Consider the following 222,410-nt stretch of genomic DNA (forward strand, 5'->3'; position numbering starts at 1 on the left):
TGGGGGAGACCTCCAGTGAACCAGACGCACAGCGTTATCGAGCCCGGGCGGCGGAAACAAGCCCCGCCCGTCACGTCCTCGTGAGCGCCGTCACCGGGGCGGAAACGAAAAGACCCGCGCCGGTTTCCCGACGCGGGTCTCGATGGATGGGTCGGCCGGGAAACCCGGCCGGCCGATCACTTGTCTTCGGTACGCGCGCGCAGGGCGGCGCCGAGGATGTCGCCGAGCGAGGCACCCGAGTCGGACGAACCGAACTGGGCGATCGCTTCCTTCTCTTCGGCCACTTCGAGCGCCTTGATCGAGACGCCGACCTTGCGGGTCTTGCGGTCGAAGGTGATGACGCGGGCATCGAGACGCTCGCCGACGGCGAAACGGTCCGGACGCTGGTCACCACGCTCGCGGGCGAGCTCGGAGCGCTTGATGAAGGTGGTGAACTCGGTGTCGACGATCTTAACGTCGATGCCCGAATCCTTCACCTCGGTCACTTCGCAGGTGACGATCGCGCCGCGGCGCAGATCACCGGCCTTCTCGAAGGGGTCGCCGGCGAGCTGCTTGACGCCGAGCGAGATGCGCTCCTTCTCGACGTCGACGTCGAGAACCACGGCCTTGATCTTGTCGCCGCGACGGAACTCCTCGATGACCTGCTCGCCCGGACGGTTCCAGTCGAGATCGGAGAGGTGGACCATGCCGTCGACATCGCCGTCGAGACCGACGAACAGACCGAACTCGGTCTTGTTCTTGACCTCGCCTTCGACGACGGTGCCCTGCGGGTACTTGTCGACGAAGACTTCCCACGGGTTGGCGAGCGTCTGCTTCAGGCCGAGCGAGATGCGGCGCTTGACCGGATCGACCTCGAGCACCATCACTTCGACTTCCTGCGAGGTCGAAACGATCTTGCCCGGATGGACGTTCTTCTTGGTCCAGGACATCTCGGAGACGTGGATCAGGCCTTCGATGCCCGGCTCGAGTTCGACGAACGCACCGTAGTCGGTGATGTTCGTGACGCGACCCGCGAACTTGGCGTTGATCGGGTACTTGGCGACGATGCCCTCCCACGGATCCGCCTCGAGCTGCTTCATGCCGAGCGAGATACGATGGGTTTCCGGGTTGACGCGGATGATCTGGACCTTGACGGTCTGACCGATCGACAGCACCTCGGAGGGATGGTTGATGCGGCGCCACGCGATGTCGGTGACGTGCAGCAGGCCGTCGATGCCGCCGAGGTCGACGAACGCACCGTAGTCGGTGATGTTCTTGACCACGCCGTCGACGATCTGGCCTTCCTGCAGGCTCTGCACCAGCTCCGAACGCTGTTCCGCGCGGGTCTCTTCGAGAACCGTACGACGCGACACGACGATGTTGCCGCGACGCTTGTCCATCTTCAGGATCTGGAACGGCTGCGTCACGTGCATCAGCGGGGCGACGTCGCGCACCGGGCGGATGTCGACCTGCGAGCGCGGCAGGAACGCCACGGCGCCGTCCAGGTCGACGGTGAAGCCACCCTTGACCTGGTTGAAGATGATGCCGGTGACCTTCTCGTTCTTGCCGAAGGCTTCTTCGAGACGGGTCCAGCTCTCTTCGCGACGCGCCTTCTCGCGGGAGATGACGGCTTCGCCGAGCGCGTTCTCGACGCGGTCGAGATAGACTTCGACTTCGTCGCCGACCTTGAGACCGCCGTCGCGGCCCTGGGCGCCGAATTCCTTGAGCGCGACGCGACCTTCGACCTTCAGGCCGACGTCGATGACCGCGAGGTCCTTCTCGATCGCGACGATCTTGCCCTTGACGACCGAGCCTTCGTACAGATTGGACTGCTCGAAGGATTCTTCGAGAAGGGCAGCGAATTCGTCGCGGGTGGGGTTCATCTGAGACATTGAAACTCCTGATGCCGAAATATCGGCGAGCGCCGGCTTGGGTTCGCGTTGGTTTCCGATCCCGATCGCGTCCGGATCCCCTCTGGGGAAACGCCCGGGGGATCACCCACGGGTGCCGGCGCCGGCGAACGTGCTCGAGATCGTCGTTCGAACGATGCCCGCCCTCCCCTCGCCCCGGAAACCCGATGCGACCGGCGTTTCGGACGCCGATGGAAGGCGGACGCGCCCCGTTGCCGGGACACCCGCTCGAACCGGCGTTCCATAGCCGACGCGCCCCGATCCGGCAAGGCCGAAACGGCGGAAATGCGAGAAAATCAGCCGACGGCGGCCCGTTTGGCCGTCACCATCGCCATGGCGGCTTCGAACGCACCGTCGCGGTCGAGCGTCGAGGTGTCGAGCACCAGCGCATCGGCGGCCGGCCTGAGCGGCGCGACGGCGCGGTTGCTGTCCCGTTCGTCGCGCTCGCGCGTCTCCTCGAGGATGGTCTCGTAGTGGACGTCGCGGCCCTTCGCCAACAGCTCGTCGGTGCGGCGGCGGGCACGCACTTCCGGCGAGGCGGTGACGAAGATCTTCACGTCGGCGTCCGGGCAGATCACCGTGCCGATGTCGCGCCCGTCGAGCACCGCGCCGGGGGCCTTCGCGGCGAAGGCGCGCTGGAAGTCGACCAGAGCCGCACGCACCGACGGATGCACCGCCACCCGCGACGCCAGTTCCCCCGCCTCGCGGCCGCGCAGATCGCCGCGCGCGAGGTCCGCCGGATCGAGGGCTTCCGCGAACTGGCCGGCGACCAGCGGATCGTCGAGATCGTAGCCGCGATCGAACATCAGCCGGCCGATGGCGCGATAGAGCAGCCCGGTGTCGAGATGCGGCAGGCCGAGGGCTTCCGCCAACCGCAGCGCCAGCGTGCCCTTGCCCGCGGCGGCCGGGCCGTCGATCGCCACGACGAAGGGACGGGAGGCGTCGGTCATCGTGCGGCTCGTCAGAAATCGAGGTCGGCGTAGGTCGACGCCGGCGGGATGGCGAGGATGCGATCGGAGAGCAGCGTGCGGAACGACGGCCGCGACTTCACCAGCCCGTACCAGGACTTGGTGGTGTCGTCCTCCGACCACGGCACCTCGCCGAGATAGTCGACGCAGGAGAGCGCCGCGGCGGCGGCGAGATCGGCATAGGACAGCCGCGCCCCGGCGAGCCAGTCGCGCGTCGCCGTCAGCCAGCCGAGATACTTGAGGTGATGGCGGATGTTGGCGCGCGCCGCCCGCATCACCGCCGAATCCGGCGCCCCGCCGCCCTGCGCCCGCGGGATCTCCAGCTTGAAGATCTTCTCGTGGACGAGATAGCCGACGACTTCGGCGTCGAACTTGCCGAGGAACCAGTCGACCAGCCGCCGCACCTCGGCGCGGGTCTCGGCGTGCTGCGGCATCAGTCGGCGATCGCCCATGGCATAGCCACGAGTCTCGTCGAGATATTCCATCACGACCGAAGCGCCGCAGATCGGCGGGCCGTCGTTCTCGACCAGCACCGGCAGCGAGCCGGCCGGATTGAGCAACAGGAAGTCGCGCCGCCGCTCCCAGGGCTTTTCCACCACCAGATCGGGCGTCACGCCGTATTCGGCACAGGCCAGCCGCACGAAACGGCTCGAGGTCGAGAACGGGTGATGAAAGAGCGTGAGCATCTCGGTCCGGAAAAGCAGCGCCGCGACGTTTCGCCGGCGCAGACCTTCCTATAGGCCGCGTCGGCGCCCCCGACAAGCCGAGGACGCCCCCGACGAGACTCGGTCTCACCACCCGTCGCCGCGCCCGCCGAACCGGCGGGCGCCCGGCGCGGCACCTCAGGCGGTGCGGTCGCGGTTGAACTGGCCCTGCTCGCGGAAGCGCCAGAGATAGCTCTCGATCACCGCCTCGATCGCCGTCGGCGTGATGCCGAGGCCGGCGAAGGTGCGCCCCTCGGCGACCGCCGCGTCGGAGACGACGTTGTCGACCTTGAGCAGCTCGAGCTGATCGACGGTGACGACCGGGTTCGGCAGGATCTGCAGCACGCTCGCCGCGATCTTGGCGATCGAGAAGGGCACCGGCACCAGGAGGCGCTTGCGGCGCGAGGCGGCCAGCACCAGCTCGGCGCATTCGCGGAAGGTCTTCACCTCGGGGCCACCGAGCTCGTAGGTGGCACCCGCCCTGGCGCCGCCCTCGACCGCCACGGCGATCGCCTCGGCGACGTCGCGCACGTAGGTCGGCTGGAAGCGGGTGGCACCACCGCCGAACAGCGGCATGACCGGCGACAGCGTGGCGAGGAAGCCGAGCTTGTTGAAGAAGTCGTCGTCGGGCCCGAACAGCACCGAGGGACGCAGCACCACCGAATCGGGCAACACGTGCAGCACCGCCTTCTCGCCCAGCGCCTTGGTGCGGGCATATTCCGACGCGCTCGCCTCGTCGGCGCCGATCGCCGAGACGTGGACGATCGAGGAGAGGCCGGCCGACTTGGCGACCTCGGCGATCATGTGGGCGCCGTCGGCCTGGACGTCGGCGAAGGTCTGCTTGCCCGAGGGGGCGAGGATGCCGACCAGATTGACGACCGCGTCGGCGCCTTCGATCGCGCGTTCGACCGACCAGCGGTGATCGCGGCGGATGTTGGCCTGGACGCCGACGATCTGGCCGGGACCGCCGCAGGGCTGGAGTTGGCCGGCGAGATCGGGGCGACGGCAGGCAGCACGGATGCGCCAGCCCCGGGCGGCGAGCGCGCGAACCACCTGGCGGCCGACGAAGCCGGAGCCGCCGAAGACGGTGACCAGCTTGGATTCGTTGGAGGCGACGTCGGAAGCGGTCATGCGCGTGAACCCCTGGCTGTGGCGGGTCTCGTTCGACTTGATGTGGAACGGTTCTTAACGCTCGCCGCGGCTCCTGTGAAGCGCTTCGACACTCGCCCTTGGTGGAAAGGTCGAAAGACGGCGACGGACCCGATTGACAAGCCTCCGTCGACCCCTTAACAAGCCCCCCGTTGCCCAGGTGGCGGAATTGGTAGACGCGCACGGTTCAGGTCCGTGTTCCGCAAGGAGTGGAGGTTCGAGTCCTCTCCTGGGCACCATTTCACGGAGACGCGTTCTCCTCCGTGATCCTCCAGAGACATTCGACCCGCCGTCTTCGCGAGCCTCGACGCATGTCCGCGTCGTGCGGGCCGCCGTCCCGTCAGGCGCCGCCCGTCTTGATCTCGACCTTGAAGCCCGTGATCTCCTGAAACGCCTCGATGCTCCAGGATCCCAGCCGGCGGAACACGTCGGCGATGTTGTGGGTGTGCAGCACCGCCAGATCCGGATGGGCGTGGATGTGCGCGTAGCGCGCCGCCGGCAGCGCCTCGCCGCCGAATCGCTGCAACAGGATCGCCGCCGCCTGCTGCTCGGGCGCCGTCGCGCCACCGGTCGAGGGCACGAATCGGCTGGGCGTCGTCGGCCAGGCGTCGATCATCTTCAGACACCCGGTGATCGCCGAGCGCGACAGCTTCACCCCCGGCGCCAGGCAGTAGAAGTCGCCGAGAAGCGACGGCAGCGCCGGCGGATGGTAGTAGCGGATGCCGTATTCGGCGCCCGAGAAGGAATGCAGGTCCTGCATGTAGAGGACCCGTTTGCCGTCACCCGGCCCCCAGACGAAGGCGAAGACCTCCTGCGGGCAGTCGAGGAAGAAGACGTCGGTGCCGATCAACAGGCGGAAGCCGTCGTCGTCGAGCAGCGCGAAGTCGGACAGCATCCGGATCACGCAGAACCGATCGATCTCGGTCAGATTGCCGAGCGCGTTGGCGAATTCCGCGTTCTCCTCGAAGCGCCCGCCCTCGATCCGGTCGAGCGCCACCACCTCGAAGGGGAACGAGAAGTGGCGGCAGAGCGCCTCCGCCGCCGCCACGAAGGGCGAGATCGTGTGGATGCGCACGGTGATGTCGAGATAGGGCGCGACGTGGCGGTCGATGGTCAGGAGCGACAGCGCGAGTTCGGAATAGAGCTTCGGGTTCGACTGGTCGGCGGCAAAAAAGGCGGCATAGCGAATCGTCAGCATCGAATCGACCCTCGGCGAATGTCGCCCGAGACTAAGCGCAGCGACGCGTTTCGCCGAGAAGGAAGAATGCGAACCGCTCAGGGCGCCGCATCGGTGCCGGCGACGAGCCCCCGGAGCCGCCGCGCCAGATCGACGACCTCGGCACGGAAGAACGCCGCCAGGATCGCCCCGTAGACCACCGCGCCGACGAGCGTCGCCGCGGCGAGGCACATCCACGGTCCGACGGCGTCGACCGGCAGCCGGGCGAGCCCAGCCGTCACCACCGCCCACATCGGCAGCGCCGCCGCCACCGCCGGCAGGATCGCGCGGCGGCTGGTCGCCAGCGGCAGACCGATCGCCGAGCGCATCGCCAGAAGGCTCCAGATCGCCACGCCGAGCGAGCGCACCACCTGACCGACCGCCACCGCCGCCAGCCCGAAGGGCGCCGTCGCCGCCGTCAACACCGCCGCCGCCGCGGTCTGGACCAGACCCTGACGCACCAGCGCGCCGGTGTGGCCGGTCACCGTCATCATCGGCGCGAAATAGACGTCGACGGCCCCGGAGAGCGCCATGAAGCCGAGGATCTCGAGGATCGGGATCGACGCGACCCACTTGTCGCCGAACACCAGCGGCATCATGACCCCCGCCACGGCGGAGGCGCCGAGCAGCATCGGCACCAACACCAGCGCCGAGACCTCGGCCAATCGGCCGTAGGCGTCGAACAGCCGGACCCTGTCGCCCTTCAGGCGGCCGAAGGCGACCAGCGCCACCGACGCCAACGGCTGGATGGTGCAGTAGAGCAGCACCTCGAAGACCTTCCAGGCGGTGCGCAGGTGACCGAGCGCCGCCGTGCCGAGGAAGATCGCCACCATCAGGTCCATCAGCTTGGTGTTGGCCATCTGCATCACCCCGGCGACGGCGATCTGCGCACCGGACCGCAGCGACCGCCCGAGCGCCGCCGAGCGGCCGAAACCCGGACGCGACGGCCGCCACGGGTCGGCGAGCCACAGGACCATGTTCTGCACGACGACGGTCGCGATCTTCTGGACCGCGAGCGCGTGGACACCCCATCCCGCCGCCGCCGCTGCGACACCGGCGATGCCGCCGAGCAACGTGCCGGCGAGCGTGCGTCGCGCCAGGGCGCGATGGCCGAAGGCGCGTTGCAACCGCGCCTCCGGCACCGCCGAGAGGTTCTGCAGCAGCACGACCGGCGTCAGCCACGTCAGGACCGACGCCAGCGCCGGCGATCCGAAGGCGGCCCCCGCGGGAACGGCCAGCAGCGCGATCAGCACCGCCAGACCGAGACCGGTCGCCGCCAGGAACCAGAAGACGTCGGCCACCTGCGCCTCGTCGAGCGTCTCCTCGCGAATCAGCACCTCGACCAGTCCGAGCCGGCCGACCAGCGCGCCGGCGTCGATCGCCACCAGCGCCAGCGCCATGATGCCGAAGGCGGTCGGGTCGAGCAGGCGGGCGAGATAGACGAAGAAGGCGAGGTTGATCAGCTGCTGTCCGACGTTGGCGAACAGGTTCCACAGGCTCGAGGCGAGGGTGCGCCGGCCGACGCTCATGCGCCTCTCTCCGCCCCCTGCGGCGGTCCGTCGTAACGACCGAACCGCACCGCCAGCCGCCAGGCGGCGCCGCGCGCCAGATAGCGCATCAGGAAGGGACGCGACGCCAGCAGCCGCAGGGCGCCGACGACGTCGTGACCGTGCAGCCGCGCCTTGAGGTCGCGCGCCGCATCGGCGTGTTCGAGATAGCGCCGCCGCCGATCGATCGCCGCCCGCTCCTTCGGCCCAAGCCGATCGCCGTATTTCGCCAGCAGGACATCGCCGTTGCGGATCAGCTCGAGGCCGCGCATCCGCGTGCGCGAATGCTCCGAGCGGCTGCCGTCGGCCTCGCTGATCGGCAGGACGTAGACGTAGCCCGGCTCGGAGGTGATCCGCGCCCGTGCGCCGTGCAGGAAGAGTTCGGCATAGAAGACGAAATCCTCGCCGTAGCGCAGGTCGGCCGGCCAGGCGAGGTGGTGTGCGGCCAGGAACTCGGCCCGGATGATCGGCTTCAGCAGGCCGAAGACGAAGCCGCGGGCGGGCAGGTCGTTGTCGAGCAGGTCGAGCAGCGTCCAGTCGCGCACCGTTCCGTCGTGCGGCAGGCCGGAGCGGACGATCCGCCCGTCGGCCGGATCCTTCATCCAGAGATTGTCGGCGACGAGGTCGAGACCTTCGCGTTCGCCGAGTGCGACCAGCCGCTCCAGCCGGTCGGGCAGATAGAGGTCGTCGGTATCGAGCAGGGCGATCCAGCGTCCGCGCGCCTCGGCGAGCGCCCGATTGCGCGCCACGGCCGGTCCGCCGTTTTCCGTCTGCCGCACCAGACGGACACGCGGGTCGCGCGCCGCGACGGCGGCGACCACCTCGGCGGTGCGATCGGAACTGGCGTCGTCGACGACGATCGCCTCCCAATCCACGAGCGTCTGCGCGGCGAGCGAGGCCAGCGCGTTCTCGACGAAGGTCGCCGCCTCGTAGGCCGGCATCACCACGCTGACGCGGGGGCCGGAGGTCGAGCCGTCGGTGCTGGTCATCGTCGGATCCGTGGAATGCGAGCGCCGTCGTCCGAGCGCGGTGGCTCGGCGGATGGGTCCATCAATCGGCGAAAATGCTTGCGATCGCGTTACGTCAGCCGCCCCGGGCGTCGCCGCCCGAAGGACGGAGCGCATCCGCCTTCGATGTTCGAGAGTGGTGCCCCAGGTCGGACTCGAACCAACACGCCGTCGCCGGCAACAGATTTTGAGTCTGCCGCGTCTACCATTTCGCCACTGGGGCCGCACGGCGGCGCATATTAGTCGGGAAGGGTCGGGCGTCAACGGCGCCGACGACGTCATCACCGCCGATCACGTCGCCTCGAGCGACGCCGCGGAGGTGGACGCCCTCGCCCGCCTCCGCTAAACCCGGCCGATCGCAGCCGCCGACGAGACCCCCCGATGCTGAAACGCCTCTACGACTGGACCCTGTCGCTCGCCGCCCGCAAGACGGCGGAGGTCTGGCTGGCGGTCATCGCCTTCATCGAGAGTTCGGTCTTCCTGGTGCCGGCCGACGTGCTGTTCCTGCCGATGGGCCTCGCCCGGCCGGATCGCGTCTATCGCTACGCCTTCATCGCCACCGCGGCCTCGGTCGCCGGCGGCATCGCAGGCTGGATGCTCGGTCACTACGCCTTCGACGCGCTCGCCATGCCGATCCTCGAGTTCTACCACAAGGTCGAAGCCTTCGAGCGGCTGAAGCGCGACTGGGGCGACTCGGTCCTCCTGTTGCTGATCACCTCGGGCCTCGCCCACCTGCCGCCGATCAAGGTGGTGACGATCCTCTCCGGCGTGATGAAGGTCGACCTCTGGCTCTTCGTCGTCTCGGCCATCGCCGCCCGCGGCGCCCGGTTCTATGCGCTCGCCTGGGCGCTGAAGCGCTGGGGCGAGCCGATCCGCCACTTCATCGAGAACCGCCTCGGCCTGATCGCCGGCCTCGCCGCCGCCTTGATCATCGTTCTCTATCTCGCCGTAAAGCTGCTCGGGTGAACCGAGCGGGGAGACCGACGATGACCATTCCCGCCCCGTTCCTGCGCCGCGACACGATCGCGCTCCTCCTCGCGATCGCCGCCGTCGGCATCGTCGCCACCGCCTGGGGCTTCGAGCTGATCGGCGGCTTCGTGCCCTGCCGACTCTGCCTCGAGCAGCGCGTGCCCTATTACGCCGGCGCGCCGCTGGCGCTCCTCGCCTTCGGCCTCGACCGCTTCCGCCTGCCGGCACTGCTGCCGCGTCTGGCGCTCGTGGCGCTCGCCGGGCTCTTCGCCTGGGGTCTGTGGGTCGGCGCCTTCCAGGCCGGTGCGGAATGGAGCTGGTGGCCGGGTCCGGCCGACTGTTCCGGCGCCCGCCTCGGCGCCCTGCCGTCGAAGGCCGGCGATCTGCTCGGCTCGCTCGGCGCCGCCAACGTCGTCGACTGCACCAAGCCGCAGATCCGCATCCTCGGCCTGTCCTTCGCCGGCTGGAACGTGCTGACCTCGCTCGGCCTGATCGCCGTCACGCTCTTCGCCGCCCTGCGCGCCGAAGGCCCGCGCGCCCGCGCCTGATCGGCCGGCCTCACCGGAGGTCGAAGCGCACCGAGATCGACGAGCGGTAGACACCGCCCGGCGGCGGCGGCAGACGCACCGCCGCCATCATCCCGTGCACCGCCGCGTCGAGATCGCCGTGGCCCGACGATCGCACGATCGAATGCGACACGATCGTGCCGCCACCCCCCACCGTGAAGGCGACACCGACCGCGCCGGCGATGCCGCGCTCGCGCGCCGAGGCCGGATAGTGCTTGTGGCGGGCGATCTCGGCCGCGACCAGCGAGGCATAGGACGCCGCCGCTGCCCGCCGCGCCTCGGCCTCCGAAGCCCGCGCCGCGGCCTGCGCCGAGGCGTCGATCGACGAAACCCGCGTCGGCTCCTCGACCTCGCGCGGTTTGCGCTTTTCCTTCTTGCGCTCGACCGGCTTCTTCGGCCGTTCGCGCGGTGCCTCCGGCCGCGGCTCGGGGATCGCCACCTCGGCGACCGGGGTCGGCACGGCGATCGGCGGCGTCTCCTCGACGACCTCCGGCGGCGGCGGTTCCGGCTCGGGCGGCGGCGCCTCGGCGCGCGAGGCGTCGCTCGGCAGCACCTCCGGCGTCGGCTCGGGCGAGGGTTCGGGCTCGGAGACCACCGCGATCTCGATCGGTCCTGAGCCGGGCGTCACCGCCTCGCCGAAATGCGCGGCGAAGACCGCCGCATGCACGCCGACGACGGCGGCGATCACCGCCGGACGCAGCCAGACCGGTCGGATCGCGAAGGGGGTCACCGGATCGTCTCGTCGACCGTGGTCGCGGCGGCGAGCGTCGCCGCCGGCGAACGGGGATCGGTTGCCGCCGTCGGGGTCGACCGGCTCTGCGACACCAGCGCGATGCGCGAGAAGCCGCCGGCGGCCAAGAGATCGATCACCCCGACCACCTCGCCGTAGGCCGCCTCGCGATCGCCGCGAACGTGGATGGAGCGGGTGTCGTCACCCTGCGTCCGCGCCCGCACCGCCTCGACCAGCGCGTCGCGGCCGACGATGTCCTGGCCGACGGCGACGCCGCCGTCGCGCGTCACCGACACGACGATCGGTTCCGCCGGCGGCAGCGGCCGGGCGGCGGCGGCGCGCGGCAGATCGACCTTGAGGCCGGCCGCCAGCATCGGCGCGGTGATCATGAAGACGACGAGCAGCACCAGCATCACGTCGACCAACGGCGTGACGTTGATGTCGGCGAGCGGGCGATGACGGCGGGCGAGGCCGGATTGGCGAGCGACGGGGGTCACGGCGTGGCTCCTCCTTCGACGAGATCGACGGCATGGGCTTCGACACGGTCGCCGAGATCGGCGGCGATGGCGGAGAAGGCGGCGCCGAGCCGGCTGTAGCCGACCGACGCGGGGATCGCCGCGGCGAGCCCCCAGGCGGTGGCGGCGAGCGCCTCGGCGATGCCGGGGGCGACCACCGCGAGGCTGGTGTCGCGAGCCGCGGCGATGCCGGCGAAGCTCGCCATGATGCCCCAGACGGTCCCGAACAAGCCGACGAAGGGCGCCACCGAAGCGATCACCGCCAGATCGGGCATTCGCCCCTCGGCGCGGGCGAGGAGCGCGCGGCCGACCGCCACCATCGCTTCGCCGAGCCGATGACGGCGCTCGCCGATCGTCTCGCCGGGGAGCACGCGCGCCGCGGCCGACGCCCCGGCGGCGAAGACCGGCGCGAAGAGACCGTCGGCGACGGGCCGGGTCAGGGCGCGCCGCAGACGGACGACGGCGACGGTCGCCTCGACGATCAGCACCCAGCACCACACCGAGGCGAGGCCGAGGACGATCATCACCGATCGGCCGACGAGACCGGCACTCTCGTAGAGCGCCAGCGGGGAGAGCGAGATGGTTTCCAACGGAGAACTCCGAATGCCCGGTCGATCCGGCCGATCGACCCTTCCGACGACGCCGGACGGGGCGCGAGGGTCACCCGCGCCCCCGGTGATCAGAACGCGACCTTGGCGGTGGCGAAGATCGACCGCCCCGGACCCGCCAGCGGGCCGATCGCACCGGTCTTCTTGTTCTCGCCGAAGTCGATGCCGGAGAGCGGGCTCGAGTATTTCTGGTCGAGCAGATTGTCGACGCCGACCTCGAGACGGACGTTCCGCCACTGATAGCCGGTCCGCCAGTTGACCAGGGCATAGCCCGCGGTGCGCAGCTCGTTGCGGGTCGAGGACACGTCGGTCTTGGAGGAGACCATCTGCACCTCGGCATGCTGGCTCCAGGCGCCGAGACGATGATCGAGACCGATCGCGCCCTCGAGCGGCATCACCCGGTAGAGCCCGTCGTTGGTGTCGAGGTTGCGCCCGTGGGTGTAGGCGGCGCGGCCCGACACGTCGAAGCGACCCCAGGTCGCCGAGGTCCACACCTCCGCCCGTACCGCGGCGTCGAAACCGTAGAGCTGGGCGTCGTGATTGGCGAACTGCAGCAGCGGGAAGGTGCCGTAGCTGATGCCGGTGCCGGTCTTGCGGTCGGCGTCGATGTAGTTCTCGACATGGGAGAACCACGGCGTGACCTTGACCTCCCACGCCTTCTTCGCCGGATCGTGCAGCACCAGCGTCGTCGACAGCGTGTGGGCGACCTCGGGCTTCAGATCGATGTTGCCGACATAGCCGTTGGCATCGCCGAACCACGAGATCATCCGGCTCGCCATCGCACCGGTCGACCACGAATAGCGCTCGTAGAAGTTCGGCGAGCGGGTCTTGCGGGCATAGCCGAACTCGAACTCGGCCGTCTCCAGCGGCTTCCAGCGGGCGAGCGCCGTCAGATCGAAGTTGACGTCGGTCTTGCCGTGCGAACGGGCATTGAAGGCGGAGCTGTCGCTCAGATAGTTCACCCGCGTCGCCATGCCCATCATGTTCGGTCCGACGTCGACGGCGCTGTAGCCGCCGACGTTGCCGGTATCCATCCAGACGGTGTCGTTGCGGATGCCGAGGAGGCCCGACCATTCCTTGGAGAACACGTGTTCGAGTTCGGCCCAGGTACCGAGCCGGTCGCGCCGTGCGCCGTTGATGTTGACGAAGGTCGAGCAGCACATCGTCGTCGTCATGCCGGCCACCGGCGGCCACCAGTCGTCGAGCGTGGTGTGCTGGAACTCGTTGCCGATCCGGAGCGTGTCGGCCTTGCCGATCGGGATCTCGGCCTTGACCGACCAGCCGCTGTCGGTGCCGTTGGTGTACATCGGCATGCCCTTGCTCGACGCGGCGTCGATGCCGTTCGACATCTTGTCGGCGAGGAAGTTCATGTAGTGGCGCGTCTCCTGCCACGAGGCGCGGGCGTCGAGCCTGCCCCAGTCGTAGGTGTTCTCGAAGCGGACGTTGATGAACTCGCTGCGGTTGTAGAGCATGTCCATGCGGACGTTCGGGAAGCCCTGGTAGGGGATGTCCTGCAGGCCGGCGGCGAAGGTCAGCAGGCCGCTGTCGAGCCGCCGGGCGAGCGTCACCGCGTGGTTCTGCGTCGCATAGAGCGAATCGCGCACGATCTTGCCGTCGCCCGCCTTGTAGTTCTGCCCGCGCGAGCCGGCGCCGTCGTATTCGAGGCTCCAGTCGGCATTGGCGACCGAGGCGTTGAGCGCCCCGCCGATCACGTTGCCGTTCGAGCGATAGAAGGTCGACACCGAACCGTGGGCGACGACGCCGTTACCGAGCTGGAGGCCCGGCAGACCGTCGATGCCGACCGAGCCGGCGAAGCGCAGCGCCCGCGGCTCGACGATGATCGAGCCGGCGATGTTGTCGCCGCCCTTGGAGACCGGCGTCACGCCCGCCAGCACCTCGACCTTGCCGATGCGCGACGGGTCGACATAGGACAGCGGCGGATTCATGTGGTTGCCGCAGGCCGAGGTGATGGCCATGCCCATGGTCAGCACGTTGATGCGGTCGTCGCCGAGGCCGCGCATCACCGGCAGCGAGGAGACGCCGCCGCCGGCCGCCACCTGGACGCCGGGGATCGCCGTCAACATGGCCGCGGTGTCGTCGGAGACGGCGGCCGCGGCGAGCGGCTCGCCGGTCAGCGTGAAGGCGCCGATCGGGGTCGAGAGCCCGGCGGGCGCCGCCGCCGGCTTGGCGCGCTCGGCGGTGACGACGACTTCGGGAAGGGGCTCCGCGGCCTGCTTCTTCTGCGGCGCGGCCTGGGCGGGAAGGGTGAGAACGACGGCGGCGAGGAGCGCGGTGCTCCCCATGAGACCGATACGGGACATGACGATTTTCCTGATGCCGGGCGGACGCGTGGCGTCGCGCGCCAAGACGGCCGGACGCGCGAAAACGCGCCGGCGGCTACGAGCAGGTCAGGAAAGAGCGGGCGGTGCGCGGCCGCGGATCTGGTCGAGGTGCCGTTCGGCGACGACGGCCTCGACGACGATGCGCCAGGCGACGATCGCGGTCGCGGGCGGCAGGTCGACGGGGATCTGCACGAAGACCGGCGGCGCATGGCCGCCCGCCGCCACCAGCTGGCAGAGGCCGCAGGCCTCGCCGTGACGGGCGAGCCCGTGATCGGTGTTGCCGGAGAGATCGGTGCCGTCTTCGTCGTGGAGACAGATCGAGGCTTCCGCCGCGGGATCGAAGGTCATCCGCATCATGGCCGCGCTCGCACCCACCGGCGCGAGGATCTGAACGATCAACGCCAGTGTGACGAGCAGACGCGACGCGAAGCGGACGGAACGCGACAAAACGGATACCCCTTGCCCCGATCGTCTCTTAACATTTCATCGACGCCGCACAACTTGATTTCCATCAACAATTGGGCGAACAGCGCCGCGCTCGCGCGGAAAGGGCGGGGCGACCGATCGCCGCGACCATTCCCGTCCGCCGCTCACGGATCGAGTTCGGTATCCCAGTAGAGATAGTCCATCCAGCTCTCGTGCAGATGGTTCGGCGGAAAATGCCGGCCGGCCTCGTGCAGGTCGTGGACCGTCGGCCGCCACGGCATCTGATGGGCGTGGAGCCCCGCCTCGCGCATCGAGCGGTCGCCCTTGCGCAGGTTGCAGGGGGCGCAGGCGGTCAGGATGTTCTCCCAGGTCGTCTGCCCGCCGCGCGCCCGCGGCACCACGTGGTCGAAGGTCAGGTCCTGGCCCGAACCGCAATATTGGCAGGTGAAGCGATCGCGCAGGAAGACGTTGAACCGGGTGAAGGCCGGCGTCCGTTCGGAGCGGACATAGGACTTGAGCGACACCACAGAGGGCAGCGCCATGCTCAGGCTGGGACTGCGGACGGCGACGTCGTAGCAGGCGAGAATGTCGACGCGGTCCATGAACACCGCCTTGATCGCCTCCTGCCAGGACCAGAGCGACAGCGGGTAATAGCTGAGCGGACGGTGGTCGGCGTTCAGCACGAGAACGGGATGGGATCGGGGCGTCACGTGGATCGTCAAGGCGCACCTCGCTCTCCGCTGGGAGCGGTGCTGACCTCGCCGACGATCGAATCGGCCGAGAAGCCGGCACCACGAACGACGCGGACAGTGTACGGGACGCATGTCGCTCGTGTGAAGACGCGGGCGCGTGATGACGCGGCCCTGTTGCCGATGCGCACCGCGTGGCGACGACGACACGCCGTCCCGCCGCGGGCCTTCAGCGCGCCATGCCCTCGCGCCCCTGCCGCCGCGCCGCGTAATAGGCCCAGAACAGCCGCGCCGCGACGCCGCGCCACGGCGCCCAGGCCGACGCGATCGCCCGCGTCGCCTTCTCGCTCGGCCGCTCGCCGAGATCGAAGGCGTCGCCGATCGCCGCCTGCAGCGCCAGATCGCCGCCCGGCCAGATGTCGGGATGGCCGGCGGAGAAGAGCAGCCACACCTCCGCCGTCCAACGGCCAATACCCTTGATCGCCACCAGCCGCGCCACGGCGTCCTCTTCGGCGAGGTTCGCGCAACCCTCGAGATCGAGCCCCGCTTCGCAGGCCTCGACCACCGCCCGGAGCGTCCGGACCTTGGCGGCCGAGAGCCCCGCCGCCCGCAGCGTCTCGTCGTCGACCCGTGCGACGTGCTCGGGCAGCGGCTCGGCGCCGATCACGCCTTCGACCCGTGACCAGATCGAGGCGGCGGCCTGGGCCGAGACCTGCTGCGCCGTGATCACCCGGGCGAGACCGCCGAAGCCGGGCGGCCGCCGCCGGAGCGGCACCGGGCCGCTCGCCGCGATCACCGGCACGAGCCGCGGATCGATCGTCGCGAGGGCCACGAGCCCCGCCGCCACGTCGTCGTCACCCTCGATCCGCCGCATCGCCCGCTCCCTCGTCGCCCGCCCCTCCGAGGCGACAGCGGCCGCGTGGCGGGTTAGGATCGCGAACTGTCGTCTCGCACCCCCGCTCATGTCCAGACCCGTCTTCCGCTTCGCCCCCTCGCCGAACGGCCGGCTGCACCTCGGCCACGCCCGTTCCGCCCTCCTCGATCATGCGCTCGCCCGCACGCTCGGCGGCGTCTTCCTGCTGCGGCTCGAAGACATCGACACGACGCGCTGCCGTCCGGAGTTCGAGGCCGGCATCCTCGAGGATCTCGCCTGGTTGGGCATCGACTGGGACGGCGAGCCGCTACGGCAATCCGAGAACTTCGCCGGCTATCGATCGGCGCTGAACCGGCTCGAGACGCAGGGTCTGCTGCGCCCGAGCCATGCGACGCGGGCCGAGATCCGCGCCGCGGTCGCCGCCGCCGTAGCCCGCGGCGAGGTCTGGCCGCGCGATCCCGACGGCGCCCCCTTCCCGCCCCCCGGCGATGCCGATCCGCGCCCGGGCGAACCGGTGGCGCTGCGCCTCGACGGCGCCCGCGCCGCCGCCCGGATCGGGCCGCTCGACTGGCGCGAGGTCGGCGAGGGTCCGAACGGGGAGACCGGCCGCATCCCGGTCGATCTCGCCGCCTGGGGCGATCCGGTGCTGGCGCGCAAGGAGATCCCGACCAGCTATCACCTGTCGGTGGTGGTCGACGACGCGGCCCAGGGCGTCACCCACGTGGTGCGCGGCCGCGATCTCTTCTGGTCGACCAGCGTCCACCGCGCCCTGCAGACGCTGCTCGGCCTGCCGGCGCCGATCTGGTGCCATCACGATCTGGTGCTCGATGCCGAGGGCCGCAAACTGTCGAAGTCGGCCGCCGACACCGCACTCGCCGATCTGCGTGCCGGCGGCGCCACGCCCGACGACATCCGCCGCCGGATCGGCTGGGAGAAGACCGCCGCCGAGATCGATCGGCTTAACCGGGTGTTGAGCGGCGGGGCGTAGGCTCATCCGATCGTCCGGAGAGCCAGATGACCGAGACCCGCTCCACCGATCCCACCCTTGCCGGCCTGCCGCTCGCCGGTCTGCGCGTGCTCGCGGTCGAGGATCACGCCATCGGCCGCACGCTTCTGGCGGCGATGATGCAGCCGCTCGGCGTCGCCGCGACCATCGTCGCCGACGGCCGCGAGGCGATCGCCGCGGCCAAGGCCGAGACCTTCGACGTCGTGCTGATCGATCTCGGCCTTCCCGACATCGCCGGCGATCGGCTCGCCCACGACCTTTCCCGCACGCGCGGCACGCGGCGCGCCCGCATCGTCGCCGTCACCGGCCGCGCCCGCCCGGCGGAGCTGCCGCCGGCGATCGACGACTGGCTGGAGAAGCCCTATTCGGTGCGCGAGCTGCACGGCCGGCTCCTCGCCGGCCGCCCGCCGCTCGAACGCACGGGGTAATACTCGGCGTAGGGAGTTCCAACCCTTTGCTCCTGTTCGGCTTCACCCTGAGGTGCCCGGCAGAGCCGGGCCTCGAAGGGCGAAGTCGCCGACGGGCCGTGCCACTCGGCCCTTCGCACTTCGAGGCTCGCTTGCGCTCGCACCTCAGTGTGAAGAGCCTCTGCGACAGACCAAAGGGTCAGAACTGCATCAGGTCGGCTTGATCGCTCAATAGGCCGGCTTGCCGTCGACCAGCAGCGCCTTGCGCCCGCCGGCCTCGCCGACCGACCACGACTTGACGCGGCCCTCGAAGACCTTGCGCCACGAACCCTTCTCCGAGCGATAGGCCTTCAGGAGACAGCCGGCGTCGTTGCAATAGGGCTCCGGATTGCCGCCGCAGGAGGCGTCGGCGTAGTCGAGCACCACGTCGTTGCGCCCGTCGCCGTCGAAATCGACGAAGCGGGTGAACTTCATGCCGTATCCGGTCGACGTCTTGCAGTTCTCGTGTTCGGTCTGGATGAGCTCGCCGGTCAGCTGATGCGGCATGTCTTCGCCACGAGCCGGCAGGGTGGCGAGAACGGCGAAGAGGGAAAGCAGTGCGAGACGTTTCACGGCGGCGAAGACTCCTGACGAACGCGGCGGACGCGCGCGAGGTCGTTTGGGTTGGCGCTTAATCTTAATACGAGTGGAGGGATGCAACGTCACCGCGGATTACGGTAGTGTGCTCCATCGTTTTCGTGTGCCCTGCCATGCGCCCCACGAGTATCGGGTCCTGGCGTGACAAAAGGATCTCTGCGATGCGTCTTCTCGCTCTGACCCTCCTCGCTCTCGTCGCCCTGTTCGGCCATTCCCGCCACGCGGAAGCCGCGGTCGAAGCCCGCATCAACATCTCGTCGCAGCGGATGATCGTCATGGTCGACGGCGTCAAGGCCGGCGAATATGCCGTCTCGACCGGCCGCAAGGGCTATCGCACCCCGGTCGGCGAGTACCAGCCGCAGCGGATGCACAAGAAGTACTACTCGCACAAGTACCACAACTCGCCGATGCCGAACTCGATCTTCTTCAACGGCGGCATCGCGGTTCACGGCACCTACGAGGTCGCCCGCCTCGGCAAGCCGGCGTCGCACGGCTGCGTCCGCATGCATCCGCAGGCTGCCGCCCAGCTGTTCGATCTGGTCAAGCAGCACGGCATGGGCAACAGCCGCATCGTCGTGACCTACTGACGGCCGCTCACGGTTTCTCGCGCGCCGCCTCGGCCGCCTCGTCGCGGGCCTGTTCACGGAAGAAGCGGCGGATCACCTTGCCGGTGGTCGTCAGCGGCACCTCGTCGACGAAGGCGATCTCGCGCGGATACTCGTGCGCCGAGAGCCGGTTTCGCACGTGGTCGCGGATGTCCTTCGCCAGCGCCTCGCTCGGCTCCCATCCCTGGACCAGCGTGACGTAGGCCTTGACGATCTCGGTGCGCACCGGATCGGGCTTGCCGACGACGGCGACCAGCGCCACCGCGGGATGACCGACGATGCAGTCCTCGATCTCCGACGGGCCGATGCGATAGCCGGCAGACGTGATCAGGTCGTCGTTGCGCCCGACGAAATAGACGTAGCCGTCCTCGTCGACCATGCCCTGGTCGCCGGTGGTCATCCAGTCGCCGACGAACTTCTCGCGCGTCGCCTCCGGCTTCTGCCAGTAGCCGAGGAACATCACCGGATCGGGCCGCATCACCGCGATCTGACCGGTCTCGCCGATTCCGACCTCGCGGCCCTCGCCGTCGATGACGCCGACGACGTGGCCCGGCATCGCCCGACCGATCGCCCCGGCGCGCACCACACCGATCGCGGCGCAGGAGCCGAGCACCAGATTGCATTCGGTCTGGCCGTAGAACTCGTTGATGACGAGACCGAGCTCGGCGCGTGCCCATTCGAAGGTCTCACGCCCCAGCGCCTCGCCGCCCGAGCCGACGGTGCGCAGGCCCGGCCGCTTGCCGCCCGGCGGGCCGCCGGCATTGCGCAAGAGCTTCAGCGCCGTCGGCGGGATGAAGGCGTTGCGAATCGCCTGCGTCTCGATCAACGCCCAGGTCGCCTGCGGATCGAAGGTCTCGCGCCGCGCCGCGACCACCGGCACGCCGAGGGCGAGCGCCGGCAGGAGCACGTTGAGGAGCCCGCCCGCCCAGGCCCAGTCGGCCGGGGTCCACAGTCGATCGCCCGCCTGCGGCAGGAACTCGTGGGTATATTGGACGCTCGGGATGTGGCCGAGCAGCACCCGATGGCCGTGCAGCGCCCCCTTCGGCGCCCCCGTCGTGCCCGAGGTGTAGATCATCAGCCCCGGCTCGTCGGCGCGCGTCGCCACGGGCTCGAAGGCATCCGACGCCCGCTCCAGCAGTGCCGCGAGATCGAGCCCGCCGTCCTCGACCCCGTCGACGCAGAAGACATGGGCGAGCGCCGGCAGACGATCGCGGATCTCGGCGATCTTGCGCGCGCCGGTGCGGCTGGTGACGACCGCCCGCGCCCCCGAATCGGTCAGCCGATGCAGCAGCGCCTCCGCCCCGAAGACGTCGGCGAGCGGCAGCGCGATCGCCGCCATGGAATAGATCGCCACATGGGCGATCGCCGTCTCCGGCGACTGCGGCAGGAGGATCGCCACCCGGTCACCGCGCGCCACCCCGTGGGCGACGAGCACGTTGGAGAGCCGATTGGCGGCCTTCGCCAGCCGGCCGTAGCGCCATTCGTCGACCGAGCCGTCGGGCGAGACCGAGACGATCGCCGTGCGCTCGGGCTCGACCGCCGCCCACTTGTGGCAGACGTCGACGCCGATGTTGTAGGCGGCGGGCACGATCCAGCGGAACGCGCGCATGATGTCGGCATGGGTCGACGCGGTGGGCAGCATCGCCGTCTGTCTCCTCGAGGCGGGTCGGGAGGCGCGATCCTATCGGATCGCCGACGGCTCACAAGCCGGACGGAGGATGGAGACGCGGCGACGGGCCGACCCGAAGGCCGACGCGGCGCGAGGCGCCGTTGCCGATCGATGCAGGAATGAAGAGTGGATGGTGGGCGCGACAGGGATCGAACCTGTGACCCCTTCGGTGTGAACGAAGTGCTCTCCCGCTGAGCTACGCGCCCACTCTTGCGAGACGCCGCGATATAAGGGGGGCGGCCCTCGCAAGTCAAGCGCGGCGGACGGCTTTTCCCGCCCCGCCGCCCGACCCGCCGGGCGCCCCCTTGCTCGGGGTCGCGCCGGCCCGCCGTCAGCGCGGCTCGACGACGACCAGCGTCCAGAAGATCTTGTACTTCGAGTTCGGCGCGTAGGCGGTGGCGAGGCCGACCCGCGTCGCCCGACCGGCGAGCATCGTCGCGTTGTGCTGCTTCGATTCCCGCCAGCCCGAGAAGGCCTCGGCGAAGGTGCGGTAGCCGGCCGAGAAGTTGGCGAGGAAGCTGGCATAGGGAATGCCCGCCGCCTGCAGCTCGCGATCGAGACCGGCCTCTTCGGTCGAATGCACCCGATCGGCGGACGCCATGCGGTCGGCCTGCGCCTGAGCGATGCGGGCGAGGGTGGGATCCCACTGCAGCACCCCGAGACCGTTGTTGCCGCGATACTGGTTGATCATCGACAGCGACGAGGCCGGATCGACCGGGCCGCCGCCCATGTCGAGCCGACGATAGAACGGCGGCTCGCTGCGGACGGGCGCGGCTTCGCGCGAACAGGCCGCGAGTGCGGCGGCGACGAGCGGCAGGACGACGAGAAGGCGCGATTGGACGTTCATGGAGCGGGGTATCCCTGGGCAGATCACGGCTGAGGCTCGGACGGCGGCGGCGCCTTCGCCGCCGGCGCGATGCCGAAACGGTCGAGGAGATCGCCGATGTCGCCGAGCTGGCGAATGTTGATGTCGCGCTGGGCGTAGGGGATCTCGATCCCCTTCTCGCGCAGCGACCGCACGATGTCGAAGCGCAGGTCGCTCTCCACCGAACCGACGTCGGTCACCGCGCCGATCGTGCAGATCAGGCGGAACTCCAGCGCGTCGGCGCCGAAATTGGTGAAGAGCACCAGCGGCGCCGGGAACTTCAGCACCTTGTCGTGGTGTTCGGCGCAGGAGAGCAGGATCGCCTTCATCTCCTCCGGATCGGTGTCGTAGGCGACGCCGACGTCGACGAGGCAGCGGCCGGTGAGATCCCGGTGCATCCAGTTCTTGACGTTGCCGGTGATCAGCGACGAGTTCGGCACGATCAGCGAGGCACGATCGAAGGTCTCGATCTCGGTCGAACGCACGTTGATCTTGCGCACGAAGCCCTTCTGGGTGCCGATCTCGACCAGGTCGCCCGACTTGATCGGCCGCTCGACGAGCAGGATCAGGCCGGAGACGAAGTTGTTGACGATCGACTGCAGACCGAAACCGACGCCGACGGACAGCGCGCCGGCGACGATCGCGAGGTTCTGCAGATCGAGGCCGATCACCGAGAAGGCGAGCGCCACCGAGATGACGATGCCGAGATAGCCGAAGGACGTGCGGATCGAGTTCTTCAGGCCGACGTCGAGCCGGGTGCGCGGCAGGAAGCGCTGGTCGAGCCAGCCCTGCACGCCGCGCGTCACCCCGATGCCGATGACCAGGAAGACGACCGCCGTCAGGATCGACGACAGCGAGATCGTCAGCCCACCGATCTTGAAGCCGAAGAAGGCGATCTTGGCGTCGGTGACGACGTCCTGCCCGTCGATGCCGATCGGCGCCAGGATGAAGAGCGCGGCGAGCGCCAGCAGGAGCAGCCGGACGAGACCGGACAGCACCACGCCGATCTGCTCGACCGTCTCGCGCGCCAGCCCCATCGACCGCGTCATGACGATGCCGAAGCGGCTGCGCGCGTCGAAGGTGCGCTGGATCGCTTCGTCGGCGAGCACCAGGAGGATGTAGAGCGCGCCGAGCAGGAAACCGACGCGGACCGTCTGCTGCGTCACGAAGGCGGCGAGCGCGACGTAGCCGCCGATCGCCGCGACCGCCGCGCCGATCGCCAGGATCCAGCCGAGCGGCACCAGCCAGCGCCACAGGCCGGAGCGCTTCTCCTCCGGCTTTTCCGCCGCTTCCTCGTCGCCGTCCTCACCGGCCATGGTGCGGGCCGCGACGCGCAGCGCCAGCATGACGAAGACCGCATCGGCGATGGCGAAGAGGCCGGAGACCAGGATCAGCGCCGCCACCGAGGCGGTCAGCGCGTCGAACAGGCGGATCATCCAGACGCCGACGCCGTGGACGATCGCCAGCACCACGAAGAGACCGAGCAGCCGCGCCGCGGTGTGATCGCCCACCGCCGCCATCCGCCACTGCGGCTTGCCGGGGGCGAGAATGGCCAGCGCGATGCCGTAGACCATCGCCGCCGAGCCGACGCCCGCGGCGATCGCCGAGATGAAGAGGCCGACGCGCGGCGGATTGAGCTCGAACACGTCGAGTGCCACCTGGATGCCCCAGATGGCGAGCACCGGACCGGCCACGTTGAAGACGACGATGCCCGCCGCCTTCAACGCCTTGAGGAAGCGCGAGGGTTCGACCGCGTCCGGATCACGATCGGCGAACTGGGCGACGCGCCGACGCGCCAGGAACAGGATGCCGAGGAAGGCGAGGATCGCCGAGCCGACCGCCGTCGCCGTCTCGAAGCCGCGCTTGGCGAGGAGCGCGAACCAGTCGCCGAGCAGATAGCCGAAGCCCGAGACGATGCCGGGAACCGCATGACCGGCCTCGAGCCACAGCGACGGATCGGCGACCGAACGCGAGCGCTGCACCATGTCCTGGGCGAAGCGGGCGCGACGCTTGTCGCTGATCGCCTTGACGATCTCTTCGGCCCTGAGGCGGATCAGCTGCGCCTGCTTGACCCGGCCCTGCGCCTCGGCGAGCAGCTTCTGCTGCTCGTCCCGCTCGGCCTTGACGGCCTCCGCCTCGATCGGCGCAGTGTCGTCTTCCTTGGCGTCCGGCGCCGGGCCGAGCTGCTTCAGCCGCGCCTCGAAGGCCGCGACGCGCGGGCTCTCGGTCTGGTCGATGACGTCGGCCTCGGCGCGGATCGTGTCGATGCGGCCGCGCATCTCGGCGAGGCGCCAGTCGGTCAGACCGTCGCGCTGGAGGGCCGCGCCGATCTGTTCGATCTCGTTCTTCCAGCCGTCGAGCTTGAGCTGTACCTCGTCCGGCTTGGCCTTGACCGCCGGAGCCGGCGCCGGAGCGGGCTGGGCCGCGGCCGGCTTGGCGGCGGGGGCCTGAGCGGCGGCGGCGGGCTTGGCGGCCGGGGTTTCGGCGGCGCCCGAAGGGGCGACCGGGCCGAGCACGAGGCCGGAGAGGAGAAGGATCGCGAATCGGAGCGCGCGGGCGCGGGGCGTCATCACCGGGAGCCGTCCGTGGTCTGATCGTGGGAAGGGCCGTCGAAACGGCGCGAGTCGCCGCTTCCATGAGCCGAGATTAAGGCAAAAGGGAAGCGAAGGCAGCCCGCAGTGCATTCCCGCATCGAGACGATTGTGTCCGCCGCGTCTCGCACATAATCTCCGCGCCATGTCGGAACCGCCCACCGAAGACACTGCCGTCATCGCCCTTCCCGGCCAGCCGCCCCGCGGCTGGCGCGCCGTCGGTTGGGTCGTCTGGGAAGCGATCTATTGGGGCCTGCTGCGCAACGAGAGCTTCGCGCATGCCTCCAACATCGCCTTCTCGGTGATCTTCTCGCTCTTCCCCTTCCTGATCCTCGTCACCGGCGTCGCCGGCTGGGCGGCCGGTCAGTGGGGCGTCGCCGACCTGACCGCGGCGGCCGAACAGGGCACCGGCGGCCTCTTCGCCGTTCTGCCGGAACAGGTGGCGGCGATCCTCAAGCCCGAGATCTCGGCGGTTCTCACCACCTCGCAGGGCCGCGTCCTCACCGTAGGCGCCCTGTTGCTGGTGATCATCGTGACGGGTCTGGTCGAGAGCCTGCGCATGGGGCTCAACTACGCCTATCGCGCCTACGACAGCCGCCACTTCCTGATCCGCCGGCTGGAAGGCACGTTCTTCATGCTGATCGCGGCGATCGTCATCCTCGGGCTCGGCTTCCTGGTCGTCGTCCTGCCGGTGGTCTGGGGTCTGCTCGCCCCGCACGTGCACGGCATCGAGCCGTGGTGGAACTGGTTCAACCGCCTGCCGTTGCTGCTGTTCTTCCTGGCGGTGTTCCTGTTCCTGTTCTCCGCCCACATGTGGCTGCCGGCCCGCACCCAGCACGTCGGCGGCGTCCTGCCCGGCGTGCTGGTGACGCTGACGCTGTGGTTCACCGCCGGCTGGGTCTTCTCCTGGTACCTCTCCCACTTCTCGGGCTACGCCAAGACCTACGCCGGCCTCGGCGGTGCGGTGGCGACGATGCTGTTCTTCTACATCGTCGGCCTGATCTTCCTGCTCGGCGCCGAGATCAACCACGCCGTGGCGCTGGTGAGGACACGGACACCGCCGGTGCATTGATCGGTCGTATCCAGACAGATACGGTCCTCGCATGATCGCGACATTCGGGATGCCGGGGAATCGGCCCGCATCGAGGACGGATCGATGAACGACAAGCTCGCCCCCTTCGACGTCTCCGACCACCTCGACGACGACGAGGTGATGGCCGAGTATCTCGCGGCCTGCCTCGAGGATCCGAACCCCGACGTGTTTCTGTCCGCCCTGGCCGATGTCGCCAAGGCCAAGGGCATGGCACAGGTGGCGAAGGCATCCGGTCTCGGCCGGGAGAGCCTCTACAAGGCGCTCGCACCCGGCGCGCATCCCCGCCACGAGACCATTCGCAAGGTGGTCACCGCACTCGGGCTGAGGATCACGATCGCGCCCACCGCCGCGGAGTGACCGCTCCACGCCGACGCATCGTTCCACGAGGGCGAAACGCGAAACCCCGCCGGATCGCTCCGACGGGGTTCTGCGTCTCATCGATGCCGGCGGCGCGACGCCCGCTCAGCTCGCCACGGCGCCGAACATCTCCTGCGACGCCTCGACGACGTCTTCGAAGGTGGTCAGGCCGGTCCTGGGCGAACACACCAGCACCGCCATGTTGCCGGGCTTGTGCTCGTTCTTCCACATCTTGGTGTGGGCGAGCGGGATGTCCTTCCACTCGAAGACCTCCGACATGCACGGCTCGACGCGCCGGTCGAGCACGAACTTGTTGGCGGCGGCGGCCTGCTTGAGATGGGCGAAGTGCGAACCCTGGATGCGCTTCTGGTGCATCCAGACGTAGCGGGCGTCGAAGGTGATGTTGAAGCCGGACGTGCCGGCGCAGAACACCACCATGCCGCCGCGCTTCACCACGAAGGTCGAGGTCGGGAAGGTGCTCTCGCCGGGGTGCTCGAACACCATGTCGACGTTGTTGCCCTTGCCGGTGATGTCCCAGATCGCCTTGCCGAACTTGCGGACCTCGCCGAACCAGGTGTCGTACTCGGGCGAGCCCACCTTCGGCAGCTGGCCCCAGCACTTGAAGTCCTTGCGGTTGATGACGCCGCGCGCGCCGAGGCTCATGACGTAGTCGCGCTTGTCCTCGTCGGAGATGACGCCGATCGCATTGGCGCCCGCCGCCGCGGTCAGCTGCACGCCGAACACGCCGAGGCCGCCCGAGGCGCCCCAGATCAGCACGTTCTGGCTCGGCTTCAGCTGATGCGGATTGTGGCCGAACAGCATGCGATAGGCGGTCGCCAGCGTCAGCATGTAGGAGGCCGACTCCTCCCAGGTCAGGTGCTGCGGCCGCGGCAGCAGCTGGCGCGCCTGGACGCGGCAGAACTGGGCGAAGGACCCGTCCGGCGTCTCGTAGCCCCAGATGCGCTGCGAGGGCGACAGCATCGGGTCGCCGCCGTTGCATTCCTCGTCGTCGCCGTCGTCCTGATTGCAGTGGATGACGACCTCGTCGCCGACCTTCCAGTGCTTCACCTTGGAGCCGACCGCCCAGACGATGCCGGCCGCGTCGGAACCGGCGATGTGGTAGGGCTGCTTGTGGACGTCGAAGACCGAGATCGGCTTGCCGAGACCCGCCCACACGCCGTTGTAGTTGACGCCGGCGGCCATCACGAGCACCAGCACGTCGTGGCTGTCGAGCTCCCAGGTCGGCACGACCTCGAGCTGCATCGCCTCTTCCGGCGGGCCGTGACGGTCCTTGCGGATCGCCCAGGCGTACATGTTCTTCGGGACGTGGCCGAGCGGCGGGATTTCGCCGATCTCGTAGAGGTCCTTCAGCGGACGGTCTTCAGCATTCCCAGCCATGGTCTTCCTTCCCGCGTTCGACCGGACGCATGCGTCGGCCGTTTCCTTCTTGGGCCCGCGACCGCGCCCCAGGGGAAGGGCCCATGCCGCACTGCAACGATGGCCGCACTATCGGCCCGGTCCACGGCGGATTTCCATAATACTAAAGGATTGAAATTCGACCGATCCGCGCCGTTCCGGCCAGATCTTGCCGCAATGCAAAATTCCGCCTGATCGCCGACACCGGCCGCAGCGACGAATCGCAGTGGGCGTCGCGCGGGTTTTGCCCGAGTTTCCGCCTCGCCCGCGGTGTCGCGCGCGCCGGCACGCCCGGTCTCGCCTGCGCGCCGCCCCGCGCGCGAGACCGAATGTCGCAGTCCGACGTTCGTGTGGGATGACGGCGCTTGTGCGGTGCGATATCCAAGGGACCATAATCGATTTATGACCCGGGAAGAACGTCCATGCCTCTCGCCTCGCCCGACAAGCCCTGGCTGTTCCGCACCTACGCCGGTCACTCGACCGCCGAGGCCTCGAACCGCCTCTATCGCACCAATCTCGCCAAGGGCCAGACGGGCCTGTCGGTGGCCTTCGACCTGCCGACCCAGACCGGTTACGACCCCGACCACGCGCTGTCGCGCGGCGAGGTCGGCAAGGTCGGCGTTCCGGTCTCCCATCTCGGCGACATGCGGGCGCTCTTCGACGGCATCCCGCTCGAGAAGATGAACACTTCGATGACGATCAACGCGACGGCGCCCTGGCTCTTGTCGCTCTACGTCGCCGCCGCCGACGCGCAGGGCGCCGATCGCGCCAAGCTGGCCGGCACGACGCAGAACGATCTCATCAAGGAGTATCTCTCGCGCGGCACCTACGTCTTCCCGCCGTCGCCCTCGATGCGGCTCACCACCGACGTCATCGCCTGGACCTACACGGAGATGCCGAAGTGGAACCCGATGAACGTCTGCTCCTACCATCTGCAGGAAGCGGGCGCGACGCCGGTCCAGGAGCTCGCCTTCGCACTCGCCACCGCGATCGCCGTCATCGACAACGTCAAGAAGACCGGCGTGATCCCGGAGGCCGAATTCGGCGAGGCGGTCGGCCGCATCTCCTTCTTCGTCAACGCCGGCATGCGGTTCGTGACGGAAATCTGCAAGATGCGCGCCTTCGGCCGCCTCTGGGACGAGATCACCCGTGACCGCTGGGGCGTGAAAGAAGAGAAGAACCGCCGCTTCCGCTACGGCGTCCAGGTCAACTCGCTGGGGCTGACCGAGCAGCAGCCGGAAAACAACGTCTACCGCATCCTGATCGAGGCGCTCGCCGTGACGCTGTCGCGCGACGCCCGCGCCCGCGCCGTGCAGCTGCCGGCGTGGAACGAGGCCCTCGGCCTGCCGCGCCCGTGGGATCAGCAGTGGTCGCTGCGGATGCAGCAGATCCTCGCCTACGAGACCGACCTGCTCGAATTCGCCGACATCTTCAATGGCTCGGCCGAGATCGAGGCCAAGGTCGCCGAACTCGTCGCCGAGGCGAAGACCGAACTCGCCGCGATCGAGGCGATGGGCGGTGCCGTGGCGGCGGTCGAGTCGAGCTACATGAAGCAGAAGCTCGTCGAATCGAACACCCGCCGGCTCGAGGCGATCGAGGCGGGTGCCTCCACCGTCGTCGGCGTCAACCGCTTCAAGGAGACCGAGCCCTCGCCGCTGACGACCGGCGAAGGCTCGATCCTGACCGTCCCGGCCCATGTCGAGGCGGAAGCGATCGAACGCATCAAGGCCTGGCGCGCCGGCCGCGACGAGAAGGCGGTCGCTTCCGCGCTCGCCGCCCTGCGTTCCGCCGCAGCCGAGGGCCGCAACGTGATGGAGCCGTCGATCGCCGCCGCCAAGGCCGGCGTGACGACCGGCGAATGGGGCGCGACGCTGCGCGACGTCTTCGGCGAGTACCGGGCGCCGACCGGTGTCGGCCGCGCCGCCCGCGACGGCGGCGCCGACGTCGCCTCGGTGCGTGGTGCCGTCGACGCGGTCTCCGAGAAGCTCGGCCGCCGCCTCAAGTTCCTGGTCGGCAAGCCCGGCCTCGACGGTCACTCCAACGGCGCCGAGCAGATCGCCGTGCGCGCCCGCGACTGCGGCATGGAAGTGGTCTACGAGGGCATCCGCCTGACCCCGGCGCAGATCGTCAACGCCGCCCTCGAGGAGGGCGTCCACGCCGTCGGCCTGTCGATCCTGTCGGGGTCGCACCTCGCACTCGTCGAGGACGTGATGACGCGCATGAGGGCGTCGGGCCTCGACGAGGTCCCGGTCGTCGTCGGCGGCATCATTCCGACCGAGGACGCCGAGGCGCTGAAGGGCATGGGGGTGGCGGCGGTCTATACGCCGAAGGACTTCCAGATCACCGACATCATGGCGGACATCGTCCGCATCGTCGGCGAACGCGCCGCCTGAGAGCGGCGCGCCCCGCCGCCCGCCATGTCAGCCGGTCACGGCGAGGCGGGCGCGTTCGACCCGGCCGTTGATGCCCTCGAGCTCGGCGATGCGCGTCGCGTTGGCGGTGTGCACGTCCTCGAGCAGCTGGTCATAGAGCGCGACGATCCGCGTCTCGATGTTGGGACCGCCGGCATCGGCGGTCGCCAGCAGCTGCTTGATGCCGGTCAGCGACACCTCGAACTCGCGCAGCGCGACGATCACCTCGAGGCGCGCCCGATCCTCGCTGGAATAGATTCGCCGAGCCCCCTCGCGGTGCGGTTGCAGGAGGCCGGCCTGTTCATAGAAGCGCAGCGTCCGCAGCGATACGCCGAGATGTGACGACAACTCGCCTATGGTGAAGGTCGCCCCGATGGCCGTCGTCGAGTAGTTCATCAGCAAACGCAATGAGTTCGCCAAACTTTCGATCGTCTCGGCAGCCTTCGTCATGTCCACCTCGAATTGAGCGTCGGCCGGCATGCACGGCCGACGGCGTCGAGCGGAATTCCCAACACGGTCGATTCGAACCGACCCTCCGACGACGTTGACGAGATTGTTCCTTCAAAACGTTTTGGGAGCAAGAAGCGAACGGCTCTTGTTACCGCCAAGATACGCGCTTGCATGTCAGACATGACTCCTGGGCGGGACCTCCCCCGGTTTCAGAGACGCCCCATTCGCCCCTTCCGAAAATCGTCGACGGCGCGAAAAAGCTCGTCCTGCGTATTCATGACGAAGGGCCCCATGGCGGCGATCGGTTCGTCGATCGGCTCGCCCGCGAGAATCAGGATGCGACTGTCGGTCGCTCCCCCGATTACCGCGATCGTGTCGCCACCACCGTCCAGAACCGCCACCGTTTCCGCCCCGATTCGTACGTCGCCGATCGCGACTTCGCCGTCGAGCACCGCGACGAGAATGTTCCAGCCGGTCGGCATCGGCAGGGCGAGGCGCCCGCCGGCCGCGACCCTGCCGTCGAGCACGGCGAGCGGCGTGTGGGTCTCGGCCGGACCGGTGACGTCGCCGATCGCGCCGGCGACCACCCGCAGCGAGCCGCCTTCGAACGTCACCGTCGGGATCGTCTCGGCGAGGATCGGCTGGTAGCGCGGCGGCGTGCTCTTGGCGCGCGCCGGCAGGTTCACCCAGAGTTGGGCCATCGACACCTTGCCGCCGTGGCGGCCGACCGCCTCGCCGAGCATCTCCTCGTGGACGAGGCCCGAGCCCGCGGTCATCCACTGCACGTCGCCGACGCCGATCGTGTCGGCATGGCCGGCCGAATCGCGATGATCGACCGCACCGGCATAGACCAGCGTCACCGTCTCGAAGCCACGATGGGGGTGAGGCCCGACGCCGCGCGGAGCGGGCGACGGCGCGAACTCGCGTTCCGCCGCGAAGTCGAACATCAGGAACGGGCTCACCACGCGGGTGAAGGCGGCCTGCCCGAAGATCGGGCGGACGAGAAAACCGTCGCCCACCCAGTGGCGGGAGGGGGCGGACAGAAGGGTCTCGACGCGGCGTTCGGTCATGCGGTCATCCTCGGCGGACGGCGAAGGCCGTCCCGTCGCCTCGACATGTGGCGAGGGAGAGCCCCGAGGTCCAGCGCCGAAACGTCGAACGATCCGTCCGACGACCGCGACGTGCCGATCGACGTCGCCTCACGGCACGAAGAGCGGTGCCATCGGCGGGCCGACCACCCGGCCGAAACGCGGCCGTCCGTGCTCGATCACCAGATCGAGCCGCCGGCCGGGAAGCTCCGGATCGCTCGACGTCTTGCCGAGCAGGATGAAACCGCCGAGGAGGCCCGCCGTCTCGGCGCCGAGAGCCTTGCCCTGCAGCGCCAGCATCTCGAGACCACGCGCGGCGAAGCCGATCGCCCCGTCGAGGAGCCCGTCGCGGCCGAGCGTCAGCGCCCCCTTGCCGGCGACCGCCATGCCGCCGACCGACCAGTCGACCCGGATCGGCTCGATCCGCCCGCCGCGTTCGGCGAAGCCGCGCGGCACGTCTCCGGCACGCGGCGGCAGGAAGTCGCGCAGCGTGGTCGCGACCGCGAGATCGGAGCGCGGCGGGCCGACGTGGCGGCCTTCGAGGTCGAGCGAGGCGGAGGCGGCCGAGACCGCGACGTCGAGATCATGCACCGTCTCGCCCGAGACCCGTCCGTGCAGTTCGAGATGTTCGGCGACGAGCCGCGAGACGACGTTCGCCGCGTCGGTCGTCCGCGCGTCGATGCCTTCCGCCGCGATCGAGACCCGTTCCGGCCCGCTCGCCGCGAGTCGGGCCGAGGCCCGGAGCGTCCGCCAGGTCGCGTCGACCCTGACGCCGCGCCCGTCGGCGAAGACCAGCGGCCCGTCGAACTCGGCGATGATCAGACGCGGGTTCCACACCTGAGCCACCACCCGCAGGGCCGAGACGGAACCGCCGATGCCGCGGCCCGCGATCTCGAGGCCGGGATCGGAACAGCCGACCTCCATGCGGAAGGGGAAGCCGCCGATCGTCCGGTTCGGACAGACCACGGAGACGCCGCGGGTCGCGAGTTCGGCGAGCCGACGATCCATCTCCTCGGCGAGCCGCCCGCGGCCCCAGAACCAGAAGCCGCTCCAGGCGACCGCGAGGATCACCACGACGCCCAGCGCGATCTGCGGCGCCCGGCGGCGCTTCGGCGGATGGTCGGTTCCGGTGGTCTCGGTCATGGGTCCACTCTCGATCGGATCGGCGGTCCTCCGAGATAGGCCGCATCGCCGCGGACGTCCACCCGTCGGGAAGCCCCGCCGTCACGCCCGACGCTGCGGCCCGGTCGCGGGATCACGCCGCGCGCGGCAGATCCCGATCGGCGATCGTCGGCGGCACCGGCCCGCGCGGGGCGGCGGCGAGATCCATCCGCGCACGCCGGAGCGCGCCCTCGTCGTCGCCGACGAAATGCACCCAGGCGGGTCGTCCCGGCTCCGGCCGCAACCCGACGCGCGCACCGACGATGCGCCCGGCGGCATCGACCCGCGGGATCAGGAACAGCGCGTCGCCGGCGATGTCGTCGACGTCGTCGCAACGGGAGAAGACATGCGCCCGGCCCGAGGCGCCGCGCCAGACGAGGAAACGGTTCGCGAGCCAACCGGCAGGCCCCGCGATGCCGTCGAAGGCCGGCACCCGGCCGAAGGTCGGCCCGGACGAGGCGCGGTCACCCGCCGCCCGATCGACCACCACGAATTCGCGCCGCCGCATCGCGGCACTGCCGACCATCCCGCGTCCGTCCATCGGACCCTCCATCCTTGCCTGGAACAAAGATGGAACACTCCGATGGATCACGCAAGTGGATTCTGGAACAAAAAAGGAACGATGCCTCAGACCTTCGGCGCACGGGCGGACCACGCCTCGCCGCCCGGCGGGATCGGCGGCGGGTTCGGCCCGGCGAAGGCCTCGGCGATCAGCCGGTCGGTCGCCGTTTCGATGGCTTCCTGCAGATCGGCGAAGAAGACCTCGCCGTCGCCGCCCGCCGGAACCGGCGGCAGGAATTCGACGACGATCGTGCCGGGATGGCGGGTGAAGACGTGGCGGGCCCAGAACAGGCCGGCGTTCAGCGCCACCGGGACGACCGGCACGCCGAGCGCCTCGTAGAGGTTGACGATGCCGTGCTTGTAGGCCCGTTCGGCGCCCGCCGGCCGGCGCGTGCCCTCGGGATAGATGATCAGCTGGCGTCCGCGCGCCACTTCCTCGCGGGCCCGCCGCGTCATCTCCACCAGCGCGGTGCGCCCGGAGGCGCGATCGACCGGGATCTGCTCGGCCTTCTTGGCGTACCAGCCGAAGAGCGGGATCGACAGCAGTTCCTTCTTCATCACGTAGACCGGGTCGGCGAAGAGGTCGAGCATCGACACCGTCTCGTAGGTCGAGTGATGCTTGGAGGCGATGATCGCCCCGCCCGGCGGGATGTTCTCCAGTCCGCGCAGCTCGGTGCGGACGCCGCCGATGATCTCCAGCGCCTGACGGTTGGTCTTCGCCCAGCGCTTGATGCCGGCGAGCATGGCCGAGCGCGGGAAGAAGACGGTCGGCAGCAGCACCAGCATCCACACCAGCGTGTGGACGTAGAAGAAGACGTTGAAGACCAGGGACCTGAGGAAGATCGTGACCGGCATGGACGCGCGCACCCGTCTCAGAGGAATCAATGCGCCGCCGTGCCGTCGAGCCGCACCACCTGCGTGGCGCTCGCCCGCGGCGCCGAGTGCGCGAACCGTGCCACGATATACTTGACGTACTCGCCGAAGAGAAGCTTCGCGGCCGCCGGATGGCGATACCAGGTGTCGAGGTTGAGTTCGGGCCGCGCCACCACGAAGGGCACCTTGCGTACGTGGGGCAGCGCCCGGTCGAGTTCGATCATCGAGCGCGGCATGTGATAGGCGCTGGTGACGACGATCAGGCTGGTGAAGCCGTGTTCCTCGACCCAACGCGCCGCCTCTTCGGCGTTGCCGGCGGTCGACTGGGCCATCCGCCCGAGATCGACGCAACAGTCGAAGACCTGCCCGCCGACGTCGGCCGCCCGCTTGATGTCGACGGCCCGCGTCTGGGGATGGACGCCGGAGATCAGCAGGCGCCGCCCCTTGCCGGCGACCAGCAGCTCGATCGCCTCGGTGACGCGGTCGCGCCCCCCGGTCAGCGCAATGATGGCGTCGGCGCGCGGATCGGCCGGCTCCTCCTGCGAGGTGACGGCGAAGGCGAAGACGAGGAAGCCGACGCCGAAGACGACGATGCCGGTCGCCACGACGAGACCGACCGCGCGGGCAACCCACGCGATCACCACGCCCGGCGACACTGTCTCGTACCAGTTCATCGGCTTCGCAGACCCGAGTTTTCCGGCGGCGATCGTCCTCGTCGATCCGGAGCGAATCCATTCGCCGCCGACCATATCAGAATCCGGACCGTTCACCTCGATCCCGAGCATGGCCGATCCTCACTCCAGGCGGGACAGGTGCCCGAGGACGGTGGCGCGCGACGCCACCCCCGTCAGCACCGTGACCAGCACCACCATCGAGGCGATACCGAGAAGGCCGCCCCAGCCGATCGAGAAGCCGCCGAACAGGGCCTGGGCCTGATCGCCGACCGGATCGCCGCGCCCGCCGCCGAAGGCGAAGCCCGCGACGAGGAACAGCGCCAGCGCCGCCGATCCGCCGATGACGCCGCCTTCCAATCCCAGTGCCACGAAATGACGGCGAAATTCGCGCGCGATGAACGTGTCCTCGGCGCCGACGAAATGCAGCACCTCGAGTACCTCGCGATTGGCCGCCATCGCCGCCCGCGTCGCGAAGACGATCGACAGCATCATCGCCACCAGCACCAGTGCCACCACCGCCACGCCGGCGAGCACCACCGCCCCGGCCATGGTGCGCAGCCGCGCCGCCCAGACGGCGTGATCGTCGAGCACCGCGCCCTCGACGTTCTCGGCGAGTTTCTTCGACAGACCCGAGAGATCCGCCGTCGCCGGATCGACCAGTTCGAGCACCACCAGCCGCGGGATAGGCAGCGTCTTGGCGTCGAGCCCCGGTCCGAGCCAGGGCTCGAGCAGCGCCGTGCTCTCCTTCTCGTCGACGAGACGGGCCGAGCGCACCCCCGGCGTCTCGCGCGCCAGCGACAGGGCGCGGGCGAGACGCATCTCCATGCCGACATCGCCGATCGGCTTCACCTGGATCGTCGCCTCGCGGCTGACGTCGACCTGCCAGTCGCGTGCCGCCGTCCTCACCTGGACCAGCGTCACCACCGCGAGGCAGGCGAGGAAACACATGATCGCCACCACGGACACCAGCGCACGGCCCGCGACCGAACGCGGCGGCACCAGCGCGTTGCCGCCCTCCGCCTGCCGCATCGGTTCGCGCCCAGGCGCTTCGAGGCGGCCCTCGTCGCGTGCGCCCCTTCTGGTCGGCATCGCCATGGCCTACTCCCAGATCTCGATCGTGCCGTCGGCCAGCACGATGCGGCGGGCGTCGAACTGGTCCATCAGGGCCAGGTCGTGCGAGGCGATCAGCACCGAGGTGCCGAGCCGGTTGAGTTCCACGAAGAGCCTCAGAAGGCGGCGGGCGAGCGGCGGATCGACGTTGCCGGTCGGCTCGTCGGCGAGCAGGATCTCGGGGCGGGTGATGAGAGCACGGGCGATCGCCGCGCGCTGCTTCTCGCCACCCGACAACACCGGCGGCATCGCGTGCATCCGCTCGCCGAGCCCGACCCACTCGAGCAGGTCGACCACATCGGCGCGATAGCTCGCCTCGTCCTTGCCGGCGACACGCAGGGGAAGCGCGACGTTCTCGTAGGTCGTCAGGTGGTCGAGCAGGCGGAAATCCTGGAAGACCACGCCGATCCGGCGCCTGAGCCCCGGCAACTCGTCGCGGCCGACCCGCGCGGTGTCGCGGCCGAAGACGCGGATGAGACCGCGTGTCGGCCTCAGCGACATGAACAGAAGGCGGATGAGCGAGGTCTTGCCGGCGCCCGACGGGCCGGTCAGGAACTGGAACGAACGGGGGGCGATCGCGAAGTTGAGATCGCGCAGTACCTCCGGTCCGGTTCCGTATCTGAGGCCGACGTTCTCGAATTCGATCAATCCATGCTCCATCGCCCGCGGGCAGGCACGCGGGTCCACCCTCATCCTCGTCCCGCCGCGTTGAGAATTCGTTAACCAAGAATGTATGGGTACCCCCCTCGTGCGCCCCACGCGCCCCCCTTGGTTTACGCCCCGTTCAGACCGGCCCCGCGAAGATGCTGGCGAAAACGGCGACCGAAGACCCATGCGCACGATCTGTCAGGCCTGCGAAACCGCCTATACGATCCCCGACGACCGCATCGGTCCGAAGGGGCGCAAGGTCCGCTGCACCCGCTGCGGCGAGGAATGGCGCGTCTTCCCGGCCGCCGCAGCCGAGAGTGCGCCCGAGATCGTCTCCGACATCGATGCCGAATTCGCCCGTGCCGCCGAGGAAGACGGCGGCGCGCCGATGGGCCAGTCGGCGGTCGACGATCTCTTCGGCCCGCTTTCCGGCGACAAGACGGCCACCACCGAGACCGAGGCCGAAGATGCCTTCGCCGGCTTCGACATGGACACGACCGACGACGTCGACGCCTCGGCCGACACGACCGACGCGGCCGAACCCGTCGCCACGATGGAGGCCACGGCCGAGCCCGAGGTCGCCGCCGCGCCCGCCGCCGCTCCGGTCGCTCCGCGTCCCGCCAAGCCGCGGCGCGGGCCGGTCTATCGCCGGCGCCTGTTCCATCTGCCGCGTTCGCTCGAGAGGTTCGCGCCCTTCTTCGGCCCGGCGGTCTTCGCCTCGGCCTGTCTGGCGGTCGCCGGCCTCGTCGTCTTCCGCGCGCCGGTCGTCGCCAAGATCCCCTCGCTCGCCGGCTTCTACCGGATGGTCGGGCTCGAGGTGAACCTGCGCGGCATGGTCTTCGGACAGATCGAGACGCTGCGCGAGACCGAGGACGGCAAGCCGGTCCTCGTCGTCGAAGGCTCGATCGCCAACACCACCGCCGCCTCCCGCGAGGTCCCCGCCCTTCGTTTTGCCCTGCGTGACGGCGACGCGCAGGAACTATATGTCTGGTCCGTCGACCCGCGGGCCACCACCATCGCCGCCGGGGAGACGGTCAAGTTCCGCACCCGTCTCGTCGCGCCGCCCGATCGCGCCGCCGAGTTGCAGGTGCGTTTCGCCGAACGCCGCAACCGACAGGCAGGACTTCCATGACGAAGCCCCGTATCGACGTCCTCTTCCCCGCCGACGAGATCGCCGCGCGGGTCGCAGCCCTTGCCGCCGAAATCCGTGAAGCCGGCCTCGGCGAGAACCTTCTCGTCGTCGCGGTCCTCAAGGGCGGATTCGTCTTCGCCGCCGACCTCATCCGCGCGCTGCACGGCGCCGGCGTCTCGCCGGAAGTCGACTTCATGTCGCTGTCGAGCTATCGCTCCGGCACCACCTCGGCCGGCACCGTCACGGTGCTGCGCGATCTCGAGACCGACGTGAAGGGGCGCAACGTCGTCCTCGTCGACGACATCCTCGAGAGCGGCCGCACGCTCGCCTTCGCCAAGCAGCTGATGCTCGACCGCGGCGCCGAACGGGTCGGCCTCGCCGTCCTCCTCGACAAGCCCGGCCACCGCGCCGCTTCGATCGAGGGCGACTTCGTCGGCTTCGTCTGTCCCGACCTCTTCGTCGTCGGCTACGGCATGGACATGGGCCACGCGTTCCGCGAGTTGCCCTACATCGGCCACGTCGTCGCCGCGGAATGACATGAAAATCGCGTGATCGGCCCGATTCGCCGGAGAAAACCTCTCCCGGCGTCAGCCGATCGGAGACACACTCGTCGTTGAGACGATTCGCGGGAATGGGAGAACCGCAATGGCTCGTATTCTTCTTGCCGAGGACGACGATTCCGTCCGTTCCTTCGTCGACCGCGCCCTGCAGATGGACGGCCACACCGTGCTGGCGGTCGAGGACGGCGCCATCGCGCTCGAGACGCTCGAGACCGACGACGCCTTCGACCTCCTGGTCTCCGACATCAAGATGCCGATCATGGACGGCATCGCGCTGGCGCTGAACGTCGCCCGCGACCACCCCCATCTGCCGATCCTGCTGATGACCGGCTACGCCGACCAGCGCGAGCGCGCCCACGGTCTCGACCAGATCGTCCGCGACGTCGTCTCCAAGCCCTTCACGCTGGCCGACATCCGCCGCATCGTCGCCGCGACGCTGGCCGGTGTGCCCGAGCCGACGCGACTCGCGGGCTGAACCGGCCGACCCGCCTCGCGGGCTGACCACCAGAGCGAAGATCGACGTCGCGAACGCCGCCTCCGGGCGGCGTTTTGGTGCGTGGGATCACTCGACCTCGAGCAGTCGGTCGAGATAGTCGCGCTCGGCGCCCGGCCGGTCGGGATCGGCGAGGCGGCGGCGGATGTCCTCGAGGATGCGGCGCGCCCGTTCGACGTCGATCTCCTCCGGAATGCCGACGCGACGTCCGTCCGCCTTCTTCGACGGCCGCTGCCGGCCGAAGGGATCTTCTTCGCCGTTGCCCTCGCGCCCGTCGCCCGGCTCGTCGCCGCGCGCCATCTCGCGCGCGCCGCGCCTGAGCCCGTCGATCGCCCGGCTCTGCGACCCGACCGCGCCGCGCCCGTCGCCGCGATCGATCGCCCGGCCGGCGTCGTCCATCGCCCGATCGGCCTCGTCGAGACCGTTCTCCTCGCCGTCGGCGCCCTCGCCGGTCTCGGAGCCGGCCGACCCGTCGCGCCCCTCGCCGCCCTGGAGCGAACGGCGCAGCCGGCGCAGATCGTCGCGCAGCGCCTGCTGTTCCTCCGTCAGCCGCTCGCGCTCGCCGGCATCCGCCCCCTCGCGGTCGGCGCGGTGGGTGCGGTCCATCAGGTCGCGCTGACGGCGGATCATGTCGCCGAGCTGCCGCTCAGCGTCGCTGCCGGCCATGCCCTGGCTCTGCCCCGGCTTGGCGCCGCGCAGCGCCTGCAACGTGTCGCCGAGCTCGTCGAGGAGCCGCTGTGCCGCCTCGCGTGAACCGGTGCGGCCGAGCTTCTCGATCCGGTCGAGCATGTCGGAGAGCGACTTGCGGTCGATCCGGCGCTCCTGCCCAGTCGCCCCGTCGCGCGCCTCCGGATTGCGGCGCGCCGCCTCCTGCAGCGCCTGGAGATAGCGATCCATCGCCTGGCGCAGCTCGCGGGTCAGCCGTTCGATCTCGGCGTCGGAGGCCCCGTTGCGCAACGCCTCGGCGAGCGCCTCGCGCGCCGTCTGCAGGGCCTTCGCCTCCTCGGCGGTGTCGCCGGCGTCGATCGTCACCGCCGCCGTCCACAGTTCCTCGACCAGCCCCCGCATCGCCGCCTCGTCGCGCGCCTTGGCCGCGTGATGGGCGAGATGACGCAGGCCGAGATGGACGGAGGCGCGGGTCTTGAACCGGTCAGGCGCCAGCGTCAGCGCCTCGAGCGCCGCGGCGACGCCCTTGATCGCGCCGGCATCGAGCGACAGCCGGCGGCGATAGTCGATCAGCGCCCGGGCGAGCGGATCGCGGAAGTCGCGTTCGGGCAGACGCACGCTCGCCTTCTCGCCGACGCCCTCTTGGCCCGCCCCGTCGACCGCCACCGGCTCGATCTCGAGTTCGGCGCCGGCGAAGGGATGCATCGTCAGGTCGCGCACCGTCCGCGCCCGGCCGACGTGGCGCGCGCCGGGCGGCAGCGTCAGGGCGAACTCCGGCGGATCGAAGAGCGGCCGCCCGACGACCGGTTTCAGCACCCGCGCCCGCGCCGAGACGACACCCCAGTCGTCGGCGATCTCGTAAGCGAGGCCGAGGCCGGTGCGCCCCGCCCGCGTCGGCTCCTCGGTGAAGGCGATGGTCGGTGCCGTGTCGGGCGCGACCGAAAAGGCGAAACGCCCGACCTCGCGGCCGTCGCGCCTGAGAATCACATCGACGTCGCCGACGAGCCGCCGCCGTGTCTCGGCGACCCCGGTGCGCGCCGGTACCGCATCGACCGGCGCCACCGCCTCGGCCGGCGTCGCCGCCGCCTCGACCGGGATCGGCGCGCGCCCGGCCTCGCCGGTGGTCGCGCGCAGCACCAGCACGCTGCCGGCGGGAAGCGTCCGCGCCGCGCCGTCGCCGCTTGCGGCATCGTTCTTCGCGCCGACCGGCGGCTGACCGTCGATCAGCAGCGAGACCGGCGGCAGGCCGGTGTAGGCGGGCGGCTCGACCCAGACGTCGAGCCGGTCGGCCGGGCCGCTCGGCCATGTCGCGAGAAAGGCGCCCGCGAGCCGCGCCCCGTGCTCGCCCGCAGCGGCGAACCAGCCGACGAACAGCGCCATGGCGACGATCGGCCCCGCCGCGAAACGATCGCGCCGGCCGAGATCGGGCTGCGGGGCGCCCACGAAGAGCCGGCCGATCCGCGCCGCGGCCCGGTCGCGATGGGCTGCCCACAGCGCCCGCGTCGTCGCATCGGCGGTCGCGTCGGCGAGACGGTCGTCGACGATCTCGAGTTCGCGACCCGCGAGCCCCGAGGCGCGCTCGATCCGCGCCACGACCGCGGCCCGCGCCAACCGCGCCGGCAGCATACGGACGAGCCGCAGCCCCGCCCGGACGAAGGCGGCGGCGGTGATCAGGCCGAAGATCCAGAAGAGTGCCGCCCCTGTGAGGCCCGGCAGCGCGTCGCGCAGGCCCATCCAGGCGAGCGCCACGACGAGGAGGGCGAGCGCGACCGGCAGTGCCGCCTCGATCGCCATCGCCTCGGCGATCACCACCGCCCGAGCCCGCAGGCGAGCGCGCCCGAGGCGTCGATCGAGCGCTGCGGGGCCGAGGGTCTCGCCCGTCGGCGGGGCGTCGTGGTCGTTGGTGTCCATCGTCCTGTCCGGCGTCAGCGACGCAGGTATCGCGTCGACGCTCGCGACCTCCGCCGCGGTCGCCCGAACGTCCCACGCCGCCGCCTCGGCGGCAATGGCCCGCGCGGGATCGTGATCGCGCCCCGCGGACGGGACGATCGATCAGAGCAGGAAGTCGAGAAGGAAGGACTTCTTCTCGGTCTTGGCGGGTTCCGCCGGCTTCGCCGACGGCCCGATCGGCCCGATCGGGAACGCGGTGCGCGACGCCTCCGGCCCGGTGGCGCGCGGCAGTTCCGGTTCGGCCTTGCGGCCGCAGCCCGAAAGAGCGAGCGCCAGCGCGACGGCGAGCACCGGGATGCGGAGACGTTCGAGAGTGATCGAAACGGTCATGGCTGCCTACCCTTCGGGCGTGAGGACCTCAGGCGGAGGCCGGCTTTTCCTTGGCGAGACGGGCGACCCAGCGCTTGGCCTGGGCGCGCACGTTCTTCGGCGCCGTGCCTCCGTAGGAGACGCGGCTGGCGACCGACTTGGCGACCGACAGGACCGAGAAGACCTCGTCGGTGATGCCGGCATGGACCGCCTGCATCTCGGCCAGCGTCACCCTGTCGAGCGTGGTGTCGCGGTCGGCGGCGATCGCCACGATGCGGCCCGTCACGTGATGGGCTTCGCGGAACGGGATGCCGAGACGGCGCACCAGCCAGTCGGCGAGATCGGTGGCGGTAGAGAAGCCCGAGCCTGCCGCCTTGCGCATGGTGGCGACCTCGGGTTCGAGATCGCGCATCATGCCGGTGGTGGCGGCGAGCGCCAGCGAGAGCGACTCGAGACCGTCGAAGATCTGCTCTTTGTCTTCCTGCATGTCCTTCTGATAGGTCAGCGGAAGACCCTTCATCACCATCATGAGCGCGTTGAACGAGCCCGCGATGCGGCCGGTCTTGGCGCGAACCAGCTCGGCCGCGTCCGGATTGCGCTTCTGCGGCATGATCGACGAGCCGGTGGTGAACTTGTCGGAGAGCTTCACGAAGCGGAACTGCGCCGAGGTCCAGATGACGATCTCTTCGGCGAGCCGCGACAGATGCATCGCCGCGATCGACGCCGCCGCCAGCGCCTCGAGGGCGTAGTCGCGGTCGGCGACCGAATCCATCGAGTTGGCGGTCGGCCGGTCGAAGCCCAGCGCCGACGCCACCATCGCCCGGTCGGTCGGGAACGACGTGCCGGCGAGCGCCGCGGCGCCGAGCGGGCACTCGTTGAGGCGGGCGCGGGCGTCCTTCAGGCGGGCACGGTCGCGCGCCCACATCTCGACATGGGCGAGCAGGTGGTGGCCGAAGGTCACCGGCTGCGCCGACTGGAGATGGGTGAAGCCCGGCATGACGACGGCGGCGTGTTCCAACGCCTTGGCGGCGGTCACGCTCATCAGCTCATGAAATTGTGAGTCGAGGTGATCGAGGGTGTCGCGTACCCAGAGCTTGACGTCGAGCGCGACCTGATCGTTGCGCGAGCGCGCCGTGTGGAGACGGCCGGCGGCGGGACCGATCTTCTGGGCGAGCTTCGCCTCGATGTTCATGTGGATGTCCTCGAGGCTGCGCTCGAAGACGAAGGTCCCCGCCTCGATCTCCGCGGCGATCTCGTCGAGGCCGGCATGGATCGCGTCGCGATCGGCGGCCGAGATGATGCCGCGCTCGGCGAGCATGATGGAGTGAGCCTTGGAACCGGCGATGTCCTGACGCCACAGTTTCTGGTCGAAACCGATGGAAGCATTGATTTCTTCCATGATGGCGTCGGGACCGGTGGCGAAGCGGCCGCCCCACATGCGATTGGACATGACGAACCTTTCTCGACGGTCGAAGACCCGGAGACCGAGATGAACGAACGAGACGAAGACGCCGCCGCCACACCGACCCCGCGCCCCCGAACGGGCTCGCGGCGCGGTCTCATCGTGGCGGCCTGCGCGATCGTCGGCCTCTCGGCCTTCGGTCTAGTTCGCGTATACGGGATCGGCGGGGCGGGTGGCAACGACGAGACGGCGGGAAAATGCAGCGCCGCGCCCGCCGCGGCGGCACGTCTCGCCCCTGCCCTGCGTGACGACGTCGCAGGCCTCGTGCCGGCGAGCGCATCGCGCGACCTCTCGACGCTCGCCTTCCGCGATGCCGACGGCAGCCCGACCACCCTCGCCGCCTGGCGGGGACGCGTCGTCCTGGTCAATCTCTGGGCCACCTGGTGCCCGCCCTGCCGCGCCGAGATGCCCGCCCTCGACCGTCTCCAGGCCAAGGCCGGATCGAAGGATTTCGAGGTGGTGACGATCAATCTCGACAGCCGCGATCCGGAACGCCCCAAGGCCTTCCTCGCCGAGATCGGCGCCACCACGCTCGCCCATCGCACCGACGCGACGCTCGGCGTCTTCAAGGCCCTGAAGCAGATCGGTCTCGCCTCCGGCCTGCCGACCACCATCCTGGTCGACCGGCAGGGTTGCGAACTGGGCACCATGGCCGGCCCCGCCCACTGGGACGCCCCGGCGGCGCTGGCCCTCGTCGAGGCGGCGACGAAGCCGTGAAACGAAGACGCCGCGATCGGAGGATCGCGGCGCGTCATGCGTCGAAACGAGGCGGACCGTCTCAGACGTAGTAGTCGAGCATCGTGCCCGAGGTCCCGGTCGAGGTCGACCAGCTGTCGGTGAAGAGCATCACCGACGATGCGCCGACGCCCGAATTGGACGCCAACGAATACATGTTGTCGTCGAGCATCGAGGCGAGCGAGGTCTTGCCGGCGTTCTCCTGCGCCTGCTTGGCGGCGTTCACCTGCACGGCGGCGAGCGACCCGAAGCCCTTGATACGCGAACCCGTCGCCGCCGAGGAGGCGTGCGAGGTTCCGACGCTGAGGGTAGACAGACCAGCCATGGCGGACTCCGGAGAAAAATCCCGAATTTCGGCGGGGGCACGCAGAACTCTCGAACCCCGCGTCGAGAACACTAGGCATCGGGAGTAAAGGAAGTGTTGCCGTCCACCCCCGCGCGCGCTCAACGGATGCCGAACCGGCGATAGGTGTCGAATACCGTCGTCTCGGTCTCGGCCTTGGCGATCTTGGCGGCGATCGCCCGGTGTTCCTGCGTCTCGCCGCCCCAGCCCCAGGCGTCGGCCGGCACCTCGTCGACGACGACCCAGCTCTCCGGCCGTGCAGGTCCCAGGATCCGCGCCATCGCCGCCGAGGCGGCGGCGACGAAGGCGGCCTTCTCGTCCTTGTCGTTGGTGCCCTGGGAGACGCGAATCACCACCCGGAACGACGCCGCGTCGAGGTCGGCGAGCGAGTGCGTGCCGACGAACCACTGCGCCGGCGGGATCGTCTCCACCACCGTCGCCGTCACCGCCTCCGCCTTGCCGAGCAACCGGCCGGAGAGCGACACGAGGGTGCGGGCGATCTCGCCGATCGCGGCGGCGTCGACGCGAGGCGACGAGACGAGGGCATGGATGGTCGGCATGGCGCGCGCTCCTTGGCGGTCCGGCGGGCTTGCCGGTTCGTGAAGGATGGCGTCGCGGCTTGCATTACTGAAACGAATTGATACCATTTCAATCATTCGAAAAAGTAATCTGCAGGGTGCCATGGCCGATCTCGACATCGAACTCCTGCGCACCTTCGTCGCGCTCGCCGAACACCGCAGCTTCACGCTCGCCGGCGACCTGCTGGGGGCGACGCAGTCGACGGTGTCGGTCCGCCTGCGGAAACTCGAGGACCGCCTCGGCCGACGCCTGTTCGAACGCACGCCGCGCGCCGTCGCCCCGACGTCCTTCGCCGAAGGCTTCCTGCCCGACGCCCGACGCATCCTCGCCCTGCACGACGACGCGCTCGCCCGCGCCGCCCGGACGGTGCCGCTCCGGCGCGTCGGCCTCGGCGTCAGCGAGCACGCGACGGCCGGCCGCCTTCCCGACATCCTGCGGTCGCTCCACGGCGCCCTGCCGGGGCTGACATTGTCGATGACGCTGGGTCTCTCGGAGGAACTGCGCGACGACTTCGAGGCCGGCCGCCTCGACGCGGCGGTGACCCGTCGCTTCCGCCGCGACGCGGCCTCGCTGGGCGAGACCGGCGGCGAAGGGCACGTGCTCTTCACCGATGATCTGGTCTGGGCGATGTCGCCGACCTGCACCTGGGGGCCGGGGCGTCCGGTGCCCCTCGCCCTCCTCGCCCGGCCCTGCCGGGTGCACGATCAGGCGCTCGAGGCGCTGACGCGGGCGGGCCTGCCCTTCGTCGTCACCTTCTCCAGCCGCGGTCTCGCGGCGGTCAGGGCGGCGATCGCCGCCGGCATCGGCATCGGCTGCATCGGCCGTTCGGCGGTGCCCGAGGGCGTCGTGGTGGCGGGATCCGACCTCGGTCTGCCCGACCTGCCGTCGAGCGAGATCGTCCTGCACGCCACCCGCGACCGCGAGCTGGCGCCGGTGTTCGAACGGATCGCCGCCGCCTTTCGCGGCGTCGCCGCAGCACCTCCGGTCGCCGAGCCGGCGTGAGGCTCAGACCCCGAGACCGCCGCGGGCGATCACGAAGTCGGCGATCGCCTCGAGCCCGTCGGTGGTCTTCATGTTGGCGAAGACGAAGGGCCGCTTGCCGCGCATCCGCTCGGCATCGCGCGCCATCACCTCGAGGCTCGCCCCGACCATCGGCGCGAGATCGGTCTTGTTGATGACGAGGAGATCGGAGCGGGTGATGCCCGGCCCGCCCTTCGACGGGATCTTCTCGCCCGCCGCCACGTCGATGACGTAGATCGTCAGATCGGCGAGCTCCGGCGAGAAGGTGGCGGCGAGATTGTCGCCGCCCGACTCGATCAGGATCAGATCGAGATCGGGAAAGCGCGCCCGCATCTCGGCGACCGCGGCGAGATTGATCGAGGCATCCTCGCGGATCGCCGTGTGCGGACAGCCGCCGGTCTCCACCCCCATGATCCGATCGGCCTCGAGCGCGCCCGAGCGCACCAGATAGTCGGCGTCCCAGCGGGTGTAGATGTCGTTGGTGATCGCCGCCAGATCGAAGCGCTGCCGGAGCTTCTTGCACAGCGCGTCCATCAACGCCGTCTTGCCGGAGCCGACGGGCCCGCCGACGCCGACGCGAAGGGGGCCGTTCATGCTGGATGCCATCGTTCAGATCCTCGTCGCGACGAGATGAAGGAAGCCGACGCCGAGGGCGGCCGACAGGGGTCCGTAGAAGAAGCGGTCGCGCGTCGCGAAGGGCTCCACCTTGTGAACGCGCGCCCACCACGGGGTATAGGTGACGAGCCCGCGCGCCAGAAACACCAGTCCGACCGGCACCGCCACGAGCGTGACGAGGCCATCGAGCCACCCGCCGAGCCGCACCGCGAGCAGCCCCGCCAGGACGGTCAGTGCCGCCAGAGCCGCCGCCACCGCGAGCGTCAGCGGGCGCGGCGGCATCCCCGCCCACTTCGGATCGCCGACGACCAGTCGCGCCAGAGCCGCCTCGTCGCGCTCCGGCCAGGTCCCGCCGAGCCCCCAGAGCACATGCAACGCGGTGATCGCGGCGAGCGCGACGACGAGAAGCCCTGAGACGATCATGAGCGGAAGAGCCTCGTGTACTGGGTTTCGTGACGCATCGAGGCGATGTCGGCGAGAACCGCCGCACCGCCCACGTCGTCGAGTGTCGCCGTCAGCGCCGCGTCCGCCATACGTCGAACGACGGGGGCGAGCGCGCGCAGCACGCGCAGCCCCTCGCTCTGGCCGAGCGGCACGGCACGCACGCCGGCGGAGATCACGTTGGCGGCGAAGGCCTGGAGAAAGGCCGGCGCCACCTCGGCCGGGTCGAGCCCATGGGCGGCGGCGGCCACGCCGACCGCGACCGCATGGGTCCACGGCACCGCCGGCCAGACCGGCCGGGCGAAGCGCGTCGCCAGCGCCGCCGTCAGCGCCTCGAAGCGCGGATCGGACCAGGTGTCGGCGATCGCCCGGACGAAGGCGGCGCCTTGCGCCCCCGCCTCCAGCCGCCGCTCCTTGGAAGGTTGCAGCGCGTGGGCGAGTTCGAGCACCTCGGCGAGACGGTCGAGATCGCCCGCCGCCGCGGCGCGATGGGCGGCGACCAGCACGATCGCGTCGGACCGTCCCGCGCCGTGGACCAGCACGTCGCCGAGCCAGGCCTCGAGATCGGCGGCGGAGGTGACGTCGCCCGCCTCGATCGCCCATTCCAGCCCGTGGCTGTAGGTGAAGCCGCCGACCGGAAAGGCCGGCGACAGCCAGACCTGCAGCGTCAGGAGATCACCGACCGGATCGGCCCGCCCACCCGTCTCAGCGGCCGTGCTCATGGTCGTGATCGTGCCCATGCGCGTGGTCGTGGTCGTGGTCGTGGTCGTGGTCGTGGTCGTGGTCGTGGGAATGACCATGGCCGTGATGATCGTGTCCATGACCGTGGTCGTGATCATGATCGTGGGAATGGCCGTGCGCATGGTCGTGATCGTGGCCGCAGTCCGGTCCGCAGTCGGGACCGTGGACATGAGGCGCGCGGCGGGCGCGGCGCTCGGCGCGGCGGGCGAGCGCCGCCGCCAGTTCCGGATCGCTCACCGCCGGCGCATGCGGGTGGGCATGGTCGTGCCCATGGTCGTGATCGTGCCCATGATCGTGGTCGTGCCCATGATCGTGGTCGTGGTCGTGCGAATGCCCGTGGGCGATCGAATGGCCGGTCACCGTACCGTGGCCGTAGGCGCCGCCTTCGGGATCGAAGGGCGCCTCGACGAAGCCGATCGTCGCGCCGCCGAGCTTCTTGACCATCTCGACCAGCACGTAGTCGTCGCGGATCCGCAGCGCGCCCGGCAGGATCTGCGTCGGCGTGTGGCGGTTGCCGAGGTGCCAGGCGATGCGGGTGAAGGCATGGGCGTCGGCGACGCGGAACTCGACCAGCTTCTCGGGGGCAGCGACCACCGCGACGAGGCGCCCGTCCTCGAGCTCGAAGGCATCGCCGTCGGCCAGAACCGGCGTCTCGGCGAGGTCGACGAGGAACTCGATCCCCTTCTCGCCGATCGCCACGCCGCGGCGGCGGCGGCGCTCCTCGACGTCGAGCACGACGCGGTCGCGGGCGAGCGCGGAAGGCCAGGTACCGGCGGGAAGAACCTTGGTGGCGCGGATCATTGCAATCGAGACCTCGAGCGGATGGCGGGCCCGGTCGGACCGGACGGCGACATTCGCCCCGATCCGCCCGGCTGGCAAGCCCGATGCCGCAGGCGTGATCGGCGCGGATCGTCGCGATTTGTCGCGAATACTCAGGATTTCTCAACTTTTTCCCGGCCTCATGGAGCATCCGGGAAACGACGGAGGACCGGCTGTGGCCCTTTCGCTTCGCACCAAGACCATCGCATTCGTCGCCTGCCTCGTCTGCGGCAATCTCGCCACCGTCGGCCTGCTCGCCGCCCTGTCCCAGAAGACGTCGGGGCTGACCGCTGCCGTCGCCGACCGGAACCGGCTGATCGAGACCCGGATCACCCCGCTCGGCGGGTTGATCAAGGACCTCGAGCGCGACGTCGTCCAGGTCCAGCAGTTCCTCCAGGACTATTCCGCCACCCGCGGCGAGGACGGGCTCGACAAGGGCCTCGAAGAAGCGGAGAAGGCCGCCGGCGACTTCCGCGCCCACGTCGCCGCCGCCCGCGCCATCGCCGAAGGTCTCGACCGCAAGGACGTCATTGCCGAACTCGACGACGTCACCAAGGCCTTCGCCCCCTATTTCGCCACCGGCCGCAAGATGGCCGAGGCCTATGCCGCCGAGGGTACCGGTGCCGGCAACGCCATGATGCCGGCCTTCGACGCCGCCGCCGATGCGCTCTCCGAGCAGGTCGCCGCGCTCCAGACCGTGCGTGCGGACATGCTGAGCAAGGCCGCCGAGGAGACCCACATCAGCCTCGACGCGCTGGTCTCGGCCGAATTCTTCGCCGGTCTCTCCGCCACCGTCGCCATGGGCTTCATGTCGCTCCTCACCGCCTTCGCCGGCTGGGCGCTGCTGCGCGGCGTCGTCGGCCCGATCGGCGCCCTCGCCGGCGTCATGCGCGACCTCGCCGGCGATCGCCACGGCGTCACCGTCCCCCATGTCGAACGCGACGACGAGATCGGCGAGATGGCACGGGCGACCGACGTCTTCCGCGAGGCGATCGAGGCACGCGAACGCATGCGGGCCGAGAAGGCGACGGAGGACGAGCGCATGCGCGCCGAACGCCGCCGCGAGCGCCGCGAACTCGCCGACGACTTCGCCCGTCGCGTCGCCTCGGTGGTCGAGCGCCTCGGCCATGCCGCCGAACGCATCGGCACCGACGCCCGCCGCGTCGACGACGTCTCCCGCGATGCCAGCCGCCGCTCGGGCGAGACCAACGAGGCGATGGAACGCACCGATCGCAACGTCGCCCTGGTCGCCGCCGCCGCCGGCGAGCTCGCCGGCGCCATCGGCCAGGTCGAAGAACGCATGCTGCGCGTCGACGCGGTCTCCCGCGACGCCGTCGCCCGCGCCGAGACCACCAATGCCGTCGTCGCCGATCTGTCGCAGGCCACCCGCCGCATCGGCGAGATCGTCGGCCTGATCGAGGCGGTCGCCGGCCAGACCAACCTTCTCGCCCTCAACGCCACGATCGAGGCGGCACGCGCCGGCGAGGCCGGCCGCGGCTTCGCCGTCGTCGCCTCGGAGGTCAAGGCGCTCGCCGCCCAGACCTCGCGGGCGACGGAAGAGATCGCCCGTCAGATCGACGCCGTCCGCACCGCCACCGATTCGGCGGTCGGCGCCATCGGCGGCATCACCGCGACGGTCGGCGAGATCGGCACCATCGTCGGTGCGGTCTCCGGCGCGATGACCGAGCAGACCGCGGCGACGCGCGAGATCAACCGCTCGATCGAGATCACCACCCGCGACACCTCGGCGGTCGCCGACAACGTCCGTTCCGTCGACACGGCCACGCGCCTCGCCAACGAGGCGGCGGTGTCGATGGTCTCGGCCTCCGACGAACTGGCGGAAGCCGCCGAGCGCCTGCGCAGCGAGACCGACGCCTTCGTCGAACGCATGCGCGCCTGAGGCCGGTCATCGACCTCGGGATCGACCTCAGAACAGGAAATACCGCTGCGCCATCGGCAGGACGTCGGCCGGTTCGCAGGTGAGAAGCTCGCCGTCGGCGCGGACCTCGTAGGTCTCGGGATCGACCTCGATCACCGGCATGGCGTCGTTCAGCACCATGTCCTTCTTGCCGATCGAGCGGCAGTCCTCGACCGGCAGGACGATGCGTTCGAGCGACAGCTTCTCGGCGATGCCGCCGGTCCAGGCGGCCCGCGACACGAAGGTGATCGAGGACGCCGCCACCGCCTTGCCGAAGGCGCCGAACATCGGCCGGTAGTGGACCGGCTGCGGCGTCGGGATCGAGGCGTTGGGATCGCCCATCGGCGCCGCCACGATGGAGCCGAGCTTCAGCACCAGATCCGGCTTCACGCCGAAGAAGGCCGGCGACCACAGTACCAGATCGGCGAACTTGCCGACCTCGATCGAGCCGACGTGCTTCGACATCCCGTGCGCCACCGCCGGGTTGATGGTCACCTTCGCCAGATAGCGGCGGACGCGCAGATTGTCGTTCTCGCCCGCTTCGCCGGGAAGACGGCCGCGCTGGACCTTCATCTTGTGCGCCGTCTGGAAGGTGCGGATGATCACCTCGCCGACCCGGCCCATGGCCTGACTGTCGGAGGAGATGATCGAGAAGGCGCCGAGGTCGTGCAGGATGTCCTCCGCCGCGATCGTCTCGCGCCGGATGCGGCTCTCGGCGAAGGCCACGTCCTCGGGGATCGACCCGTCGAGGTGGTGGCAGACCATCAGCATGTCGAGATGTTCGTCGAGTGTGTTGCGCGTGTAGGGCCGCGTCGGGTTGGTCGACGACGGGATGACGTTGGGCAGGCCGCAGACGCGGATGATGTCCGGCGCATGGCCGCCGCCGGCACCCTCGGAGTGATAGGCGTGGATGGTGCGCCCCTCGAAGGCGGCGATCGTGTCCTCGACGAAGCCCGATTCGTTCAGCGTGTCGGTGTGGATCGCGACCTGGACGTCGTATTTGTCGGCGACCGTCAGACAGTTGCGGATCGCCGCCGGCGTCGTGCCCCAGTCCTCGTGCAGCTTCAGACCGCAGGCGCCCGCCACCACCTGTTCCGCCAGCGCCTCGGGCAGCGAGGCGTTGCCCTTGCCGGTGAAGGCGAGGTTCATCGGGAAGGCTTCCGCCGCCTGGAACATCCGGGCGAGATGCCAGGGGCCGGGGGTGCAGGTGGTCGCCGCCGTACCGGTCGCCGGCCCCGTGCCGCCGCCGAGCATGGTGGTGACGCCCGACATCAGCGCTTCGTCGATCTGCTGTGGCGCGATGAAGTGGATGTGGGTGTCGATGCCGCCCGCCGTCAGGATCTTGCCCTCGCCGGCGATCGCCTCCGTGCCCGGACCGACGACGATCGTCACGCCCGGCTGGACATCCGGGTTGCCGGCCTTGCCGATGCCGACGATGCGGCCGTCGCGCAGGCCGACGTCGGCCTTCACCACGCCGAGCCTGGCGTCGATGATCAGCGCGTTGGTGATCACCGTGTCGACGGCGCCGTCGGCGCGCGAGACCTGGGACTGGCCCATGCCGTCGCGGATCACCTTGCCGCCGCCGAACTTCACCTCCTCGCCGTAGGTGGTGAAGTCCTTCTCCACCTCGACGATCAGATCGGTGTCGGCGAGGCGCACCCTGTCGCCGACGGTGGGGCCGAACATGTCGGCATAGGCGCCGCGGTTCATCTTGAAGGACATGGGGCCATCACCTGTTTTCGACGGGAACCGAAGGGGTCGCGACGAGGCCCGTCGCGGTGAGAAGGAAGACCGAGGCGATCGCCTCCTGGATCGTCTTGGTGCCGCGGCGGCCCGCCGCCCGCGCCGCCTCGGCGCCGCAGAAGGCATAGAGCGCGAAGACCGGCCATTCGAGGATCACCGCGAAGAGGCCGAGATCGGCGAGGCGGATCTCCCAGCCCTCGCGCGAGCCGGCGAAGACCGAGAGCACCGCGAAGAAGAAGATCATCGTCGTCGGGTGCCGCATCTGCATCAGGAAGGCCGAGCCGAAGGCGTCGAAGGCCGAGCCGCGCCCGTGGTCGCAAGGCGCCACCACGTGGACACCGCGCCCGACCACGGCGATGCGGAGCGCCCGGGCGAGCAGCACGACGAGGCAGGCGAGGCCGAACCACTTCGCCCCGTAGAGCAGCAGCGGCACCGTCTCCATCACCGTGAACAGCGCCGAGATCGCCAGGAAGCACCAGATGAAGTCGGCCGCGAGCACGCCGACGATCGCCGCCTGCGCGCCGAAGAGCCCCTTGGCCATGCCCTCGGCCACCACCCGCTGGACCGCCGAACCCGGCGCCAGATCGAGGAAGATGTTGGTGAGGACGAAGGCGACGAGGAACCAGATCGACATCGGGCGGTCCGTTCGCTTTGTCAGAGGGCGCCGGCGACGTCGCCGCGGAAGCCGTGGACGACCCGGGCGCCGCCGAAGGGGACCAGCCGCACCGTCCGCGTCTGCCCCGGCTCGAAACGCACCGCCGTGCCGGCCGGAATGTCGAGCCGCTGGCCGCGCGCCGCAGCGCGATCGAAGGCGAGGCCCGGATTGGTCTCGGCGAAGTGATAGTGGCTGCCGACCTGCACGGGGCGGTCACCGGTGTTGGCGACCTCGAGTTCGGTGACGGGAAGACCGGCGTTGAGCTCGATCTCCCCCGCGGCGGGAATGACTTCACCGGGAATCATGGGTCTCTCCTCACTCGGCGGCGATCGGCGGACAGGGTTCGGCGCGCAGCACGCGCTTCGTCGACGGCGGATTGTTCGCGAGCTTGCCCGCCGGGCGGATCGGGCGGCGCACCAGCTCGCCGCCGCAGTTGGGGCATCGGCCCTTCAGCACCTCGTCGGCGCAGGTCGCACACCAGGTGCATTCGAAGGAACAGATGTAGGCGGTGGCGTCCGGCGGCAGGTCGCGGTCGCAGCATTCGCAGTTGGGTCTGAGTTCGAGCATGTCCCGGTCTCCTGTCTTGCGAGGGGGAAGGTGCGAGCCTGACGCCCTCGCCGCCCCTCGGCTGCGACTTTCCTCACACCTCAACGGATGGGGTGATGGACCGTGACGAGCTTGGTGCCGTCCGGAAAGGTCGCCTCGACCTGGATGTCGTGGATCATCTCCGGCACGCCGGCCATCACCTGATCGCGGCCGATCACGTGGGCGCCGGCCTCCATCAGCTCGGCGACCGAACGGCCGTCGCGCGCGCCTTCGACGACGAAGTCGGAGATCAGCGCGATCGCTTCCGGGTGATTGAGCTTCACGCCCCGTTCCAGCCGGCGTCGCGCCACCATCGCCGCCATCGAAATCAGCAGCTTGTCCTTTTCGCGGGGCGTCAGGTTCATCGCCGGAGGGTCCTTCGTGGGCGCCCGCCGCGTCGGGCGCGGATCGGGACTGATCGTCTTTCGGGCAGTGTCTATCGAGCGCGGTCGGTCAGCAAGACCAGACGCGCGGCATTTCTGCCTGCCGAATGTGCAGAACCAGGCGGACGAGTTCCGATCGCAACACCGTCGCCGAAGCATGCGCCAGCCGCGCCACCACCAGCCCGTCGAGGGCGCTCGCCCCGGCGTCGCAGGTGCCGGCCTCCAGCACCGCACGGATGTCGTCGAGCCGCGCCTCCGCCGCCGGGTCGGCGACGACGACGGTGGCGAAGGCCCGCGCCCCGCCGCCGGTCGCACGCCCCGCGAGGATCGCCCGCGTCGCGCCCTCGAGGCGGAACGTGTCGGCGAAGACCAGTCGTCCCTCGCGCCGGATGCGCCAGCGATCGATCAGGCGGCAGGTCTCGACCGCCTCGCCCATGGCGGCACGGCCGAGCACGATCTGCTCGACGAGCAGCGCCGTCGCCCCGGCCTCCAACGTCACGTCGAGCCGACGCGACAGGGCGGAGGCGTCGAACAGGATCGTCTCCTGCGGCAGCCAGTCGAGATGACCTTCGGCCTCGACCGCGATCGTGGTGTCGATCTCGCCGGAGAGTTCACCGTCGGTCTGCGACGAGCGATAGACGCGCTCGGCCGCCTGCGACGTCACCACCGCCCGCGCAGCCCGCCCGATCGTCACACCCCAGGCGATCCGGTCGCCACCGGCGATGCCGCCGCCGGTGTTGATGGCGACCGCGGTCGGCGCCTCGCCGGCCTGCGGCTTGGGTATACGGATCTTCGCCTGCCCCTCCTGGAACAGCCGGTCGAGCCGTGTGACGCCGTCGACCACCTTGAAGGACACGCTCGCGCGTCCACGGGCGCGCTGCAGCACGATCGGGTCTTCGACGGTCTGGGCGGGGGCGGTCGGGGCGGGTTCGATCATCGGGGCTCCTCGTCCTCCCGGTTACACCGACACGCGGCCGGACGAAACCCGTGGGCTGCGCCGACCCGGCCGGACAGTCGCCCCGATGTCGTCGCATTTTGGCGCGACCTGTGGACGCGGTATCCTCTCGACGATGCCAGATGTCGCTCGCGCCTTGGCCCTGCGGGGCCGAATGCGTTATCGAGAGTGACGAATTCCGGATTTGCGGCCGACGTCGCCGCCAGAAGCAGAGAGCCGTGATGAGCCCCACCACGACGACCGGCGCAACCGCCGCGGTCCCGACGCGAAGGAGCGCGCCGCGCCGCATCGCCGCCGTCGTCCTCGCCGTGCTGACGATGGGCTTCGCGATGCCCGCCGTCGCCGCGCCGAGCGCCGGCGCCTGGCTGGTCTTCGACGCCGCGAGCGGCGAGGTCGTGGCTCGCCACAACGCCGATCAGGCGTGGCATCCCGCCTCCGTCACCAAGCTGATGACGACCTGGGTGACACTCCAGGCGATCCGCGCCGGCCGCATCACTCCGGCCTCGCTCGTCACCATGACGCCGGCCGCCACCCGTCAACCGCCGAGCAAGATGGGCTTCAATGCCGGTCAGGTGGTGACCGTCGACAACGCCCTGAAGATCATCATGGTGAAGTCGGCCAACGACGTCTCCTGGGCACTCGCCGAAGCCGTCGGCGGCTCCAAGGACGCCTTCGTCGCCGAGATGAACCGGCAGGCCCGCCTGCTCGGCATGAACGCGACCCATTTCAACAATCCGCACGGTCTGCCCGACGCCGGTCAGGTGACGACCGCCCGCGATCTCGGCCTGCTCGCCCGCGCCCTGCTGCACGAGTTCCCCGAGGCCGAGGAACTGTGGCACCTGCCGGGCATCCAGCTCGGCAACGAGGTCATCCGCAACCACAATCACCTGATCGACCACTTCCCCGGCGCCGACGGCATGAAGACCGGCTTCATCTGCTCGTCGGGCTTCAACGTGGTCGCCTCGGCGACGCGCGGCAATCGCCGGCTCGTCGCCGTGGTGCTCGGTTCGCGCTCGGCCCGCCAGCGCGCCGAACTCGCCGCCGAACTCTTCACCCGCGGCTTCGAAGGCTCGGGCGGCGGCCTCTTCGGCGGCTTCTCCACCCACGAGACGATCGATCGCATGGCGCGCGGCGCCGAGGCCGGCAACCCGGTGCGCGACGTCAAGAAGGAGATCTGCGGGCCGAAGCGCGCCGATCCGCCGGACCCGGAAGAACTCGGCCGCATCGAGACGAGCAACAGCCGCCAGGACCCCGGTGCGGTGATCCGCCCCGGCTCCGAGCAGCACCAGCCGCGCACCTCCTACCTCACCGAACGTTTCGAGCCCGGCCCGCCGGTGCGCGTCTGGGTCGGCACCATTGAGGACGCCCCCGCCGGCACCTCGATGCTGGCGCTCGCCCCCGATCCGGCCAATGCCCGCGCACTGCTCTTCGCGACGCCCGGCGCCGGTGCCCCGACCGCCACCGCCGCCATGCCCCCCGCCGCGGCGATGGGCGCGATCCGGCCGAAGTCGACCGGCGGTCTCGAGGCGGCGCTGCCGCCCGCCGACGGCAAGCCGTTGCCGCTCGGCACGCCCGGCGCGACCGGCAGACCCGCCGCCGCCAAGCCGGCCCCCAAGCCCGCCGCCGTCGCGGCGCGGCCGAAGGCGGCGGAACCGGAGAAACCGTCGAAGCCCGCCGCGGCCAAGCCGATGCCGAAGCCCACGCTCGCCAAGGCGAGCAACGCCGCCAAGCCCAAGGCCGGCCCCGGCGCCCCGCCGCAGAATCTCGAGCCGCCGAAAAAGAAGCCGGCGAACTGATCAGCCCGCTTCGCCCCCGAGGACCCGACCGATGACCGAGCCCGCCAAGCGCAGACCGCCCGAACCGATCCCGCTGACGGTCATCACCGGCTTCCTCGGCGCCGGCAAGACGACGCTGCTGAACCGTCTGCTCGCCGATCCGGCGATGGCCGAGACGGCGGTGATCGTCAACGAGTTCGGCGAGGTCGGCATCGACCACGTGCTGGTCGAGCGCGCCGACGACGGCGTCGTCGAGCTCTCCTCCGGCTGCCTCTGCTGCACCATCCGCGGCGATCTCGTCGCCACCCTCGAGGACCTGCTGAAGCGCCTCGACAACGGCCGCCTCTCGGCGCTGCGCCGCGTCGTCATCGAGACGACCGGCCTCGCCGACCCGGCGCCGATCCTCCACACCGTGATGCGTCACCCCTATCTGGTGCGCCGTTATCGGCTCGACGGCGTCGTCACCCTGGTCGACGCGGTCAACGGCATGGCGACGCTCGACGCCCAGGAAGAGGCGGTGAAACAGGCCGCCGTCGCCGATCGGCTGGTCATCACCAAGTCCGACCTCTGCGACACGCCCGAGCGCCGCGCCGGCCTCGTCGCGCTGAAGACGCGTCTCAGGATCCTCGCCCCCGCCGCGCCGCAGCTCGACGCCGCCAAGGGCGAGGCCGCACCCACCGCCCTGCTCGAGACCGGCCTCTGGCGCCCCGACACCAAGACCGCCGACGTCGCCCGCTGGCTCGCCGAGGAGGCCTTCCGCGACCGCGAGGCCGAACGCCGCCGCGCCGAGGCCAAGGCCCATCGCCACCACGATCACGACCATGGGCACGATCACGGGCACGATCACGGCGACGACGACCACGTCTGCGGCCCCGACTGCGATCATGATCATGGGCACGATCACGACCATGATCACGGCCACCATCACGACGCCAACCGCCACGACGATCACATCCGCGCCTTCTGTCTGGCGACCGATCGTGCCCTGTCGGCGGCGAGCCTCGACATGTTCCTCGAGCTGCTGCGCGCCGCGCACGGGCCGAAGCTCCTGCGCGTCAAGGGCGTGGTGCGGCTGATCGAGGACCCCGAGCGGCCGCTCGTCATTCACGCCGTGCAGCACGTCGTCCACCCGATCGCCCAGCTCGAGCGCTGGCCCGACGACGACCGCCGCACCCGGCTGGTCTTCATCACCCGCGATCTCGAAGAGGCCTTCGTCAAGCGCATGTTCGACGCCTTCGCCGGCGAACTGGCGCCCGACACGCCGGATCGGCAGGCGATGACCGACAATCCGCTGTCGATCTCGGGCTTCAGCGGCTCGTTCGGTCGTCCGTCGTGACCGTCACCGGGCGGGTGCCGTCCCCGCGCTCGATCACGAAGACCAGCACCTTGCCGTCCTGTTCGCGCGCGACCAGCCGGTGGCCGTCCTCGGCACACATGTGGGGAATGTCGAGATCGGCGAGCGGGTCGGAGGCCCGGACCGTCAGCAGCGTGCCGACGTCGAGCGGCGCCAGCGCCCGTCGGGTCTTGATCACCGGCAGCGGACAGTTCAGCCCGACGAGATCGAGCACCCGTTCCGTCGCATCGCTCATGGTCGCCTCCTCGCGTCGCGCCCCAGCCCCTCTAGACGAGCCGCGTGCCCAGCGCAATGCGGCCGGATCGCTCGCCGGAGGTCGCCCGTGAAGCGCATCGGCGAATGGATCGGCGCCTGGAAGGCCGACCGCGAACGCACCGCCATCGAGCGTCGCCTCGAGGCCGCCGCCGCCGAGGGCCGGGCGCTCCGCGACGAGGTCGAGGAATGGGCCGCCGCCGGGCGCGAGCGCCCCGCCCTCGTCGGCACCGGGGAGACCCTCTCCTTCCGCGAACTCTACGAGCGCGCCAACCGCTGGAGCCGCTTCGCCATCGTCCAGGGCGTCGGCAGTGCCGAGCCGGTGGCGCTGTTCTTCTCGGCTCGACCGGAACGCACCGCCGCCTGGCTCGGCCTCTCGGGCGTCGCCGCGGTGCCGACGCTGGTCGACCCGTCGCTCGACGCCGAGGACGTCGCCCGGGCGATCGACGCGCTGAAGCCGCGCCGTCTGGTGGTCGAAGGCGCGCTCCTGCCGCTCTTCGAGGCCGCCGCCCGCCACATGGGCCATCCGTGCGAAGTCTGGGTCCACGGGCCCCACGACATGGCCTATCCGCGTCTCGACGAGATGCTCGACAACCTCTCCGCCGTCCGCCTAGCCGGCCGCGACCGCCGCCGCATCGATCGCGACATGCCCTGCCTCGCCCTCGTCGCCCGCGATGCCGACGACGGCCGCATCCGCGTCTTCCACGTCGACCACGGCCGCCTCGCCGCCCTGCTCGTCGAACTGCCGACACTCTTCGGCCTCGGCCGCGACGACACGCTCGCCGCCCGTGAGACCACCGCCTCGCTCGAGAGCCTGATCGCCCCGCTCGCGGCGCTCTCCGCCGGCGCCGCCTGCCGTCTCGTCGGCCTCGACGACGGGCTCGACGGCGTCGCCGCGACGGTCCTCCACCGCGACGTCGCGCCCTTCGGCCCGGTCGATCTGCCGGTGATCGTCGCCGGCACGCCGGCACCCGACGAGCCCGCCCATCCCTCGCTCCGCCGCTGGCGCCTGCTCCGCGACGGCGAAACCATCGCGCTCCACCTCGACGGCATGGTCATCGCGCTGCCCGGTGGGGTCGGCGCAATGCGATCGTAACCTTCCTCGGCTAGAGGTTTCCCGTCGTCCGACGGATACATCCCGCCCGATCCGCCGCCCTTCGCCCGCCTCCGACCGCCAAGGACCCCGCGCCCCATGTTCCCGACCCCGAAGCCGCTGCTCGTCCCCAACACCTACGACTACGAGTCCTCGGCGATGGTGAAGCCGACCGGCTTCCGCGAGTACGATGCGCGCTGGATCTTCGGCAAGGAGATCAACCTGATGGGCGTCCAGGCCCTCGGCATGGGTCTCGGCACACTGCTCGGCCGCCTCGGGGTCAAGCGCGAGATCGTCGTCGGCCACGACTACCGGTCCTATTCCGCCTCGATCAAGCTGGCCTTGACCACCGGCCTGATGGCGGCGGGCTGCACCGTCCACGACATCGGCCTGTGCATCACGCCGATGGCCTATTTCGCCCAGTTCGCCCTCGACGTGCCGGCGGTCGCCATGGTCACCGCCTCGCACAACGAGAACGGCTGGACCGGCGTGAAGATGGGCATGCACCGCCCGCTCACCTTCGGCCCGGAGGAGATGACGGCGCTGAAGGCGATCGTTCTGGCCGCCGAGTTCGACCTGACCGGCGGCGGCGCCTATCGCTTCGTCGAGGCCTTCCCCGACCGCTACGTCGCCGACCTGACGAACCGTCCGAAGCTGAAGCACCCGATCAAGGTGGTCGCGGCCTGCGGCAACGGCACCGCCGGCGCCTTCGCCGAGAAGATCCTCACCGGCCTCGGGGCCGAGGTCATCCCGCTCGACTGCGACCTCGACCACTCCTTCCCGCGCTACAACCCGAACCCGGAAGACATGAAGATGCTTCATGCCATCCGCGACGAGGTGTTGAAGACCGGCGCCGACGTCGGCCTCGGCTTCGACGGCGACGGTGACCGCTGCGGCGTGATCGACGACGCCGGCGACGAGATCTTCGCCGACAAGGTCGGCGTCATGCTCGCCCGCGACCTCGCGAAGGTCCACGCGAAGCCGACCTTCGTCGTCGACGTCAAGTCGACCGGCCTCTACCACACCGATCCGGAACTCGCCGCGCTCGGCGTGACGACCGACTACTGGAAGACCGGCCACAGCTACATCAAGCGTCGCGTCAACGAACTCGGCGCGCTCGCCGGCTTCGAGAAGTCGGGCCACTATTTCTTCAACGCCCCGATCGGGCGGGGCTACGACGACGGCTTCGTCTCGGCGATCGCCATCCTCGACATGCTCGACCGCAATCCGGGGAAGAAGATGTCGGCCCTGCGCGAGGCGCTGCCCAAGACCTGGTCCTCGCCGACCATGTCGCCCCATTGCGACGACGAGATCAAATACGCCGTCTGCGACAAGGTGATTGCCCGCCTGACGGCGATGAAGGAGAAGGGCGAGACACTCGCCGGCCACCCGATCGTCGAGGTCAACACCGTCAACGGCATTCGCGTGACGACCGACGACGGCACCTGGGGCCTGATCCGCGTGTCGTCGAACAAGCCGGAGCTGGTCGTCGTCATCGAGAGCCCGGTCTCCGAGGCGCGCTACCGCGACATGTTCCACGCCATGGATGCCGTGCTGCGCGAGAACCCGGAAGTCGGCGCGTATAATCAGACCATCTGATCGGCCGAGCCGATCGGCAGACGACCTGATCCACCGAGCCGATCTCTGCCCACTCTTCGACGCCCGTTCGCCGGAAAACGGCGCGCGGGCGTTGCTTCGTCGGGCGCGGAGCGGTAAAGCCGGCGAAGCGCTCGGCGCTCCAACCTGACGGACGATTCCATGACCAAGCCCGCGAACGACGCGAACCGCCCCCGCATCATCGGTTTCTGCTGGTTCCGCCGCGAGTCCTACCAGGACGCCCGTTCGCTGATGGCCGACCCCGACGTCCTGTTCGACACGTTCGACGAGTGGCTGGTCGCCGCGCGGCAGATCGAGCGCGACGTGACGGAGAAGGGCGACAAGGTCGTGCGCATCCGCTTCGACGCCGCCTCCTTCATGCTGTGGTGCGCCTCGCACGGCCGCATGCCCGACGAGCAGGCCCGCGCCGCCTGGGCCGCCGCCGAGGCGCGCAAGAAGTTCGGCACGCGGGGCTGACGGGCGCGCAGCGCCCGCCTCAGTCCTTCTTCGGCGAACGGCCGAAGTCCGGCGCAGCCGTGTCCTGACCGATGTCGAGGATCTCACGGCGGATCTTGCGGGTGCGGGTGAAGTGCTCGAACAGCGTCTCGCCGTCGCCGAAGCGCACGGCCCGCTGCAGCACGAACAGATCCTCGATGAAGCGCCCGAGCATCTCCAGCACCGCCTCGCGGTTGTGCAGGAAGACGTCGCGCCACATCGTCGGGTCCGAGGCCGCGATGCGGGTGAAGTCGCGGAAGCCGCCGGCCGAGAACTTGATCACTTCCGATTCCGTCACCGTCTCCAGATCGGCGGCGGTGCCGACGATGTTGTAGGCGATGAGGTGGGGGATGTGGGAGGTGATGGCGAGCACCATGTCGTGGTGCTCCGGCGTCATCGTCTCGACCTTGGAGCCGAGCGCCTTCCAGAAGGCGACCAGCGTCTCGACCGCGTCGGCGTCGGCGCCTTCCGGCGGCGTGACGATGCACCACTTGTTCTCGAAGAGCTCGGCGAAGCCCGCGTCGGGGCCGGAATGCTCGGTGCCGGCGACCGGATGGGCCGGCACGAAGCGGGCATGGGCCGGCAGATGCGGCGCCATCTGGCGCACCACGTCGGCCTTGACCGAGCCGACGTCGGAGACGATCGCGCCCGGCGCCAGATGATCGGCGATCGCCGCCGCCACCGCACCCGAGGCACCGACCGGCACCGAGACGATGACGCAGTCGGCGCCCTCGACCGCCTTGGCCGGATCGGCCTCGTAGGCGTCGCCGAGGCCCAGTTCGCGGGCGCGCGCCAGCGTCTCGGCCCGCCGGGTCGAGATCACGATCTCGCCCACCAGCCCCTTCGCCCGCGCGCCCCGCGCGATCGAGGAGCCGATGAGACCGATGCCGATCAGGGCGAGACGGCGAAAGATCGGCTTGTCCTGTTCGGCACCGGTCATCGTCTCACCCCTTCAGGAAGTCGGTCAGCGCGGCGATCGTCGCCTCGTTGGCCTCTTGCGACCCGATCGTCATGCGCAGCGAGTTCGGCAGGCCGTAGGCCTCCATCCGCCGCACGATGATGCCGCGCGACTGCAGGAAGGCATCGGCGTCGGGCGCCCGCTTTCCGTCGCGGTCGGGGAAGGCGATCAGGATGAAGTTGCCGACCGACGGCGCGACCGAAAGGCCGAGACCTTCCAGCGCCTTGGTCACCTTCGGCAGCCAGATCTCGTTGTGGTCGCCGGCCGCCGCCGCATGCGCCTTGTCCTCGATCGCCGCCACGCCGGCGGCGAGCGCCGCGGCGTTGACGTTGAACGGTCCGCGGATGCGGTTGACCGCGTCGACGACGTGTTCGGGGCCGTACATCCAGCCGAGACGCAGGCCGGCGAGGCCGTGGATCTTGGAGAAGGTGCGGCACATCACGACGTTGTCGGACGACGAGACGAGCTCGACGCCCGCCTCGTAGTCGTTGCGTCGGACATATTCGGCATAGGCCGCGTCGAGCACCAGCAGCACCGACTTCGGCAGACCGGCCTGGAGGCGCTTCACCTCGTCGAAGGGAATGTAGGTGCCGGTCGGGTTCGACGGATTGGCGAGGAAGACGATCCGCGTCTTCTCCGTCACCGCCGCCAGCAGCGCGTCGACGTCGACCGTCAGGTTCTTCTCCGGCGCCACGACCGGGCGCCCGCCCGCCGCCTTGATGGCGATCGGATAGACGAGGAAGCCGTACTGCGAATAGAGGCCCTCGTCGCCCTCGCCGACATAGGCAGAGGTCAGGAGGTGCAGCAGATCGTCGGAGCCGTTGCCGCAGACGATGCGGTCGGGATCGAGGCCGTAGACCTTGCCGATCGCTTCACGCAGCGCACTCGCCGAACCGTCGGGATAGAGCTCGAGGCTGCCGGCCTGGGCCTTGTAGGCCTCGATCGCCTTCGGGCTCGCGCCGAGCGGCGTCTCGTTGGAGGAGAGCTTGTGCAGCTTCGTGCCGCCCGTCGCCGTGGACTTGCCGGGGACGTAGGCGGCGATGTCGAGAACGCCGGCGCGCGGAACGGGGCGCTCGGAGCGGGTCTTGTCGTTGGTCATGGGATGTCTCGTCGAAAAGGAAAAACGGTCGGGTTCGAACGGTCGCCGAGCGCGTGCCTCAGGGCGTTGCCGCACTCGGCCCGCGGTGTCGAATGGGGCGCGGATAGCCGCCGACGAGGCGGGGATCGCGCACTTCGACCGAGGCGCGGGCAAAGGCCGCGACGATCGCCTCGACCGGCGTCTCGGCCGGCGCCGCCACCAGGAACTCGGCGCGCGGGCCCTCGTCGTGACGGGCGAGCATCTCGAAGCCTTCGGTCGTCAGCGCGTCGGTCGGATCGCGGTCGCCGACGCCGGTGAAGGCATGGGTCAGCACTTCCGGCCCGACGACTTCCGAGATCGGATTGGACACGACCAGCGCCGGCAGATCGGCGACACGGCCGTCGAAGACGATGAAGGGCAGGCGCGCGATGATACGCGGGCCGTCGCCGCCGAGCTTCGTCCACCACGCCCCCACCCAGCTCGGCTGGGCGAGCTGGACGATGCCGAGGTCCGAGATCGACCGGGCGACCGCGGCGATCACCTCGTCGGGGCCGCTCTCGAGATGGGCAGGCACGGTGAAGCCGAAATAGAAGCGGGCGAGATCGCGCATGGCGACCGGATCGCGACCGCCGTCCATGTAGACCTCGTAATGGGCCTGCAGGAAGGTGAAGGTCGAGACGATCTCGCGCCAGATGTGCTCGACCGTGACGATCGGCAGGATGCCGCGATGGCGATCGACGAGGCGATGCATCATGTCGGCCTCGCGGGCCGGGCGGAAGGCGGCGCCGGTGACGGCGGTGCCCTTCACCTTGATCAACTCGTCGATGATGGCCGACCGCGCCACGAGAAGGCGGTGCACCTCCTCGTCGATGGAGTCGATTTCCTTGCGCAGCCCGGCGAGCCGGCTCGCCGCGTCCATCGTCTCGGTCATGGCCGAAGCCGCCCCTCGCGATCGTTCCAGGTCGGGGGTCTTCATAGGCGCGCGCCGCGGTGAAATCAAAGAAAACATTGACAGGATCGCCCTGCCCGCCCATCCCTTTCGTCCGTTTCGACGAAAGACGACCTGAGATGAGCGCGACCACCGACGCGACCGAGACCGCGGAAGAGGCTACCGCGACCGCCCGCCGCCGCATGGCCGACGAACCGGCGAGCCGCGTCGCCCGTTTCGGCGCCGAGCACCCGCTGGTGCTCGACGGCGGCATCACGCTCGCCCCCTGGCAGATCGCCTACGAGACCTACGGCACGCTGAACGCCGCGAAGTCGAACGCCGTTCTCGTCTGCCACGCCCTGACCGGCGATCAATATGCCGCCTCCACCCACCCGCTGACCGGCAAGCCGGGCTGGTGGGATCTGGTGGTCGGCCCCGGCAAGCCGATCGACACCGATCGTTTCTTCGTGATCTCGTCCAACGTGCTCGGCGGCTGCATGGGCACCACGGGACCGGCCTCGACCAACGAGGCGACCGGCCGCGCCTGGGGCCTCGACCTGCCGGTGATCACCATCGCCGACATGGTGCGCGCCCAGGCGGCGCTGATCGATCATCTCGGCATCCCCGACCTGTTCCTGGTCGCCGGCGGCTCGATGGGCGGCATGCAGGTGCTGCAGTGGGCGTCCGCCTATCCGGATCGCGTCTTCGCCGCCGCGCCGATCGCCACCGCCGCCTCGCACTCGGCCCAGAACATCGCCTTCTACGAGGTCGGCCGTCAGGCCGTCGTCGCCGATCCCGACTGGCGCGAGGGGCGCTATCTCGACGAGGGCACCTTCCCACGCAAGGGCCTGTCGGTGGCGCGCATGGCCGCCCACATCACCTACATGTCGGAAGTGTCGCTGCACCAGAAGTTCGGCCGCCGCCTACAGGACCGCGACCGGCTCGGCTTCGGCTTCGACGGCGACTTCCAGATCGAAAGCTATCTGCGCCATCAGGGCTCGAGCTTCGTCGATCGCTTCGACGCCAACTCCTACCTCTACGTCTCGCGTGCCATGGACTATTTCGACCTGGCCGGCGACCACGGCGGGGTGCTGGCCAATGCCTTCAAGGGCACGAAGACCCGCTTCTGCGTCATGAGTTTCACCACCGACTGGGCGTTTCCCACCCGCGACAGCCGCACCATCGTCCATGCGCTCGCCGCCGCCGGCGCCAAGGTCTCCTACGCCGAGATCGAGAGCGACCGCGGCCACGATGCCTTCCTGCTCGACGAGCCGGAGATGCACGCGATCCTCTCGGGTTTCATCGACAGCGCCGCCCGCGCGCGCGGACTGTGAGGGGTCACGACATGGCCGACGTCGCCTCGCCCAAGGTTCCCACCGTCCCCGCCAGCCGCGTCGACCTCGCCGTGGTCGGCGGACTGGTGCCGCCCGGCGCCCGCGTCCTCGACGTCGGCTGCGGCGACGGCAACCTGCTCGAATGGCTGGAGGCCACCAAGCGGATCGACGGCCGTGGCATCGAACTGTCGCAGAAGGGCGTCAACGCCTGCGTCGCCCGCGGCCTGTCGGTGATCCAGGGCGACGCCGACACCGACCTCGCGACCTATCCCGACGGCGGTTTCGACCTGGTGATCCTCTCCCAGACGCTGCAGGCGACCAACCGGCCGCGCCACGTGCTGGAAGAGCTGCTGCGCATCGGCCGGAGGGCGATCGTGTCGATCCCCAACTTCGGCCACTGGCGCATCCGGAGCCAGTTCCTCGCCTTCGGCCGCATGCCGGTGACCGAGGATCTGCCCTATTCGTGGTACGACACGCCCAACATCCACTTCTGCACCATCCGCGACTTCGTCGAGCTGACGCGCGAGGTCGATGCCGAGATCGTCGAGGCCTATGCGCTCGACGCCGGCGGCCGCAAGCTGTTCTCGCAGGCGCCGTGGTGGTTCTGGAACCTGTTCGGCGAACAGGGCGTCTTCGTGCTGGAGAAGCGGCGTCGGGCCTGATCAGGCATCCGTGCGCGAGTGCCGCGCCAGCGCCGGGCGGAACACCGGAGCGAGGCGCATCTTGTTGCCGATGCGCTGCGGAATGCCCTGATAGAGCTGCTTGGTCGCCTCGACGATCAGCACGCCGGCGAAGGCCGGCCACAGCCTGTGGCCGAAGCTCTCGGCCGGCCGCGACAGCTTCAGCAGCGTCGGCCGCGCCGACGGCAGCGCATAGAGCGCGCCGCGCCAGTCGATCGGCGAGAACAGCGTATCGCGCAGCGCCGTGTCGAGCTGACCCTGGCTGAAGGGCAGGCCGTAGCCGAAAGGCGTCGTCTCGACCCGCGCCCACAGGCCGATGCGATTGGGCACCACCGCGATCATCCGCCCGCCCGGCGCCAACACCCGCCAGACCTCGCGCAACACCTCGGCCGGATCGTCGGCCATCTCGAGCGCATGGACGAGCAGCACCCGGTCGACGGCGGAATCGGGCAAGGGCAGCGCCGTCTCGTCGACCAACGCGGTGGCGGAAGGGCCTTCCGCCGGCCAGTTCACCACGCCCTGGCGCGCCGGCATGAAGCCGAGCACCCGCTCGGCGCTTCCGAGGAAGGGGCGCATGAAGGGCGTCGCATAGCCGATGCCGAGCATCCGGTCGCCGTTGACCTTCGGCCACATGTCGAGGAGCCGGCCACGGATCGAACGGCGCACCAGATCGCCGAGGGGCGAACCGTAGAAGTTCCGGAGATCGACGACGTCGAGGTACATGCGGGCATCCGTGCGCTCCGGTCGGCGGTCGCCTTCCGGGCGGAGGGATGTTAGTCGTAGGTCGACCGCCCTGTCGAGACGGGAGCGGGAGCCGAGGAGCCGCCCTTGATCGAGATCCGCATGTTTCCGGCCCGCGACGACAACTATGCCGTCCTGGTCCACGATCCCGCGACCGGTGCCACCGCGTCGATCGACGCGCCGGAGGAGGACGCCATCCTCGACGCGCTCGACGAGACCGGCTGGCGGCTGACCGACATCTTCGTCACCCATCACCACTACGACCACGTCGAGGCGATCCCGGTGCTGAAGGAAGCCTTCGGTGCCCGCGTCACGGCGTCGGCCTACGACCACGCCCGCGGCCGCGTGCCGCTGGTCGACGCGACCGTGACCGACGGCGAGACGATCCGCCTCGGTGACGTCCCCGTCGCGGTGATCGCCGTGCCCGGCCACACGCTCGGCCACGTCGCCTATGTCGCCGAGGATGCGCTCTTCTGCGGCGACACGCTGTTCTCGCTCGGCTGCGGCCGTCTCTTCGAGGGGACGCCGGCCGAGATGTGGGAGAGCCTCTCCCGCTTGGCCGCCCTTCCCGAAGCGACCCGGGTCTATTGCGGCCACGAATACACCGAGGCGAACGGCCGCTTCGCCGCTTCGATCGAGCCGGACAACGAGCGCCTCGCCGCCCGCCTGATCGAGGTGCGCGACCTGCGCATGGAGGGCCTGCCGACGCTGCCCACCACCATCGGCCTCGAGAAGGCGACCAACCCGATGCTCCGGGCCAACGTCGCATCCGTGAAGAAGGCGCTCGGCATGGCCGATCGCACCGACGTCGAGGTCTTCGCCGAGATCCGCGGCCGCAAGGACCGCTTCTGAAGGAGGGTTCCATGGGAGACCCGAGCCTGCTCACCGCCGCCGAGGTGATCCGCGTCCTCGAACTCGCGCCCCACCCCGAGGGCGGCCACTTTCGCGAGACCTTTCGCGACGTCGCCGGCCCCGACGGGCGGGCGCGCTCGACGCAGATCTACTTCCTGCTCGCCGGCGACGAGATCTCGCGCTGGCACCGGGTCGACGCGGTCGAGACCTGGCACTGGCACGCCGGTGCGCCCCTCGCCCTGACGGTCTCGGAGAACGGCCACGACGCCTGGTGCGCCCATCTCGGCATGGACCTCTCGACCGGCGAACGGCCCCAGGTGATCGTCCCGGCCCATGCCTGGCAGACCGCCGTCAGCCTCGGCGCCTGGACGCTGGTCGGCTGCACCGTGGCGCCGGGCTTCGAGTTCTCCGGCTTCGAACTCGCCCCCGACGACTGGCGGCCGTCGCCGCGGCCCTCACGCCTCGGACGGTGAGGCGGCGGGCGCGCGTTTCAGCATGTCCTTCGAGGCGACCACCGCCCCGGCGGTGATGGCCAGCGCGGCGACCGCGATCGCCGGCTCGAAACGGCCGAGCCCGACCGCGATCATGATCAGGGTGGACAAGAGCGGCGCCATGTAGCTCGCCGCGCCCAGCACCTGGATGTCGCCGCGCTTGACGCCGTGGTCCCAGACGAAGAAGGCGAGGCCGACGGGGAAGACCGCCAGTGCCACCACCGCCCCCCATTCGACCGCACCGGCCGGCCAGACCGTCGCCTCGAAGGCGACGTGACAGACGGCAGACGCCGCCGCCGTGGCGAGACAGAAGCCGGCGACTGCCGCCGTCGGCACCGCACCGACCGAGCGCGACAGCACCGAATAGCCGGCCCAGAAGATCGCCGCCCCCGCCGCGCAGAGATAGCCCGCGACATGGGCCGGATCGATCGACAGCGCCCGCCCCTTGGTGACCACCGCCGCCGCGCCGACGAGGCCGAGCAGCGCGCCGATCACGTGATGCGGCTTCAGCTTCTCGCCCGGCAGCAGGCCGGAGAAGACGACGATGAGCAGCGGCCAGAGATAGCACACGAGGCTCGCCTCGACCGGCGGGGCGAGGCGCAGTGCGGCGAAATAGAGCGCGTGGAAGCCGAAGAGCCCGCCGGCGCCGAGCGCCCAGACCTTCGCCGGCTGACGCAGCACGCCGAGCCGGCCGGTGGTGGCCAACCAGATCGTCGCCGCGGTGCCCGAGAGGCCGAAGGTCAGCGCGTTGAGCAGGAACGGCGGCACATGGCCCGACAGCGTGCCGAGGGTCGCGAGCGCCGACCACATCAGGATCGCCGTCAGGCCGACGAGCGTGGCACGAGTGCGGACGGTCATCCCGGGATCTCCCGAAAACAGGGCCTGAAACGCGGGACGCGCCCGGAGGGGTCCGGACGCGTCGTCGTCTGCCGAGCGGGTCGCGCTCAGCGGGTCGGAATGGGCTTCTCGCCGCGATAGTCGTAGAAGCCGCGCTGGGTCTTGCGACCGAGCCAACCGGCCTCGACATACTTCACCAAGAGCGGGCACGGACGGTACTTGCTGTCCGCCAGACCCTCGTAGAGCACCTGCATGATCGACAGGCAGGTGTCGAGGCCGATGAAGTCGGCGAGCTGCAGCGGGCCCATCGGATGATTGGCGCCGAGCCGCATGGCGGTGTCGATGGCGTCGACCGAACCCACGCCCTCGTAGAGCGTGTAGATCGCCTCGTTGATCATCGGCAGCAGGATGCGGTTGACGATGAAGGCCGGGAAGTCCTCGGCCACCGTCGAGATCTTGCCCAGCCGCAGGACGAAGGCCTTGCAGAGATCGAAGGTGTGGTCGTCGGTGGCGATGCCGCGGACCAGCTCGACGAGCTGCATCACCGGCACCGGGTTCATGAAGTGGACGCCGACGAACTTCTCCGGCCGATCGGTCGTGGCGGCGAGCCGCGTGATCGAGATCGACGAGGTGTTGGTGGCGAGCAGCGCCTCGGGCTTCAGGACCGGGCAGAGCTGCTGGAAGATCTTGCGCTTGACCTGCTCGTTCTCCGTCGCCGCCTCGATGACGAGGTCGCAGTCGGAGAGCGCGTCGAGGTTTTCGGCGGCCTGGATGCGGGCGAGCGCGGCGACGCGATCGGCCTCCGGAAGCGTGCCCTTGTTGACCTGACGGGTCATGTTGCCGTTGATCGTCGCCAATCCGAGCTGGATCCGCTCCGTCGACATGTCGTTGAGGGAAACGTCATATCCGGCGATCGAGCAGACATGCGCGATCCCGTTTCCCATCTGACCGGCGCCGATCACGCCGACCCGCTTGATTTCGAACCCCATGACGGCCTCGGTCTTCTCATGACGCGGGGCGACAGGCACCGCGTTCGTTCCGCGAGGAACACGAGCGCACTCTAGGCTCGTGCCGTCTCTTCCGCAATGCAACAGGGCATCCGCGACAGAGACCCGTGGCCGACCGCGGTCGCTCGTCCACGAAAAGATGCGCTCGCCCGTCGGAACGGGCGAGCGCATATTCGATTGCTCCGAAGCGGACGGCAAGTCGGATCTCGTCGTCCTATGGTCGGACGCGAGGTACGCACCTCAGTGCGTCACTTGCCGCGCTTGGCCAACTCGGCCGCGAGTTCCGGCAGGGCCTGGAATATGTCGGCGACGAGGCCGTAGTCGGCGACCTGGAAGATCGGCGCCTCCTCGTCCTTGTTGATCGCCACGATCACCTTCGAGTCCTTCATGCCGGCGAGGTGCTGGATCGCGCCGGAGATGCCGCAGGCGACGTAGAGCTCGGGGGCGACGACCTTGCCGGTCTGGCCGACCTGCCAGTCGTTCGGCGCGTAGCCGGCATCGACCGCGGCGCGGCTGGCACCGATCGCGGCGCCGAGCCTGTCGGCGACCGGCTCGATGTAGATGCCGAAGTTCTCGCGGTTGGCGATGGCGCGGCCGCCCGAGACGATGATCTTGGCGCTCGTCAGCTCCGGACGGTCGGACTTCGACAGTTCTTCGCCGACGAAGGACGACAGCGCCGGGTCGGCCGGAACCGAGACCGCCTCGATCGCCGCGGCGCCGCCCTTGGCCGTCGCCTGGAACGACGCCGTGCGCACCGTGATCACCTTCTTGGCGTCGGACGACTTCACCACCTGGATGGCGTTGCCGGCATAGATCGGACGCTCGAACGTGTCGGCGGCGACCACCTTGGTGATCTCGGAGATCTGCGACACGTCGAGGAGGGCTGCGACGCGCGGCAGCACGTTCTTCGCCGTCGTCGTCGCGGCCGCCACGATCGCGTCGTAGGGACCGGCGAGGGCGACGATCAGCGCCGCCATCGGCTCGGCGAGCTGATGGTCGAGATGGGCGGCTTCGGCCGTGAGGACCTTGGCGACGCCGGAGAGCGTCGCGGCCTCCGCGGCGATCGCGCCGACGCTGCTGCCGGCGACCAGCACGTGCACGTCGCCACCGATGGCGGCGGCGGCGGTCAGCGCCTTGGCGGTCGCGTCCTTGAGGGAGACGCCGTCGTGTTCGGCGATCAGGAGAACGGTCATGGTTCGGGTCCCTCTCAGATGACGCCGGCTTCGTCGGCGAGCTTGGCGACGAGTTCGGCGACCGAACCCACCTTGACGCCGGCCTTGCGGGCGGCGGGTTCGCGCGTCTCGAGGACGGCGAGGCGCGGCGTGGCGTCGACGCCGTAGTCGGCGGGCGACTTCTCGTCGATCGGCTTCTTCTTCGCCTTCATGATGTTGGGCAGCGAGGCGTAGCGCGGCTCGTTGAGGCGCAGGTCGGTCGTGACGATCGCCGGCATCTTCAGCGACACGGTCTGCAGACCGCCGTCGACTTCACGGGTCACCGCGACGGTGTCGCCGGAAACCTCGACCTTCGAGGCGAAGGTGCCCTGGGCGAGACCGGTCAGCGCCGCCAGCATCTGGCCGGTGGCGTTGGTGTCGTCGTCGATCGCCTGCTTGCCGAGGATGACCAGGCCGGGCTGTTCGGCCGCGACGATGCCCTTGAGGATCTTGGCGACGGCGAGCGGCTCGACGGCGCCCTCGGCCTTGACCAGGATGCCGCGGTCGGCGCCCATGGCGAGACCGGTCCTGAGCGTCTCCGACGCCTGCGCCGGGCCGATCGAGACCACCACGATCTCGGTGGCGATGCCCTTCTCCTTGAGGCGGATCGCCTCTTCGACGGCGATCTCGTCGAACGGGTTCATCGACATCTTGACGTTGGCGAGATCGACGCCCGAACCGTCCGGCTTCACCCGGATCTTCACGTTGTAGTCGACCACCCGCTTCACGGGCACGAGAATCTTCATGGGGCGAGCCTCCGGCGCCGGCTTCCGGCCGACCGTCTGGTGGATCATACGAACCGATTGGTTGTGCAGCGCACACCGATCGGCGAGGATGCAAAAAGTGGGCGGGACGCTAACTGCGCCGACCAACCTTGTCAATTCACCGAGTGTACGATTGCGGTAGACTATTGACGTACTGTGCGAGGCCGGAATTCCGGGCGCGATCGGTCGTCACAGGCCCCTCTTCCGCAGCGAGGTGCGGCGTCCGCGTCGCGAACTTCAGCGGTTGCCGCCCGGCACCCACAACACGTCGGCACGGCCGTGGTCGTTGACCCAGCGCGCCGCGACGAAGAAGAAATCCGACAATCTGTTCGCATAAGCGATGGCGGGCTTGCCGACGGCGCCCTCCTCCGCCTCGGTCAGTGCGACCATCAGCCGCTCGGCGCGCCGCGACACGGTGCGGGCGAGGTGGAGATGGGCCGCCGCCGGCGATCCGCCGGGCAGGACGAAGGACTTCAGCGGTTCGAGATCGGCGTTGAGCCGGTCGATCTCCACCTCCAACCGCTCGACCTGCGCCGCGACGACGCGCAGCGGCTCCCATTTGGTCTCGGCCTCCGGCGGCGTGGCGAGATCGGCGCCGAGATCGAAGAGGTCGTTCTGGATGCGCGCCAGCATCGCGTCGAGCTCCGGCTCGGCGGCGGTGTGCAGCCGCGCCATGCCGACGACCGAGTTGGTCTCGTCGACCGTGCCGTAGGCCTCGATCCTCAGATGCGACTTGGGCAGCCGCTCGCCGGTGACGAGGCTCGTCGTGCCGTCGTCGCCCTTGCGGGTATAGATCCGATTGAGAACGACCATCTCCGCCTCCGCGCGCGCCAGAGCCAGGGGATATGGCGAGATTCTCCCCGTCCGTCCATGCCGCTTTCGGCCCGAAACGTCGAACCGACGCCGAACCTCAGCTGCGCGCCCAGATCAGGCCGAAGAGCGCGACGAGCGCCAGCGCCTGCAGCACGATGCGCGCCCGCTGCAGCATCTGCGAGCGTCGCGGCGAACCGGCCCGCGCCAGATTGGTCAGGCCGAGCACCAGCACGATCAGCACGCCGGCGAGCGAGAGGGCGAGCAGCACGGCGAACAGGGTCGTCATCGATCTCACTCCCGGTCGGAGAGCCGCCCCGCCAGTTTCGACAGGACGGTGTCGGAGAGAAGCCGCCGGAGCCAGCCCATCACCACCGTCGGCACGGTGATGGCGTGGGAGGCGCGCGGGCGGGCGCTCGTCAGCGCCACGACCAGTTTGTCGACGACCGCCTCCGGCCGCAACTTGAAGCGCGACGCCCCGCCGCGGCGGAGCCGTTCGAGCCGATGGCGATAGACTGCGGCATGGACCGATCCGGCGATGTCGACGTTGCGTTCGAAGGCCTCGATCGCATGGGCGACGAATCGGGTGGCGATCGGCCCCGGTCGGAGCGTCACGACCTCGATGCCCGAGCCGCGCAGCTCCATGCGCAGCACGTCGGTCAGGCCTTCGAGGGCGAATTTCGAGGCGACGTAGGCACCGCGATACTTCATGCCGACGATACCGAGCACCGAGGAGCACTGGACGATCCGCCCGCGCCCCGCCGCCCGCATCGCCGGGATCAAGCGCCGGGCGAGATCGTGCCAGCCGAAGACGTTGACCTCGAACTGGGCGCGCAGCACCGCCGGCGTCAGGTCCTCGACCGCGCCGAGCTGGCCGTAGGCGCCGTTGTTGAAGAGCGCGTCGATGCGGCCCCCGGTCTCGGCCAGCACCAGATCGGCGCAAGCGGCGATCGAGGCCGGATCGGAGAGTTCGAGGAAGACCGGCCGCACGCCGGAGATCGCCCCGAGCGCCGCCAGATCGTCGGCCCGCCGTGCCGTGGCGAAGACCCGCCAGCCCTCGCCCGCCAACCGCTCGACGGCGGCCCGGCCGATGCCCGACGAGGCCCCGGTGATCAGGATGCTGCGGGGGAAACCATCGGTCATCGCTCTCGCTCCGAAGCAAAGCACGCCGTCGTGCGTGCCGACGTTCTAGACGCAAGCGCACGAAAACGAAAACCGGCCGACTGTGTCGACCGGTTCCCGTGAGCTTCGATGACCGTGTGTGAATCTTGGATGACAGGTTGCCCGCCGGAAATCAACGGAAACACAAAAAGACGGTTAACTCGCGTTGCCCCTACGTCACCTACGACGATGCTCTTCATCGCGGGTCGAGACAAAAAAAGGCCGGCCGAAACATGTTCGGCCGGCAATGTCGTCGAGTCGGCGTCGAGAGATCCCCTGAACTCCCGACCCGCTCATCTTGGCAGGTCGTGGTCTGCGGCCAATCCCTGAAAAATCAGGGTGGCCGCGGCAATCAGTTGCCGCCGTCGAGCAGACGACGGGCGATGACCTGCGCCTGGATCTCGCCGGCACCCTCGAAGATGTTGAGGATGCGGGCGTCGCACAGCACGCGGCTGACCGGATATTCCAGCGCGAAACCGTTGCCGCCGTGGATCTGCAGCGCGTTGTCCGCCGCCGCCCAGGCGACGCGGGCGCCGAGCAGCTTGGCCATGCCGGCCTCGAGGTCGCAGCGCTGATCCTGATCCTTGCGGCGGGCGGCGAAATAGGTGAGCTGACGCGCCACCATGATCTCCACCGCCATCATCGCGAGCTTGTCGGCGACGCGCGGGAAGTGGATCAGCGCCTTGCCGAACTGCACGCGCTCCTGAGCGTAGCGCAGCCCGAGATCGAGCGCCGACTGGGCGACGCCGATGGCGCGCGCCGCGGTCTGGATGCGGGCGCTCTCGAAGGTCTGCATCAGCTGCTTGAAGCCCTGCCCCTCGACACCGCCGAGGAGGTTGGCCGCCGGCACCTTGAAGCCGTCGAAGGCGATCTCGTATTCCTTCATGCCGCGATAGCCGAGCACCTCGATCTCGCCGCCCGACATGCCTTCCGCCGGGAAGGGGTTCGCGTCGTTGCCGCGCGGCTTGGGCGCCAGCAACATCGACAGGCCCTTCCAGCCCGGCTCGTCCGGGTTGGTGCGCACCAGCAGCGTCATCAGATCGGCGCGGACCGGATGGGTGATCCAGGTCTTGTTGCCGTTGACGACGTAGTCGTCGCCCTGACGCACCGCGCGGGTGCGCAAGCTACCGAGATCCGAACCGGTGTTCGGCTCGGTGAAGACGGCGGTCGGCAGGATCTCGCCCGAGGCGAGCTTGGGCAACCACTCCTGCTTCTGCTCTTCGGTGCCGCCGCACAGGATCAGCTCGGCGGCGATCTCGGACCGGGTGCCGAGCGAGCCGACGCCGATATAGGCGCGCGACAGCTCTTCGGAGACGACGCACATCGATTCCTTGCCGAGACCGAGGCCGCCGTATTCCTCCGGGATGGTCAGGCCGAAGACGCCCATCTCCGCCATCTGCTGGATCAGCTCGAGCGGGATGTATTCGTTCTTCAGATGCCACTCGTGGGCAAAGGGAAGCACCGCGTCGACGGCGAGCTTGCGCATCTCGTCGCGGAACTGGTTGAGCGTCTCGTCGAGGCCGAGCTCACCGAAGGAGCCGGCGCCCTCGAGCCGCGTCATGGCGGCGACCAGCGCGGCGCGCACCGCCGGCGTGTTCCCGTGGGCGATCAGCGTCTCGACCGCCGGCACGCGGGCGGCCGCGGTCACCTCCGGCGAGACGCCCATGTCGGCGAGACGGACGAACTCGCCCTGATTCATCGGGATGCCGCCGAAGACCTGCGCCAGATATTCGCCGAAGGCGATCGAGACGATGTCGCGCTCGATCTCGCCGAACTGACCGGCCGCCGTCAGGCGCTCGGAGTAGTCGACCATTTCGCGAAGGCTCTCGACATAGGTCGCGAGCCAGGCGAGGCCGTGGGTGGCGCGCTGCTCGAGATCGACCAGCGCCGCGCTGACCTTGCCGTCCTTCACCACCTTCGTCCGCACGGCGTCCCGCGCCGCGGCATAGAGCCCGTCGAGAGCCGTGACGGCCTCGCGACCGAGGGCGATCAGGTCCAAATCGATTCGACCGTTGGAGGCGGCGGCCATGTCAGTGCTCCCCATGTCCCGACCTTCGCGGGATGCGCGGTCGGATCGTTTCGTGTTGTGCAGTGCGAAAGAAGCCGAAAGCCGCGCCGCTTGCAATGCGTCGAAAGGCGAGATCGGCGCTATCGCCGGTCGGCGAGCACGACGCCGAGCACGGTGACGCCGATGCCGGCGATCTGAACGAGGCTCAGCGTTTCGCCGAAGAGCAGCCAGGCCTCGGTGACGGCGGCGGGCGGCACCAGATAGATGAATGCCGCAGCGCGCGACACCTCGCCGCAGCGGATGAGATGCAGGAGCAGCCAGATCGCCCCGATCGACAGGCCCAGCACCGACCACGCCAGCGTCGCCGCAGAGCGCCAGTTGAGGTCGAAGCGCATCGGCTCGAGCAGGAAAGCGGCGAGGACCATCACCACCAGCGCGCCGACATATTGCAGCGTCGCCACGGCCAGCAGATGGCCGCCGGTCACCCGGCGCTTCTGGTAGAAGGTGCCGAGCGTCACCGCCAGCATCGCCGCGACGTTGACGCCGATCGGGACGGCGACCTGCGCCAGCGCCTCCGGCGTCAGGCCGAGGAGCTTGGGCGAGACGACGATGGCGATGCCGACGAAGCCGACGAGGAACCCGGCCGCCCGCCGCGCCCCGATCTTCTCCCCGGCGAGCATCGGTGCGAGCGACGCCGTCATCAGCGGCTGGAGTGCGGCGATCACCGCCGACAGGCCCGCCGGCACGCCGTGGGCGATCGCCCACCACACGCCGCCGAGGTAGAGCGCGTGGATCAGCACGCCCGAGCCCATGGCATGGAGGATCGCCCGCGGCTCGCGCGGATAGGGCGCCCGTATCGCCACGGTGATCGGCACCAGCACGGCGATGGCCGCGACGAAGCGGACAGCGAGGAAGGTCAGGGGATCGCCGTCCATCGCGGCGTATTTTCCCATGATCCAACCGGTCGACCAGATGGCGACGAAGAGCAGCGGCGCCGCCGTCAGCAGCGCGGAACGGCGCGCCATCAGTCCCTCCCCGGCGGTCGCGTATCCTTGTTTGGCCGGCAGGGTCGCATGCGCCCGCCCACGGCGGAACCCCCGTTCCGCGATTTGTTCGCAAGGACCGGAACGGTGTGCCGGCGCCCTCAGGCGCGCGGGTGGGTCTTGGCCCAGACGTCGAGGAGGCGGGCGGCATCGACCTCGGTGTAGATCTGCGTCGTCGACAGCGAGGCGTGGCCGAGCAGTTCCTGAATGGTCCTGAGATCGCCGCCGGCCCCAAGCAGATGGGTGGCGAAGGCATGGCGCAGCGCATGCGGCGTAGCACTGTCGTCGAGACCGAGCACGCCGCGCATCCGCTCCATCGCGAGTTGGATGATCCGCGGCGACAGCGCCCCGCCCTTCACCCCGCGGAAGAGCGGCTCGTCGGGGGGCAGATGCAGCGGGCAGAGCCGCAGATAGTCGTCGATCCGCGCCACGACCGCCGGCAGCACCGGCACGATCCGCGTCTTGCCGCCCTTGCCGGTGATCCTGAGCGCCCGCGTCTCCGCCGTCGGCGCCTCAGCCCGCTTGAGCCCGAGGGCTTCCGAGATGCGCAGGCCGCAGCCGTAGAGCAGCGCGAAGACCGCCGCGTCGCGCGCCGCCACCCACGGCTCCTCGGCGAGGCTCTCGCCGGCGTCGGCGAGCCGAAGCCCGGCCGAGGCCGTCACCGGATGCGGCAACGAACGCCCCGCCTTCGGCGCTCGAACGGCGCGATAGGGCGCGGCGTTCAGCCCCTCGCGGCGCTCGAGGAAACGGGCAAGCGAGCGGATGCCGGCGAGATTGCGCCCGAGCGTCCGCGCCCCCGCCTTCGCTCCGGTGCGCCGCCGGGCGAGGAAGGCACGCAGGTCGGCAGGGCGGAGTTCGGAGAGCGCCGCGATGGTCGGCGGGCTGCCGCGATGCTCGGTCAGAAACCGCAGGAACTGCTCGACGTCGCGCTCGTAGGCCTCGACCGTCTCGGGCGAGGCCCGCCGTTCGGCCGCGAGATGCCGACGCCACCGCTCCAGCGCCGCGACGAGGTCGGGGGCAGCCAAGATCAGGATCTCGGGCGAGCGTGAAGGCGCGTTCATCGGGGCTCCGGGGTGTGTCCGCGATGATCGCGCCGGCGTGGTTAAGGAAGCATGGCGTGGGCCGGACTCGCCCCCGCCCCCGCCCCCGCCTATCTTCCCCGAACCACCCGAGCTCCGATTCGCATGGCCTCACCCGTCGACGACCTCTTTGCCGGTTCCGATCCGCGCCCCGTCCCGACGGGGCCGCGCGTCGTGCCCGTGGTCGTGCCCGTCGCCCTCGACGTCGCCTATTCCTACCGGGTTCCGCGCGATCTCGACGTCGTCCCCGGCTCGATCGTCGAAGTGCCACTCGGGCCCCGCAAGGTGCTCGGCGTCGTCTGGGACGAGGAGCCGGGCTCCGGCCTGCGCGCCGGCGACAATCGCCTCAGGGAGATCGAACGCACCTTCGACTGCCCGCCTGTCTCCCCCGGCCTGCGCCGCTTCGTCGAGCGCCTCTCCCGCTACTATCTGATGCCGCGCGGCATGGTGCTGCGCATGGTGCTGCGCGCGCCGGAAGCGCTCGAACCGGAGGCGCCGATCCGCGGCGTCCGCCTCGCCGGGCCGCGCCCCGAGCGCATGACGGCGGCGCGCGCCCGCGTCCTCTCCGTGCTCGAAGACGACTTCGCCTGGTCGCGTACCGGGCTCGCGGCCTCGGCCGGCGTCTCCGCCTCGGTGGTCGACGGACTGATCGCCCAAGGCACGCTCGAAGAAGTCTGGCTGCCGCCCGGCCGTGCCCCCGCCGAACCCGATCCCGACCACGCCGGCAAGGCGCTCGGCCCCGACCAGAAGGCGGCGGCGGAAGAGCTGGTCGAAGGCGTGGCGGAAGGCCATTTCCGCGTCGACCTCCTCGACGGCGTCACCGGTTCCGGCAAGACCGAGGTCTATTTCGAAGCCGTCGCCGAGGTCGCCCGCCGGGGGCGTCAGGCGCTGGTGTTGCTGCCCGAGATCGCGTTGACGGCGGAATTCCTCGACCGTTTCGCCGAACGCTTCGGCGTCCGCCCGGCCGAGTGGCATTCGGAAGTCCCACCCAAGACCCGCGCCCGGGTCTGGCGCGGGGTCGCGACCGGCGAGGTCCGCGTCGTCGTCGGCGCCCGTTCCTCGCTCTTCCTGCCCTTCGCCGACCTCGGCCTGATCGTCGTCGACGAGGAACACGACGGCGCCTACAAGCAGGAGGACGGCGTCGTCTACAACGCCCGCGACATGGCGGTGCTGCGCGGCCGCATCGACGACTTCCCCGTGGTGCTGGCCTCCGCCACGCCGTCGCTCGAGACCTGGGTCAACGCCGAACAGGGCCGCTATCGCCGCCATGTCCTGCCGACCCGCGCCGGTGCCGGCCGCCTGCCGGAGATCCGCACCCTCGATCTGCGCGTCCACCGCCCCGACGTCGGCCGCTTCCTCGCCGCCCCCCTCGTCTCGGCGATCCGCGACACGATCGCCGGCGGGCGACAGGCCCTCCTTTTCCTCAACCGCCGCGGCTACGCGCCGCTGACGCTCTGCCGGTCCTGCGGCCACCGTTTCGAATGCCCGAACTGCTCGGCCTGGCTGGTCGAACACCGGTTCCGCGGCCAGCTGATGTGCCACCACTGCGGCCATTCGGTGCGCCGGCCCGACGCCTGTCCCGACTGCGGCGAGGTCGACGGGCTGGTCGCCGTCGGCCCCGGCATCGAACGCATCGCCGAGGAAGTGGCGGTGCTCTTTCCCGACGCCCGCCGTCTCGTACTTTCGTCCGACATGCCGGGTGGCAACCTGCGCATGAAGGCCGAACTCGCCGCCTTCGCGGAAGGCGCCGCCGACCTCGTGGTCGGCACCCAGATTCTCGCCAAGGGCCACAACTTCCCCCTGCTCGATCTGGTCGGCGTGGTCGACGCCGACCTCGGCCTCGCCCACGGCGATCTCCGTGCCGCGGAGAAGACCTTCCAGCTCGTCCAGCAGGTGACCGGCCGCGCCGGCCGTGCCTCGGGTGGAGCGCGTGCCTTCCTCCAGACCCGCGCCCCCGACCATCCCGTCCTCAGGGCGATCGTCTCGGGCGACCGCGACGGCTTCTACGAGCGCGAGAGCGAGGAACGCCGCCGCGCCGGCATGCCGCCCTACGGCCGCCTCGCCGGCATCGTCGTCTCGGCCGAGGCGCGCGAACCGGCCTTCGCCCATGCCCGCGCCATGGCCGCCTGCGCCCCCCGGGACGGCGACGCGATGGTCCTCGGACCGGCCGAGGCGCCGATCGCGATCGTGCGCGGCCGCCATCGTTTCCGCCTGCTGATGCGCACCGATCGGGCGACCGACATCCAGGCGAAGCTGCGCGAATGGATGGCGCAGTGTCCTCCCGTCCGCGGCGACCTGCGCGTGCAGATCGACGTCGACCCGCAGAGCTTCCTCTGACCCGCGGGTGGAAAGCGCGCTCGCAGGGGCACGACGAGCACCGCGGTAGCCGTCTTAGACTTTCGGAAAAGCCGCCGGTCGGCTTGTTGCGCAGGCCGGTTCGCTATGCTAGGACACCCCCGTCTTCGAAGGAAAAGTGCTTACAAGGCCTTGTCCGATCGAAATATTCCAAGGATTTCAAGGGCGTCCGGAGCGGTCATCGCGTCGAACGCCCGAATTGGCGTGGGGGTTCCGGACCGGTGGCAGAGACGACTTCGATCGTATCCGGCGTGGCTCGGCGCTATGCGAGCGCGCTCTTCGAAGTGGCCCTGGAAGGCGGCGCGATCGACGCCGTCGGCAAGGATCTCGAGACCTTCGGCGCCGCGCTCGCCGAAAGCGACGATCTCCGCCGCCTGGTGGGCTCCCCGGTGTTCTCCGCCGAGGAACAGAGCCGCGCGATCGGCGCGGTGCTCGCCAAGCTCGGCATCGGCGGCTTCGCCGCCAACTTCATCGGCCTGGCGGCGCGCAACCGCCGGCTGTTCGTCCTTCCCGGCATGATCGAGGCGTATCGCCAGCTGGTCGCGGCTCACCGCGGCGAGCAGGTGGCCGAAGTCACGTCGGCTCAGGCTCTCAACGAGGACCAGATCGCCTCGCTCAAGTCGGCCCTCTCGGGTGTCGGCGACAGCAAGGAAATCCGGATCGTCCCGAAGGTGGATCCCTCGATCATCGGCGGCCTCATCGTCAAGGTGGGCTCCCGCATGATCGACACCTCGCTCAAGACGAAACTCACTTCTCTCAAGGTCGCACTGAAAGAGGTCCGCTGATGGATATTCGGGCAGCGGAAATTTCCGCAATCCTCAAGGAGCAGATCAAGAACTTCGGCCAGGAAGCCGAAGTTTCGGAGGTCGGCCAGGTTCTGTCCGTCGGCGACGGCATCGCGCGTGTGCATGGCCTCGACAAGGTCCAGGCCGGCGAGATGGTCGAGTTCGCCAACGGCACCCGCGGCATGGCGCTGAACCTCGAGGTCGACAACGTCGGCATCGTCATCTTCGGCTCCGACCGTGAGATCAAGGAAGGCGACGTCGTCAAGCGCACCGGCGCCATCGTCGACGTGCCGGTCGGCAAGGGCCTGCTCGGCCGCGTCGTCGACGCGCTCGGCAACCCGATCGACGGCAAGGGCCCGATCGACACCACCGAGCGTCGCCGCGTCGACGTCAAGGCGCCGGGCATCATCCCGCGCAAGTCGGTGCACGAGCCGATGTCGACCGGCCTCAAGGCCGTCGATGCGCTGATCCCGATCGGCCGTGGCCAGCGCGAGCTGATCATCGGCGACCGTCAGACCGGCAAGACCGCGATCGCGCTCGACACCATCCTGAACCAGAAGCCGATCAACGCCACGGGCGACGAGAGCCAGAAGCTCTACTGCGTCTACGTCGCGATCGGTCAGAAGCGTTCGACCGTCGCCCAGTTCGTGAAGGTCCTCGAGGAGCAGGGTGCTCTCGAGTACTCGATCGTCGTGGCCGCCACCGCCTCCGACGCCGCGCCGATGCAGTTCATCGCGCCCTTCGCCGGCTGCGCCATGGGCGAGTTCTTCCGCGACAACGGCATGCACGCCGTCATCATCTACGACGACCTTTCCAAGCAGGCCGTCGCCTACCGTCAGATGTCGCTCCTCCTGCGCCGTCCGCCGGGCCGCGAAGCCTATCCGGGCGACGTGTTCTATCTGCATTCCCGCCTGCTCGAGCGCGCGGCGAAGCTGAACAAGGACAACGGCCTCGGTTCGCTGACCGCTCTGCCGGTCATCGAGACCCAGGCGAACGACGTGTCCGCCTACATCCCGACCAACGTGATCTCGATCACCGACGGTCAGATCTTCCTCGAGACCGATCTGTTCTACCAGGGCATCCGCCCGGCGGTGAACGTCGGCCTCTCGGTCTCCCGCGTCGGTTCTTCGGCGCAGGTCAAGGCGATGAAGCAGGTCGCCGGCAAGATCAAGGGCGAGCTCGCGCAGTACCGCGAAATGGCGGCCTTCGCGCAGTTCGGCTCCGACCTCGACGCGGTGACCCAGCGTCTGCTCAATCGTGGTGCTCGCCTCACCGAGCTCCTCAAGCAGCCGCAGTTCTCGCCGCTCAAGACCGAAGAGCAGGTCTGCGTGATCTACGCCGGCATCAACGGCTACCTCGACGCGATCCCGGTCGCTTCGGTCGGCGCCTACGAGCAGGGCCTCCTGCGTCACCTTCGCTCCGAGCATGCCGCTCTTCTCGACGGCATCCGCGAGAAGAAGGAACTGACGGCCGAACTCGGCGCTTCGCTGAAGTCCGTCGTCGAGGCCTACACCAAGTCCTTCGCCTGATCGGCGACGAGACCTGGAAACCCGCCGATCTTCGGGGCGCGCGCAAGCCGTGTGCGCCCCGGTCGGCGACGAGAGAGCCGGGCGCGCCCGGTTCCCACGCTCGAGGATAGGACGGCCCGATGCCGAGCTTGAAGGATCTCAGAAATCGCATCGCCTCGGTCAAGGCGACGCAGAAGATCACGAAGGCCATGCAGATGGTGGCTGCGGCGAAGCTGCGGCGTGCCCAGCAGGCGGCCGAATCCGCGCGGCCCTTCGCCGAACGGATGACCGGCGTGCTCGCCAATCTGGCCGGCGCCTTCGACGGTCGCCCCGATGCCCCGGCGCTGCTGGCCGGCACCGGTCGCGACGACGTGCGGCTGCTGGTGGTGTGCACCGCCGAGCGCGGCCTGTGCGGCGCCTTCAACTCGTCGATCGCCCGTCTGGCGCGCGACACCGCCAATCGCCTGATCGGCGAGGGCAAGACGGTCAAGATCCTCTGCGTCGGCCGCAAGGGCGCCGATGCCCTGCGCCGCACCTTCGCCGACAAGATCGTCGAGGTGATCGAGTTCAAGGCCGTCAAGCAGCTCGGCTACGATCATGCCGACGGCGTCGGCAAGAAGATCCTGGCGATGTACGAGGCCGGCGAATTCGACGTCGCCACCCTGTTCTATTCGCGCTTCAAGTCGGTGATCCAGCAGATCCCCACCGCTCAGCAGATCATCCCGGCCGAGATCTCGGCCGAGGCGAAGCAGGCGGCGGCGGGCGCGGTCTACGAATGCGAGCCGAGCGAGGAGGAGATCCTGGCGGATCTCCTGCCGCGCAACGTCTCGACGCAGATCTTCCGGGCTCTGCTCGAGAACGCCGCGTCGGAACAGGGCTCGCGCATGTCGGCCATGGACAACGCGACGCGCAACGCCGGTGAAATGATCAAGAAGCTGACGACGACCTACAACCGGTCGCGTCAGGCCATGATCACCAAGGAACTCATCGAAATCATCTCGGGCGCCGAAGCGGTCTGAGCACTTATTCAGAGGACAAAACGATGGCTGACAGCAAGATCGGTCGTATTCGTCAGGTGATGGGTGCCGTCATCGACGTTCAGTTCGACGACCACCTCCCGGCGATTCTGAACGCGCTCGAGACCACCAACAACGGTTCCCGTCTGGTGCTCGAAGTCGCGCAGCATCTGGGCGAGAACACCGTTCGCACGATCGCCATGGACTCGTCCGAGGGCCTCGCCCGCGGTCAGGAAGTGGTCGACACCGGTCTGCCGATCGCGGTTCCGGTCGGTGCCGGCACGCTCGGCCGCATCATGAACGTCATCGGCGAGCCGGTCGACGAACTCGGCCCGATCGTCCACACCGACCGTCGTCCGATCCACGCCTCGGCCCCGACCTTCGCCGAGCAGTCGACGGAAGCCGAGATCCTGGTCACCGGCATCAAGGTCGTCGACCTGCTGGCGCCCTACTCCAAGGGTGGCAAGATCGGCCTGTTCGGCGGCGCCGGCGTCGGCAAGACCGTTCTGATCATGGAACTGATCAACAACGTCGCCAAGGCGCACGGTGGTTACTCGGTGTTCGCCGGCGTCGGCGAGCGCACCCGTGAGGGCAACGATCTCTACTACGAGATGATCGAGTCCAAGGTGAACGTCGACCCGCACGAGAACGACGGCTCGGCCGCCGGTTCGAAGTGCGCCCTGGTCTACGGTCAGATGAACGAGCCCCCGGGCGCCCGCGCCCGCGTCGCGCTCGCCGGCCTCACCGTCGCCGAGTCCTTCCGCGACGAAGGCCAGGACGTGCTGTTCTTCGTCGACAACATCTTCCGCTTCACCCAGGCGGGTTCGGAAGTGTCGGCGCTGCTCGGCCGCATCCCGTCGGCGGTGGGCTATCAGCCGACGCTCGCCACCGAGATGGGCGCCCTGCAGGAGCGCATCACCACCACCAACACCGGTTCGATCACCTCGGTGCAGGCCATCTACGTGCCCGCCGACGACCTGACCGACCCGGCGCCGGCCGCCTCCTTCGCCCATCTGGACGCGACGACCGTTCTGTCGCGCTCGATCGCCGAAAAGGGCATCTACCCGGCGGTGGACCCGCTCGACTCGACCTCGCGCATCCTGTCGCCGCTGGTCATCGGTGAAGAGCACTACGGCGTCGCCCGTAAGGTCCAGGCGATCCTCCAGCGCTACAAGGCGCTGCAGGACATCATCGCGATCCTGGGCATGGACGAGCTGTCGGAAGAGGACAAGATCTCGGTCGCCCGCGCCCGCAAGATCGAGCGCTTCCTGTCGCAGCCCTTCCACGTCGCCGAAGTCTTCACCGGCAGCCCGGGCAAGCTGGTGAGCCTCAAGGACACCATCCGCGGCTTCAAGGGCCTGTGCGACGGCGACTACGATCACCTTCCGGAGGCCGCCTTCTACATGGTCGGCACCATCGAAGAGGCGATCGAGAAGGCCAAGAAGCTCGCCGCCGAGGCGGCCTGATCGAAGACCGGTTCGGCCGGGCTCGCGCCCGGCCGCCACTCCGATGAAGAACGGGCCCCGCGTGCGGGGCCGTGACACGAGGCGAACATGGCCGAACCCTTCAAGTTCGAACTGGTCTCTCCGGCGCGTCTGGTCCTCTCCGAGGACGTCGCGCAGGTGATGGTCCCCGGCGCCGACGGCGACTTCACCATGCTGAAGGGCCATTCGCCGTTCATGACCACCCTGCGTCCGGGCGTCGTCGAATCGACCTCGGCGGCGGGCAAGGTCACCCGGATCTTCGTGCGCGGCGGCTTCGCCGACGCCTCGCCGGCCGGTCTCACCATCCTCGCCGAACAGGCGATCGCGGTGGAAGACCTCAAGGCCGACGTGATCGCCAAGGAGATCAAGGACGCCGAGGAGGACCTCGCCGACGCCAAGTCGCCCGAGGCCAAGCGCGTCGCGCAGCAGAAGCTCGACCAGCTCAAGGCGGTCTTCGCCGCCGCGCCGACCGCCCACTGAGCGATCCGCCGATCCCGGCGAACCGAACACGAAGAAGGCCCCGATCGTCGATCGGGGCCTTCTTCGTTTCATGATTCGATCGTCGGGGAGGAGCGCCCGTCCCTCAGCCGAGCGCGATGTCGGGGCGGACCGCGGCGATCGCCGCGGCCGAACGACGCATCGCCTCTTCGCTGGCGAAGTCGCCGATCTCGATCGCCGAACCGTCGCGGGCGTCGATCAGGAAGAGATGCCAGAGGCTGCCGCCGATCACGTCCTCGCGCAGCGCGCCGAGCGTGCCGCAGTCTTCGTAGGAGAGATGCCGGCTGATGCCGGTGCCGAAGCGGGTGCGCAGCTCCTCGACCACGCTCGCCGAGGCGCCGTGGAAGGAGACCACCCGCTCGATGCCCGACAAGGCCGCAGTGACGCCGGCCGAGCCGAGCGCGATCGACAGACCGCAGCCGAACCAGACGAAGGCGTCGGGGAAGAGATCGAGACCCGGCCGCGCCAGCACGATCACCGACACCGCGGCGGTCAGCAGTGCGCCCGACAGCGTGCCGACGGCCCCGCGCCAGGCACCGTCGACCGGCTGGGCGAAGCCGATGGATCCCTTGTCCTGCATGACCGTCGTATGCGCCTCGACCATGGTCTTCCCCCGTCGCGTGGTGTTCGGAGGGAAGTGTGGTCGAACATGGTCAACGAAGGCTTAAGCCCTTGCCGCGTAGGGCGCGAAGGCCTCGGCGACGCGGTCGTAGACCGGCTTCTTGAACGGAATGATCATGCCCGGCAGATTGGCGAGCGGCTCCCAGCGCCATTCGGCGAACTCGCGCTCGCCTTCCGGCGGGTTGTCGATGTCGATCTCCGTCTCGTCGCCGTCGAAGCGGAAGGCGAACCACTTCTGGGTCTGGCCGCGCCACTTGAAGCGCCAGCGCTCGCCGACGACGGAACGCGGAATGTCGTAGGTATACCAGTCGGGCGCCTCGGCGATCAGCGTGGCGGAGCGCACGTTGGTCTCCTCCCACAGCTCGCGCTTGGCCGCCTCGAACGGGTCCTCGCCCGGATCGATGCCGCCCTGCGGCATCTGCCACTCGTGACCGGGAGCGACGTGCTCGACCAGCCCCTCGTTGGCGCGCCGGCCGATCCAGACGAGACCGGCGCGGTTGATCAGGCAGATGCCGACGCAGGGACGATAGGGAAGGCTCTCGAAATCGGTCACGTCACGGCTCCCGGATTGTTGCGCCGAGGAGACTTAGCCCATCCCTCGTGCCTCGTCACCGGCCGCGCCGGCGCTTCTTCCTTGAAATGGCGGGCCGCACGGTTCAATGTCGAAAGGCCGGGTGGTTCGCCCGGTCGGTTCATGGCAACTCGGAGTGAATGAGAGTCCGTTCTCGATACCCCAGCGCTGCCCCGAGCCGCACTCGAGAGGAGGTCACTCACCTGCCTGCCCAACAGACCCGCGAAGCGCTGGCCGCTTCGATCCCGATGGCCGCGAAGACCGCAGCCGACCGTTCCTGGCCCAGCGCCGAGGTGATCGCCGAAGCGGCGAAGAAGAGCCTCGACGACAGCAAGGCCGAAGACATCGTCGTCCTCGACATCGCCGAGAAGTCCTCCCTCGCCGACCGCCTGGTCGTCGCGTCGGGCCGCTCGCATCGCCATGTCGGCGCCATCGCCGACCGTCTCATCGAAGATCTCGAGAAGATCGGCGTCGAGAACCTGCGCGTCGAAGGCCTGCCCCACTGCGACTGGGTGCTGGTCGACGCCGGCGACGTTCTGATCAACCTCTTCCGTCCCGAGGTGCGCGGCTTCTACGCCCTCGAGAAGATGTGGTCGGCCGACGCGCCCGCGCCGCGTCGCTGATCCGGAGGGGGTCCCCTTGCGCGTGACCATCGCGGCGGTCGGCCGAATGAAGGCCGGCCCCGAGCGGGACTTGCTCGACCGCTATCTCGACCGTGCCGGCAAACAGGGCCGGCCGCTCGGCATCACGCGCGTCGAGGTCCGCGAGATCGGCGAATCGCGGGCCGCCCGTCCCGACGACCGCAAGGCCGAAGAGGCCGCCCTCCTGCTCGAACCGCTCGCCGACGGCGCCTTCGTCGTCGTCCTCGACGAGACCGGGACGACCCTGACGTCGGAAGCCTTCGCCGACCTCGTCGCCGCGCGCCTGCGCGACGGCCGCGATCTCGCCGTGCTGATCGGCGGCCCCGACGGCCACGGCCCCGCCGCCCGGACCCGCGCCGACCTCAAGCTCGCCTTCGGCGCCATGACCTGGCCGCACCAGATCGTCCGCATTCTCGCGGCCGAACAGATCTACCGCGCCGCCACCATCCTCGCCGGCCACCCCTATCACCGCGCCTGAGCGGCGGGGCGAGGCACGGTCGACCACACGAAGGCGTTGCGGCCCTCCCGCCGAGAGACGACCATCGGCGAGACGCGAATCGCCGCGCGAGCCCGAGATCGATGTGCCAGACCGCCGCCCCTTCAGCGCCCCGCGACGCCCGCCGCCTCCGCGCGGCGGCGGCGGCGCTGCTCGTGGCGACGGGAGCCGCGCTCTTCGCTCGCCCGGCCGACGCTCAGCCCGCTTCGCCGCCCGTCACACAGACCGCCCCGGACGCCGATCGACGCGCCGCCCTGCGCACCGAGCTCGACGCCGTGTTGCACGACATCGCACTGGGCAAGGAGCGTCAGGCCGCCATCCTCGCCGAGATCGAGACTCTGGCGCGCGATCGCGGTCGCCTCGCCCAGGAACTCGTCCGCCTCGCCGACCGGCTGCGCGAGGCCGAAGGCCGACTCGCGGTGACGGAAAGGCGCATCGGCGATCTCGAGCGCGATCTCGGCCGCGCTCGCAAGGCCTTCGAGGGACGCCGCGCCGTGCTCGCCGACGTGCTCGCCGCCCTCCAGCGCATGAGCCGCAAACCGCCGCCGGCGATCGTCGTGCGGCCTTCCGACGCGCTCGCCGCCGTCCGCTCGGCGATCCTCGCCGGCGCCGTCCTGCCGGAACTGCGCGATCAGGCCGACGCGCTCCTCGCCGACCTCCAGGCGATCGAGGCACTGGAGAAGAGCGCCGCCGCCGAGCGCGATCGCTTCCGCGCCGAGGGCGAGGATCTCGTCGCCGAGCGCCGCCGGGTCGAACTGCTGGTCGCCGAACGTCGCAAGGCCGAGACCGAACGCGAGGCGGGCCTCGACGCCGAGCGCCGCAGGATCGAGGAGCTCGCCGCCAAGGCCGGATCGCTCAAGGATCTCGTCGCCACGCTCGATGCCGCTCAGGCGAAGCCGAAGCCCGGCGATCGTGCCGCCGGCGCCGATCTCGGCGAGGCGCGCGGCCGTCTGCCGCTGCCGATCGTCGGTGAGACGATCCTGCGTTTCGGCGAGACCGACGCCGCCGGCATGGCCGCCAAGGGCATCTCGATCGCGGCGCGGGCGGGCACCGCGGTCACGTCTCCGTGTGACGGCACCGTTCTCTTCGCCGGCACCTTCCGATCCTACGGCAAACTCTTGATCATCAACGGCGGCGGCGGGTATCATGTCGTTCTTGCCGGAATGGAACGGATCGACGTGGAGATCGGGCAAACCGTGCTGGCCGGCGAACCGGTCGGACTGATGGGCGCCCGCCCTCAGATGGTGACGGGCGCCGGGTCTGCCACGGAAAAGCCGATCCTCTATGTCGAATTCAGAAAAGACGGTACGTCCATAGACCCCTCGCCCTGGTGGGCTCGGGCGCGTGACGAAAAGGTTCGCGGATGATGCGCAAAGTTTCGCTGGTGATGCTCGGTGTCCTGCTCGGATCCGCCTCTATGCTCGGGTTCGGCGAGGTCCGGCGGTTCCTGGCGGGCGACGCCGTCGCCGCCGCCTCGGCCGACACCTATCGGCAGCTCAATCTCTTCGGCGACGTGTTCGAGCGCATTCGCTCCGACTACGTCGAGCAGCCCGACGATTCGAAGCTGGTGGAGAGCGCCATCAACGGCATGCTCACCTCGCTCGATCCGCACTCGAGCTACATGTCGCCGAAGTCCTTCAAGGACATGCAGGTGCAGACCCGCGGCGAGTTCGGCGGCCTCGGCATCGAGGTGACGATGGAGGACGGCCTGGTCAAGGTCGTCGCGCCGATCGACGAGACCCCGGCGGCGCGTGCCGGCGTGCGCGCCGGCGACATCATCACCCAGCTCGACGGCGACGAGGTCAAGGGCCTCAGCCTCAACCAGGCGGTCGACAAGATGCGCGGCCCGGTCAACGCGCCGATCACGCTGACGATCAAGCGCGACGGCGTGGCCGAGCCGCTGCAGATCAAGATCGTCCGCGACACCATCCGCATCAAGTCGGTGCGCTCGCGCGAAGAGGGCGGCGACGTCGGCTATCTGCGCATCACGCAGTTCAACGAGCAGACCTTCGACGGCCTCAAGGACTCGATCGACAAGATCAAGAAGGACATTCCGTCCGACAAGCTGAAGGGCTACGTCCTCGATCTGCGCAACAACCCCGGCGGCCTGCTCGATCAGGCGATCTCGGTCTCCGACGCCTTCCTCGAGAAGGGCGAGATCGTCTCCACCCGCGGCCGCAACGCCGAGGAGAGCCAGCGTTACAACGCACGGGCCGGCGATCTGACCGACCACAAGCCGGTGGTGATCCTGGTCAACGGCGGTTCGGCCTCGGCCTCCGAGATCGTCGCCGGCGCCCTGCAAGACCACAAGCGGGCGACCGTCGTCGGCACCCGCTCCTTCGGCAAGGGCTCGGTCCAGACCATCATCCCGCTCGGCCAGAACGGCGCCATCCGCCTGACGACCGCGCGTTACTACACGCCGTCGGGCCGTTCGATCCAGGCCAAGGGCATCGAGCCCGACATCGAGATCCTGCAGGACACGCCCGAGGATCTGAAGGGCAAGGACGACACCAAGGGCGAGGCGAGCCTCAAGGGTCACCTCAAGAACCCGAACGACGGCACCGCCACCGACGAGAAGACCGGTTCGCAGGCCTACGTGCCGCCGGAGCAGAAGGACGACAAGGCGCTGAACTACGCCTACGACCTGCTGCGCGGCATCAAGGTCAACGCCGCCTTCCCGCCGAACCCCAAGGTCGCCGTGCCGAATTGATCGGACGTGACGTCTCGGGCAGGGCCGCCGAATATGTGTTCGGCGGCCCTGCTGATTCGCGGGTCCCCCTTCGATGCGGCATGCGGCGCCGGACATCGTCGGCGAGGCACTGGAAACCTGGGAGAGAGCGGCCATGGCCGGCGATCTCGACGCCCCTCTCGGACTGACGAGGCCGCGTCCCTTCTGGACGCGCATCCCCTTCGGAGCGGCCGGGCTCGGCATCATCGGGCTGGTCGCCGTCTCGCTCGGCGTCTGGGCGGTCTTCGTGCGCGACCCGCGCGGCGGCGAGCCGCAGGCCGTGGTCAAGCTCGATCGTTCCAAGACCGGCATCGCCAAGGACGACGTCGCCGTCGCCGATGGTCGGCCCGAGGCCCCCGACGCCGTCAAGCCGGGCGAACCGGCGGTGAGCGAACTCGCCCCCGCCCCCGACAAGGGTCTCGTTCCGGTCCCGCCGCGCCGGGTGCCGGAGACGACGGAAGGCCAGCCGCTGTCGACCCAGCCGATCGCCCGCGTCTCGGAGAAGACCCGCTGGGGCGTGCTGCCGCGCATCGCCACCGACGGCACCCGCCCGCTCGACGTCTATGCCCGCCCCGCCCCGCGGCGGCCGCAGGCGACGCCGCGCATCGCGCTGGTGGTCGGTGGCCTCGGCATCTCGCAGACCTCGACGCAGGAGGCCCTGCGCGTCCTCGGCCCCGACGTGACACTCGCCTTCGCCCCCTACGGCGCCAGCCTCGAGCGCTGGATGCAGAAGGCCCGCGGCGACGGCCACGAGCTGCTGCTGCAGCTCCCGATGGAACCCTTCGACTATCCCGACAACGATCCCGGTCCGCAGACGCTGATCGCCTCGTCCCCGACCGAGGCCAACACCGATCGGCTGATGACGCTGCTCGGGCGGCTGACCAACTATGTCGGCGTCGTCAACTACATGGGTGCCCGCTACACCGCCGACCCGACCGCGCTCGGCGCGACGCTCGCCGAGCTGACCGGTCGTGGCCTGATGTATCTCGACGACGGCGGCTCCTCGCGCTCGGTGGCCGAGCCGGTGGCCCGCACCGCCCGCACCCCCTTCGCCAAGGCCGACGTGGTGATCGACGAGGTCGCCCGTGACGACGCCATCCGCGCCCGCCTGACCCAGCTCGAGCAGATCGCCCGCACCAAGGGCGTCGCCATCGGAACGGCCTCCGCCCTGCCGATCTCGCTGCGCAATCTCGAGAGCTGGACCAAGTCGTTGGAGAGCCGCGGCCTGGTTCTGGTGCCGGTGTCGTCGCTCGCCGGCAGCGGGGCGGCGAACTGAGTTCTTGAGCAGGTTCTCATCGCTCGGGCGGACCCGCCCGAGCGGAGCGTGCCCTAGACCCCGAGGCCGCGGCGCCTGAGATCGGTCGAGGACAGCGCGTTGCGCGGTCCCTCGAGGAAGACCCAGGCCGGCGCCGGGCGGTTCGCCAGTGCCGAGGCCCGACCCTCCGCGATCCGCGCGCCCGCGAGCGTCCGCGCCGCCGGCGACGACAGCACCGCCATCGTCGCCTCGGGACGATCGACGATCGCCATCGGCACGGTGGAGGCGATCCGCCGCCACGCCTGCCAGCGGTGGAAACCGGCGAGATTGTCCGCCCCCATCACCCAGACGAAGCGCACGCCCGGCCGCGTCGCCGCCAGCCGTTCGACCGTCTTCCAGGTGTAGGGCGAGCCGAAGGCCGCCTCGAAGCCGGTGACGGTGATGCGCGGATCGTCCATCAGCCGCCGCGCCGCCGCGATCCGCGCGGCGAGCGTCGGCAGGCCGGCCTTCTCCTTCAAGGGATTGCCGGGTGTGACCAGCACCCACAGCCGATCGAGACGCAGGCGGCGCAGCGCCGTTTCCGCGACGTGGACGTGGCCGGCGTGCGGCGGGTTGAACGACCCGCCGAAGAGGCCGATGCGCATGCCGGGAAAGGACGGCGGCACGACGAGATCGCCGCGCGCCGCAGCACCCGCCCGATCCACCCGAGGGCCAGCCGCGCCGTCCATCACACCGGCCGCGTCTGGCCGGTACCGCGGACGCGATAGTTGAACGAGACGAGCTGATCGACGCCGACCGGCCCGCGCGCGTGCATCTTGCCGGTGGCGATGCCGATCTCCGCCCCCATGCCGAACTCGCCACCGTCGGCGAACTGGGTCGAGGCGTTCCACAGGAGGATCGCCGAATCGATCTCGGAGAGGAACCGCTCGGCGGTCGCGGCATCGTCGGTGACGATCGCCTCGGTGTGGTGCGAGCCGTAGGTCTCGATGTGGGCGATCGCCCCGTCGACCCCGTCGACCAGAGCGACGGAGATGATCGCGTCGAGATATTCGGTCGACCAGTCGGCATCGGTCGCCGGAACCGCATCCGGCACCAGCGCCAGCACCTCGGCCGAGGCGCGGATCTCGCAGCCCTTCGCGCGCAGACCCGCGATGACGGGCATGAGATGGGTCGCGGCACAGGCGCGATCGACCAACAGCGTCTCGGCCGCGCCGCAGATGCCGGTGCGCCGCATCTTGGCGTTGGCGACGATCGCGACCGCCATGTCGAGATCGGCCGCCTTGTCGACGTAGACGTGGCAGATGCCTTCGAGATGCGAGAAGACCGGCACCCGGGCCTCCGTCTGGACGCGCGCGACGAGGCTCTTGCCGCCGCGCGGCACGATCACGTCGATCGCGCCCGAAAGGCCGGTGAGCATCGCCCCGACCGCCGCACGGTCGGGCGTCGGCACCAGCTGCACCGCATCTTGCGGAAGACCCGCCGAAGCGAGGCCGCGCCGGAGCGCCGCCACGATGACGCTCGACGAGCGCAGCGCGTCGGAGCCGCCGCGCAGGATCGCCGCATTGCCCGCCTTGAGGCACAGCGCGCCGGCATCTGCCGTCACGTTCGGCCGGCTCTCGTAGATGATGCCGATGACGCCGAGCGGCGTCGCCACCCGCTCGATCTTCAGCCCGTTCGGCCGCTCCCAGGCGGACAGCACCCGGCCGACCGGATCGGGCAGAGCCGCGATGTCCTCGAGGCCCGTGGCCATCGCCTCGATGCGGGCGGGGTTCAGGATCAGCCGGTCGACGAAGGAGCCGGAGAGGCCCTTGGCGCGCCCTTCGGCGACGTCCTTGTCGTTCTCGGCGATGATCTCGGCCGTCGCCTTGCGGATCTCGGCGGCCATCGCACGAAGGGCCGCGTCCTTGGCGGCGGTCGGCGCCAGGGCGAGACCGCGGGCCGCGGCGCGGGCGCGGGCGCCCATCTCGTTCATCAGCGCATCGACGTCGTTCACGTCCGCCATCACTCGCCCCTCATCACCAGATGGTCGCGGTGGATCATCTCCGTCCGCCCTGTATAGCCGAGAATGTCTTCCACTTCATGGGACTTGCGGCCGAGGATGGCGACCGCGTCGGCGGCGTCGAAGGCGACGAGACCGCGGCCCAGCTCCTCGCCGGTCGGCCCGACCACCCGCACGGTGTCGCCGCGGGCGAAGGCGCCCTCGACCCGCGTGCAGCCGGCCGGCAGCAGGCTCTTGCCCGACCGCAGCGCCCGCACCGCCCCCGCATCGATCGCGATCGTGCCGTGATCGTCGAGCGACCCGGCGATCCACTTCTTGCGCGCCGTCACCGGATCGGCCGAGGGCTCGAACCAGGTGGCGCGTTCGCCCGCCGAGATCGCCGAGAGCGGGCTCATCCGCTTGCCCAGCGTTATGACCATCGCCGTGCCGCCGTCGGTGGCGATCTTGCCGGCGTCGATCTTGGTCTTCATGCCGCCGCGCGACAGTTCCGAGCCCGCACCGCCGGCCATCGCCTCGATCTCGGGCGTGATGCGCTCGACCACCGGAATGTGCGCGGCGTTCGGGTCCTGCGCCGGCGGGGCGGTATAGAGCCCGTCGATGTCGGAGAGCAGCACCAGACAGTCGGCGCCGACCATGGTGGCGACGCGCGCCGCCAGCCGGTCGTTGTCGCCGTAGCGAATCTCGGTGGTCGCCACCGTGTCGTTCTCGTTGATGATCGGCACGGCATGCGCCTCGAGCAGCGTCCCGAGCGTCGCGCGCGCGTTGAGATAGCGTCGGCGATCCTCGGTGTCGTCGAGGGTGAGCAGGATCTGCGCGGCGATGAAACCGTGACCGCCGAGGATCTCGGAATAGGCCCGCGCCAGCGCGATCTGGCCGACGGAGGCTGCTGCCTGGCTCTGCTCCAGCGCCAGAGGCCGCCGCGGCAGGCCGAGCCGCCCACGCCCCAGCGCGATGGCGCCGGAGGAGACGAGCAGCACTTCGCGGCCCGCCTTCATCAGCCGCGCCACGTCGGCCGCGAGGCTCTCGAGCCAGGCCCAGTGGATGTCCCCGGTCGCCTTGTCGACGAGCAGGGCGGAGCCGATCTTCACGACGATGCGGCGATAGTCTTCCAGACGACGGTTCATGATGGGCAAACCCCGGAATCCGCGCGCCGCTGTCGCGGCGGGATCGGCTCGCCTTAGCGACGAACCGACATGGGATCAAGCGTTTCGCAGCCTTTCGCGACGAAACGTCCGGAGCTTCACGGTCGCCAGGGTTCGTCCTTGGCCGCCGGCACGTCGAGATCGGCGGCGTCCGCCTGATCGATGGCGCGGCGCAGCGCGCGCAGCACCTTCTCGACGTTCTCGCCGGTCGGCGCGGAGAGCTCGAGCGGCACGCGGCGCGCCGCCTTCTTCAGCGCGGCGGCCTTCTCGGCGCGCTCCTCGGGCGTCAGGCTGTCGACCTTCGACAGCGCGACGATCTCCGGCTTGTCGGCCAGACCACCGCCGTAGGCCTTCAGCTCCTTGCGGATGGTCTTGTAGGCCTTGGCGACGTCGTCCTGGGTGCCGTCAACCAGATGCAGCAGCACGCGGCAGCGCTCGACGTGACCGAGGAAGCGGTCGCCGAGGCCGAGGCCCTCGTGGGCGCCCTCGATGAGACCCGGAATGTCGGCGAGCACGAACTCGCGCGCGTCGACCCGGACGACGCCGAGGCCGGGATGGAGCGTGGTGAAGGGATAGTCGGCGATCTTCGGCTTCGCCGCCGTCACCGCGGCGAGGAAGGTCGACTTGCCGGCATTGGGCAGACCGACGAGACCGGCATCGGCGATCAGCTTCAGCCGCATCCACAGCCAGCGCTCGATGCCCTCTTCGCCGGGATTGGCGCGGCGCGGCGCCCGGTTGGTCGAGGACTTGAAGCGGTCGTTGCCGAAGCCGCCGTTGCCGCCGCGCGCCAGCAGCACGCGCTCGCCCACCTCCGTCATGTCGGCGACCAGCGTCTCGCCGTCTTCCTCGAAGATCTGCGTGCCCTTGGGCACGCGCAGGACGACGTCGTCGCCCTTGGCGCCGTGGCGATTGCGGCCCATGCCGTGCTGGCCGGTCTTGGCCTTGAAGTGCTGCTGATAGCGGTAGTCGATCAGCGTGTTGAGACCGTCGACGCATTCGGCCCAGACGTCGCCGCCACGGCCGCCGTCGCCGCCGTCCGGTCCGCCGAACTCGATGAACTTCTCGCGGCGGAACGAGACCGACCCGCCACCGCCGTCGCCCGAGCGGATGAAGACCTTGGCCTGATCGAGAAACTTCATCGCATCACCTCGTGCCGGGGAGCGTGCCCCTGCCCGCTCCCGCTCGCGTCGGCCGGCGTCACGCTCCGACGCCGGTCTTCGCCCAATTCTTGATCGACGTCCAGATCGACCGCTCCAGACGGAACCGATCGACCGGAACCATGCCGCGGTGGAAGAGCGACGGCCCCATGCCCTGACCGGCATACTGGAAGCCGCACTTCTCGAGCACCCGCCGCGAGGCGCCGTTGGTCACCCGTGTCGCCGCTGCGATCGCGCCCGCGTCGAGGCTCTGGAAGGCGAAGTCGCAGAGCGCCTGCACCCCCTCCGTCGCCAGACCGCGGTCCCAGAAGGGCCGGCCGATCCAGTAGCCGAGCACGAAACGTTCGCCGTCGCGCGGCATCAGGCTCGCGGTTCCGACGAAGTCCGCACCACCCGTCCCGTCCTTCAGATAGAGGCCGAGGCTCCAGCGCGCCGGACCGACCTCGGCGTTGTCGATGAAGGCGAGCGCATCGTCGACCCCGTAGGGGTGCGGCAGACTGGCGAGATTCTCCGCCACGCCGGCATCGTTGGCGAGATCGGCCAGCGCCTCGGCGTCGGCACGCACCGGACGCCTGAGGACCAGCCGTTCGGTTTCGATCACGAGGCCGGGCAGATCCCGGTCGGGCGGGGTATCGATGACACCGCTCATGGTGCGGCTCCTCCGGTTCGTGCCGCCTGAGCGGCAAGGGGGCGAAAAACAGAAGAGGGGTAGATGGTGCCCCATCTCCCCCTCTCGCCTTTCCCCCGGAACCGGGAGCCGAGATCAGCGGATCAGACGATCCACCGGGTCGATGGGACACCGGCGGATCGAAGGATCATTTCGCCGGTTACTCCGCGGCCGCTGCCGTATTCGGCATGACGGAGATGTAGATGCGACCGTTGGCTTTCGTACGGAACTGTACGCGGCCCGGAATGGTGGCAAAGATCGTGTGATCGGTGCCCATGCCGACGCCGGTGCCCGGATGCCACTTGGTGCCGCGCTGACGCGCGATGATGTTGCCCGGGATCACGGCCTGATCACCGAACTTCTTGACGCCGAGACGCTTGGACTCAGAATCGCGACCGTTGCGCGAAGAACCGCCGGCCTTCTTGTGAGCCATGATTGTGCTCCTTCATCTGCTCTCGTCCCGCACCGGACCTGCCGGGGGACGCTTCGAATGGACTTTCCGACCCTGGGGTCGGGCGACGGGATCAGGCGTTGATCGCGGTGATCTTCACCGTGGTCTGTTCCTGACGGTGACCTTCCTTGCGGCGCCAGCTCTTGCGGCGGCGCTTCTTGAAGATGATCACCTTCTTGGCGCGGCCCTGCTCGACCACGGTGCCGGTGACGGTGGCGCCGGCCACGGTCGGGGCGCCGACCACGGTGGTCTCGCCACCGATCAGGAGAACTTCGCCGAACGTGACGGCCTCACCGGCTTCGCCGGCGACCTTCTCGATGGTGATCACGTCGTCGGCGGCGACCTTGTACTGCTTGCCGCCCGTCTTGATGACCGCGAACATGTTTACTCTCTCTCTTCTCTTTCACGCGCCCTTCGGCGCCGTGCCATGGCCGACCTTCCGGTCGGTTCCGCCGCCGGCTCCGGGAACCGGAGCCATCCGCCGCCGACCGTGGCCGGAGGCGGTGCGACGTCGCACGGGCTTGGAAACGAACCGAACCGGTCCCGCTGCCGCTCGCCTCCTCACGGAGGGGATCGGACCGGAACCGGGGTCGTTGGAGCCTCGGGCAGCGCCGGAGCCGGTTTCCCGGCCCTTCGCGAATGCGGTGTCATAAGGGGAAAACCCGGCTGCTGTCAACGACGGAACCCGAGAAAAACCGCCGTCACCGGTGCTCCGTGTCGCCGTCGCCACGCGGTCGATGCGCGCTGCGGTCGGCCTCACACGTCGACGTATCCGTCGTCGCCCAGACGCATGACCCGCAGGAAGCGCAGCCGGAGCCAACCCAGGATCTCGGCATAGGCCTCTTCGACATCGACGTCCTTCGCCAGTCCGAAGAGCGAAACCACGCGGATGTCGTCGACATAGGCGCGCGCACGGACGAGGCCGAGCGGATGCTCGAACTCGTAGGTGAAGTAGTCGTAACGCGACACGGTATCGCCGGTCTCGACCTCGACGAGGGCATCGACGCGATGACGAATGACGGGGGACAGACCGTCGGCGGGCAGGAAGATCACGTCCTTGCCCGCACCCGGCGGCGGAAGGTGACCGTCATCCCCCTCCGTGCGCTCCGCCATCGCATGCCCTCACTTGGAGACGAGCGAGTCGAGCTTCTTCTTCATTTCCTCCATCTGCTGCTTGAGCAGATCGAGTTCGCTCGACGCCGGCTTCTCCTCGGCCTTGGCCGGGGCGGCGGGGGCGAAGCCCTCGGGGATGATCGCGCCGAAGGGCGAGAACATCCGCATCGCCCGCTCGAACATCTCGGTGTTGCGGCGCACGTGCTCTTCCATCGCCTCGAAGGCGTTGCCTGGGAAGGCCGAGGTCATCTGCTCGCGGAACTTCTCCTGTTCGCGGGCGAAGCCGTCGAGCGAGAATTCGAGATAGCTCGGAACCAGGTTCTGCATGCTGTCGCCGTAGAACCGGATGAGCTGGCGCAGGAAGGCGATGGGAAGCAGATTCTGCCCCTTGCCTTCCTGTTCGAAGATGATCTGGGTCAGAACCGAACGGGTGATGTCGTCGCCCGACTTGGCGTCGTAGACGACGAAGATCTCCTGGCCTTTCACCATCTCGGCGAGATCTTCCAACGTCACGTAGGACGAGGTGCCGGTGTTGTAGAGCCGCCGGTTCGCGTATTTCTTGATGATCGTGGGCTCGTCGGTCTTTGCCATCTTCTTTGCCACTCTTTTCGACCACCGGTCGCCGCGCGCTCGGCCGCAGGCGCGACGTGGAGCGCAGTCGATCGGCGGGGCCTCCCGGTCGGACGAGATTAGGAAGTTTTGCGCTGCAAGGCCACCGCTTTCCGTGGTGCGAAAGACGCCGAACCGCCGCACCCGGGCCCTCTTGGCCGAAGGTCTGATGCCGAAACGCCGATTTCGACGTCGAATCCGACGGATTGCCGAGACGCGCCCGACCCTCGTCGCATTGACACGGGCGGGGTGCGTCGTCTCTCATCGCCACCGAGGGAGGTTTGGAACGGCGCGAGGCAATCCGCCGTTTCAAACGATCCAAATGAAGCACGGCCCGGGCGTGACGCCGAGACGGGTCGGAAAGTGAAACCGGAGGAAATTCGCATGACCACCGTCGTCATCGTGGGCGCGGCCCGCACCCCCGTCGGCTCGTTCTCGGGCGCCCTCGCGGGCGTCTCGGCCCACCAGCTCGGCGCGACCGCCGTCTCCGCCGCGCTGCAGCGCGCCGGCGTCGCCGCCGCCGACGTCGACGAAGTCATTCTCGGCCAGGTCCTGTCGGCCGGTCACGGCCAGAACCCGGCCCGTCAGGCCGCGATGGCCGCCGGCGTGCCGCAGGAGGCGACCGCCTGGGGTCTCAACCAGCTCTGCGGCTCGGGCCTGCGCGCCGTCGCCCTCGGCCTGCAGCAGATCGCCAACGGTGATGCCAAGGTCATCGTCGCCGGCGGCATGGAATCCATGTCGCAGTCGCAGCATGCCGCGCATCTGCGCAACGGCACCAAGATGGGCAGCCTCGAATTCGTCGACACTATGCTGAAGGACGGCCTGACCGACGCCTTCAACGGCTATCACATGGGCACCACCGCCGAGAACATCGCCACCCGCTGGCAGATCTCGCGCGAGGAGCAGGACGCCTTCGCCACCGCCTCGCAGAACAAGGCGGAAGCCGCCCGCAAGGCCGGCCGCTTCAAGGACGAGATCGTCCCCGTCACGGTGAAGAGCCGCAAGGGCGACGTGGTGGTCGACACCGACGAGTACATCCGTGACGGCGCCACGCTCGACGGCATGGCCAAGCTCCGCCCGGCCTTCTCCAAGGACGGCACCGTCACCGCCGGCAACGCCTCCGGCATCAACGACGGCGCCGCCGCCGTCGTGCTGATGACCAAGGAAGAGGCCGACCGCCGCGGCCTGACCCCGCTCGCCACCATCAAGTCCTGGGCGACCGCCGGCGTCGATCCGGCGATCATGGGCACCGGCCCGATCCCGGCCTCCAGGAAGGCGCTCGAGAAGGCCGGCTGGACCGTCGCCGACCTCGACCTCGTCGAGGCCAACGAGGCCTTCGCGGCGCAGGCGATCTCCGTCAACAAGGAGCTCGGCTGGGACACTTCGAAGGTCAACGTCAACGGCGGCGCCATCGCCATCGGTCACCCGATCGGTGCCTCGGGCGCCCGCGTCCTCGTCACGCTGCTCTACGAAATGCAGAAGCGCGACGCCAAGAAGGGCCTCGCCACCCTCTGCATCGGCGGCGGCATGGGCATCGCCCTGACCGTCGAACGCTGATCGGACGCCGCCCCGTCGCGCCGCGGCGGGGCCGGCCACCGAACGGAGAGATCCCCGAGCGCGCGGCGCGGCTTCCGAGCCGACGCCTCGGTGCGCGACCATTCATCGAAATGACGCCGCCAAGCCGCACCAGACGGCACCCGGCGGACCACAGGGAGAAGACCACATGAGCAGAGTTGCACTCGTCACCGGCGGCACCCGCGGCATCGGCGCCGCCATTTCCAAGGCCCTGCACGCGGCCGGCTACAAGGTCGCGGCGACCTACGGCGGCAACGTCGAGGCGGCGGAGAAGTTCCACGCCGAGACCGGCATCGCCATCTTCCAGTGGGACGTCGGCGACTTCGACGCCTGCGCCGAAGGCATCACCAAGGTGGAGGCGGCGATCGGTCCGGTCGACGTGCTGGTGGCCAACGCCGGCATCACCCGCGACGGTCTCTTCCACAAGATGACCAAGGAACAGTGGTCGTCGGTGATCCGCATCAACCTCGACGGTCTGTTCAACATCACCCGCCCGGTGATCGAGGGCATGCGCAACCGCAACTTCGGCCGCATCATCGTCATCTCGTCGATCAACGGCCACAAGGGTCAGTTCGGCCAGGTGAACTACTCCGCCGCCAAGGCCGGCGACATCGGCTTCATCAAGGCGCTCGCCCAGGAGAGCGCCACCAAGGGCATCACCTGCAACGCCATCACCCCCGGCTACATCGCCACGGAGATGGTTCAGGCGATCCCCGAGGACGTGCTCAAGGCCAAGATCCTGCCGCACATCCCGGTCGGCCGCCTCGGCCAGCCGGAGGAGATCGCGCGCGCCGTGCTCTTCCTCGCCTCCGACGAAGCCGGCTTCATCACCGGTTCGACCCTGTCGATCAACGGCGGCCAGTATCTGACCTGAGTTCGCCGACCGAACCTTGCGCGACCACCGAGGGGGCCCATGCGGCCCCCTCTTTCCTTCGGGTCCGGCAGCCGCGAAGATGGCGCCCCACCGCCGTTCGGAGCCTGCCGATGTCGACGATTCTCCCCCATTGGACCCGCGGCCCGGAGGGCGGCGTGCCGGTCGTCTTCCTGCACGGCTTCGCCGGCGACCACGAGACCTGGATCGGCCAGACGATCGGCCTCGAGACGCGGCGGCGCACCATCGCCTTCGACCTGCCCGGCCACGGCGCCGCGCTCCACTGGCCGAAGATCGGCCATGCCGGCATCTCCGCCGCCGCGGTGATCGCCTCGCTCGACGGCCTCGGCATCGAGCGATTCCATCTCGTCGGCCATTCGATGGGCGGCGCCACCGCCACGATCGTCGCCTCCAAACTCGCCGAGGCCGAACGGCTGGCGAGCCTGACGCTGGTCGCCCCCGGCGGCTTCGGCCCGGAGATCAACCACCGCCTGCTGCGCCGCTTCGCCGCCGCCACCGACGAACACGAGATCCATTCGCTGCTCGAACAGTTCTTCGGCTTCGAAAAGCCGGTGCCGCTCGCCGCCGCCCGCCGCATCGCCGAGGTGCGGACCGACCCCGACGTCCCACGCACCCTGTCGATCGTCGCCGAGGCGATCCTCGACGGCGAACGCCAGAAGAGCTTCGACCTCGCCCGCCTCGCCGACCTGCCCCATCCGATCCGCCTGATCTGGGGCGATCAGGACCGCGTCCTGCCGCTGCGCCAGGCCCACGGCGTGCCCGGCACCGTCGGTGTCCACGTCTTCGCCGGCGTCGGCCACATGCCGCATCTCGAGGTCGCCCGCGACGTCACCCGGATCATCGCCGAGAACACCGCCCGCGATTGACCGCCCCGTTTCGTCGAAGCGGTATGGGGCTGCGACCATCGCGCGCGGACCGCCGCCATTCCCGACGGAGACGAGGCGTGTTAACCATTTCTCTCACGTCCGCGCGAGCGGGTGGGGGGAGGCTTCGATGCTGATCGGATCGCTCGCCGGCCTACTGGTCGGTTGGCTCTTGGCGCGCCGCATGCCGCGACCGCAGTTCGCGGTCGTGCTGGTCGTCGCCTGCCTGATCGCCCTGCTGCTCGCCGCCGCCGCCGACCGTTTCGCCTCGCCGGTGCTGCTCGCCTGCCTCGCCTTCTGGGCCGCGGCCCAGACCGGCTGGTTCCTCTCCAAGCTCGCCGCCGACGGACGTTTCCTCGCCCGCCGCTGACGCCTTCCCCCTCCGCCTCACGGCGCCGGATTGGGGTAGCGCAGATGGATCGCGTCGATCTTCGCCGCGATCTCGGGCGTGATCGTGAAGTCGAAGGCGGCGATGTCCTCCTCGAGCTGGGCGAGCGTGGTGGCACCGATGATCGTCGAGGCGACGAAGCGCTTGGAGGCGACGAAGGCCAGCGCCAGCGTCGCCGGCGTCACGCCGAGCTCGGCGGCCAGTGCCACATAGGCCGCGATCGCCTCCTCCGCGTTCGTCCCCTCGTAGCGCTGCCCGCGCCCGAAGAGCGTCGTCCGCGCCCCCGCCGGCCGCGCCCCGCCGAGATACTTGCCGGTGAGATAGCCCTGGCCCAGTGGCGAATAGGCGAGAAGCCCGATGCCCTCGCGCGCCGAGACCTCGGCCAGCGCCACCTCGTACATGCGGTTGACGAGGCTGTAGGCGTTCTGGATCGAGACAGGGCGCGCCACGCCGAGGGCGTCGGCGGCGGCGAACCACCGCATCGTCCCCCAGGCGCTCTCGTTGGAGAGCCCGATCTGCCGGATCCGCCCCGCCTTCACGTGGGCCGCGAGTGCCGCGAGGCTCTCCTCGATCGGCGTCTCCTCGGCATGCGGCTCGGGATCGGTCCAGATCGAGGAGTTGGCGCCGAAGGCGGCGACGGCTCGCTCGGGCCAATGGACCTGATAGAGGTCGATGTAGTCGGTGCCGAGCCGGCGCAGCGACCCGAACACCGCCTCGTCGATCTGTGCCCTCGTCAGGCGGCAGCGCGAACCGTCCTTGCGGAACCAGGTCGAGGCCGAGCGGCCGCAGACCTTGCTGGCGAGCACCACCCGGTCGCGGTTGCCCCGCGCCTTCATCCAGGTGCCGATGATCTCCTCGGTCCGCCCCTGCGTCTCCGGCTTCGGCGGGATGGCGTAGAGCTCGGCGGTGTCGACGAAGTCGATGCCGCGATCGAAGGCGAAGTCGAGCTGGGCATGACCATCGGCCTCGGTGTTCTGCTGGCCGAAGGTCATGGTGCCGAGGCAGACGGCGGAAACGGTGACGTCGGACGTTCCGAGACGATTGCGGCGCATGGGATCTCGCTGAAAAACGGAAGGAAGGAAGGGCAGGAAAATCAGCCTTCGATACGGGCGATCAGCTCGCGCACCTTGGGCAGGATGCCGGCGACGATGCGATCGACACCGCGGGCGTTGGGATGGAGCCCGTCGGGCTGGGTCATCGACGGATCGAGCGCCACGCCCTCGAGGAAGAAGGGATAGAGCAGCGCGCCGTGTTTGGCCGCCAGCTCCGGATAGATCGGATCGAAGGCCTTCACGTAGGCCTCGCCGAGATTGCGCGACGCCGACATGCCGGCGAGCAGAACCTTCTGCCCGCGCGCCGTGAGCCGGGTCAGGATCTCGTCGAGATTGGCCCGCGCCTCCGCCGGCGGCAGGCCGCGCAGCATGTCGTTGGCGCCGAGTTCGACGATGACGCCCTTCGCCTCCGCCGGCACCGACCATTCGAGCCGGGCGAGGCCCTGACCCGTGGTGTCGCCCGAGACGCCGCCGTCGACGATGGAGACGTCGCGGCCCTCCGCCTTCAACGCCGCCTCCAGCTTGGCGACGAAACCGTCGGCGCGCGGCAGGCCATAGCCGGCGGTCAGGCTGTCGCCGAGAGCGGCGAGCCGGAGCGGCGCGGCGGCGGCGGGGCGGCCGGCGAGCGGGGCGAGCGCGAGGGCCGTGGTGACGGAGCGACGGGTCGGATGCGGCATGACGGTCTCGTGAAACGCGGGGGGGATTGGATCATTCCCCGTCCTCCTCCATATGACAACCGACACACCGCGATACCAGCCCCCTCCCGCCGTCCGATCGCCCGCCCACAGGAAGCCCGCCCTTGTCCGCGCCCCTCCCGCCTGCCCTCCTCCTCGCCGACGTCCATCTGAGACTGGGCAGCGGCGGTGCCGCCGTCGACGTGCTGCGCGGCCTCGACCTCGAGATCGCGACGGGCGAGCGCGTCGGCGTGGTCGGCGCGTCCGGATCGGGCAAGTCGACGGCGCTGATGGTCGCCTGCGGCCTCGAGCGCATCGACGGCGGCCGCGTCGCGGTCCAGGGCCGCGACCTCGCCGGCCTCGATCCCGACCGGCTGGCGATCCTGCGCGGCGAGACGATCGGCATCGTCTTCCAGTCGTTCCACCTCGTCTCCGACATGACGGCGATCGAGAACGTCGCGACGCCCCTGGAACTCGCCGGCCAGCCGAACGCCTTCGCCCGCGCCCGTGCCGAACTCGAGGCCGTCGGCCTCGGCGGGCGGCTCGACCACTACCCCGCCCAGCTCTCCGGCGGCGAGCAGCAGCGCGTCGCCATCGCCCGCGCCCTCGTCCACCGCCCACCGATCGTCGTCGCCGACGAACCGACCGGCAATCTCGACGAGACGACAGGCGCCGAGATCGCCGATCTGCTGTTTTCGCGCGTCCGCGAGATCGGCGCGGCGCTGATGCTGGTCACCCACGACGGTGACCTCGCCGCCCGCTGCGACCGCATCGTCCACGTCCGCGCCGGCCGCGTCGTCGACGCCGCCGCCCACGGCGCGCCGACAGGATCGCCGGCATGAACCGCGCCCGCCTCGCCGCCGCCGTCCGCATCGCCGGTCGCGAGATCGCCGGCACGCTGCGGCGTTCGCTGCGCGGCTTCGGCATCTTCGTCGCCTGCCTCGCCCTCGGCGTCGCCGCCATCACCGCGGTCGGCGCGCTCGGCCGCGCCTTCGAGGCGACGCTGGCGGCGCAGGGCGACGCCATCCTCGGCGGCGATCTCGCCGTCTCGGTCAACCATCGCCCCTTCGCCCCCGATCAGATCGCCTTCTTCGCCGCCCGCGGCCGCACCTCGGAAATCGCGACGCTGCGCGCCATGGCCCGCACGCCCGACGGCAATGAGACCGCGCTGGTCGAGGCCAAGGCGGTCGACGCCGCCTGGCCACTCGTCGGCCGGGCGACGCTCGCCGACGGCGCCGACGCCCGCCCGGTCGTCGCGGATCCCCCTCACGACGGCGTCTTCCCGGCGCTCGCCGAAGAGACGCTGCTCGCCCGCCTGAAGATCGCCGCCGGCGACGAGATCGCGCTCGGCGGCGCCCGCCTGCGCATCGCCGGCATCCTCGCCGAAGAGCCCGATCGCCTCGCCTCGGGCATCGGCTTCGGCCCGCGCCTGCTCCTGCCGCGCGCCGCCCTCGAGGCGAGCGGGTTGCTCGCCCCCGGCAGCCTCGTGCGCTGGCACCTGCGCGTCGCGCTCACCGACCCCGCCCGCCTCGCCGCGACGGTGGCCGACGCCGGCACCGCCTTCCCCGGCGCCGGCTGGGAGATCCGCACCCGGACGGACGCCGCCCCCGGCACCAAGGCGACGATCGAGCGCTTCGTCCAGTTCCTGACGCTGGTCGGCTTCACCACGCTGGTGATCGGCGGCATCGGCGTCGCCAATGCCGTCAGCGGTCATCTCGAGCGCCGCCGCCGCACCATCGCCGTCTGGCGCTCGCTCGGCGCGACCCGCGGCCAGATCTTCCTCGTCCACGGCATCGAGATCGGCGCCATCGCGGTGATCGGCGTCACGATCGGCCTGATCCTCGGCCTCGCAACACCCTTCTTTCTCGCCGGGCCGATCGGCAGCGCGCTGGGCGTGCCGCTGACCCCGGTCGCCGCCCCCGCCGACTGGCTGCTCGCCGCCGCCGAAGGCCTCCTCACCGCGGCGCTCTTCACCGTCGGCCCGCTCGCCCGCGCGGTCGAGACCCCGCCGGCCGTGCTCTTCCGCGACACGCTCGACGCCGGCCCCGGCCGCCGCCGCGCCGGCCTCGTCGCGACCGTCGTCGTCGGCCTCGCCCTCGTCGCCCTCGTCGTCGCGGCGGCCCCCGATCGACGCATCACCCTGCCCTATCTCGTCGTCCTCGCCGGTGCCCTCGTCGGCCTGCGACTGGTCGCCCGCGGCCTCGTCGCCCTGCTCGCCCGGCTCCCCCGGCCCGAGCGTTTCGAAGGGCGCGCCGCGATCTCCGCCATGGTGCGGCCGGGGGCGGCGACGGGCGCCATCCTCGCCTCGATCGGCCTCGGCGCGACGCTGATCGTCGCGCTGCTGGAGATCGAGAGCGGCCTCCTCAAGGCGGTCGAGACGACGATCCCCGGCGAGGCGCCGAGCTTCTTCTTCCTCGACGTGCCGGCCCGCGACGCCGACGCCTTCCGCACCTTCCTCGCCGACAGGGCCGTCGGCGCCCGGATCGAGGACGTGCCGATGCTGCGCGGCCGCATCACCGCGCTGAAGGGCGTGCCGGTCGAGAAGGTGACGATCGAGGAACGCATGCGCTTCGTGCTGGCCGGCGACCGCGGCATCACCTATTCGGCGGCCCCGCCGCCCCATTCGAGCATCGTCGCGGGCAAATGGTGGGACGAGACCCACGCCGGCCCGCCGCTCGTCTCGCTCGACGCCGACGCTGCCAGCGGCCTCGGCCTCGCCGTCGGCGACACCGTCACCGTCAACGTGCTCGGCCGCGAGATCGTGGCGACGATCGCCAACCTGCGCCGAATCGAATGGAACCGGCTGGCGATCAACTTCTTCATGGTCTTCTCGCCCGACGCCTTCCGCGGCGCGCCGGTGACGCGGCTCGCCACCGTCACCTGGCCCGGCGGCGGGCAGGCCGAGAAGGAGACCGCGCTGATGCGCGCCGTCGTCGACCGCTTCCCCGTGGTGACCGCCGTCCGGGTACGCGACGCACTCGCCCAGGTCGATGCGCTGGTGCGCCGCTCGGCCTCGGGCATCTCCGTCGTCGCCGGCTTCGCCGTGGTCGCCTCGGCGCTGGTGCTCGCCGGTTCGCTCGCCGCCCGTGGCGAGGCCCGCGTCCGCAACGCCGCGATCCTGGTGGCGCTGGGCGCCACCCGTCGCAGGCTCGTCGCGACGCTCGCCGTCGAACTGGCGCTGCTCGGGCTGATCGGCGGGCTCTTCGCCGGCCTCGTCGGAACGCTCGCCGCCCATCACGTCCTGACGCGGATCATGAAGCTGCCCTTCGCCCCCGATCCCGCGACGCTCGCGACCGTCCTCGTCGGCACGCTCGTCGTCACGGTGGGCCTCGGCCTCCTCGCCACGCGCACCGCGCTGGCCGCCCGGCCGGCCGACGTGCTGCGCGCAACTGCCTGACATGACGAAGAATTAATCCCGTTCACGGGATTTTTGGTCGCATGCGAACCGATTCGGGCGGATCTCGCCTTGCGGCCGTCACGAGCCGCACCCATATTCGATCACCGAGGCCCCTCTTCGTTCGAGGGGAGCCAACGAAAGGATGAATTCGATGTCGAACTTCGACAACGGCTACGCCCGCTTCGGTTCGACCGTGGCGCATGCAGACGCCCGGGAGATCGATCGCGGCCTGCGCGCCTACATGATCTCGATCTACAACTTCATGGCGATCGGTGTCGCCGTGACCGGCCTGATCGCGCTCGTCGTCTACAACATGGCCGTGACCACCGTCGGCGCTCCCGATGCGGTCGCCGCCGTTCGCGGCGGCTTCGCGCTGACCGAGTTCGGCCGCCTGATGTTCGTCAGCCCGCTGAAGTGGGTGGTGGCGCTGGCGCCGATCGGCCTCGTGTTCCTGCTCGGCTTCCGCATCAACCGCATGCAGCCGACCACGGCTCAGGGCGTGTTCTTCCTCTACGCCGCCCTCGTGGGCGCGTCGCTGGCGACGATCTTCCTCGTCTACACGCACAACTCGATCGCCCAGGTGTTCTTCATCTCGGCCGCGGCCTTCGGTGGTCTGTCGCTCTACGGCTACACCACCCAGCGCTCGCTGTCGGGCATGGGCTCGTTCCTGATGATGGGCCTGATCGGCATCATCATCGCCGGTCTGGTGAACATCTTCCTGGCCTCGTCGGCCCTGCAGTTCGCCATCTCGGTGGTGGGCGTCCTGGTCTTCGCCGGCCTGACCGCCTACGACACCCAGAAGCTCAAGGAAGAGTACGTCTTCGGCCTGTCCGGCGCGGACGAGGCGACCGTCGGTCGCTCCGCGGTGATGGGCGCGCTGACCCTCTACCTCGACTTCATCAACCTCTTCATGATGCTGCTGCAGCTCTTCGGTCAGCGCAACAGCGACTGATCGGGCGAAACGCTCGGAAGAGACGAGATGCGGGGCGGCCTTCGGGCCGCCCTTTTCGTTCGGCGCCGAGACGACGAAGGGCGGAACGTCGCCGCTCCGCCCTTCGAAAGTTCCGCGAGGACCGCGTCCGATCACATGTGGACCGGGCGTCGTCCGTTCCGCCGCTCAGTTGTGCGCGGCGAGGGTGTAGCCGTAGCTGCCCGCCGAGTAGCTCAGCACCAGGGTGCTGTTGGCGTTGAAGAGGTTGTCGAGCGTCCCCGGCCCGCCGCGGGCCAGACAGACGTAGCTCTGCGAGACGTCGGAGCCGTTGGAGCTCTCCTCGACCTGCAGCGAGTTCAGATAGGGGTTCTGGTCGTTGCCGTAGGTCACCAGGACCGACTGATGCGCCGGGATCGAAGCCGACACCGGCGGCAGGCTGCCGTTGTGCGGATCCGCACCCATGCGACCACGCAGCACCACCGAGATGGGGCCGCCGGAATTGTTGGTGATCGTCTTGGTTCCGGACATGCGCTTCCTCCTTGTACATCGTTATTCCAGCAATTGCTGGTTTTGAATAGTCTCACCCTCGCACCCGGGAGTCGATGGCAAAATCGCGTGAAAAGTGCTTCATAATTCTGTCACCCGCAAAGATTGCCGAACCGTCCATCCCCCGCCCCGCGAGCCCCCCGAAACGAAAAAGAGCGCCCGAAGGCGCTCTCGTCTCGTCGTCGACACCGAGTCGGGTCGATCACATGTGGATCGGACGCTTGTCGACGGCCAGCGCCGCCTCCTTGATCGCTTCCGACATGGTCGGATGGGCGTGGCAGGTACGGGCGAGATCCTCGGCCGAACCGCCGAACTCCATCAGCACCGCCGCCTCGTGGATCATCTCGCCGGCACCGGCGCCGATGATGTGGACGCCGAGGACGCGATCGGTCGCCTTGTCGGCGAGGACCTTCACGAAGCCCTCCGACTTGCGCATCGCCTTGGCGCGGCCGTTCGCCGAGAAGGGGAACTTGCCGACCGAATAGGCGATGCCCGCGGCCTTGAGGTCTTCCTCGGTCTTGCCGACGCAGGCGAACTCGGGCTGGGTGTAGACCACGCCCGGGATCACGTCGTAGTTCACGTGGCCGTGCTGGCCGGCGATGATCTCGGCCACCGCGACGCCCTCGTCCTCGGCCTTGTGGGCGAGCATCGGGCCGCGGATGACGTCGCCGATGGCATAGATGCCCTGGACCGCCGTCTGGAAGTGGTCGTTGACCTCGATCCGGCCGCGCGCGTCCTTGGGCACGCCGACCGCCTCGAGGCCGAGACCGTCGGTGAAGGGCACGCGGCCGATCGCCACCAGCACCACATCGGCTTCGAGCACCTTGGCCTCGCCGCCGGCCGCCGGCTCGATCGTGACCTTGGCACCCTTGGCGCCCTTCTCGACGCCCGTCACCTTCATACCGAGTTCGAAGGCCATGCCCTGCTTGCCGAGCATGCGCTGGAACTGCTTGGAGCTGTCGAGATCGAGGCCCGGCAGGATGCGGTCGAGATATTCGACGACGGTGACCGCCGAGCCGAGGCGGCGCCACACCGAGCCGAGCTCGAGGCCGATGACGCCGGCGCCGACCACGATCAGCTTGCCCGGAACCTTGTCGAGTTCGAGCGCGCCGGTCGAGGAGACCACCACCTTCTCGTCGATCTCGATGCCCGGCAGACGGGCGACGTCCGAGCCGGTGGCGACGACGATGTTGCGCGTCTCGACCACCTGGTTGGTGCCGTCCTCGGCGAGCACGCCGACATTGCCCTTCGAGACGATCGAACCGATGCCGGTGAAGACGTCGATCTTGTTCTTCTTGAACAGGAACTGGATGCCGCCGACGTTGCCGTCGATGACGTCCTGCTTGTGCTTCATCATCGTCGTGAGGTTCAGCTTCGGCTTCGGCACCTCGATGCCGAGATGGGCGAACTCGTGACCGGCCTCCTCGAAGAGCTCGGAGGCATGCAGCAGCGCCTTCGACGGAATGCAGCCGATGTTGAGGCAGGTGCCGCCGTGCGTCTTGCGCTTCTCGACGACCGCCACCTTCATGCCGAGCTGGGCGGCACGAATGGCGCAGACGTAACCGCCCGGGCCGGTGCCGATGACGACGAGATCGTATACTTGAGCCATTGCCTGATCCCCGTTTGATCGCATGGGATGAAAAATCACCGCCCGCCCGAGACGTCGAGAAGGCAGCCGGTGGTGTAGGAGGCCCCCGGCGACAGGAGCCAGAGGACCGCCGAGGCGATCTCCTCCGGCCGGCCGGGGCGTTTCATCGGAATGTGTCCCGCCATGGCGCGCGCCCGATCGGGCTGGCCGCCGGAGGCGTGGATCTCGGTCTCGACGATGCCGGGACGAACCGCGACGACGCGGATGCCCTCGTCGGCGACCTCGTGGGCGAGGCCGAGGGTGAAGGTGTCGACCGCGGCCTTGGCGGCGGCATAGTCGACGTACTGACCGGCCGACCCGAGGCGCGCGGCGATCGAGGAGATGTTGACGATCACGCCGCCGGCGCCGCCGTGGCGCGTCGACAGGCGGCGGACCGCCTCGCGCGCCACCAGCATGGTGCCGAAGACGTTGATGCGGAACATCCGCTCGATGCGGGCGGCGGACATGTCCTCGACCCGGGTGGCGACGTCGACGACGCCGGCATTGTTGACGACCGCGGCGAGGCGGCCGCCGATCCGCGCGGCGAAGGCCTCTATCGCCGCAAAGAGGGCGAGGACGTCGGCCTCGGAGGCGACGTCGGCCCGCACGGCGATCGCGGTGCCGCCGGCGGCGATGATCTCGGCGACGGTCTCTTCCGCCGCGGCGAGATTGCCGACGTGGTTCACCACCACGGCGGCACCGGTCGCGGCGACGCTCACGGAGATCGCGCGCCCGATGCCACGGCTGCCGCCGGTGACCAAGACGATGTCGCGGGTGTCTGCCATGATGCTCCGCCGCCTTTCCCAAGCTGCGCGAGAACGCGGGCCGCCGAACAGCGAACCGCGGCGAGAACGGCTCGCCGCGGTCGTGAGGATCGATCCTGCCGGATCAGATGTCCATCACCAGACGCTGCGGATCCTCGATCAGTTCCTTGATGCGGACGAGGAAGGTGACCGCCTCCTTGCCGTCGATGACGCGGTGATCGTAGGAGAGCGCCATGTACATCATCGGACGGATGACGATCTGGCCGTTCTTGACCACCGGCCGCTCCTCGATGCGGTGCAGGCCGAGGATGCCCGACTGCGGCGCGTTGAGGATCGGGGTCGACATCAGCGAGCCGTAGACGCCGCCGTTGGAGATGGTGAAGGTGCCGCCCTGCATCTCCTCTATCTTCAGCTGGCCGTCGCGGGCGCGGCGACCGAAGTCGGCGATGGTCTTCTCGACACCGGCGATCGACAGCTTGTCGGCGTCGCGCACCACCGGAACCACCAGACCCTTGTCGGAGCCCACCGCCACGGCGATGTTGTAGTAGTTCTTGTAGACGAGATCCTGACCGTCGATCTCGGCGTTGACCGCCGGGATGTCCTTCAGCGCGGCGACCGCGGCCTTGACGAAGAGGCCCATGAAGCCGAGACGCGCGCCGTGCTTCTTCTCGAAGATGTCCTTGTACTGGGTGCGCAGGGCCATCGCCGCGCTCATGTCGACGTCGTTGAACGTCGTCAGCATGGCGGCGGTGTTCTGCGCCTCCTTGAGGCGGCGGGCGATGGTCTGGCGCAGCTTGGTCATGCGCACGCGCTCTTCGCGGGCGGCATCTTCCGGCACCGAGGCCGGGCGCGGCGCGGCGACGACCGGGGCCGCGGCAGGCGCCGCCGCCTTGGCTGCGCCGGTGGCGACCGCGGCGAGGACGTCGCCCTTCAGCACCTGACCGCGCTTGCCGGAACCGGCATCGACGGCGACGCCGGTGTCGGCCATCAGCTTGGCTGCGGCCGGCGACGGCGGCATGGTGGTGGAGGACGCGGTCGGCGCAGCGGCCGGCGCCGCAGCCGGGGCCGGAGCGGCCGCGGCGGCGGGAGCCACCGAGGCGACGCCGCCTTCGGCCAGCGTGCCGAGCAGCGCGCCGACGCCGACGGTGTCGCCGTCCTTGGCGACGATCGCCTCGAGCACGCCGTTGCCCGGCGAGGGCACTTCCACCGTCACCTTGTCGGTTTCGAGCTCGACCAGCGGCTCGTCGGCCTTCACCGCCTCGCCCGGCTTCTTGAACCACTTCGCGATGGTCGCCTCGGTGACGGATTCGCCGAGCGTCGGAACCTTGATCTCGATCGCCATGATCGTCGTCTCTTCGTTTTGATCGTTTTCAGGATCGTCCCGACCGGTCGGCGTCTGCGCCGACCGGGGGGCTCGGATGTCGTCACGCCTTGAAGCAGTCTTCCAGGAACGCCTCGAGCTGCGCCTTGTGGCGCGAGGCCAGACCCGTCGCGGTGGCCGCCGAGGCCGGGCGACCGGCGTAGCGGGCCCGCTTGGAAGCCCCGCCGACCTGGGTCAGCACCCACTCGAGATAGGGTTCGATGAAGGACCAGGCGCCCATGTTCTTCGGCTCTTCCTGGCACCACACCACTTCCGCGCCCTTGAAGCGCGACAGCAGGCGGACCAGGGACTTCACCGGCGTCGGGAAGATCTGCTCGACGCGCATCAGATAGACGTCGTCGATGCCGCGCCGTTCGCGTTCCTCGAGCAGGTCGAAGTAGACCTTGCCGGTGCACAGCACGACGCGACGGATCTTGTCGTCGCCGACCAGCTTCGTCGTCGTCGGTTCCTTGCCGGATTCCGCCGAGTCGATGAGGATGCGGTGGAAGCGCGAGTTCTCGGCCAGCAGATCCAGCGTCGACACCGCGCGCTTGTGGCGCAGCAGCGACTTCGGCGTCATCAGGATGAGCGGCTTGCGGAAGTCGCGCATCAGCTGGCGGCGCAGGATGTGGAAGTAGTTCGCCGGCGTCGTGCAGTTGGCGACCTGCATGTTGTCTTCCGCGCACATCTGCAGATAGCGCTCGAGACGGGCGGAGGAGTGCTCCGGACCCTGCCCCTCGTAGCCGTGCGGCAGCAGGCAGACGAGGCCCGACATGCGCAGCCACTTGCGCTCACCCGACGAGATGAACTGGTCGAACACCACCTGGGCGCCGTTGGCGAAGTCGCCGAACTGGCCTTCCCACAGCGTCAGCGTGTTCGGCTCGGCCAGCGAATAGCCGTACTCGAAGCCGAGCACCGCCTCTTCCGAGAGCATCGAGTTGATGACCTCGTACTTGGCCTGCCCTTCCGCGAGGTTGTTCAGCGGGATGTAGCGGGCCTCGGTCTCCTGGTCGTAGAGCACCGTGTGGCGCTGCGAGAACGTGCCACGCTCGCAGTCCTGACCCGACAGACGGATGCCGAAGCCCTGCTTGGCCAACGTGCCGAAGGCCAGCGCTTCCGCCGTCGCCCAGTCGATGCCCTCGCCGGTCTCGATCGCCTTGCGGCGGTTGTCGAGGAAGCGGAGGATCGTCTTGTGGACGTTGAAGCCGGCCGGCACCTCGCAGAGCTTGGCACCGATGTCCTTGAGATCGGCCATCGGCGCGCCGGTCGCGCCGGAACGATCCGAATCGTCGTGGATGCCGACGGCCTTGAGGCCAGCCCAGCGACCGTCGAGCCAGTCGGCCTTGTTCGGCTTGAACGACTGGCCGGCCTCGAACTCGCCGTTGAGGTGCTTGCGGAACTCCGCCTGCCAGTCGTCGACCTCGGCCCGCGTGACCACGCCCTCGCCGACCAGCTTCTCGGCATAGATCGACAGCGTCGAGGGATGGTTGCGGATCTTCCGATACATGATCGGCTGGGTGAAGCTCGGCTCGTCGCCTTCGTTGTGACCGAAGCGGCGGTAGCAGAACATGTCGATCACGACCGGCTTGTGGAACCGCTGCCGGAACTCGATCGCCACCTTGGCGGCGAAGGTCACCGCTTCCGGATCGTCGCCGTTGCAGTGCAGGATCGGCGCCTCGATCATCTTGGCGACGTCCGACGGATAGGGCGACGAGCGCGAGAAGCGCGGATAGGTCGTGAAGCCGATCTGGTTGTTGATGATGACGTGGATCGAGCCGGCGGTCTTGTGGCCCTTGAGGCCGGAGAGACCGAAGCACTCGGCCACGACGCCCTGACCGGCGAAGGCCGCGTCGCCGTGGAGGAGCAGCGGCAGAACCTGGCTGCGTTCGTCGAGCGGGATGATCTCCGCCGTCGGATCCTTGGCGAGCTGGTCCTGCTTGGCGCGGGCCTTGCCGAGCACCACCGGATTGACGATCTCGAGGTGCGACGGGTTGGCGGTCAGCGACAGGTGGACGCGATTGCCGTCGAACTCGCGGTCGGACGAGGCACCGAGGTGGTACTTCACGTCGCCCGAACCCTCGACCTCGTCGGGGGCGAAGGAGCCGCCCTTGAACTCGTGGAACAGCGCCCGGTGCGGCTTGCCCATCACCTGGGTCAGCACGTTGAGGCGACCGCGGTGGGCCATGCCGACCACGATTTCCTTCACGCCGAGATTACCGCCGCGCTTGATGATCTGCTCGAGCGCCGGGATCAGCGCCTCGCCGCCGTCGAGACCGAAGCGCTTGGTGCCGGTGTACTTGACGTCGAGAAACTTCTCGAAGCCCTCGGCCTCGACCAGCTTCTTGAGGATGGCGCGCTTGCCTTCGCGGGTGAAGGCGATGTGCTTGTCCGGCCCCTCGATGCGCTCCTGGATCCAGGCCTTCTCGTGGGCGTCGGAAATGTGCATGAACTCGACGCCGAGCGTCGAGCAGTAGGTGCGGCGCAGGATCTCGACCATCTCGCGCACGGTCGCGAATTCGAGGCCGAGCACGTGGTCGATGAAGATCTTGCGATCCATGTCGGCTTCGGTGAAGCCCCAGGACGCCGGATGCAGCTCCTCGTGATCCTTGTCGGCCGCGATGTCGAGCGGGTCGAGACGGGCATGCAGATGGCCGCGCATGCGATAGGCGCGGATCATCATGATGGCGCGGACCGAGTCGCGCGCCGCCGCCTGCAGCTGGTCCTGGGTGATGGCGACACCCTTGGCGTCGGCCTTGCCCTTGACCTTGTCCTTGAGCGTCTTCTCGAGCCAGGCCCAGTCGCCGTCGAGCGTCGAGACCATCTCGCCGGAGGCCGGGATCGGCCAGTTCGACCGTTTCCAGGCCGGGCCCTTGGCGCTCTTCAGCACGCCCGACTTGTCGTCGGCGAGTTCGGCGAAGAAGGCTCGCCAGCTCGCGTCGACCGACGCCGGGTTCTCCTCGTACCGGGCATGCAATTCCTCGATCCAGGCGGCATTGCCACCGTAGAGGAAGGAAGTCAGCTGGCTCTCGTCACGTTCCATGGTGCGTCCCGAAACCTCGCGGCTCCGCCTCGATGTCGTTTCCGGAGGACCCCCGCCGCAGCGTGGATCCCGCCATCCGCCGGCGTCGCCGCCGATCCATCGAATCGATTGACGTACACGTCGTGCACGCTCGATCCGCATCTCGTCTTCCCGCCCCCGCGGTGGGGGCGACACGCCGTCTCGCCGGCGCCGGCGGCGGGTTGCGGATCGGATCCGCATCCCGCGAGAACGACGAGGGGAGCCCTGGGCTCCCCTCGTATTCGATCACTTCTCGAAGGCCTTGATGGCCTCCAGAAGGGTCTCGCCGAGGCGCGCCGGCGACGGCGACACGTTGATGCCCGCCTTGGACATCGCCGCCATCTTCGACTTGGCGTCGCCCTTGCCGCCCGACACGATCGCGCCGGCGTGGCCCATGCGACGGCCCGGAGGGGCCGAGACGCCGGCGATGAAGCCGGCCATCGGCTTCTTGATCGGATGCGCGGCGATGAACTCCGCCGCCTCTTCCTCGGCCGAACCGCCGATCTCGCCGATCATGATGATCGACTGGGTCTCAGGGTCGTTCAGGAACATGTCGAGCATGTCGATGAACTCGGTGCCCTTGACCGGGTCGCCGCCGATGCCGACCGCCGTCGTCTGGCCGAGGCCGACGTCCGAGGTCTGCTTGACCGCTTCATAGGTCAGGGTGCCGGAGCGCGACAGGATGCCGACGGAGCCACGCTTGAAGATGTGACCCGGCATGATGCCGATCTTGCACTCGTTCGGCGTGAGCACGCCCGGGCAGTTCGGCCCGATCAGGCGCGACTTGGAGCCCTTGAGCGCCTTGCCGACCTTGACCATGTCCATCACCGGGATGCCCTCGGTGATGCAGACGATGAGCGGGATCTCCGCGTCGATCGCCTCGAGGATCGCGTCGGCCGCGAAGGGCGGCGGGACGTAGATCGCGGAGGCATCGGCGCCGGTGGCGGCCTTGGCCTGCCACACGGTGTCGTAGATCGGCAGGCCGAGGTGGATCTGACCACCCTTGCCCGGCGTCACGCCGCCGACCATCTTGGTGCCGTAGGCGATGGCCTGTTCGGAGTGGAAGGTCCCCTGCGCGCCGGTGAAGCCCTGGCAGATGACCTTGGTGTCCTTGCTGACGAGAATCGACATCTGATCAAGCTCCCCGAACGGCCTTGACGATCTTCTGAGCGGCGTCGTCCAGGTTGTCGGCCGGGATGACGTTGAGGCCGGACTCGCGGACGATCTGCTTGCCCAGTTCTTCGTTGGTGCCGGTCAGACGCACCACCAGCGGAACCTGCAGGCCGACGGCCTTCACCGCCGCCAGCACGCCGCGCGCGATGATGTCGCACTTCATGATGCCGCCGAAGATGTTGACCAGGATGCCCTTCACGTTCGGATCGGACGTGATGATCTTGAACGCGGCCGTCACCTTCTCTTCGCTGGCACCACCGCCGACGTCGAGGAAGTTGGCCGGGCTCTCGCCGTAGAGCTGGATGATGTCGAGGGTGGCCATGGCCAGACCCGCGCCGTTGACCATGCAGCCGATGGTGCCGTCGAGCGCGATGTAGGCGAGGTCGAACTTGGAAGCCTCGATCTCCTTGGCGTCCTCCTCGGTCTCGTCGCGCAGGGCGACGATCTCGGGATGACGGAAGAGAGCGTTGCTGTCGAAGTTGACCTTGGCGTCGAGGACGCGCAGATCGCCTTCCTTGGTGACGATCAGCGGGTTGATCTCGAGCATCGCCATGTCCTTGTCGACGAAGGCGCGATAGAGATCGGCGATCAGCTTCACCGCCTGCTTGATCTGGGCACCCTGGAGGCCCAGCGCATAGGCGATGTTGCGGCCGACGTAGGGCTGGAAGCCCGCGGCCGGATCGACGTGGAAGGTGTGGATCTTCTCCGGCGTGTCGTGGGCGACCGCCTCGATGTCCATGCCGCCCTCGGTCGAGACGACGAAGCCGACGGAACCCGTGGCGCGGTCGATCAGGGCCGAGAGATAGAGCTCGCGCTCGATGTCGGAACCGTCCTCGATGTAGAGGCGGTTGACCTGCTTGCCGGCCGGGCCGGTCTGCACGGTGACGAGCGTGTTGCCGAGCATCTCCTTGGCGAAGGCCTCCACCTCCGCGACGGACTTGGCGAGACGCACACCACCCTTGGCGTCGGCCGGCAGTTCCTTGAACTTGCCCTTGCCGCGGCCACCCGCGTGGATCTGCGACTTCACGACCCAGAGCGGGCCTCCGAGCTCCTCCGCCGCCTTCGCGGCCTCGGCCGGGGTGAACGCGGGGATACCGCGCGACACCGGCGCACCGTATTCGCGAAGGATCGCCTTCGCCTGGTATTCGTGGATGTTCATCGCCTCGTCTCGCCTCGAAGAATTCGATTGAGAAACTGTCGGAATCGGCAGTCGACCGACATGCGGCGCGTCGATCACGCACCCCATCGAGCCGTCCGCGACGACGATACGAGGTCACCCCCCGCTCGCGGGTCCTCCACCCGCGAGAAGACGGAGCCGGCTTGTCTTCCGGCTCCGCGCATCGATCGACCGATTCCGCTGGGCGCCCCGGGGATCGGGACGCCCGAAGGAATTCCGTTCAGGACGCTCAGGCGAGCGCCGGCTGAATCTGCTTGCAGGCGTCCACGAGGCCGGTCACCGAGGCGACGGACTTCTTGAACTGCTCCGCTTCGGTGGCGTCGAACTCCACCTGAACGATCTTCTCGACGCCGCCGGCGCCGATCAGCGCCGGAACGCCGACATACATGTCCTTGAGGCCGTACTCGCCGTTGAGCGAAGCGGCCACCGGCAGGATGCGCTTCTGGTCCTTGAGATAGGACTCGGCCATCGCGATCGCCGAAGCGGCCGGGGCGTAGAAGGCGGAACCGGTCTTGAGCAGGCCGACGATCTCGGCGCCGCCCTTGCGGGTGCGGTCGACGATCGCGTCGAGCTTCTCCTGGGTGAGCCAGCCCATCTTGACGATTTCCGGCAGCGGCACGCCGCCGATGGTCGAGTAGCGCACCAGCGGGACCATGTCGTCGCCGTGGCCGCCCAGCGTCATCGCATGGACGTCCTTGACGGAGACGCCGGTCGCCTCGGCGAGGAAGTAACGGAAGCGGGCCGAGTCGAGCACGCCGGCCATGCCGACCACCTTGTTCGCCGGCAGACCGGAGAACTTCTGCAGCGCCCACACCATCGCGTCGAGCGGGTTGGTGATGCAGATGACGAAGGCGTTCGGGGCGAATTCCTTGATGCCGGCGCCGACCTTCTCCATGACGGAGAGGTTGATGCCCAAGAGGTCGTCGCGGCTCATGCCCGGCTTGCGCGGCACACCGGCGGTCACGATGATGACGTCGGCACCGGCGATCGCCTCGTAGGACGACGCGCCCGAGAAGCCCGCATCGAAGCCGTCGACCGGCGAGGACTCGGCGATGTCGAGCGCCTTGCCCTGCGGAACGCCGTCGACGATGTCGAACAGGACGATGTCGCCGAGCTCCTTGAGGCCCGCCAGATGAGCGAGCGTGCCGCCGATTTGACCCGCGCCGATGAGGGCGATCTTTTTCCGCGCCATTTCAGAGGTTTCCCTTTTCGTCAATCGGAAGTCGGTGCGACATCCTGTCGTGCGGTTCGATACTCTGTTCCGGGAAGGGGTGCAAGTCGGCCGAAGGTTTACCACCCTCCGCAAGACGACTGAAAAAGCGGCAATTTCATTGCAATTTGCAAGAGGTTTCAGGTTGGCTCGGAACCGTCGTCCGAGCCCTCGTCGTCCTCCCGCAGGACCCCTCCGTTGACCCCCAGATGGGGGCTCGCCGCATATTCTTCCGAACGCATCTCGGTGAGCCGCGAGACGGTGCGGGCGAACTCGAACGTCTCCGTTCCTTCCACCCCTGTCCACAGCGCTTCCGGTTCGGCTTCCGCCGACACGACCACCTTGACCCGGCAGTCGTAGAGCGCGTCGACGAGGTTGATCAGCCGTTTGGCCGCATTGCGGCGATCGGCGGTCAACACCGGAACACGCTCGATCATCACCGTGTGATAACGCCGCGCCACCTGGAGATAGTCGGCGGCGGCGAGCGGCCGGTCGCAGAGGTCGAGGAAGTCGAAGCGCGCGAACGGCCCGCAGGCCCGCGGCACCCGGATCTCGCGGCCGCGGAAGGGGATCGCCTCCGGCGCGCTCGGCCGATGGTCGATCAGGCGGAACCACGCCTCTTCCATCGCCAGATCCGTCGCCGGACCGAGCGGCGTGGTCCATACCGCGTCGGCGTCGGTCTTCTCCAGCCGATAGTCGGTCGCCGCCGCCAGCCGCTCGACGTCGACGTGGGACTGCAGCAGGCCGATGAAGGGCAGGAACAGCGCTCGGTTGAGCCCGTCGCGATAGAGATCCTGCGGCGCGACGTTGGAGGTGGCGACGACCACCACGCCGGCCTCGAACAGCTTCTCGAACAGGCGCCCGAGGATCATCGCGTCGGCGATGTCGTAGACGGCGAACTCGTCGAAGCACAGGAGCCGCGTCTCCTCGGCGATCTGGGCGGCGACGGGAGCGATCGGATCGTCGCCCTTGATGCGGCCGGCGAGAATGTCACCGCGCGCCCGGTGAATGCGGTCCTGCACGTCGGCCATGAAGGCGTGGAAGTGCGCGCGCCGCTTCTTGTGGACGTGGCTGACCTCGTAGAAGAGGTCCATCAGCATGGTCTTGCCGCGACCGACGTCGCCGTGGACGTAGAGCCCGCGGATCGTCTCGCGCTTGGGCGCCTTGCGCTGGAACAGCCAACCGAGCGACGAGCCCTTGACCGCCAGATCGGAGGTGGCGATCTCCTTCTCCAGCCGGTCGAGCCGTTTGGTCAGCCGCACCTGGGCGGGATCGGAGGAAATGGCGCCGGAGGCGACCAGCGCCTCGTAGCGGCCGGAGACGGTGTGCATCCTGTCTTCGGAATGCGGCATGTCGGGACGATCGCTCCGCTCGTGGGCGAGGGAGAGATGCCCGCTCGGCCCGGTTCGTCTCCGGTAGCCCGGCGACGGAGCCGCTGTCAAAGCAAGGGTGACCTGCGCGACGCACGACCTTCGTCGCGGGCCGCCCGCTCGATCGACGTCCGTTCAGGCAGGGATGTCCGCACGACGGCCCAGCCGCCGGACGTTGGCGCGCAGCCGCGACCGCGCCGGTTCGACCGCCGCCCGTGCCACGTCGATCGCCGCATCGAGCGGCGTCTCGCTGCCACCCAGCACCCGCCCGAAGGCCAGCCCACTCTCCAGCATCGCCGCCACGGCCCCTTCGGCCGCCGCGTCGATCTTCTCGGCCACCATCCGCGCCGGCTCGCCGGTCGGCATCGCCTCCGGATCGACCAGAGCCCCGAGCGCCGCGTCGGTGCGCAACGCGATCACCATCGGCGAGAGGCTGGCGATCTCGGTGCAGGCCTTGCCGAGGGCGACCAGATGGTCGAACGTGCTGAAGACGGGGTGTTCGGTCATGGGCATCCTCGTGGCGCCACCGAGGATCGGCAGCGCCGCCGGCTTCGCGGCGATCATCCATTGTAGACGCCAGCACCGTCGCCGCAAGCAATTATGTTGCGGTGCAGCATTTCGTTCGGAAACCGACCGCAGGCTGCAGGAGCGGAGGCCCGCCCTGCGCCCTGCGCTCTTGGCGAAAGGGGCGCGATCCGCTATGCGTCGGCCGCATGTCCTCATCGCCGCCGGCGAGATCGGCGAACCCTTCGCCGGGGACGACAAACGAGGGAGCGACGCGCGAACCATGGCCGAAGTGCTCTCCCCCGCGGCCGTCGAGGCCGCAGAGGCCCGCATCCGCCCCCATGTGAGGCACACCCCCGGCATGATCGTCGAAGGCGCCGCCTTCGGCCTCGCCGACCGGGTCCATCTGAAGCTCGAGCTGTTCCAGCACACCGGGTCGTTCAAGGCGCGTGGCGCCTTCAACAATCTCCTCGCCCGACCGGTGCCGAAGATCGGCGTGACCGCGGCCTCGGGCGGCAACCACGGCGCCGCCGTGGCCTATGCCGCCGCCTGCCTCGGCCATCGCGCCCGCATCTTCGTGCCGACCGTGTCGAGCCCGGTGAAGATCGACCGCATCCGCGCCTACGGCGCCGAGGTGGTCGTCGCCGGCGATCGCTATGCCGACGCCGCCCTCCTCTCCGAGGCCTGGGCCAAAGAGAGCGGCGCCCTCGTCGTCCACCCCTACGACAGCCCCTACACCATCGCCGGCCAGGGCACCGTCGGCCTGGAGTGGGAAGAGGACGCGGTCGACGGCCTCGACACCGTGCTGGTGGCGGCCGGCGGCGGCGGTCTCGTCTCCGGCGTCGCGCTGTGGTTCCACGGCCGCACTCGGGTGATCGCCGTCGAGCCGCAGGGCTCGCGCGCCCTCCACGCCGCCCGCGAGGCCGGCCGCCCGGTCGACGTCGAGACCGAATCCGTCGCCGTCGACAGCCTCGGCGCCAAGCGCGTCGGCGAGCTGGTCCACGCCATCGCCGAGGATTTCGTCGACGACGTGCTGCTCGTTCCCGACAGCGCCATCGTCGAGGCCCAGGCGCGCCTGTGGTCGAGCCTGCGCATCGCCGCGGAGCCGGGTGGCGCCACGGCACTGGCCGCGCTGCTGGCACGGCGCTACATGCCGCGTGCCGGGGAACGCGTCGGCGTGCTGGTGTGCGGCGGCAACGTCGACCTCACCGCGCTCGCCGCCCTCGCCGGCTGAGACCTTCGCCCCGAAGAGGCGCCGCCCGCCCGAACGCGCGGTGCCGACAAAGGAGCCACGCATGCTGCCCAGACGCCTTCTCGACGGTTACGCCTCGTTCCGCAACGGCCGCTTCCAGGCCGAGAACGAGCGCTACCGCCGCCTCGCCGAGACCGGACAGAACCCCGGCGTGCTGATCGTCGCCTGCTGCGACAGCCGTGCCGCGCCGGAGCTGATCTTCGACGCCTCGCCCGGCGAGATCTTCGTGGTGCGCAACGTCGCCAATCTGGTGCCGCCCTACGCCCCCGACGACGACTACCACGGCACTTCCGCCGCGCTCGAGTTCGCGGTGATGGCGCTGAAGGTCAAGGACGTCGTCGTCATGGGCCACGGCCGCTGCGGCGGCATCAAGGCGGCGCTCGCCTCCGACGATGCCGAACCGCTGTCGCCCGGCAACTTCATCGGCAAGTGGATCTCGCTGCTGGAGAAGCCCAAGGCGGAATGCCTCTGCCATGCCGACGACACCGAGGAGGAGCGGATCAACCGCCTCGAGCACATGTCGATCGTCAATTCGCTGGCGAACCTGCGCACCTTCCCCTGCATCCGCCTGTTGGAGCGCAAGGGCGAGATCTGCCTGCACGGCGCCTGGTTCGACATCGCGCTCGGCGAGCTGCACGTCTACGACGAGTTCGCCGAGGTCTGGAACCGGCTCGAGACGCCCGACATCGCCGCCTGAGCCGGGCCGACCGGCGGAAATCCGACCGTTTGCCGGCATTTCCCGGCAGGCGGTCGTTGATGCCGGTCGCCGGACTTGCTAGAGGGTGGCCCCGCGCGGGCCACCGCTCACCCCTTTTTCAGCCCCTCCCGAGGAACCGAACCCATGGCCTCCTTCAATCTCTTCCTTCTGCCCGGCGACGGCATCGGCACCGAAATCATGGTCGAGGTGGAGAAGGTCGTCTCCTGGTTCGAGAAGCGCGGCGTCGCCACGTTCGAGCGCGAGCGCGGCCTCGTCGGCGGCTCCGCCTACGACGCCCACGGCAAGGCGATCTCCGACAGCGACATGGCGCTGGCCCAGGCCTCCGACGCCGTCATCTTCGGCGCCGTCGGCGGTCCGAAGTGGGCCGACGTTCCCTACGACGTCCGCCCGGAAGCCGGCCTGCTGCGTCTGCGCAAGGACCTCGGCCTCTTCGCCAACCTGCGCCCGGCGATCTGCTACCCGGCGCTGGCCGACGCCTCCGCGCTGAAGCGCGAGCTGGTCGAGGGCCTCGACATCCTCATCGTCCGCGAGCTCACCGGCGGCGTCTACTTCGGCGAGCCGAAGGAGATCGTGACGCTGGAGAACGGCGAGAAGCGCGCCGTCGACACCCAAGTCTACACCACCCACGAGATCGACCGTATCGCCCGCGTCGCCTTCGACCTCGCCCGCACCCGTGGCAAGAAGGTCCACTCGGCCGAGAAGCACAACGTCATGAAGTCGGGCGTGCTGTGGAAGCAGGTGGCGACCGCCGTCGGCAAGGACTATCCCGACGTCGCCCTCGAGCACATCCTCGCCGACAACTGCGCCATGCAGCTCGTCCGTCGCCCCAAGCAGTTCGACGTCATCCTCTGCGACAACCTCTTCGGCGACATCCTCTCCGACGTCGCCTCGATGCTGACCGGCTCGCTCGGCATGCTGCCCTCGGCCTCGCTGGGCAGCCCCGATCCGAAGACCGGCCGCGCCAAGTCGATGTACGAGCCCGTCCACGGCTCGGCCCCGGACATCGCCGGCAAGGGTCTCGCCAACCCGATCGCCATGATCGGCTCCTTCGCCATGGCGCTGCGCTACACGCTCGGCCTCGGTGAGGCGGCCGACCTGCTCGACGGCGCGATCGCCGACGTGCTCGCCTCCGGCACCCGTACCGCCGACATCGCCAAGCCGGGCGAGAACACCGTCTCGACCACCGAGATGGGCGAAGCCGTCATCAAGGCGCTCGACGCCCGCGCGAAGTGATCGAATGGAAGTCGGGGGCGAATCCGCCCCCGACTTGCCGCATGTCGCCATCTGCAATCATCGGCATGAGATGGGTGACCCATGACGGACTCCGAGAGCGAGACCTCACTGCGGATTGCCTCGTCAGAAAATCCCGGTTGTTCACTGAGCTTCGTGCGTCGGAGCGGAACACCCGGCGGCGTTGATTTCGATGTCGAGTACGTCGGCACGGCTTTCTCCGGAGCCGTCCGTTGTTCGACCTGTTTTTCAGGCAGTCCGGCACGTCTCTTCACCGAAGTCGCCCGAGACTGGCGTGGCTGGTCGGGCGAAAAGATTTGGGGCGACGTCGATGGCGCCCTGACGCTGAGCGCGACGTGCGGCAGTCTCGGACACATCGGGCTGAGCGTTCGAATGCGAGACCCGTCCGGCGACCAACTCGAAGGCAAGTTGACTCTCGAGGCTGGCAGGCTCGACCACTGGGCTCGGAAAATGGCGCAACTCCTGCCAGACTGACATCGCTTCGCACCATCGGCCGGGCCATTGCGCCGACAGATTTTCGAAATCGCATAGCGCCGCTCCTGCCCGAGAAGTGGGCACAGCCTGCCCCCAATCGCACCTTGCGCCGCGTTGCACACGGTTTAGGCTGACCCAGACGTCCGGTCGCCGCCCCTTTGCCGAGAGAGCCACGCCTTGGCCATTCAAGTCGCCCTGCACCACCTCACCGCCTATGCCTACGATCGCCCGGTCCAGCTCGGGCCGCAGATCATCCGGTTGAGGCCGGCGCCCCACTGCAAGACGAAGGTGACGAGCTATTCGCTCCGCATCACGCCGGAGAACCACTTCGTCAACTGGCAGCAGGACCCGCACGGCAACTGGCTCGCCCGCTTCGTCTTCCCCGAGACGACACGCGAGTTCCGCATCGAGGTCGACCTGCTCACCGAGATGGCGGTGTTCAACCCCTTCGACTTCTTCCTCGAGGAATATGCCGAGACCTTCCCGTTCGCCTACAAGCCCGAGCTGGCGGAGGAGCTGAAGCCCTATCTCGTCGCCGAGAAGACCGGCGAGCGCTTCGAGACCTATCTCGAGGCGGTGCGCGAGGAAGACGTCCGCACGGTGGACTATCTCGTCCGCCTCAATCAGCGCCTCAGCCAGGACATCCGCTACGTCATCCGCATGGAACCGGGCGTGCAGGAGCCCGACGAGACGCTGGAACTCGGCTCCGGCTCGTGCCGCGACACCGCCTGGCTGCTGGTCCAGATCGCCCGCCGCATGGGTCTCGCCGCCCGCTTCGTCTCCGGCTACCTGATCCAGCTGAAGCCCGACGTGAAGGCGCTCGACGGCCCGTCCGGCACCGACCACGACTTCACCGATCTCCACGCCTGGTGCGAGGTCTATCTGCCCGGCGCCGGCTGGATCGGCCTCGACCCGACCTCCGGCCTCTTCGCCGGCGAAGGACACCTGCCGCTCTGCGGCACGCCGCACTATCGCTCGGCAGCGCCGATCACCGGTCTGGTCGATCCGGCCGAGGTGCAGTTCGAATTCGACATGCACATCGACCGCATCGCCGAGAAGCCGCGCGTCACCGCACCCTTCTCCGACGAGGCCTGGGACGCCCTCGACGCGCTCGGCACCCGCGTCGACGAGGATCTCGCCCGCCACGACGTCCGCCTGACCATGGGCGGCGAGCCGACCTTCGTGTCGATCGACGACTATCAGTCGGCCGAGTGGAACACCGCCGCCGTCGGCCCGACCAAGCGCGTCAAGGCCGACGAGTTGATCCGCCGCCTGCGCGAGGGCTTCGCCCCCGGCGGCTTCCTCCACTACGGCCAGGGCAAGTGGTATCCGGGCGAGAGCCTGCCGCGCTGGGCCTTCGCCCTCTACTGGCGCAAGGACGGCAAGCCGATCTGGCGCGATCCGACGCTGATCGCCTCCGAAGGCGAGACCCATGCCGCGACGGCCGAACATTCGAAGCTGATCGCCGACGGCGTCGCCGAGCGGCTCGACATCGGCGGCGACTACGTCATCCCCGCCTTCGAGGACCCCGCCCACTGGCTGGTCCAGGAGGCGCAGCTGCCGGTCAATCTCGACCCGTCGAACTCCAAGCTCGAGAACGCCGAGGACCGCCACCGCATCGCCCGCGTCTTCGACCACGGCCTGACCAAACCGACCGGCCACGTCCTCCCCGTCCAGCGCTGGCAGAGCCGCGCCGGTCAGGGCTGGTACTCCGAGAAGTGGCGGCTGCGTCGCGAGAAACTGTTCCTGATCCCCGGCGACAGCCCGGTCGGCTATCGCCTGCCGATCGCCTCGCTGCCGTGGATCCCGCCGTCGTCCTATCCTTACGTGATGGAGCTCGACCCCTTCGTCGAGCGTCCCGACCTGCCGGACCCGGACGAGCTGGCGCAGGTCTATCGCCGCACCGGCCCGGCGCAACGCGTCACCCAGCGCTTCGTCGAGGAGATCGGCGCCGATCAGGTGCGCACCGCTCTGTCGATCGAGCCGCGCGACGGCATCCTCCACGTCTTCATGCCGCCGGTCTCGACGCTGGACGACTATCTGGAGCTCCTCGCCGCGGTCGAGGCCTCCGCCGAGGCCCACCGCCTGCCGGTCCACATCGAGGGCTATCCGCCGCCGTGGGACCCGCGGCTCGAGGTGATCAAGGTCACGCCCGACCCCGGCGTCATCGAGGTCAACGTCCAGCCCGCCGGCTCCTGGGCCGAATGCGTCGACATCACCACCCGCCTCTACGAGGAGGCGCGGCTGTCGCGGCTCGGCACCGAGAAGTTCATGGTCGACGGCCGCCACACCGGCACCGGCGGCGGCAACCACGTCGTGGTCGGCGCCCGTTGGCCGGGCGACAGTCCCTTCCTGCGCCGCCCCGACCTGTTGAAGAGCCTGGTGCTCTACTGGCAGCGCCACCCCTCACTCAGCTACCTCTTCTCGGGCCTCTTCATCGGCCCGACGAGCCAGGCGCCGCGCATCGACGAGGCCCGCCACGACGGGCTCTACGAACTCGAGATCGCGCTCGCCAACGTGCCGGCCCCGGGCGAGGGCTACGCGCCGCCGCCGTGGCTGGTCGACCGGCTCTTCCGCAATCTCCTCGTCGACGTCTCGGGCAATACCCATCGCACCGAGATCTGCATCGACAAGCTCTATTCGCCCGACGGGCCGACCGGCCGGCTCGGCCTCGTCGAGTTCCGCTGCTTCGAGATGCCGCCGGACGCGCGCATGTCGCTCGCCCAGCAGCTCCTGTTGCGCGCGATGATCGCCTGGCTGTGGCGCGAGCCGCAGCAGGGCGAGTTCTCGCGCTTCGGCACCGCGCTGCACGACCGCTACATGCTGCCCCACTTCGTGTGGGAGGACTTCCTCGGCGTGCTCGACGACCTCGGCCGCGCCGGCTACGCCTTCGATCCGCTGTGGTTCAAGGCGCAGTTCGAGTTCCGCTTCCCCTATTACGGCACGGTGGAGCACGGCGGCGTGAAGCTCGAGATCCGTCAGGCGCTCGAGCCCTGGCACGTCACCGGCGAGGAGGGCGCGGTCGGCGGCACGGTGCGTTATGTCGACAGCTCGGTCGAACGCCTGCAGGTCCGTGTCGAGGGCTTCGACCCCAAGCGCCACGTCGTCACCGCCAACGGCCGTCCCGTGCCGCTCGCCTCGACCGGCACCTCCGGCGAGGCCGTGGCGGGCGTGCGCTACAAGGCGTGGCAGCCGGCCTCGGGTTTCCACCCGACCATCCCGACCCACCCGCCGATCACCTTCGACATCCTCGACCGGTGGACGGGGCGGTCGCTCGGCGGCTGCGTCTATCACGTCGCCCATCCCGGCGGGCGCAACTACGACACCTTCCCGGTCAACTCCTACGAGGCCGAGGCGCGTCGTCTGGCGCGTTTCGTCGACCACGGCCACACGCCGGGTTTCATCACCGTTCCCCCGTCCGAGCGGACGAGCGAATACCCCTTGACTCTCGACCTGCGTCGCCCCCCCTCTCGGACCTGAGGAAGGCGACGCGGACACGCGCCCGGGGGGCATGGTGAACTCGACCCAGTTGGAATTGGCGATGCGCTGGTCGGGCGAGGTCGATCCGGCCATCGCCGAGCTCGTCGCCGGCTATCGACCGGTACCCGGCGTCCACGACGAACTCGTGGACGAGGCCGGTCGCATTCGTCCGCACTGGCTGTCGCTGCTCGCCCATCTCGGCCGTCACGGCCCCACCGACGTCGAAGCCCGCTTCGCCGGTGCCGACCGCTATCTGAGCGAGAGCGGCGTCGTCTACCGCGTCTACGAGGACGGGCAGAACTTCGACCGCCCCTGGCCGCTCGCCCATCTGCCGATCGTCCTCGACGCCGCCGACTGGGCCTGCCTCGCCCACGGCGTCGAGCAGCGCGCCCGCCTGTTCGAGGCGCTGATCGCCGACCTCATGGGTCCGGCCGATCTCGTCGCCTCCGGCGCCGTGCCCGCCGCACTGGTCGCCGGCAATCCCGAGTTCCTGCGGCCCGTCGCCGGCATCCGCCCCAAGGGCGGGCATTTCCTGCATCTCTATGCCGCCGACGTCACCCGCGCGCCCGACGGCCGCTGGTGGGTGCTCGCCGACCGTACCCAGGCGCCGTCGGGTGCCGGCTACGCCATCGAGAATCGCGTCGCCCTGTCGCGCGCCCTACCGGAGGCCTTCGAGGACATCGGCGTCGAGCGCCTCGGCCCGTTCTTCCAGGCGGTCCGCGTCGGCCTCGCCCAGGTCGCCGCCCGCGGCACCGAACCGCGCATCGCCCTGATGTCGCCGGGGCCCTGGTCCGAGACCTATTTCGAACACGCCTTCCTCGCCCGCTCGCTCGGCTTCCAGCTGGTCGAGGCGGGCGATCTCGTCGCCTCCGAGACCGGCGTCGCGGTGCGCACCGTCGCCGGTCTCGAGCCGATCGACGTGCTGGTGCGCCGCATCGACGCCGACTGGGCCGATCCGCTCGAGCTCAATCCCAATTCGCGCCTCGGCGTCCCCGGCCTCGTCGAGGCGGTGCGTGCCGGCCGCGTCGTCGTCAGCAACGCGCTCGGCACCGGGCTGGTCGAGGCGCCGGCGCTGACCGGCTACCTCCCCGCGCTGAGCCGCCGCCTCATCGGCGAGGAACTGGCGCTGCCCAACGTCGCGACGTGGTGGTGCGGCGAACCGGCGGCGCGCGACGCGGTGATCGCCGGCCTCGACGATCTGGTGCTCGCCCCCGCCTTCGGCCGTACCCTGCCCGGCATCCTCGACAGCGCCGGCGTGCTCGGCAAGAAGCTGACGCGCGCCGAGCGCGAGCGCTATGCCGCCAAGCTCGGCCGCCGCGGCATCGACTTCGTCGGCCGCGAGCCGCTGCGCCTCTCCACCGCGCCGGTGTGGGAGAAGGGCCGGCTGGTACCCCGCCCCTTCGCCGTTCGCGTCTTCGTCGCCCGCACAGCCGACGGCTGGTCGGTGATGCCCGGCGGCCTCGCCCGTTTCGCCGAACGCTCCGACGTCCGCCTCCTGTCGATGCAGCGCGGCGGCCGCTCCGGCGACGTCTGGGTGCTCGGCGCCCGTGGAGCCACGTCGAGCGAGGCGAAGCCCGAGGCCCGGTTGATGCCCGAGCCCGACAAGGTGGCGATCCGCCGCGACAACGGCATCCTGCCGTCGCGCGCCGCCGACAACCTGTTCTGGTTCGGCCGCTATCTCGAGCGCGCCGAACAGACCGCCCGCCTGCTGCGCGGCCTCGAGGGCCACGGCGACGACGGCGTCGTCGAGATCTCGCGCGATCTCCAGCGCCGCATCGCCCAGTTGCTCGACCAGGGCCTCGCCGTGCCCTCGACCGCCGGCAGCGCCCGCACGCTCGCCGAAGCCGCCGTCTGGTCGCCCCTGCCCGGCGCCGTCGGCCGCCTCGTCGCCGAGGCCCACCGCACCGCCTCGGTGGTGCGCGACCGCCTGTCGCCCGACGCCTGGCGCGCGCTCGCCGGCCTGCGCGACCGGCTCGACCGCGGTCTCGACGCCGCCGGACGGCCGTTGCAGGTCTTCGCCGAAGTCGACGGAACGCTCCGCACCATCGCAGCGATCGTCGGCCTCGCCCACGAGACCATGAACCGCCGCGAAGGCTGGCACTTCTTCGATCTCGGCCGCCGCATCGAGCGCGGCATCGGGCTGGCGCGGGCCGCCCGCGGCTTCTGCGACGAGAGTGCCGACACCGACGCGCTCGACATGCTGCTCGACCTCGCCGACGGCCGCGTCACCTACCGCACCCGCTATCTCGGCGGCACGGCGCGGCGCCCGGTGCTCGACCTCGTGCTGCTCGACGAGGCCAATCCGCGCGCCGTCGCCTATCAGGTCGCCCGCGTCCTCGATCATCTCGAGAGCCTCGCCGACCGACGCGAGGGCGATCTCCTGTCGCTCGAACTGAAGACCGCACGGCGGCTCGCCGCCGAACTCGAGACCGACGACGCCGGCCTCTTCGACGTCGCCCGCATCCGTCGCGTCGAAGGTGCGCTGATGGCGATCTCCGATGCCGTCGCCACCCGCTACTTCACGCAAGGCTCGCTCCTGCCGGCGACGGAGGAGGAGGCCTGATGCGTTTCGACGTCACCCACGTCACCGTCTACGACTGGGGCGGCCCGGTGCCGGTCGCCGACTGCCGCCTGCGCCTGACGCCGATCGAGCGGCGCGGTCAGCGCGTCCACGTCTCGCGTCTCGTCATCGATCCGCAGCCCGAACACGTCGTCGACGAGGTCGACTGGTTCGGCAATCACGTCACCCGCATTGCCTTCCGCGCGCCCCACTCGCGCCTGACGCTGCGCTCGACCGCGACGGTGACGACCCTGCCGCTCGCCCCCCTCGACGCGGCCGCCTCGGCCGCCTGGGAGACAGTCGCCGCCCGCGCCGCCCATTCGCGTTCGCTCAGCCCGGACGATCCGGTGCAGTTCGTCTTCCCCTCCCGCGCCGTGCCGCTGACCCCGGTGGTGACGCGCTGGACGATCGAGTGCTTCACCCCCGGCCGGCCGATCCTCGAAGCGGCGTTGGCGCTGACGCGACGCCTCCACGCGGAATTCCGCTACATGCCGGGCGTGACCGACGTGGCGACGCCGCTCGCCCGTGCCTTCGAGGAGCGCCGCGGCGTCTGCCAGGACTTCGCCCACGTGATGATCGCCGGCCTGCGCGGCCTCGGCCTGCCGGCGGCCTACGTCGGTGGCTATCTGCGCACCCTGCCGCCGCCGGGCAAGCCGCGGCTCGAGGGCGCCGACGCCATGCATGCCTGGGTCGAGGTGTGGTGTGGCGCCGAACTCGGCTGGATCGGCTTCGACCCGACCAACGCCGTCCTCGCCGGCGAGGACCACATCGTCGTCGCCTTCGGCCGCGACTATGTCGACGCCGCCCCGGTGATCGGCATCCTGTCGTCGAGCGGCGAGCAGGGCCTGTCGGTCGCCGTCGACGTCGTCGAGGCGAGAGACCCGGCGCTCGACGCCCTCTCCGTCCCCGCCCCACCGGCCTGAGACCGCGACACGACGCCGGCCTTCCCCATCCGCCAAGGCCCCCGCCGGGCCTCGTCGCCGACGCACGGCGCGCGCGCCATCACGTCAGCGGGAAGCCACGGATTCCGCTCTGGCGAGACGGCCGATTTCCGCTAATCTAATCGATACGATTCCGCATGCACCGGCCTGCCGCCGCAGAGACGCGGCCGCGACCGGCGGACATTTCGAGGAGGGTTACGATGACGGACGTATCTCGTTCCCATGCCACCGGCCTGTCGCCCACCGCGCCGCGCGTCCTCGACGTCGGCGCCGCCGACGTGATCGAGGCGCTGCGCCTCGGCTTCGCCGACTTCCGCGCCGCGCCCGGCTACGGGCTGTTCTTCGGCGGCATCTTCGCCTTCGGCGGCCTGTTTCTGACCTGGCTGACGGTCGGCGCCGGCCTCGGCTGGCTGACCTATCCGATGGCGACCGGTTTTGCCCTGCTCGGCCCCTTCGTCGCGGTCGGCTGCTACGAGGTGAGCCGCCGGCGCGAGGCGGGCCAGCCCCTCGACTTCGCCGCCGTCCTGACCGTGATGGGACGCCAGAGCGGCCGCGAGTTCGGCTGGATGGCCTTCGTCACGCTCTTCGTCTTCCTGCTCTGGATGTATCAGGTCCGGGTGCTGTTCATTCTGACGCTCGGCTTCGGCGGCTTCGCCACACTGGGCGAGTTCTTCCACGCCGTGACGTCGACACCGTCGGGCTGGCTCTTTCTCGGTCTCGTCCATCTCGACGGACTGGTCTTCGCGCTGGTCGCCTTCTCGCTGACCATCGTCGCCTTCCCGCTGCTGCTCGATCGGGAGGTGGACTTCGTCACCGCGATGATCACCTCGGTGCGCACGGTGATGCTCAACCCGCGGACCATGATCTCCTGGGGTGTGATCGTCGCCGCGACGCTGTTCCTGTCGATCCTGCCGGCCTTCCTCGGCCTGCTGGTGACGCTGCCGGTGCTCGGTCACGCCACCTGGCATCTCTATCGCCGCATCGTCCTGCCGCAGGGCGCGGCGTGAGCGGCGCGGCGTCGACCGTCTGAAGGGCGCCCCGGATCATCCCGGTCGGGCGCCCTTCGCACCTCAGGCGGGGCGCACCACGACCGGCGTGCCGATCGGCACCCGGCGATGGAGATCGATGACGTCCTGATTGAGCAGGCGGATGCAGCCCGACGAGACCGCCTTGCCGATGCTCGAGGCGTCGTTGTTGCCGTGGATGCGGTAGAGCGTGTCGCGATCGCCCTGGTAGAGGTAGAGCGCGCGGGCGCCGAGTGGGTTTTCCGGCCCGCCGGGCATGCCGGAGGCCCATTTGGCGGCCTCCTCGTCGCGCAGCGTCATCTCGCGCGGCGGCGTCCAGGTCGGCCATTCCGCCTTGCGCCGGATCGTCGCCCGCCCCGACCAGGCGAAGCCCTCGCGGCCGACGCCGACGCCGTAGCGGATCGCGTCACCGTCGTCGCGCACCAGATAGAGGTAGCGCTCGCCCGGATCGATGACGATCGTGCCGGGCTGTTCCGGCCCGCGCCAGCGCACCAGCGCGCGCAGGTAGGCCGGATCGACCTCGGAGAAATCGAGCGGATCGACCACGAAGCGGCCGTCGTCGATCTCGCCGTACATGGTGAGATACTGCGAAGGGATGTGGCCGCCGGTGCCGACCTCTGTGGCGCGGCGACGCACCCGCGTCTCGTAACCGTCGCTCTCGAAATCCCAGCGCTCGACGCGCGCCGAGGCGGCACAGCCGGCCAGCGCCAGAGGCAGACCGGCGATCAGAGCGCGTCGCGACCAGGTCTTGGCCGCGCCGCGCCCGCCTTCGCGGAAAATGTCTTCGAACATGAATCACCTCGACTGCGAACGGCCCCGACCATCACCACCCCACATGGAGATAGTGGGGCAGAGATGCGGCGAGGAAAGGTCCGCAGCACCGCTCGATCACGAAGCGGCGGCCTGTGGCCGAAATGCCGCGCCGTATCGCTCCGGGATGAACGCCCCGATGCGCCGATCGCTCCCTCGCGATCGCCGATCGTCTAGCGACGGCCGTAGGTCGAGAACTTCTCCGCCGCCGCCGCGATCTCGTCGTCGGTGAGGATCACCGGATCGCCGAGGAGCAGCGCCTGATGGTACTGGAAGGCGAGCGTCTCGAGCTCGACCGCCAGCCACAGCGCCCGCGCCATGGTCGGTGCCACGGTGATCGCGCCGTGATTGGCGAGGAGACAGCCGTTGCGCCCCTCGAGCGCGGCGAGTGCCGCCGCCGACAGTTCCGGCGTGCCGAAGGTCGCATAGTCCGAGCAGGGAATGGTCGAGCCGCCGAAGCCGGCGATCATGTAGTGGACCGCCGGGATCGGCCGCCGGCCGATGGCGAGAACGGTCGCGTAGGGCGAATGGGTGTGGACCACGGCGTTCGCTTCCGGCCGCGCGCGCAAGATGTCGCGGTGGAAGCGCCATTCCGACGACGGCGGTCGCGGCCCCTCCCATCCGCCGGTCTCGTCGGCGAGATCCATCTTCGCGACGAGATCGGCCGTCAGCTCCGCCGGCGGCACCGCCGAGGGCGTGATCAGCATGGCCTCGCCGAAGCGCAGCGAGACGTTGCCCGAGGTGCCGCGATTGAGCCCGGAGGTGCCGAGCTCGCACTTCGCCGCGACCACCGTCTCGCGCGCCGCGCGCTCGTCCGCGTTCACAGTCGTCCCGCCTCGATGATCCGCTGCAGGAAGGCGCGGGTGCGCTCGTCCTTCGGGTCGGAGAAGATCTCGCTCGGCGGACCCTCCTCGTGGACCACGCCGCCGTAGAGGAAGCAGACCTTGGAGGCCACTTCCTTGGCGAAGCCCATCTCGTGGGTGGCGAGCACCATGGTCATGCCCTCGTCGCGCAGGTCGCGGACGATGTCGAGCACTTCGGCGACGAGTTCGGGATCGAGCGCCGAGGTGATCTCGTCGAGCAGCATGACGATCGGGTCCATCGCCAGCGCACGGACGATCGCCACGCGCTGCTGCTGGCCGCCCGACAGCCGATCGGGGAATTCGTTCGCCTTGTGGTCGAGGCGAATGCGGGCGAGGAGCTCCATCGCCCGTTCCTTGGCCTCGGCACGGCTCTGGCCGAGCACCTTCACCGGCGCCGCGGTGATGTTGTCGAGGACGCTCATGTGCGGGAAGAGGTTGAACGACTGGAAGACGATGCCGACGTCGCGGCGCAGCGCGTCGACGTCGACGCCGGGGCCGGAGACGCGATCGCCGTGCAGCCGGATCTCACCGGAATCGATCGTCTCGAGCCCGTTGATGCAGCGCAGGAGCGTCGACTTGCCGCAACCCGAGGGGCCGATCAGGCAGACCACCTGATGCTCCTCGATGTCGAGCGTGATGCCGTTGAGAACGGGGACCACCCCGCCGTAGGACTTGCGGACGTCGCGGATCTCGACGAGTGCCATGGGTTTCTCCGTCCGTCCTCAGCTGCCGGCGCGCATGCGCTTCTGATCGCGCTCGATCAGCTTGTCGACGAGGCGGGCCTGCGGAATGGTGATGAGCACGAAGAGCACCGCGACCGTCGTCACCGACGACAGATTGAAGTGGTTCGAGGCGATGATCTTGGCCTGGTTGAAGGCGTCGACGGTGCCGATGACGCTGACCAGCGCCGTGTCCTTCTGCAGCGAGATGAAGTCGTTGAGCAGCGGCGGGATGATCCGGCGCACCGCCTGCGGCACGACGACGAAGCGCAGCGTCTGGGTGTGCGAGAAGCCGAGCGAGCGCGCCGCCGCGGTCTGCGACCAGTGCACGCTCTCGATGCCCGAGCGATAGACCTCGGAGACATAGGCGCCGTAGGTCAGCGTCAGCGCCAGGATGGCGAACATCGTCGGCGACATGTCGCGCAGGATCGGCAGGTCGGTCAGCGGCAGGCCGAAGCCGACCAGATAGATCGCGATGATCGCCGGCAGGCCCCGGAAGAGATCGACATAGGCCGTGGCGATCAGGCGCACCGGCGCGCCCGCCCGGCCCGGCGCCAGCCGCGCCACCGCGATGAGCAGGCCCCAGATCAGCACCAGGATCTCGGCGATCACGAAGATCTCGACGTTGATCCAGAAGGCGGCGCCGACGAGGTGGAAGGTCTCGAAGATCAGCGACAGATCGAAGAAGGTGCGCCCGACCGCGACCTCGTTGGCCACCAGAAAGAGGCCGAAGAACAGCACGATCGCCGCCGCCGCCGCATAGCCGATGGCGACCCAGGAATGTTCCCGCGCCGCCGCCGTCTCGGCTCGCGCCTCGGCGACGTCGGTCACCGCCAGACGGTCGGCCTTGACGGCCCCGAAGAAGCCCTGCAGCGCCGGCACGAAGACGACGAGGAAACCGGCCACCACCGCGAAGAGCCCGGCGGTCGCCCAGTCCGACTCCACGCCGATCGAGGCGAGCCCGTCGCGTACCGCGCCGGCGGTCAAGAGACCGCACGCGATCAGGCCGACGACGACGAGTATCGCCAGAAGCGCGATCCCCTTTGCCGATTTCGGCGGCGCCGGCGTCCACTTGCGGGTGGCGCGCGGCGCCCGGATTCGCGGCGGCTGCGATGCGTCGGGAGTGTCGTCCATGCTGCGTCTCGCTCGTGTCGGGACCGAGTGACCGCACGCCCGGCGGCGCCGGGCGCGAGGATCGGAAGGAGGGATCCGGTCGTGCGACCGGCGGCGAGTTTCCCCGCCGCCGTCCGCTTCAGCCGAGATCGGCTCGGAACATCAGGGCTTGAAATACGGGATCTTGGTCGGATCCGCACCCCAGGACGCGGCGAGATACTTCGCGGCGAGCTTCTTGGTGGTACCGTCGGCGATCAGAGCCTGCAGCGCCTTGTCGAGGGTCGCGGCGTTGGCCGAGCCCTTCGGGAAGAGCGCGCCGTACTTCTCGCCGGTCGAGTACTGGCCGACGACGACCATCTTGCCCTTGGATTCGGCGGCCTGGCCGAGCACGATCGCCGTGTCGGTCATGGCGACGTCGATCTGGTTGGCCATCAGCGCGGTGAACATCGCCGGGGTGTCCGGGAACACCTTGGCTTCGGTCTTCGGCTTCAGCGTCTCCTTGACGAAGTCGGTGCCGGTGGTGCCGGCCTGGACGCCGATGCGCAGGCCCTTCATGTCGCCGCTCTCGATCTTCTTGCCCTTCTTGGCCAGGACGCCGACGTCACTGTCGAAGTAGGGAACCGAGAACGAGACCACTTCCTTGCGCTTGTCGGTGATCGAGATCTGCGACAGGGCGATGTCGAAATCCTTGGTGTTGCCGGCGACGAGAGCGTCGAAGTCGACGTTCTTCAGCACCACCTTGTCGAGACCGACGCGCCACGCGATGTTGGCGGCGAGGCAATACTCGTAGCCGTCCTTGATGGCTTCCGGCGTGTCGCCGTTGTTCCAGCCCGGGGCCGGAAGATTGGTCTCGTAGGTCAGCTGGCCCGGAATGGCCGGCGTGATCGAGAACTCGCCCTTCTTGCCGGTCAGTTCGCAGTTGCCGATCTTGTCGGCGGCCGCGGCGGTGCCGACGAAGGCACCGAAGGCGACGAGAGCAATTCCGAGACGGACTTTCGACTTGGAAATCATGGGGATCTGCCTCTTGTGGCGAAAGGCGCGGAGGGCCGACGGGGTGCCGGTCCTTGGCCGCATGTTAACGCCGAAATCGCCGGATGGAACCGGAAAAAACAGCGATCGGAAGGTTGTTTCGGGGATGGATTTTCCTCGACACCGCCGCATCCCGCCCGCTCAGAGGCGGCGACGCTTCGCATCGGCCAAAATCTCGCGCGCCGCGTTGTGACCGGGCGCGCCCGTCACGCCGCCGCCCGGGTGGGTGCCCGACCCGCACATGTAGAGACCGGCGACCGGCGCGCGGTAATCGGCATGTCCCATCACCGGCCGCGCCGAGAACATCTGGTCGAGGCCGAGGGCGCCGTGGAAGATGTCGCCGCCGATCAGACCGAACTTGCGTTCGAGATCGAGCGGCGAATGGATCTGCCGCCCGACGACCGACGCCGCGAAGCCCGGCGCATGAGCGTCGACCGTGGCGATCATCAGATCGGCGACCTCCTCGCGCGCCTCGTCCCACGACCGGCCGTCCGGCAGCGTCGGCGCCACCTGCTGGCAGAACAGCGACGCGACGTGCGCGCCCTGCGGCGCCAGCGAGGAATCGAGCGTCGAGGGGATCAACATCTCGACGATCGGCGCCTTGGCCCAACCGTCGCGGCGAGCGTCGAAGAAGGCGTCCTCCATGTACTTCAGCGACGGCGCGATCACGATGCCGGCGGTGTGGTGGTCGGCGACCTCGCGGCCCGGCCGACACGTGAAGCTCGGCAGCTCGGAGAGCGCCACGTTCATGCGGAAGGTGCCCGATCCCGACTTCCACGAGGCAATGCGGTCGCGGAAGTCGTCCGGCAGCGTCGCCGGGTCGAGCAGCTTCTCGAAGGTGAGCTTCGGGTGCAGGTTGGAGACCACCGCGCGGGCGCGGATCGTCTCGCCCGCCTCCGTCACCACGCCGACGGCGCGGCCCTTCTCGACCAGGATCTCGGCGACGCCCGCCTCCGTCCGGATCTCGACGCCGCGCGCACGCGCCGACGACGCCATGGCCTGCGTGATCGCGCCCATGCCGCCGATCGCGTGACCCCAGACGCCGCGGTTGCCGTTCACCTCGCCGAAGCAGTGGTGCAGCAGCACATAGGCCGAACCCGCCGCATAGGGGCTGGCATAGTTGCCGACGATGCCGTCGAAGCCGTAGATCGCCTTGATCGGATCGCTCTCGAACCACTGGTCGAGGAAGTCGCCGGCCGAACGGGTGAAGATCTCGAGCAGGTCGCGCTGGCCCGAGAGATCCAGCCGGCGGAAGCGGTTGCCGACCTTGCCGGCGACCAGCATCTGCCCGAGCGTCTCGATCAGCCCACGTCCCGTCGTCACGTTGGGCGGCGTCTCCAGCACCAGATCGCGCAGCACGTCGGCCATCCGCTCCAGCCGGTCGCCGTAAGCGTCGAGCCGCTCGGCGTCGCGCGCCGAGAAGGTCGCGACCGACGCCTTGGTCCGGCCGGGGCCGATCTCCAACGCCCGCCCGTCGGGCAGCGGCAGGAAGTTCGACATCCGCCGCTCGACCACCTCGAGCCCGTGCTTCGCCAGCTCGAGATCGCGGATCACCTTCGGATTGAGCAGCGACACCGTGTAGGCGGCGGCGGAGTTGCGGAAGCCCGGATGGAACTCCTCGGTGACGGCACAGCCGCCGACGACGTCGCGTCGCTCGAGCACCAACACCTTCAACCCGCCGGCCGCCAGATAGCCCGCCGTCGTCAGCCCGTTGTGGCCCGCTCCGATCACGATGACGTCGTGCATGCTTCCCGCCCTCTCGCGCCCTCGGCCCCCGCCGAAATCCGTGTGATACGGTCGTCAAAGAGCTTTCGTCGTCAAGCGGGATTTTGCGGAGATGTTGCCCGATCTCGAGGCAGAGCCGAAACGAGGCACTCGACACACCGCGGACGGCCGTAGTGCCGCCGCCGTTTGCAACGCGGCGCCGTGGGACGAAGGGTCGCGCCACGATGCGCGGCGCTCCCACCCTCCCATCAGGGGAGGGGGAAGCGGCGGCGACGCCAGGAGTTCCATCGAAGGGCCGGAAGCCGCTTGCCCCTCACCCACCCGCGCGGCGGCTGCCCGGCTGGTGGCGCGGCAGGCGCAGTTGGAACACCGCACCCTTGACCGGCCCGTTCGCCGCCGAGAGCGAGCCGCCGTGCTCGCGGGCGATGGCGTAGGAGATCCAGAGCCCCAGACCCGTCCCCTCGCCCACCACCTTGGTGGTGAAGAAGGGCTCGAAGATCTTGTCGGCTACGCCGTCGGCGATGCCGGCGCCGTTGTCGGCGACCTCGATCACCACGTCGTCGCCTTGGGCGTGCATCGCGATCGTCACGTGCGGCTCGGGCACCGCCTTGACCGCGTCGAGCGCGTTGTCGACCAGATTGACCAGCACCTGGTGGATCTTGCCCTCTTCGCCCTCGACCGTCAGGCCGGGTTCGAGATCGGTCTCGAGCTTGGCCGGGACGTTCTTCGCCCGCATCGCCCATTGCGCCGCCGTGCCGATCAGTTTGGCGAGATCGACGTTGGCATTCTCGCTCGCCCGCGAGAAGGAAAGCCGGCGAAGGTTCTTGACGATCTCGGAAATGCGCATGGCGCCTTCGAGCGTACCCTCGATCAGTGGCGCGAGGTCGGCGAGGATGGCGCCGACCCTGCTCTCCCGCTTCAGCCGGTCGACTGCGGCCCGCGGCGCCTCTTCTTCCAGCGCGCCGATGTAGCGCTCCAGGCTCTTGCGATAGCGCTCGAGCGTGTGGATGTTGCCGTAGACGAAGGAGATCGGGTTGTTGAGCTCGTGGGCGACGCCGGCGACGAGGCGGCCGAGGCTCGCCATCTTCTCCTGCTCGATCAGCTTGCGCTGCGCCTTCTGCAGCTCCATGTGCGCCTTGTGCAGCGCCTCGTAGGCGCGGCGCAGCTCGCCGATCGGCCGCCCGGTCAAGACCGCGCCGACCCGGTGACCGTTGTGGTCGAAACGGGCCGAGACGTTGATCGCCATCAGGTCGGAGGCGCCCTCGGCGGTCAGGAACGACAGCTCGAGCTCGCGCACCTCGCCCTCGACGCCCGACAGCAGCGCGTTGCGCGCCTTGGCCCGGTCGCCCTCGACGACGAGATCGCCGAGCCGTTCGCCGAGCACCGCCTCGAGCGGCCGGGCGATGATGCGCGAGAAAGCGGGATTGGCCTTCACCACCGCGCCGCGCTCGTCGACCACCACCAGAATGTCGGAGACCGAGGCGATCACCGAGGAGATGAAGCCCTCGGCCGCTTCCAACTCGGCGTTCTTGGTCTCGAGATCCGCCTCGTAGCGCAGGAGATCCGAGTAGACCGCGTCCATCTTGGCGATGACGTCGATCCACATCTCCTCACCGGCGCCGTCGAGCCCGGCCCCGCCTTCGTCGAAGACATGGGCCATCAGGTTCGCCGGCCGCGGCCGCAGATCAGTCTCGCTCGTCGTCATCGAGGTCTCGTCTCAGATCGTAGCGGTGGATCTTCGCCCGGAGACCGACGCGCGACAATCCGAGTTCGGCGGCGACCCGCGAGATGTTGCCGTTCAACCGATCGAGCGCCTCGGAGATCACCTCGCGTTCCAACGATTCGACCCGCTCCTTGAGCTGCGGCCGCGGACCGGAAGCGTCGACCACGCGCACCGGCCGCCCGGCATGGGCGATGCGCGGCGACAGGAGATCGATCCCGAGCGCGCCGTCGCGGTCGGACAGCGCCACCATGCGCTGGATCTCGTTGGCGAGTTCGCGGACGTTGCCCGGCCACTCGTAACGCGTCATCGCCGCCAGCGTCTCGCTGGTGAAGCCCGACACGTCGCGCTTGAAGGCGCGATTGACGTCGCCGAGGATGCGCGCCGCGATCGCCGGCACGTCCATGGCGCGTTCGGCGAGCGACGGCAGATGGATCGGGAAGGCCGCCAGCCGGTAGAACAGGTCGCGGCGGAAGCGCCCGGCGTCGACCTCGCCCATCAGGTTGCGGTTGGTCGCCGCGATGACGCGGACGTCGACCTTCCGCGGCCGCTGCGCGCCGAGCGGACGGATCTCGCCCTCCTGCAGCACGCGCAGCAGCTTCACCTGGAAAGCCGGCGAGGTCTCGCCGATCTCGTCGAGGAAGATGGTGCCGCCGTCGGCCACTTCGAACAGGCCGATGCGGTCCTGATAGGCGCCGGTGAAGGCGCCCTTCTTGCAGCCGAAGAGCTCGCTCTCGAGCAGATCGTCCGGCAGTGCACCGCAGTTCTCGACGACGAAGGGCTGATCGGCCCGGCCCGAGCCGTTGTGGATCGCCCGCGCCAGCAGTTCCTTGCCGGTGCCCGAGGCGCCGGTGATCAGCACCGAGATGTCGTAGTCGGTCGCCCGCTTGGCCAGCGCGATGGCATGGGCCACCGGGCTCGCCGGCTCGTGGACGATCTTGTCGAAGTCGCCGAGCCGTCGCTGCGCCCGCCGCAGATCACCGACCACCGAGGTCAGCCGCTTCGGCGAGGGCTTCGCCTCCACCGCCCCGGCGCCGCCGGCCTCGCGCTGCGCCCAATAGAGCCGCGAGGCCTCGCGCACCGTGTCGATCAGCCGATCGGGGTGCCAGGGCTTGGTGATGTAGTGATAGATCCCCGCCTCGTTGACGCCGGCGATGATATCTTCACTGTCGGTGTAGCCCGAGATGATCATGCGGATCGGGTCGGGCCACTGGTCGCGGACGCGCTTCAGGAAGTCGACGCCGTTCTCGCCCGGCATGCGCTGATCGCACAGGATGACCTGCACCATCTCGCCGGCCAGCACGTCCTCGGCCTCCGCCGCCCCGCGCACGGAGATGACCTCGAACTCCTCCGCCAGCACGCGGCGGATCGCCTCGAGGCTGCGGATCTCGTCGTCGATGACGAGCACCGTGGCATTGCCCGGCATCACTGTTCCCCCGATTGGACCACGATCGTTCCCCTCGATCGGCATCAGCAGATGCGCGGCAGTTGCTCGCCCGACAGCCAGTCGACGATGCGACCGCCGCCGAACGACGTCGTCATCTGCACGAAGAACTGATCGTCTTCGATCACCTCGCCGACGATCGCTGCTTCCGCCCCCAGCGGATGCGCGCGCATCGCCGCCAGCACGGCCTCGGCCCCCTCCGGCGCGACGACCGCGATGAGCTTGCCCTCGTTGGCGACGTTCAAGGGATCGAGACCGAGGAACTCGCAGGCAGCATGGACCTCCGGCTTCACCGGCACGTCGTCTTCCTCGATGCGGATGCCGACCCGAGACTGGTGGGCGATCTCGTTGAGGGTGGCTGCGAGCCCTCCGCGCGTCGGATCGCGCAGCAGGCGCAGATGCGGCGCCCCCGCCTCGATCATCGCCGCGACCAGCCCATGGAGGGCGGCCGAATCCGAGACGATCGCGGTGTCGAAGGTCAGGTTTTCGCGGCTCGACATGATGGCGACGCCGTGATCGCCGATCGAGCCGGAGACGATCACCCTGTCGCCCGGCCGCGCCCGGTCGCCCGACAGCTCGACGCCCGCCGCCACCACGCCGATGCCGGCGGTGGAGATGAAGACGCCGTCGGCCTTGCCGCGCTCGACCACCTTGGTGTCGCCGGTGACGATCGGCACGCCGGCTTCGCGCGCCGCCTCGCCCATCGTGTCGGCGATCCGCTTCAGATCCGCCAGCGGGAAGCCCTCTTCGATGATGAAGGAGGCCGACAGCGCCACCGGTCGCGCGCCGCCCATGGCGACGTCGTTGATCGTGCCGTGCACCGCCAGCGAGCCGATGTTGCCGCCGGGGAAGAACAGCGGCGACACGACGTAGCCGTCGGTGGTCATCACCATCTTCTCACCGGGGCCGGCGGGCGTCGGGAAGGTCGCCTGATCGTTGCCCTGGTCGAGCAGCGGATTGGAAAAGGCCTCGTGGAAGATCTCGGAGATCAGCTGCGCCATGGCCCGGCCGCCCGAGCCGTGCGAGAGGTCGACGCGGCCGTTCTTGAGATCCATCTTGCGATGACGCACGCGGGGATTGGAGATCTCGTTCACGAGGCTTTCCTTTCAGCCTGCTTCGCCTTCACCCGGAAGCGGCCATAGGTCCAGTGCGCCGCGCAGGCGCCTTCCGACGACACCATGCAGGAGCCCATCGGCGTCTCGGGCGTGCAGACCGTGCCGAAGAGCCTGCAGTCGGCCGGCTCCTTGGCGCCGATCAGGATGGTGCCGCATTCGCAGGCCGGATTGTCCGAGGCCTCGATGCGCTTCACCGCGAAACGCTTCTCGGCATCGAACTCGGCCCATTCGTCGCGCAGCTTCAGCGCCGAGTTCGGGATCGAGCCGAGACCGCGCCATTCGAAGGCGTCGCGCAGATCGAAGACTTCCGCGACCAGCGCCTGCGCCGCCCGGTTGCCCTCGCGGGTGACGGCGCGGATGTACTGGTTCTCGACCTCGTTGCGGCCCTCGTTCATCTGACGCACCAGCATCAGCACCGACTGCATCACGTCGAGCGGCTCGAAGCCGGAAACGACGATGCGCTGGCCGTATTCCTCGACGAACGTGTCGTAGGGCTCGAGGCCGATCACCGCCGAGACGTGGGACGGCCCCAGGAAGCCCTGGATCTTCACCGGCGAATGACCGTCGATCTCCGGCGCATCGAGGATGGCGCGAATGGCCGACGGCGTCAGCACGTGGTTGACGAAACAGGTGAAGTTGGTCAGCCCCTTCTTCCGCGCCAGCTTCACAGCCATGGCGGTCGGCGGCGTCGTCGTCTCGAAGCCGATGGCGAAGAACACGACCTGACGGTTCGGGTTCTCCTCGGCGATGCGCACCGCGTCGAGGGTCGAATAGACCATGCGGATGTCGCTGCCCGCCGCCTTCGCCTTGATCAGCGACGTGCCCTTGGAACCCGGCACGCGCATCAGGTCGGCGTAGGTGAGGAGCGTCACCTCCGGGTTCTTGGCGAGTTCGATCGCCTCGTCGATCCGGCCGATCGGCAGCACGCAGACCGGGCAGCCCGGACCGTGGATCATCCTGACGTTCTTCGGCAGCAGATCCTCGAGCCCGTAGCGCGAGATCGCATGGGTGTGGCCACCGCAGAACTCCATGAAGGCGTAGGAGCGGGCCGGATCGGCCTCGGCCGCGATGGTCGCGGCGACCGCGCGGGCGAGTTTGCCGTCGCGATATTCGTCGACGTATTTCATTGCACCGCTCCCTTCGCCAAGGCGCCGGCCTCGGCGAGGAGACGCAGCGTCTCGGCTGCTTCCTCCGCGTCGATCTTGGCGAGCGCGTAGCCGACATGGACGATCACGTAGTCGCCGGGCGTCACGCCCTCGACCATCGCGACCGAGATTTCCTTGGTGACGCCGTCGAGATTGACGCGCGCCATGTCGTCGGGAAGCAGTTCACTCACGAGAGCGGGGATGGCGAGACACATGGTGTCGGCTCCTTCAGGGGATCGTCTTGTCGTTTTGGATCGGGGTGACGAGATGGGCACGGCCGAGCGCGGCCTGACCCAGCGAGAGGCCGCCGTCGCCCGGCGGGACCTTCTCGGCAAAGAGCGGACGGAAGCCGCGCGCGACGAGGCCTTCGTCGAGCCCGGTCGCGAGCACGCGGTTCATCAGGCAGCCACCGCCGAGCGCGACACGCTCGCCGGGCACGGCGAGTGCGGCGACGAGGGCGAGGAGCCCGTCGGTGACGGCGCCGTGGAAGAGTTCGGCGCCGGCGCGCGGATCGATCCCCGGCCGGCAGAGCTCGACGAGCAGCGGTCGGAAGTCGAGCACGCCGTCCTCGATCCGGTAGAGGCCGGAGCCGCGGACGGGCGCGCGGACCAGCGCCTCGAGCTCCATCGCCGCCTGTCCCTCGTGGTCCTGCACCAGGCGAAGACCGAGAAGACCGGCGGCGGCGTCGAAGAGCCGACCGAGCGACGTCGTCGTCGCCTCGCGCCCCGAGGCCAGACGATCGGCCAGCGGCCCGACCATCGCGGCCGGCATGCGGGGATGGTTCGCCGCCTCGAGATCTGCGGCGAAACGCTTCTTCGCCGCCTCGAGGTCGCCGGCGAGATGGGCCGCCGCCAGCGCCATGCGCCAGGGCTCGCGCGCCGCGCGGTCACCTCCCGGCAGGGCGATCGGCGCCAACCGGCCGAGCCGGGCGAAGCCCGATCCCTCGACCCGGATCGCCTCGCCGCCCCAGGCGGCACCGTCGTCGCCGTGGCCGATGCCGTCGAGCGCCAGACCGAAGATCGGCCCGGTGATCCCGTGTTCCGCCGCCACCGCCGCGACATGGGCGGCATGGTGCTGCACGGACAGGCAGGGCACGGCGAACTCGGCGGCGAAGCGCGACGAGCGGTAGTCGGGGTGGAGGTCGCAGACGACCAGCTCCGGCTCGACGTCGAGAAGCGCCATCAGATGGGCCGCCGTCTCGCGGTAGAACTTGACCGTCTCGGCGGTGTCGAGATCGCCGACATGCTGCGAGACGAAGGCCTCGCGCCCGCGCGTCACGCAGACCGTCGCCTTGAGATGGGCGCCGGTCGCCAGCACCGAGGGGCCGTCGGCGCCGAGGTCGATCGGTTCCGGCACGAAGCCGCGCGCCCGGCGGATGAAGCTCGGCCGCCCGGCCACCACCTGCATGACGCTGTCGTCGGCGCGGATGACGATGCCGCGATCGTGGCCGACGATCAGATCGGCGATGCCGCCGAGCCGGCGCTGCGCATCCGCGTCGTCGATCACCAGCGGCTCGCCGCCGGGATTGGCCGAGGTCGCGACGACGACGAAGTCGTTCGCCCCCTCGCGCACCGCCTTGCACGACGGCCGCCCGGCTGCCTCCCAGAAGAGCAGGTGGTGCAGCGGCGTCGCCGCCAGCATGACGCCGAGGCGGGAGAGATGGGGCGCGATCGACGGCGCCACCGCGCCCGCAACCGCGTCCATCACCACGATCGGCGCCGCCGGCGAGGCGAGGAGCGCCCGCTCGGCCTCGCTCGCCACGACCAGCCCGTCGAGCGAGGCGAGGTTCGCCACCATCACCGCGAAGGGCTTGGCATCGCGCTGCTTGCGCCGACGCAGTTCGGCGACCGCGGCCTCGTTGCGCGCGTCGCAGAGGAGATGGAACCCGCCGAGGCCCTTCAGCGCCACGATCTTCCCCGCGCGGATCGCCGCGACGATCGTCTCGACCGAATGGGTCAGCCGCGGCCCGCAGGCCGGACAGGCGACCGGTTCGGCATGGAAGCGCCGATCGGTCGGGTCGCGATAGGCGGCGGCACAGGAGCCGCACATCGGGAAGGACGCCATCGACGTCTGCGCCCGGTCGTAGGGCAGCCGCGCCGTGATCGTCAGCCGCGGCCCGCAATGGGTGCAGTTGACGAAGGGATAGAGGTGATAGCGGCTCTCGGGATCGAAGAGATCGTCGAGACAGGCCGAACAGGTCGCGGCATCGGCCGGCACCCGCGTCCGCACCTTGCCGGCGATGCTCTCGACGATGCGGAACCCGGTCTCGCCGCGCGGCGCCAGCGGCACCGTCTCGATCGCGTCGAAACGGGCGAGCGGCGGGCGCTCGGCTTCGAGGGCGGCGCGGAAGGCGTCGAGCCCCTCGCCCTCGACCTCGATCAGCACGCCGTCGCCGTCGTTGAGCACGTAGCCCGAAAGCCCGAACCGCATCGCCAGCCCGTAGACGAAGGGCCGCATGCCGACACCCTGAACCGCACCCCGGACGCGCAGGCGCAGACGATCGATCGCGGAAGCGACCTCGTCCTGTCCCTGGCGTGCGAAGAGCGGATCGAGCGACATGGTCCCTCCTCAGGCCGGACGGCGCGCGAAGGCGGCGCGCTTGTCGACCCAGGCGTAGAAGGCTTCGAGCCCTTCGCCGGTGCGCGCCGACACCGTCAGCACCTCGAGCCGCGGATTGACCTGCTTCGCCGCGGCGATGCAGGCCGCGACGTCGAAGTCGAGATGCGGCAGCAGGTCGGACTTGTTGAGCAGCATCAGGTCGGCGGCGGCGAACATGTCCGGGTACTTGAGCGGCTTGTCCTCGCCCTCGGTCACCGACAGCACCGCCACCTTGTGCGCCTCGCCGAGGTCGAAGGCGGCCGGGCAGACGAGATTGCCGACGTTCTCGATGAAGAGCAGCGCGTTCTCCGGCAGATCGAGATCGCCGAGCGCCCGGCCGACCATCGAGGCGTCGAGGTGGCAGCCCTTGCCGGTGTTGACCTGGATCGCCTTGACGCCGGTGGCGCGAATGCGATCGGCGTCGTTGGAGGTCTGCTGATCGCCCTCGATCACCGAGATCGGGTAACGGCCCTTCAGATCGCCGATGACCTTGCACAGAAGCGTCGTCTTGCCCGAGCCGGGCGAGGAGACGAAGTTCAGCGCGAAGGCACCCTTCTCGGCCAGCGCCCGGCGATTGTCGCGGGCGAGCCGGTCGTTCTTGGAGAGGATGTCGCGCTCGATCCGCACCAGCCGGTCCTGCGAGATCCCCGGCACATGGACCCCGGCGAGACCGCCGCCGTAGTGGAGGTCGTCGCCCGACTTCGTCACGTGGTCATGATCATGGTCGTGCCCGTGGTCATGGTCATGATCATGGTCGTGGGTGTGCCCGTGATCGTGGCCGTGGGCATGGGAATGGCCGTGGTCGTGGCCGTGCTCATGCTCGTGGGCATGGGAATGGCCGTCGTGATCGTGGTCGTGCGAATGGACGTGGGCATGGCCGTGATCGTGCGCATGGGCATGATCGGCGTCGTGGACGTGATCATGGTCATGGTCGTGGTCGTGCCCATGATCGTGATCGTGATCGTGGTGGTGATGATCATGGTCGTGCCCATGATGGTGGTCGCCCACCGGCTTACCTTCGACCGTCGCCGTGCCGCAACCGCAGACCGTGCACATCACTCAACCTCCAACTCCGCGACGCGCAGATCGTCGCCGCCGGTCATCTGAACCCTGTGATTGCCGCATTCGGGGCAGGCCCCGAAGCGCTCCGACAGCGGCACCGTCTTGCCGCAGTCCATGCACCAGCCCTCGCCGGGCACACGTTCGATCTCGAGCACGGCGCCCGCCGCGATCGTTCCGCCGGTCACCGCCTCGAAGCAGAAGCGCATGGCGTCCGGTTCGACGTGGGACAGTTCACCGATCGCGAGCTTGACCACCTTGACCGATGTCGCCCCGGCGCGGCGCGCCTCTTCCTCGACGATCTCGATCACGCTCTCCATGAGCGACATCTCATGCATCGAGCATCTCCTCGATCGCCACGTCCCAACCGACGCAGGGGTCGAACAGCGACCCGATCCGCTCCGCCCGCGCCAGCCCTTCGGCGCCCGCGGGAAAGACGTTGGCGGCGAGCGTCGCTGCGAGCGGCCCGTCGGGGTGAAAGTTCCATTCGGTCGGCGCGACGATCGCCCAGGAAACGACGCGTCCATCCTCGTCGACCCGCGCCAGATGGTGCAGCCGGCCGCGCGGGCTCTCGACCGCGGCATGGCCGGTGCGTGGACCGACCTGTCGCCCGGTGATCCAGTCGGCGCCTATGCGCAGGCGATCGTCCTGCGGCGCGTCGAGCAGTTCGGCGGCTTCCGCGATCTCGGCGAGCCGCGCCGCCAGGCGGAAGCGCCCATCGGCGAGCGTCCGCGACGTCGCCGCCCGCGCCCCCGGTCCCGCCTCGGGCTTGCGCCCGGCGAGCCGCGGCAGCGCCGAGAAGCCCTCCGGATCGCGCGTCAGTTCGGCGATCACCGCCTCGTCGTCGCTCGGCCGCAACGCGTCGCAACGGCCGAAGCGGTCGTCGGTCTCCGCCGCGATCGCCTCGAGCGCCCGCGACGCCCACGAACCGGAGGCGACCGCCAGCCGCCCGCGCCGATCGATCGTCGGACCGAGCCGCAGGAGCGCGCCGCGGATGCGGTCGATCGCCCCCGTCGCCTCGGTCACGGGACCACCGACCGCAGTGCCGAGCAGGGCATGGACGCCGGCGAGCACCGCCCGCACGTCGGCGAGCGTCTCGCGATCGGTGGCGTCGACCCCGCCGACGCCCGAGCCGGTCACCATCGCCCTCAGATGCTCGCCCAGCCGCTCGGCGGCGAGACCCTGCATCCGTTCGGCGACGATCGGTTCGACGTCGCGCCCCATCGCCGCGATGATCGCGGTTTCCGCCGCCACCCAGTGGGAGCGGCCGCACAGCGCATGCATCCGCGCCAGCAGCGCCGGCACCTCGCCGGCCGAACGCCCGGCGAGCAGACGACCCGAAAAGCCGGTCGGCCGGGTCGAGCTGATCGCGACGCGACGCGCCGTTCGCGTCTCGGGATCGACCGCGATCTCGAGCCGGATCCCGCCGGCCGAAAGAGGTGCGACCGCCGCCATGCTCAGCCCTCCCCGCCGCGGCGGCCGAAGAGCAGCGCGCGGCGATCGATCGCCGTCGGCGCCCGTTTCTCGGGCTGCGGTTCGGGCTCCGGCTCGGGTGCCCGGAAGACTTCCTCGATCGCCGCTTCGGCGACCGCACGGACGACCGCCGGATCGTCGAACTCGAACATCGGCGAAAAGAACGAGGCGCTGTCGAGCCGGCCGAACCCGTCGACCGCCCCGACCACGCAGGGAAAGTCGCCGCCGGGGAAGGCATGGACCACGGTCGAGCCGGGCGAAGCCGGCTCGAGCTCCGGTCCGTCCGGCGGCGCGGTGACGACGAGGTTCATGAACCACGGCGTCGCCATCACCCCGACGATGCGCGAGCCCCAGGGGCGAAAGCCGACCGCCTCGACCACCAGCGCCGGATTGACCAGCGGCACGTCGCGCATCGGCCCGTCGGCCACCACGCGGAAGGCCGCCTCGAGCCGTGCCGCCACGACCGACGCCGCAGCATCGTCCGCAGGCAGGGCCTGCGGCTTCGGCGAGACGAGGGTCGACGGCGCGGTCTCGGTCACGACATCAGCCTCCCGATCCGAGGATCATGAACTTCGAGCGCGGCGCGCTGCAGTTCGGGCAGGTCCACTCCTCCGGCAGATCGGCGAAGGACGTGCCGGGCGGCACCTGCCAGGCGTCGTCGCCTTCGGCCGGATCGTAGACGTGCCAGCAGATGCCGCACTCCATCTTCGTCTCCGCCGTCACATCCTGCTTCACGCCGAAGTTCTCGAAGCCACTCATTGGAAATAGGCCTCGCGGATGTCTTTCAAGCGCTCGGCCGAATCGCGGAAGTCCTCGACCGCCGCGCGCGCCGTCACCGGCACGTCGCCGATCTCCAGCGTGTCGAGCACGATCGTGTCCATGGCGTTGAAGAACTGCACCGACCAGACGTTCCGCGTGCCGGTCGCGACGATCCGGCAGGTGCCGTAGCCGCGCGACAGCATCTGCACCGGCCCCGGCCCCAGCGTGTCCTGGAGATGGCTCATGTCGGCTTCCGACATCGGGAACAGCGAGAAGGTGATGGCATGGGACGGATCGCCGGGACGATGCGCCAGCGCGCGGTCGCGGATCTCGGTCAGGAGCGACATCACGTTCATCGCGCCCTCGGGCGGCGGCGGCAGATCCTCGAGCACCGTCGTCATCGACGCCGCGCGCTCGACCGCCGCCGGCACCGAGGCGACCTCGACGTAGTCGGCGACGCGGGCGCCCGAGGCGTCGGTGAAACGCACCCGCCACAGGCCGGCCATCACCGATTCCTGCACCTGCGCCACGACCCCTTCGGGCAGCGCCACCGTGGCGGAGACCTCGCCCTCGCCCAGCACCTGGCCGAGCAGCTCGAGATCGTCGGCGCCATAGCCGTCGAGATCGAACAGCCGGCTCGGCCGGCCGACCTCCTGCGTCTCCAGCGCCGCGATCATCTCGGGCAACAGGCTCGCCACCCGCGGACAGCGCGCGATCAGTTCCTCGGCGCTCGAGGTGGCGAGGAAGGAGATGGTGCCGGTGCCCGTCAGGCCCGAGCGACCGGCGAAACCCGAAGCCTTGTCGTCGATGCCGATCGGCACCATCGACACGCCTTCGTCGGCGCCGTCCGGCGCGACCCAGAATCCAGCCTTCATGCCTCGTCTCCCCTCGCGGCCTGCGATGTGGTGAAGGCCACCCGCGGCTTCTCGTCCTTGATCAGCGCCGGGGCGTCCGCCGCCAGCGCCGTCTCGATCTTTTCCATGTATTCCGACCAGTCGCGGATCTTCGGCAGAACCGCGATCGTCTCCATGCCCCGCGTCACGACGAGCGACGGCAACACCGCGACGTGGAAACGCGACGACAGCGCCGCCTCCGCGCCGGTCGCCACGACGGCGCCGCGCAGGCGACGCTGGAAGGCGGCCAGCACCTCCGGCATCACCACGGCCACGTCGAGCGTTTCCGCCCGCGTCGCCGGATCGCCGGGAAAGAACAGCAGCGCATGCGGGGGTTCCCCCTCCGCGGGCGCGAGAAAAGCGTCGATCGACGAGGGATCGACCACCGGCAGGCCGTAGCGATCGGCCAATGCGGCGACGAGGGGATGTGTCATGCGTCCTCCCGGTGCGGGCTTCGCGTTTGTCTGTGGCCCGCCTCCCTCTGGTTCAGCAAGCCGTATGCCAACACTCCGTCCACCCGATGACAAGCAAACGACCGCCGTTTTCCGGTCACGACCGTCGGGACACCCCGAGCGCCGCTTCCGGATACGACCGTGCACTTTCCATCGATGGAAATCAATTGATCGGACCGCGTATCCCGCGCGCCGTTGCGCGGGGTGCGTGAAGGCCCGGTCAGGCCGTCGCGGCGGGGACGTCCTCGCCGCCGTCTTCGCGCAGGAAGTCGGGCAGCTGCGGTTCGCGCCCGACCAGATCGGCGAAGAGATGGTCGAAGCTCTCGCCGTCGAGCGCCGCGGCGAGGCCGCGCAGCGCATTGTCGATCATCGTCGCCTCGGCCTCGTCGAGCACGCGCACCGCGCTGTCGATGTGGACGAGCACCCGTGTACCGACCGGCTGCTCGCCGATCAGCAGCATCGAGACGCGCCGCTGCTCGTCGCCGCGGGCGACGAGTGCGGTCATGTCGTCGCCTTCGACGACGACCATCGGAATCCCGAGGCACATGGTTGCTCGTCCCTTCGAAGTCTCAGCCGACCCGTCGCTCGTAGGCGACGAAGTCGATGTCGTTGGCCAGCAGCGGCTCGGCCGCGTCCGCCCGGCTCTCCACCGCGATGCCCCACTCGGCGAGCAGCGCCACGGCGGCGGCGAGCGCCGGTTCCAGCGCATCGCGCGCCGGCCCGGTGAGCGGTCCGCCCCAGTCCTCGAGATCGAGCGGCTGGCAGCCGATCAGCGCGAGCTCCCGGGGATAGGCCCCGAGCAGATCCGCCGCCGACAATACCTCCTGGAAGCCCGTCTGGTGAAGCGACATCTTCTTGGCGCCGGTGAACTTCGGCACCTCGTCGTCGCGGACGATCTTCAACGTGCCGGGTTCCAGCCCGTAATCGATCGCGTCGAACACCAGCAGGCGGTCGTGCTCCTGCAGGAAGTTGACGAGGTAGAGCCCCTGGGTGCCGCCGTCGAGGACGGTGACGTCGTCGGGAACGCGGTAGCGGCGGTGGAATTCCTCCACCGCCCTGACCCCGAAGCCCTCGTCCGCCCACAGGATGTTGCCGATGCCGAGCACCAGCGTGCGCGAGGTCGCTTGTCCCATCGTCTCAGTCCTTCAGATCGTCGCGGAACAGACGTTCGCCCGACACCATCGACGAGATCATCGACTGGCGGCTGAGGATGTCTTCGCGCACCGCGGCGTAGACGTGCACGACCACGAAGGTCACGATCGCCCACATGCCGAGATGGTGCCAGGTGTGGAGGTCCTGACTGTTGTGGAAGATCGAGAAGACCCAGCCGAACAGTTTGTACTGCCAGCTCGCCTGTCCCTCACCCTCGGAATAGAGCGCCATGCCGCTGATCATCATGAAGACGAGGAACAGCATGAAGGTGAACATGGCGATATGCGCCAGCGGGTTGTGGCCGATGTACTTCTTCGGGTCCTTCACCAGGAAGGCATACCACTTGGCCTCGTAGATCACACCCCAGAGCCAGGTCTTGTTCCACACCGGCAGGATGAAGAGCTGACGCGAATAGGCGTTGCCCACGAAGGCCCAGTAGAGGCGGAACAGGAAGAAGACGATGAGCGTCTGCCCGGTCGCGAAATGCGCGAAGCGGATGTAGCCCATCAGGAAGTTGTTCGAAGCCTCGCCCGGAACCGAGGGAAGCGGCGAACCGATGAAGTAGCCGGAGATGCACAGCACCAGGATGCACAGGGCATTGACCCAGTGCCACAGGCGCACCGGCGCCTCGTAGACGTAGATGGTCTGGAGCGCGCGCGCCTTTTCCTTGCCGGAGGCGTCGTAGGCGCCCTTGATTTCGGCGATCTGCGTCGTCATGGGATCCTCCCGACGATCACCCGCCGCGCCGACCGGGGTCGACCATGCGGTGATCGTACTCGAACCTGAGGGAGGGGACGGCGGCGAACCGCCGTCCCGCCGTTCCGGTCAGCGCACCGTGACCGTCGCCATGTCCTGGCCGTCCTCGGACATGACGTGCGTCGAGCACGCCAGGCACGGGTCGAAGGAATGGAGGGTGCGCAGGATCTCGAGCGGCTTCTCCGGATCCGCCAGCGGCGTGTCCATGAGCGCGGCCTCGAAGGCGCCGATGCCGCCCTTCGGGTCGCGGGGCGAGCCGTTCCAGGTGGTCGGCACGACGGCCTGATAGTTGTCGATCTTGCCGTCCTTGATCTTCACCCAGTGGCCGAGCGCGCCGCGCGGCGCCTCGGTGAAGCCGACGCCCTTGACCTCCTTCGGCCAGCTCTCCGGCTTCCACTTCTCGGTGTTGGCGGTCGACGAGTCGCCCGCCTTGATGGTGGCGACCAGCTTGTCCTGGAAGTAGCGCATCTGATGCGCCGCCCACTGGCACTCGAGCGCGCGCGCCGCGGTGCGGCCGAGCGTCGAGAACAGCGCCGAGATCGGCGCGCCGAGGTCCTTGAGCAGCTTGTCGACCGGCTCCTTGAACTCCGCCTTGTTCTGGGCGTAGCCGACGATGTAGCGGGCGAGCGGGCCCACTTCGACGGCATTGCCCTTCCAGCGCGGCGACTTGATCCAGGAGTACTTGCCCTCTTCGTCGAGCGCCTGGATGTTGGTCTTGGTGCCCTTGGTCTTCGGACCCAGCACGTAGTTCGGCTCGGTGACGCCGTCCCACGGATGCAGGCCCTTGGTCTCGTCCGGGTACTTGTACCAGGAATGGGTGACGAACTCCTGGATCTGGTTGGGATCCTTGAGATCGACCGGCATGACCTCCTTGAGGTTGCCGTTGAGGATGACGCCGTGCGGCAGCTTGAGCGAAGCCGGCGAATAGTCGTTGGCGTGCTCGGGAATGTCGCCGTAGGACATCACCGACTTGCCCGACAGACCGCCACCGTAGAGCCAGTCCTTGTAGAACGAACCGATCGCCATCAGGTCGGGGATGTAGACCTGCTCGGTGAAGGCGATGCACTGGTCGATGATCGACGAGACCAGGTTCAGGCGTTCCATGTTGATGGCACCGACCGAGCCCACGCCGTCGACGTTGATGGCGCAGGGCACGCCGCCGACCAGCCAGTTCGGATGGGGGTTCTTGCCGCCGTAGATCGTGTGGATCTTGACGATCTCCTTCTGGAAGTCGAGCGCTTCCAGATAGTGGGCGACCGCCATGAGGTTGGCTTCCGGCGGCAGCTTGTAGGCCTTGTGGCCCCAGTAGCCGTTCTTGAACGGGCCGAGCTGTCCCGATTCGACGAACTTCTTCAGGCGACCCTGCAGGTCCTTGAAGTAGCCCGGCGACGACAGCGGCCAGTTGGAGATCGACTGGGCGAGCTGCGACGTCGCCTTCGGGTCGGCGGAGAGCGCCGAGACCACGTCGACCCAGTCGAGCGCATGCAGGTGGTAGAAGTGGACCAGATGGTCGTGCACCTGCAGCGCCAGCTGCATGATGTTGCGGATCGAGTTGGCGTTCTCCGGGATCTTGATGTCGAGCGCGTTCTCGACCGCGCGCACCGAGGTCAGCGCGTGGGTGCCGGTGCACACGCCGCAGATGCGCTCGGTGAAGGCCCAGGCGTCGCGCGGATCACGGCCGCGCAGGATCACTTCGATGCCACGCCACATGGTGCCGGTCGACACCGCGTTGCGGATGACGTTGTTCTCGTCGACGTTCACTTCGACGCGCATGTGACCCTCGATGCGGGTCACCGGATCGACGACGATGCGCTTGCCGGAGTTGTCGAGATTGAAACCGTTCGGAGTCTGGATGCCCATGACGGCGCGTCCTCTTCAAGTGTTCTGGTTCGGGGCGGCCGTCAGTCGACCTGCTCGGGCTTCTTGGAGGTGACGCGCTTCACCGCGGTGATCGCGGCATGAGCGACCACGCCGGCCGTGACGACACCGGCCACCGTGCCGCCGACCTTGTCGGCGTTGGCCTCGATGCCGAACTGGTTGATGCCGGTGAGACGGTCGTAGAACGAGCCCTTGTCCCAGAAATTCTCCTCCGAACAGCCGATGCAGCCGTGGCCCGACTGGATCGGGAAGGAGACGCCGGCGTTCCAGCGCACGGTCGAGCAGGCGTTGTAGGTCGTCGGACCCTTGCAGCCCATCTTGTAGAGGCAGTAGCCCTTCTTGGCGCCCTCGTCGTCCCACTCCTCGACGAACTGGCCGGCGTCGAAATGCGGACGGCGGTAGCACTTGTCGTGGATGCGCTGCGAATAGAACATCTTCGGCCGACCCTGACGGTCGAGCTCGGGCAGACGTCCGAAGGTGGTCACGAAGGTGACGACGCCGGTCATCACCTCGGCGATCGGCGGACAGCCCGGGACCTTGATGATCGGCTTGTTCCTGATGACCTTGTCGATCGGCGTCGCCTGGGTCGGGTTCGGCTTCGCCGCCTGGACGCAGCCCCACGAGGCGCAGGCGCCCCAGGCGATGACGGCCATGGCGTCTTCCGCCATTTCCTTCAGCTTCTCGACGAAGGGACGGCCGCCGTCGATGCAGAACATGCCGTCTTCGTTGAGCGGCGGATTGCCCTCGACGGCCAGGATGTACTGACCCTTGTACTTCTCCCGGGTCTCCTGGAGGATCGCTTCGGCCTGATGGCCGGCCGCCGCCATGATCGTGTCGTCGTAGTCGAGCGAGATCATCGACAGGACCACGTCCTTCACCAGCGGATGCGCCGAGCGGATGAAGCTCTCCGAGCAGCAGGTGCACTCGAGGCCGTGCATCCAGATGACCGGAATGCGCGGCTTGGTCTCCAGCGCATGCGCCATCTCGGACGCCGCCGTCGAGCCGAGCCCGAGGCTCGCCGCGGTGAGCGAACAGAATTTGGTGAAGCTGCGCCGCGTGATCCCCTGACGCCGGATCACTTCGTAGAACGTTTCAGTGGCTGCACTCATCGCGCGTATCCCCCAGGACGGTCTCGCCGCATCCCGATCCGCGCCCCCCGAGAGACGCTCGCACCGGCCACGACGGACGTTTCGTAGCGATGCATCTCTGAGAGCAAATCGTAGGCCAATTACCACTGCGTCCGGCCCGCGACCGATCGTCTTACGAAAACCTCCGGATTCCCGCCATTCGCAGGTCGTCCCTGTCGCAGGCATCGACTCGATCGCGCCGCCGTTTCTGCCTCCATCCGGAAGAACGGTGTCCGGATGCGGAAACTGAATGTACACCACCCGACACGCCACGATCGGGCACGGCGCGTGGCGAAGAGGTCGTCGCACGGTGTTCGAGGGGGTTATCCGGACGCGAGAAGACGGGCGGGCGGTGCACCGCTCAGTGGGCGGTGCAGACCATGCAGGGGTCGAAGGAGCGCACCACGTGCTGCACCGCGACCGCCTCGGCTCCCGCCTCGCCGACCGCGAGCCCTTCGAGCGCGCCCTCGAGCGGGCCGGGCATGCCGGCCGCGTCGCGCGGCGAGAAGTTGAAGGTGGTCGGCGCGACGATCTGCCAGCGGCCGATCCGGCCGCCCCGCACCGTCGTCCAATGGCCGAGGCTGCCGCGCGCAGCCTCCACCAGGCCGACGCCCGAGCCGTCGGTCTGGCTCTGCCCTTCCGAACAGAAGGGCGCGCCGCGGGCGATCGCCGTCAGCCAGCGTTCCATCGCGAGGAGGACGCGCGCCGATTCCACCAGCCGCAGGATCACCCGCGCCGCCACACCCGTGCCGCTGGCCTCGCGCACCAGCGCGGCGGCGAGCGGATCGCCGTCGACCAGCTGGCGCGCCAGTGCGCCGACCTCGACCGCCCTTCCGTCGAGCCGCGGCGCCCGCGCCCAGGAATAGGCGCCGGCGCGCTCGAGATCCGGCGCCGTCGTCGCCCGCGCCGGCGGCCCCGCCTCGCCGGCGATCCAGGCATGGGCCGGATCTTCGGTGATCGCGTCGATCGCAAGCGGCCGATGGACGAGATCCGCCGTCTCCATCACCCCGGCGCGGAAGGCGTGGCCCCCGTCGGGACCCGTGCCGGGATAGGCGCCGACGCTCATGACGAGGCCCGGCCCGCGGCCGAGCCGGGCGAGATCGAGATCGCGGGCGAGCCTGAGAAAAGCCGAGAAGTCGCTCGGACCGTCGGAGACCCGATCGAGATCGGCGAGGCTCGCGAGTCCGGCGATCGCCTCGAGCGGCCGGCCGAACAGCGGTCCCTCCGCAAAGGCGCGGACATCGGCGAGGATGGTGCCGAGCCGCATGATCTCGCCGAGCCCCAGCGCCCGCGTCGTGCCGCCGGCACGGAAGGCGAGGCTGTGCGGCCATTTGCCCGCGACGACGCCCATCACCTCGAGCAGCCGTGCCCGCGCCGGCAGGAACGTCGCCGACGTCGTCCCATGGATCGCCGCGAAGCGCTCGGCGACAGCCGGATACCACGGCCGGTCGGCATAGGCGGCCCGCGCGAAGTCGGGCATGAAGAAGAGGTGGAAATGGGTCAGATGGTCGGCGACGTTCTCCGCCCCGTGGGCGATCGCCGCCGCCAGCTCGCCGTTGCGCTCGGGCACGAGGCCGGAGAACGAGGCGATGGCGCGGGCCACCGCGAGCGACTGCGACACCGAGCAGATGCCGCAGATGCGCGGCGCGATCACCAGCGCGTCGTCGAGCGGACGGCCGACCAGGATCTGCTCGAAGCCGCGATAGAGCGGCACGCCGACCTCGGCCCGTTGGACGACGCCCGCCTCGATGTCGAGCGCGATCTCGAGGTCGCCCTCGACGCGATTGAACGGCCCGACCAGAACCCGCGTCACGTCTCGCTCCCTTCGCCGCCCTTGCGGCCGCGCCCCGGCGGCACCACCACCCGGTCTGCGACGGCGTTGACCCGGACCCGTCTCGGCGTCGCCGACTTCGACAGCGCCGCCAGCGCCATGAACCAGGCCTTGGGCATGTCGAGCGGCAGGCCGACCGGAATGCCGGCGATCTTCGGCGTGGCGAGGAAGCCGCGCGCCTCCTCGAAGCCCGGCGAGGTACAGCCGATGCAGGCATAGCCGCCCTGGGTACACGACCCTTCGCCGTTCCAGCCGCGCTGATTGCAGTCGCCGACGGCCTGCGTCGCCTTGCAGCCGAGATGTTCCATCATGCAGCCACGGTCCGACGCCCGTTCGGCGCTCGCCTTGAACTCGTAGAACTCGTTGCGCGAACAGCCGTGATGGGCGAGGTGGTCGGCGAAGAACTTCGGCCGACCGAAGGCGTCGAGATCGCTCGCCACCAGCGCACCGCGCGCCAGGGCCTGCAGCGTCTCGACGATCCAGCCGGGATGCGGCGCGCAGCCGGCGATCGAGACGACCGGCAACCCGCCCAGCGCTTCGAAGTCGGCACCCAGCGCGCCGCCGCGCTCGGTCCCGTCGAACTGCAGACCGATCGCCTCGGCCGGATCGGGGGCCGCCGCCGGAATGCCGCCGAAGGCGGCGCAGGAGCCGACCGCCACGACGACGCCGGCGCGGGTCGACAGCGAGCGCACCCAGTCGGCCATCGTCCGCCCGGTGCCGGCGAGCATCTGGCAGCGCCCCGAGCCGTTCGGTCCGAGCAGGACGGAGCCCTCGATCACCAGCGCGTCGAGCCGCCGTTCACCGCGCTCGACGCTCTCGAGGATGGCGCGCGCCTCCGATCCCGTCTCGACGCTGACCGACGGATGCCACAGGAGTTCGATCCCGGCGCGGTCGAACGCGTCGAACAGGCCACGGGCGCCGTGTTCGAGCACCGCCATGGTGCAGCCGCCGCAACTGCCGGCCTGCAGCCAGAGAACCGAGAAGCGTTCGCCCGTCATGTCGGGTCTCCGGACCCGCCGTCCGCCTCAGCGGCTGCGGCAGATCACCAGCGCGGTGAAGTCCTTGGCGATCGAAGCGACGTCGGCCGTCGACTTGTCGCCGTCGGCCGGCTCCTGCGTGTAGGGCACCTGGTTGGCGTCGAGGAAATAGCCCGCGACGCCCGACTTGATGGCGAAGTTGACGTTCTGCAGCACCTCGGTCGCGCCGTCGCCGCGAGCCCGCGTGTTGGCCTTGGCCACGACGACACCGACCACCTTGCCCGACTGGTCGACCACCGCGCCGCCGGAATTGCCCGACTGGACCGGCGCCGAGATCTGCATCCGCGTCACGTCCTCGCCGGGGCCGGCCATCGCCGAGACGAGGCCGGTCGAGAGATTGCCGGTGACCGTCAGTTCGCCGGCCAGCGGATAGCCGAACAGCACGATCGGATCGCCGAGGCGGATCTGCCCGCCGGAGCGGAACTTGGCGACGGCGGAGGGCTTCAGATCGGTCTTCAGCACGGCGAGATCGTTCTGGCTCGACCGCGCCAGGATCGAGGCCTTGGCGGCGCGCCCGTCGGGCAGTTTCAGCTCGGCCTCGTCGCAGTCCTCGACGACATGGGCGTTGGTCATCAGGTGGCCCTTGTCGGTGACGAAGAAGCCGGTGCCGGTGGAGACGCTCGCCCCCTTCTTCGGGGTCTCGGCCGGCTTCTCCTCCTTGGCTTCGCGGCGCGGCGGTGTCTCTTCGCTCGCCTTCTCCTCGTCGAAGGAGACGCGGCCCTTCTGGACGTCTTCCGAGCAGGAGATCGCCGACTGGATCGCCAAACGCGTGCCGGCGAGGTTGAAGCCGTCGAGCCGCTTACCGTTGTAGTTCACCTGGATGGTCGAATGGCGGGCGAAGTCGATGACGAATTCGGCCTTCACGTTCTCCAGCGCCAGCCCGTAGAGCTTGCCGATCTTCACGCCGATCGCCTTGCCGTTCCAGCTCTTGGAACTGTCGAAGATCAGCTTGAGATCGTAGCTCGTCCCCACCTTGATCTTGTCCCAACTCTCGTTGGCGAAGACCATGAAGGCGTTGTCCTGTTTGGTGTCGAAGCCGAGCTCGATCGAGGTGTCGGACTTGAAGGTCGCGAAGGCGAAGCAGCCCTGGCGCTGGGCATTGGCGGCGATCGTCCAGCCGCGCACCTCGTCGACCTCGCGGTCGATCGAATAGGGCGTGCCCGCCCGTGCCGCGGTCGTGCCCGACATCGTCGCGCCGAACATCGCCGCGCCGGCGACGAGCGCCATGCCCGCGATCCGGCCGACCGCCTTCGCCACCCGGTTGCTGTCCGTCGACGACATCCCTGCCTCCCAAGCCCTCGCCCGATCGGGCCCCCCGGGGTCCACCCGACGTCGACCCATCGATCGGAAGCTACGCGGGGACGCGAGCGCGTTCAAGCCGACGAAAGGCCCGCGACGATGACGAATTCCGTCATCGAGCAGGTCCACCCGCGCGCGACCGGCGGCCGCGCGCCACCGAGCCGTGCCAGTCGGCGAAGCCATGGGCGCGGTGGACGATGGCATGATCGGGTGCCTGCTCGCCGATCGGCGCCAGTTCCCAGTCCCAATCCTCGTCGGCGGGCGGCAGAGTCACGCCTTCGAGCAGGTCGCGGCGCTCGAGCACGTTGCCTTCCGCGTCTACGTCGCGCCCCTCGCTGTCGGTGAGGAGGCAGACCCGGCCGGAAAAACGCTCGAGCGCGACGAGATGCCCCTCGACGATCCGCCGCCCGAGATCGGCGAAGCGACGGCGCTTGGAGGAGTTCATCGCCGCGAGCCGCTCCAGCGGCAGCAGCGCCAGCTGGCTGAGGCAGTTGGCCGAGATCACCAGATCGACCGTCGGATCGGCGGAAAGCCGCGCCAGCGGGTCCGAGAGCCCGGTCGCCCGGTCGAGGATCAGGTCGGTCGAGCCGGTGATGTCGAGATCGACGAGGCGGACGTTGGCATGGCGCCGCGCCTTCCAGCGCGCCGGCCACAGATGCACCACGTCGACGAGCAGCACCGTCTCGAAGGCGGCCGCCAGCCGGTCGAGCGGCACGTCGCGCACCAGTCCCGAGCCGAGCACGATCGCCGTGCGGCGCTGCTCGCACCCCGCGATCGCCCGGTCGACGATCGCGTGGCAATGCGCCTCGTGCGGCCCCCAGGCGCGGCGGCAGCGGAAGCCGCGAGACCACAGCGACACCGCCGCCGTCAGATGGCCGGTCCGCCGGGCATCGAGCGAGGCGGGGGTGGCGAGCCAGGTGACGACTTCGGCGAGCATGGGGGACCCCGGGGGCGAATCGGTCGCGTGGCAGCAAGAGTGCCCCGCTCTGGCGCGCGACGAAACACGCACCATGTGATACGAGCCTCTGGCCGGATCCCGCGGACGGGAAACGGCGACACGCGACGGAAGAGACCATGAGCATCACGCCCGAGACGCAGACGACCCCCGCGGCCGCCCGACCGAGCCACGACTGGCGACGCCCGGCCCTCGAGATGGGACCGCTCGGCGTGTTCTTCCTCGTCTACATGCTGACCAACCGCGACCACGGCCTGTTGCCGGCGACCGGAGCGCTGATGGTGGCGACGGCGGTGGCGCTGATCGTCGGTTGGCGGCTCTTCCACAAGGTGGCGGTGATGCCGCTCGTCTCCGGCGCGGTCGTGCTGGTGTTCGGCACACTGACGCTGATCTTCGCCGACGACACCTTCATCATGTTGAAGCCGACCATCGTCAACATCCTGTTCGGTGCGACGCTGCTCGGCGGCCTCTTCTTCGGCAAGTCGTTCCTTCAGGTGGCGCTCGACGCCGCCTTCGATCTCGACGCCGAGGGCTGGCGCAAGCTCACCTTCCGCTGGGGCCTGTTCTTCTTCTTCCTCGCCGGCGTCAACGAGGTGCTGCGCCACATGGTCGGCACCGGCGCCATCGCCCAGTCGAGCTGGGTGACCTTCAAGGTCTTCGGCGTGATGCCGATCACCTTCCTCTTCGCGCTTTCCCAGGTGCCGCTGATCCAGAAGCACGGCCCGACGCCGGCCGAGGACGAGGCCACGCCGTCCGATCGGGGCTGATCACCCTCTGGAAAGCACCAGCCGCACCGCGAAGGCACCGAAGAGCGTCGCCACCGACCAGTCGAGTGCCCGGCGCAGCCGTTCGGAGCGCGCGAACGCCCCCGAAACCCGCTCCGCCCCCAGGATCAGCACCGCACAGCACGGCGCCCCGATCAGCCCGTAGAGCCCGCCGAGGAAGGCGATGCGGAAAGCGGCGTGCGGATCGGCCGGATCGACGAACTGCGGCAGGAAGGTCACGAAGAACAGCACGATCTTCGGGTTGAGCAGGTTGACCCCGACCCCGACCAGGAAAGACCGCATCGGCGTCTCAGCCGCCCCCGCTGCGCGTGGGTTGAAGGCCGAACCGTGGCGCAGCGTCGCGACCGCCAGCCAGACGAGATAGGCGGCGCCGATCCACTTCAGCACCGCGAAGGCGGTGGCCGAGGCCGCGAGCAGTGCCGAGAGCCCGAGCGCGGCGAGCACAGTGTGGACATAGAGCCCGGCCGTCGTGCCGGCGAGCACGGCGAAGCCCGCCTTCCGCCCATGGGCGAGCGTCCGTCCGAGGAACAGCGCCATGTCCGGCCCCGGCGTGAAGACCAGCAACAGCACCGCCGCCACATAGGCCGCGACCGTCCCGGTCGAGGGCAGTGCCGCCATCCATCCGCCGTCGATCATGCGCTCGCCCTCTCGTGATCGGGTGTCGTCGCGGCGGACTTTTGCACGCGTCGCCCGAACCGGCTAGAGCATGGACCGAAAGGCAGCTCCGCTGCCGGATCGACGGCGCACGACACGAGGAGACGGCATGGTCGACGGCATCGAAGGTTACCGGGCGCGCATCGCCACACTCGCGACCACCCGACCCGTGCTCGCCGCAGCGCTCCTCACCGCCTTCGTCTCGCTCGTCGCCGTCGCGCTGCCGGCGATCGATCTCGCCGTCGCACGCCTCTTCTTCCATCCCGGCGTCAGGCCGACGACGACCTTTCCGCTCGAGGACGTGCCCGCCCTCCTCGCGCTGCGCCGCGCCGGCATGGGCGTGACGCGCTGGGCGGCGGTCCTCCTCGTCCTCGCGGTTCTCGCCAAGATCCTCGTGCCGATGCTCGCCAGGGCGATCCCGATGCGCGGCCTCCTCTACGTGCTGGCGACCCTCGCCGCCGGCCCGGGCCTGATGATCAACGTCTTCTTCAAGGAACTGTGGAGCCGACCGCGGCCAATCGAGACGACGATCTTCGGCGGCGACTGGCGCTTCCAGCCGGCCTGGGTGCTGGGCGGCGACTGCCCGACCAACAACTGCTCCTTCCCCTCCGGCGAGGCGGCGAGTGCGGCTTGGCTGGTCGGCCTCGTCTTCGTCGTGCCGGAACGCTTCCGCCGCGCGACGCTGGTCGTCACCGTCGGCTGGACGCTGGCGATCTCGTTCAACCGGGTGATCTTCGGCTCGCACTTCCTGTCGGACGTGATGATCTCGTGGTGCCTGATCGCGACGGTGCTGCTGGGGCTGCGCGAACTCGTTCTCGTCCGCCTCGATCAGGGGAAGGTCGACGCCGTCGAGGCCTTCCTCGCCCGTCTCGGCGAGAAGCTCATCGCGCCGTTCCGCCCGAAGGCGTGAGCGGCTCGCCCTTATCGTCGCAGACGGTCAGATCGACCGAGGGCACGTTCGTCGGCAACACGGCCCCGAGCGGCCGACAGGCGCCTCCCTCGCAGATCCGCCAATCCGCCGTGGCACCGGAGCGCGCCAGACGCACGGCGGGGGTCGGGGGAACCTTCGGGTGCCAGACCCAGGCGCCGTCGACGAGCCGCGCGTCCGCCCCCGGCTCCATCCCGGCGCCCGACCCACGCACCCGCGCCGTCTCGACCACCGGACCGCGTTCGGTCGCGCGCCAGTCCTCATCCCACACCTGACGCTCGACCGAGTGGGTCCATGCGAGTGTCGCCCTGTCGCCGGAGAGCGCGACGACGATCCCTCCGGCGATCAGGCAGAGCTTCACGACCGGCTCGCCGGTGCGACCGCGGTCACGCCGCGTGTGCGCAGGAGATGGAGGGCGAGGAAGCCGATGGCGAGCGCGAAGCCGACACCGTCGGTCCATGGCGCCGCGGTGATCAGGAAGCCCGCCGCCGCCACCGCGATCACCCGTTCGATCAGCGTCAGATGCGCCCGGCCGTAGCCGACCGCCGCCGCGCCCCACAGCGCGATCGCCGTCGCCGCCTTCACCACCATGTAGCCGACGTCGAACCAATGGGCGAAGGCGCTCGCCGCGCCGTGCGGCTGGAGCATCAAGGCCGGGTCGTAGACCGCCAGATAGGGAATGACGAAGCCCGGCAGCGCGATGCGCATCGCCTCGAAGCCGATCTTGAAGCCGGATGTCCGGGCGATCGGCGCCGCGGCGAAGGCCGCGAGCGCCACCGGCGGCGTCAGGTCGGCCATGATGCCGAAGTAGAAGACGAACATGTGGGAGACGATCAGCGGCACGCCGAGCGCCAAGAGCGCCGGCGCCGCGATCGACGAGGTGATGATGTAGTTCGGGATGGTCGGGATGCCCATGCCGAGGATCAGGCTGACCACCATCGTCAGCATCAGCGAGGCGATCAGCGAATCCTTGCCGACCGCCACCACCCAGTTGCCGAAGATCGTGCCGACACCGGTCAGCGTCATCGTACCGACGACGAGGCCGACCACGGCGCAGGCGAGACCGACCGGCAGCGCCTGACGGGCACCGTCGGCGAAGGCGTCGCGGCAGACGATCAGCGTCGCCCGCCCGCCGACCGACAGCGTGCCCATCACCACCGCCAACCCGACCAGCGCCAGCATGGTGGTGACGCCGACGGCGAGCGACGCCCCGGCGATGACGCCGAGGCCGATCCAGAAACCGAAGCGGATCACCTGTCGCTCGACCCCGAGCATCAGCGAACCGGCTATCACCAGGAGCACCGTCAGCGCCAGGCCGACCGAGCCGGCGAAGAGCGGCGTGTAGCCGGAAAACAGCAGCCAGACGAGAACGGCGAGCGGCAGCACCAGATGCCAGCGCTGCTTCAGCGAGCCGAGCGCATCGGGGAGTTGGTCCTTCGGCAGGCCGAGGAGACCGCACTTGCCGGCTTCCAGATGCACCGCGAGAAAGGCCGAGACGTAGTAGAGGATCGCCGGCACCACCGCCGCCTTGACGATCTCGACATAAGGAACGTCGATCGTCTCGGCCATGATGAAGGCGACCGCGCCCATCACCGGCGGCATGATCTGCCCGCCCATCGAAGCCGTCGCCTCGACGCCGCCGGCGAAGGCCGCCCGGTAGCCGAAGCGCTTCATCAGCGGAATGGTGAACTGGCCGACCGCCACCACGTTGGCGACGCCCGAGCCGGAGATCGTGCCCATCAGCGCCGAGGAGAACACGGCCACCTTGGCCGGCCCGCCGCGCGCCGAGCCGAAGAGCCCCATGGCGACGTCGGTGAAGAGGCCGATCATCCCGGCCTTCTCCAGGAACGAGCCGAACAGGATGAAGAGGAAGATGTAGGTCGCCGAGACCAGGGTCGGTGTGGCGTAGATGCCCTCGGTGCCGAAGGCCATGTGCTCGACCACCTGTTCGAGCCCGTAGGGCCGATGGTCGAAGGGCTTGGGCAGCCAGTGGCCGAACAGGCAGTAGGCGAGGAACGTCCCCGCCACGATCGGCAGCGCCGGCCCCATGAAGCGCCAGACCAGCACGAAGAGCACCGAGATCGCGGTGATGCCGACCACCAGGTCGGCCCGCGTCAGCTCGCCCGACCGCACCACCAGATCGTGATAGAAGGCCCAGTGATAGAGCCCGACCGCGAAGCCGGCGACCGCCAGGACGACGAGGAAGGCGCGGTCCATCGGTCCCTTGGAGCGGTGCAGCGCCAGGGCGAGGCCGCCGACGAGGCAGAGGAAGCCGACGTGCACCGCCCGCACGATCTGGCTCGGCGGATTGCCGGTGTACCAGGCGATCAGGCCGAAGGCGACGAGCAGGGCGACGAAGCCGATCGGCGCGTCGAGCCCGAGCCGCCCGCGAAGTCCCTCGATCGCGATCCACACCGCCCAGAGGGCGAAGGCCGCGGCCGTGAGGTGAATCACCGTGAGGCCGGCGACGATCGGCTTGTCGAGCGGGATCGAGAAGGCCGTCACCACCTGGAAGGCCGCGAAGGCGACCGAGATCCAATAGAACAGCCGGCCACCGAAGCCGTCACCGTGTTCGGCCGGAATGCCGTGTTCCGGATCGATCGCCGGACCGATCGGACCTTCGTCGTCGTGCGTCGTCGCCTGATGGGCCATCTCGCCGTTCCCGAATGAGCATGCGCCGTCGCGCGGACCCCCCGTCCACGCGCGATGAGAGCGCCGGGCGGGGGATCCCCGCCCGGGCGTCGCGGGATCACTTCACGCCGTGTTCGGCGAGATACTTGGCGGCACCCGGATGCATCGGCACCGGCATGCCGACCTTGGCGTTTTCGATCTTGATCGCCTTCGCCGCGGCGTGGGCCGCCTGCAGCTCGCCGAGGTTCTCGTAGATCGCCTTGGTCATCTGGTAGACGAGGTCGTCGGGAAGATCGGAGCGGGTGACGAGATAGTTCACCACCGCCGCCGTCGGCACCGCCTTGTCCTGCTTGCCGTAGGTGCCTGCCGGAATGTCGGCGGCGACGAAGGGCGCCCCCGCCTTCTCGACCACCGCCTTGGGGATCTCGACGACGGTGATGTCGACCGAGGTGGCGAGGTCGCGGATCGAGGCGACGCCGAGACCGGCCGACTGCAGCGTGGCGTCGAGCTGGCGGTTCTTCATCAGCTCGACGGATTCGGCAAACGAGAGATACTCGACCTTGCCGAGATCGGCATAGGTCAGGCCCGCCGCCACCAGGATCGCCCGGGCATTGAGCTCGGTGCCCGACTTCGGCGCGCCGACCGACAGGCGCTTGCCCTTGAGATCGGCCAGCGTCTTGATGCCGCTGTCGTACGAGGCGACGACCTGGATGTAGTTCGAATAGATCGCGGTCATGCCGCGCAGTTTGTCGAGCTTGGCCTTGAAGCCGGCTTCCTGGTCGCCGGTCCAGCCGGCGGCGAGGCTGTCGCCGAGGGTGAAGGCGACCTCGCCCTTGCCCTGCTGCAGCAGGTTGAGGTTCTCGACCGAGGCCTTGGTGGCCTGCACCGTCGGCCGGGCGCCGGCGATCTTCTCGCCGTAGATCTTGGCGATCGCCACCCCCATCGGGTAGTAGACGCCCGAAGTGCCGCCCGTCAGGACCGTGATGAACTCGTCGGCGCGCGCGCCGATCGACGACGCCGTGATGATCGCCAGCGCACCGAGCGCCGCGATCGCGGAACGTGCCTTCATGGCCGTCTCTCCCTGGTTTCCCCACCGTCGGCCCGTCGTTTCTCGCTGGCCGATCGTGGCGGAACTGTCGCGCGATCGCGGCCCGACGGCAACCTCGGAATTCCGCAATTTCGTCGAGTGCGGCATTTTTTCGGTCGCCCGTTCGTTTCGCGAACGGCAGGCGGGGCGGTTGCGGAGAAGCGCGGATGTGGCGCGCGCCCCTTGACTTCCCCGCCTCTTTCGGGCTTTTCGGAAGGGCTCGCGCGTCGCGCGGGATCAACTGTTCGGGAACACGTGTCCGTCATGTCGTTCGTCACCACGACGAAAACCAAAACGACCACGACGACGGCGACGAAAGTCGCCGGCTGACGCAGGCTCTCGACCTCCCGCAGCCCTCTCCCGGCGGGTGACGAGGGCAGCGGAGGACCGAACGGTTCCTTCTTCGACACCCTCGAAAAAGCGATCCCCGAGGTCCTCTCCGTGAAACGGGAGAGTGGTCGTTCATGCGGGGAATCTGAAGATGGGTTACAAGGTCGCAGTCGTCGGAGCCACCGGCAACGTCGGACGTGAAATGCTCGACATCCTGGCCGAGCGCGGATTTCCGGTTTCGGAAGTCGTGGCGCTGGCCTCCGCCCGTTCGCTCGGCACCGAGGTCTCCTTCGGCGACAAGACGCTGAAGTGCAAGGTGCTCGACCACTACGACTTCTCCGACACGGACATCTGCCTGATGTCGGCCGGCGGTTCGGTGTCGAAGGAGTGGTCGCCCAAGATCGGCGCCCAGGGCTGCGTCGTCATCGACAATTCCTCGGCCTGGCGCTACGACGCCGAGGTGCCGCTGATCGTTCCGGAAGTGAACGCCGACGCCATCGTCGGCTTCACCAAGAAGAACATCATCGCCAACCCCAACTGCTCGACCGCCCAGCTCGTCGTGGCGCTGAAGCCGCTGCACGACGAGTACACCATCAAGCGCGTGGTGGTCTCGACCTACCAGTCAGTCTCCGGCGCCGGCAAGGAAGCCATGGACGAGCTCTTCACCCAGACCCGCGCGGTGTTCGTCACCGATCCGGTCGAGCCGAAGAAGTTCCCCAAGCGCATCGCCTTCAACCTCATTCCTCAGATCGACGTCTTCATGGAAGACGGCTTCACCAAGGAAGAGTGGAAGATGATGGCGGAGACCAAGAAGATCCTCGATCCGAAGATCAAGCTGACCGCCACCTGCGTCCGCGTGCCGGTGTTCATCTCGCATTCCGAGTCGGTCAACGTCGAGTTCGAGAAGACGGTTTCGGCCGACGAGGCGCGCGACATCCTGCGCGAAGCCCCGGGTTGCCTGGTCATCGACAAGCACGAGCCGGGTGGCTACATCACCCCCTACGAGGCGGCCGGCGAAGACGCGACCTACATCAGCCGCATCCGCGAGGACACGACCGTCGAGAACGGCCTCGCCTTCTGGTGCGTCTCCGACAACCTGCGCAAGGGCGCGGCGCTCAACGCCATCCAGATCGCCGAAGTGCTGATCAACCGCAAGCTGATCACGCCCAAGGCCGGCAAGGCCGCCTGATCGGCGCGAGCGCCATCGACGAGACACGAACGGCGCCCCTCGGGGCGCCGTTTTCGTCTGCGTCTCGCGCATGTCGTGGGATGGCGCTAGGCTCGCCGGCCGAAGGAGCACGCCATGGCCGACTGGAACCCCGCCCTCTACGCCCGCTTCTCCGACGAACGCGACCGGCCGATCGCCGATCTCCTCGCGCGCGTCGACTTGGACGCGCCGAAGCGCATCGTCGATCTCGGCTGCGGTGCCGGTGCCTCGACCGCGCCGCTCGTCGCGCGCTGGCCGGAGGCCGACGTCCTCGGCATCGACACCTCGCCGGCGATGCTCGACAAGGCCCGCGCACGCCTGCCCGCCGCCCGCTTCGCGGAAGCCGACGCGGCGGCCTGGTCGCCCGAGGCGCCGGTCGATCTGATCTTCTCCAACGCCGCGCTGCAGTGGCTCTCGGACCACGAGACCCTGCTGCCGCGGCTGATGGGCCATCTCGCCCCCGGCGGCGTCCTGGCGGTGCAGATGCCCGACAATCTCGACGAGCCGAGCCACGCCCGCATGCGCGACGTCGCCCGCCGGCCGGCCTTCGCGGCCGCCCTCGCCGACGTGGTCGATTCCCGCACGCGGATTTCCTCGATCGAGAAGACCTACGATCTCCTGGCGCCTCACGCCGCCCGCGTCGACGTCTGGCGGACGACCTACGTCCATCCGCTCGCCGGCCCCGAGGCCATCGTCGAGATGGTCGCCTCGACCGGCCTGCGCCCCTTCGTCGATGCGCTCGACGAGAAGACCCGCCCCGCCTTCGTCGCCGCCTATGCCGTCGAGATCGCGGCGGCCTATCCGCGCGTCGCCGACGGCCGGGTGCTCTTCCGCTTCCCGCGCCTGTTCTTCGTCGCGGTACGGTCGGCGTGAGGGGTCAGGCGAAGCGCTTGAGCGCCTCGACGAGCGGGGCGGGCGCGATCGAGGTCTCGCCGCGGAACGGCGCGTCGAGAATGACGATCAGCGCCACCGACATGCCGATGGCGGCGAAATGCACCCCGACCAGCGTCCGGGTGAAGAAGGTCTGGCGATAGCGCCCGTTCATCACCATGGCGCCGACCAGGAAGCCGCCGATCAGCAACCAGAAGACGCGCGGGATCGAGCGGGTGGCGTGTTCGAAGCGGATCGAGCGATCGAGCTCGAGCGCGTCGTGGCGGGCGAAGAGCGCGCTGCGGGTCACGTCGCCGACCTTCAGCTCGCGCAGCTTGCCGCGCATCCGATCGAGCAGAGTCTGCGCATCGGGCGACAGGTGCGGCGCGGCCGCGCCGAGCCGGGGCCATTCGTCGGTCGTCACCACCTCGACGTAGCGCCGCAGCAGCGCCTGCGTCTCGCCCACCCAGACGGCGTCGTCCTGCTCGCCGATGTCGCGGGCGAAGGAGGCGACGTGCATGCCCTCGCGCGACACCGCGTCGTCGGCGACGCCGAAGTTCGTGCGCACGTCGGTCACCGAGATCGCCAACATGAAGGCGATGAAGGCGAGGAGGCTGCCGTGGACCACCTCGAACTGCTTGGAATGGGGATCGACCTCGTGGAGCCGACGGACGAAGAGGACGCGATGCGCGAACTCAGCCACCCCGATCGCCATCGCGCCGGAGACGAAGGCCAGAAGCGACAGCACGACGAGATCGCTCGCCTGCCCGAGAAAACCCAACATCGTCCCATTCCCCCTTCGCCGTCGCGACCGGACGGGACGCGCGATCACGCCTTGCGCTTGGCCGTGACCTCGATCTCGATCTTCATCTCGGGCTTGACCAGACCGCAGACGATCATCGTCGCGGCCGGGCGCACCTCCGCGAAATACTCGCCGACGATCGGGAACACCACGTCCATCATCGAGGCCTCGGTGACATAGTAGGTCGCCCGCACCACGTCCTGGAGCAGGAAGCCCGCCTCGTTCAGCGCCTTGGTGATGGTGTTCATGGCGTTGCGGGTCTGCGCCTCGAGGCTCTCGGGCATCTGCATCGCGGCATAGTCGTAGCCGGTGGTGCCGGAAACCCAGCACCAGTCGTCCTGCGCCACGGCGCGCGAATAGCCGCCCACCTTCTCGAAGGCGGAACCGGAGGAGATCAGACGACGAGTGGTCATGGGAACATCCTTTCGATCGATCAGGCGCTCGCCGGGCGACGAGCGAAGAGAAGCGCGATGCCGGCGGCGATCAGCGCCCCGCCCGAGATTCGTTCGACGAGAACGAGCCCCCGGGGCGAGCGCGCGAAGCGGCCGACGTGGGATCCGGCCATGGCATAGAGCATCACGGCGACGAATTCGAGCCCGAGCGCCACCGCACCGAGCGTCAGGATCTGTCCGAAGGCGGGGCGGCTCGGATCGACGAAGGGCGCGAAGAAGGCGGAGAACACCAGCATCGCCTTGGGATTCGTCGCCGCGGTGAAGAACTCGCGCGACAGAAGCCCCTTCAGGCTCGTCGCCTCGTCGCCCGCATCCTCCGCCGGCTTCGCCCGGATCATCGCTATCCCGAGCCAGATCAGATAGGCCGCGCCGACGAACTTCAGCGCCGCGAAGAGTTCGGCCGAGGTGGCGAGCAGCGCGCCGAGGCCGATCGCCGCGGCGAGCACGAAGAAGGCGAAGGGCGGGAAGCGTCCGCCCGCGGCGAGGACCGCGGTGCCGAGCCCGTGGCGAGCGGCATGGCTCATCACCAGCACGTTGTTGGGGCCGGGAAACATGTTCATGGCGAAGGCGGCGGGCACGAAGATCGGCCAGATTCCGAGATCCATCGCAGCGTCCTTTCGCGGAAGTCGTGTCCAGAAAGTCGAAGGGACGGCCATGGCCGTCCCTTCTCGATCTTCTGCGGCGGTGAAGCCGAAATCAAGCCCAGGGGCGCGCCGAGGCGGTCTTCGCCTCGTAGGCCTCGATCGCCGCGCCCTTCTGCATCGTCAGGCCGATGTCGTCGAGACCCTCGAGCAGGCAGTGCTTGCGGAACGGGTCGATGTCGAAGGTCACGACGCCGCCGTCGGGACCGCGGATCTCCTGCGCCTCGAGATCGACCGTCAGCGTGGCGTTGGCGCCGCGGTTGGCGTCGTCCATCAGCTTGTCGAGGTCGGCCTGCGACACGCGGATCGGCAGAATGCCGTTCTTGAAGCAGTTGTTGTAGAAGATGTCGGCGAAGGACGTCGAGATCACGCAGCGGATACCGTAGTCGAGCAGCGCCCACGGCGCGTGTTCGCGGCTCGAACCGCAGCCGAAGTTGTCGCCGGCGACGATGATCTGCGCCTTGCGCCAGCTGTCCTTGTTCAGAACGAAGTCCGGCTTCTCCGAACCGTCCTCGTTGAACCGCAGCTCGAAGAAGAGACCGCGGGCGAGGCCCGTGCGTTCGATCGTCTTCAGGAACTGCTTGGGGATGATCATGTCCGTGTCGATGTTGACGATCGGCAGCGGCGCGGCAACGCCGGTCAGCGTCGTGAACTTGTCCATGGGAAGACCTCCGAAATCCGTTGACCGGCTTCTAGCGCGTTTTCACGGGCCGTCAAAGCCCCGAAGGGCATCGGACGGCGATCTCTCGGCGCCGCCTCAGTCGGCGACCAGAGCCTCGATCGCCTCCATGTCGTCGTCGGAGAAGCCGAAGTGATGGCCGATCTCGTGGATCAGCACATGGGAGACGATCGTCCCCAGGCTCTCGTCGTGTTCGGCCCACCAGTCGAGGATCGGCCGGCGATAGAGCCAGATCCGGTTGGGCAGGCGCCCGGTCTCGGCCACCGCCCCGCCCTGCGGCAGGCCGATGCCCTGGAACAGGCCGAGGAGATCGAACGGGCTCTCGAGCTCCATCTCCTCCAGCACGTCGTCTTCGGGAAACTCGGCGATGGCGATGATCACCTCGCCGGTCAGCCGACGGAACTCTTCCGGCAGCGCGGCGTAGGTCTGATGCGCCAGCGCCTCGAAGGCATCGAGATCGGGGGCCGTCACATGGGTCCAGTCGAGGATCGCGGCGGGCGTGGTCAAGAGAAGGTCTCCGGGAGCGAGGCGCGGAAGGCGCTCATGAGGAAGCGGATCTGATCGGGTGCATAGCGATGGGCGCGGCCGACCGGGCAGGCGTCGCGCGCCCGACAGCCGTCGGTGCGGCAGAGCCCGCCGGCATGGCTCTCGAGAAAGCCACGGCAGCGCCCGACGTCGTAGGCCTCGCCGGTGAAGGCATCCGCCGGGCAGGCGACGAGGCAGGAACGCGTCCGGCAGGTCTCGCAGGGCGAGGCCTGCGGGGCGGCCTCGCGACCGACGACCCGGTCGAAGAGGAGCGCGCCGCGGAAGGCGTGCCAGAGGCCGAGCGTCGTATCGATCAGCATGCCGGTCGGCGATCGGGCGAGCCCTTCCGACCGCATCGCCCAACGCTGGAAGGGCCACCACGGCGGGCCGCGATGGGGGAAGATCGCCGCGGCGCCGAGATCGTCCGCGATCCCGCCGATCACCCGTTCCGACCAGCGGTCGAGCGGGTGGGGAAGCCCGTCCGTCCGCTCCGGCGAGGTGGCGAAAGCGGCCCAGCCCTCGCGCCCGCGCCAGCCGACCAGCAGCGCCGATCGCGCCGGCCGACCGTCGGCGAGGAAGGGTGCCTCGTCCGCCTCGCCGAAGACCACGACGCCGCGTGGCGCGAGGCCGCCAGCGCGCACGGCGGCCTCGGCGCGCTCGCGGGCCCTCTCGTCGATCGGATCGTCGCGGAGCTCGCTCATGGCATCAGCGCAGGACATAGGTGGTGAGGAGATGGACGACGAGGCCGATCGCCACGACGAGCGCCAGAGCGCGGCCGATGCGCCTGCCCCAGATCTCGACCGCGTCGTCGGAGGCGGCATCGGCGCCGGCGAAATGGCCGCCGACCTTCTCGGCGGTCTCGCGCAGCACGCGGGCGGCGCCGGACGTGCCGATCACCTCGCCGTCACGGGTCACGCCGGCCAACGCCGCCTCGGCCTCGCGCCGCCGTTCCGCTTCGATCTCATCGCGTCGGTTCATCGCGCCCTCCGAGAGGGCGAGAATGGGGATCGCGCGCGCCTTCCGCAAGGGCGCGGCATCGGTCTTCAGCGCGCCTGCGCCTTGGCGTGGGCGACGAGGTCGGCGATGTCGCCGCGGCCGAGCTGGAAGTCGGGCATCCGCCCGTGCACCGTGCCGGGCATCGCCAGATAGTCGGCGAGGACCTCCGGCGTCATCCGTCCGGAGGCACCGAGCGCCGCGAAGCTCGGCGCATCGGCCGAAGCCGTCGTCTGGTCGGCCGAGACCACGTGACAGGCCGCGCACCAGCGTTTCGCCAGCACCGCGCCGCGCTCCGGCGAACCGTCGGCGAGCGCGGGTGCGGCGAGGAGGAGGAGCGTCGCGCCTGCGAGAAGAAGGGTCGAACCGCCGTGGGCCATGATGTCCTCCCGCCGTTGCCGTCCCTGGATCGAATCTAGGCGCGCCGCGGTCGATCCACCAGCGCGGGGTTCTGCGCATCCGCCGCTACCGCGGGAAGCCCGGAATGCGCGACAACACCGCCGCCAGCGGATCGGCGACCCAGGCGCGCGTCAGGAAGTCGTCGTGGACGACGTTTGCCGGTGTCGCCAGGAACCGTACCTCGCCCGGCGCGAACGCCTTCGGCAACCCGTCCGCGACGGCCACGCCGCGCGCCGCCAGAATGCCCCGCAACGTCGCGTTCGCCGCCCGCGTCGACGGCGAATGGGCGGAAAAGAAGAAGGCACGTCCCCGCCGGCCGATCCAGTCGGCGAACCGCCCCTCCTCGGCATAGATCCCGTCGAGCAGGATCACCCCGCCGATGCGCTCGCCCGCCCCGCCGCGCTCGAGCGCGAAGGCGGTCGGCAGATAGCCGCCGGAATAGGCGACGACGAAGACCGGCGCCCGCCCGAGCGCCGCCTCGAGCTCCGGCCGCCCGAGCGCCGCACCCGCCTTCGTCGCCGCCTCGGCGAGGAAGCGGGCGAAGTGGCCGCGCGTCCAGAACCGCCCGGCGCTGCTGTCGAGCGCGTCGACCGCCATCTGCGGCGCGACCAGCACGGCGTTCAGCCCCGAGGCCGCGAGCTGGCGCACCACGCCCTGGCGGCCGATCACGTCGCGGTCGAGCCGCGCCCGGTTGCCGTGGAAGAACACGACGAGGGCGAGCGGTCGCGCCGGATCGAGGCCGGTGGGGGCGGCGATCAGCACGTCGCGCGAGGCATAGGTCGGGGCTTCGAAATAGACCCCGCCGCGCGGCGAGGTATGCCCGCGCCGGCCGTCGCGGAGGACGTCGAGGAACGGTCCGCCGCGGTCGGGGATCTCGCCGTCGTAGGGAAAGGCCGCGGTCTCGAAGGGCACGATCGCCGTCGTCGCCCGTCCCTCGGCCCGCGCCGGACGGCCCACCGCGAGAAGCGTCGCCGCCGCGCCGGCGAGGAGCCGGCGACGGTCGGGCGAGAAGGGCTGCGAGGCATCGGCCATGACCGCCTCCGAGGATTGCCTCAACCGTGGGCGCCGACCATTCGACGGGATGCCGCATCGTCGCTCGCGACCGGCCTCAGCACCGCGAAGAAGGCCGGGACCGCCACGAGATAGGCCGCGCCGGCGATGTACAGCACCGCGCCGAGGCCGAAGCTCGTCGCCACGATCGGCACGATCGCCGCGCCGATGACCGAGAAACAGCCGTTTATGCCCCAGGCCCAGAGGAACATCGGCTCCTTGCCGAGGCGAGCGAGCCAGCCCATCGCCGTCGCCATCGGGAAGCCCATCAGGAAGGCCGGCGGGAAGATCAGGACGAAGGAGAAGACCAGCCGCGCCGCATAGGACCAGCCGCCGATCAGATCGAGCACGCGATCGAGCGCCAGGCCGTAGACGATCAGGATCGCCCCTATCGCCGCGAGGATCGGCGGCAGCATCTGCCTTGCCCGCGCCTGGATGCGTTCGGAGACGAGGCTGCCGAGGCCGGAGAAGACCAGCATGCCGGTGATCAGCACCGAGGCCGAGACGGTGGCGTTCGACAGCGCCAGCACGAAGTTGGCGATGAGCCCGACCTCGACGGTGATGTAACCGAGCCCGAGGCAGGCGAAGAACAAGATGGTCAGCCCCTTGCCGGGATAGGCCGAGAAGATCGTCCGCCAGCCGAAGACCACGGGAAAGGCGACCAGCACCGCCGCCGCGACGCAGGCGACCGCCAGCGTCGCCCACAAGAGCAGATAGCCCCATTCGTCCTGCAGGATCTCCAGCCGGTCGGTGACGCGGCCGAGATCGGCCGGCTTCACGTAAGCCGCGAAATAGGCCCGGTCGTTGGTCAACGGGCGGGCGTCGAACACCCAGTCGCGGGCGATCTCGTCCCAGCCACCGTTGAGCAGCGCGTTCCAGGCGAAACGCGCCAGCCGCGTCGACGGCATCGCGCCCGCCCCGTCCTCCGGCCCGCCATCCGGTCCACCGGCCGCATCGGCGCCGGGCGGGGCGTCGGCCGCCGGCTTGCCGTCGCCGAAGATCTGGGCGCGGTAGTCGGAAAGGAGCTTCGGCAGCTCGGCGGTGTCGACGACGAGATCGGGCGCCGCCACCTCGTCGAAGGACATGGCCTTGGAATGCGCCCGGAGCTTCGCGACGTCGGCGGCCGAGAAGCCGCCGCGCCGCCACAGCACCGTGGTGGTCGAGAGATAGGTCGAGACCGCGTAGAAGCTCGTCGCCCGGCTCGCCGGCTCGACGTCGCCCGCCGCCAGCGCCAGCGTCGCGTAGAGCTTCAAGACCGACTTCGGCGGCTCCTCCTTGTTCCACAGCGTGACCGAGAAGATGCCGCCCGGCTCCAGCGCCCGCATCGCCGCGGCGAAGGCCTCGCGGGTGTAGGAGAACTTCTCGACGATCGAGAAGCCGCCGGGGCTGGAGAGACCGGCGCTGTCGGCGAGGCTGAGGTCGATCACGTCGAAGCGGCGGTCGGTATGGCCGAGGAACAGCCGGCCCTCGCGGTCGATCACCTCGACGCGCGGATCGCGCAGTACGTCGCCGGTGAAGGTCCGGAGCACCGGATCGTTGAGGAAGGCGTCGAGAATGGTCGGATTGCCCTCCGCCACCGTCACCGTCGACGAGCCCGACGCCAGCGCCACCGCCGTCGAAATGCCGCCGCCGAACTGGGTGACGAAGGTCTTCGGCCGCTCGGCGAGCAGATAGGGATAGACCATCGGCAGGTAGCGGAAATAGGCGGTCTGCTTCTCCGGCAGCCGCCCGATCACGCCGCTCGGCCCCTCGCCGTCGACATAGAGGCCGAGATAGGCGTTGGCCGGCATCTCCGGCAGGTTGAAGGCGGCATTGTCCGAGAGGCCGGGCGCGAAGTGCAGGTACGAGCTCGCGTAGACTTCGACCCGGCCGAAGGGCGAGTCGCGCTCGAGCACCCGTTTGGCGTCCGGGAACTTGCGGGCATAGGCGACGCCCTTGTAGTCCGAGGTCGCGAGCCTGGTCAGCCCCGCCGCCTGCGGCAGCACGTGGTGCCCCGCCGTCGCGACGATCGCCAGCGCGAGCAGCGCCCACGCCTCGCGCCTGAGCCCGAGCGCGAGGAACCACGCGAGCGACCCCGCCGCCCACAGGATCAGCGGCACCGTGACGAGATCCTCCGGCGGAAAGACCCACATCGCGGCGAGGAACACGAGACCGCAGAGGCCCGAGCCCGCGAGATCGGCGAAGTAGAAGCGGTTGAACGACGTCCGCGCCTGCTGGAACACCACGCCGAGGAAGGCGGCACCCGCCAGGAACGGCAGCAGATAGAGCCCGAAATTGGCGGCGAGCCGCCACTTCTGCATCGGGTCCGACAGCATGAAGATGGCGTTGAACGGCACCTGCTGCGCCGCCAGATTCGAGGCGACCGTCAGCGGTCCGAAGGCGAGCAGCGCGGCGGTCGAGACGCCGCGCCAGTGCCGGTCGAACCAGCCGGTGGCGACGCTCATCACCGCGCTGGTCAGGCCGAAGCCGAGCATGGCGAGCGACACGACGAAGGAGCCGAAATGCGCCCAGCTCCCCACCGAGAAGATCCGCATGATGCCGATCTGCAGCGCGATCACCGCGCCCGCGACGAGGCCGACCGCGAGAAAGAGGCTCCAGTGTCGGCGCTCGTCGAAGCTCGTCATTTGTTGTGCGTGCCCTGGATGGCCTCGCCCTCGAGCTTGGTGAAGGGCACGAAGGGCACGATCTTGCCGTTGTAGATGTCCGAGCGCTGCACCGTGACCGTGCCGTCGGCGGCGACCTCCTTGGTCACCTTCAGCACGCGCTGGGCGCCCGGCGGGCCGACCGGAATGACCATGATGCCGCCCGGCTTCAGCTGCTGGAGGAGCGGCGGGGGAATGTGGTCGATGCCGCAGGTCACGACGATCTTGTCGAAGGGCCCCTCCTCTTCCCAGCCGTAGTAGCCGTCGGCGTTCTTCGACTTGATGGCGGAAAACTCGGAATAGCCGCGGGCGATCAGCTTGTCGTAGATCGAGCGGGTGCGTTCGGCGAGCGGCCTGATGATCTCGATCGAGAAGACCTTGTCGGTCAGATTGGCGAGATAGGCCGACTGATAGCCCGAGCCGGTACCGATCTCGAGCACCTTCTCGCCCATCTTCGGATCGATCGTCGAGGTCATGCGCCCGACCAGGAACGGGCCGGAGATGGTGACGCCCCAGCCGATGTCGAGGAAGGCGTGCTCGTAGGCGCGAGCGAGGTTCGCCGGCAGCACGAATTCCTCGCGCGGCGTCATCAGGAACGCGCGCTTGTTGCGGGTCTCCCAGAGATCGCGGTTGGCGATCATCGTCTGGAACCGCTGGAAGCGCTCGGCGAGATACTTCGGGTCCTCGCCGCGGTTGGCGACCATCCACTGGACGAAGCTCTTCTCGTCGCCGATCGGCGGCGTGACGTTCCAGTCGTAGGGCTTGGGCACGTCGGCGCGGGCGTAAGACGGCAACGAGGCGGTCGCGGCGAAGGCCGCGGCACCGGCGAGCAACGAACGACGGTCCATCCGATCCCCTCCCGATCGGCGAATCGCGCGGAAGACCGGCACGATCGCGAAACATTCCTCAGGATGTTGACCGGCTCGAAACCCGTCAATCGGCCGCTGACGCTGCGGTAACGAGTTCGCGTGGCTGTGGTGTCCTTGCATCACGACGCACCGGTCGCGGCCCGCCACGGCGATGGCGCGATGCGTCCGCGCGGTGTAGCTTCGCGCGAAATCGAGCCGAGACCCCGATGCGCCTGACCGCCTACACCAACTACGCCCTTCGCACCCTGATGTTCGCCGCCCTCGAGGCGCCGAATCTGGTACGCGTTCAGGACGTCGCCGAAGCCCACGGCATCTCGCGCACCCATCTGGTGAAATGCGTCCACCAGCTCGGACAGTGGGGCTATCTCGTCAACGTCCGCGGCCGCGGCGGCGGCTTCCGCCTCGCCCGACCGGCGGAGGCGATCACCATCGGCGAGATCGTCCGCCTGACGCAGGAGAGCTTCGGCGCCGGCCAGGCCGCCGAGGCGAGCGACGACGACGAGCGTCGGCTCAATGCGATCTTCGACGACGCCAACGCCGCCTTCCTCGCCGTGCTCGACGATCACACCATCGGCGACGTGATCGCCGACGACGGCGACCTCAGGCTTCTGCTGGGGCTCGGGCCGGCGGCGGCGTGACGACGCCCTCGCCGGCGACGATCGAGGCGATGGTGGCGGCCGCCAGCCGTCCCTCCCAGGCACTCCACGCCGTCGCGCAGATCTCGCGCAGGCGGCAGACGCGGGCGACCCGGCAGGCGCCGTCCGGGCTGAGGCCGCAGGGGAAGAGCTCCGACTTGTCCTCGAACAGCGACACCACCTCGAGCACGGTCACGTCCTCGGCCGGCCGGCCGAGGCGATAGCCACCGCCCCGTCCGCGCGACCCGACGAGATAGCCCGCCCGCATCAGCCGGTGACAGGCCTTGACCACCAGCGCCTCGGTCATGCCGAGCCGGCTCGCCATCTCGGGCATGGTCAGGGGCTCGCCGGCGCCGCGTGCGCAGGCGGCGAGGATGCGCAGGGCACCGCTGGTACAGGCGTTGGTCTGCATCGTCTCGTCCGTCGGCGGCCTGAGCACCGCATCAAGACCTATAGTCCGCCGCGCCGCGCCCGACAAACGATCCCTGCCGCGATCGGAGTCTCGGGCGGATTTCAACGACGGCGGGTCGTGCTATCAAGGCACGCTCCCTTTCCTCGACGCGCCGGAACGACCCCCGTGATGCCGACCGGTCCCGAGGCCGCCCGCCCGGCCATCCGTCCCGAGACGCCCCGTCGCCGGCTGCCGCTGGCCGGCATCGCCGTCGGTCTCGTGGCGGTCGCCGTCGCCGTGCCGCTGATCCTGGCGACCCGCGGCGGCCCCGCGAACCCGGTCCGCGAGACGCCCGCCACTCCGCCTGCCGCCACCCGCGAGCCCCCACGTGCCGCCGTCGCCTCGGTCGAGCGCCAGACCGCCACCCGCAGGCTCTCCGCCTTCCGCGCCGATCCGCTCGACCCGCTCGCCCCCGTCGGCGTGGCGACCGACGGCTTCGCCGCGCAGATCCGGCTGGAGCCGCCCTACATGGCGGTCGATTCGACGGTCTTCGACGCGCGCGGCATTCGCGTCCGCCTCGACGGCGTCTGGCCGGTCGGCCGCGGCGAGGTCTGCAACGGCGCCGGCGGCGCCAAGATCGCCTGCGGCCTCGCCGGCCGCGCCGCCCTGCAGAACTATCTCGCCAACCGATCGGTCGCCTGCCTGCGCCGCTTCGCGACCGCGCCCGGCCCGGTCGTCGTCGCCGACTGCCGGGTCGACGGCGAGGATCTCGCCGAACGGATGATCCGGATGGGCCAGGCCTTCCCCGCCCCCGACCGCGGCGACTGGGGCCGCGCCGCCCTCGAAGAAGCCCGCACCGCCCGCCGCGGCGTCTGGTCCGGCGATCACGCCCCACCGACCCGCGACCGCGCGAGCGAAGACATCGCCGCCACACCCTACGACCCGGCCGTCTTCGGGCAGAGCGAGTGACCTTCGGAGCGCGGATCCGGAGTCCGTCCGGGCAACAAAAAAGCCGCTGAGACCAGCGGCTTGTCGGGACAGTTGGTGGAGCTGAGGGGAATCGAACCCCTGACCTCTGCAGTGCGATTGCAGCGCTCTCCCATCTGAGCTACAGCCCCGACCGTCTCGGGCGGGGTCATGGGGGACCCCGCGTCGGATGCCGGCCGTTTACGGCACCCGCCCGAGACTGTCAAGCACTCCTCGCGACCCGCGCGCGCCGTCCCGTCCGCGACCCCGCCTGTGCCGGCCGCCACAGGCGCCGCACCGGCCGGCCGAGCGGCGCGGCGGGGTCGCGCGACGCGGCTCCGTCGTCGCGAAACCGCGGGACGTCTTGGCAAGTCGCCCCCCCGTCGCTACATCAGAGGCTCGTTGAAACGGGAAACGCGCAATGGCTCTGGTCACGCCCATCATCCTCGTCCTCGATCTCGTGCTCGACCTCTACGGCTGGGTGCTGATCGCCGCGATCGTCTTCTCGTGGCTCTATCAGTTCGGCGTGGTCAACTCGCGAAACCGCGCGGTCGCCGCCATCGGCGACGCGCTCTACCGCATGACCGAGCCGGTGCTGGCGCCCGTCCGCCGCTTCCTGCCGAACCTCGGCGGCCTCGATCTGTCGCCGCTCGTCGTCTTCCTCGCCATCTTCCTGGTGCGCCAGTACCTGCGCATGCTGATTCGCTGATCATGACGACCGCCCCCGCCGCGGCGATCGAGGCGCGCGCCGACGGTGTGCGCCTCAGGGTGCGGTTGACGCCGCGCGCCTCCCGCGACGCACTCGGGGCGCTGGAGATGCTCGCCGACGGCAACGAGGTGATGATCGCCCACGTCCGGGCGCTTCCCGCCGACGGTGCGGCGAATACGGCATTGACACGCCTCGTCGCCGAATGCCTTGGTGTCGCCCGATCGAAGGTGGACGTCGTGTCCGGCCACACCAGCCGGGTGAAGGTGCTTCACGTCGAGGGCGACGGTCCGACGCTCGCCGCGGCCCTGGCCGCGCTGGCGACCCGACCGGCGCGCTGACGCGAGCCCACGCGACCATCGCCAAACCGACGGCCGCCCGCGGCCGGCAGCGACGGGGGATTTTCCATGACCGCAACCATCATCGACGGCAAGGCCCGCGCCGAGGCCCTGCGCAAGACCGTCGCCGAAGAAGTGTCCCGCTTCGCCGCCGCCCAGGGCGCCGCTCCCGGTCTCGCCGTGGTGCTGGTCGGCGAAGATCCCGCCTCCACCGTCTATGTCGCCTCCAAGGCCAAGCAGACGGTCGAAGTCGGCATGCGTTCCTTCGAGCATCGCCTGCCCGCCGACACGTCGGAGAGCGACCTGATCGCGCTGGTCGAGGCCCTCGGTCGCGACGACTCGGTCGACGGCATCCTGGTGCAGCTGCCGGTACCCCGCCACATCGACGCCGGCCGGGTGATCGCGGCGATCGATCCGCTGAAGGACGTCGACGGTCTCACCGAGGTCAACGCCGGCCGCCTCGCCGCCGGTCGACCCGGGCTGGTGCCCTGCACGCCCTACGGCTCGATGATGATGCTCGACTGGGTCGGTCGGCCGCTCGCCGGCCTCGACGCGGTGGTGGTCGGCCGCTCCGAGCTGGTCGGTCGGCCGATGGCCCAACTGCTGCTGATGGCGAACTGCACCGTCACCATCGCCCATTCCAAGACCCGCGACCTCGCCGAGGTCTGCCGGCGTGCCGACATCCTCGTCGCTGCGGTTGGACGCCCGCGGATGATCCCCGGCGACTGGGTGAAGCCCGGCGCGACCGTGATCGACGTCGGCATCAATCGCATCCCCGCCCCCGAGAAGGGCGAAGGCAAGACCCGTCTGGTCGGCGACGTCGACTTCGACACGGCGAAGGAGGTGGCCGGCGCCATCACGCCGGTGCCCGGCGGCGTCGGCCTGATGACGGTCGCCACCCTGCTCGCCAACACGCTGATCGCCGCCCATCGGCGGCGCGGCCTGACGCCGCCGGCGTTCTTCGCCGAACTCGACAAACGGCTGTTCGGAAGGTGAGCCGTCCCGTCTCAGAAGTCGCTGGCGATGCCCTTGAGTTCCCAGTCGCCGTAGCGCACCGGCTCCGGCCCGTCGCGGCCGCGCAGTTCCTTCGGCGCGGGGGCGGCGGCAGCGGCCGCCTCGTCGGCGAGACGGCGGCGTTCCTCCGCCTCGCGCAGCGCCCGCTGGGCGGCGGGCGGAAGATCCTCGAAACGCGGACGCGCCGGTGCGGTCTCCGCCGCAGGCGCCTCGCCCACGCTCGTCGCTTCGCTCTTCGGCTGGTCTTCCGCGCCCATCATCGCCTCGGCTCCTTGATCCCGGCTGCGATCGGAGTGATAGCATGGGCTCCGACCGGCGTCGAACCACGCCCCACACCCCAGACATGCCTCCGGCCGCCCCCACGCGCCGCCGAACCGACGAGATCCGAGCCCCGCATGACCGAAGACGGACGCCCGCGCGCCCCCCGCCGCCCCGGCGGCAAGCCCTCCTCGCCGCATCGCGGCCGCCCCGGCCCGAAGGGTCGGCCGCGCGACGCCGCGAAGGGAGAGGCGAGGGAGACCGCCGCGCCCACCCGTCGCGAGGAACCCGGCGTCGCCGCCCGCGCCCAGGCGGTCGAAATCCTGTCGGCGACGCTCGACGAGGGTAGGCCGCTCGATCAGGTGCTCGACCACCGCTCGACCATCCCGGCCTGGACGAACATGCCGCCCGCCGACCGGGCGCTCTGCCGCGCCATCGTCTCGACGACGCTGCGCCGCCTCGGCCTCGTCGACGACGCGCTGAAGCGCCTGCTCACCCGCCCGCTGCCGTCGAAGGCGGCGCGCGCCCGCCAGATCCTCAGGGTCGGCGCGGCACAGCTCCTCTTCATGGAGGTGCCAGACCACGCCGCCGTGTCGATCGCCACCACGCTCGCCGATCGCGACCAACGCATCCGGCCGTGGAAGGCGATGGTCAACGGCGTGCTGCGCAACCTCGCCCGCGAGCGCGAGACCATCCTCGCCGATCAGGACGCCACCCGCCTCGTCACGCCGCTGTGGCTGTGGCGGGCGTGGTGCGAGACCTGGGGCGAAGAGACGGCCCGCGCCTTCGGCGCCGCCCACATGATCGAACCGGCGCTCGATCTGACCGTGAAGTCCGACCCGCAAGGCTGGGCGACCCGCCTCGGCGGCATCGTCCTGCCGACCGGCAGTGTCCGCTTCGTGCCGCACGGACCGGTCGACAAACTCGACGGCTTCACCGAAGGCGAATGGTGGGTGCAGGACGCCGCCGCCGCCCTGCCGGCGCGCCTGCTCGGCGACGTCGCCGGCCTCTCGGTCGCCGACCTCTGCGCCGCGCCGGGCGGCAAGACCGCCCAGCTCGCCGCCCGCGGCGCCCATGTCACCGCCGTCGACCTCTCGCCCCACCGCCTCGAGCGGCTGAAGCAGAACGTCGCCCGCCTGCGCCTCGGCGACGTCACGACCCGCGCCGCCGACCTCGAGCAGTGGACGCCCGATGCGCCCTTCGACGCCATCCTGCTCGACGCCCCCTGCTCGGCGACCGGCACGCTGCGCCGCAATCCCGACGTCGGCCGCCTCAAGAAGGCCGGCACGGTGGAGGAACTGGTGGAACTCCAGGGCCGCCTGATCGAACGGGCGGCGGGCTGGGTCAAGCCCGGCGGCCTCCTCGTCTGGTGCACCTGTTCGCTGCAGAAGGCGGAAGGAGAAGACCGCATCGCCGCCTTCCTCGACGGCCACCCCGACTTCGAGCGCATCCCCGTGCGCGCCGAGGAGATCGGCGGGCTCGAGGCGGCGATCACGGCGGAGGGCGACCTGCGCACCCGGCCCGATCTTCTGCCCAACGACGACCCGCGGCTCGCCGGTCTCGACGGCTTCTTCGCCGCGCGCCTGCGCCGAAAGGCCTGATGATCGCAGCGAAATTCCAGAGCCGGCTTAACGCGCCGTTAACCCAGATGAAGTGCCTTGGATCATGGGGCGAGGTGCCCGGCCGCGTGACGCGCCGGGTGGTCGTGCCGTGGTGAGGTCGATGGCTCGGGCGGGTGCGGGACGAATCGCGGAAATGCGTCTGGTCGGCCGTCTGGTCGCCCGTCGCCTCCTCGCGCCGGCGATCCGGGCGATCCGCGCCGCCCGCACCTATGTCGAGCCCGCCGCCGACCGCCTGACCATCGCGCCGCAGGATCTGCGCACCGCCGATCCGACCATGGCCGACGACATCTACGCCGGCATCTTCGTCTTCGCCGGCCAGATCGTCGAATGCCGCGGTCATTCGCCCTTCGACGTGCCGCCGCCGAGCGCCGAATGGGAGCGCGCGCTGCACGGCTTCGGCTGGATGCGCCACCTGCGCGCCGCCGAGACGCCGCTGTCGCGCGCCAACGCCCGCGCCCTGGTCGACGACTGGCTGCGCAAGTCGCAGCTCCCCGCCGTCGCCTGGGACCAGGAGATCGCCGCCCGTCGCCTGCTCGCCTGGCTGACCCAGGCGCCGATGATCCTGACCGACGCCGACCCCGGCTTCTACCACCGCTTCCTCGCCGGCATCACCCGCCACTTCCGTCAGTTGCGCATCCACCGCGGCGAGGAGCCGGCCGGTCTGCCGCGGCTCAAGGTGATGCTGGCGCTGCTCGCCTGCGTCGTCACGGTGGAGAGCTTCCGTCGTTGGGTCCGACCGCTGTCGCGCCGGCTCGACGAGGAACTCGGCCGCCAGATCCTGCCCGACGGCGGCCACGTCGACCGCAATCCCAATTCGGTGGTCGAGGTCCTGGTCGATCTCCTGCCGATCCGTCAGGTGCTGGTGGCGCGCTCCTTCCCGGTGTCGCAGGCGCTGACGTCGTCGATCGACCGAATGATGCCGATGGTCCGCTTCTTCCGTCACGACGACGGCACGCTGGCGCTGTTCAACGGCGCCTCGTCGACCTCGACCGGCGTCATCGCCACCGTCTTCGCCTATGACGATGCCCAGAGCCGACCGCACGGCAATGCGTCCCATTCGGGCTACCAGCGGCTGGAGGCGAACGGCACCGTCCTCGTCATGGACTGCGGCACACCGCCCCCCGTCGAGATCGCCCGCGACGCCCATGCCGGCACGCTCGCCTTCGAGATGTCGTCCGGCCACTCCCGCTTCGTCGTCAACTGCGGCGCCCCCTTCCGCCCGATCGGCGACTGGCGGGGGCTCGCCCGCACCACCGCGGCCCATTCGTCGCTGGTGGTCGACGATCATTCCTCCGGCCGCATCCGCGACAAGGGCGCGCTCGCCCGTCTGCTCGGCCCGGTACTGGTGCCCGGCCCGCACGCGGTGACCGTCGATCGACAGGAGACCCCACGCGGCGAGGAGGGCAGCGACGTCGCCGTCACCGCCACCCACGACGGCTATGCCGCCGCCTACGGCATCCTGCACGAGCGCCGCATCGTGCTCTCCGCCGACGGCGACCACGTCGACGGCCACGACCGCATCCTGCCGGCGGAGGGCCGTACGCCCGCCGACGTCGGCTATGTCGTGCGCTTCCATCTCCACCCGTCCGTCCGCGCCGAGGCGACCGAGGTCGGCATCCAACTCTCCGCCCCCAACGGCGAGGCCTGGATCTTCGCCTGCCTCGACGTCGTGCCACAGATCGAGCCTTCGGTGCATCTGGCCGATTCCCACGGGCTGCGCCGCGCCGAGCAGATCACCCTGACGGTGGAGGCCGGCGGCCCGCGCGAGCTCGCCTGGAGCCTCGTCCACGCCACCCGCTCGCTGGTGCCGCGCCGCTGATCGGCGTGCGCATGGCGGAAAAGCGGCGCTTTCGCCGGACGTCGGGTTTGCGGCGGACGCGATTCGTGCTATCCGCCCGCTCGCAGACTTCCGGATCCCGACGACGACACGAGCCGAACGGCACGAGCAACCGTTCCGCGCCTCGCGGATCCGTTTTCGACCGGCTCCGCGAAAGGCCAGAGCGCCCCATGTCGATCACCGTCAAGAACATCACCCCGCCCGACCGCGTTCCTCTGAAGCGCGCGCTGCTGTCCGTCTCCGACAAGACCGGGCTGATCGACTTCGCCCGCGCGCTCGCCGCCCACGGCGTCGAGCTGTTGTCGACCGGCGGCACCTGCAAGGCGCTCGCCGATGCCGGGCTTCCGGTGAAGGACGTGTCCGAGGTGACGGGCTTCCCGGAGATCATGGACGGTCGCGTCAAGACGCTGCACCCGAAGGTCCACGGCGGTCTCCTCGCCGTCCGCAACGACCCCGAGCACGTCGCCGCCATGGAGGCCCACGGCATCGGCGGCATCGATCTGCTGGTCGTCAACCTCTATCCCTTCGAGGCGACGGTGGCGAAGGGTGCCGACTGGGCGACCGCGATCGAGAACATCGACATCGGTGGCCCGGCGATGATCCGCGCCTCGGCCAAGAACCACGCCTATGTCGCGGTCGTCGTCGACCCGGCGCGCTACGGCGACGTGCTCGCCGCGCTCGAGGCCAACGACGGCGCCACCACGCTGGACCTGCGCAAGTCGCTCGCCCTCGAGGCCTTCGGCCGCACCGCCACCTACGACGCCGCCATCTCCAACTGGATCGCCGCGGCGATCGGCGAGGACGCGCCGAAGTACCGCGCCGTCGGCGGCACGCTGACCGAGGTGATGCGCTACGGCGAGAACCCGCACCAGAAGGCCGCCTTCTACAAGTCGGCCGAGGTCCGTCCGGGCGTCGCCACCGCCGTGCAGGTCCAGGGCAAGCAGCTCTCCTACAACAACATCAACGACACCGACGCCGCCTACGAGCTGGTCGCCGAGTTCGACCCGGCCCGCACCGCCGCCTGCGCCATCATCAAGCACGCCAACCCCTGCGGCGTGGCCGAGGGTGCGTCGCTGAAGGAAGCCTATCTCAAGGCGCTGCGCTGCGACCCGGTCTCCGCCTTCGGCGGCATCATCGCCTTCAACCAGACGCTCGACGCGGCGGCGGCCGAGGAGATCGTGAAGATCTTCACCGAGGTCATCATCGCCCCCGACGCCACCGACGAGGCGAAGGCGATCGTCGCCACCAAGAAGAACCTGCGCCTGCTCATCGCCGGCGGTCTGCCCAAGGCCGCGGCCGAGGGCATCACCGCCAAGACGGTCGCCGGCGGCGTCCTCGTCCAGTCCCGCGACAACGGCACCGTCGACGGCCTCGAGCTGAAGACGGTCACCAAGCGCGCGCCCTCCGAGGCCGAGCTCGCCGACCTCGCCTTCGCCTTCCGCGTCTGCAAGCACGTCAAGTCGAACGCCATCGTCTACGTCAAGGGTCTCGCCACCGTCGGCATCGGCGCCGGCCAGATGAGCCGCGTCGACAGCGCCCGCATCGCCGCCCGCAAGGCCGCCGATGCGGCTGCCGCGGCGGGCGAGAGCGAGCCGCTGACCAAGGGTTCGGTTGCCGCGTCCGACGCCTTCTTCCCCTTCGCCGACGGGCTCGAAGTGGTGATCGAGGCCGGCGCCACCGCCGTCGTCCAGCCGGGCGGCTCGATGCGCGACAACGAGGTCTTCGAGGCCGCCGACAAGGCCGGCATCGCCATGGTCACGACCGGCATGCGCCACTTCCGCCACTGACGCCTCCGGCCCCGCCTCGCGCGGGGCCGATCGTCCGGACCGGCATGAAACGAAAAAGGGCGGCCTCGCGGCCGCCCTTTCGCATTCCATCCCGAGGGATCACTTGGCCTTGTCGGCCTTGTAGCGATCCATCGCCTCGACGATCAGCTTCTTGGCCTCGGTCGCATCGCCCCAGCGCACCACCTTGACCCACTTGCCGGGCTCGAGGTCCTTGTAGTGCTCGAAGAAGTGCTGGACCTGATCGATCGCGATCTTCGGCAGGTCGGTGTAGTTCTGCACGTGGTCGTAGCGCGGCGTCAGCTTGGAAACCGGCACGGCGATGATCTTCTCGTCGCCGCCGCTCTCGTCTTCCATGAAGAACACGCCGACCGGACGGCAGGACATGATGGCGCCCGGCGCGATGGCGCGAGAGTTCATCACCACCACGTCGATGGGGTCGCCGTCGTCCGACAGGGTGTGCGGCACGAAGCCGTAGTTACCCGGGTAGCGCATCGAGGTGTAGAGGAAGCGGTCGACGACCAGCGCGCCCGAGGCCTTGTCGAGCTCGTACTTGATCGGCTCGCCGCCGATCGGCACCTCGATGATCACGTTGATGTCGTCCGGCGGGTTCTTGCCGATGGCGATGGCGTCGATACGCATGGTTGTCTCCCGAAGGGCGGTCGACCCGCCCGGTCTCGCGTGCCGCCGGGGAGCCCCTCGACCACCCGGCCGTCCGCGCCGAAGGTACGGACGAAGTCCCGGTCGCGACGCGACCGTGTTCGGGGCATCTCATACCCGATCATGCGCCGCGGCGAAACGTCGCCGTTCGGACGACGTCCAGCCATTCGACCGTGTCGTGAAAGGGGACGATCACTCGGGATCGAAACCGAAGACCTCGACGGCGAGCGTCGTCTCGCCGAGCCGTTCGCCGGTCTCCGCCGCCACCTTGCCGCCCATCCGCTCCCAGAAACCCAGCGCGGGCGTGTTCTCGGCCAGCACCCGGACGGCGAAGCTCGCCAGCCCGTAGCGCCGCAGCTCCGCCTTGGCGGCGGCGAACAGCGACCGGCCGAAGCCGAGGCCCTGGTGTTCGGGATCGATGTAGAGCTCGTAGATCTCGCCGGCGTGCGGCAGCATCCGCATGCGGTTGTGTCCGAGCGTGGCGTAGCCGGCGATGCGGCCGCCGACCTCGAGGACGAGGATCGCCGTGTGCCGTTCGAGCGCGCGTTTCCACCACGTGGGTCCGCGACGCGCGATCATGCGCTCCAGCTCCGTGCCCGGAATGATACCGCGATATGCCTGTCGCCACGCCGCGTCGTGAACGTCGGCGATGCGACCGGCGTCCGCGACCTCCGCGCGTCTGATACCGATCTGACCGAGTTTCATGAAAGGAAGCGTAGCGCGGGTTTTCGGGTCCGCAAAGGGGGGCTCATGCGGATTTTCACGGATGAGCGAAGAAATTCTTCGCCGTCTCCCCCCGCCCCTTGAAACCGGCTTCCCGCCTCCCGATCTCTCGATCCGTTCGGCGGTCGCCTCGACCGCTCGCGGGAGGTCCTCGATGGCAGCGTCCGAATATCGTCGCGTCTGGAACGACCCCGAGATCCTAGGCCCGGAGGAGACCCGCGAGGAGCGGGTGCGCTCGGGCTTCAGGGACACGCTGAAGCGCGCCGCCCGCGCCATCCCCTTCGCCGAGGACGTGGTGGCGGCCTGGCACTGCGCCCTCGATCCCGAGACGCCGCGTTCGGTGCGCTGGACGCTGCTCGCCGCACTCGCCTATTTCATCGCGCCCGCCGACCTCATCCCCGACGTGATCCCGATCGTCGGCTGGACCGACGACGTCGGCGTCCTCGCCGCGGCAATCGCCATCGTCGGCCGCCACATCCGCGACGATCATCGCGAAAAGGCCAAAGAGACGCTGCGGGAGGGGTGACCCCTCACGCCGTCACGACGATCTTGCCCTTGACCCGTCGCGCGGCGATCTCCTCGATCGCCGCCGCGGTCTCGGCGAGCGGGCGGACGGCGTGGATGTGCGGCTTCACCCGCCCCTCCGCCGCCCAGGCGACGATTTGCGCCATCTCGGCGCGGAAGGCGTCCCCCTCGCGCTCGATGTGGTCTCCCCAGAACACGCCGACGAGGTCGCATCCCTTGAGCAGCAGCAGGTTGAGCGGGATCTTCGGGATCTCGCCGGCGGCGAAGCCGACGACGAGATAGCGCCCGCGCCAACCCGTCGCCCGCACCGCCGGTTCGGCATAGCGATCGCCGACCGCGTCGTAGACGACGTCGACGCCGCGCCCGCCGGAAAGCTCCTTCAGCCGAACCTTCAGGTCCTCGGCGTCGTAGTCGACCACTTCGTCGGCGCCGATCGACCGGCAGAAGGCGAGCTTCTCGGCGCCGCTCGCACAGGCGATCACCCGCGCGCCGACCGCCTTGGCGACTTCGATCGCCGCCTGCCCCGCCCCGCCCGAGGCGCCGAGGATGGCGACGGTCTCGCCGGCGCGGAGCCTGCCGCGGTCGACGAGCCCGTGCACCGCCGTGCCGTAGGTCACCGACAGCGTCGCCGCCGTGACGAAGTCGAGGCTCTCGGGAAGAGCCACCAGATCGGCGGCCTTCACCACCACCTTCTCGCGCGCCCCGCCCCATTTGACGTAGGCGAGCACCCGGTCGCCGACGGCGACACCCGAGACGCCCTCTCCGAGGCTCTCGACCACCCCGGCGATCTCGCCGCCCGGCGAGAAGGGGAGTTCCGGCTTGAACTGGTAGCGATCGCGGATGATCAGCGTGTCGAAGAAGTTGAGGGCGCAGGCCCGCATCGCCACGACCACCTCGCCGGGGCCGGCGACCGGATCGGGCAGGTCTTCGAACGTCAGCTGGGACGCCGGCCCGTGGGCACGGCAGACGATCGCCTTCATGGCATTTCCTCGCGTTTTTCGTTCTCGGACGCCGAAGATGGGGAAGCCGGCCGGCCGCGTCAGCCCGTCCCTTGGTCGAAGCCGGCCGCCTCGCCCGAATTTCGCCCCTTCGTCTCGTCAGACAGAGGCCACGCACCGACGGGCTCCCCCGTCGAGACCGTCTGCCGCACGACCCGGCAACCTTCTGGTAACCATGCGCGTGGTTTCTGAAGGAACCGAGGGTCGCCCGCGAAGGCGGCCGCGCGTCTGACCGCGAGACGGAGTACGACGAGATGAAGATCGCCCTCGCCGCCGCATCCATGGCAGCGATTCTGGTGGCCGGCACGAGTGCCGCCCTGGCCGAGAGCAAGCCCGCCGCCGCCAAGCCCGCCACCCCCGCCAAGCCCGCGGCGGCGGCCCCCGCCGCGCCGGCCTCGCCGCTGCTGATCGTCGAGGCCAAGGACTGGCGCGCCTTCACCGCCGGCACCGCCAAGGGCAAGGTCTGCTTCGCCCTGTCGAAGCCGACCAAGATGGAACCGCCCTCGCTCAATCACGGCGACGTCTTCTTCTTCATTTCGACGCGGCCCGCCGAAGGCGTGCGCAACGAGCCGAGCCTGCAGGTCGGCTATCCGATGAAGGAAGGCTCCAAGGCAGCCGCCGACATCGACGGCAAGAAGTTCGCCATGTTCACCAAGGCCGACGGCGCCTGGCTCGAGCACGACAACGAGGTCGGCGCCTTCCTCGACGCCCTCAAGAAGGGCTCGAAACTGTCGATCGCCGCCACCTCCGGCCGCGGCAACCCGACGTCCTACGTCTTTTCGCTCTCCGGCATCTCCGCCGCGCTCGACGGCGCCGCCAAGGAATGCAAGTGACGCGAACGCGCCGCGGGCTTCCTCGCGGCGCGGTTTTCGGCTATGGATGGACGATGTTTCAGGCGGATGGGGTGACCCGTCCGCCTTTCGCGTCGCGCGACGCCGCAGACCCGACCATCGAGGACAGACCCCCATGACGCGCCCCGCCACGGCCGCGATGCCGACCGACGACGTGCTCGACGCCATCGTCAAGCGACCGCAGGCCGTCGCCACCGCCGACGCCAAGCCCTCGCTCCTCGGCCTGACCCGCGACCGCCTCGCCGACGCGCTGCGCGCCGTCGGCGTCGAGGAGGCGAAGATCCGCATGCGGGTGAACCAGCTCTGGCACTGGATCTACCTGCGCGGCGCCGCCGACTTCGCGGCGATGACCAACGTCTCCAAGGACCTGCGCGCGACGCTCGCCGAGCGCTACGTCGTCGGCCGTCCCGAACTCGTCGCCGAGCAGATCTCGGTCGACGGCACCCGCAAGTGGCTGTTCCGTTTCCCGCCGCGCGGCGCCGGCCGCCCGGTCGAGGTCGAGACCGTCTACATTCCGGAAGAGGGCCGCGGCACGCTCTGCGTCTCGTCGCAGGTCGGCTGCTCGCTCACCTGTTCCTTCTGCCACACCGGCACCCAGGTCATGGTGCGCAACCTGACGGCGGAAGAGATCGTCGCCCAGGTGGTGGTCGCCCGCGAGCGCCTCGGCGACTTCCCTGCCGCCGAGAAGGCCGCCGGCCAGCTGCCCTCGGAGGGCCGCCTCGTCACCAACATCGTGATGATGGGCATGGGCGAGCCGCTGATGAACTACGAGGCGGTGCGCGACGCCATGCTGATCTTCGCCGACGGCGACGGTCTCTCGCTCTCCAAGCGCCGCATCACGCTGTCGACCTCCGGCGTCGTACCGGCGATCCCCAAGATCGGCGCCGAGACCGGCGTCATGCTGGCGATCTCGCTCCACGCCGTGCGCGACGACCTGCGCGACGTTCTGGTGCCGATCAACAAGAAGTACCCGATCGCCGAGCTGCTCCAGGCCTGCCGCGACTATCCGGGCCTCTCCAACGCCCGCCGCATCACCTTCGAATACGTCATGCTGAAGGGCGTCAACGACAGCCCGGCCGATGCGCGCGAGCTCGTCCGCCTGCTGCGCGGCATCCCTGCCAAGATCAACCTGATTCCCTTCAACGCCTGGCCCGGCTCGGCCTACGAATGCCCCGACTGGGATGCGATCGAGACCTTCGCCGAGATCGTCAATCGGGCGGGTTACGCGAGCCCGATCCGCACCCCGCGCGGCCGCGACATCCTCGCCGCCTGCGGTCAGCTGAAGTCGGCCTCCGAACGCCTCAAGGTCGCCGAGCGTCTGGCGCTCGAGGCGATGATGGCCTCGGGCGGCGACGACGAGGACTGACGTCTCGGCGGCCGGCCGGCACCACTGGACACTGGCCGGCGCCGCGACGCACCATGGACCGGGCCGACTCGCCCGCGCCGGGTCGGTCCTCGATGCGCCTGCGCGGGAACTCCCAACCGGTGGTCTCCCATGCCCGACCCCCTCCGGCGCTACGACGATCTCACCTTCGATGCCGACCGCGTCGCCTCCGGGCGGATCGGCCGCATCGTCACGGCCTATGTCGTGGCGGTCGTGGTCGGCGCGCTGCTGCGCACCTTCGGTCTGGTGATCGAGGAGAGCCTGACCTCCGGCTTCTCCGGCATCGTCCGCCGCTTCGGCTGGTCGAGCCTCGTCGTCGTGCCGATCATGACCTCGGTCGTCGCGCTGATCGCCGCCGCCCCCTTCGCCACCGCCTTCTTCGTCGTCGCCGAAGGTCGGGCGACGCGCTCGCGCCTCGCCTGGATCCTCGCCGGCGCGGTGATCGCGGTGATTGCCCAGCTTCTCGTCACCGTCCCCTTCGACGCACCCGCGCCCGCCCTCGGCCTCCTCGGCCTCGACGCGCTGGCCGGCGCACTGGCCGGTTCGGTCGGTTGGATCGTCGCCGTCCGCTCCGCACCGCCGCCGCCCGTCCGCGACCCCTGGGCCGACATCTGACCATCTCGCGAGGAACCCGACGATGACCTCCCTCTCGCGCCTCCTCTGGCGCCTGCTCGCCGCCGGCATCGGCCTGTCGCTGGCGATCGTCGCGAGCCTCGTCGTCGGCGTCCTCGGCCTCGGCGCGATCGAGGCCGGCGAGCGCGCCGCCGTGGGCGACATGACCGGTATCGTCGCCTTCGTCGCCAATCTGATGCGCGGCAGCATCGTCCTGCCGCTCCTGCCGGCGATCGTCTGGCCGGCCTGGGCCGCGGCGATCGTGCTCGGCGAGGTGACCGCCACCCGTTCGCTCTTCGTCCATCTCGTGGTCGCCACCGGCATTGCCGTCGTCGGCGTCATGGGCGGCGTGCCGCTCCTCGTCGTCGGCCAGATCCAGGTCGTCGCCGCGATCGGCCTCGTCGCCGGTTTCACCCACTGGCTGGTCGCCGGCCGCGGCGCCGGGCTCGCGAGCCCCCGCCCGGTGGCCCGCACGGTGGAAGGAGCCACGCGCTCCACGCATGACGGAGCCGCAGAAAAGGGGATATCGGGAGAGAACTCCAACCCGTGACGAGGGAGAAGGAAGTGGCCGAGCATTTCGACGTGGTGATCGCCGGCGGCGCGATCATGGGCTCTTCCACCGCCTGGTTCCTCAAGAAAGAACTCGGCTTTTCCGGCTCCGTCCTCGTCGTCGAGAAGGACCCGACCTATGCCCGGTCGGCGACCATGCTCTCGGCCGCCTCGATCCGTCAGCAGTTCTCGACGCCGGAGAACATCCGCCTGTCGCGCTTCGGCATCGACGTCATCCGCTCGCTGAAGGAGCGCTTCGGCCCGGACGCCGACATCGGCTTCCACGAGAAGGGCTATCTGACGCTCGCCTCCGAGGCCGGCGTGCCGATCCTGAAGGCGAACCACGCCATCCAGACCGCCGAAGGCTCCGACATCGAACTGATCGCGCCCGACGAGATCGCCCGACGCTGGCCCTGCCTCTCGACCGACGGCGTCGCGCTCGCGGCCTACGGCAACTCGGGCGAAGGCTGGTTCGACGCCTGGATGTGGCTCGACATGATCCGCAAGGCCGCCAAGGGCGCCGGCGCGGTCTACACCCACGCCGCCGTCACCGGCATCGCCCGCGAGGGCAACCGCGTCACCTCGGTGACACTCTCCGACGGTCGCGAGATCGCCTGCGGCACCTTCGTCAACGCGGCCGGCCCGGCCGGTGGCGACGTGGCGAGGCTCGCCGGCATCGAACTGCCGGTCGAGCCGCGCAAGCGCTTCGTCTTCGTCGTCCATTGCCGCGAGACGGTCGAGGGTCTGCCGATGCTGATCGACGGCACCGTGATCTCGTCCGGCGTCTACGTCCGCCCCGAGGGCCAGTATTTCATCTGCGGCGTGTCACCGGAGGAGAATGCCGACGGCCGCGCCGGTGACGACGACTTCGACGTCGACTATTCGCTCTTCGACGACGTGATCTGGCCGGGTCTCGCCACCCGCATCCCCGCCTTCGAGGCGCTGAAGATGGTGCGCGCCTGGGCCGGCCACTACGACTTCCACACCTTCGACCACAACGCGGTGATCGGCCGCCACCCGGAGGTGACGAACTTCGTCTTCTGCAACGGCTTCTCCGGTCACGGCATCCAGCAGGGTCCGGGTGCGGGCCGTGCGGTGGCCGAACTCATCGCCTTCGGCGAATACCGCTCGATCGACCTCTCGGTCTTCGGCTACGATCGGCTCGCCGCCGGTCGCCCGGTGGTCGAGGCCAACATCATCTGAGGCGGAGCGCGATGGCGGACGGAGACGCGAGATCGACGGTACTCGTGATCTCCTCGCAGGTGGCGCGCGGCGCCATCGGCTCGCGGGCCGCCGGCTTCGCCCTCGAACGCCTCGGCCATGCGGTCTGGCTGGTGCCGACCGTGTGGCTGCCCTGGCACCCCGGCCACGGCCGCGCCACCCGCCTCGCCCCCGACCCCGCGGGCTTCGCCGCCGCCCTCGCCGAGATCGCCGAGAGCCCCAAGGCGGCCGAGATCGACACGGTGCTGACCGGCTATTTCGCCGACGCCGAACAGGTCGAGGCCGTCGCCCGCCTGATCGAGCGCCTGCGCCTCGTCACCCCCGGCCTGCGCCTGATCGTCGATCCGGTCATCGGCGACGCCGAGGCGACCGGCCGCGGCGCGCTCTATGTCGGCGAAGGCCTCGCCCGCGCGGTGCGCGACCGCCTGCTGCCGCTCGCCGACGTCGCCACGCCGAACCGCTTCGAGCTCGGCTGGCTCGCGGGGATGCCGGTCACGACCACCGCCGAAGCGATCGCCGCCGCCCGCGCGCTGCCGGCCCCGATCGTCGTCGCCACCTCCGCCCCGGCGCTGATGCTGCGCGCGATCGCGACGCTGCTCGTCACTGCCGACGGCGCCGTGCAGTTCGAACATCCGCTGGTCGACACCGACGCCCACGGCACCGGCGACCTCTTCGCCGGCCTGCTCGCCGCCCGCCTCTGCGACGGCCTGTCGACCGAAGCCGCCACCGCCCGTGCCGTCGCCGGCGTCTTCGAGGTGGTCGCCCGATCGGCCCGCGACGGGCTCGACGAACTGGCGCTCTCCCGCGAGCAGGACCGTTTCGTCCACCCGATGGCCCAGGTCTCCGTCCGCCGCATCGGCGAGGCGCCGCAGGGTCTCGCCACCCGCCGCCGCCCGCCGCCGCGCACCGTGACGCCGGTCGGAGGCGACGAATGAGTGGGCTGCCTGCGGGCAGACGCCTCGCCGGTATCGACGGCTGCCCCGCCGGCTGGATCGCCTGCCTCGTCGCCGACGACGGCCCGATCGCCCCCGAGATCCGCATCGTTCCCCGCCTCGCCGACCTCCTCGACGCCCCCGATGCGCCCCTCGTCGCGGCGATCGACATGCCGATCGGCCTGCCCGACGTCATCGGCCCGACGGGACGCGGCCCCGAGCGCCTCGTCCGCCCGATGCTCGGCGAGCGGCAGTCCTCGGTCTTCTCGATTCCGGCGCGGTCGGCGATCTTCGCCGGTGAAGGCCTCGACGACCGCGAAGGTTATGCGGCGGCCTGTGCCGCGGCGCTCGCCACGTCCGATCCGCCGAAGAAAGTGTCGAAACAGGCCTATTGCCTCTTCCCCAAGATCCGCGAGATCGACCGGCTGATGACGCCGGAGCGCGCCGCCCGGATCGTCGAGGCTCACCCCGAGGTCGCCTTCGCCGTGCTCAACGGCGGCGCGGCGATGACGCTGCCCAAGAAGGTCAAGAGCCGGCCGAACCCGCCCGGCCTCGACGAACGCCGCGCCCTCCTCGCCCGCCTCGGCTTTCCCGCAGACAGCCTCGTCCGCCCACCGCGGGGTGCGGGCGAAGACGACCTGATCGACGCCTGCGTTCTGGCGCTCGTCGCCCGTCGCGTCGCCCGCGGCGAGGCGGTCTCCTTCCCCGACCCGCCGCTCGTCGATCCGCGCGGCCTGCCGATCCGCATCATGGCGTGATCCGCCATCGCGCAGCGATCTGCCGGATCCCGCATAGACCTGCGACACCCCGCCGCGCGGGGCGCCGCGTGAAAATCGAACCGATTTGCGCTGCAATGCAGCGTATACGACCTTCGCGGAATGGACGGCCTCTTCGGCTTGGTCCATTCACGAGGAAAAGCAGCCTCGCGCGCCGGGAGAGACGCCGTGTCCAAGACCAATTCGGGCAACTTCTTCGAAGACTTCCGCATCGGCCAGGTGATCCGGCACGCCACGCCGCGCACCATCACGCACGGCGACGTCGCGCTCTACACCGCGCTCTACGGCTCGCGCTTCGCGGTCCAGTCGTCGGACGCCTTTGCCCGCGCGATCGGCTACCCGGAAGCCCCGGTCGACGATCTCCTCGTCTTCCACGTCGTCTTCGGCAAGACCGTGCCCGACGTCTCGCTGAACGCGGTCGCCAACCTCGGCTATGCCGGCTGCCGCTTCCTCGCCCCGGTCTACCCCGGCGACACGCTGTCGACCGTGTCGGAAGTGATCGGCCTCAAGGAGAATTCCAACGGCAAGACCGGCGTCGTCTACGTCCGCTCGACCGGCTACAACCAGCACGGCGAGGAAGTCCTCGACTACGTGCGTTGGGTCATGGTGCGCAAGGCCGACGAGAAGGCCGTCGTCGCCGAACAGCTGATCCCCGAACTCCCCGCCGCGCTCTCGCCCGACCAACTCGGCTCGGCCGTGCCGCTGCTCGACCGCGACACCTGGGACGACGTGCTCTCCGGCTCGCGCCACCGCTTCGGCGACTACAAGGCCGGCGAGCGCATCGACCACGTCGACGGCATGACGGTGGAAGAGGCCGAGCACATGCTCGCCACGCGACTCTGGCAGAACACCGCCAAGGTCCACTTCAACCAGTACACCGAGGGTCAGGGCCGCTTCGGCCGCCGCCTGATCTACGGCGGCCACGTCATCTCGCTCGCCCGCGCGCTGTCGTTCAACGGGCTCGGCAACGCCTTCCACGTCGCCGCGATCAACGGCGGCCGCCACGTCAACCCGCTCTTCGCCGGCCTGACCGTCTTCGCCTGGTCGGAAGTGCTGGAGACGGCGGAACTGCCCGGCCGCGACGACGTCGGCGCGCTGCGCCTGCGCCTCGTCGCCACCAAGGACAGGCCTTGCCTCGACCTGCCCTACAAGCTCGAGAACGGTGAATACGACCCCGCCGTCATCCTCGATCTCGACTATTGGGCGCTGATGCCGCGCTGATCGGAGCGCGAGGTATCCCCCGACCGCATCGGTGCCATGCCATGTTCGGCATCCGCACTGACACGCTCTGGCAGCGAAACCGGCGCGGGTGTTGGATCGCGCCGGCGTCATGGCTCGTGTCATCATCCCTTTGGACGTTTTGACGCACTGCCCCCAAAGGGGTTAGAAGGCTTCCAGCCGTGCGCCCGAACCCGCACCGGCCGCGGCATCGTGCCGCGGGCGTGATCGGTTCGACCGCCCCTTCAACCTCCCAGGGATCGAAGACAGGCCGATGTCGACGACAAAGACGAAAGCCGGCACCGGGGTCGAGCGCCCCCTTTCGCCGCACCTCTTCATCTACGCGCCCTCCTGGACGATGGTCATGTCCGTCGTCCATCGCATCACCGGCGCCGCGCTCTACTTCGGCACCGTCCTCCTGGCCTGGTGGCTGATCGCAGCCGCCGCCGGTCAGGCGCCCTACGCGACCGCTCAGGCCGTCTTCGGCTCGTGGATCGGCCGCCTGGTGCTCTTCGGCTACACCTGGGCTCTCGTCCATCACCTGATCGGCGGCATCCGCTTCCTGATCTGGGATTTCGGCAAGTGCTTCGAAGAGAAGCCGCGCTTCATGCTGTCGAAGCTCAACATCGTCCTCTCCGTGCCGCTGACGCTCCTGCTCTGGGTCGTCGGCTACGCCGTGAAGTGAGGTGACACCCATGCGCACCCCTCTTTCCCAGGTTCGCGGCCGCGGCTCCGCCAAGTACGGCACCGAGGACTACTGGATGCAGCGGCTGACCGCCGCCGCACTGGTCCCGCTCGGCGTCTTCCTGATCGTCTTCCTGGTCAGTCATGCCGGCGCGTCCTTCGCCTCGGCGCGCGCCGCGCTCGCCAATCCCTTCGTGGCGATCCTGCTGGCGGCGACGATCATCGCCGGCGCGATCCACATGAAGATCGGCATGCAGGTCATCATCGAGGACTACGTCCACGGCGAGCCGTGGAAGGTCGCCTGCGTCGTGCTGAACTGGTTCTTCGCGGCTCTCATCGTGGTCGGCTCGCTCTGGGCGGTCGCCAAGCTCTCGTTCGGGGTCTGAGACCATGGCTGACAACATCCTCGAGGCGCCCGGCACCACCGGCGCCGCCTATTCCTTCATCGACCACACCTTCGACGTGGTGGTGGTCGGCGCCGGTGGCGCCGGTCTGCGCGCCGTCGTCGGCGCCTCCGAGGCCGGTCTGAAGACCGCGTGCATCACCAAGGTCTTCCCGACCCGTTCGCACACGGTCGCGGCGCAGGGCGGCATCGCCGCCTCGCTCTCCAACATGGGTCGCGACGACTGGCGCTTCCACATGTACGACACCGTCAAGGGCTCCGACTGGCTCGGCGACCAGGACGCGATCGAGTACCTCGTGCGCAACGCGCCCGACGCCGTCTACGAGCTCGAGCACTGGGGCGTTCCCTTCTCGCGCACCGAGGGTGGCCAGATCTACCAGCGCCCGTTCGGCGGCATGACCACGGACTACGGCAAGGGCATCGCCCAGCGCACCTGCGCCGCCGCCGACCGGACCGGCCACGCCATCCTGCACACGCTCTACGGTCAGTCGCTGCGTCACTCGGCGGAGTTCTTCATCGAGTATTTCGCCATCGACCTGATCATGGATGCCGACGGCGCCTGCCGCGGCGTCGTGGCGCTCTGCCTCGAGGACGGCACGCTGCATCGCTTCCGTTCGCAGAAGACCATTCTGGCGACCGGCGGCTACGGCCGTGCCTACTTCTCCTGCACCTCGGCCCACACCTGCACCGGTGACGGCGGCGGCATGATCCTGCGCGCCGGCCTGCCGATGCAGGACATGGAGTTCGTGCAGTTCCACCCGACCGGCATCTACGGCGCCGGCGTCCTCATCACCGAGGGCGCGCGCGGCGAGGGCGGCTATCTCACCAACTCCGAGGGCGAGCGCTTCATGGAGCGTTACGCGCCGTCGGCCAAGGACCTCGCCTCGCGCGACGTCGTCTCGCGCTCCATCACCATGGAGATCCGCGAAGGCCGTGGCGTCGGCAAGGGCAAGGACCACATCCACCTGCACCTCAGCCACCTGGATCCGGCGATCCTGGCCGAGCGCCTGCCGGGCATCACGGAATCGGCGAAGATCTTCGCCGGCGTGGACCTGACCAAGGAGCCGATCCCGATCCTGCCGACCGTCCACTACAACATGGGCGGCATCCCGACGAACTATCACGGCGAGGTGCTGACCAAGAAGAACGGCGATCCGGACTCGGTGGTCCCGGGCCTGATGGCGATCGGCGAGGCGGCCTGCGTGTCCGTCCACGGCGCCAACCGTCTCGGCTCCAACTCGCTGACCGACCTCGTGGTCTTCGGCCGCGCGGCGGGCCTGCGCTGCAAGGAGACCGTGGTGCCGAACGGCCGCCAGCCGGAGCTTCCGGCCGGTGCCGGCGATCTCGCCGTCTCCCGCCTCGACAAGTACCGTTGGGCCGCCGGCTCGACGTCCACTGCCGAGCTGCGCAACGGCATGCAGCGCACCATGCAGAACAACTGCGCGGTGTTCCGCACCGGCGAGGTTCTGGAAGAGGGCGTCAAGCTCATCCAGCAGGTCTGGGAAGGCCTGCCGAACGTCAAGGTCACCGATCGCTCGCTGGTCTGGAACTCGGATCTCGTCGAGACCCTCGAGTTCGAGAACCTGATCGAGCAGGCGGTCGTCACCATGAACTCGGCCGAAGCCCGCAAGGAGAGCCGTGGTGCGCATGCCCGCGAGGACTATCCGAACCGCGACGACGCCAACTGGATGAAGCACACGCTGGCCTGGGCCGACGGCGCGACCAAGTCGGTCAAGCTCGACGACCGTCCGGTGCACACCTACACCATGTCGCAGGACATCGCCTACATCGAGCCGAAGGCTCGCGTGTACTGATCCCGCCCGCATCGACCCGTCGGCCGCCACGGCCGACGGACCTCGACGATCATCCTGAAGAGGTGAGACCGCAATGGTTCAGCTCACGCTTCCGAAGAACTCCACGGTGCAGATCGGCAAGACTTGGCCGAAGCCCGCCGGAGCGACCAGGCTCAAGGAATTCAAGGTCTATCGTTGGAGTCCCGACGACGGCCGCAACCCGCAGCTCGACACCTACTACATCGATCGCGACGACTGCGGTCCGATGGTGCTCGACGGTCTCATCTACATCAAGAACAAGATCGACCCGACGCTGACCTTCCGTCGCTCGTGCCGCGAAGGCATCTGCGGCTCCTGCGCGATGAACATCGACGGTCTCAACACCCTCGCCTGCACCAAGGGCATGGACGAGGTGAAGGGCGCCGTGAAGGTCTATCCGCTGCCGCACATGCCGGTGGTCAAGGACCTCATCCCGGACCTGACCAACTTCTACGCCCAGCACCGCTCGATCGAGCCCTGGCTGCAGACGGTCACGCCCACCCCGCAGACCGAGTGGAAGCAGTCCCACGCGGATCGCTCCAAGCTCGACGGTCTCTACGAGTGCATCCTGTGCGCCTCGTGCTCGACCTCGTGCCCGAGCTACTGGTGGAACGGCGACCGCTACCTCGGCCCGGCGGTCCTGCTGCAGGCCTATCGCTGGCTGATCGACAGCCGCGACGAAGCGACCGGCGACCGCCTCGACAATCTCGAGGACCCGTTCCGCCTCTATCGCTGCCACACCATCATGAACTGCGCGAACACCTGCCCCAAGGGTCTGAACCCGGCCAAGGCGATCGCGGAGATCAAGAAGATGCTGATCGAGCGCCGTCTCTGACGGTCTCGAAGCTCACGATGCGTGAAGGCCCCGGCGGGATCCGCCGGGGCCTTCGTCGTTTCGAACGATGTTTCGGGCGATCAGTTCGCCCGGCCGAAGAGGCGCATCGGGCTCGCCCGCTTCTGCATGTCGGCGACGGCGCTCGCCCAGCCGTAGCCGTCGCGCACCGCCTCGCGCAGCCAGGAGGCCGGCGTCGGGGTCTGCGGCACCACGAGGCCGACGACGTCGCCGCCCTCGTATTCGAGATCGGCGCCGGCACGGCGGGCGAGGCGCTGCATCTGGCCGTTGGAGGCGAGGCAGTTCATGTAGAGCCGCTCGATCCGCCGGTTGCGGGCGGCGAGCAGGACGCGGTCCATCAGCCGCTGGCCGAAGCCGCGGCCCTGCCAGTCGACCTCGACCGAGAAGGCCGCCTCCGCCTCGGTGCGCGAACGGCCGAGCGAGCGCAGCTCGCCGACGCCGACCAGATTGCCGCCGACGAAGACGCCGTGGATCAGCGTGTCGAGCGCGAAGCTCGTCTCGGCATAGCGCGCCACGAACTCGTCGGACGCCGCCATGCCGAAGCGGGCGCGGCGGGTCTGCGGATCGAGCCGCATCAGATGGTCCTTGAAGGCGGCCGTGTCGGCCACCCACAGCTTGCGGATCGAACCGCCGCCGGTCAGCGCGTTCATCGGTCTCACTCCTTGTCGATCGCGATGGTGCATCGCAGCATGTTTCTGCAAGAACTTCTCGCAATGCAATAAGGCTGGAAAATGGCAGTTATGCAAATTTGCGTATGAGGCGCTGGAACGACACGTCCGCCATGCAACGAAGAGCGTGCTCGCAGCGCCGCCATTCCGCCCGAAAGCACGAGAAGAGTCGCATCCCTGAAAGCCTCGCTGTAGAAGAAGGCGAGTTGTCGAGGAGACTGCGCAATGATTCGCGCCGATCGGATTGCCGTTGCCGTGATGCTCGCCGGTGCTCTCGCCGGCTGTTCCCGCATGGGGCTGAGCGACGGGCCTTCGTACGGATCGCGTCCGGCGCCGGCCACCTACGAGCCGCTGCCCGCCGCCCCGACTGCGCCGGTGACGCAGGCGACGCTGCAGCCGCTGCCGCCTCCCGGCGGTGTCCAGGCGCCGGTCGACCCCAATGCCCCGGTTCCCGGCCAGCCCGGCGTCGCCGCCGCACCGGCCGCGCCGATCGCCATGCCCGATGCCGCCAAGGCCCCGGCCATCGGCCGTACCGACCTGCTCGGCGGCTGGCGCATGGCCGCGGGCAGCGACAACTGCCAGCTCTTCATGAACCTGACCAGCTGGGCCGGCGGCTACCGCGCCACCACCCGTGGCTGCAACACGCTGGAACTGCAGAAGATCTCGGCCTGGAACCTCGAGGGCAAGACGGTCACGCTGAAGGGTTCCGACGGCTCGACCGTGGCGACGCTGGTCAACGCCGGCGGCGAGAAGTTCGCCGGCAAGACCGCCACCGCCCAAGGGATCTCCCTGTCGCGCTGAGGCCCCGATGGCGACCGTCCGGCTGCTTTCCGACGACGAACTCTCGAGCGAAGCGGCCGCCGTCTTCGCCGAGATCCGCGCCGCCCGCAACACCGACTACATCAACGACTTCTGGCGGGCGCTCGCCCACGATCCCGTCACGCTCCGGCGCACCTGGGAGAGCCTCAAGCAGGTGATGGGCCCCGGCACGATCGATCCGCTCGTGAAAGAGATGATCTACGTCGCCGTCTCGATCGCCCACGGCTGCGACTACTGCATCCACACCCACACCGCGTCCGCCCGCGCCAAGGGCATGAGCGAGGCGCAGTTCATGGAACTGGTGTCGGTGGTCGGCATGGCGGCGGAGACCAATCGCATGGTGACCGCCCTCGGTGTCGAGGTCGACGAGCGCTTCCGCACCCCGCCGGGCGCCTGAGCCCGGGACGGGATCGACCTCCCCGACGCGACGACACTGTCCGCTCTCAGTGCTCCAGTCCCGCCAGCGCGCGGGCGAAATCGGCCGCGTCGAAGGGCTCGAGATCCTCGACGCCCTCGCCGACGCCGATGAAGTGGACCGGCAGGCCGAACTTCTCGGCGACCGCGACCAGGATGCCGCCGCGGGCGGTGCCGTCGAGCTTGGTCATCACGAGGCCGGTGACGCCGGCGACCCGACCGAAGATCTCGACCTGGGTGACGGCGTTCTGACCGGTCGTGGCGTCGAGCGTCAGGACGACGTCGTGCGGCGCGGTCGGATCGTTCTTCTTGATGACGCGGACGATCTTCTCGAGCTCGGCCATCAGTTCGGTGCGGTTCTGCAACCGCCCGGCGGTGTCGATCACCACCACGTCGGAGCCGTTCTCCTTCGCCGCCACCAGCGCGTCGAAGGCGAGGCCGGCGGCGTCCGCCCCGGGTTCGCGGGCGATGACGGTGGCACCGGTGCGGGCGCCCCAGATCTTCAGCTGCTCGATCGCGGCGGCGCGGAACGTGTCGCCGGCGGCGAGCGTCACCTTCTTGCCCTCGCGGGCGAGCTTCATCGCGAGCTTGCCGATGGTCGTGGTCTTGCCCGAGCCGTTGACGCCGACGACGAGGACGACGTGGGGCTTCGCCGGTCCGTCGATCACCAGCGGCTTCGCCACGGGGGCGAGGACCTTCTCGATCTCGGACGCCAGGATGGCGCGGACCTCGTCGTCGCCGATCTCCTTGTCGAAGCGGTCGCGGCGCAGCACGTCGGTGATGCGCATGGCGGTGGCGAGACCGAGATCGGCCTGGATCAGCACGTCCTCGAGTTCTTCCAGCGTCGCCTCGTCGAGACGGCGCTTGGTAAAGATCGCGCCGATGCCGGTGGTCAGCGCCGAGGAGGTGCGGCCGAGGCCGGACTTGAGCTTCTGCCACCACGACAGCTTCGGCGCCGCGGCGGGCGCCAGATCGACCGGAGCGGACGTCGTGATGTCCAGCGCCGCCGGAACGGGCGCCGCGACGACCTCGGCGACGACCTCCTCCACCACCTCGACCGCTTCCTCGGCGGGTGCCGGCTCGACGACCGGCGGGACGGGCGCGACGGCCGGGGCCACCTCGGGGGCGGCCTTGCCGAACAGACGACCGAACAGGCCGCGCTTCTCGTTCTCGCTCATGTCACGCCTTCACGTCGTCGGTGGGGAGGGCGACGGCCCGCAGCACGCCGTCGGCATGGCCGACGACCCGCACGGGCACGATGTCGCCGATCGGCAGATTGGAGACCCCGGCGGCGTCGACGCGGACGGGGAAGAAACGTTCGGTGTGACCCTGGTCGGCCTTCTCGATCAGCACGCGGTCGATGCGGCCGACCTCGGCGTCGAGCGCGCGGCCGAGCGCCGCCTCGCCGGCCGCACGCAGACGGGCGGCGCGTTCCTTGACCACCGTCTTGGCGAGCTGCGGCATGCGCGCGGCCGGCGTGCCGGGGCGGGCCGAGAAGGGGAAGACGTGGGTGAAGGTCAGGCCGCAGTCCTCGACCAGCCGCAGCGAGCCCTCGAACATCTCGTCCGTCTCGGTCGGGAAACCGGCGATGAGGTCGGCGCCGAAGACGATGTCGGGGCGACGGGCGCGGATGTCCGCACAGAAGCGGACGGAGTCGTCCCGGGAATGGCGCCGCTTCATCCGCTTGAGGATCATGTCGTCGCCCGACTGGAGCGACAGATGGAGATGCGGCATCAGCCGCGTCTCCGCGCCGATCAGCTCGATCAGTTCCGGATCGGCCTCGACGCTGTCGATCGAGGAGATGCGCAGCCGCTCGAGCCCCTCGACGCCGCGCAGCAGCTGTCCGACGAGGCGGCCGAGCTTCGGCGTGCCCGGCAGGTCGCCGCCCCACGACGTGATGTCGACACCGGTCAGCACCACTTCGCGGTAGCCGCGCTCGACCAGGGTGCGGACCTGCTCGACCACGGCGCCGGCCGGCACCGAGCGTGAATTGCCGCGGCCGTAGGGGATGATGCAGAAGGTGCAGCGGTGGTCGCAGCCGTTCTGCACCTGGACGAAGGCACGGGTGTGCTCGGCGAAGCCGTGCACCATGTGCTCGGCCGTCTCGCGCACGGAGAAGATGTCGTTGACGCGAACCTTCTCGCTCTCGGCGATGCCGAAATCGGCCAGCGCCGACCACGACGAGGCCTCGAGCTTGGCGTCGTTGCCGATGACGAGATCGACCTCGCCCATCTCGGCGAAGGTCTCGGGCTGGACCTGGGCGGCGCAGCCGGTCACGACGATACGGGCCTTGGGATTGTCGCGGCGGGCGCGGCGGATGGTCTGGCGGGCCTGACGCACGGCTTCCGCCGTCACCGCGCAGGTGTTGACGATGACGACATCGTCCAGCCCCGCGGCACGCGCCTGCTCGCGCATGGTCTCGGATTCCGCCGTGTTGAGACGGCAACCGAGGGTGACCAGCTCGACGCTCACTCCGCCGCTCCTCGGGCCGGTGCCCGCGTCCAGGTCAGGGTGTCGCGATCGAGCACGCCCTCGAACTCGGTCTCGACCGGGCCGGTCATCATGACGTGACCGTCCTCGGGGCGCCAATGGATCAGGAGATCGCCGCCGGGCAGCGACACGCGGACGCGACGACCGGTGCGGCGGGTGCGATGGGCGGCGACGGCGGCGGCGCAGGCGCCGGTGCCGCAGGCGCGGGTGAGGCCGGCGCCGCGTTCCCATACGCGCAGGATCAGGCTCTCGTCGCTCGTCACCTGCGCCAGCGAGATGTTGGCACGCTCGGGGAAGATCGGGTGATGCTCGAGCATCGGGCCGATCGCAGCGAGGTCGTAGATCTCGATGTCGTCGACGAAGAAGATCGCGTGCGGGTTGCCCATCGACACGACCGAGGGCGAATGCAGGATCGGCGCGTCGATCGGGCCGATCTGCAGCTCGATGGCGCGGGTGTCGGCGAAGGGCTCGGAGAGCGGGATCTCGTTCCACTTCAGCCGCGGTTCGCCCATGTCGACGGTGACGAGCTCGGGCTCGCCGGCGTCCGAGGCGTAGAGCAGCCCGGCGCGGGTCTCGATGGTGACGGACGCCTTGTCCTTCTCCTGCATCAGCACCCAGCCGATGCACCGGGTCGCATTGCCGCAGGCAGAGACCTCGCCGCCGTCGGCGTTGTCGATCCGCATGAAGGCATCGGCTCCGGCGTCGGAACGCTCGATGGTGATCATCTGGTCGAAGCCGATACCGGTCTTCCGGTCGCCGAGACGGGCGATTTCCTCCGACGTCAGACGCGGCGCGCCGCCGCGCGCGTCGAACACCAGGAAGTCGTTGCCGAGCCCGTTCATCTTGCGAAAGGGGATCGCGGTCGTCATGGTCGCTCCGGAGATGCGGCACGCTGCAGTCTTGCGGGCGCCGGTCGCATCACATATGGCGAAACTCGGTCGAAAAGACCAGTGCGAGGCGGCAGATGAGCGATGTTCCGGTGACGATGGTCAACCCGCACGGCCACGGGCGGCCGTCGGACTGGGTGACGCGGTTTCTCGAAGGCGTCTCGGCGGGCGGCACCGTGCTCGATCTCGCCTGCGGCGCCGGACGGCATCTGAGGGCGGCACTCGCCGCCGGCCATCCGGTCGTGGCGATCGATCGCGACGTCTCCGGCCTCGCCGATCTTTCGGGCGATCCCCGCGTCGAGATCCTCTCCCACGACCTCGAAGGGCCGGGCGGGGTCGACCTGCCGCTCGCCGCCGATCGCCGCTTCGCCGGCATCGTGGTGACCAACTACCTCTTCCGCCCGCTCTTCCCGGTGCTGCGGTCGCGGCTCGCCGACGACGGCGTGCTGATCTACGAGACCTTCTCGCTCGGCCAGGAGCGCCACGGCAAGCCGTCCAACCCGCAGTTCCTGCTGGCGCCGAACGAGTTGCTCTCGCCGGCGCTGACCGAGGGGCTGGTGATCGTCGCCTACGAGCAGGGCGAGTTGCCGGCGGCGGCGACCGGGGCGCAGGGCGACAAGGTGGTGCAGCGCATCGCCGCGGTCGGGCCGAACCACCCCTGGGCGCGTGAGATGCCCCGCCGTCTCGGCTGACGCCGCGAAATCGGGCGGAAAGCCCCCTCGTCGCGCGGCCCGCCGCGTGCGATGGTTGCGGCGATTCGGGACGGCCGGATCGGCGGAGTGACGGCGATGACGGGCGAAGGGCGATCGATGCGCTTCGGCATGGTGCTAGGACTGGCGGTGATCGCGGCGACCGGCGGGGCTGGCGCGCAGACGGTTCCCCTGGCGATCGAGACGCAGCCGCCGCTCGCGACCCGGCCCGTCGCGCCCGCCCCCGTGCTGGTGCCACAGCCGAGCGGTCCGCCGCTCGCCGCGCAGGCGCCCACGCCGGTCGCACCGATCGTGATCCCGCCCGGCCCCGGTCCGGTCGCGGTGCCCGAGGTGCCCAAGCCCACGCCGTTGCCGGCGCCCGCTCAGGCTCCCGTCCTCCAGAGTCAGACGCCGCATTCGCCGCCGCCGGCCGAGACGCCGAAGCCGGCCGAAGCCGCGCCTGCGACGCCGGCTCCCGTGACGCCGCCGGCCGACGGCGCCAAGCCCACCGAAGCCACGCCCGCTCCTCCCCCTCCGGCCGCCCCCCAGCCGGTGCCCCAAGCGACCCAGCAACCCGCGCAGCCCGCCGCGCCGAAGCCGGTGGCGGTCGAGATCGTGTTGGCGGCGAAGCCGGTGCTCTTCGTCACCGGTGTCACCACCTGGGAGAAAGCCGAGGAGAAGCTCGGCTCGGTCTTCGACAAGCTGGCGGAAGCGGCGAAGAAGCTCGGGCTGGAGCCGACCGAGGGACCGCTCGTCGAATACATCGAGAGCGACAGCGACGACGTCGGCTTCAAGGCGATGCTGCCGCTCGCCGCCCCGCCGAAGGCCGACGCCAAGCTGCCCAAGGGCGTCAAGGTCGGCAAGTCGCCGGCGGGCCGCGCGCTCGAGTTCCGTCACGACGGACCGATCGACGACCTCGAGGAGGTCTATGCCCGCATCGACGACGAGATGACCCGGCTCGGCCTCGAGGCCAAGTCGATCCTCGAGCGCTACGACGTCAACGCCCTCGGCTCGGAAGAGGACCGCACCGTGATCGACGTCTGGGTGCTGGTGAAGTGAGCCGGCCGGGCGCCGTTTCGCCCGGAAATCGCGGCGGACGCGTCGAGCAATGCGTTGACTCTCGCGCCCGTCTCGCTTAGAGACACCACCATTCTCGTCGACTTCTCCGTCGCCGACCCGCCGACCGGGGCATGCCATTCGACCCCGGAGGTCACCGTCCGCCAGCGCGATGCGCCCGCGGGCGCGTTTCCGTTTGGAGGTTCGGTGTCGGGGCCGCGGCGATCAACCGGGACCAAGACCCCCCGAAAGGGACGAAGACCCCATGTTCGACACGCTCTCCGAACGCCTTTCCGGCATTCTGGACAAGCTCACCCGCCGCGGCGCCCTCTCGGAGGCCGACGTCGGCGAGGCGATGCGCGAGGTGCGTCGCGCCCTGATCGAGGCGGACGTCGCCCTCGACGTGGTCAAGTCCTTCACCGACAAGGTGCGCCACCGCGCCGTCGGTCACGAGGTTCTGCGCTCGGTGACGCCGGGCCAGCAGGTCATCAAGATCGTCCACGACGTGCTGATCGAGACGCTCGGCTCCGACGCCAAGCCGATCGATCTGCATGCGCCCGCCCCGGTCGCCATCATGATGGTCGGCCTGCAGGGCTCGGGTAAGACGACGACGACCGCCAAGATCGCCAAGCGTCTGTCGGAACGCCACAACGTCAAGGTTCTCGCCGCCTCGCTCGACACCCGCCGTCCGGCGGCGCAGGAGCAGCTGCGCGTGCTCGGCGAGCAGGTCGGCATCGCCACGCTGCCGATCGTCGAGGGCCAGTCGCCGACCCAGATCGCCGAACGTGCCGCCACCGCCGCCCGCCTCGGCGGCTACGACGTCATCCTGCTCGACACCGCCGGCCGCACCCACATCGACGAGCCGCTGATGCTCGAGATGGCGGAGATCAAGAAGATCTCCCGCCCGCACGAGATCCTGCTGGTGGCGGACAGCCTCACCGGTCAGGACGCGGTCAACGTCGCCAAGTCGTTCGACGAACGCGTCGGCATCACCGGCATCGTGCTGACCCGCATGGACGGCGACGGCCGCGGCGGCGCCGCGCTGTCGATGCGTGCGGTCACCGGCAAGCCGATCAAGCTGGTCGGCACCGGCGAAAAGGCCGATGCGCTCGAGGACTTCGATCCGAGCCGCATCGCCGGCCGCATCCTCGGCATGGGCGACATCGTCGCCCTGGTCGAGAAGGCGGCGCAGGAGATCGACGCCAAGAAGGCGGCCGAGATGGCCGCCAAGATGAAGAAGGGTCAGTTCGACCTCGACGATCTGGCCGATCAGCTGATGCAGATGAAGAAGCTCGGCGGCATGAAGGGGATCATGGGTCTCCTTCCCGGCATGGGCAAGCTCAAGGGCCAGCTCGACGGGCTCGACGAGAAGGTGTTCGACCGCCAGGTCGCCATCATCCGTTCGATGACCGCCAAGGAACGCCGCAAGCCCGAGCTTCTCGCCGCGTCCCGCAAGCGCCGCGTCGCGGCCGGCTCCGGCACCCGCGTCGAGGACGTCAACAAGCTCCTCAAGATGCACCGCCAGATGGCGGACATGATGAAGATGATGGGCAAGAAGAAGGGCGGCCTGTTCGGCGGCCTCGGCTCGATGCTCGGCGGCGGCATGCCGCAGATCGATCCCGCCCAGCTCGAAGAGATGGCGAAGTCCGGCCAGATGCCGTCGATGCCGGGTGGCCTCGGCGGCATGCCGGGTCTGCCGCCCGGTCTCGGCCTGCCGGGCATGGGAATGCCGAAGGGGCCGCTGCCCCCGGGCTTCCGCAAGAAGTGAGTTTTCTCCGCCCCCCGTCGAACGGCCAGAGGCCGGCGATGGAGACGCGGAGAGGAGACATCGGAATTCCTCGGGGCAACCCGAGGCTCGTGCAATCGAAGTGATCAGAAAGGAACCGAGCCCATGTCGCTCAAGATCCGTCTCGCCCGCGGTGGCTCCAAGAAGCGCCCGGTCTACCGCATCGTCGTCGCCGACGCCCGCGCCCCGCGCGACGGCCGCTTCATCGAGAAGATCGGCACCTACAACCCGATGCTGGCCAAGGACTCGGCCGATCGCATCACCATCGTCGCCGAGCGCGCCACCCACTGGCTGTCCGTCGGCGCCCAGCCGACCGACCGCGTCGCTCGTTTCTTCGACGCCGCCGGCCTGCTGAAGCGCGAAGCCCGCTCGAACCCCGAGAAGGCCGTCCCGGGCAAGAAGGCCCAGGAGCGCGCCGCCGAGAAGGCCAAGAAGGCCGAGGCCGCGACCGCCGAGTGATCGGTGGTCGACACGAGGAGAGGCGAGACGTCATGAGCGACGAACCGATCCTCGTCGGGCGTGTCGGCGCGGCGCACGGCATCAAGGGCGAGGTCCGGGTGAAGTCCTTCACCGACCCGCTCGATGCCGTCGCCGACTACGGCCCGCTGAGCCTCCCCGACGGCAGGACGCTGACGGTGGAGCGGCTGCGCCCGCAGGGCGACATGCTGGTGGTGAAGTTCCGCGAGGTCGCCGATCGCACGGCGGCCGAACGGCTCACCAACCGCGATCTCTTCATTCCGCGTTCGGCGCTGCCGGAGGCGGAGGACGAGGAGACCTTCTACCACGCCGACCTGATCGGCCTGGAGGCGGTCGAAGCGGACGGCACGTCGCGCGGTCGGGTGATCGCGGTTCCCGACTTCGGTGCGGGCGATCTCCTGGAGATCCGCACCGAGGGCGCGAAGAGCTTCCACCTGCCCTTCACCAAGGCCTTCGTGCCGGTGGTGGACGTGGCCGGTGGTCGGGTGGTGATCGCGCCGCCCGAGGGCTTCTTCGTCGTGGCCGAGCCCGAACCGGGCGAGGACGGCGGCGAGGTGGCGGACGCGGAGCGCGAGGAGCCGTGACCGGATTTTCCGCCACGGTGCTCACGCTCTACCCGGAGATGTTCCCCGGGCCGCTCGGTACGGCACTCGCCGGCAAGGGGCTCGACAACGGCATCTGGTCGCTCGCGACGGTGCAGATCCGGGACTTCGCCGAGGGTCGTCACCGCAACGTCGACGACACGCCGGCGGGCGGTGGACCGGGCATGGTGCTCCGCGCCGACGTGGTCGGCCGGGCGCTGGACTCGGTGGCGACGGACGAACGTCCACGGCTCCTGATGAGCCCGCGCGGTCGGCCGTTGACGCAAGGCTTCGTCCGCGAACTCGCGGAAGGGCCCGGCGTGGTGATCCTGTGCGGTCGGTTCGAAGGGGTCGACCAGCGGGTGATCGACGGGCGGAACCTCCTGGAGGTCTCGGTCGGCGACTATGTTCTCTCCGGCGGAGAGACGGCGGCGATGGTCGTGCTCGACGCGATCGTCCGCCTTCTGCCGGGGGTGATGGGCAAGACGGAGTCCGGATCGGAAGAGAGTTTCGAGACCGGGCTCCTGGAATACCCGCACTACACCCGGCCGCAGGTCTGGGAGGAGCGCGGCATTCCGGAGGTACTCGCCTCGGGCAATCATGCGGCCATCGCGCGCTGGCGGCGCACGCAGGCCGAAGCGATCACCCGGGAGCGTCGACCGGACCTCTGGGCGGCGCGGGCAACCGCGACGACCGAGGGCAAGGGCGACAAAAAGTGACGAATCGGCGCCGTCTCGGCCCTCGACGCTGCAACGAGGGCATGACAAGGCGGCGGACATCGAGTATAGGCAACGCAAATTCCGAACAGGTGGTACCCATGAACATCATCGAACAGCTCGAAGCCGAACAGGCTGCGGTCATCGCCGAGAAGCGCACCCTCCCGGCCTTCCAGCCGGGCGATACCGTCCGCGTCAACGTGCGCGTCGTCGAAGGCAACCGCACCCGCGTGCAGGCCTACGAGGGCGTCTGCATCGCTCGTTCGGGCGCCGGCATCAACGAGTCCTTCACCGTCCGCAAGATCTCCTACGGCGAGGGCGTGGAGCGCGTGTTCCCGGTCTACACCCCCCTGATCGAGTCGGTCGACGTCGTCCGTCGCGGCAAGGTGCGTCGCGCCAAGCTCTATTACCTGCGCGGCCTGACCGGCAAGGCGGCCCGCATCGTCGAGCGCCAGGACAAGAAGCCCGCCGCCGCCGAGTGATCGGGCGGGCGATCTCGTCGCCACAGACAGAATTCGACAGTGAGAGGCCGGTTCACCGGCCTCTCTTCGTTTGTGTGCCGTCGTGTTCGATCGGGTGCCGGGGCCTCGCTCGGCCGCCGATCCCGCATGGACGCGGTCCAGCCTTCCGGCTCGGTCCAATAATCGTGCGGGTGTGTCAAATCGTCCAAAGACATTTCACGTCGATTATTCTGTACCTTCGTCCTATGGCTCCACCCAATATTCACTCCTAGCGTCCGCACCGTAGCACTACCGAAGACAACGGCCGAAATCGGCCGCGATGTCAGTCGCGCGATGTCTTCATCACGCGATCGATGAGACTTTGTCGGTAGCGTCTACGCAACGAACCAGCGACTTCTCGAGCGAGATCGTCGGCGCGTAGTCGTGCGCCGATCGTTCCATGTTCGCTCGCATGATCGAAGTCGGGTCGGAACAAGGGGGAATTGCGATGAACCTGTTGGTTTCTCTGGCAGTCAGCATCACCGTCCTGGTGATCGGTTGGGTCTATGTCGCGATCGGAATTCCGAACCTGGATCTCGTGGTCTGGGCCGGCGTCATCGGTTGGGGATCCTTCTACGCGGCCGGCGGTGGTCTCGACGGCCTGAAGAAGGCGCTGGCCGGCAACCTCAGCGGTGCGATCTGGGCCTTCCTCGCCCTGCTGCTGTTCGGCCTCGTCGGGGGCGGCAACATCCTCGTCCTCGCCGTCATCGTCGGCGTCGCCGCCGGCCTGATGGTCCTGCAGGCCAACATCCCGCTGTTCGGCTTCATCCCCGGCGCCTTCTTCGGCGCGGCGACCTGGTTCGGCGCCAACGGCGGCTCCGCCCTCACCACCAAGGCGGGGATGATCCTGGTGTCGCTGGTGATCGGCGCGGCGCTCGGCTACCTCTCCGAGGCGATCGGCAAGAAGATGGCCAAGGCCTGATCCCCCGCGGGGAACGGGTTCGGGGGACGTCCCGCCCATGGGGCTCGGATCGCGAGATCCGGGCCCTTCGCGCGTGAAGACCCGGCGCGCGTCATCGCCGCCGGTCGAGAGCGCCGCCCCGACGCCACGGCGATGCCGGCAGCGGGGTCACCGTCGACGGGCGGATCGAGACGCGAAGGATCGCGCCCGACGAGCGGGACGCGATCCTGGCGGAGGAATTCGGCCTCGTCGTCGAGGGCCTCAGGAGAACAGGCGGAAGCGCCGCTTCTTGACCGGCTCTTCGGTCTCGCCGGGACCCGGATCGTCGGGCAGGCGGGCCTGCGGCTCGACCGCCGCGGCATCACGAGCGGGTTTCACCGGCTCGGCGTCGTTGGCCGCCGGCGGCACCGGGGCCGGGGCGGGCGTCTCGACCACGGTCGGCGTCACCGGAGCGGGCGCCGGTTCGGCTGCGGCCTCGACCACCACCGGCTTCGGCGCCGGGGTCGGCTCGACGACCGGCTCGGGCGCATGCGGCGTGCGCGGCGCAGTCTCGACCGGGACGATCGAGCCCGAGGCGGCGAGCACCTCGTCGGCCTCGTCCATCGGATCGTCCCAGGTGAGCGCGGCGACGTCTTCCGGGGGCGTCGTCCATTCGAAGGCATCGAGCCGGCCGGTGACCGGCGAGATCGCCGCCCAGTGGTCGGAGACGAAGCCGTCGGCGACCCAGGTCGCGTCGCGCCGGGCATGGACCGCACGGGTCAGCCAGCCGCGCACGGCGCCGGGCGTACCGCCCGAGCCGTCCTCGATCTCCGCCATCAGCAGGCAGACGCGGCGGGTCGGACCCGCGGCGACGACCGGTTCCAGCACCTTGCGGGCCTCGGCGAAGTCCTTGACGTCGGCCAGCGCCCGGGCGAGCGCCAGCGTGCCCTCGACGTGGTTGGCGCGGATCGCGATCAGCTTGCGGACGCGGGCGAGCCGATCGGCGGCACCGTCGCCGGCGCGCAGATGGGCATAGGCCTCGGCGATCTCGGGATGCGGGGCGACCTTCCAGGTGGCCTCGAGGATGCGGGTCGCCTTGCGCAGCTCGCCGGCGCGCGCCGCGAGACGGGCGGCGAGCGTCGCCGCCGGCACCAGGTCGGGAGCGAGGCCGTGGGCCTCCTGCGCGGTGCCGCGGACGATCTCCGGCTTGGAGGCTTCGCGCTCCAGCCCGTCGGCGGTGAGAATCACGGCGCGCAGACGGCGGGCGGCGGCCTTGTCGATGACGCCGTTGCGGCGGTTCTGGTCCACGACCTCGAGCGCCCCCTGCCAGTCGCGGCCGCGGGTGCGGTATTCGACCAGGGCCTGACCGGCCCAGGCGAGACGCGGCGCGGCGCGATGGGCGGCCTCGGCCCATCGTTGGGCGGCAGCGCCGTCGCCCCAGCGCACGGCCTCGACATAGAGGCCGCGCATGCCGAGGACGCGGGTCTCGGGCTTCTCCAGCATGGCGGTGAAGGCGCGTTCGGCGGTGCCGCGGTCGCCGAGGAGCTGGGCGTGCTGGGCTTCCAGCAGCAGCGCCAGCGGCTCGTCGCCGAGGAGATGACGGGCGTCGCCGGCGGCGCGTCCCGCGGTGCCGAGGTCACCGGCGCCGACCGCGATCATGCCGCGCGACAGCGCCGACCAGCCCTTGTCGCGGCGGCGGCGGCCGAAGAACGAGCCGATCGAACCCGGCATGTTCCAGATCATGCGCACCAGGGCGACGACGATCATCACCACCACGACGAAGACGACGAGGCCGATGCCGAGCGTGGTCGTGTCGGTCTCCACCCGCTGGCCGAGCCAGGAGACGGAGGCTTCGCCGGGGTGATCGGCGAGCCAGGAGAAGCCGAAGGCGAGGCCGACGAGGGCGACGAGGAAGACGAGCAACCGGATCATCGTCGGGACCTCACTTGGGAGCAGAGAGTTTGGAGACGACCGCCGCGGTCTCGGCGGCGAGCGCGGCATCGACGGCAACGCGCGCCTCGAGGGCACCGCCCCACGCGGCAGACGCCGCACGGGCCTTGTCGGGCAGCGCCTTCCAGGCGGCGAGCGCGCCGGGGAGATCGCCGGCCGTCATGCGGCCTTCGACGCGCGACACCTTGGCGGCGAGGCTCTCGCCCGCCGTCTCACCCGCCGGGCGGATGCGCACGGCGGAGAGCGCGTTGCGGGTGAAGCGATCGAAGAGGCTCTCCTCGCCGGCCGGCTTCTCCTCGGCATCGGCCATGGCGCGGGTGAGCTTCGGCAGTTCCTCGCGCAGCTTGGTCACCGAGGGCACGCCCTTGTCGGCGAAGGCGTCGAGGGGGGCGAGACCGGCGACACCGCCGGTGCCGGCGGCGCGGCGGGCGACCGCCAGTTGGCTGGCGAAGGGACGGCCGGCGTCGACCGCCGACTTGAGGTCGGCGAGGGCAACGGCGAGAACGGCGCGGGCCTGAGCTTCTTCCGCCGCCTTGGCGCCGGCCTCGATGGCGGCCATCTTGGTCTCGACCTGACCGACGAGGCCTTCGGCGGCGAACTTGGTCTGGTCGAGCGTCTCGGCGATGCGGCCGCGGTCGGCCTTGGCCTCGGCGTTCGAGGTCTCGACGCCGCCGAGCCGGCCGACGAGGCCGTCGACCTCGGCGCGCATCCCCTCGAGACCCGAGAGCCGCTTGCGGAACCCGTCGATCGCCGCGTCGAGATCGGCCTTGCGCTTCTCGGCCTCGGTCGAGAGCCGGGCGGCGGCATCCGCCAGCGCCGCCTTGGCCTCGGCGCCCATGTCGCTGCCGCGGGCGGCGAGTTCGGCGCGGGTGGCCTCGAGCTCGGTCTTCAGACGGGCGATCTCGGCGGCCGAGCTCTCGCGGGCGGCGGCGATCGCCTGATCGACCTTGGTCGCCAGCTGCGCGAGCGCGGTACCGTCGGCAGGCAGCTTGGCGAGGCTCTCGGCGACCGAGGTCTTGGCGGCTTCGGCGCGTTCCGCCGCCGCCGCCTGCAGGGCCTCGACGCGGGCGGAGAGATCGGCCGGGATCTTCAGCGCCGGCGCCGCCTCGAGCGCGGCGAGGCGCTTCTCGAGCGGCACGAGGTCGACGGGCTTCTCGGCGGCGCGCGCCTTGGCCTGGGCTTCGAGGGCGGCGACGCGGTCGAGCGCGGCCTTCAGCTCCGGGCTCGGCGCGGCGGGTGCGGCCGGGCCGACGAGGGCGTCGACCTGCGGCGCCAGAACGCGCGGCGCGACCACGCCGATGGCACCGCCGACGAGGCTCGCCACCACCACGGCGCCGGTCAGCGCACCACCGCCGATGCCCCGGCGGGCGGGGGCGGGAGCGGCGACCGGGGCTTCCGGAGCGGGCGCCTCGGGCGCAGCCGCAGGGGCTTCCGGCTCGACGGCCTGTTCGACCGCCGCCTCGAGCGTCGCGTCGGTCGTCGTCGCGGCGGCGGGCTCGGTCGCCTCGATCGGCGTCTCGGAGCTCACGGCCTCGGCGGGGCTCTCCGGCGCCGGCTCGGCGGCGACGATCTCCGTCGCTTCCGCGGTCGGTTCGGGCGACGTGGCGGGCGACGCCTCGGTCGCGGGATGCTCGGTCGCGGCGCTGTCGGGCGTGCGTTCCGGCTCGTGTTTGGCCGCCATGTCGGATGCTCCCTCGAGGACGGTGGTCTCGGCGACGACGGGGACGCCGGAGGATTGGACGAAGGTGACGAGCAGACCGGGTTCGTCCGGTCTGGCGGCGACGACCACGCGATCGAAGCCGGCCTTGCGAAGCGGCGCGGCGGCGGCCTCGGAGATGGCATGGATGCGGAAACTCGACGTCTCCGCCGTGATGCCGCGTGCCGCCAGCGCGTCGACCAGTATTTCCGCACTCTTGGGCGAATAGACGGCGACGGCGTCGATCCGACCGGAGCGCAGGTCGTCGGCGACGCCCTCCGGCAGGGTCTCGACCGGCTCGATGCGGTAGACGACGGCGACACGGACCGAAAAGCCGCGGGCGACGAGATCGTCCTCGAGATCGGCGGTGCGGTCCTCGCCGGCGGCCCAGAGGACCGGCCCGTCGAGCGGGTCGAGCCGGCCGGCGACGAGGGCGACGAGGTCGTGGCGGTTGCCGGACGCCGAGACGGTGTTCTGAAAGCCGCGGTCCAGCGCCGTCCGCGCGGTCTTGTCGCCGACGGCGAAGGTCGGCAGGGCGCGGAAGGTGTCGACGTCGGGCCTGAGGCAGAGCGCGGTGACGGCGTTGACCGAGGTGACGAGCAGGCCCTGAACGCCGTCGAGCGCGATCTCGGCATCGCCGTCGAGCACGGTGCGGGTGAGCGGTGCGGTGACGGCATCGTGGCCGGCCGCTTCCAGGCGCTTGCCGGTGGCACGCCCCTGTTCTTCGGCTCGGGTCACCAGCACGCGCATCGCTCGATCATCCCACCGTGAAGAAGTCCGGCCCACCGAGCGACTTCAGGACCTCGCCCGCCTCGGCGCCGATCGCTTCGGCGTCGGCGACAGGCCCTTCGCGGCTGATCGCATGGGCTTCCGACCCGTCGGGGCGCAGGATCAGCCCGTCGAAGTGCAGCACGCCGTCGACCACTCTGGCGAGCCCTGCGATGGGCGTACGGCACGAGCCGTCGAGCACCCGCAGGAAGGCGCGCTCGAGCGTCAGCGCCGCGGCGGTGTCGGCGTGATGGATCAGACCGACGAGGGCCAGCGTCGCTTCGTCGTCGGCACGGGTCTCGATGCAGATCGCCCCCTGGCCGACGGCGGGGAGGAAGTCATCGGTCTCGATCAGCGAGGCGATCTCGGCCTCGAGGCCGAGACGGCGCAGACCGGCGTTGGCGAGAAGCGTCGCGTCGGCCACGCCGTCGTCGAGTTTCTTCAATCGGGTCTGGAGGTTGCCGCGGAACTCGACCACTTCGAGGTCGGGCCTGAGGCGGCGCACCATGGCGCGGCGACGCAGGCTCGAGGTGCCGACCTTCGCACCCGCCGGCAGATCGGCGAGCGACTTGGCGTTGCGCGACAGGAAGGCGTCGCGGACGTCCTCGCGCGGCAGGAAGGCGGAGATGACGAGCCCGTCGGGGAGCACCGTCGGCATGTCCTTCGACGAATGGACGGCGAGATCGATCGAGCCGTCGAGCAGCGCCTCTTCGATTTCCTTGGTGAACAGACCCTTGCCGCCGACCTCGGAGAGCGGCCGATCGAGGATGCGGTCGCCGGTGGTCTTGATCACCACGATCTCGAAATCGTCGGGGCTACGACCGGTCGCCGCGGCGAGGCGCTCGCGGGTCTCGTAGGCCTGCGCCAAGGCGAGCGCGCTGCCGCGCGTGCCGATACGGATCTTGTCGTCGAACTTCTCGGATTGCACGGCGTTCCCATCCGGTGATAGGGCAGGGCGCGGGAAAACGGGCCCGACGGCCCGCCTCGGGCGATCTTTCGTCTTCTCTAGAGGAAAGACGGCCCGCCCGCCATATCCGATGCCATGAGGACGACCCCGGAGGGGAACCCTTCGTCGGCGAAGTTGAGGACGAGAGCGTGCGGATCCTCGGGATCGAGACCAGTTGCGACGAGACGGCGGCGGCGGTCGTGGAACGCGACGCCGACGGGCGCGGTCGCATCCTCTCGAACGTCGTCCATTCGCAGATCGCCGAGCACGCGCCCTTCGGCGGCGTCGTGCCGGAGATCGCGGCGCGCGCCCATGTCGACCTCCTCGACGACATCGTCGACCGCGCCATGCGCGAGGCCGGCCTCGGCTTCGCCGATCTCGACGCGGTGGCGGCGACCGCCGGGCCGGGTCTGATCGGCGGCGTCATCGTCGGGCTCACGACCGCCAAGGCGATCGCGCGGATGCACGGACTGCCGCTCGCCGCGGTCAATCATCTCGAAGGCCACGCGCTGACGCCGCGGCTGACCGACGGCGTGCCCTTCCCCTATCTGCTGCTGCTGGTCTCCGGCGGTCACACCCAGTTCGTGGTGGTCGAGGAGCTGGGGCGCTACACCCGTCTCGGCACGACGATCGACGACGCCCTCGGCGAGGCCTTCGACAAGACCGCCAAGATGCTCGGCCTCCCCTACCCCGGCGGGCCGCAGGTCGAGACCTGGGCGAAGCGGGGCGACCCGACGCGCTTCGACCTGCCGCGCCCCCTGATGCGGCGCGACAGCCACGACTTCTCCTTCTCGGGGCTGAAGACCGCGGTGCGGCTGGCGGCGGAGGCGGCACAGCCGCTCTCGGACCAGACGATCGCCGATCTCTGTGCCTCGTTCCAGGCGGCGGTGACCGACGTCGTCCGCTTCAAGGCGGAACTGGCGCTGAAGGAATTCAAGACGCGCACCGGCGTCACCGAGCCGCTGCTGGTCACCGCCGGCGGCGTCGCCGCCAACAAGGCGATCGCGGCGGCACTCGGCGAGGCGGCGGCGCGCGCCAAGGGGCGCGTGGTGGTGCCGCCGGGCAGGCTCTGCACCGACAACGGCGCGATGATCGCCTGGGCGGGGGCCGAACGGCTCGCCGCCGGTGCGGTCGACGGCATGGAGGCGCAGGCCCGGCCGCGCTGGCCGCTCGACCAGACCGCCGAGCCGCGGCTCGGCTCCGGCCAGTGGGGGGCCAAGGCATGACGAAGGCGGCGATCGAACGGGTGACGGTGATCGGCGCCGGGGCCTGGGGCACGGCGCTGGCGCTGGTGGCGGCGCGCGCCGGCCGCGAGGTCCGCCTGTGGGGCCGCGACGAGGAGGTCATCGCCGCGATCGGCGAGACCGGGCGCAATCCGCGTTACCTCGGCGACATCCCGCTCGACCCCGGCCTCTTCGCCACAACCGATCTTTCCGCAGCGCTCGACGGCACCGACATGGTGATCCTGTCGGTGCCGGCGCAGGCGAGCCGCGCCGCGGCGACCGACATCGCCGCGCTCGTCCCCCCCGGCACGCCGGTCGTCTCGGCCGCCAAGGGGCTCGAACACGGCACGCGGGCGACGATGACGCGGGTGATCGCCGAAGCGATCCCGCAGGCCGTCCCGGCGGTTCTCTCCGGCCCGAGCTTCGCCACCGACGTGGCGCGCGGCCTGCCGACCGCCGTCACGGTGGCGGCGGCCGACGAGGAGGTCGCTTCCGCGCTCTGCCGGGCGCTGTCGTCCTCGACCTTCCGGCCCTATGCCTCGCACGACCTCGTCGGCGTCGAGATCGGCGGCGCGTTGAAGAACGTGCTCGCCATCGCCTCCGGCATCGTGGTGGGGCGCGGGCTCGGGGCGAGCGCCCAGGCGGCGCTGACGGCGCGCGGCTTCGCCGAACTGTCGCGGCTCGCCCGCGCTCTCGGCGCCGAGAGCGAGACGCTGATGGGTCTCTCCGGCCTCGGCGATCTCGTCCTGACGGCGACCTCGCCGCAG

Annotated in this window: 222 protein-coding genes and 4 tRNA genes (2 of these 226 running past the window's edge); 87 read left to right on the top strand and 139 right to left on the bottom strand. The window is 69.7% G+C overall.

Annotated elements, in window-relative coordinates; translation table 11 throughout:
• From sppA to ACT53U_RS13420, 5 genes are all read right to left on the bottom strand, one after another.
• Window position 1 carries a 1-nt sliver of a signal peptide peptidase SppA gene (gene sppA, locus ACT53U_RS13400; RefSeq protein ID WP_476155829.1) on the bottom strand. The gene continues 962 nt to the left of window position 1, outside the view, so only 1 of the gene's 963 nt is visible here; the start codon is cut by the window's left edge — 1 of its three bases falls inside, at window position 1; its stop codon lies off the left edge, out of view.
• 175 nt (window positions 2-176) lie between these two features.
• Window positions 177-1,871 carry a 30S ribosomal protein S1 gene (gene rpsA, locus ACT53U_RS13405; protein ID WP_476133356.1) on the bottom strand — a complete coding sequence of 565 codons (1,695 nt, stop codon included), beginning with the start codon at window positions 1,869-1,871 and terminating at the stop codon, window positions 177-179.
• Between the two features lie 314 nt (window positions 1,872-2,185).
• On the bottom strand, window positions 2,186-2,839 hold the full coding sequence (gene cmk / locus ACT53U_RS13410) for a (d)CMP kinase (RefSeq protein ID WP_476155831.1): 654 nt from the start codon (window positions 2,837-2,839) through the stop codon (window positions 2,186-2,188).
• An 11-nt stretch (window positions 2,840-2,850) separates the two neighbouring features.
• Window positions 2,851-3,543: a glutathione S-transferase family protein gene (locus tag ACT53U_RS13415; protein WP_476155832.1), complete on the bottom strand. Its 693-nt coding sequence runs from the start codon at window positions 3,541-3,543 to the stop codon at window positions 2,851-2,853.
• A 156-nt stretch (window positions 3,544-3,699) separates the two neighbouring features.
• A complete protein-coding gene (locus ACT53U_RS13420) occupies window positions 3,700-4,692 on the bottom strand; it encodes a complex I NDUFA9 subunit family protein (RefSeq protein ID WP_476155833.1) in 993 nt (330 codons plus the stop codon).
• Between the two features lie 172 nt (window positions 4,693-4,864).
• Between ACT53U_RS13420 and ACT53U_RS13425 the strand changes: the two genes are divergently transcribed.
• Window positions 4,865-4,949, top strand: a tRNA-Leu gene (locus tag ACT53U_RS13425).
• Between the two features lie 101 nt (window positions 4,950-5,050).
• Here the strand turns inward: ACT53U_RS13425 and ACT53U_RS13430 are convergent.
• The 4 genes from ACT53U_RS13430 to ACT53U_RS13445 all read right to left on the bottom strand — a co-directional run bounded on the left by ACT53U_RS13430 (window position 5,051) and on the right by ACT53U_RS13445 (window position 8,703).
• Window positions 5,051-5,908 (bottom strand): hypothetical protein, encoded by an 858-nt coding sequence (locus ACT53U_RS13430; RefSeq protein WP_476155835.1) that lies wholly within the window; start codon window positions 5,906-5,908, stop codon window positions 5,051-5,053.
• A 77-nt stretch (window positions 5,909-5,985) separates the two neighbouring features.
• Entirely contained in the window at window positions 5,986-7,455 is a 1,470-nt protein-coding gene (locus ACT53U_RS13435; RefSeq protein WP_476155837.1) for an oligosaccharide flippase family protein, read from the bottom strand.
• Complete coding sequence (locus ACT53U_RS13440; RefSeq protein ID WP_476155839.1) at window positions 7,452-8,462, bottom strand: glycosyltransferase family 2 protein; 1,011 nt, start codon at window positions 8,460-8,462, stop codon at window positions 7,452-7,454. The genes ACT53U_RS13435 and ACT53U_RS13440 overlap by 4 nt, the downstream gene beginning before the upstream one ends.
• Before the next feature lie 155 nt (window positions 8,463-8,617).
• Window positions 8,618-8,703, bottom strand: a tRNA-Leu gene (locus ACT53U_RS13445).
• A 158-nt stretch (window positions 8,704-8,861) separates the two neighbouring features.
• Here ACT53U_RS13445 and ACT53U_RS13450 point away from each other — a divergent pair.
• Complete coding sequence (locus tag ACT53U_RS13450) at window positions 8,862-9,446, top strand: YqaA family protein (RefSeq protein ID WP_476155840.1); 585 nt, start codon at window positions 8,862-8,864, stop codon at window positions 9,444-9,446.
• Window positions 9,447-9,466: 20 nt separating this feature from the next.
• Complete coding sequence (locus ACT53U_RS13455; protein ID WP_476155842.1) at window positions 9,467-9,997, top strand: disulfide bond formation protein B; 531 nt, start codon at window positions 9,467-9,469, stop codon at window positions 9,995-9,997.
• A 10-nt stretch (window positions 9,998-10,007) separates the two neighbouring features.
• Here ACT53U_RS13455 and ACT53U_RS13460 read toward each other — a convergent pair whose 3' ends face one another.
• The 7 genes from ACT53U_RS13460 to ACT53U_RS13490 all read right to left on the bottom strand — a co-directional run bounded on the left by ACT53U_RS13460 (window position 10,008) and on the right by ACT53U_RS13490 (window position 16,199).
• Window positions 10,008-10,745 carry an energy transducer TonB gene (locus ACT53U_RS13460; protein ID WP_476155844.1) on the bottom strand — a complete coding sequence of 246 codons (738 nt, stop codon included), beginning with the start codon at window positions 10,743-10,745 and terminating at the stop codon, window positions 10,008-10,010.
• Window positions 10,742-11,242, bottom strand: a complete 501-nt coding sequence (locus ACT53U_RS13465) for an ExbD/TolR family protein (RefSeq protein ID WP_476155846.1) — start codon at window positions 11,240-11,242, stop codon at window positions 10,742-10,744. Before ACT53U_RS13465 ends, ACT53U_RS13460 begins: the two co-directional genes overlap by 4 nt.
• Complete coding sequence (locus ACT53U_RS13470) at window positions 11,239-11,850, bottom strand: MotA/TolQ/ExbB proton channel family protein (RefSeq protein WP_476155848.1); 612 nt, start codon at window positions 11,848-11,850, stop codon at window positions 11,239-11,241. The genes ACT53U_RS13465 and ACT53U_RS13470 overlap by 4 nt, the downstream gene beginning before the upstream one ends.
• A gap of 89 nt (window positions 11,851-11,939) precedes the next feature.
• On the bottom strand, window positions 11,940-14,189 hold the full coding sequence (locus ACT53U_RS13475; protein ID WP_476155850.1) for a TonB-dependent receptor: 2,250 nt from the start codon (window positions 14,187-14,189) through the stop codon (window positions 11,940-11,942).
• Window positions 14,190-14,276: 87 nt separating this feature from the next.
• Complete coding sequence (locus ACT53U_RS13480) at window positions 14,277-14,657, bottom strand: DUF2946 family protein (protein ID WP_476155851.1); 381 nt, start codon at window positions 14,655-14,657, stop codon at window positions 14,277-14,279.
• Between the two features lie 143 nt (window positions 14,658-14,800).
• A complete protein-coding gene (locus ACT53U_RS13485; RefSeq protein ID WP_476133372.1) occupies window positions 14,801-15,358 on the bottom strand; it encodes an HNH endonuclease in 558 nt (185 codons plus the stop codon).
• A gap of 196 nt (window positions 15,359-15,554) precedes the next feature.
• Complete coding sequence (locus ACT53U_RS13490) at window positions 15,555-16,199, bottom strand: DNA-3-methyladenine glycosylase family protein (protein WP_476155853.1); 645 nt, start codon at window positions 16,197-16,199, stop codon at window positions 15,555-15,557.
• 88 nt (window positions 16,200-16,287) lie between these two features.
• Between ACT53U_RS13490 and gluQRS the strand changes: the two genes are divergently transcribed.
• Both gluQRS and ACT53U_RS13500 read left to right on the top strand, forming a co-directional pair.
• Window positions 16,288-17,187, top strand: a complete 900-nt coding sequence (gluQRS, locus tag ACT53U_RS13495; protein WP_476155855.1) for a tRNA glutamyl-Q(34) synthetase GluQRS — start codon at window positions 16,288-16,290, stop codon at window positions 17,185-17,187.
• A 26-nt stretch (window positions 17,188-17,213) separates the two neighbouring features.
• Window positions 17,214-17,633 (top strand): response regulator, encoded by a 420-nt coding sequence (locus tag ACT53U_RS13500; RefSeq protein ID WP_476155857.1) that lies wholly within the window; start codon window positions 17,214-17,216, stop codon window positions 17,631-17,633.
• 207 nt (window positions 17,634-17,840) lie between these two features.
• On the opposite strand, the gene ACT53U_RS13505 is transcribed toward ACT53U_RS13500, so the two are convergent.
• Window positions 17,841-18,224: a hypothetical protein gene (locus tag ACT53U_RS13505; RefSeq protein WP_476155859.1), complete on the bottom strand. Its 384-nt coding sequence runs from the start codon at window positions 18,222-18,224 to the stop codon at window positions 17,841-17,843.
• A gap of 185 nt (window positions 18,225-18,409) precedes the next feature.
• Between ACT53U_RS13505 and ACT53U_RS13510 the strand changes: the two genes are divergently transcribed.
• Entirely contained in the window at window positions 18,410-18,835 is a 426-nt protein-coding gene (locus ACT53U_RS13510; protein WP_476155861.1) for a L,D-transpeptidase, read from the top strand.
• Between the two features lie 7 nt (window positions 18,836-18,842).
• On the opposite strand, the gene ACT53U_RS13515 is transcribed toward ACT53U_RS13510, so the two are convergent.
• The 4 genes from ACT53U_RS13515 to ACT53U_RS13530 all read right to left on the bottom strand — a co-directional run bounded on the left by ACT53U_RS13515 (window position 18,843) and on the right by ACT53U_RS13530 (window position 23,957).
• Window positions 18,843-20,495 carry an AMP-binding protein gene (locus ACT53U_RS13515; RefSeq protein ID WP_476155863.1) on the bottom strand — a complete coding sequence of 551 codons (1,653 nt, stop codon included), beginning with the start codon at window positions 20,493-20,495 and terminating at the stop codon, window positions 18,843-18,845.
• Window positions 20,496-20,653: 158 nt separating this feature from the next.
• Window positions 20,654-20,728, bottom strand: a tRNA-Val gene (locus ACT53U_RS13520).
• A gap of 125 nt (window positions 20,729-20,853) precedes the next feature.
• Entirely contained in the window at window positions 20,854-21,369 is a 516-nt protein-coding gene (locus ACT53U_RS13525) for a CAP domain-containing protein (protein ID WP_476155865.1), read from the bottom strand.
• 23 nt (window positions 21,370-21,392) lie between these two features.
• Window positions 21,393-23,957 carry a DUF3772 domain-containing protein gene (locus tag ACT53U_RS13530; protein ID WP_476155867.1) on the bottom strand — a complete coding sequence of 855 codons (2,565 nt, stop codon included), beginning with the start codon at window positions 23,955-23,957 and terminating at the stop codon, window positions 21,393-21,395.
• 166 nt (window positions 23,958-24,123) lie between these two features.
• Here ACT53U_RS13530 and ACT53U_RS13535 point away from each other — a divergent pair, with 166 nt between their 5' ends.
• Both ACT53U_RS13535 and ACT53U_RS13540 read left to right on the top strand, forming a co-directional pair.
• Window positions 24,124-25,050 (top strand): YihY/virulence factor BrkB family protein, encoded by a 927-nt coding sequence (locus ACT53U_RS13535; protein WP_476155869.1) that lies wholly within the window; start codon window positions 24,124-24,126, stop codon window positions 25,048-25,050.
• Between the two features lie 84 nt (window positions 25,051-25,134).
• Window positions 25,135-25,428 (top strand): addiction module antidote protein, encoded by a 294-nt coding sequence (locus tag ACT53U_RS13540; RefSeq protein WP_476155871.1) that lies wholly within the window; start codon window positions 25,135-25,137, stop codon window positions 25,426-25,428.
• A gap of 105 nt (window positions 25,429-25,533) precedes the next feature.
• Here the strand turns inward: ACT53U_RS13540 and ccrA are convergent, their stop codons facing one another.
• A complete protein-coding gene (gene ccrA, locus ACT53U_RS13545; protein WP_476155873.1) occupies window positions 25,534-26,826 on the bottom strand; it encodes a crotonyl-CoA carboxylase/reductase in 1,293 nt (430 codons plus the stop codon).
• 440 nt (window positions 26,827-27,266) lie between these two features.
• Here ccrA and ACT53U_RS13550 point away from each other — a divergent pair, with 440 nt between their 5' ends.
• Window positions 27,267-29,237 carry a methylmalonyl-CoA mutase family protein gene (locus ACT53U_RS13550; RefSeq protein ID WP_476155875.1) on the top strand — a complete coding sequence of 657 codons (1,971 nt, stop codon included), beginning with the start codon at window positions 27,267-27,269 and terminating at the stop codon, window positions 29,235-29,237.
• A gap of 27 nt (window positions 29,238-29,264) precedes the next feature.
• Here the strand turns inward: ACT53U_RS13550 and ACT53U_RS13555 are convergent, their stop codons facing one another.
• The 8 genes from ACT53U_RS13555 to ftsE form a co-directional block, all read right to left on the bottom strand.
• Window positions 29,265-29,735 carry a MerR family transcriptional regulator gene (locus ACT53U_RS13555; protein ID WP_476155877.1) on the bottom strand — a complete coding sequence of 157 codons (471 nt, stop codon included), beginning with the start codon at window positions 29,733-29,735 and terminating at the stop codon, window positions 29,265-29,267.
• Between the two features lie 179 nt (window positions 29,736-29,914).
• Window positions 29,915-30,775: a pirin family protein gene (locus ACT53U_RS13560; protein WP_476155879.1), complete on the bottom strand. Its 861-nt coding sequence runs from the start codon at window positions 30,773-30,775 to the stop codon at window positions 29,915-29,917.
• A gap of 129 nt (window positions 30,776-30,904) precedes the next feature.
• Window positions 30,905-31,936: a DUF2125 domain-containing protein gene (locus tag ACT53U_RS13565; RefSeq protein ID WP_476155881.1), complete on the bottom strand. Its 1,032-nt coding sequence runs from the start codon at window positions 31,934-31,936 to the stop codon at window positions 30,905-30,907.
• Between the two features lie 112 nt (window positions 31,937-32,048).
• A complete protein-coding gene (locus ACT53U_RS13570; protein ID WP_476155882.1) occupies window positions 32,049-32,495 on the bottom strand; it encodes a hypothetical protein in 447 nt (148 codons plus the stop codon).
• 86 nt (window positions 32,496-32,581) lie between these two features.
• Window positions 32,582-33,370, bottom strand: coding sequence for a lysophospholipid acyltransferase family protein (locus ACT53U_RS13575; protein WP_476155884.1), 789 nt, complete (start codon window positions 33,368-33,370; stop codon window positions 32,582-32,584).
• 26 nt (window positions 33,371-33,396) lie between these two features.
• Window positions 33,397-34,062, bottom strand: a complete 666-nt coding sequence (locus ACT53U_RS13580; protein ID WP_476155886.1) for a YdcF family protein — start codon at window positions 34,060-34,062, stop codon at window positions 33,397-33,399.
• Window positions 34,063-34,182: 120 nt separating this feature from the next.
• The gene (locus ACT53U_RS13585) at window positions 34,183-35,151 is read right to left on the bottom strand and encodes a cell division protein FtsX (RefSeq protein WP_476155888.1); all 969 of its coding nucleotides are present in this window, start codon (window positions 35,149-35,151) and stop codon (window positions 34,183-34,185) included.
• Window positions 35,152-35,160: 9 nt separating this feature from the next.
• On the bottom strand, window positions 35,161-35,820 hold the full coding sequence (ftsE, locus tag ACT53U_RS13590) for a cell division ATP-binding protein FtsE (protein WP_476155889.1): 660 nt from the start codon (window positions 35,818-35,820) through the stop codon (window positions 35,161-35,163).
• A gap of 184 nt (window positions 35,821-36,004) precedes the next feature.
• On the opposite strand from ftsE, the gene ACT53U_RS13595 reads away from it, so the two are divergent.
• The 3 genes from ACT53U_RS13595 (at window position 36,005) to ACT53U_RS13605 (ending at window position 37,987) form a co-directional block, all read left to right on the top strand.
• The gene (locus ACT53U_RS13595) at window positions 36,005-36,952 is read left to right on the top strand and encodes a zinc-ribbon domain-containing protein (RefSeq protein WP_476155891.1); all 948 of its coding nucleotides are present in this window, start codon (window positions 36,005-36,007) and stop codon (window positions 36,950-36,952) included.
• Window positions 36,949-37,488, top strand: coding sequence for a hypoxanthine phosphoribosyltransferase (hpt, locus tag ACT53U_RS13600; RefSeq protein WP_476155893.1), 540 nt, complete (start codon window positions 36,949-36,951; stop codon window positions 37,486-37,488). Before ACT53U_RS13595 ends, hpt begins: the two co-directional genes overlap by 4 nt.
• A gap of 109 nt (window positions 37,489-37,597) precedes the next feature.
• The gene (locus tag ACT53U_RS13605) at window positions 37,598-37,987 is read left to right on the top strand and encodes a response regulator (protein ID WP_476155895.1); all 390 of its coding nucleotides are present in this window, start codon (window positions 37,598-37,600) and stop codon (window positions 37,985-37,987) included.
• Window positions 37,988-38,074: 87 nt separating this feature from the next.
• Here the strand turns inward: ACT53U_RS13605 and ACT53U_RS13610 are convergent, their stop codons facing one another.
• The 3 genes from ACT53U_RS13610 to argH form a co-directional block, all read right to left on the bottom strand.
• Complete coding sequence (locus tag ACT53U_RS13610) at window positions 38,075-40,582, bottom strand: TIGR02302 family protein (RefSeq protein WP_476155897.1); 2,508 nt, start codon at window positions 40,580-40,582, stop codon at window positions 38,075-38,077.
• Window positions 40,583-40,723: 141 nt separating this feature from the next.
• Window positions 40,724-40,951 carry an LPS translocon maturation chaperone LptM gene (gene lptM / locus ACT53U_RS13615; RefSeq protein WP_476155899.1) on the bottom strand — a complete coding sequence of 76 codons (228 nt, stop codon included), beginning with the start codon at window positions 40,949-40,951 and terminating at the stop codon, window positions 40,724-40,726.
• Between the two features lie 28 nt (window positions 40,952-40,979).
• Window positions 40,980-42,380 (bottom strand): argininosuccinate lyase, encoded by a 1,401-nt coding sequence (gene argH / locus ACT53U_RS13620; protein ID WP_476155901.1) that lies wholly within the window; start codon window positions 42,378-42,380, stop codon window positions 40,980-40,982.
• 39 nt (window positions 42,381-42,419) lie between these two features.
• Between argH and tlpA the strand changes: the two genes are divergently transcribed.
• Window positions 42,420-43,109: a thiol:disulfide interchange protein TlpA gene (gene tlpA / locus ACT53U_RS13625; protein ID WP_476155903.1), complete on the top strand. Its 690-nt coding sequence runs from the start codon at window positions 42,420-42,422 to the stop codon at window positions 43,107-43,109.
• A gap of 61 nt (window positions 43,110-43,170) precedes the next feature.
• Here the strand turns inward: tlpA and ACT53U_RS13630 are convergent, their stop codons facing one another.
• A complete protein-coding gene (locus tag ACT53U_RS13630; RefSeq protein ID WP_476155905.1) occupies window positions 43,171-43,452 on the bottom strand; it encodes a hypothetical protein in 282 nt (93 codons plus the stop codon).
• Window positions 43,453-43,571: 119 nt separating this feature from the next.
• Window positions 43,572-44,030 (bottom strand): tautomerase family protein, encoded by a 459-nt coding sequence (locus tag ACT53U_RS13635; RefSeq protein WP_476155907.1) that lies wholly within the window; start codon window positions 44,028-44,030, stop codon window positions 43,572-43,574.
• A 121-nt stretch (window positions 44,031-44,151) separates the two neighbouring features.
• Here ACT53U_RS13635 and ACT53U_RS13640 point away from each other — a divergent pair, with 121 nt between their 5' ends.
• On the top strand, window positions 44,152-45,051 hold the full coding sequence (locus ACT53U_RS13640; RefSeq protein WP_476155909.1) for a LysR family transcriptional regulator: 900 nt from the start codon (window positions 44,152-44,154) through the stop codon (window positions 45,049-45,051).
• A gap of 3 nt (window positions 45,052-45,054) precedes the next feature.
• Here the strand turns inward: ACT53U_RS13640 and ureG are convergent, their stop codons facing one another.
• Genes ureG through ACT53U_RS13660 form a run of 4 tightly spaced genes read right to left on the bottom strand, consistent with a single transcriptional unit; the run spans window position 45,055 to window position 47,667 of the window.
• The gene (ureG, locus tag ACT53U_RS13645) at window positions 45,055-45,675 is read right to left on the bottom strand and encodes an urease accessory protein UreG (RefSeq protein WP_476155911.1); all 621 of its coding nucleotides are present in this window, start codon (window positions 45,673-45,675) and stop codon (window positions 45,055-45,057) included.
• Window positions 45,676-45,678: 3 nt separating this feature from the next.
• Entirely contained in the window at window positions 45,679-46,107 is a 429-nt protein-coding gene (locus ACT53U_RS13650) for a DUF3995 domain-containing protein (RefSeq protein ID WP_476155913.1), read from the bottom strand.
• Window positions 46,104-46,847 carry an urease accessory protein UreF gene (locus ACT53U_RS13655; protein ID WP_476155915.1) on the bottom strand — a complete coding sequence of 248 codons (744 nt, stop codon included), beginning with the start codon at window positions 46,845-46,847 and terminating at the stop codon, window positions 46,104-46,106. The genes ACT53U_RS13650 and ACT53U_RS13655 overlap by 4 nt, the downstream gene beginning before the upstream one ends.
• On the bottom strand, window positions 46,831-47,667 hold the full coding sequence (locus tag ACT53U_RS13660; RefSeq protein WP_476155917.1) for an urease accessory protein UreE: 837 nt from the start codon (window positions 47,665-47,667) through the stop codon (window positions 46,831-46,833). The genes ACT53U_RS13655 and ACT53U_RS13660 overlap by 17 nt, the downstream gene beginning before the upstream one ends.
• A gap of 193 nt (window positions 47,668-47,860) precedes the next feature.
• Between ACT53U_RS13660 and ACT53U_RS13665 the strand changes: the two genes are divergently transcribed.
• Window positions 47,861-49,585 carry a methyl-accepting chemotaxis protein gene (locus ACT53U_RS13665; RefSeq protein WP_476155919.1) on the top strand — a complete coding sequence of 575 codons (1,725 nt, stop codon included), beginning with the start codon at window positions 47,861-47,863 and terminating at the stop codon, window positions 49,583-49,585.
• A gap of 27 nt (window positions 49,586-49,612) precedes the next feature.
• On the opposite strand, the gene ureC is transcribed toward ACT53U_RS13665, so the two are convergent.
• The 6 genes from ureC to ACT53U_RS13695 form a co-directional block, all read right to left on the bottom strand.
• Window positions 49,613-51,325 (bottom strand): urease subunit alpha, encoded by a 1,713-nt coding sequence (gene ureC / locus ACT53U_RS13670; RefSeq protein WP_476155921.1) that lies wholly within the window; start codon window positions 51,323-51,325, stop codon window positions 49,613-49,615.
• 7 nt (window positions 51,326-51,332) lie between these two features.
• A complete protein-coding gene (locus tag ACT53U_RS13675; RefSeq protein ID WP_476155923.1) occupies window positions 51,333-51,980 on the bottom strand; it encodes a LysE family translocator in 648 nt (215 codons plus the stop codon).
• A gap of 20 nt (window positions 51,981-52,000) precedes the next feature.
• Window positions 52,001-52,306 carry an urease subunit beta gene (locus tag ACT53U_RS13680; RefSeq protein ID WP_476155925.1) on the bottom strand — a complete coding sequence of 102 codons (306 nt, stop codon included), beginning with the start codon at window positions 52,304-52,306 and terminating at the stop codon, window positions 52,001-52,003.
• 10 nt (window positions 52,307-52,316) lie between these two features.
• Entirely contained in the window at window positions 52,317-52,568 is a 252-nt protein-coding gene (locus ACT53U_RS13685; protein ID WP_476155927.1) for a DUF1272 domain-containing protein, read from the bottom strand.
• 80 nt (window positions 52,569-52,648) lie between these two features.
• Window positions 52,649-52,951: an urease subunit gamma gene (locus ACT53U_RS13690; RefSeq protein WP_476155929.1), complete on the bottom strand. Its 303-nt coding sequence runs from the start codon at window positions 52,949-52,951 to the stop codon at window positions 52,649-52,651.
• 88 nt (window positions 52,952-53,039) lie between these two features.
• Window positions 53,040-53,906 carry an urease accessory protein UreD gene (locus tag ACT53U_RS13695; RefSeq protein ID WP_476155931.1) on the bottom strand — a complete coding sequence of 289 codons (867 nt, stop codon included), beginning with the start codon at window positions 53,904-53,906 and terminating at the stop codon, window positions 53,040-53,042.
• Window positions 53,907-54,145: 239 nt separating this feature from the next.
• On the opposite strand from ACT53U_RS13695, the gene ACT53U_RS13700 reads away from it, so the two are divergent.
• Together ACT53U_RS13700 and ACT53U_RS13705 are read left to right on the top strand one after the other, a co-directional pair.
• Window positions 54,146-55,720 carry a D-alanyl-D-alanine carboxypeptidase family protein gene (locus ACT53U_RS13700; RefSeq protein ID WP_476155932.1) on the top strand — a complete coding sequence of 525 codons (1,575 nt, stop codon included), beginning with the start codon at window positions 54,146-54,148 and terminating at the stop codon, window positions 55,718-55,720.
• A gap of 31 nt (window positions 55,721-55,751) precedes the next feature.
• On the top strand, window positions 55,752-57,035 hold the full coding sequence (locus ACT53U_RS13705; RefSeq protein WP_476155933.1) for a CobW family GTP-binding protein: 1,284 nt from the start codon (window positions 55,752-55,754) through the stop codon (window positions 57,033-57,035).
• Here the strand turns inward: ACT53U_RS13705 and ACT53U_RS13710 are convergent.
• Complete coding sequence (locus ACT53U_RS13710; RefSeq protein ID WP_476155935.1) at window positions 57,007-57,288, bottom strand: sulfurtransferase TusA family protein; 282 nt, start codon at window positions 57,286-57,288, stop codon at window positions 57,007-57,009. The two genes, ACT53U_RS13705 and ACT53U_RS13710, sit on opposite strands and share 29 nt — an antisense overlap.
• A gap of 87 nt (window positions 57,289-57,375) precedes the next feature.
• On the opposite strand from ACT53U_RS13710, the gene ACT53U_RS13715 reads away from it, so the two are divergent.
• The 3 genes from ACT53U_RS13715 (at window position 57,376) to ACT53U_RS13725 (ending at window position 60,471) form a co-directional block, all read left to right on the top strand.
• Window positions 57,376-58,401, top strand: coding sequence for an AMP-binding protein (locus ACT53U_RS13715; RefSeq protein ID WP_476155937.1), 1,026 nt, complete (start codon window positions 57,376-57,378; stop codon window positions 58,399-58,401).
• Window positions 58,402-58,497: 96 nt separating this feature from the next.
• Window positions 58,498-59,997: a phosphomannomutase/phosphoglucomutase gene (locus ACT53U_RS13720; protein WP_476155939.1), complete on the top strand. Its 1,500-nt coding sequence runs from the start codon at window positions 58,498-58,500 to the stop codon at window positions 59,995-59,997.
• A gap of 159 nt (window positions 59,998-60,156) precedes the next feature.
• Window positions 60,157-60,471 (top strand): hypothetical protein, encoded by a 315-nt coding sequence (locus tag ACT53U_RS13725; protein WP_476155941.1) that lies wholly within the window; start codon window positions 60,157-60,159, stop codon window positions 60,469-60,471.
• Window positions 60,472-60,490: 19 nt separating this feature from the next.
• Here ACT53U_RS13725 and ACT53U_RS13730 read toward each other — a convergent pair whose 3' ends face one another.
• Genes ACT53U_RS13730 through ACT53U_RS13740 form a run of 3 tightly spaced genes read right to left on the bottom strand, consistent with a single transcriptional unit; the run spans window position 60,491 to window position 63,456 of the window.
• Window positions 60,491-61,429: a prephenate/arogenate dehydrogenase family protein gene (locus tag ACT53U_RS13730; RefSeq protein ID WP_476155943.1), complete on the bottom strand. Its 939-nt coding sequence runs from the start codon at window positions 61,427-61,429 to the stop codon at window positions 60,491-60,493.
• 4 nt (window positions 61,430-61,433) lie between these two features.
• The gene (locus tag ACT53U_RS13735; protein ID WP_476155945.1) at window positions 61,434-62,546 is read right to left on the bottom strand and encodes a pyridoxal phosphate-dependent aminotransferase; all 1,113 of its coding nucleotides are present in this window, start codon (window positions 62,544-62,546) and stop codon (window positions 61,434-61,436) included.
• Window positions 62,547-62,604: 58 nt separating this feature from the next.
• Window positions 62,605-63,456, bottom strand: a complete 852-nt coding sequence (locus ACT53U_RS13740) for a chorismate mutase (protein WP_476155947.1) — start codon at window positions 63,454-63,456, stop codon at window positions 62,605-62,607.
• Between the two features lie 137 nt (window positions 63,457-63,593).
• Here ACT53U_RS13740 and metX point away from each other — a divergent pair, with 137 nt between their 5' ends.
• Window positions 63,594-64,787, top strand: a complete 1,194-nt coding sequence (gene metX, locus ACT53U_RS13745) for a homoserine O-acetyltransferase MetX (protein ID WP_476155949.1) — start codon at window positions 63,594-63,596, stop codon at window positions 64,785-64,787.
• A gap of 11 nt (window positions 64,788-64,798) precedes the next feature.
• On the top strand, window positions 64,799-65,449 hold the full coding sequence (gene metW, locus ACT53U_RS13750; RefSeq protein ID WP_476155950.1) for a methionine biosynthesis protein MetW: 651 nt from the start codon (window positions 64,799-64,801) through the stop codon (window positions 65,447-65,449).
• On the opposite strand, the gene ACT53U_RS13755 is transcribed toward metW, so the two are convergent.
• Entirely contained in the window at window positions 65,450-66,190 is a 741-nt protein-coding gene (locus tag ACT53U_RS13755) for a class I SAM-dependent methyltransferase (RefSeq protein ID WP_476155952.1), read from the bottom strand.
• A gap of 120 nt (window positions 66,191-66,310) precedes the next feature.
• Here ACT53U_RS13755 and gloB point away from each other — a divergent pair, with 120 nt between their 5' ends.
• Both gloB and ACT53U_RS13765 read left to right on the top strand, forming a co-directional pair.
• Window positions 66,311-67,060: a hydroxyacylglutathione hydrolase gene (gene gloB / locus ACT53U_RS13760; RefSeq protein ID WP_476156361.1), complete on the top strand. Its 750-nt coding sequence runs from the start codon at window positions 66,311-66,313 to the stop codon at window positions 67,058-67,060.
• 11 nt (window positions 67,061-67,071) lie between these two features.
• Window positions 67,072-67,533, top strand: a complete 462-nt coding sequence (locus ACT53U_RS13765; protein WP_476155954.1) for a cupin domain-containing protein — start codon at window positions 67,072-67,074, stop codon at window positions 67,531-67,533.
• On the opposite strand, the gene yddG is transcribed toward ACT53U_RS13765, so the two are convergent.
• The 10 genes from yddG to ACT53U_RS13815 all read right to left on the bottom strand — a co-directional run bounded on the left by yddG (window position 67,516) and on the right by ACT53U_RS13815 (window position 77,453).
• Window positions 67,516-68,409 (bottom strand): aromatic amino acid exporter YddG, encoded by an 894-nt coding sequence (yddG, locus tag ACT53U_RS13770; protein ID WP_476155956.1) that lies wholly within the window; start codon window positions 68,407-68,409, stop codon window positions 67,516-67,518. The genes ACT53U_RS13765 and yddG overlap by 18 nt on opposite strands.
• An 86-nt stretch (window positions 68,410-68,495) precedes the next feature.
• Window positions 68,496-69,377 carry a 3-hydroxybutyryl-CoA dehydrogenase gene (locus ACT53U_RS13775; protein WP_476155958.1) on the bottom strand — a complete coding sequence of 294 codons (882 nt, stop codon included), beginning with the start codon at window positions 69,375-69,377 and terminating at the stop codon, window positions 68,496-68,498.
• 266 nt (window positions 69,378-69,643) lie between these two features.
• Entirely contained in the window at window positions 69,644-70,588 is a 945-nt protein-coding gene (locus ACT53U_RS13780) for an electron transfer flavoprotein subunit alpha/FixB family protein (RefSeq protein WP_476155960.1), read from the bottom strand.
• Window positions 70,589-70,602: 14 nt separating this feature from the next.
• The gene (locus tag ACT53U_RS13785) at window positions 70,603-71,352 is read right to left on the bottom strand and encodes an electron transfer flavoprotein subunit beta/FixA family protein (protein WP_476155962.1); all 750 of its coding nucleotides are present in this window, start codon (window positions 71,350-71,352) and stop codon (window positions 70,603-70,605) included.
• 255 nt (window positions 71,353-71,607) lie between these two features.
• The gene (locus ACT53U_RS13790; protein WP_476155964.1) at window positions 71,608-72,183 is read right to left on the bottom strand and encodes a cob(I)yrinic acid a,c-diamide adenosyltransferase; all 576 of its coding nucleotides are present in this window, start codon (window positions 72,181-72,183) and stop codon (window positions 71,608-71,610) included.
• Between the two features lie 97 nt (window positions 72,184-72,280).
• On the bottom strand, window positions 72,281-72,469 hold the full coding sequence (locus tag ACT53U_RS13795) for a twin transmembrane helix small protein (protein ID WP_476155966.1): 189 nt from the start codon (window positions 72,467-72,469) through the stop codon (window positions 72,281-72,283).
• A gap of 5 nt (window positions 72,470-72,474) precedes the next feature.
• Window positions 72,475-73,323, bottom strand: coding sequence for an SDR family NAD(P)-dependent oxidoreductase (locus ACT53U_RS13800; RefSeq protein WP_476155968.1), 849 nt, complete (start codon window positions 73,321-73,323; stop codon window positions 72,475-72,477).
• 370 nt (window positions 73,324-73,693) lie between these two features.
• Entirely contained in the window at window positions 73,694-75,370 is a 1,677-nt protein-coding gene (locus ACT53U_RS13805; protein WP_476156365.1) for an acyl-CoA dehydrogenase family protein, read from the bottom strand.
• A gap of 119 nt (window positions 75,371-75,489) precedes the next feature.
• Window positions 75,490-76,374 (bottom strand): DMT family transporter, encoded by an 885-nt coding sequence (locus ACT53U_RS13810; protein ID WP_476155970.1) that lies wholly within the window; start codon window positions 76,372-76,374, stop codon window positions 75,490-75,492.
• A 119-nt stretch (window positions 76,375-76,493) separates the two neighbouring features.
• Window positions 76,494-77,453 (bottom strand): tyrosine recombinase XerC, encoded by a 960-nt coding sequence (locus ACT53U_RS13815; protein ID WP_476155971.1) that lies wholly within the window; start codon window positions 77,451-77,453, stop codon window positions 76,494-76,496.
• A gap of 123 nt (window positions 77,454-77,576) precedes the next feature.
• On the opposite strand from ACT53U_RS13815, the gene ACT53U_RS13820 reads away from it, so the two are divergent.
• The 6 genes from ACT53U_RS13820 (at window position 77,577) to ACT53U_RS13845 (ending at window position 85,099) form a co-directional block, all read left to right on the top strand.
• Window positions 77,577-79,808 carry a primosomal protein N' gene (locus ACT53U_RS13820; protein ID WP_476155973.1) on the top strand — a complete coding sequence of 744 codons (2,232 nt, stop codon included), beginning with the start codon at window positions 77,577-77,579 and terminating at the stop codon, window positions 79,806-79,808.
• A gap of 239 nt (window positions 79,809-80,047) precedes the next feature.
• The gene (locus ACT53U_RS13825) at window positions 80,048-80,611 is read left to right on the top strand and encodes a F0F1 ATP synthase subunit delta (RefSeq protein ID WP_476133467.1); all 564 of its coding nucleotides are present in this window, start codon (window positions 80,048-80,050) and stop codon (window positions 80,609-80,611) included.
• Window positions 80,611-82,140, top strand: a complete 1,530-nt coding sequence (gene atpA / locus ACT53U_RS13830; RefSeq protein ID WP_476155975.1) for a F0F1 ATP synthase subunit alpha — start codon at window positions 80,611-80,613, stop codon at window positions 82,138-82,140. Before ACT53U_RS13825 ends, atpA begins: the two co-directional genes overlap by 1 nt.
• Before the next feature lie 119 nt (window positions 82,141-82,259).
• Entirely contained in the window at window positions 82,260-83,138 is an 879-nt protein-coding gene (locus ACT53U_RS13835; RefSeq protein WP_476155977.1) for a F0F1 ATP synthase subunit gamma, read from the top strand.
• Window positions 83,139-83,161: 23 nt separating this feature from the next.
• Window positions 83,162-84,601 carry a F0F1 ATP synthase subunit beta gene (gene atpD / locus ACT53U_RS13840; protein ID WP_476155979.1) on the top strand — a complete coding sequence of 480 codons (1,440 nt, stop codon included), beginning with the start codon at window positions 83,162-83,164 and terminating at the stop codon, window positions 84,599-84,601.
• Window positions 84,602-84,688: 87 nt separating this feature from the next.
• The gene (locus tag ACT53U_RS13845; RefSeq protein ID WP_476155981.1) at window positions 84,689-85,099 is read left to right on the top strand and encodes a F0F1 ATP synthase subunit epsilon; all 411 of its coding nucleotides are present in this window, start codon (window positions 84,689-84,691) and stop codon (window positions 85,097-85,099) included.
• A gap of 103 nt (window positions 85,100-85,202) precedes the next feature.
• Here the strand turns inward: ACT53U_RS13845 and ACT53U_RS13850 are convergent, their stop codons facing one another.
• Both ACT53U_RS13850 and ACT53U_RS13855 read right to left on the bottom strand, forming a co-directional pair.
• On the bottom strand, window positions 85,203-85,721 hold the full coding sequence (locus ACT53U_RS13850; protein ID WP_476133476.1) for a hypothetical protein: 519 nt from the start codon (window positions 85,719-85,721) through the stop codon (window positions 85,203-85,205).
• Between the two features lie 60 nt (window positions 85,722-85,781).
• Window positions 85,782-86,291 (bottom strand): RNA pyrophosphohydrolase, encoded by a 510-nt coding sequence (locus tag ACT53U_RS13855; protein WP_476155983.1) that lies wholly within the window; start codon window positions 86,289-86,291, stop codon window positions 85,782-85,784.
• Between the two features lie 266 nt (window positions 86,292-86,557).
• Between ACT53U_RS13855 and rsfS the strand changes: the two genes are divergently transcribed.
• From rsfS to ACT53U_RS13880, 5 genes are all read left to right on the top strand, one after another.
• Window positions 86,558-86,932: a ribosome silencing factor gene (gene rsfS / locus ACT53U_RS13860; protein ID WP_476155985.1), complete on the top strand. Its 375-nt coding sequence runs from the start codon at window positions 86,558-86,560 to the stop codon at window positions 86,930-86,932.
• A gap of 16 nt (window positions 86,933-86,948) precedes the next feature.
• Entirely contained in the window at window positions 86,949-87,428 is a 480-nt protein-coding gene (gene rlmH, locus ACT53U_RS13865) for a 23S rRNA (pseudouridine(1915)-N(3))-methyltransferase RlmH (RefSeq protein ID WP_476155987.1), read from the top strand.
• A 101-nt stretch (window positions 87,429-87,529) separates the two neighbouring features.
• On the top strand, window positions 87,530-88,813 hold the full coding sequence (locus ACT53U_RS13870; protein WP_476155989.1) for a murein hydrolase activator EnvC family protein: 1,284 nt from the start codon (window positions 87,530-87,532) through the stop codon (window positions 88,811-88,813).
• Entirely contained in the window at window positions 88,810-90,156 is a 1,347-nt protein-coding gene (locus tag ACT53U_RS13875) for a S41 family peptidase (RefSeq protein ID WP_476155991.1), read from the top strand. The genes ACT53U_RS13870 and ACT53U_RS13875 overlap by 4 nt, the downstream gene beginning before the upstream one ends.
• 133 nt (window positions 90,157-90,289) lie before the next feature.
• The gene (locus ACT53U_RS13880; protein WP_476155992.1) at window positions 90,290-91,450 is read left to right on the top strand and encodes a divergent polysaccharide deacetylase family protein; all 1,161 of its coding nucleotides are present in this window, start codon (window positions 90,290-90,292) and stop codon (window positions 91,448-91,450) included.
• 53 nt (window positions 91,451-91,503) lie between these two features.
• On the opposite strand, the gene ACT53U_RS13885 is transcribed toward ACT53U_RS13880, so the two are convergent.
• From ACT53U_RS13885 to phaR, 9 genes are all read right to left on the bottom strand, one after another.
• Window positions 91,504-92,157 carry a nicotinate-nucleotide adenylyltransferase gene (locus ACT53U_RS13885; RefSeq protein WP_476155993.1) on the bottom strand — a complete coding sequence of 218 codons (654 nt, stop codon included), beginning with the start codon at window positions 92,155-92,157 and terminating at the stop codon, window positions 91,504-91,506.
• Window positions 92,157-93,431, bottom strand: coding sequence for a glutamate-5-semialdehyde dehydrogenase (locus ACT53U_RS13890; protein ID WP_476155995.1), 1,275 nt, complete (start codon window positions 93,429-93,431; stop codon window positions 92,157-92,159). Before ACT53U_RS13890 ends, ACT53U_RS13885 begins: the two co-directional genes overlap by 1 nt.
• Window positions 93,431-94,552, bottom strand: coding sequence for a glutamate 5-kinase (gene proB, locus ACT53U_RS13895; RefSeq protein ID WP_476155996.1), 1,122 nt, complete (start codon window positions 94,550-94,552; stop codon window positions 93,431-93,433). Before proB ends, ACT53U_RS13890 begins: the two co-directional genes overlap by 1 nt.
• Before the next feature lie 116 nt (window positions 94,553-94,668).
• Window positions 94,669-95,709, bottom strand: a complete 1,041-nt coding sequence (obgE, locus tag ACT53U_RS13900) for a GTPase ObgE (protein ID WP_476155998.1) — start codon at window positions 95,707-95,709, stop codon at window positions 94,669-94,671.
• A 58-nt stretch (window positions 95,710-95,767) separates the two neighbouring features.
• The gene (locus ACT53U_RS13905; RefSeq protein ID WP_476156000.1) at window positions 95,768-96,376 is read right to left on the bottom strand and encodes a GNAT family N-acetyltransferase; all 609 of its coding nucleotides are present in this window, start codon (window positions 96,374-96,376) and stop codon (window positions 95,768-95,770) included.
• A gap of 178 nt (window positions 96,377-96,554) precedes the next feature.
• The gene (gene rpmA / locus ACT53U_RS13910; protein WP_476133492.1) at window positions 96,555-96,827 is read right to left on the bottom strand and encodes a 50S ribosomal protein L27; all 273 of its coding nucleotides are present in this window, start codon (window positions 96,825-96,827) and stop codon (window positions 96,555-96,557) included.
• A gap of 91 nt (window positions 96,828-96,918) precedes the next feature.
• The gene (rplU, locus tag ACT53U_RS13915) at window positions 96,919-97,227 is read right to left on the bottom strand and encodes a 50S ribosomal protein L21 (protein WP_476133494.1); all 309 of its coding nucleotides are present in this window, start codon (window positions 97,225-97,227) and stop codon (window positions 96,919-96,921) included.
• 374 nt (window positions 97,228-97,601) lie between these two features.
• Window positions 97,602-97,958: a hypothetical protein gene (locus tag ACT53U_RS13920; RefSeq protein ID WP_476156002.1), complete on the bottom strand. Its 357-nt coding sequence runs from the start codon at window positions 97,956-97,958 to the stop codon at window positions 97,602-97,604.
• Window positions 97,959-97,967: 9 nt separating this feature from the next.
• Window positions 97,968-98,549, bottom strand: coding sequence for a polyhydroxyalkanoate synthesis repressor PhaR (phaR, locus tag ACT53U_RS13925; protein ID WP_476156004.1), 582 nt, complete (start codon window positions 98,547-98,549; stop codon window positions 97,968-97,970).
• Between the two features lie 402 nt (window positions 98,550-98,951).
• Between phaR and ACT53U_RS13930 the strand changes: the two genes are divergently transcribed.
• The 4 genes from ACT53U_RS13930 (at window position 98,952) to ACT53U_RS13945 (ending at window position 102,267) form a co-directional block, all read left to right on the top strand.
• Window positions 98,952-100,124 carry an acetyl-CoA C-acetyltransferase gene (locus ACT53U_RS13930; RefSeq protein ID WP_476156006.1) on the top strand — a complete coding sequence of 391 codons (1,173 nt, stop codon included), beginning with the start codon at window positions 98,952-98,954 and terminating at the stop codon, window positions 100,122-100,124.
• Between the two features lie 166 nt (window positions 100,125-100,290).
• Window positions 100,291-101,016, top strand: a complete 726-nt coding sequence (gene phbB / locus ACT53U_RS13935) for an acetoacetyl-CoA reductase (RefSeq protein WP_476156008.1) — start codon at window positions 100,291-100,293, stop codon at window positions 101,014-101,016.
• A 110-nt stretch (window positions 101,017-101,126) separates the two neighbouring features.
• The gene (locus tag ACT53U_RS13940; RefSeq protein ID WP_476156010.1) at window positions 101,127-101,900 is read left to right on the top strand and encodes an alpha/beta fold hydrolase; all 774 of its coding nucleotides are present in this window, start codon (window positions 101,127-101,129) and stop codon (window positions 101,898-101,900) included.
• Window positions 101,901-102,027: 127 nt separating this feature from the next.
• A complete protein-coding gene (locus tag ACT53U_RS13945; RefSeq protein ID WP_476156012.1) occupies window positions 102,028-102,267 on the top strand; it encodes a hypothetical protein in 240 nt (79 codons plus the stop codon).
• Window positions 102,268-102,284: 17 nt separating this feature from the next.
• Here the strand turns inward: ACT53U_RS13945 and ACT53U_RS13950 are convergent, their stop codons facing one another.
• Window positions 102,285-103,337, bottom strand: coding sequence for an aldo/keto reductase (locus ACT53U_RS13950; protein WP_476156014.1), 1,053 nt, complete (start codon window positions 103,335-103,337; stop codon window positions 102,285-102,287).
• Between the two features lie 41 nt (window positions 103,338-103,378).
• Window positions 103,379-104,014 carry an arylesterase gene (locus tag ACT53U_RS13955; RefSeq protein WP_476156016.1) on the bottom strand — a complete coding sequence of 212 codons (636 nt, stop codon included), beginning with the start codon at window positions 104,012-104,014 and terminating at the stop codon, window positions 103,379-103,381.
• Window positions 104,015-104,136: 122 nt separating this feature from the next.
• Here ACT53U_RS13955 and ACT53U_RS13960 point away from each other — a divergent pair, with 122 nt between their 5' ends.
• The 3 genes from ACT53U_RS13960 (at window position 104,137) to ACT53U_RS13970 (ending at window position 108,360) form a co-directional block, all read left to right on the top strand.
• On the top strand, window positions 104,137-104,853 hold the full coding sequence (locus ACT53U_RS13960) for an ABC transporter ATP-binding protein (RefSeq protein WP_476156018.1): 717 nt from the start codon (window positions 104,137-104,139) through the stop codon (window positions 104,851-104,853).
• A complete protein-coding gene (locus ACT53U_RS13965; protein WP_476156020.1) occupies window positions 104,850-107,408 on the top strand; it encodes an ABC transporter permease in 2,559 nt (852 codons plus the stop codon). Before ACT53U_RS13960 ends, ACT53U_RS13965 begins: the two co-directional genes overlap by 4 nt.
• A gap of 151 nt (window positions 107,409-107,559) precedes the next feature.
• Window positions 107,560-108,360: a Bax inhibitor-1/YccA family protein gene (locus ACT53U_RS13970; protein ID WP_476156022.1), complete on the top strand. Its 801-nt coding sequence runs from the start codon at window positions 107,560-107,562 to the stop codon at window positions 108,358-108,360.
• 165 nt (window positions 108,361-108,525) lie between these two features.
• On the opposite strand, the gene ACT53U_RS13975 is transcribed toward ACT53U_RS13970, so the two are convergent.
• The 10 genes from ACT53U_RS13975 to ACT53U_RS14020 form a co-directional block, all read right to left on the bottom strand.
• The gene (locus ACT53U_RS13975; protein WP_476156024.1) at window positions 108,526-108,867 is read right to left on the bottom strand and encodes a hypothetical protein; all 342 of its coding nucleotides are present in this window, start codon (window positions 108,865-108,867) and stop codon (window positions 108,526-108,528) included.
• 220 nt (window positions 108,868-109,087) lie between these two features.
• Entirely contained in the window at window positions 109,088-110,494 is a 1,407-nt protein-coding gene (gene lpdA / locus ACT53U_RS13980) for a dihydrolipoyl dehydrogenase (RefSeq protein WP_476156026.1), read from the bottom strand.
• A gap of 35 nt (window positions 110,495-110,529) precedes the next feature.
• Window positions 110,530-111,297, bottom strand: a complete 768-nt coding sequence (locus ACT53U_RS13985) for an SDR family oxidoreductase (RefSeq protein ID WP_476156028.1) — start codon at window positions 111,295-111,297, stop codon at window positions 110,530-110,532.
• A 103-nt stretch (window positions 111,298-111,400) separates the two neighbouring features.
• Window positions 111,401-112,618 carry a 2-oxoglutarate dehydrogenase complex dihydrolipoyllysine-residue succinyltransferase gene (gene odhB / locus ACT53U_RS13990; RefSeq protein ID WP_476156030.1) on the bottom strand — a complete coding sequence of 406 codons (1,218 nt, stop codon included), beginning with the start codon at window positions 112,616-112,618 and terminating at the stop codon, window positions 111,401-111,403.
• Between the two features lie 82 nt (window positions 112,619-112,700).
• Complete coding sequence (locus ACT53U_RS13995; protein WP_476156032.1) at window positions 112,701-115,676, bottom strand: 2-oxoglutarate dehydrogenase E1 component; 2,976 nt, start codon at window positions 115,674-115,676, stop codon at window positions 112,701-112,703.
• A gap of 264 nt (window positions 115,677-115,940) precedes the next feature.
• Window positions 115,941-116,825 (bottom strand): succinate--CoA ligase subunit alpha, encoded by an 885-nt coding sequence (gene sucD / locus ACT53U_RS14000; RefSeq protein WP_476156034.1) that lies wholly within the window; start codon window positions 116,823-116,825, stop codon window positions 115,941-115,943.
• Window positions 116,826-116,829: 4 nt separating this feature from the next.
• Window positions 116,830-118,026 carry an ADP-forming succinate--CoA ligase subunit beta gene (gene sucC, locus ACT53U_RS14005; protein WP_476156036.1) on the bottom strand — a complete coding sequence of 399 codons (1,197 nt, stop codon included), beginning with the start codon at window positions 118,024-118,026 and terminating at the stop codon, window positions 116,830-116,832.
• Between the two features lie 247 nt (window positions 118,027-118,273).
• Entirely contained in the window at window positions 118,274-119,236 is a 963-nt protein-coding gene (mdh, locus tag ACT53U_RS14010) for a malate dehydrogenase (protein ID WP_476156037.1), read from the bottom strand.
• A gap of 158 nt (window positions 119,237-119,394) precedes the next feature.
• The gene (gene zapE / locus ACT53U_RS14015) at window positions 119,395-120,585 is read right to left on the bottom strand and encodes a cell division protein ZapE (RefSeq protein WP_476156038.1); all 1,191 of its coding nucleotides are present in this window, start codon (window positions 120,583-120,585) and stop codon (window positions 119,395-119,397) included.
• A 174-nt stretch (window positions 120,586-120,759) separates the two neighbouring features.
• On the bottom strand, window positions 120,760-121,131 hold the full coding sequence (locus ACT53U_RS14020) for a hypothetical protein (protein ID WP_476156039.1): 372 nt from the start codon (window positions 121,129-121,131) through the stop codon (window positions 120,760-120,762).
• 280 nt (window positions 121,132-121,411) lie between these two features.
• On the opposite strand from ACT53U_RS14020, the gene ACT53U_RS14025 reads away from it, so the two are divergent.
• The 8 genes from ACT53U_RS14025 (at window position 121,412) to ACT53U_RS14060 (ending at window position 132,811) form a co-directional block, all read left to right on the top strand.
• Window positions 121,412-122,362: a threonine/serine dehydratase gene (locus ACT53U_RS14025; RefSeq protein ID WP_476156041.1), complete on the top strand. Its 951-nt coding sequence runs from the start codon at window positions 121,412-121,414 to the stop codon at window positions 122,360-122,362.
• 61 nt (window positions 122,363-122,423) lie between these two features.
• Window positions 122,424-123,077, top strand: a complete 654-nt coding sequence (locus ACT53U_RS14030; RefSeq protein ID WP_476156043.1) for a carbonic anhydrase — start codon at window positions 122,424-122,426, stop codon at window positions 123,075-123,077.
• 144 nt (window positions 123,078-123,221) lie between these two features.
• Entirely contained in the window at window positions 123,222-124,331 is a 1,110-nt protein-coding gene (leuB, locus tag ACT53U_RS14035) for a 3-isopropylmalate dehydrogenase (protein WP_476156045.1), read from the top strand.
• 81 nt (window positions 124,332-124,412) lie between these two features.
• The gene (locus ACT53U_RS14040; RefSeq protein ID WP_476156046.1) at window positions 124,413-124,823 is read left to right on the top strand and encodes a DUF6228 family protein; all 411 of its coding nucleotides are present in this window, start codon (window positions 124,413-124,415) and stop codon (window positions 124,821-124,823) included.
• A 177-nt stretch (window positions 124,824-125,000) separates the two neighbouring features.
• Window positions 125,001-128,303: a transglutaminase family protein gene (locus ACT53U_RS14045; protein ID WP_476156048.1), complete on the top strand. Its 3,303-nt coding sequence runs from the start codon at window positions 125,001-125,003 to the stop codon at window positions 128,301-128,303.
• A 31-nt stretch (window positions 128,304-128,334) separates the two neighbouring features.
• Entirely contained in the window at window positions 128,335-130,866 is a 2,532-nt protein-coding gene (locus tag ACT53U_RS14050; protein WP_476156050.1) for a circularly permuted type 2 ATP-grasp protein, read from the top strand.
• Window positions 130,866-131,786: a transglutaminase family protein gene (locus ACT53U_RS14055; RefSeq protein ID WP_476156052.1), complete on the top strand. Its 921-nt coding sequence runs from the start codon at window positions 130,866-130,868 to the stop codon at window positions 131,784-131,786. Before ACT53U_RS14050 ends, ACT53U_RS14055 begins: the two co-directional genes overlap by 1 nt.
• A gap of 218 nt (window positions 131,787-132,004) precedes the next feature.
• Window positions 132,005-132,811, top strand: a complete 807-nt coding sequence (locus ACT53U_RS14060) for a DUF2189 domain-containing protein (RefSeq protein ID WP_476156054.1) — start codon at window positions 132,005-132,007, stop codon at window positions 132,809-132,811.
• A 63-nt stretch (window positions 132,812-132,874) separates the two neighbouring features.
• On the opposite strand, the gene ACT53U_RS14065 is transcribed toward ACT53U_RS14060, so the two are convergent.
• The 28 genes from ACT53U_RS14065 to ACT53U_RS14200 form a co-directional block, all read right to left on the bottom strand.
• Window positions 132,875-133,621 (bottom strand): L,D-transpeptidase, encoded by a 747-nt coding sequence (locus ACT53U_RS14065; RefSeq protein WP_476156056.1) that lies wholly within the window; start codon window positions 133,619-133,621, stop codon window positions 132,875-132,877.
• 191 nt (window positions 133,622-133,812) lie between these two features.
• Window positions 133,813-134,463, bottom strand: a complete 651-nt coding sequence (locus tag ACT53U_RS14070) for a class II aldolase/adducin family protein (RefSeq protein ID WP_476156057.1) — start codon at window positions 134,461-134,463, stop codon at window positions 133,813-133,815.
• Window positions 134,460-135,206, bottom strand: coding sequence for an amino acid ABC transporter ATP-binding protein (locus ACT53U_RS14075; protein ID WP_476156059.1), 747 nt, complete (start codon window positions 135,204-135,206; stop codon window positions 134,460-134,462). Before ACT53U_RS14075 ends, ACT53U_RS14070 begins: the two co-directional genes overlap by 4 nt.
• 18 nt (window positions 135,207-135,224) lie before the next feature.
• Window positions 135,225-136,355 (bottom strand): amino acid ABC transporter permease, encoded by a 1,131-nt coding sequence (locus tag ACT53U_RS14080; RefSeq protein ID WP_476156061.1) that lies wholly within the window; start codon window positions 136,353-136,355, stop codon window positions 135,225-135,227.
• Between the two features lie 141 nt (window positions 136,356-136,496).
• Window positions 136,497-137,345 carry an ABC transporter substrate-binding protein gene (locus tag ACT53U_RS14085; RefSeq protein ID WP_476156063.1) on the bottom strand — a complete coding sequence of 283 codons (849 nt, stop codon included), beginning with the start codon at window positions 137,343-137,345 and terminating at the stop codon, window positions 136,497-136,499.
• A 159-nt stretch (window positions 137,346-137,504) separates the two neighbouring features.
• Window positions 137,505-139,109, bottom strand: a complete 1,605-nt coding sequence (locus ACT53U_RS14090) for a phytoene desaturase family protein (RefSeq protein WP_476156065.1) — start codon at window positions 139,107-139,109, stop codon at window positions 137,505-137,507.
• 292 nt (window positions 139,110-139,401) lie between these two features.
• On the bottom strand, window positions 139,402-140,793 hold the full coding sequence (locus ACT53U_RS14095) for a sensor histidine kinase (protein ID WP_476156067.1): 1,392 nt from the start codon (window positions 140,791-140,793) through the stop codon (window positions 139,402-139,404).
• A complete protein-coding gene (locus ACT53U_RS14100) occupies window positions 140,774-142,234 on the bottom strand; it encodes a sigma-54-dependent transcriptional regulator (protein ID WP_476156068.1) in 1,461 nt (486 codons plus the stop codon). The genes ACT53U_RS14095 and ACT53U_RS14100 overlap by 20 nt, the downstream gene beginning before the upstream one ends.
• 44 nt (window positions 142,235-142,278) lie before the next feature.
• Window positions 142,279-143,307 (bottom strand): hydrogenase expression/formation protein HypE, encoded by a 1,029-nt coding sequence (hypE, locus tag ACT53U_RS14105; RefSeq protein ID WP_476156366.1) that lies wholly within the window; start codon window positions 143,305-143,307, stop codon window positions 142,279-142,281.
• Window positions 143,308-143,342: 35 nt separating this feature from the next.
• Window positions 143,343-144,494 (bottom strand): hydrogenase formation protein HypD, encoded by a 1,152-nt coding sequence (gene hypD / locus ACT53U_RS14110; protein WP_476156070.1) that lies wholly within the window; start codon window positions 144,492-144,494, stop codon window positions 143,343-143,345.
• Window positions 144,491-144,727, bottom strand: a complete 237-nt coding sequence (locus ACT53U_RS14115; RefSeq protein WP_476156072.1) for a HypC/HybG/HupF family hydrogenase formation chaperone — start codon at window positions 144,725-144,727, stop codon at window positions 144,491-144,493. The genes hypD and ACT53U_RS14115 overlap by 4 nt, the downstream gene beginning before the upstream one ends.
• A 13-nt stretch (window positions 144,728-144,740) precedes the next feature.
• A complete protein-coding gene (gene hypF, locus ACT53U_RS14120) occupies window positions 144,741-147,071 on the bottom strand; it encodes a carbamoyltransferase HypF (protein ID WP_476156073.1) in 2,331 nt (776 codons plus the stop codon).
• Between the two features lie 9 nt (window positions 147,072-147,080).
• Window positions 147,081-148,166, bottom strand: coding sequence for a hydrogenase nickel incorporation protein HypB (gene hypB / locus ACT53U_RS14125; RefSeq protein ID WP_476156075.1), 1,086 nt, complete (start codon window positions 148,164-148,166; stop codon window positions 147,081-147,083).
• Window positions 148,166-148,507 (bottom strand): hydrogenase maturation nickel metallochaperone HypA, encoded by a 342-nt coding sequence (gene hypA / locus ACT53U_RS14130; RefSeq protein WP_476133562.1) that lies wholly within the window; start codon window positions 148,505-148,507, stop codon window positions 148,166-148,168. The genes hypB and hypA overlap by 1 nt, the downstream gene beginning before the upstream one ends.
• Window positions 148,500-149,624 (bottom strand): hypothetical protein, encoded by a 1,125-nt coding sequence (locus tag ACT53U_RS14135; RefSeq protein WP_476156077.1) that lies wholly within the window; start codon window positions 149,622-149,624, stop codon window positions 148,500-148,502. Before ACT53U_RS14135 ends, hypA begins: the two co-directional genes overlap by 8 nt.
• Window positions 149,625-149,626: 2 nt before the next feature.
• Window positions 149,627-150,181: a [NiFe]-hydrogenase assembly chaperone HybE gene (gene hybE / locus ACT53U_RS14140; RefSeq protein WP_476156079.1), complete on the bottom strand. Its 555-nt coding sequence runs from the start codon at window positions 150,179-150,181 to the stop codon at window positions 149,627-149,629.
• Between the two features lie 4 nt (window positions 150,182-150,185).
• Window positions 150,186-150,401 carry a rubredoxin gene (locus tag ACT53U_RS14145; RefSeq protein WP_476133567.1) on the bottom strand — a complete coding sequence of 72 codons (216 nt, stop codon included), beginning with the start codon at window positions 150,399-150,401 and terminating at the stop codon, window positions 150,186-150,188.
• Entirely contained in the window at window positions 150,398-151,276 is an 879-nt protein-coding gene (locus ACT53U_RS14150; protein WP_476156081.1) for a hydrogenase expression/formation protein, read from the bottom strand. The genes ACT53U_RS14145 and ACT53U_RS14150 overlap by 4 nt, the downstream gene beginning before the upstream one ends.
• The gene (locus ACT53U_RS14155) at window positions 151,273-151,728 is read right to left on the bottom strand and encodes a hydrogenase accessory protein (protein WP_476156083.1); all 456 of its coding nucleotides are present in this window, start codon (window positions 151,726-151,728) and stop codon (window positions 151,273-151,275) included. Before ACT53U_RS14155 ends, ACT53U_RS14150 begins: the two co-directional genes overlap by 4 nt.
• A gap of 238 nt (window positions 151,729-151,966) precedes the next feature.
• The gene (locus tag ACT53U_RS14160; RefSeq protein WP_476156085.1) at window positions 151,967-152,293 is read right to left on the bottom strand and encodes a HypC/HybG/HupF family hydrogenase formation chaperone; all 327 of its coding nucleotides are present in this window, start codon (window positions 152,291-152,293) and stop codon (window positions 151,967-151,969) included.
• A 22-nt stretch (window positions 152,294-152,315) separates the two neighbouring features.
• Window positions 152,316-152,879 (bottom strand): HyaD/HybD family hydrogenase maturation endopeptidase, encoded by a 564-nt coding sequence (locus tag ACT53U_RS14165; protein WP_476156087.1) that lies wholly within the window; start codon window positions 152,877-152,879, stop codon window positions 152,316-152,318.
• A gap of 4 nt (window positions 152,880-152,883) precedes the next feature.
• Window positions 152,884-153,615: a Ni/Fe-hydrogenase, b-type cytochrome subunit gene (gene cybH / locus ACT53U_RS14170; protein ID WP_476156089.1), complete on the bottom strand. Its 732-nt coding sequence runs from the start codon at window positions 153,613-153,615 to the stop codon at window positions 152,884-152,886.
• Between the two features lie 108 nt (window positions 153,616-153,723).
• Complete coding sequence (locus ACT53U_RS14175; protein WP_476156091.1) at window positions 153,724-155,514, bottom strand: nickel-dependent hydrogenase large subunit; 1,791 nt, start codon at window positions 155,512-155,514, stop codon at window positions 153,724-153,726.
• 41 nt (window positions 155,515-155,555) lie between these two features.
• Complete coding sequence (locus tag ACT53U_RS14180; protein ID WP_476156093.1) at window positions 155,556-156,641, bottom strand: hydrogenase small subunit; 1,086 nt, start codon at window positions 156,639-156,641, stop codon at window positions 155,556-155,558.
• A 379-nt stretch (window positions 156,642-157,020) separates the two neighbouring features.
• Window positions 157,021-158,472, bottom strand: a complete 1,452-nt coding sequence (locus ACT53U_RS14185) for a nickel-dependent hydrogenase large subunit (RefSeq protein WP_476156095.1) — start codon at window positions 158,470-158,472, stop codon at window positions 157,021-157,023.
• On the bottom strand, window positions 158,469-159,488 hold the full coding sequence (locus tag ACT53U_RS14190) for an NADH-quinone oxidoreductase subunit B family protein (protein ID WP_476156096.1): 1,020 nt from the start codon (window positions 159,486-159,488) through the stop codon (window positions 158,469-158,471). Before ACT53U_RS14190 ends, ACT53U_RS14185 begins: the two co-directional genes overlap by 4 nt.
• 27 nt (window positions 159,489-159,515) lie before the next feature.
• Window positions 159,516-160,808 carry a S1C family serine protease gene (locus ACT53U_RS14195; protein WP_476156097.1) on the bottom strand — a complete coding sequence of 431 codons (1,293 nt, stop codon included), beginning with the start codon at window positions 160,806-160,808 and terminating at the stop codon, window positions 159,516-159,518.
• Window positions 160,809-160,938: 130 nt separating this feature from the next.
• Window positions 160,939-161,763 carry a hypothetical protein gene (locus ACT53U_RS14200; RefSeq protein ID WP_476156099.1) on the bottom strand — a complete coding sequence of 275 codons (825 nt, stop codon included), beginning with the start codon at window positions 161,761-161,763 and terminating at the stop codon, window positions 160,939-160,941.
• A gap of 137 nt (window positions 161,764-161,900) precedes the next feature.
• Between ACT53U_RS14200 and ACT53U_RS14205 the strand changes: the two genes are divergently transcribed.
• Window positions 161,901-162,548, top strand: a complete 648-nt coding sequence (locus ACT53U_RS14205) for a septation protein A (RefSeq protein ID WP_476156101.1) — start codon at window positions 161,901-161,903, stop codon at window positions 162,546-162,548.
• On the opposite strand, the gene ACT53U_RS14210 is transcribed toward ACT53U_RS14205, so the two are convergent.
• Complete coding sequence (locus tag ACT53U_RS14210) at window positions 162,549-163,202, bottom strand: LysE family translocator (RefSeq protein ID WP_476156103.1); 654 nt, start codon at window positions 163,200-163,202, stop codon at window positions 162,549-162,551.
• A 127-nt stretch (window positions 163,203-163,329) separates the two neighbouring features.
• On the opposite strand from ACT53U_RS14210, the gene ACT53U_RS14215 reads away from it, so the two are divergent.
• Window positions 163,330-164,130, top strand: coding sequence for a phosphatase PAP2 family protein (locus tag ACT53U_RS14215; protein WP_476156104.1), 801 nt, complete (start codon window positions 163,330-163,332; stop codon window positions 164,128-164,130).
• Here ACT53U_RS14215 and ACT53U_RS14220 read toward each other — a convergent pair.
• From ACT53U_RS14220 to ACT53U_RS14230, 3 genes are all read right to left on the bottom strand, one after another.
• Window positions 164,102-164,509 carry a DUF1850 domain-containing protein gene (locus tag ACT53U_RS14220; RefSeq protein WP_476156106.1) on the bottom strand — a complete coding sequence of 136 codons (408 nt, stop codon included), beginning with the start codon at window positions 164,507-164,509 and terminating at the stop codon, window positions 164,102-164,104. The genes ACT53U_RS14215 and ACT53U_RS14220 overlap by 29 nt on opposite strands.
• On the bottom strand, window positions 164,506-166,800 hold the full coding sequence (locus ACT53U_RS14225) for a TRAP transporter permease (RefSeq protein ID WP_476156108.1): 2,295 nt from the start codon (window positions 166,798-166,800) through the stop codon (window positions 164,506-164,508). The genes ACT53U_RS14220 and ACT53U_RS14225 overlap by 4 nt, the downstream gene beginning before the upstream one ends.
• A gap of 97 nt (window positions 166,801-166,897) precedes the next feature.
• On the bottom strand, window positions 166,898-167,848 hold the full coding sequence (locus ACT53U_RS14230) for a TAXI family TRAP transporter solute-binding subunit (RefSeq protein ID WP_476156110.1): 951 nt from the start codon (window positions 167,846-167,848) through the stop codon (window positions 166,898-166,900).
• A gap of 499 nt (window positions 167,849-168,347) precedes the next feature.
• On the opposite strand from ACT53U_RS14230, the gene ACT53U_RS14235 reads away from it, so the two are divergent.
• Both ACT53U_RS14235 and tam read left to right on the top strand, forming a co-directional pair.
• Window positions 168,348-169,385: an aspartate-semialdehyde dehydrogenase gene (locus tag ACT53U_RS14235; protein WP_476156112.1), complete on the top strand. Its 1,038-nt coding sequence runs from the start codon at window positions 168,348-168,350 to the stop codon at window positions 169,383-169,385.
• Between the two features lie 114 nt (window positions 169,386-169,499).
• Window positions 169,500-170,276: a trans-aconitate 2-methyltransferase gene (gene tam / locus ACT53U_RS14240; RefSeq protein ID WP_476156114.1), complete on the top strand. Its 777-nt coding sequence runs from the start codon at window positions 169,500-169,502 to the stop codon at window positions 170,274-170,276.
• A gap of 4 nt (window positions 170,277-170,280) precedes the next feature.
• Here the strand turns inward: tam and ACT53U_RS14245 are convergent, their stop codons facing one another.
• From ACT53U_RS14245 to ACT53U_RS14295, 11 genes are all read right to left on the bottom strand, one after another.
• A complete protein-coding gene (locus ACT53U_RS14245; protein WP_476156116.1) occupies window positions 170,281-171,057 on the bottom strand; it encodes a bestrophin-like domain in 777 nt (258 codons plus the stop codon).
• A 44-nt stretch (window positions 171,058-171,101) separates the two neighbouring features.
• Complete coding sequence (locus ACT53U_RS14250) at window positions 171,102-171,488, bottom strand: RidA family protein (RefSeq protein WP_476156118.1); 387 nt, start codon at window positions 171,486-171,488, stop codon at window positions 171,102-171,104.
• Between the two features lie 20 nt (window positions 171,489-171,508).
• Entirely contained in the window at window positions 171,509-172,132 is a 624-nt protein-coding gene (locus ACT53U_RS14255; RefSeq protein WP_476156120.1) for a LysE family translocator, read from the bottom strand.
• Window positions 172,133-172,223: 91 nt separating this feature from the next.
• Complete coding sequence (gene leuD, locus ACT53U_RS14260) at window positions 172,224-172,829, bottom strand: 3-isopropylmalate dehydratase small subunit (protein WP_476156122.1); 606 nt, start codon at window positions 172,827-172,829, stop codon at window positions 172,224-172,226.
• 96 nt (window positions 172,830-172,925) lie between these two features.
• Entirely contained in the window at window positions 172,926-173,354 is a 429-nt protein-coding gene (locus ACT53U_RS14265) for a metallopeptidase family protein (protein WP_476156124.1), read from the bottom strand.
• Window positions 173,351-174,073, bottom strand: a complete 723-nt coding sequence (locus ACT53U_RS14270; RefSeq protein ID WP_476156126.1) for a ferredoxin — start codon at window positions 174,071-174,073, stop codon at window positions 173,351-173,353. The genes ACT53U_RS14265 and ACT53U_RS14270 overlap by 4 nt, the downstream gene beginning before the upstream one ends.
• A 4-nt stretch (window positions 174,074-174,077) precedes the next feature.
• The gene (locus ACT53U_RS14275) at window positions 174,078-174,350 is read right to left on the bottom strand and encodes a hypothetical protein (RefSeq protein ID WP_476156128.1); all 273 of its coding nucleotides are present in this window, start codon (window positions 174,348-174,350) and stop codon (window positions 174,078-174,080) included.
• A 65-nt stretch (window positions 174,351-174,415) separates the two neighbouring features.
• Window positions 174,416-174,745 (bottom strand): cytochrome c, encoded by a 330-nt coding sequence (locus ACT53U_RS14280; RefSeq protein WP_476156129.1) that lies wholly within the window; start codon window positions 174,743-174,745, stop codon window positions 174,416-174,418.
• A gap of 85 nt (window positions 174,746-174,830) precedes the next feature.
• The gene (locus tag ACT53U_RS14285) at window positions 174,831-175,796 is read right to left on the bottom strand and encodes an alpha/beta hydrolase (protein WP_476156131.1); all 966 of its coding nucleotides are present in this window, start codon (window positions 175,794-175,796) and stop codon (window positions 174,831-174,833) included.
• Window positions 175,797-175,816: 20 nt separating this feature from the next.
• Window positions 175,817-178,438, bottom strand: coding sequence for a hypothetical protein (locus ACT53U_RS14290; RefSeq protein ID WP_476156132.1), 2,622 nt, complete (start codon window positions 178,436-178,438; stop codon window positions 175,817-175,819).
• Window positions 178,435-179,304, bottom strand: a complete 870-nt coding sequence (locus ACT53U_RS14295; protein ID WP_476156134.1) for a protein-L-isoaspartate O-methyltransferase family protein — start codon at window positions 179,302-179,304, stop codon at window positions 178,435-178,437. Before ACT53U_RS14295 ends, ACT53U_RS14290 begins: the two co-directional genes overlap by 4 nt.
• A 227-nt stretch (window positions 179,305-179,531) precedes the next feature.
• On the opposite strand from ACT53U_RS14295, the gene ACT53U_RS14300 reads away from it, so the two are divergent.
• The gene (locus ACT53U_RS14300) at window positions 179,532-179,963 is read left to right on the top strand and encodes an RrF2 family transcriptional regulator (protein WP_476156136.1); all 432 of its coding nucleotides are present in this window, start codon (window positions 179,532-179,534) and stop codon (window positions 179,961-179,963) included.
• Here the strand turns inward: ACT53U_RS14300 and ACT53U_RS14305 are convergent.
• Complete coding sequence (locus ACT53U_RS14305; protein WP_476156138.1) at window positions 179,926-180,372, bottom strand: Rrf2 family transcriptional regulator; 447 nt, start codon at window positions 180,370-180,372, stop codon at window positions 179,926-179,928. The genes ACT53U_RS14300 and ACT53U_RS14305 overlap by 38 nt on opposite strands.
• Window positions 180,373-180,540: 168 nt before the next feature.
• On the opposite strand from ACT53U_RS14305, the gene ACT53U_RS14310 reads away from it, so the two are divergent.
• Window positions 180,541-181,320, top strand: a complete 780-nt coding sequence (locus ACT53U_RS14310) for a thermonuclease family protein (RefSeq protein WP_476156140.1) — start codon at window positions 180,541-180,543, stop codon at window positions 181,318-181,320.
• A 73-nt stretch (window positions 181,321-181,393) separates the two neighbouring features.
• Here the strand turns inward: ACT53U_RS14310 and ACT53U_RS14315 are convergent.
• Window positions 181,394-181,469, bottom strand: a tRNA-Ala gene (locus tag ACT53U_RS14315).
• Between the two features lie 269 nt (window positions 181,470-181,738).
• Here ACT53U_RS14315 and ACT53U_RS14320 point away from each other — a divergent pair.
• From ACT53U_RS14320 to folD, 3 genes are all read left to right on the top strand, one after another.
• Window positions 181,739-182,026 carry a YggT family protein gene (locus tag ACT53U_RS14320; protein WP_476156142.1) on the top strand — a complete coding sequence of 96 codons (288 nt, stop codon included), beginning with the start codon at window positions 181,739-181,741 and terminating at the stop codon, window positions 182,024-182,026.
• Window positions 182,027-182,028: 2 nt separating this feature from the next.
• Window positions 182,029-182,364, top strand: coding sequence for a DUF167 family protein (locus ACT53U_RS14325; RefSeq protein ID WP_476156144.1), 336 nt, complete (start codon window positions 182,029-182,031; stop codon window positions 182,362-182,364).
• A 66-nt stretch (window positions 182,365-182,430) separates the two neighbouring features.
• The gene (gene folD, locus ACT53U_RS14330; RefSeq protein ID WP_476133629.1) at window positions 182,431-183,357 is read left to right on the top strand and encodes a bifunctional methylenetetrahydrofolate dehydrogenase/methenyltetrahydrofolate cyclohydrolase FolD; all 927 of its coding nucleotides are present in this window, start codon (window positions 182,431-182,433) and stop codon (window positions 183,355-183,357) included.
• Between the two features lie 11 nt (window positions 183,358-183,368).
• Here folD and ACT53U_RS14335 read toward each other — a convergent pair whose 3' ends face one another.
• On the bottom strand, window positions 183,369-183,632 hold the full coding sequence (locus ACT53U_RS14335) for a DUF1674 domain-containing protein (protein WP_476156145.1): 264 nt from the start codon (window positions 183,630-183,632) through the stop codon (window positions 183,369-183,371).
• 138 nt (window positions 183,633-183,770) lie between these two features.
• Between ACT53U_RS14335 and ACT53U_RS14340 the strand changes: the two genes are divergently transcribed.
• The 3 genes from ACT53U_RS14340 to purH all read left to right on the top strand — a co-directional run bounded on the left by ACT53U_RS14340 (window position 183,771) and on the right by purH (window position 188,879).
• Complete coding sequence (locus ACT53U_RS14340) at window positions 183,771-185,234, top strand: RsmB/NOP family class I SAM-dependent RNA methyltransferase (protein WP_476156147.1); 1,464 nt, start codon at window positions 183,771-183,773, stop codon at window positions 185,232-185,234.
• A gap of 154 nt (window positions 185,235-185,388) precedes the next feature.
• Window positions 185,389-187,074, top strand: a complete 1,686-nt coding sequence (locus tag ACT53U_RS14345) for a heparinase II/III family protein (protein WP_476156149.1) — start codon at window positions 185,389-185,391, stop codon at window positions 187,072-187,074.
• Between the two features lie 188 nt (window positions 187,075-187,262).
• Window positions 187,263-188,879 carry a bifunctional phosphoribosylaminoimidazolecarboxamide formyltransferase/IMP cyclohydrolase gene (purH, locus tag ACT53U_RS14350; RefSeq protein WP_476156151.1) on the top strand — a complete coding sequence of 539 codons (1,617 nt, stop codon included), beginning with the start codon at window positions 187,263-187,265 and terminating at the stop codon, window positions 188,877-188,879.
• 99 nt (window positions 188,880-188,978) lie between these two features.
• On the opposite strand, the gene ppa is transcribed toward purH, so the two are convergent.
• Together ppa and ACT53U_RS14360 are read right to left on the bottom strand one after the other, a co-directional pair.
• On the bottom strand, window positions 188,979-189,518 hold the full coding sequence (ppa, locus tag ACT53U_RS14355) for an inorganic diphosphatase (RefSeq protein WP_476156153.1): 540 nt from the start codon (window positions 189,516-189,518) through the stop codon (window positions 188,979-188,981).
• A gap of 210 nt (window positions 189,519-189,728) precedes the next feature.
• Window positions 189,729-190,115: an N-acetyltransferase family protein gene (locus ACT53U_RS14360; protein ID WP_476156154.1), complete on the bottom strand. Its 387-nt coding sequence runs from the start codon at window positions 190,113-190,115 to the stop codon at window positions 189,729-189,731.
• 298 nt (window positions 190,116-190,413) lie between these two features.
• Here ACT53U_RS14360 and ACT53U_RS14365 point away from each other — a divergent pair, with 298 nt between their 5' ends.
• Window positions 190,414-190,785 carry a YkvA family protein gene (locus tag ACT53U_RS14365; protein ID WP_476156156.1) on the top strand — a complete coding sequence of 124 codons (372 nt, stop codon included), beginning with the start codon at window positions 190,414-190,416 and terminating at the stop codon, window positions 190,783-190,785.
• Between the two features lie 4 nt (window positions 190,786-190,789).
• Here ACT53U_RS14365 and ACT53U_RS14370 read toward each other — a convergent pair whose 3' ends face one another.
• Complete coding sequence (locus ACT53U_RS14370; protein ID WP_476156157.1) at window positions 190,790-191,764, bottom strand: NADPH:quinone oxidoreductase family protein; 975 nt, start codon at window positions 191,762-191,764, stop codon at window positions 190,790-190,792.
• Between the two features lie 272 nt (window positions 191,765-192,036).
• Between ACT53U_RS14370 and ACT53U_RS14375 the strand changes: the two genes are divergently transcribed.
• From ACT53U_RS14375 to ACT53U_RS14430, 12 genes are all read left to right on the top strand, one after another.
• A complete protein-coding gene (locus ACT53U_RS14375) occupies window positions 192,037-192,615 on the top strand; it encodes an invasion associated locus B family protein (RefSeq protein ID WP_476156158.1) in 579 nt (192 codons plus the stop codon).
• A gap of 133 nt (window positions 192,616-192,748) precedes the next feature.
• A complete protein-coding gene (gene rlmN / locus ACT53U_RS14380) occupies window positions 192,749-193,999 on the top strand; it encodes a dual-specificity RNA methyltransferase RlmN (RefSeq protein WP_476156159.1) in 1,251 nt (416 codons plus the stop codon).
• 129 nt (window positions 194,000-194,128) lie between these two features.
• Window positions 194,129-194,632 carry a hypothetical protein gene (locus ACT53U_RS14385; RefSeq protein ID WP_476156161.1) on the top strand — a complete coding sequence of 168 codons (504 nt, stop codon included), beginning with the start codon at window positions 194,129-194,131 and terminating at the stop codon, window positions 194,630-194,632.
• A 22-nt stretch (window positions 194,633-194,654) separates the two neighbouring features.
• Window positions 194,655-195,179, top strand: a complete 525-nt coding sequence (locus tag ACT53U_RS14390; protein WP_476156163.1) for a hypothetical protein — start codon at window positions 194,655-194,657, stop codon at window positions 195,177-195,179.
• Entirely contained in the window at window positions 195,176-196,381 is a 1,206-nt protein-coding gene (locus ACT53U_RS14395) for an NAD(P)/FAD-dependent oxidoreductase (RefSeq protein WP_476156164.1), read from the top strand. The genes ACT53U_RS14390 and ACT53U_RS14395 overlap by 4 nt, the downstream gene beginning before the upstream one ends.
• A gap of 44 nt (window positions 196,382-196,425) precedes the next feature.
• A complete protein-coding gene (gene pdxY, locus ACT53U_RS14400) occupies window positions 196,426-197,334 on the top strand; it encodes a pyridoxal kinase (protein WP_476156166.1) in 909 nt (302 codons plus the stop codon).
• Window positions 197,331-198,089, top strand: a complete 759-nt coding sequence (locus ACT53U_RS14405) for a DUF429 domain-containing protein (RefSeq protein WP_476156168.1) — start codon at window positions 197,331-197,333, stop codon at window positions 198,087-198,089. The genes pdxY and ACT53U_RS14405 overlap by 4 nt, the downstream gene beginning before the upstream one ends.
• Window positions 198,090-198,275: 186 nt before the next feature.
• Window positions 198,276-199,328 (top strand): MaoC family dehydratase, encoded by a 1,053-nt coding sequence (locus tag ACT53U_RS14410; protein ID WP_476156169.1) that lies wholly within the window; start codon window positions 198,276-198,278, stop codon window positions 199,326-199,328.
• Window positions 199,329-199,599: 271 nt separating this feature from the next.
• On the top strand, window positions 199,600-200,010 hold the full coding sequence (gene sdhC / locus ACT53U_RS14415; RefSeq protein ID WP_476156171.1) for a succinate dehydrogenase, cytochrome b556 subunit: 411 nt from the start codon (window positions 199,600-199,602) through the stop codon (window positions 200,008-200,010).
• 10 nt (window positions 200,011-200,020) lie between these two features.
• Complete coding sequence (gene sdhD, locus ACT53U_RS14420; RefSeq protein ID WP_476156173.1) at window positions 200,021-200,395, top strand: succinate dehydrogenase, hydrophobic membrane anchor protein; 375 nt, start codon at window positions 200,021-200,023, stop codon at window positions 200,393-200,395.
• Window positions 200,396-200,399: 4 nt separating this feature from the next.
• Entirely contained in the window at window positions 200,400-202,226 is a 1,827-nt protein-coding gene (gene sdhA, locus ACT53U_RS14425; RefSeq protein ID WP_476156175.1) for a succinate dehydrogenase flavoprotein subunit, read from the top strand.
• A 73-nt stretch (window positions 202,227-202,299) separates the two neighbouring features.
• Complete coding sequence (locus ACT53U_RS14430) at window positions 202,300-203,079, top strand: succinate dehydrogenase iron-sulfur subunit (RefSeq protein ID WP_476156177.1); 780 nt, start codon at window positions 202,300-202,302, stop codon at window positions 203,077-203,079.
• Window positions 203,080-203,159: 80 nt separating this feature from the next.
• Here the strand turns inward: ACT53U_RS14430 and ACT53U_RS14435 are convergent, their stop codons facing one another.
• Window positions 203,160-203,747: a GNAT family N-acetyltransferase gene (locus tag ACT53U_RS14435; RefSeq protein WP_476156179.1), complete on the bottom strand. Its 588-nt coding sequence runs from the start codon at window positions 203,745-203,747 to the stop codon at window positions 203,160-203,162.
• Window positions 203,748-203,990: 243 nt separating this feature from the next.
• On the opposite strand from ACT53U_RS14435, the gene ACT53U_RS14440 reads away from it, so the two are divergent.
• Both ACT53U_RS14440 and ACT53U_RS14445 read left to right on the top strand, forming a co-directional pair.
• Entirely contained in the window at window positions 203,991-204,566 is a 576-nt protein-coding gene (locus tag ACT53U_RS14440) for an AprI/Inh family metalloprotease inhibitor (protein ID WP_476156180.1), read from the top strand.
• Window positions 204,567-204,573: 7 nt separating this feature from the next.
• Window positions 204,574-204,981, top strand: coding sequence for a carboxymuconolactone decarboxylase family protein (locus ACT53U_RS14445; protein ID WP_476156182.1), 408 nt, complete (start codon window positions 204,574-204,576; stop codon window positions 204,979-204,981).
• Window positions 204,982-205,027: 46 nt separating this feature from the next.
• Here the strand turns inward: ACT53U_RS14445 and ftsY are convergent, their stop codons facing one another.
• The 3 genes from ftsY to dapF are packed head-to-tail and all read right to left on the bottom strand — an operon-like array spanning window position 205,028 to window position 208,357.
• Window positions 205,028-206,176: a signal recognition particle-docking protein FtsY gene (gene ftsY / locus ACT53U_RS14450; RefSeq protein WP_476156183.1), complete on the bottom strand. Its 1,149-nt coding sequence runs from the start codon at window positions 206,174-206,176 to the stop codon at window positions 205,028-205,030.
• 1 nt (window position 206,177) lies between these two features.
• Complete coding sequence (gene mtaB, locus ACT53U_RS14455; RefSeq protein ID WP_476156185.1) at window positions 206,178-207,470, bottom strand: tRNA (N(6)-L-threonylcarbamoyladenosine(37)-C(2))-methylthiotransferase MtaB; 1,293 nt, start codon at window positions 207,468-207,470, stop codon at window positions 206,178-206,180.
• Entirely contained in the window at window positions 207,467-208,357 is an 891-nt protein-coding gene (dapF, locus tag ACT53U_RS14460; protein ID WP_476156187.1) for a diaminopimelate epimerase, read from the bottom strand. Before dapF ends, mtaB begins: the two co-directional genes overlap by 4 nt.
• Before the next feature lie 95 nt (window positions 208,358-208,452).
• On the opposite strand from dapF, the gene ACT53U_RS14465 reads away from it, so the two are divergent.
• The 8 genes from ACT53U_RS14465 (at window position 208,453) to ACT53U_RS14500 (ending at window position 215,102) form a co-directional block, all read left to right on the top strand.
• Window positions 208,453-209,067, top strand: a complete 615-nt coding sequence (locus tag ACT53U_RS14465) for a class I SAM-dependent methyltransferase (protein ID WP_476156188.1) — start codon at window positions 208,453-208,455, stop codon at window positions 209,065-209,067.
• 117 nt (window positions 209,068-209,184) lie between these two features.
• A complete protein-coding gene (locus tag ACT53U_RS14470) occupies window positions 209,185-210,123 on the top strand; it encodes a GyrI-like domain-containing protein (RefSeq protein WP_476156190.1) in 939 nt (312 codons plus the stop codon).
• A 262-nt stretch (window positions 210,124-210,385) separates the two neighbouring features.
• Entirely contained in the window at window positions 210,386-211,888 is a 1,503-nt protein-coding gene (gene ffh, locus ACT53U_RS14475) for a signal recognition particle protein (RefSeq protein ID WP_476156191.1), read from the top strand.
• Between the two features lie 123 nt (window positions 211,889-212,011).
• On the top strand, window positions 212,012-212,365 hold the full coding sequence (gene rpsP / locus ACT53U_RS14480) for a 30S ribosomal protein S16 (RefSeq protein WP_476156193.1): 354 nt from the start codon (window positions 212,012-212,014) through the stop codon (window positions 212,363-212,365).
• A gap of 32 nt (window positions 212,366-212,397) precedes the next feature.
• Complete coding sequence (gene rimM / locus ACT53U_RS14485; RefSeq protein WP_476156195.1) at window positions 212,398-212,967, top strand: ribosome maturation factor RimM; 570 nt, start codon at window positions 212,398-212,400, stop codon at window positions 212,965-212,967.
• Window positions 212,964-213,683 carry a tRNA (guanosine(37)-N1)-methyltransferase TrmD gene (trmD, locus tag ACT53U_RS14490; protein WP_476133676.1) on the top strand — a complete coding sequence of 240 codons (720 nt, stop codon included), beginning with the start codon at window positions 212,964-212,966 and terminating at the stop codon, window positions 213,681-213,683. The genes rimM and trmD overlap by 4 nt, the downstream gene beginning before the upstream one ends.
• Window positions 213,684-213,781: 98 nt before the next feature.
• The gene (gene rplS, locus ACT53U_RS14495; RefSeq protein WP_476133678.1) at window positions 213,782-214,162 is read left to right on the top strand and encodes a 50S ribosomal protein L19; all 381 of its coding nucleotides are present in this window, start codon (window positions 213,782-213,784) and stop codon (window positions 214,160-214,162) included.
• 466 nt (window positions 214,163-214,628) lie between these two features.
• Window positions 214,629-215,102, top strand: coding sequence for a DUF1097 domain-containing protein (locus ACT53U_RS14500; RefSeq protein ID WP_476156197.1), 474 nt, complete (start codon window positions 214,629-214,631; stop codon window positions 215,100-215,102).
• 240 nt (window positions 215,103-215,342) lie between these two features.
• Here the strand turns inward: ACT53U_RS14500 and ACT53U_RS14505 are convergent, their stop codons facing one another.
• The 3 genes from ACT53U_RS14505 to hemC are packed head-to-tail and all read right to left on the bottom strand — an operon-like array spanning window position 215,343 to window position 220,402.
• Window positions 215,343-216,992 (bottom strand): heme biosynthesis HemY N-terminal domain-containing protein, encoded by a 1,650-nt coding sequence (locus ACT53U_RS14505; protein ID WP_476156199.1) that lies wholly within the window; start codon window positions 216,990-216,992, stop codon window positions 215,343-215,345.
• A 10-nt stretch (window positions 216,993-217,002) separates the two neighbouring features.
• Window positions 217,003-219,456, bottom strand: a complete 2,454-nt coding sequence (locus ACT53U_RS14510) for a uroporphyrinogen-III synthase (RefSeq protein ID WP_476156201.1) — start codon at window positions 219,454-219,456, stop codon at window positions 217,003-217,005.
• Between the two features lie 7 nt (window positions 219,457-219,463).
• Window positions 219,464-220,402, bottom strand: a complete 939-nt coding sequence (hemC, locus tag ACT53U_RS14515) for a hydroxymethylbilane synthase (protein WP_476156203.1) — start codon at window positions 220,400-220,402, stop codon at window positions 219,464-219,466.
• A gap of 167 nt (window positions 220,403-220,569) precedes the next feature.
• On the opposite strand from hemC, the gene tsaD reads away from it, so the two are divergent.
• Together tsaD and ACT53U_RS14525 are read left to right on the top strand one after the other, a co-directional pair.
• The gene (gene tsaD, locus ACT53U_RS14520; protein WP_476156205.1) at window positions 220,570-221,646 is read left to right on the top strand and encodes a tRNA (adenosine(37)-N6)-threonylcarbamoyltransferase complex transferase subunit TsaD; all 1,077 of its coding nucleotides are present in this window, start codon (window positions 220,570-220,572) and stop codon (window positions 221,644-221,646) included.
• Window positions 221,643-222,410 carry the 5' portion of an NAD(P)H-dependent glycerol-3-phosphate dehydrogenase gene (locus ACT53U_RS14525; RefSeq protein ID WP_476156207.1) on the top strand. The gene runs 243 nt beyond the window's last position, so 768 of the gene's 1,011 nt are visible here — the first part of the coding sequence; its start codon is at window positions 221,643-221,645; its stop codon lies off the right edge, out of view. Before tsaD ends, ACT53U_RS14525 begins: the two co-directional genes overlap by 4 nt.

The sequence above is a fragment of the Pinisolibacter sp. DMC19 genome, from assembly GCF_056313985.1.

Coding starts and splice junctions, on each gene's coding strand:
- ftsY (WP_476156183.1), bottom strand. CDS start 206,176: ATGAGCGAGAACGAGAAGCGCGGCCTGTTCGGTCGTCTGTTCGGCAAG.
- ACT53U_RS13605 (WP_476155895.1), top strand. CDS start 37,598: ATGGCTCGTATTCTTCTTGCCGAGGACGACGATTCCGTCCGTTCCTTC.
- ACT53U_RS14205 (WP_476156101.1), top strand. CDS start 161,901: ATGAGCATCACGCCCGAGACGCAGACGACCCCCGCGGCCGCCCGACCG.
- ACT53U_RS13435 (WP_476155837.1), bottom strand. CDS start 7,455: ATGAGCGTCGGCCGGCGCACCCTCGCCTCGAGCCTGTGGAACCTGTTC.
- ACT53U_RS13515 (WP_476155863.1), bottom strand. CDS start 20,495: ATGCTGCCCACCGCGTCGACCCATGCCGACATCATGCGCGCGTTCCGC.
- yddG (WP_476155956.1), bottom strand. CDS start 68,409: ATGACCGTCCGCACTCGTGCCACGCTCGTCGGCCTGACGGCGATCCTG.
- proB (WP_476155996.1), bottom strand. CDS start 94,552: ATGAACCGTCGTCTGGAAGACTATCGCCGCATCGTCGTGAAGATCGGC.
- ACT53U_RS13970 (WP_476156022.1), top strand. CDS start 107,560: ATGTCGAACTTCGACAACGGCTACGCCCGCTTCGGTTCGACCGTGGCG.
- ACT53U_RS13685 (WP_476155927.1), bottom strand. CDS start 52,568: ATGCTCGAACTCAGACCCAACTGCGAATGCTGCGACCGCGACCTGCCG.
- ACT53U_RS14385 (WP_476156161.1), top strand. CDS start 194,129: ATGCCCGACCCCCTCCGGCGCTACGACGATCTCACCTTCGATGCCGAC.
- ACT53U_RS13885 (WP_476155993.1), bottom strand. CDS start 92,157: ATGGACGGCGCGGCTGGCCCTCGGGTGGATCGGGCGGGTGCTGCGGCG.
- ACT53U_RS13640 (WP_476155909.1), top strand. CDS start 44,152: ATGGCCGATCTCGACATCGAACTCCTGCGCACCTTCGTCGCGCTCGCC.
- ACT53U_RS13785 (WP_476155962.1), bottom strand. CDS start 71,352: ATGAAGATTCTCGTGCCCGTGAAGCGGGTGGTCGACTACAACGTGAAG.
- ACT53U_RS14255 (WP_476156120.1), bottom strand. CDS start 172,132: ATGGATCTCGGAATCTGGCCGATCTTCGTGCCCGCCGCCTTCGCCATG.
- ACT53U_RS14065 (WP_476156056.1), bottom strand. CDS start 133,621: ATGTTCGAAGACATTTTCCGCGAAGGCGGGCGCGGCGCGGCCAAGACC.
- ACT53U_RS13550 (WP_476155875.1), top strand. CDS start 27,267: ATGCCTCTCGCCTCGCCCGACAAGCCCTGGCTGTTCCGCACCTACGCC.
- ACT53U_RS13740 (WP_476155947.1), bottom strand. CDS start 63,456: ATGACCGAGACGATGGACGCGGCGAGCCGGCTCGCCGGGCTGCGCAAG.
- hypA (WP_476133562.1), bottom strand. CDS start 148,507: ATGCATGAGATGTCGCTCATGGAGAGCGTGATCGAGATCGTCGAGGAA.
- ureC (WP_476155921.1), bottom strand. CDS start 51,325: ATGTCCTTCAAGATGAACCGCGGCGCCTATGCCGACATGTTCGGCCCC.
- ACT53U_RS13720 (WP_476155939.1), top strand. CDS start 58,498: ATGTTCCCGACCCCGAAGCCGCTGCTCGTCCCCAACACCTACGACTAC.
- ACT53U_RS14345 (WP_476156149.1), top strand. CDS start 185,389: ATGCGTCTGGTCGGCCGTCTGGTCGCCCGTCGCCTCCTCGCGCCGGCG.
- ACT53U_RS14210 (WP_476156103.1), bottom strand. CDS start 163,202: ATGATCGACGGCGGATGGATGGCGGCACTGCCCTCGACCGGGACGGTC.
- ACT53U_RS13995 (WP_476156032.1), bottom strand. CDS start 115,676: ATGGAACGTGACGAGAGCCAGCTGACTTCCTTCCTCTACGGTGGCAAT.
- ACT53U_RS14325 (WP_476156144.1), top strand. CDS start 182,029: ATGACGACCGCCCCCGCCGCGGCGATCGAGGCGCGCGCCGACGGTGTG.
- ACT53U_RS14505 (WP_476156199.1), bottom strand. CDS start 216,992: ATGATCCGGTTGCTCGTCTTCCTCGTCGCCCTCGTCGGCCTCGCCTTC.
- ACT53U_RS13735 (WP_476155945.1), bottom strand. CDS start 62,546: ATGACCAACGACAAGACCCGCTCCGAGCGCCCCGTTCCGCGCGCCGGC.
- ACT53U_RS14465 (WP_476156188.1), top strand. CDS start 208,453: ATGAGCGATGTTCCGGTGACGATGGTCAACCCGCACGGCCACGGGCGG.
- ACT53U_RS14040 (WP_476156046.1), top strand. CDS start 124,413: ATGACGGACTCCGAGAGCGAGACCTCACTGCGGATTGCCTCGTCAGAA.
- rplS (WP_476133678.1), top strand. CDS start 213,782: ATGAACATCATCGAACAGCTCGAAGCCGAACAGGCTGCGGTCATCGCC.
- ACT53U_RS13540 (WP_476155871.1), top strand. CDS start 25,135: ATGAACGACAAGCTCGCCCCCTTCGACGTCTCCGACCACCTCGACGAC.
- ACT53U_RS13580 (WP_476155886.1), bottom strand. CDS start 34,062: ATGAACTGGTACGAGACAGTGTCGCCGGGCGTGGTGATCGCGTGGGTT.
- ACT53U_RS13575 (WP_476155884.1), bottom strand. CDS start 33,370: ATGCCGGTCACGATCTTCCTCAGGTCCCTGGTCTTCAACGTCTTCTTC.
- rlmN (WP_476156159.1), top strand. CDS start 192,749: ATGACGCGCCCCGCCACGGCCGCGATGCCGACCGACGACGTGCTCGAC.
- tlpA (WP_476155903.1), top strand. CDS start 42,420: ATGAACGAACGAGACGAAGACGCCGCCGCCACACCGACCCCGCGCCCC.
- ACT53U_RS14080 (WP_476156061.1), bottom strand. CDS start 136,355: ATGGACGACACTCCCGACGCATCGCAGCCGCCGCGAATCCGGGCGCCG.
- ACT53U_RS13930 (WP_476156006.1), top strand. CDS start 98,952: ATGACCACCGTCGTCATCGTGGGCGCGGCCCGCACCCCCGTCGGCTCG.
- ACT53U_RS14165 (WP_476156087.1), bottom strand. CDS start 152,879: ATGGGACAAGCGACCTCGCGCACGCTGGTGCTCGGCATCGGCAACATC.
- ACT53U_RS13790 (WP_476155964.1), bottom strand. CDS start 72,183: ATGGTCGTTCTCAATCGGATCTATACCCGCAAGGGCGACGACGGCACG.
- leuD (WP_476156122.1), bottom strand. CDS start 172,829: ATGGACAAGTTCACGACGCTGACCGGCGTTGCCGCGCCGCTGCCGATC.
- ACT53U_RS14300 (WP_476156136.1), top strand. CDS start 179,532: ATGCGCCTGACCGCCTACACCAACTACGCCCTTCGCACCCTGATGTTC.
- metX (WP_476155949.1), top strand. CDS start 63,594: ATGAGCGCGACCACCGACGCGACCGAGACCGCGGAAGAGGCTACCGCG.
- ACT53U_RS14280 (WP_476156129.1), bottom strand. CDS start 174,745: ATGGCCCACGGCGGTTCGACCCTTCTTCTCGCAGGCGCGACGCTCCTC.
- rimM (WP_476156195.1), top strand. CDS start 212,398: ATGAGCGACGAACCGATCCTCGTCGGGCGTGTCGGCGCGGCGCACGGC.
- ACT53U_RS14145 (WP_476133567.1), bottom strand. CDS start 150,401: ATGAGTGGCTTCGAGAACTTCGGCGTGAAGCAGGATGTGACGGCGGAG.
- ACT53U_RS13780 (WP_476155960.1), bottom strand. CDS start 70,588: ATGACCGTTCTCCTGATCGCCGAACACGACGGCGTCTCCCTCAAGGAC.
- ffh (WP_476156191.1), top strand. CDS start 210,386: ATGTTCGACACGCTCTCCGAACGCCTTTCCGGCATTCTGGACAAGCTC.
- ACT53U_RS13535 (WP_476155869.1), top strand. CDS start 24,124: ATGTCGGAACCGCCCACCGAAGACACTGCCGTCATCGCCCTTCCCGGC.
- sucC (WP_476156036.1), bottom strand. CDS start 118,026: ATGAACATCCACGAATACCAGGCGAAGGCGATCCTTCGCGAATACGGT.
- ACT53U_RS13695 (WP_476155931.1), bottom strand. CDS start 53,906: ATGATCGAACCCGCCCCGACCGCCCCCGCCCAGACCGTCGAAGACCCG.
- ACT53U_RS14155 (WP_476156083.1), bottom strand. CDS start 151,728: ATGACACATCCCCTCGTCGCCGCATTGGCCGATCGCTACGGCCTGCCG.
- ACT53U_RS13555 (WP_476155877.1), bottom strand. CDS start 29,735: ATGCCGGCCGACGCTCAATTCGAGGTGGACATGACGAAGGCTGCCGAG.
- ACT53U_RS14290 (WP_476156132.1), bottom strand. CDS start 178,438: ATGACGAGCTTCGACGAGCGCCGACACTGGAGCCTCTTTCTCGCGGTC.
- ACT53U_RS13490 (WP_476155853.1), bottom strand. CDS start 16,199: ATGCGGCGGATCGAGGGTGACGACGACGTGGCGGCGGGGCTCGTGGCC.
- ACT53U_RS14390 (WP_476156163.1), top strand. CDS start 194,655: ATGACCTCCCTCTCGCGCCTCCTCTGGCGCCTGCTCGCCGCCGGCATC.
- ACT53U_RS13530 (WP_476155867.1), bottom strand. CDS start 23,957: ATGACGCCCCGCGCCCGCGCGCTCCGATTCGCGATCCTTCTCCTCTCC.
- hpt (WP_476155893.1), top strand. CDS start 36,949: ATGACGAAGCCCCGTATCGACGTCCTCTTCCCCGCCGACGAGATCGCC.
- ACT53U_RS14060 (WP_476156054.1), top strand. CDS start 132,005: ATGACGGACGTATCTCGTTCCCATGCCACCGGCCTGTCGCCCACCGCG.
- odhB (WP_476156030.1), bottom strand. CDS start 112,618: ATGGCGATCGAGATCAAGGTTCCGACGCTCGGCGAATCCGTCACCGAG.
- ACT53U_RS13890 (WP_476155995.1), bottom strand. CDS start 93,431: ATGGCGGACGTGAACGACGTCGATGCGCTGATGAACGAGATGGGCGCC.
- ACT53U_RS14025 (WP_476156041.1), top strand. CDS start 121,412: ATGGCCGAAGTGCTCTCCCCCGCGGCCGTCGAGGCCGCAGAGGCCCGC.
- rplU (WP_476133494.1), bottom strand. CDS start 97,227: ATGTTCGCGGTCATCAAGACGGGCGGCAAGCAGTACAAGGTCGCCGCC.
- ACT53U_RS14175 (WP_476156091.1), bottom strand. CDS start 155,514: ATGGGCATCCAGACTCCGAACGGTTTCAATCTCGACAACTCCGGCAAG.
- ACT53U_RS13835 (WP_476155977.1), top strand. CDS start 82,260: ATGCCGAGCTTGAAGGATCTCAGAAATCGCATCGCCTCGGTCAAGGCG.
- ACT53U_RS14305 (WP_476156138.1), bottom strand. CDS start 180,372: ATGCAGACCAACGCCTGTACCAGCGGTGCCCTGCGCATCCTCGCCGCC.
- ACT53U_RS14150 (WP_476156081.1), bottom strand. CDS start 151,276: ATGAAGGCTGGATTCTGGGTCGCGCCGGACGGCGCCGACGAAGGCGTG.
- ACT53U_RS13950 (WP_476156014.1), bottom strand. CDS start 103,337: ATGCGCCGCAATCGTCTCGGAACGTCCGACGTCACCGTTTCCGCCGTC.
- ACT53U_RS14275 (WP_476156128.1), bottom strand. CDS start 174,350: ATGAACCGACGCGATGAGATCGAAGCGGAACGGCGGCGCGAGGCCGAG.
- folD (WP_476133629.1), top strand. CDS start 182,431: ATGACCGCAACCATCATCGACGGCAAGGCCCGCGCCGAGGCCCTGCGC.
- hypD (WP_476156070.1), bottom strand. CDS start 144,494: ATGAAATACGTCGACGAATATCGCGACGGCAAACTCGCCCGCGCGGTC.
- ACT53U_RS13420 (WP_476155833.1), bottom strand. CDS start 4,692: ATGACCGCTTCCGACGTCGCCTCCAACGAATCCAAGCTGGTCACCGTC.
- ACT53U_RS13500 (WP_476155857.1), top strand. CDS start 17,214: ATGACCGAGACCCGCTCCACCGATCCCACCCTTGCCGGCCTGCCGCTC.
- ACT53U_RS13655 (WP_476155915.1), bottom strand. CDS start 46,847: ATGAGCACGGCCGCTGAGACGGGTGGGCGGGCCGATCCGGTCGGTGAT.
- ACT53U_RS14500 (WP_476156197.1), top strand. CDS start 214,629: ATGAACCTGTTGGTTTCTCTGGCAGTCAGCATCACCGTCCTGGTGATC.
- ACT53U_RS14225 (WP_476156108.1), bottom strand. CDS start 166,800: ATGGCCCATCAGGCGACGACGCACGACGACGAAGGTCCGATCGGTCCG.
- ACT53U_RS14245 (WP_476156116.1), bottom strand. CDS start 171,057: ATGTTGGGTTTTCTCGGGCAGGCGAGCGATCTCGTCGTGCTGTCGCTT.
- ACT53U_RS13765 (WP_476155954.1), top strand. CDS start 67,072: ATGGGAGACCCGAGCCTGCTCACCGCCGCCGAGGTGATCCGCGTCCTC.
- ACT53U_RS14370 (WP_476156157.1), bottom strand. CDS start 191,764: ATGAAGGCGATCGTCTGCCGTGCCCACGGGCCGGCGTCCCAGCTGACG.
- ACT53U_RS14135 (WP_476156077.1), bottom strand. CDS start 149,624: ATGGCGGCGGTCGCACCTCTTTCGGCCGGCGGGATCCGGCTCGAGATC.
- ACT53U_RS14360 (WP_476156154.1), bottom strand. CDS start 190,115: ATGATCGCGCGTCGCGGACCCACGTGGTGGAAACGCGCGCTCGAACGG.
- obgE (WP_476155998.1), bottom strand. CDS start 95,709: ATGAAGTTTCTCGATCAGGCCAAGGTCTTCATCCGCTCGGGCGACGGC.
- sdhA (WP_476156175.1), top strand. CDS start 200,400: ATGGCTGACAACATCCTCGAGGCGCCCGGCACCACCGGCGCCGCCTAT.
- ACT53U_RS13975 (WP_476156024.1), bottom strand. CDS start 108,867: ATGTCCGGAACCAAGACGATCACCAACAATTCCGGCGGCCCCATCTCG.
- ACT53U_RS14115 (WP_476156072.1), bottom strand. CDS start 144,727: ATGTGTCTCGCCATCCCCGCTCTCGTGAGTGAACTGCTTCCCGACGAC.
- ACT53U_RS14430 (WP_476156177.1), top strand. CDS start 202,300: ATGGTTCAGCTCACGCTTCCGAAGAACTCCACGGTGCAGATCGGCAAG.
- lptM (WP_476155899.1), bottom strand. CDS start 40,951: ATGACCGTTTCGATCACTCTCGAACGTCTCCGCATCCCGGTGCTCGCC.
- ACT53U_RS13630 (WP_476155905.1), bottom strand. CDS start 43,452: ATGGCTGGTCTGTCTACCCTCAGCGTCGGAACCTCGCACGCCTCCTCG.
- ACT53U_RS13565 (WP_476155881.1), bottom strand. CDS start 31,936: ATGACCGAGACCACCGGAACCGACCATCCGCCGAAGCGCCGCCGGGCG.
- ACT53U_RS14075 (WP_476156059.1), bottom strand. CDS start 135,206: ATGGCACTCGTCGAGATCCGCGACGTCCGCAAGTCCTACGGCGGGGTG.
- ACT53U_RS13660 (WP_476155917.1), bottom strand. CDS start 47,667: ATGATCCGCGCCACCAAGGTTCTTCCCGCCGGTACCTGGCCTTCCGCG.
- ppa (WP_476156153.1), bottom strand. CDS start 189,518: ATGCGTATCGACGCCATCGCCATCGGCAAGAACCCGCCGGACGACATC.
- tam (WP_476156114.1), top strand. CDS start 169,500: ATGGCCGACTGGAACCCCGCCCTCTACGCCCGCTTCTCCGACGAACGC.
- ACT53U_RS13920 (WP_476156002.1), bottom strand. CDS start 97,958: ATGGCGGAGCGCACGGAGGGGGATGACGGTCACCTTCCGCCGCCGGGT.
- gloB (WP_476156361.1), top strand. CDS start 66,311: ATGTTTCCGGCCCGCGACGACAACTATGCCGTCCTGGTCCACGATCCC.
- dapF (WP_476156187.1), bottom strand. CDS start 208,357: ATGACGACCGCGATCCCCTTTCGCAAGATGAACGGGCTCGGCAACGAC.
- ACT53U_RS13595 (WP_476155891.1), top strand. CDS start 36,005: ATGCGCACGATCTGTCAGGCCTGCGAAACCGCCTATACGATCCCCGAC.
- ACT53U_RS13795 (WP_476155966.1), bottom strand. CDS start 72,469: ATGACGACCCTGTTCGCCGTGCTGCTCGCCCTCTCGCTCGCCGGCGTG.
- ACT53U_RS13570 (WP_476155882.1), bottom strand. CDS start 32,495: ATGGACGGACGCGGGATGGTCGGCAGTGCCGCGATGCGGCGGCGCGAA.
- ACT53U_RS13560 (WP_476155879.1), bottom strand. CDS start 30,775: ATGACCGAACGCCGCGTCGAGACCCTTCTGTCCGCCCCCTCCCGCCAC.
- ACT53U_RS13880 (WP_476155992.1), top strand. CDS start 90,290: ATGGCCGGCGATCTCGACGCCCCTCTCGGACTGACGAGGCCGCGTCCC.
- ACT53U_RS13610 (WP_476155897.1), bottom strand. CDS start 40,582: ATGGACACCAACGACCACGACGCCCCGCCGACGGGCGAGACCCTCGGC.
- ACT53U_RS13845 (WP_476155981.1), top strand. CDS start 84,689: ATGGCCGAACCCTTCAAGTTCGAACTGGTCTCTCCGGCGCGTCTGGTC.
- ACT53U_RS13725 (WP_476155941.1), top strand. CDS start 60,157: ATGACCAAGCCCGCGAACGACGCGAACCGCCCCCGCATCATCGGTTTC.
- atpA (WP_476155975.1), top strand. CDS start 80,611: ATGGATATTCGGGCAGCGGAAATTTCCGCAATCCTCAAGGAGCAGATC.
- ACT53U_RS13850 (WP_476133476.1), bottom strand. CDS start 85,721: ATGGTCGAGGCGCATACGACGGTCATGCAGGACAAGGGATCCATCGGC.
- ACT53U_RS14270 (WP_476156126.1), bottom strand. CDS start 174,073: ATGAGCGAGCTCCGCGACGATCCGATCGACGAGAGGGCCCGCGAGCGC.
- ACT53U_RS14020 (WP_476156039.1), bottom strand. CDS start 121,131: ATGACCGAACACCCCGTCTTCAGCACGTTCGACCATCTGGTCGCCCTC.
- ACT53U_RS13525 (WP_476155865.1), bottom strand. CDS start 21,369: ATGAACGTCCAATCGCGCCTTCTCGTCGTCCTGCCGCTCGTCGCCGCC.
- ACT53U_RS14510 (WP_476156201.1), bottom strand. CDS start 219,456: ATGCGCGTGCTGGTGACCCGAGCCGAAGAACAGGGGCGTGCCACCGGC.
- ACT53U_RS14250 (WP_476156118.1), bottom strand. CDS start 171,488: ATGACCACTCGTCGTCTGATCTCCTCCGGTTCCGCCTTCGAGAAGGTG.
- cybH (WP_476156089.1), bottom strand. CDS start 153,615: ATGACGACGCAGATCGCCGAAATCAAGGGCGCCTACGACGCCTCCGGC.
- ACT53U_RS13805 (WP_476156365.1), bottom strand. CDS start 75,370: ATGGCCGCCGCCTCCAACGGTCGAATCGATTTGGACCTGATCGCCCTC.
- lpdA (WP_476156026.1), bottom strand. CDS start 110,494: ATGGCTCAAGTATACGATCTCGTCGTCATCGGCACCGGCCCGGGCGGT.
- ACT53U_RS13635 (WP_476155907.1), bottom strand. CDS start 44,030: ATGCCGACCATCCATGCCCTCGTCTCGTCGCCTCGCGTCGACGCCGCC.
- ACT53U_RS14100 (WP_476156068.1), bottom strand. CDS start 142,234: ATGCCGGGCAATGCCACGGTGCTCGTCATCGACGACGAGATCCGCAGC.
- ACT53U_RS14190 (WP_476156096.1), bottom strand. CDS start 159,488: ATGACGGGCGAACGCTTCTCGGTTCTCTGGCTGCAGGCCGGCAGTTGC.
- ACT53U_RS13680 (WP_476155925.1), bottom strand. CDS start 52,306: ATGATTCCCGGTGAAGTCATTCCCGCCGCGGGGGAGATCGAGCTCAAC.
- ACT53U_RS13455 (WP_476155842.1), top strand. CDS start 9,467: ATGACCATTCCCGCCCCGTTCCTGCGCCGCGACACGATCGCGCTCCTC.
- hypB (WP_476156075.1), bottom strand. CDS start 148,166: ATGTGCACGGTCTGCGGTTGCGGCACGGCGACGGTCGAAGGTAAGCCG.
- ACT53U_RS14180 (WP_476156093.1), bottom strand. CDS start 156,641: ATGAGTGCAGCCACTGAAACGTTCTACGAAGTGATCCGGCGTCAGGGG.
- ACT53U_RS14375 (WP_476156158.1), top strand. CDS start 192,037: ATGAAGATCGCCCTCGCCGCCGCATCCATGGCAGCGATTCTGGTGGCC.
- mdh (WP_476156037.1), bottom strand. CDS start 119,236: ATGGCGCGGAAAAAGATCGCCCTCATCGGCGCGGGTCAAATCGGCGGC.
- ACT53U_RS14340 (WP_476156147.1), top strand. CDS start 183,771: ATGACCGAAGACGGACGCCCGCGCGCCCCCCGCCGCCCCGGCGGCAAG.
- ACT53U_RS13820 (WP_476155973.1), top strand. CDS start 77,577: ATGGCCTCACCCGTCGACGACCTCTTTGCCGGTTCCGATCCGCGCCCC.
- ACT53U_RS13945 (WP_476156012.1), top strand. CDS start 102,028: ATGCTGATCGGATCGCTCGCCGGCCTACTGGTCGGTTGGCTCTTGGCG.
- sdhD (WP_476156173.1), top strand. CDS start 200,021: ATGCGCACCCCTCTTTCCCAGGTTCGCGGCCGCGGCTCCGCCAAGTAC.
- rpsA (WP_476133356.1), bottom strand. CDS start 1,871: ATGTCTCAGATGAACCCCACCCGCGACGAATTCGCTGCCCTTCTCGAA.
- ACT53U_RS13965 (WP_476156020.1), top strand. CDS start 104,850: ATGAACCGCGCCCGCCTCGCCGCCGCCGTCCGCATCGCCGGTCGCGAG.
- argH (WP_476155901.1), bottom strand. CDS start 42,380: ATGTCCAATCGCATGTGGGGCGGCCGCTTCGCCACCGGTCCCGACGCC.
- ccrA (WP_476155873.1), bottom strand. CDS start 26,826: ATGGCTGGGAATGCTGAAGACCGTCCGCTGAAGGACCTCTACGAGATC.
- ACT53U_RS13815 (WP_476155971.1), bottom strand. CDS start 77,453: ATGAACGCGCCTTCACGCTCGCCCGAGATCCTGATCTTGGCTGCCCCC.
- ACT53U_RS13810 (WP_476155970.1), bottom strand. CDS start 76,374: ATGGCGCGCCGTTCCGCGCTGCTGACGGCGGCGCCGCTGCTCTTCGTC.
- ACT53U_RS13650 (WP_476155913.1), bottom strand. CDS start 46,107: ATGATCGTCTCAGGGCTTCTCGTCGTCGCGCTCGCCGCGATCACCGCG.
- ACT53U_RS13475 (WP_476155850.1), bottom strand. CDS start 14,189: ATGTCCCGTATCGGTCTCATGGGGAGCACCGCGCTCCTCGCCGCCGTC.
- ACT53U_RS13705 (WP_476155933.1), top strand. CDS start 55,752: ATGACCGAGCCCGCCAAGCGCAGACCGCCCGAACCGATCCCGCTGACG.
- ACT53U_RS14335 (WP_476156145.1), bottom strand. CDS start 183,632: ATGGGCGCGGAAGACCAGCCGAAGAGCGAAGCGACGAGCGTGGGCGAG.
- ACT53U_RS13690 (WP_476155929.1), bottom strand. CDS start 52,951: ATGAACCTGACGCCCCGCGAAAAGGACAAGCTGCTGATTTCGATGGCG.
- cmk (WP_476155831.1), bottom strand. CDS start 2,839: ATGACCGACGCCTCCCGTCCCTTCGTCGTGGCGATCGACGGCCCGGCC.
- ACT53U_RS13905 (WP_476156000.1), bottom strand. CDS start 96,376: ATGAGCGGTGTCATCGATACCCCGCCCGACCGGGATCTGCCCGGCCTC.
- ACT53U_RS14160 (WP_476156085.1), bottom strand. CDS start 152,293: ATGTGCCTCGGGATTCCGATGGTCGTCGTCGAAGGCGACGACATGACC.
- sucD (WP_476156034.1), bottom strand. CDS start 116,825: ATGTCGATTCTCGTCAGCAAGGACACCAAGGTCATCTGCCAGGGCTTC.
- ACT53U_RS13675 (WP_476155923.1), bottom strand. CDS start 51,980: ATGTCGATCTGGTTCCTCGTCGCCTTCGTCCTCACCAACATCTTCCTC.
- sdhC (WP_476156171.1), top strand. CDS start 199,600: ATGTCGACGACAAAGACGAAAGCCGGCACCGGGGTCGAGCGCCCCCTT.
- ACT53U_RS13775 (WP_476155958.1), bottom strand. CDS start 69,377: ATGGGGTTCGAAATCAAGCGGGTCGGCGTGATCGGCGCCGGTCAGATG.
- ACT53U_RS14405 (WP_476156168.1), top strand. CDS start 197,331: ATGAGTGGGCTGCCTGCGGGCAGACGCCTCGCCGGTATCGACGGCTGC.
- ACT53U_RS13700 (WP_476155932.1), top strand. CDS start 54,146: ATGAGCCCCACCACGACGACCGGCGCAACCGCCGCGGTCCCGACGCGA.
- ACT53U_RS14195 (WP_476156097.1), bottom strand. CDS start 160,808: ATGTCGTCGACGGACAGCAACCGGGTGGCGAAGGCGGTCGGCCGGATC.
- hypF (WP_476156073.1), bottom strand. CDS start 147,071: ATGTCGCTCGATCCGCTCTTCGCACGCCAGGGACAGGACGAGGTCGCT.
- ACT53U_RS13585 (WP_476155888.1), bottom strand. CDS start 35,151: ATGCCGACCAGAAGGGGCGCACGCGACGAGGGCCGCCTCGAAGCGCCT.
- gluQRS (WP_476155855.1), top strand. CDS start 16,288: ATGTCCAGACCCGTCTTCCGCTTCGCCCCCTCGCCGAACGGCCGGCTG.
- ureG (WP_476155911.1), bottom strand. CDS start 45,675: ATGGCATCCAGCATGAACGGCCCCCTTCGCGTCGGCGTCGGCGGGCCC.
- ACT53U_RS13430 (WP_476155835.1), bottom strand. CDS start 5,908: ATGCTGACGATTCGCTATGCCGCCTTTTTTGCCGCCGACCAGTCGAAC.
- ACT53U_RS14215 (WP_476156104.1), top strand. CDS start 163,330: ATGGTCGACGGCATCGAAGGTTACCGGGCGCGCATCGCCACACTCGCG.
- ACT53U_RS14095 (WP_476156067.1), bottom strand. CDS start 140,793: ATGACGACGAGCGAGACTGATCTGCGGCCGCGGCCGGCGAACCTGATG.
- ACT53U_RS13870 (WP_476155989.1), top strand. CDS start 87,530: ATGTGCCAGACCGCCGCCCCTTCAGCGCCCCGCGACGCCCGCCGCCTC.
- ACT53U_RS14030 (WP_476156043.1), top strand. CDS start 122,424: ATGCTGCCCAGACGCCTTCTCGACGGTTACGCCTCGTTCCGCAACGGC.
- ACT53U_RS14440 (WP_476156180.1), top strand. CDS start 203,991: ATGATTCGCGCCGATCGGATTGCCGTTGCCGTGATGCTCGCCGGTGCT.
- ACT53U_RS14090 (WP_476156065.1), bottom strand. CDS start 139,109: ATGCACGACGTCATCGTGATCGGAGCGGGCCACAACGGGCTGACGACG.
- ACT53U_RS13940 (WP_476156010.1), top strand. CDS start 101,127: ATGTCGACGATTCTCCCCCATTGGACCCGCGGCCCGGAGGGCGGCGTG.
- ACT53U_RS14470 (WP_476156190.1), top strand. CDS start 209,185: ATGCGCTTCGGCATGGTGCTAGGACTGGCGGTGATCGCGGCGACCGGC.
- phbB (WP_476156008.1), top strand. CDS start 100,291: ATGAGCAGAGTTGCACTCGTCACCGGCGGCACCCGCGGCATCGGCGCC.
- ACT53U_RS13710 (WP_476155935.1), bottom strand. CDS start 57,288: ATGAGCGATGCGACGGAACGGGTGCTCGATCTCGTCGGGCTGAACTGT.
- hypE (WP_476156366.1), bottom strand. CDS start 143,307: ATGGATCTCAAGAACGGCCGCGTCGACCTCTCGCACGGCTCGGGCGGC.
- ACT53U_RS13800 (WP_476155968.1), bottom strand. CDS start 73,323: ATGACCGATGGTTTCCCCCGCAGCATCCTGATCACCGGGGCCTCGTCG.
- purH (WP_476156151.1), top strand. CDS start 187,263: ATGTCGATCACCGTCAAGAACATCACCCCGCCCGACCGCGTTCCTCTG.
- rpsP (WP_476156193.1), top strand. CDS start 212,012: ATGTCGCTCAAGATCCGTCTCGCCCGCGGTGGCTCCAAGAAGCGCCCG.
- ACT53U_RS14230 (WP_476156110.1), bottom strand. CDS start 167,848: ATGAAGGCACGTTCCGCGATCGCGGCGCTCGGTGCGCTGGCGATCATC.
- ACT53U_RS14445 (WP_476156182.1), top strand. CDS start 204,574: ATGGCGACCGTCCGGCTGCTTTCCGACGACGAACTCTCGAGCGAAGCG.
- zapE (WP_476156038.1), bottom strand. CDS start 120,585: ATGCACACCGTCTCCGGCCGCTACGAGGCGCTGGTCGCCTCCGGCGCC.
- rpmA (WP_476133492.1), bottom strand. CDS start 96,827: ATGGCTCACAAGAAGGCCGGCGGTTCTTCGCGCAACGGTCGCGATTCT.
- ACT53U_RS14085 (WP_476156063.1), bottom strand. CDS start 137,345: ATGATTTCCAAGTCGAAAGTCCGTCTCGGAATTGCTCTCGTCGCCTTC.
- ACT53U_RS14365 (WP_476156156.1), top strand. CDS start 190,414: ATGGCAGCGTCCGAATATCGTCGCGTCTGGAACGACCCCGAGATCCTA.
- ACT53U_RS14435 (WP_476156179.1), bottom strand. CDS start 203,747: ATGAACGCGCTGACCGGCGGCGGTTCGATCCGCAAGCTGTGGGTGGCC.
- ACT53U_RS14235 (WP_476156112.1), top strand. CDS start 168,348: ATGGGTTACAAGGTCGCAGTCGTCGGAGCCACCGGCAACGTCGGACGT.
- ACT53U_RS13875 (WP_476155991.1), top strand. CDS start 88,810: ATGATGCGCAAAGTTTCGCTGGTGATGCTCGGTGTCCTGCTCGGATCC.
- ACT53U_RS13440 (WP_476155839.1), bottom strand. CDS start 8,462: ATGACCAGCACCGACGGCTCGACCTCCGGCCCCCGCGTCAGCGTGGTG.
- ACT53U_RS14320 (WP_476156142.1), top strand. CDS start 181,739: ATGGCTCTGGTCACGCCCATCATCCTCGTCCTCGATCTCGTGCTCGAC.
- ACT53U_RS14310 (WP_476156140.1), top strand. CDS start 180,541: ATGCCGACCGGTCCCGAGGCCGCCCGCCCGGCCATCCGTCCCGAGACG.
- ACT53U_RS13755 (WP_476155952.1), bottom strand. CDS start 66,190: ATGTACCTCGACGTCGTCGATCTCCGGAACTTCTACGGTTCGCCCCTC.
- ACT53U_RS14200 (WP_476156099.1), bottom strand. CDS start 161,763: ATGCTCGCCGAAGTCGTCACCTGGCTCGCCACCCCCGCCTCGCTCGAT.
- ACT53U_RS14295 (WP_476156134.1), bottom strand. CDS start 179,304: ATGGACCGTCGTTCGTTGCTCGCCGGTGCCGCGGCCTTCGCCGCGACC.
- phaR (WP_476156004.1), bottom strand. CDS start 98,549: ATGGCAAAGACCGACGAGCCCACGATCATCAAGAAATACGCGAACCGG.
- ACT53U_RS13955 (WP_476156016.1), bottom strand. CDS start 104,014: ATGCCGCATCCGACCCGTCGCTCCGTCACCACGGCCCTCGCGCTCGCC.
- ACT53U_RS13985 (WP_476156028.1), bottom strand. CDS start 111,297: ATGGCAGACACCCGCGACATCGTCTTGGTCACCGGCGGCAGCCGTGGC.
- ACT53U_RS13415 (WP_476155832.1), bottom strand. CDS start 3,543: ATGCTCACGCTCTTTCATCACCCGTTCTCGACCTCGAGCCGTTTCGTG.
- ACT53U_RS14050 (WP_476156050.1), top strand. CDS start 128,335: ATGGTGAACTCGACCCAGTTGGAATTGGCGATGCGCTGGTCGGGCGAG.
- ACT53U_RS13510 (WP_476155861.1), top strand. CDS start 18,410: ATGCGTCTTCTCGCTCTGACCCTCCTCGCTCTCGTCGCCCTGTTCGGC.
- ACT53U_RS13730 (WP_476155943.1), bottom strand. CDS start 61,429: ATGACCGGTGCCGAACAGGACAAGCCGATCTTTCGCCGTCTCGCCCTG.
- atpD (WP_476155979.1), top strand. CDS start 83,162: ATGGCTGACAGCAAGATCGGTCGTATTCGTCAGGTGATGGGTGCCGTC.
- leuB (WP_476156045.1), top strand. CDS start 123,222: ATGGCCTCCTTCAATCTCTTCCTTCTGCCCGGCGACGGCATCGGCACC.
- metW (WP_476155950.1), top strand. CDS start 64,799: ATGGCCGACGTCGCCTCGCCCAAGGTTCCCACCGTCCCCGCCAGCCGC.
- ACT53U_RS14055 (WP_476156052.1), top strand. CDS start 130,866: ATGCGTTTCGACGTCACCCACGTCACCGTCTACGACTGGGGCGGCCCG.
- ACT53U_RS13450 (WP_476155840.1), top strand. CDS start 8,862: ATGCTGAAACGCCTCTACGACTGGACCCTGTCGCTCGCCGCCCGCAAG.
- ACT53U_RS14285 (WP_476156131.1), bottom strand. CDS start 175,796: ATGGCCGATGCCTCGCAGCCCTTCTCGCCCGACCGTCGCCGGCTCCTC.
- rsfS (WP_476155985.1), top strand. CDS start 86,558: ATGGCCGCGAAGACCGCAGCCGACCGTTCCTGGCCCAGCGCCGAGGTG.